Origin of the sequence: Bacillus sp. FSL H8-0492 (genome assembly GCF_038006145.1) — a bacterium.
In the GTDB taxonomy this organism is placed as follows: domain Bacteria; phylum Bacillota; class Bacilli; order Bacillales; family Bacillaceae_G; genus Bacillus_A; species Bacillus_A mycoides.
In genome coordinates this window covers 4574982-4805667 of record NZ_JBBOUP010000001.1, presented here as the reverse complement: position 1 = coordinate 4805667, position 230686 = coordinate 4574982, and the positions used below count along the sequence as shown (strand labels likewise).

Below are 230686 nucleotides of genomic sequence, written 5' to 3'. Positions count from 1 at the left end.
CCCACCAACAGACAACAAATTCTCTGCATTAAACTCTGCAGTTTGGTCTGGTGGATCATTCATCTACGTTCCAAAAGGTATTAAAGTTGATACACCACTTCAAGCGTATTTCCGTATTAACTCTGAAAATATGGGACAATTCGAGCGTACGCTTATCATCGTAGACGAAGGCGCACACGTACACTACGTAGAAGGTTGTACAGCACCTGTTTACACGACTAACTCACTTCATAGTGCGGTAGTAGAAATCATCATTAAAAAAGATGCATATTGCCGTTATACAACAATCCAAAACTGGGCGAACAACGTATACAACCTAGTTACAAAACGTGCGGTTTGTGAAGAAAACGCAACGATGGAATGGATTGACGGTAACATCGGATCTAAATTAACGATGAAATACCCAGCAGTTATCTTAAAAGGCGAAGGCGCTCGTGGTTTAACATTATCTATCGCGATTGCTGGTAAAGGCCAACACCAAGATGCTGGTGCGAAAATGATTCACTTAGCACCAAACACGTCTTCAACAATCGTTTCTAAATCGATTGCGAAGCATGGTGGTAAAGTAACTTACCGTGGTATCGTACAATTCGGACCAAAAGCGAAAAACTCTCGCTCTAACATCGAGTGTGACACGTTAATCATGGATAACCAATCTACATCTGATACAATTCCTTACAACGAAATCAAAAACGATTACGTTTCACTTGAGCACGAAGCGAAAGTATCTAAAGTATCAGAAGAACAATTATTCTACCTAATGAGCCGCGGTATTTCTGAGCAAGAAGCTACAGAAATGATCGTAATGGGCTTCATCGAGCCATTCACTCGCGAACTTCCAATGGAATACGCAGTTGAAATGAACCGCCTAATCAAGTTTGAGATGGAAGGTTCTATTGGTTAAATAGAAATGCGGAGCCGACTGTTCAGACCCGTTGGCTAAGGTTCTTTCGCACAGAAGATGCTTTTTATCTTCTGGTGCGGAAGGTTCTTAGACATGAGGGTCTAGCCGCTGGAACTGGATAATATATGTATGAAGAAAGCGCCCTGCTGTGCAGGGCGCTTTTTTGTGTTGGGTAAGCAGCTCTGGTTGGGAAGGGATACCCAGGTGGGTGTTCGGTAAAATATATCAGCGATTATTCAAATATATCGACGTTTCGACAAGGAATATCGATTTATCAACAAATTACTACATAGAGGAGAGGGCTATATACCCCGCCCCCCGCTATACATAAGGCGATTAACTAGAAGTAATTAAGGCTAAGATACTGACAAATCCAGCAAAGAATCCACAAATTAGAAAATATAAAGTTTTCCATATTAAAAGGGCAATCTTTGGCTTTTTCTTATAATGCGAGTACAATGTAGAATAGCAAGAAAAGACGAAAAGTATTTACAGGATTATTGCGTACGTATAGCGTAAATGGCAGTAAGGAACTGAGAGGAGGTTTTTTCTCTGAATATAAATAAAGAAACGATCATCCACCTTTATCATACAAACGATATACATAGTCATTTTGAAAATTGGCCGCAAATTTCTCGGTTTGTACAAGAGGAGAAAAGGCGAAGACAGGAAGCGGGAGAGACTGTTTTAACTGTGGATATTGGCGATCATGTGGATCGTTTTCATAGTATTTCGGAAGCGACAAATGGACTTGGGAATACAAAATTATTAAATGAGGCGTTATATGATTATGTAACGATCGGAAATAATGAAGGAATTACATTGGCGAAAGAGCATTTGAATCGTCTATATGATGATGCTGGTTTTGAGGTGCTTGTAGCGAACTTATTTGAAAAAGAGGGTGTACGTCCAGCGTGGGCGAAGCCTTATAAATTACATACAACGACAGATGGGATTACGATTGCCTTTATTGGATTAACGGTAGCTTATCCAGAGTTTTATCATATGTTAGATTGGCATATTGAAGATCCAATCATCCATTTAGAGTCTATTTTAGAAGAAGTGAAAGATGAGGCACATATTACGGTTGTCCTGTCTCACCTTGGAAAAAGCATGGATGAATATATGGCGGAGCATTATGATATAGATGTTATTTTAGGGGCACATACGCATCATTTATTTGAGCGTGGCGTTCTTGTGGATAATACTTTGCTTTGCTGTTGTGAAAAGTGGGGACATTACGTTGGTCACGTTCAGCTTACTGTGGATAAAGAGACGAAGAGACTGTTGAAAAAAGACGGTAGAGCGATTAAGACAGAACGGTTAGGTGCTTATAGCGATCCGTTATCCACAATTGAAATGCTAAAGGAAGAAAGTAAACAGATAATGGCTGAGCCTGTCGTTCATTTAAAAGAATCATTGCCGGTTGATTGGTTTAAGGAGACGACGTTTTCTCATATGTTGGCAAGTGCACTTAAAGAGTGGTGTAATGCGGATGTTGGGATGGTGAATGCTGGTGTACTTCTTGAGGGATTAAATGAAGGTGTTGTGACGCGCGGAGATATTCATCGGATTTGTCCACATCCAATTAATCCATGTCTGTTAAAAGTACCAGGGAAAACGTTAAGAGAAGTTATTTTGAAAGCGCGCCGCCCGAATATGGAGAATCTTGAGGTGAAAGGATTCGGATTTCGTGGAAAAGTAATGGGGAAAATGATTTACGATGGTTTGGAAGTGATTCCAGATACGATTCCAGGGAATAAAATTTTACTAGAAGATGTATTGATTAACGGCGAATCGCTGGAATTAGACCGGATATATACGGTAGGAACGATTGATATGTTTACATTCGGATACTTATACCCAGAGCTATCCACACTTTCTGACAAACAATATTATATGCCGGAATTGCTTAGAGATGTACTAACAGACATGTTGATAACTTATACATCTTCAGTCAAACTATAGGCTAGTTAACTTGTAACACTCATTTTTCTCTTGTCATAAAGATAAGAAAGAGAGGAGTGTGAACTATGGTTAATGTAGAGCCAATTATAATTGATAACTATACGTTCATTGCTGTTAGCGTAAAACTTCCAAAGACAAATTTGCTAGCTGTAATGAGCGATAAAGGATATATTATGTGCGGTGCTTTAGATGTAGGTCTTCTAAATGAGAAGTTAGGTGATCGAGGAATTATTGCTGGCCGTGCGGTTGGTGTAAGAACGATTGAACAACTTCTTGAAGCACCGCTGGAATCAGTAACGACTGGAGCCGAAGCTTTAGGTATTCCGGTAGGCACAATCGGAAAAGATGCACTATTAAAAATGAGATAAGCATATATCGTCCCTCTTTCTTGCATAGAAATAATATAAGAAGGAGGGTTTTCTTATGAGCATATTTCGTTCGAAAAATTCGCGGTTTCGAAGGGGACCGATTTCCTTTCGGTATATACTGCTTATTTCGTTTATTATTTTTATCGTAATGGTAGTTCAAGGTTTATGGATTGTAAATAAAAGTATTCAGCCAACGTTAATTAAGTATGGGGAAACAGAGACTCATAAAATGGCAACAGCAGTTATGACGAAAGCGGTAAAAGACCGAATTAATGAAGGGTTTGATGTAGATTCATTAATGAAAGTACAAACGGATAGGAACGGGAAAGTATCTACAATTGATTTAAATACAAAACAAGTAAATGAAATATTAACATCGACTACTGCATACATAGAAAAATATTTACAACAAGTAGAAAAAGGGGATACGAAAGCACTTGGTATTTTTGAAGAGAATGGGGTATCTATGTCAATTCCTTTTGGGCGCATAACTGATAATGCGCTTCTTGGTAATATAGGACCGGATATTCCGATTAATTTTACGCCAATTGGTCATGTGAATACGGATATTAAACAATTAGTTGAGCCGCAAGGAATTAATAATACAGCGATCAAAATTATTATGGAAGTGGAAGTGACGTTACAAGTTATGATTCCGTTACGCACGAAAGAAATTAAAGTGAAGCAAAACATTCCGATTGCGACGCGCATCGTTCAAGGTGAAGTGCCTACTTATTACGGAAGCGGGGGTGTTGTTGTACCAGATAAAAAGAAAACGGATAATTAGTCAGTAGTGTTCTATTGATTTATATTTATAAAAATAACCGTAGCGATTTGCTACGGTTATCGTTTTGTATTTGCTCGTTCTTTTCGTTCCCAAAGGCTTAAATGCATGTATGGATCGAAAGCCCATTCTGTATAGCCATTGTCTTTATACATGCCGAAATGTAAGTGGGGCGGGAATTTTCCAGCTGTACCAGGAGGACCGTAGCCGGTACTACCGACAAATCCGATTACTTTTCCTGGTTCGACAATTTGTCCGAGCTGTATTTCTTTAGAGAACCCGCCTAAATGAGCGTAATAGTGGTAATTATTATGAAGGTCACGAATACCAATGCGCCATCCACCAAGACGATTCCATCCTTTTGTTTCAATAACGCCATAGCAGGTTGATCGTACTGGTACGCCATATCCAGCAAAAATATCGGTTCCTTCATGAATCCTCCTGCCGCCAAAGCTTCTACCAGCACCGAAAGTACTACGATAGCTATGGTCACTGCGAATCGGGAGAGGGAAAGCATTACCTTCTAAATTAATGCGTCCATAATGTTTATAAATTCGGGCGTATTCTGTAATTAATTCAACTGTTTTTGCACGTCTATAATATTCCCAAAGCATAATGTTAATACGGTCTTCCGACGTTCCTTGTTTCTTTAAAATAGTTGCTGCTGTATGCAGAAGATCACGGTCGTTATTTGCATTTGCAAATCCATCTTTGTCACCATCTAAACCCATTCCGCCAAATAGAGAAATTGTATGGGGGAGAGTATCATTACTATTAACAGGTCCAGCCCATATTTCAGGTTTGAAATAAAGGGAAATGATGGCATCGGTTTTTTTCGGAATATCCTTTCTTACGCTCCGTATGTTTCTTTCGTATTGATCCATTGCAGCTAAGTAATACCACGGAATACCTGAAGATTGCTCAGTTTCTTTATATAGTGCCATGCGCTTTTCATATATGCTTTGCTGATTATCTTCACCGTAAGCGATGTTTTGGTGGAGAAGAAAGCAAATCGAAAGCAAAAGAGAAATTTTTCGAAGCATGAAATAGACTCCTTTCACAACATCACTCTTTTTAGTGTGGGATATACGGAGTATTTCATTATAGGGAACGATTGGAAAAAATCTTAGAATCTTCATTTGAGCAAATCGCTTTCATACGTTAGAATAGATATGTTACATTGAAAGAAGCGAACACGGTAAACTATTTCATATTGTGCGGAGTTGATAACCATGACAAAACAAACAGAGTATAAGCGCAAGCCCGAATGGTTGAAAATTAAGTTAAACACGAATGAAAACTATACAGGCTTAAAGAAAATGATGCGTTCTAAGAATCTTCATACAGTTTGTGAAGAGGCGAAATGTCCGAATATTCATGAATGCTGGGCTGTAAGGAAAACAGCAACATTTATGATCTTAGGTGCGGTTTGTACACGTGCTTGTCGTTTTTGTGCGGTTAAAACAGGCTTACCAACTGAGCTTGATTTACAAGAGCCAGAACGCGTAGCAGATTCTGTAGTACAAATGGGCTTAAAGCACGTTGTTATAACAGCGGTTGCACGTGATGATTTAAAGGACGGCGGAGCAGCTGTTTTTGCTGAAACAGTACGCGCTGTACGTCGTGAAAATCCATTCACGTCTATCGAAGTATTACCATCTGATATGGGTGGGGTAGAAGAAAACTTAAAAATGTTAATGGATGCAAAACCAGATATTTTGAACCATAACATTGAAACAGTACGTCGATTATCTAACCGAGTTCGCGCTAGAGCAAAATATGACCGTTCATTAGAGTTTTTACGTCGAGCAAAAGAAATGCAGCCTGATATTCCAACTAAATCGAGCATTATGCTGGGCTTAGGTGAAACGAGAGAAGATTTAATTGAAGCAATGGATGACTTACGTGCAAACAATGTGGATATTTTAACTCTTGGACAATACCTACAACCATCTAAGAAGCATTTACCAGTTATTAAATATTACCCACCAGCAGAATTTGCAGAGCTTAAAGAAATTGCACTTAGCAAAGGATTTAGCCACTGTGAAGCTGGCCCACTTGTACGTTCTTCTTATCATGCGGACGAGCAAGTACGTTCTGCAAAAGAAAAAGTAGCAGAAGCGAAATAATGAAAAAAGAGAGCTAATCATTAGCTCTCTTTTTTCTTATACTCTAAAACTTTATTTTGACATGTGGATAAAATCTTTTTTAATTCCTCTGTGGATAATTCAATTGTAAATTCAGGTACACCAGGTGTAATTAAAATTTTATCGTAAGTATAAATTGAACTGTCCACAATAATCGTTACATCTTGTGAATAACCGAAAGGAGCTACACATCCTGGCGTGCAACCAGTCTCTTCTCTTAGCTCATTAGGAGAACAGAGAGATAAGCTCTCTCCTGTTATTTCCTTCATCTCTCCTCGGTTGAGGCGAGTGCCTTCTAACGTAAAGAATACGTAATGCTCCCCGGATTTTGATTTTAAAAATAAGCTTTTACTTGGAGTGCCTTGCAAACCAAGTCTTTCACGAACGATACGATCTGTTTCATAGTCAAGTACTGGTTCGTGTTCAAATTTTTCATAAGAAGCATTTGTTTTATGTAGTAAAGAAAGTACATCTTCGTACATATTGAATGATACCCCTCTCTATTGTTAATACAGTCTCTTCTCGTGGCGTCAACTGAGTGTTTTGGAAAGGGATACTACTTGGACGATGCTTCCCATAATCGTTTTATGAAACTTTTCTCATCGATTGTAATTTCGTAAACATCAGGATTCGTTAAAGTTCTCCATTCACTAAAGCCGATCGTACGATCAAAGTGCTTTAAAATGAGCGTAAGTAAGTTTCCATGTGTAACGAGTAGTGTTGTAGTATGGTTTAACTTTAAAACGTCTTGGATAAGCGATATAGCACGGTCCGTTGCTTGTTTTGTTGACTCTCCGCCTGAAAAGGCAATATCTATGTTTGTAAAAGTAGATTCTAGTTTTTGCATCCAATCATCCATCGGAACGTTGCTTAATATACGTTCAGCTAATCGTTCATCCTCTTCGATAGATAGGTTAGCTTTGAGCGCATAGGGCCGAATGGAATCGATAGCTCGGACAAATGGGCTCGAAATAATATGATCTATTTGTAGCTGATTTTCTAAGAGGAATGCAGCAAGAGTGTTTGCTTGATTTTTTCCTGCAATCGTTAATTCGGCATCACGTTCTTGTCCAGTTGCTGAACAATGTCGTATTACAATCAATTTCTTCATAATTCATCCCCATCTTTCAAGTTGACGCTTATATACTTCGACAAATGTGGAAAAAATTCCTTTTTATTGGAAACGGCATATTGATCTAAATATGTGGAAAAGTAATGTGGATAAATGAACATTTGAGGTGTAATGATGAAAAAAATGATATGTATTATATTCGGTCTTTGTTTTTTTATACACTTGTCCACAACATATGCAGAATCGAATACAAAATTAAATTATCCAAGCAATCGAAATAAGCCATTTGTGAGTGAAGATGTGTTTTACGAACAGTTAGATAAGAAAATCTATAAAGAATACAACAATGCAGCATATAGTGTTCGTAAAAAAATCTCATTTAAAGAAGTACCACATGAGGAATTTATCTTCCTGCAAAAAACAGATGTCGGTTGTCACAGTAAAATGACGATGGAAGGTTCTTTCGTTCACCCGGATTGCCAAGTATATTTCTTTGCTTCTTTTACTCAAAATGAAATAGAAGAATTTCATAAGTACATCGTTATAGATGCGGAAACAAAGAGGGAGCTGCAAGGGGGGAAAAGTTATCATCACTACGAAAATCCATATAAAAAATAACCCACCAACTGGTGGGTTATTTTTATTCCGATACACTCATTAATTTCTCTTTCATTTTACGAATAAGAATGAAACCACCAATCGCGAAGAGAAGAGTAATTCCTTCTGCTACAAAGATGTTAATCATTTTTGTTTGGTAAAGTGCTGCGAAAAAGTCTACAAGTGCGTGGAATAGTATAGCGTATACGAGGAAAATGTATTTCTTCTGTTTTACTGCGTATACGACAAGCATTGTGAAGGCAATTTGCAATACAAGAGCCATAATTCTTTCCAAGCTGCCAAGGAAGTATAAATAAGCAGGTTGTTCTATTAACATATCCTTTACAAGATTTAATTGTGGTAGTTTTTCTGCCATTTGAGCGAAGCTACCATTGTTAATAGCATTAGCGAATATAAGTGTCTGCAATGCAGAGAATCCGCCAACTAAAATGGATTCAATCCCGCCATGACCAATTCCATAAGCGAAGCCATCTTTATATTCTAGATATTTTTTTAGTAGGAAGAAGAAGGCAACGAAGCGTCCTAATTCTTCAAAAATACCAGCAGTTAGTCCGCCATAAATTGCAAAGACATACGGATTTTCTAAAAATGGAGCGATTGCTGGATTACCACGCATAAATAGGTGGAACGGTGTTTCGAGAATTTGGGTAAATCCAATAAAGATAAGAACACCAACGCCGACCACTTTCCAATTAATATTATATTTTTTACGGAAATAAACGAGTACAATAATTGGGACCAGAACCGAAACAACGAGTTGAAATATGATGCTGGCAATTACAGTATTTGAAACCATACTTTCACCGCTTTCTAATATATGTACATATCTATTATGCATGAAATATGGGAGAGATGAAACTTTTAGAGATAAATGAATTTACTTATTGACTCTAACGTTGCGTCATACTTTATCGTATGTACTAAGGGGGAGATACACATGACAATGAAGGTAAAAGAAGTAGCTAATTTAGTTGGGATTAGTGTGCGCACACTGCATCATTACGATGAAATTGGGTTATTAACCCCAGACGAGACGACAGAGTCTGGATATCGTCTGTATTCCAATGAAAATTTAGAGACACTGCAGCAAATTTTATTTTTTAAAGAACTAGGCTTCCCTTTGAAGAAGATTAAAGAAATTATCATGAGTCCATCATTTGATCATGAAGAAGCACTACAACTTCATAAGAAAATGCTTCTTGAAAAGCGTGCTAGGTTAGATAAAGTGATTGCGACGATTGATAAAACAATTCAGCATACAAAAGGAGAGATTGAGATGACGAATAAAGAGAAATTTGAAGGATTTGATTTTAGTCATAACCCGTACGAAGAAGAAGCACGTGAACGATGGGGAGATGAGGCTGTAGATAAAGCGAATAAAACAGCGAAGGGGATGTCTAAAGAGAAACAGGAGGAGTTTAATAATATTTACGGAAATCTAGCAACACTTCGAAATGGAGCACCTGATTCTAAAGAGGCGCAATCCGCAATCGGGGTATGGTACGATTACTTGCAAAACTTCGGTGAATATTCATTAGAGGCCTTTAAGGGACTCGGTCAAATGTATGTTGCTGATGAGCGTTTTACGAAAAATATTGATAAGTTTGGTGAAGGTTTAGCGCAGTTTATGTGTGATGCGATGGAGGTTTATGCGGATCGTAAGAAATAGTAAAAAGGTGGAGGTTTTCTCCACCTTTTTATTTTTTAATCATATCATTTAAAGTTTGATCCCCCGTATTGTTCAAATGAGGATTATCGCTCATTTCACGTTTTAACATATCAAGACTTTGTTCATATTCTTTATCGTTTAAGCTACCAGATTGAAGACCTTGAATTTGAGAAATCAACTTTTGGTTTGTTGATACATATGCTTTATAATAGCGAGGAACGATGGACAAAGCAGTTTTATATACTTGATCTGTTACGAGTTTCGGATCCGTTGTGTTTGCACGGTATACAACGAACACTTCGTCGTCGGTAACGAGTGTAGCGGCATTGGTGACGTCAGGAAGTTTGACTGTCATGCTCGTAATCATTTCAGCGACTTTCTCACGGTTAATGGCGCCTACTTGTTTGTTAGATACTTCATGTTTTTGTTTAGATGAATAGCCCACCCTTGTGAGCCGTGTATTTGTATTTTCCGTATGATACATGTCGTTTTTGTTGGAAACAAGAACACGACTTCCTTCTTCACGCTCCATTTCGGCTTTATTAGTTGATTGGCAGCCTGCAAATAAGGAAAGAGTGAGAAGAGAGAGTATAATTTGTTTTTTCACGATGTAGCACCTCCTTCTCCATAGCATGCACTAATTTTCAATTTTTTGTATTTGAAATTGTTGGTTGTTATGCTTTGTGATACGATAAAAAGAAGAATGCTTAGAGAGGAAGTTCATAATGGAGCAAAAGCAAGAGATTCATACTACGGTGAGCGTTAATAATGTTCAGTACGAAGTAATTAAAAACTTTCGTGACGGTTTTAGTGAAGAAGCACTTAAAGAGCGCTATGCAGAAATTTTAAATAAATATGATTATATCGTTGGAGACTGGGGTTATGAGCAACTTAGATTGCGCGGATTCTTTGATGATAGTAATCAACGTTCGACATATGATACGAAAATTAGTACTTTATCAGAGTATTTATACGAGTACTGTAACTTCGGTTGTGCACATTTTGTATTACGAAAAGTGAAGAAATGAAAAAATCCTCTTACGATTGTAAGAGGATTTTTTCATAGCAGTTATACCAATTATGAGGAGGCTGTTTACTTTTGAAATAGACAGCACCTCGGCAAATATAATTATTTTTTTCATATAGGCTTAATGAAACCGGATTACCTGTAAAACAATCTAGGCGTATTCCAGTGTAGTTTTTTTGTTTTGCTTCGTTTTCCCAAAAGGATAATAGTACTTTACTATATCCTTTGCCTTGCGCGAGCGGATGGATGACAAAAGAGTGGACGATAAGAAAGCGTCCGTCTATTTCTGACCAGTCAATTAGTTTGTATTCTGGAGACGGTGCTTCGTTTAAGACGACGGCACCGACAAGTACTTGATCTTGGAATAGACAATACAATTCGGCCTGTTCTAGATGATAGGAAATGTGTTCTCGCGTCGGATAAGAATCATCCCATTGATAAATTTGGTTCTGTAAGAGTGCTTCTTTGCATGCTGTATACATTACATCTAAGTCATTCAATAAATCAATCGTACCTTTTCTCACCTTTAACATGAGAGTCCTCCTTACAAACAAATTGAAATGTAATCACCTTCAGAAAGAGTTTTGTTTGGTTTCATTTGTTGTCGGTTCAATTGGATATGCCCATTTTTAATTTTATCCACAATGATAGTACGGCTCCAATCTGAAATATATGTGGATAACACTTTATCAATTCGGTGGGAACCAAAAACGATGTCTAATACGATTGTTATTTCGGCTATACCACTTTCTTTGTATTGTGTAATGGAAATGGTAGTACTTGTTTCAGTTTGTTCTTGCTGAGTCATATCGACAGTTTCGACGTGATCAGTAAATGATTTATAAATATGAAGTTTTTGATTCCACGTATGATCTTTCGGACATTTATAAATTGCAAATCGGTATATGTTCTTTCCGTTTGCGTTATGCCTGCGAATGTTCGTGTCGGTAAAAAGGGTAGTACGCCTGCAATTTTTACAATACTTTTCGATTGTTGCTAGTTCGTTTTCATATAAACTCCAAGAAAGTTGTACTTTCTGCATTTTCCTTCACCTCTTATATATTGGTAAAGGAACGTAATACAGCTATTTGGATGTCTTGTAGTATGAAGACATAAGAAGTAGACAAAAATAAAAAGAGGTTCCCCCAAGAGGAACCTCCGTAAACATCATACTACAGATGCGTTACGTTCCTTCGTAATGGGAATGGGCAGAATACTCCCTTGAAAAAGCACGGTGCTTTTTTGAGAGTAATGCTATCCAATTGCTGGTCCATTACAAAGTAAATGTTGGCATACGCAGATAACGTCCTTTCTATCCAAATAGATTTATTCATAAGTATAACACATAAGATTGAAAATTCAAAATATAAATTGTAAAAAAACACCAGCTAACATAGCTGGTGCACCAGATAAATTATATAAGTTCAAATAAAAATGAGCGTAATTCTTCTGCATTTTCTTCAGACATCGAAAATGCATGCTCTAAGTAGCCTTGTTCGTTTAAATCGTCAGGACCGATGATAGCAAATTTGTTGCTTTGCATATCAAGGACTATCGTTTTACCGTAATGACGATCGGAGTATAAAAGCGCTAAATCATGACGCTCATTTTCCCCCAAAAAGCTAACGAAACGAGTTTTTGTAGCGACTGTATCGTCGTACAGAAAGAAACGTTCTTCCATACACATGGCTCCTTTATTAAATATCTAAGTTTAAGTGTGGTTTATGATCTAAATGGTGATGCGTTTTAATGAATCGTACCGTTCTTGTTTTGTAACGCATAACGATAGAATATGTTTCAGCTAAATCTCCGCCAAGGAATTTCACGCCGTCTAATAATTCACCAGCAGATACACCTGTTGCTGAGAAGATTGCGTCATCACCAGCTACTAAGTCATCTAACATAAGAAGTTGACGAGGATCTTCTAATCCCATTTCACGACAACGAGCTTCTTCTTCTTCGTTCATTGGAACTAAGCGAGCTTGCATTTCACCTTCAAGGCATTTTAATGCTGCTGCAGAAATAACGCCTTCTGGAGCTCCGCCTACACCTACGAATAAGTCGATACCCGTTCCAGGTAAAGCTGTAGCGATTGATGCACCAACATCTCCATCACCAAATAGTTTTACGCGTGCACCTTTTGCACGAACACGGTCAATAATATCTTGATGACGTTCACGTTCTTGGATGATAACCGTTAGGTCACGAATTTTTTTATTGTTTGCTTCTGCTACAATTTCAATTGTTTTTTCAATTGGATCATCTAAGCTAATTTTACCAGCTGCTTTTGGACCAACCGCGATTTTTTCCATGTACATATCCGGAGCATGAAGAAGGTTTCCTTTATCTGCGATTGCGATAACTGCCATTGCATTTGCAAGGCCTTTCGCAACGATGTTTGTACCTTCTAATGGGTCAACAGCGATATCTACTTCTGGACCGTTACCTGTTCCTAGTTCTTCACCAATATACAACATCGGTGCTTCATCAAGTTCTCCTTCACCGATTACAACTGTACCTGCCATGTTTACTGAATCGAACATATCACGCATAGCTGTAGTTGCTGCATCATCTGCTTCGTTTTTCTTTCCGCGGCCCATCCACTGTGCGGATGCTAAGGCTGCTGCTTCTGTTACACGGACAATTTCTAGTGCGAGTTCACGTTCCAAGGTTGCATTCCTCCAATTTCAAAAATCATACAAATATAACTATAACAAATAACGAGGAAAAGGTGAATTCGAAAAATTGTCGATTTTTTCAGAAGAAAGCGTTACAATTAAAATGTAAATGCTTTAATTTCCAGGTAGGTGACATTCATGTACTTCGTAGACAGAAAAAAAATAGAACAAATGCTAGTATGTTTAGAACGAGCAACAAATACATTTCAAGAGAAAAAGACATATGAAACCGAGTTTGAATTTTACGCATTAGAGCGCATGGCGCATCTTATTATCGATTGTATATTAGATGTAGGGAGTGCGATGATTGATGGATTTATTATGCGCGATCCAGGAAGTTACGAAGATATTATTGATATTTTAATGGACGAGAGAGTTATAAGTGGAGAAGAGGGAGCGCATATTAAAGAAATTATTCTTCTTCGAAAAATGCTTACGCAAGATTATATTCAAATGAATCATGATGAATTATATAAGACGATTCAAAAACATATCGCCGTGGTAGAGAAATACCCAGCGAATATTCACAGTTATTTAGAAAAGGAATTAGGACCTGTATCTGCATTTGTACCAGAATAATTGTGCTTATAAGATCCCCGGGAATTCCTTTGGGGATCTTATATTGTATAGGAGAAAGAAAAGGGAGAAGGGTGAGCTATGGGGGAAGCACGTACTACGAGAGAAGAGATTGTACAATTACTGAAGATAAAAGGAGAGCATACTGTAGCAGAATTAGCCGAAGCTTTAGAAATTACAGAGATGGCGATTCGTCGACATTTAAGTAAACTAGAAAATGATGAGCTAATCTATTCAAAGATGGTAAGACAGCATGTCGGACGACCAACATATTTGTATGGATTAAGTCAAAAGGGAGAAGATACATTCCCGAAAGAATATAAGCAGTTTGCTATTGATATGCTAGAAGATTTAGCTCGAATGGGCGATGAAAAAATGCTGCGTCACGTCTTGCAAGCGAGAACGAAACGAATGGAAGAACAGTTGCAAAAGAGGATAAGTAATCAAAGCAATTTAGCGTATAAAGTTCAAGAAGTAGCTGCTATGCAAGAGAGAAACGGTTATATGGTTCAAATAAAGCGAGATGGGGAGCATTCTTTCATATTTGAAAAGCAAAACTGTCCGTTAAAGGAAATTGCAGAGAGATTCCCGCAAGTGTGTGAAGATGAAAAAGATATGTATAAGCGGTTATTTGCAGATGCAAATGTGAAGACGTTAGCAAACATGTGCGTGGGCGATTGTAATTGTTCGTACCAAATAAAAGAGAAAAAATGAACGTTATGGGACGCTTTAGGGTAAAGCGTTTTTTTCTTTTGAAAAAGGGGTTAATATAAGAGTGGTATGATAGATATGAACGTTAGCATAGAAGGAGAGGCAAACAGATGTATAAAGGCTATTTAATTGACTTAGACGGTACGATGTATCGCGGTGAAGAACAAATTGAAGAAGCAAGTGACTTCGTAAAAGCATTAGGAGAACGCGGTATTCCATATTTATTCGTTACAAATAACTCAACTCGTAAACCAGAACAAGTTGCAGAAAAGCTTGTTCGTTTCGATATTCCAGCAAAAGCGGAGCAAGTATTCACAACGAGTATGGCTACAGCGAACTTTATTTATGAGCGCAAACAAGATGCAACTGTATATATGATTGGTGAAGAAGGCTTACACGCTGCTCTTGTGGAAAAAGGATTTGAACTTGTGGATGAAAATCCTGATTTCGTCATTGTTGGTTTAGATCGCGATATCACATATGAAAAATTAGCAAAAGCATGTCTTGCTGTGCGTAACGGTGCAACGTTTATTTCAACAAATGGGGATATCGCAATTCCAACTGAGCGCGGATTATTACCAGGTAACGGTTCATTAACATCAGTTGTTGCAGTATCAACAGGTGTGGACCCAATCTTTATTGGTAAACCAGAATCAATCATTATGGAACAAGCGTTAAAAGTGCTTGGCATAGGAAAAGAAGAAGCTTTAATGGTTGGGGATAACTACGATACAGATATTTTAGCGGGGATAAATGCTAGTATGCATACCCTTCTTGTCCACACTGGAGTAACAACTGTGGACAAGTTAACAGAATATGAAGTACAACCGACGCAAGTTGTGCACAACTTGACGGAGTGGATTGAGAAGATGTAATGAAAGGCAGGTAACCGGAAGAGGTTGCCTGTTTTTTTATGCACAATTGCATATGTACTATAGGGATTTAAAATGTAAAATTTACATGTAATGATGTGAAGGGGGAAAATAAGAGTGTACTGGATGTCATGTATTATGTTTATTTTTACATTATGTGTTTTATTCTTTGTTCTATGGAAGATATATAAAATAAATGAAATGAAAAAAAGCGCGGGAAAGCTTATTGCAGCATATCCTCGGGTGAAACGACCTTGGATTGCCTTACTTGGACCAGCGTACTTTATCGGACAATGTATGTATATATATGCTCAATACGTAAGTGGTGATATTGGTACATTTGAACAGTTTCTCATTCAGTCAGGTAGTTATGCTGTAGCAAGTTGTTTTATGATTTTAATAGCTATCCATCTTATTAAAAGTGTACAAATATATGAAAAAGGTGTAATAGACGGATTGAACTTTTATTCATACGAAGAATTAAAAGGCTATAAAACATCAACATGGGAAAATCCAAAAGAAAATATATTTTTATATCGCGGGCGAGAAAAAATGAATGACAATGTAAATTTACTTATTAGACAGGAAGATATGAATGAATTAGAAAGCATTCTTCAAAGATATATTCCGAAATTGATGATGAAATAAAAAACTCCGGTTGTTATAACCGGAGTTTTTTATTAAAATACGCGATTCACTACTTCTTTAACTTCTTCAAGATATTGTTTACGCACAGCATTATCCACAGAAGGAACACTTGTATAGAATGTATGCTCAAGTGTTTCAATGCCCGTAAATTCAAAAATACCAGCATCAGTTGTTTTTTTCATTGCATCAAACATCCCGCCTGCTGTGTATACTTCTTTCGAATTTCCCATCGTAGATAATAACAATCCTTTTTTACTGCTTAATAACTTTTCAATGCCATTCTCACCGTAAGCATAAGCGAAGCCGTGACTAAATACACGATCAACGTATCCTTTTAAAATAGCAGGAAGACCCGCCCACCAAACTGGGTAAATGAATGTAATACTATCAGCCCAAGAGATATGCTTTTGTTCTTCTTTAATATCTTCTGGTGTGTTTCCTTGGGAAAATGAGATGAAATCGGAAGCACCTAATACTGGATTGAAGTTTAATTCGTATAAATCACGAACGCGTACTTCATGACCTTTTCTTTCTAATTCACTTTTTACAGTTTCTAAAATTGCATGGTTGAAGCTTTCTGTATTCGGGTGTGCATAAACGATCACATGTTTCATTGTTCTTCCTCCTAATTGTGGATATGTGAATAGTTTTTATATATCCGTGTAACTATTATGGTTACTTCCGTTGCGAGAGTCAACTTTTCTGACGTGAGAAATAAAGTGAAATTTTAATCGGTGGGGGGTGTCCATCCCGCACTGATTATTTGCTCACACTAATCGGGCACTTACTGCCGGTTAATATAAATGTTAGCATGTGACAAAAAAATACAAAATAGTAGGGATTTTGCATTTTCGAATAGAATATATAGATTGGTAAATAGAGAGAAAAGGGGATATCGGGATGAATATTATTGAAATTGAAGGGTTAGAAAAATCGTTTGATATTGGGGATAGTAAAGTAAAGATCTTAAAAGATATTAATGTTCAAATTCAAAAAGGTGACTTTGTTTGTATTATGGGGGCAAGTGGATCGGGTAAAACGACTTTACTTCAGCTGTTAGGTGGATTAGATATTCCATCGGTAGGTAGTATTCGAGTTGATGGTACGGAGATTTCAACATTAAAAGAAAAAGAGCTCGCTTTATTTAGAAGGCATAAAATCGGTTTTATTTTTCAGCAGTTTAATTTAATTCCAGTGTTTAATGCGGAGGAAAATGTAGGGTTGCCTTTACTATTAGATAATGTTTCGCAAAAGAAGGCAACGGTGACAGCAAATCGTTTATTAGAGCTCGTTGGATTGAAAGGAAAAGAAAAGCATTTACCAGCACAGTTATCAGGTGGGCAACAGCAAAGGGTTGCGATAGCAAGAGCTTTTGCAAATGAGCCGGCTATTATATTAGCTGATGAACCAACAGGGGCGTTAGATTCAGAAAACAGCAAAAATATTATTGCGGTACTTCGCAATGCATGTGATGAATTAGGACAAACAGCTGTCATTGTAACGCACGATCCGTTCGTAGCGGCCCATGCTGATAAAGTTGTTTTCTTATTAGATGGTGAAGTGATTCATGAGCATGCTGAAAGTAAAGGATGGAAATTTCGAAATATCCCGCAACAAGTTACTCAAATTCAAGAGATTATGAATCATCACTTTAAAGTAGGAGGTAAAGGTGATGCGATGGGTAATTAAGTATGCGATAAAATCGATGAAACAAAATTGGTTGCGGAATATGTTGATTGCCCTCGGTGCAGCTTTAGGTGTTATGTTAGCGACGATGTTATTACTAGGTAATCAATCAGTAGAGCAAAGTGTGAAGGAACAAGTAGTAAGTCGGTATGGAGATTATAATTTACAATTTGGCTATATAAAAAATGACATGTATTTAAATAATGAAAGTTTAAAAGGAATAGATGGCTTAGAAAATGCTGAAAAAATATCAAAAGCACTTATACCGTATCCTTTTCCACATTATAAAGAACTATCGGGAAAGCCATCTTATTGGGGTGTTGAGCAAGATTCTCCAGAAATGCATTCTTATAAAATATTAGAAGGACGATATCCGAAAGAAGGTGCTGAAGTAGCACTGACAAAAGGGTATACAGATCGTGAAAATATACGGGTAGGAGATACGATTAAACTGCCATTCCCGCAGCATGGTGAAAAGGCTGTGAAAGTTGTCGGTATTTTAAATCCACCGTTAATGGCGTCAATGGGGCATAGTGCTTATTTTCCAATCCATTGGCTTCAAAAAGAATTAAATTTACCAAATCAATTCAATCTTGTTCAAGTGAAAGTACAAGATGTAAATGTGAAAAAAGCAATTGCTTTTGATGTACATAAAAAGATTGAAAATATAAAGGTGGACCAACGTACTTATGTAGATAAGGCATTTGAACGACTAAATGTAATGAAGCCGTTAATTTTTAGTTTAGGTGGTATTGCCTTATTTGTTGTAGCCCTTTTAATAATGGGAAGTTTCTTCTTATCTGTCAGAAGTCGATTTAAGCAATGGGCATTATTACGTGCACTTGGTAGTAATCCAAATCAAATTATATTAGTCGTTTTATTAGAGGCTTTATGTATTGGGGCAATCGGATCACTAGCAGGAGTTATTCTTGGAGCAGGTACGCAAACAATCGCCGCATCATCTATTAATAAATGGGTGAATATTGAGGGGGCAGTGAAAGAATCATTCTCGATTTCAGGCGAGATTTTACTCATTACGTTTTTACTAGGGATTGTTATGTCTATCATAGGGGCTATTATACCAGCCTTTATGGTTAGAAAGATTCCACCAGTTCAAGCGCTTAGGCCAGGTCTTCCTAGTAATGAGAAAAAAGAAAAAAGGTGGAGTGCTTTTAGTGGTAGCATTTTAATCATTGGTACTGTTATTGGACTAGCGGGTAACGTATTAGAGCGATATATCGGTTTTAATCCAAGTGCGATAGGAGCGCTGTTATTTGCGGTCGGTTTGTTATTTGCGATTCCGTTATTTATTCGTATGATAGCGCCAGTTATTGCGAAACCTTTGCAAATGGTATTTCGAATTGAAACGACGATTAGTAGCCGTAATGTAATTCGTTATCGGAATAAGGCAGCGGTGTCAGTTGCTATACTAGCATTTGGTTTTATGTTAGCACTTGTTGGAACGATGTATATAAACTCTATTTACGAAGGCATGAAAGATGGGTTACAAAAACATTTACCAGCTGATTTAGTAATAAGAATTCCAATAGAGTCGCAAAGTACTGAAGTATTACCATTTAGTTGGATGGAGAAGGTTAAAAAAATTGATGGTGTAGAAGAGAGCGTAGCAAATGTTACTGACTTTACAGCGAAGCTTATAAATTATGATTTCAAAAAAGCGGATCAAGAGTGGTATGAAAATGTGAGGAAAGATGATTTTGAATATGATGTGATAGAAGTTGTGGGGAATGATATTGTTGCTTATCAAAAAGTAACAAAAGCGAAAGTGATTACAGGACAAGATTTAAATAAGCCATTACAAGATGGTGAGGGAGTCGTTACGAAGAGAACTGCTAAAACATTAGGGCTTCAGTTGCATGATACGTTTGAAGTACAAGGGAAGGGAAAAGAAAAACAAACGATTAAAGTCGTTTCGATTATTGAGCAAGGATTAAGGTTAAGAGGATCAGATGTTTTTGTAAATGAACAATGGGCCCGTGATAAGTTTCACGTGCAAGGATATGAAGCGATTCAAATTATGACAAATTCTAATCAATCATTTGAAGAGATTAAGAAACAAGTAAAACAAATTACAAATAATAAAGATAACGTAGAGGTTATTAATAGCCATGATTTATTAAAAGAACAGGAGCAGTTATTATCGCAAATGATGATGTTAATTCGCTTGTTAGTTGTAATTGTTTTCATTATTTCTGGTATAGGGTTAATGAATGCGATTGTCTCAAGTTTACATGAAAGACGTGCTGAAATTAGTATGATTCGTGCGGTAGGAGCTATTCCGAAGCAAATGAGACGGATTGTTTTATTAGAGGGCACTTTACTTGGAGCGATAGCTGGTTGTATTGGGGTTTTAGGTGGAATTGTATTTAGTTATATTGTGTTATCAAGCTTAGAGTTAACGGTTATTATCATTCCGTATAATCAAGTTTGCATATTAGCTTTTGCTAGTGTGGTGCTTGGAGCAGGGGCAGCGATGATTGCTTCATTACAATTAAGAAAGTTCAAATTAAGTGATACTTTAAAGGAATTATCGGCATAAAAGATTGCTATACCCCGCTCATACAAAGAACAAAGAAGACGAATAAAATGATGACAATACCAATACCGAAGTTAAATAAGAGAGTACTATCCATATATGTAACCTCCTTGTTTGAAAGTAAAAAGCACTCTGGCTGGAGTGCTTTTTATTATCCGAATCTGTCGCAACGAACGGTGCAACATATAGAAAGGGAATAATGCGTTTAAAGAGTTATATTAATTTATGCATTTATTTTGTAAATGAGCAGGTCCTTCTCAGGTATAGAAAAAAAAGACACTCTTTCGAGTGTCTTTCATGATGACAAAATGTGTCAATTGCTTGAGTTTGATAAGACGCTAATTTCCGTTTTAACGTCTTTTCTTTAATCAAGAAGTGTAGCAACAGCGATTCGAATAAATTTTAGCATTTTTTAAAGGGGTGTGCGTATGTAACTATGCATATTACGATTAGAGGAGAATCAAGTTTGGAAAATGAATGAGTAAATACATATAGATTAGTAGAGTATTTGATAAGGAGCGAGATGAATGGATATACATAAGTTAACAGAAGAAGAAGCGAAAGAAATAAATACGTGGAAGTATGAAAATCCCTATACGTTATATAGCTTTTCGGGAGATGCTGAAGTAATAGAAGAGTTGCTAGATGGAACGTATTACGGTTGTTGCGGAGAGAATGGAGAATTCATCGGCTATTTTTGTTTTGGAGAAGATGCACAAGTGCCAGGGGGAAGAGATGCTAATTTATATAGGGGAGAAGATGTAGTAGATATTGGGCTTGGAATGAAGCCGGAGTTAACAGGGAAAGGGATGGGGGAAATATTTTTTCAAGCGGGAATAGCATTTGCTACTGAGGAATTGAATTCGAAAATGTTTCGACTGAGTGTAGCGACATTCAATAAGAGAGCGATTAGGCTGTATAAAAACATTGGATTTCAAGTAGGACCTCTTTTTTTGAGCCGTGGAAGAGAGTTCATGCTTATGGAATATGAAAGGCCGTCAGTGTGAAACTGACGGCCTAGACCCCTTATTCCGAATGCTCAGCACGGTGCGCTAAACGACTTGAAGCAGCGGCAGCGATTCCGCCAACGATATCATCAAGGAATGTATGCACCTTTCCAGTTGATTTATCATTTAAGTATTCTAAAATACCTGGTTTTAATTTATCGATATATCCAAAGTTCGTGAAGCCAATTGACCCGTACACGTTAACGATTGAAAGTGCGATGACTTCATCAATTCCATATAGTCCTTCATCGCGTTTTACGATATCTTGTAACGGCTGACTTAACATTCCTTTTTCAGCAAGGACATCAAGTTCAATGCCTGTAATAAGAGCGTTTTGTACTTCTCGTTTTGATAGTACACGCTCAACGTTATAGCGACATTCTGACATCTCTAAATTTGCATGGTATTTCTTTTGAAGAAAATGAACAAGATCAGCAATATCGTCAATTGTTACACCGCGCTCTTGTAATAGTTGTAATGCTCTTTCTTGTAGTTGATTTGAGTCTTTCATGTTTATCACCTTTTTTTCTTTTTAGTATTTGTATACGTTTCGTTGCTTTATCATGTGCATAGGAATGAAAGGCGAGCACAAGCTCATATATATAAAGAAAAACCATAGGTGGCGACTGCGATGATTCAGCATATTTATGAGCATTATCACATGCATGTTAAAGAATTAATCCCCCTTGGCCCCTATAAAAGCTTTTGGATTCGCAACAAAATTTATGTACTTGTTCCAATTGGAGAAATGGAGGAAGAAGTACTTGTAGAGATGAAAAAGCTCAGTGATTATATGAACCAGCAAGGGGATATAACTGTGTCGACTTTCGTTCCGACTATACACGGCTACTATGTAAGTGAGATAGAAGAAAAAAATTACTGCTTATTAAAAGGTATGCGTATGTTAGAGCGACATGCTACATCATTAGGAAGTGAGCTTTCTATATTTCATAAACGTGGCGCATTCTTTCCAGAAGAAGTTGAGCAATTAAGCCGCATTGGTGAATGGAAAGCATTATGGGAAAAAAGGCTCGACCAATTAGAAAGGTTTTGGCAATCGCAAGTGATGAACCATCCTTCAGACGTATTCGATCAATTGTTTATTGAATCCTTCCCGTATTACTTAGGAGTTGCAGAAAATGCAATTCAATATGTTGTCGATACAGAAATGGACGATACACCACAAATAACTGACGCAGCAACAATTTGCCAAGAACGATTTACACCTTTATTATGGCAGCAAACGAAGCGTTTAAAACTTCCTTTTGATTGGGTATATGATCACCCAAGTAGAGATATAGCAGAATGTATTCGCTATATGATGATAGAAAAAAAGAAAGATTGGGAGCAAACGGTAGTTCAATTCATTACAGATTATGAACGTAATTATTCGCTCTCTTCATTTGGTTGGCGCTTATTATTCGCAAGGCTTCTGTTCCCGCTTCACTACTTTGAAACGATTGAACGATATTATCAAACAGGAAACGAAGAACAAAAAGGCATATATAGAGCCCGTTTAGAAATCATTTTACATGATGTGAAGCGCACTGAGCAATTTATGAATCATTTTTACGAGTCATTTCGTTTACCTGTTGATAAGTTAGGCATTAGGAAATTAGATTGGCTATCTTAAAATGAAAAAAGAGACCGGGTGAGGTCTCTTTTTTATATATCACAATTGTATGTAATACATTATGCCCCTACCTGTTGATCTGCACATATATTTAAAATGAATTGATGTCTTTCGATTTTTTCATTTACTTTACTCAATAATTCTTGCTGGATTTCTTTAAATAAAAATTGATAATTTGCATTCCATGTTGGTATAACGGATGAAAGGTCTAATAAATACTCTTTTTTCTTTTCTAGTTCTTGAATTGTTAAGAAAGTGTTCCCCATTCTTGGCATGTGTCGTCCCCCTATGTTTTTTTCTGTATATGTGTGAACGATTCTATAGTATTAATTATCGCACTTTTTGAGAAGGATTTCCAATTTTGTTTTATGATGTTAAAGGGGAAGTGTTATTTGAATAAAAAAAGAGACCCATTTGGGTCTCTTTCTAGGAAGCGATTCTGAACGAGCCGCTTCTGCTTTTAGATAATGTCTAGCTCCAATGACCTTCTGTTCTGAACGAGCCACTTCCGCTTTTAGATATTATCTAGCTCCAGCGGCTAAAATGTTCGGTGGCTTCGCTTCTTCCGCCGAGGCAAAAAGCGCCTCTATGTCAGAAGCTCCATCCTCTTCACATTTTGGACGAGCCGCTTCCGCTTTTAATTAAAATACTTGTTCTACTTCAATAACGCCTGGTACTTCTTCAAGTAATGCGCGTTCGATACCAGCTTTTAGTGTGATTGTAGAACTTGGGCAGCTTCCGCAAGCACCCATAAGGCGTAATTTTACGATACCTTCTTCAATGTCTACTAATTCAACGTCTCCGCCATCGCGAAGTAAGAATGGACGTAATTTATCTAATACTTCTAGTACTTGTTCTTCCATATGTGGGTTTTCCATTTTTATCGACTCCTTTCATCAGTTTTATTATAATCAAGATAGAGGGGAAAATCTATTTTTTCTCTTCTTGTTTTATTGTCGAAATATTGTATCATGTGTACAACGTGTTTTTTCAGTATAGGGGTATAGAATAAATTTGTAAAATGATGTGCTTATGAAATAAGACATCTGAATATACTGTTAGAACGAGAAGCGGGGGAGAAGAAATGGTTAATGTGCAAGTGTATGGGACGAAAGTAATTTGTGCGAGCTGCGTCGGAATGCCATCTTCAACAGAAACGTTTGAGTGGTTACAAGCGGCGATTGGTCGTAAATATGAAGGACAAGAAAATAAATTTAAGTTTGAGTATATTGATTTTCAAGAAGAACAAGAAGATGAAGATAAAAAAGCATTCGCAGAGCGAGTAGTGGAGGAAGATCTATTTTATCCAGTCGTTCTTGTAAATGGTGAAATCGTTGGAGAAGGAAATCCACGTTTGAAGGATGTTTATGAAGAAATCGAGAAATATTTATAATGCATGAAGCCTTTGCGAATTTGCGAAGGCTTTTTTTATGGAGGGATAGATGTGGAGAATGGAATAAAACATGCTTTACCAGAAGAAGTAAAGCAATTAATGGAGCGGTACACAGTAGAATTAAAAGAAATTTTTTTAGATGAAAAAATAGTCGGGGTATATATTTACGGCTCCATTGCACTCGGTGCATTTCATGCAGAAACGAGCGATGTTGATTTTATTACAGTAATAAGTGATTCTGTGAATGAAGCTGAAAAACAGCAACTTGTAGAACTTCATAAGAAACTTAGTAAGAGTACGTTAGGTAAAAGAATGGATGGTATGTATATTCCGCTTGCTGACTTAGGGAAATACAATCATGAAATAAATGAGTACGTGTATTGTGCAGATGGTAAGGCTGATATTGGTCATTGGGATATTAACGCGGTCACATGGTGGACATTGAAAAATCAAGGTATTACAGTTAGCGGGAAAGAAGTAGAAGACCTTTCCTTTCAAATAAAGTGGGACGATGTAGTAAATACAATGAAATACAACGTAGAACATTACTGGTTTGAAAAAGCGAAGCGTCCTTATTTATTTTTCATAGAAGAATGGGTAGAATCAGCTGTCGTTACGATGGGACGTATTTTATATACGTTAGAACATAAAACAATTGTTTCAAAAGATAGAGGATTACAATACATGTTGGAACTTTACTCTCATAAGTGGGATCCTTTATTAAGGGAAGTAGAGCGAATGCGGCATAATCCAAAAGAAAAGCGAATAATCTCAAGGTGGAGAAGGGCTGATATGACGAAGCAGTATTTGCTGCATTTAATTGAAACATGTAGAGAGAAATGGTAGGGGGAAAAACAGACGATACAGTAAATTGTATCGTCTGTTTTTGTGTTAAAATTGGTATATAATGGTTTAAAAGGTTTAATTATACTGGAGGAGATAGGATGAACACAGAATTAGCTACATATGAAGAAAAGAATATACAAATGAGTATGCTCGAAGTAATTAGCATTATAATAATTACTTTTGGGGTAATGCATGGAATGGGTTTTTTGAACTTTTTATATGACTCCTCATTATATCCATGGTATGTAGACCATCTTATCCCACCCTTTACGTTTTGTACGATTATTGTAATGTATGCACCAGCAAGAAAGTATTGTTCACAGCTAGTAAAATCACTACAGTTCAATAATTTTAAACATTATGTAACAATAGTAATGACGATGATCATACTGCTTATATATCTTGCGGTATTAAATGTAGTTTTACCACATGGGCTTAGTGTGGATGAGTCAAATATAGTAATAGAGCCTACTATAAGTGAAATCATTTTATACGTAGTTGTACTCACCATTTTTGCACCGATTTGGGAAGAACTTTTATTTCGGGGGATATTTTTCACGAAATTATCTCAGCGCTTCTCTACACTTACTAGTATTGTTATAAGTGCTTTTATATTTACTTTAGGTCATCCCCTTACTTTAGGTAGTATGTTATATATTTTTGGTATAGGTGTATGTTTAGCCTACACATATAAGAAAACAAATAATTTACTCGTTCCATGGGGAATTCATTTATTAAATAATTCATTTTTTATATTAGTAAATTTTCAAATGTAAAAAGACGCCTTTTTGAAAAGGGCGTCTTTCCTATTTTGCAGTAGGTAGAATATTATGTAGAGGAAAGATAATAGAAAAAATATGTGTATGGGGGAAGACGATGAGTAAATATAAATTACATATAGACAAAGAACAATTATGGAGAGGTTGCATCTTAAAGTCGATTGCAGATGCAATTTTTGTAGCACATGCTCCTGATTTCTCACATGAAAGTTCATGGGATGGATTTAACTATAGTATGCAAGATAGTCAAGGCGGAAGAGGGACAATTACTTTTGATTCGAAGTACACAATCGTATGTCTTCAAGATGTGAATAGTGAGAGAATTGATGAGTGGATTGATGCGGAAATTTATTTTGAAGGGGCACCTTCGGAAGTGATAGAAATTGCTAAAGAAGAAGCACTCCAATACGTATTAGAAGAGGTAGAGGGGGAAACAGTTCCTTTCATTACGACGGCATTTTGGATTGAGGATAGCGGTGCATATTCAATTGATTCATTTGAAGAGATGGAAGAGCACGGTGGATTCTTATTAGAAATCCCATTACTTGATACGGAATCTGCAATAGAAAGATTGGAAGAAGAGTATGAACTGACAGAGGAGCAAATGGATCTTTTACAACTCGTGTATGAGAGAAAAATCAAAAATCCAAACGAGAAAATTATGTTGTCTAAAGAAGAGGTAGCGATGATTGAAACGAATGATGGCGAAGGGTTGGAAGTGAGTAAGGAGTCGTTTGAAGAAATGAATATTACTTGGGCGTTGTAGGAGGGGATATAATGTTTCCAATTGGTGAGCAGCCGAGGATTATAAAGGACTTGGAAAATGTTACTGCTAGTTTAGAAGAATTAGCGATTGAGGGGAAAACAAAAAATATAGAACGATTAGCATCTTTACAAGTTAAGAAGTTATGGGTTTTCGCAGTAAATCAAAAGCAATTTGAGCATATTCTTACGTACGCTCGTCCAAATATATTGTACGTTTACGAAATGAGGATCGAGGATTTAAGTAGCCTTCAAAAATTATCTGATTTACAACAGTTGTATATGTGCTGGAATACAAAAGCGAAGACGTTATGGGATATTGCGTATAATAAAAAACTCAAATCCTTACTAATTGATGATTTTTCTAAGCTAGAAGATTTAACTGCTTTAAGTAAGTGTCCGCAACTCAATACCTTTTACATGGGTGGTGGGATAAATACAACGATGAAAGTACAAACTTTACAACCACTCGCTGCATTACAACATTTGAAAAAGCTTACTCTTATGAACTTAAAGGTTAAAGATGATTCGTTAGAACCTTTAATACAATTAAAAAATTTGCGAGAGTTAAGTTTATCTAATCAATTTAAAGTGGAAGAGTATGCAAAACTATCTGTAGCATTGCTATATACGGAATGTAAGTTTTTTAAACCTTACGTATATATGAACGATGCAATAGAAGGGAAAAATATAATGGTGATTGGGAGAAGAAGACCATTCCTTAATTCGAAAACGGATGCGGTGAAGATGCAAAAGTATGAAGAACAATTTAAAAAGTTACAAGAGGAATATAAAGCACTAGTAGAAAGCACAATGTGAAGTTATATTGCGTTTTCTACTAGTTTTTTCATATACATATCAACTTCATGAAAGAATACTGTTTCTCTTTCCTTGTTATTAAGATGCACAGAGCAATATAAATATTGCTGTAAGTAGCGATTAGCTTGTTCGTACTGTTTTAATTTGTAGAAAGAGAAACAGGTAAGAAGCAAAAATGTTTTTTCTTGTAATATTGGAACGACAGCTAGTACAGGAGTTATGGAATGTATAGTTGTTTTTATTAAATTTTTATATGAAGCCCACGTTTGAAACCAGTCGAAAATAGTAGAAAGGTAATTCGGAATGTCGATAGTTTCATGTGAAACATTATGTAATAACTGGTTCTGTTTCATATGTATAGGCTCTATCCTTGTTCGTAGAATGCAATCGAATATTGAGATGTTTTCTTTTACTTGTAATTGGTCCGTAATAAGTTGCGGGAGACCAATTGGATGAACACCTATATTTATATAGAAATCATCTCCAAACTGGCTTTTTTGTATATGAATGATCTTATAAAATCCGTTATCAGCTTTGGAAAATGTATGTCTTTTCTTCTTAAATCCAAGTGGTTTTAAAGCAGCGTGTAAATTTATAATGAAATCTTGCACCAGTGTGTACTCCTTTAGAGATAGGTTTATTCTTCATCATAATCGTATGTAGTTAAGTTTTGTAAGAAGCTTTCAAAATTAGGTGCTAATTCAATAATTTCCTCAAACTCATTATCGATAAATATAACTGGAGGGTTTTCGGCTACGTTTCGATAGTCTAGTGCAATCCACGTATGTCCGTCACCAGATAAAAGCACGATATTCTCAGGCATGTCCCATTCCTGAATTAAATAATGGCTCTCTAAAATACTAGACTCATTTTCATCAAAAGAAATGCCATATAATCCAGAAACATTAACGTGATCGTCTGCCCAAGAATTTGGCTCTGAAGTAGGGTGAGCATCTAATCGAAGAGTTCCTCCGTTTTGTTCTTTTAGAAGATTTATGTACGATTCTGGGAGCTTTACGTTTAGTACTTCTTCTGCTTTTTTTATTAGTTCGTCGTTAATAGGTGCTAATTTTAAATAGTCATCTTCTGCCCAAAGTGTAGTCTTCATATTTGGTCACCTCAAATAATAGTTTTATAAACTTTATTTTGTATATTATAGTTAATTAAAAAATTGCGCAATAGAGGGGGAAGATATTATGATTAACCACAATAAAATTAAACAACTGTTAGCATATATAGATCGCGCTGAGGATAATGAAATTGAGTTAGAGTGTGAATTTGAACCTATGACAATCGAATTATTTAATAGTGAAGAAATAGAAGAAGGACAACTTGGTTATAGCTTTGATGAGGGAGGGCAAAGCTTAGTCGGAAATGAAGAGGGAGATTGGAAAGACGGGTGGATTGTAATTGGGATAGATTCGTATCTCGGAGACCCGATCTTTGTAGATAGTAATGATGAGAATTGTCCGGTTTATACAGCTATGCATGGTGAGGGAGATTGGGAGCCAGAATGTATAGCTAAGCGTATAGAAGATGTTATTGAGAAAGTGAAGGGTAATGTGGGATAGTTGTGTAAGTGGAAATATGTTTGAAATAGTAGAGAGCTAATTTGTGAAGTCTCTTAAGTCGAGATTTTAGGCTAGGTCATATTACAATAGTAGTTTAATAGGAGAAGGGTGTGTCAAAATGATTTTGATACATCCTTTTTTGCGAATATACAAGATGTTTAACATAGTGTATTAAATGTCTTATATATGAGTATTCTAATATATTTAATAGTAAAATGGAATATAGAATGGATAATTGTCGGAATGTATTCGATTTTTGTTCATTTTTATGAAATATAACTATTTTTTGTTAGATTCCTTCTTTTTATAGATATACAATAAAGTTATATAGAAATAAGAGAAGGATGATGTACGTGAAGGACACTGTTTTACAAGAAACAATTTCTCCGCAAGAATTACATAAAGTTGTTCAAAAGAATACAGCTTATTATGACTTTAAATGGGGCAAAGTAGAAAACACAGCGCAAGGGAATACGTGGAATTGGGTAGCCTTTTTCTTTCCAACTTTTTGGTTAGCTTATCGTAAAATGTATAAGTTGTTTATTATACTTACATTATTATCGGTACCTAGTGTACTTGTAGCCCCTTTTATAGACATTCCGGATGGGATTTTTTTATCAATTAGTTTAGCTTTTCAATTAGTAATGATGATATTTACTGGATGGCAAGGAAACCGTTTATATTATAAGCACGCTGTTCGTATTTTACATAAAGCAGAAGATACGCTTGATCATGAGAAGGCGTATTACTTACAATCAAAGGGTGGTGCTAATTTTGCTGGTATGATTGGTTTACAAGTTATAGTAGGGATAGTATTTGGGGTAGCCACGTTCGGACTCTCCTTGTTACCAACTGAGCCGAATATAAAAAATGTTGTTCGTTCAAGTGATGAAGGATTTACTTTAGAGGTTATGAATGATAATCCAACTTGGAAGTTTGTAAAGAAAGAAAAGGATTATGACGTAGTAGAGTTTACTGGTTATGATTATGAAGAGAAGAAAAATATAAAAATTAAATTTGCTGTTTATTTTAGTGAAGACTATTTTGAATGGCAAGAAGTATATGAGAATAATAAGAAGTTAAGTGAAGAAGAGTTAGAAGAATATCAATTTTACATTGAAGAGAATAGTTGGAGTTTCTAGAGAGAGCTCGTTCATTTTGAAAAGAAGAATCTTGTGAGGGTTCTTCTTTTTATATATTAGAAAAGTAAATAATATTAGGAGGAAAAGAGAGTATGATGGATGTACATTTTTATGATTGGGCTAAGAAACGTCCTAAAAAACATTATAATCGATTACATGAAATGAGAATTTTTGAATTGATTTTTTCAAAGGAATTAAGTAAGTGGGATCTTGGATTAGAAAATGTAGAAAATATTGATATCTACTGTCTAGCAAATCCTAATAAAGATATTTCTTATGAACTACATGAGGTCCTAGGGGAGATTTGTATATCCGTGCCTTATGATTATATGCAATTTTTAAATTTGGAATCAGTTGAGGAGAAGTATAAGCATTTTTGTGAGTTGGTTTACCTCTATGTCGTGCCAGCTATTGAAAAGTATTCAAAAATATCATTAGAAATGATTAAAGAGTATGTGAATGAAGCGCTTCAAGAAATAGAGAAAGAGAATTACGAGATTGTGTTTTTAGTGGATAAAACACCGAAGAAGAGCCCAAGTCGAAAGAAAACGGCTATATTAAAAGGAATTCATCGTTCGGAAGGATTTCAGCTAATGTGTGAAGTGTATAACGATAAAGGGCTAAGAGTAGTAAATAAATTACTCGTAGAAGAAGTAGGGAATGCAGTAGTCTATTCTAGATTTTTAGGCAAACTAAAATGGGAAAATGAGCACTTAATAGTAGTGAAATCCAAGACAAGCAGCTGGATGGAAGAAGTACATGTCGAATAAGCTAATTAACGAAAAATGTGAACACAAAACACCATACGAATTGAAATTTTGTAAAATACAATAAAAAATGAGAATTTGAGGTAGGCTTGTCAATAACGTAAGACTATGGCAGTATAAAGAAATGCTATACAAATTTTATTTATCGACATGTAAAAATTCGATTTGATTTTTACGTATAAATAATGAACGGAGGAAATGAATTTATGGCTACTTTACCAAATTGTCCAAAATGTAATTCAGAATATACGTATGAGGATGGCGCTCTTTTCGTATGTCCAGAATGTGCCCATGAGTGGGGGCAAGAAGCGGAAGCTGAAAGTAATGATGGTGCAAAAGTTGTAAAAGATGCGAACGGAAACGTTCTTCAAGATGGCGATGCTGTTACTGTAATTAAAGATTTAAAAGTAAAAGGAACTTCTTCAGTTGTAAAGATTGGTACGAAAGTAAAGAGTATCCGTCTAGTTGAGGGAGATCACGATATTGATTGTAAAATCGATGGTTTCGGAGCTATGAAGTTAAAATCACAGTTCGTTAAGAAAGCGTAAGATTAGCAAAGAAAAAAGACGCTCTGTAAGTAACTTGCAGAGCGTCTTTTTTATGATTGTACTTCAACTTCTTTCAACTGGCACCGCTTATTAAAGAACGTTTTATACCCAAGCTGTAAGAAGATAATAACAGAGAAAGCTGTACTTCCAGAAATGCCAAGTATAATCGCAATTTGATATTGGATAGCTGTAAATGGTGATACACCGGATAAAATTTGTCCTGTCATCATGCCTGGAAGACTTATAATTCCCATTCCGACCATGGAATTAATTGTTGGTAAAATAGCAGAATCGAAAGCGTCCCGTATGAGCGGAGCAGCTGCTTGTTTTGGAGTTGCGCCAAGCATAAGTGCCCCTTCAATATGGTCTCTTTGTGATTTCATACTGTTTAAAAAGGTGTTTGCCCCGAGGCAAATACCTGTCATAGCGTTACCGATTAGCATGCCGGCAATAGGAACGATATATTGCGGAGCATACCAAGGATCGTGTCCGATAATGACAAAGATAAATAGTAGAAGAGGGCCAATTGATCCAGCAATCATGGAGAGGGCGGCTACTCGTTTTAATTCTTTTGACATTGGAATATTAACTCGTTTATAAATATTGAAAATCGCAAAGGTAGTAATAGAAGTAATGAGAGCTATTGTATAAAACGGATTACTATTTTCAAATATGTATGTAAGAACATATGCGACTAGTACGAGCTGAATTGTCATACGTAATGTAGCAATTGTAATTTGTTTCTCACGCGGTATTCCTTTTAATTTCACAAGCCCGATTAAAATAAGGATGAAAATATATGCAGCTGCAAGTTGCCAAATTTGTAGTTCAATAACGCCCTTCAATTGATAGCACTTCCTTTCTAGTTGCACCGTTTGTTTTACTAATTTCAATAATATCGTCTGCGATTTCTTCTGGAAGTTGTTGCGAGTGCGTGATGAAGATAACTGTTTTTTTCTTTTCTCTTGCCAGTAGAGTGAATTGTTTCATAACGCGGCGTTCTGTGTCACCATCTAGTGCCGAAGTTGGTTCATCTAATAAATAGACGGGCGGATCCATTAGTATAATACGAGCGAAAGCAAGTCTTTGTTTTTCGCCACCTGATAAAGAAGAGGCGTTATCTTCTAATTTTTTATCTAGGCTAACAGTCGTTAATGCGCCTTGCAGGGCATCGTCATTTGGAAATGGCTTTTCAGAAAATCGAAGTCCCATTAATAAATTATCTTTAATTGTTCCATCAAAAATAGGCGGAGTTTGTCCGAGCATGACAACTTCACGGCGTAATTGAATGGGAGGATAATCTAAAATAGATTTTCCGTTATATTCAATTGTGCCAGATGTGGGTGATTGTAAATCGTTTAACATGCGAAGTAATGTGCTTTTACCACTACCACTTTCACCGATAATACAAGTTGTTTTTTCTTTTTGAATCTGTAAATAAGGAATGTGTAGAATATCTTTATATGTGATGTCTTTTAATATAAACATAAATTGCTCCTTTCTGATTCTAGTTATATCGTATCAAAAAGAGAGAAAAATAGAAAAATAAAGTCTCTTTAGAAGGAACATCTTTTTTCTTTGTTTTAAAACTTTGCGCGTGGCAGGAAAAGGCACTGACGGATCCTATACATAGCCAGTCCCTCTCGGCCATTTAAAAAAATGCTTTTCTGTCGGTTTTTCATAGAATGACTGAGTAGTTACAAAAAATGAATAGAAAAAGGCTGTCTACTATGTAGGCAGCCTTTAAAGTATTAACCGTTATGATATTTGTACATCCAAAGAAGACCGGATTTTAATAATCTCGGTACACGTCCCATTAATGGTTGGTTTGCTAGTAAACCAAATCCGTGTTTTTTGCCGAGAGAACCGAGAACACCTTTTAATTTAATAACAGGCAGTTCATCAGGAAGGGGTTCATTATTCCAACGTTTTAATAATATTTGGACAATTTGTTCTCCTTGACCTTCAGCAAGTTGAGCAGATGGTGCGTGTGGAAGTGCTGCGCAATCTCCTACGACATAAACGTGCTCATTATTTGGAATATTGTGATATTCAGTTAAAACAACCCGTCCGCTACCATCTTGTTCAACTGGAAGGTTTCGAACAACTTCATTTGCTTGAATACCAGCTGTCCAGACGATTGCATCACATTCAAGTGGTTCATCATGGTTGTATACAATGTTTGGTTCCACTTTTGTAATGTCAGAGTTTCGTATAATGGTAACTTTATGTTTTACAAACCATTCTTCTACGTATCTACTTAATTTCTCTGGATATGGGAATAAAATTCTATCTTTTCGATCAAATAAATAGATTTTTAAATCTGAACGGCTTTCGCGAAGTTCACTTGCCACTTCAACGCCGCTTAAACCAGCCCCAACGACAGCTACTGTTGCATTTGGTTCTAAGCTATTTAATTGTTCATATGTCTTACGTGTTTGTTCAATTGATTGTAGGCTATGTGTATATTCCTTTGCCCCAGGAACGTTATGATATTTATCTTCACAGCCAAGACCGATAATTAAATCATCATATTGGATCGCTTCCCCGCCATCGAGATGAACAGCTTTTTCTTCGAGATCAATATTTGTTATTGTGCCGTATTGAATATTGAGGCGTGGGTGCTCGGGAAACGGTATACGAATATGTGTTTCTGAAATAGTACCCGCAACTAATGCATAATATTCAGTTTTGAAGCAATGATATGGTACTTTGTCGATTAATGTCACTTGTACATCATCTGGAAGTTGGTTGCTTGGAAGTAGCCTCTGCAGAATTCTCATTCCACCGTAGCCGCCACCTAGTATTACGAGGTGTTTCATGATGGATTACCCCTTTTCTGTTGAAATATCCCCTAATCATACAATTTTATATTAATAAAATATTTTGACTTTACACAATCAAATTATATCGAATTTGTGAACAAATAACAATGCATGAATGAATACTCTGTTGTACAATAAGAAGAAAAGTAAAGTAAGTGGTTTTCATTTTCTAGTTACTATTTCATTATGAGTAGTATGTTATATAAAGAAGACCATCTATTATGAAGTGAAATAGTGAAGTAACTAAATAGTTTAGAATATATAACGAAAACAACAAGAAACAGCTTAGTTTTCTTCTTATAAATAAAGTGGAATGGTAACAAGTAGAGAGGGTTACTTATCCGTTTCGCAAATTAGGTATGCACATACCATATAAAGTAAATGGTAATTTGTTTAGAGATACAGGGGGGAGAGAGTTTTGATTAAACCATTAATCGAATTTTGTGTAGGTAACCTTGCAAGCGGTTCGCAAGCAGCTTTAGAAAAATTAGAAAAAGATCCTAATTTAGACGTAATGGAATATGGTTGTTTAGGATATTGTGGCATCTGTTTTGAAGGTCCATTTGCACTTGTAAATGGTGAAGTGGTACAAGGTGCAACAGTAGAAGAACTTGTAAATAATGTATATGATTATATGGATGAAAATCCAATGTTTTAAAGCGTTGCAAACAGGCAACGTTTTTCTTTTTTCATTTATCCCGCTATTTGCGGGCAGTAAGACTCCCACCTCAAAATTCAGCTGAAGCAAAGAAGTTAGGTTGAAGCCCTGTTGCCCGTCCCACACTGATTAAAGTTTCACTTTATTAGGAGTGTTTATTTCGAAAAAAAAAGGCCCTTTTAGAAGGGCTTTTTTCTTACACAATTTGTGTAAGAACGGCTTATTGCCAAAACACTGTCAAATATGAGAAACGGGGGACATTCATATTGTGTTCTAAAAGCATGCATTTTATACTTGAAATAATAAATTATTTTTGGAGTGAATAAAAATGAGCCAATTTTCTTTTACAAAAATGCATGGTCTTGGAAATAGTTATATATATGTAAATATGTTTGAGGAACAAATTAGAGAAGAAGATTTAGCAATTGTAGCGGAAAAGGTTTCAAATATTAATACTGGTATTGGTGCAGATGGAATGATTTTAATTTGTCCTTCTGACGTGGCACCAGTAAAAATGCGCATGTTTAATAACGATGGCTCAGAAGGAAAGAGCTGTGGAAATGGTTTACGATGCGTAGCGAAATATGCGTATGAGCATAAACTAGTAGAAGGTAAAGTTTTCACAATTGAAACGTTAGCTGGTATTGTTACGGCAGAAGTAACGGTAGAAGATGACAAAGTTACATTAGCGAAAATCGACATGGGGGCACCTCGTTTAACACGTGAAGAGATACCGATGCTTGGTGAAGGAGAAACACCATTTATTCGTGAAAACTTCTTATACAATAATCACCGTTATGCATTTACAGCTGTTTCAATGGGGAATCCACATGCGGTTATTTTTGTTGATGATGTAGAAAAAGCGCCTCTTACAACGTTAGGACCGGTTCTTGAGACGCATGAAATGTTCCCAGAGCGAGTGAATGTTGAATTCATCGAGATTTTGAATGATGAAGAGATGAATTTCCGCGTTTGGGAACGAGGATCTGGTGTAACACAAGCTTGCGGGACAGGAGCATGCGCAGCTGTCGTTGCGGCAATTTTAAATGGGAAAATGGAACACGGTAAAGAAATTACGGTTCACTTAGCAGGCGGCGACTTAATGATCGCATGGACAGAAGAAGGAAATGTATTAATGAAAGGACCTGCGGAAATAATTTGTCGCGGAGTGTATGAGTACAAGATAGAAGCGTAAAGATGTATAATAGAATGAGAACAGAAAGGATGGTGTATTTCATGATTGAAGTAACAGAACAAGCAGCTTTTCAAATTAAAGATATGTTAAAAGATGCTGAAGATGGAGAGAAGTACGTGCGCCTTGCTGTACATGGCGGCGGATGTAGTGGTCTTTCTTACGGCTTAGGATTTGAAGTAGAACCAAAAGAAGACGACACAGTTCTTGAGTTTTTCGGTGTTGAATTTGTTATCGATAAAGAAAGTGCTCCGATTGTAAAGGGAGTGAAAGTTGACTATAAGCAATCTATGCTTGGCGGCGGATTCACAATCGACAATCCAAATGCGATCGCATCATGTGGATGCGGATCATCTTTCCGTACAGCATCGAATGCTGGTAAGCCAGAAGATTGCTAAGTTTTGTCATCCCTTTATTCTAAGTGGAAATTGAATGGGTAGGTTGCATATAAAGACCTTCTTAGCGATGAAACCAAATCGTTAGGAAGGTCTTTTCTTTTGCGCTAAAAAGAAAAAGAGCATGACAAAGATAACGAATATATGCAAGAAGAAGGCTAAAGAGGATGCATGAAGGTGCAGGCTATATCGAATTGTATAGAACTGACTCGTTCCATATTAATTAAAATACGCTGATTACTAGAAATTAAAAACTACCGGAGGAATTACAATGAAGTCATTTAAGAAAGTACTGGTATTAGGGATGACGTTGGTTACAGCATCAATATTTGGAGCTTGTTCTAACGATACCGACGTGTTAACAAAAGCGGGAGCAAAGCAACAAGTGAAATCGGAAGCGGAAGTACTAAAAGAACAGAAGGAAACCCCTATGACTACGAGCGAACGTGACAGCATTAAATATGAGGACGCTACATCGTCACAGAAGCGTTATATTTCTCGTGACGAAGCCGAAAAGATTGAGGAAGGCATGACATATACGGATATCCTTAACGAGATTGACTACGGTGGTGAGAACATAAAACATTATAATAACAAGGAAAAACGCGTGTTTTATACTGAAAAGGATACGGATGGTACATATGAAATTATGGTTGAATTAAATACATATGGTTACGTTGTTAATATTGAACGCACTGCTATAAAGGATGCGGATAAAGAGAGTCAGGTATCTACGAAAAGCAGTGAAGAACCTGTAAAGGAATATGAAGAAAAAAACGACCGCGTACCGTGGTATAAAGATGTAAATAACGATTCGGCGGAAGTAGACTATAATCACTATTTGAAAATCAAAAAAGGTATGCCTGCGAATCAAGTAAAAGCTGCGATTGGACAGCCACGTATGATTGAGAAATATAAATCGTATTCAGTATACGGCTATACCGGTTATGGCGGCGAAGGAACATTACGTGTAATCTTCGAACCAAATGGAACTGTTATGCAGGTAGTAGAAGATGGATTACATCGATAATAAATTAATTACGGGAACAATTGCAGTAAAGTTGTCGGTGGCTTTATAAAGTCTTGGAGAGAGAACCGTGAGTAATCGGAGAGGACAATGATGAACGAAGATAAGATAACGATAATTATGCTAGCAGTATTAACGATAGCGTTAGTATTTGTTGGGGTTTCGTTCAAATTCAATAGCCTCATTGTGGACGCTATCGCCGTACTATTTTTGTTGATAGCTACTGCAGTAGGCGCAGCGGTTGTAACAGAACGTAGATTGTGCAAAAAGAATGGGAAGTAGCAGTTTTTTGTACGAGCGGGAGGGGATGCAAGATTGACGATGTTTTTGAATTCGTAGGAAGATATGTGATTAAACCTATAATTAGATTTGTAAGTTACCTTGTAATTGATATCATAATAGAGTGCGTAATAGAAGGTGTAATAAGCGGTATAAGGAAATTACGTGATAAGATTCGTGACAAGTGGAAAAATTGGCGTGGAAGACGTTATTGGCGTTAATAGATTGTCATGACTAGGCTAGATGAGTGTCAATAACGTTTTCAATGAAAAAACACTGATTAAAGTTTTAATTTACTATCTTACAAAAGTGTAATGTTTATGTCATGTTTTTGAATTTCTTCTTTAAAGCTTAGGCTTTAAGATAACAATATAAGAAAAACACATGAGGTGAAGGAATTGAAAAGACATATTGCACTTTTTAGTATTTTAGTTGTATTTGCAAGTTTATTAGTTGGTTGTGATTTAAACCGTATGGGTAAAGATGAGTATTATGTTCAAATTACAGTAGATGGGAAAGAGTATAATGGTAAAGCTGATAATGGTGAACCATATAAAGATTACCAATATAAGTTAACTGGATTTGATAAAGAAGGTAAAGAAAAAGAATTAGAATTTACTGCACAAAAAAATCTTCGTAAAGATGCATTCTTACGTGTATATCACTCAGATAAAAAAGGTGTATCAGCTTGGGAAGAAGTGAAAAAGGACGAACTTCCTGCGAAAGTGAAAGGAAAACTAGGCGTGAAATAAGACATATAGAAAAGGAATTGACGAACAGGGTCAATTCCTTTTTTCGTTCTCAAAATCCTCTTCTGAAATGACTTTAAATCCATGTCTTTTAAATAAAGCAGTTGTTACCCCGTAACCAGTTTGTTTATTGCCATTAAATTCTCCAGTGTAAATAGTAGAACTACCACAAGATGGAATACGTTCTTTTAAAATAATATATTCTGGGTGTAAACCTTTTATTTGTTCTAATGCTTTATAAGCACCACGCACGAAAGCTTCCGTGACATCTTGTCCTTCTTTCGTCATTACTTTTGCTTTTCCATCTAAAACATCATCGCCATTACCGCCGATAATTTCAGCAGAAGGGCGTGGTGTTGGTAAACCGCCTAATACTTCGGGACAAACAAGGATGGTATCTTCCCTCTGTAATAACTCTTCTATTTGTGAAACAAGATTATCGTTACCGTCATAACGACAAGCAATACCACCTAAACAAGCACTAATTACAATCATATTTTCATCTCCAATAAAGTGAAAATTTAATCAGTGGGGGTTTTGTCCATCCCCCACTGATTATTAGCCTTTACCAATCGGGCTTTTACGGGCAGTTGATCTCCCACCTAACCTCATCGCATTCGCCGAATCTGGAGGTGGGAGTCTTACTGCCCGTTAATGCGGGATAAAAAAATATTAAATATCACGCCTATTTCTCTTCCTATTTCTTACCTATAAGTGAGGTGATAAAAATGGGAAGCTTATATAATTTAATGAAACCATATAGTCAATTTCGAAGTAAAGAAGAGTTTAATACATATCAAAAACAAGTTTTGAAGTGCTATCGATTTCAATTGAATAAAACGGATTCTATCATTATTCATTTTTTAGGAAAGTATGCAGTGAATGAGAAACAGAAAACAGTGGGAGTTGCTTGTCCGTTAATGGAGACAATTGCGACGAATATTGGAAAGAGTATTCGTACGGTACGTCGCTCGATTGCAAAGTTAGAGGAACTAGGAATTATAAAACGTGTTGCGACAAAAGAAAGATATAAGCGCGGGGGATATAGTGCAAACTTATATGTATTTCTTAAATCTGCAATTGACCGCATGGATGACCGTATGAAAATGTCCGCATGTGAAAGTGATGATCGTACAGATGGCTGTAGTGGAAACGAGCAAAAAAATGAGAGGGAAACAATTCTTTCTAAAAACATTCCACAAATAAAAGATAAAAGAAAAGTAACGTACGAGCTTGATGAAACGTATTGTCGTCACGATATACCGAAGCCTTTTATATATGCACTGGTGCCGATGACGAGTAATCCGAAGAAGATTAATATATTTTGGAGTAAGGTGGAACTTGCTTATAAAAAGAGCGGATTACTAGAGCAAGGTGCTTTATTAGAGGGGATATTAGCTGATGAAGAAGCGTATGGAAATTTAATTTGGCGGGTGAAAAGTGTTGTGAGAGCGTATAAGTACGGAGAAATTCTTAAAGATGTTGGAGCATTATTGTATAGTACGATGCGAGATTTATTTTTAGAAATTGGATTAGAGTGGGGAGCGGCATTAAGGAGAAGTAAGGGAATACCGTTATTCGATCCATTTAAAAAAGAGCCATGCGTATAATACATGACTCCAAGTAGCTAATCGAACTTTCTTACAACTGGAACACGAAGTGCTACAAATAGTACAAAGACGATAACAGCGATTGCACCGCTTTTCATAACCGTTACAATTGGAATTCCTATCCCAAGTGCAAGCGATGTAAATGCGTAAGAGAGCGGAATGAATCCCATCGATGAAAGCATGAGTAAACTCATAACGCGTCCCATCATCTCTTCTTTTACTGTTGATTGAATCATTGCCATAAGTGGAACGATAGCCATCGCAATTGTAATACCGTAAAACATTCCAGCTAATAACGCTTGCCAAAGTACGGTGCTAAAGTTGATGGCTAGGAAGAATACACCAGACAGTAGCATCATGATAATACAAAATAGACCACGTCTGCGGTTAATGTTTTTTAATCCGACAATGACAGCTCCTATCGCCATCCCGCCGCCAACAGACGCTTCTAAGTAACTAAACTGAAGTGAATCACCGTGCAGAACGTTTTTGACGAAGAGCGGGAAGCCTACTTGCATTGGGCCGATTAAAAATAAATTTAAAAAGGCGCTACATATAAGGAAAGTTGAAAGAAATGGTGATTCTTTTACATATGAAATTCCCTCTTTAATAGAAGTAAACATGCCTTTATCTGTTTCATTTTTTTCGGGTACTGTAAATTGTATTTTTTGAACGAGTATCGCTGCGATAATGAGTAGCAGGATTGTAATTGAAAAGATTGTTTCATAGTTCGTAAATTTAATGAGAATACCGCCAAGTACAGGGCCCAAGATGACCGATCCTTGGTTTGTCATTTGAGTAAGTGAATTTGCTTGTGTTAAACGGCTTTTTTCTACAAGTTCAGGCAGAATAGATCCATCTGCTGACCAGAAGAAAGCGTCAGCAAGTCCGAAGAACAAAGCGAACAAAGCAAATGTATATAGTGTTACATCACCGACGATGAACCAGGTGAGAATGGTTGCGACAAGAATAGCGCGAATAATATTAGAGTAAAACATAATATTTTTTTTCGGGAATTTATCAGCTAATGCTCCGCCGATAATCATAAAGATGAGCCTTGGAACACTAAGAGCCACGAAAACAATACCGAGTGAAGCCTCAAGGTTTAATGTTTTTGCTATGTACCATGTTTGTGAAAAAGTAAAAAAGGCTAAAGCAAAACTTGAAAAGAGAGTAGCTGCCCAAAGAAAAAGGAAATTCGTATTTTTTAATAACGGTTTTCCGCTTCCTTCTAAAGCAGATTTATTTTGTTGTAGTTCCTCCATATTGCTTCCTTTCTATGTACCAAATTTAGACTGAAAAACCTATTAACAATCGTTTTATCCCGCGTTAACGGGCAGTAAAACTCCCACCTCAAAGTTTGGCTCGAGCAAAGAAGTCAGGTGGGAGACCAACTGCCCGTAAACGCCCGATTGGTGAAGGCTAATACTCAGTGGGGGATGAACAAAACCCCCACTGAGTATAGTTTCACTTTATACAGTTTCTAATATTTCTATACTGCACTTTCTCATTGTAGACAATAATAATGAATTTGCACAGTGGCTATTTAACGACAAAAAAGAAGATACCAAAGGGTATCTTCTTTTTTGTCATTCACGCTAAAGCGATATAAATATCCACTTGTACGTTATTTGGATCTACTGCATTTTCGTCATAAAGCTCAAAGTCTGTTGTAAAAGCACGTTTGTTTTCTTTCGACCATTGCCAAATATATTCCCAAGTTTCACAAATGACTTCAGACACAGGACCTTTTCTCGTTGTAAATACCGCATACGTTGCGGCAGGTATTGTTAAGGCTGTCATATTTTCAGGAACTTCTTCTAATGAAGAAACAGGCGTGCCGATAGTGAATTGATATGTACCAGTTTCATCCGATTCGTAGTTTGAGTAGAAAGCGAATGTTTCTTTTGTTTGTTGATTTGGAATTTGATGCATGATTTGTTCTTGGAAGTATTGGTTCCAAAGTTGTGGGATTTTTCCTTCAGTAGATGCCTCTTTTTCATTTGTCGTCGTAATAGAAACGCCGATTGCTTGGAAAGCTTCTTTCTTAATGATAATAGGTTCTTTCATTATAAAATTCCCCTCCATTGAATGAAACGTACGTTCTATTTTATTGTAACATATTTTAGGAGTATGTGGTATTTTTTTCTAAAGTACATAGCTGTGAAGAAAGAGAGGTAATTTGGATTAGGGATCTTTATAACAAAAGAACTCCTTTCATGTAAAAGGAGCTCTTTTCATTTCTATATTAAAACATGCTTGAGCTATGCATTGGTTGAAGTTTTGCGTTTGGATCGAAGTAAGCTTTGGCATTGTTTACTGCTGTCGGTGCTTCACCAAAGCCGCAAGCAATGAGTTTTACTTTTCCTTCATATGTACAAATGTCACCAGCAGCGTAAATGCCAGGAATATTTGTTTCCATTTTTGAGTTCACGAGGATGCTGTTCTTTTGAATATCTAAGCCCCAATTTTTAATTGGACCAAGTGAAGAAACGAAGCCGTAGTTTACGATTACGTCATCAACATCGATGATAATTTTTTCTTCTGTTTTTACGTGCTGAAGAACAACTTGTTCAATAGTATCATCACCGATAAGTTCAACTGGAACGTAAGGTGTGCTTACTTCTGCACGGGAATTCATTAAGCTTTCTACGCTATGTTCATGTGCACGGAATTTATCGCGGCGATGAGCAATTGTAACTTTGTCCGCAATCGGTTCTAACATCATTGTCCAATCTACTGCTGAGTCACCACCGCCGAATACAACGACGCGTCTTCCAGCAAATTTATTCATATCATCAACGAAATAATGTAAGTTTTTCTTTTCATATTTTGCTGTGCCTTCTAATTCTAAGCGGCGTGGCTGGAACGCACCATTACCAGCAGTAATAATGACAGATTTAGAGTAGTGAGTTTGTTTATTTGTAACAAGCTTAAATATACCGTCAGCTTGTTTTTCAAGAGTATCAACAGCTTCTTCTAAGCAAACGGTTGGATCGAACTTTTTCATTTGTTCTTTTAAGTTATCAACTAACTCTTGTGCGCGCACTTTTGGGAATCCAGCTACATCATAAATATATTTTTCGGGATATAGCGCGGATAATTGCCCTCCAAGTTGAGGTAAGCTTTCGATAATTTTTACACTTGCTTGTCTCATTCCGCCATAAAATGCGGTGAATAGTCCTGTTGGGCCACCACCAATAATCGTTATGTCGTAAACTTTTTGATTTTCTGTCATTTTCATTCCCCCTATAGATGATGGAATTTTAATATTGATTTCATATATTGTTCATATGTACATGAAAATCCTGCAAATGATGACACTTTCAAATAAATGATAGCATATTTCAGTTAATAATACTTCTGAAAACGACTGAATAATAAGTAAGTTTGCGCATAGATGTTTTAGAATTGTATAAAATATAGCGAAAGGAAAATACATGAAAAAAAGGCTGAAAAACCCTTGAAAACGCTATGTTATTTTAAAATATTGATAATTCTCTAGGTGCTTGAATTATGGAATGAAACCGACTAATATAGGGAAGTATTATGTTAAATTTCTATGACAAATTTCGTACGATTTTTTGACTGCGTTTTGTTATGATATAGAATGTGATAAATTCCACATTCTTGACAAATAGAGTTTTTAGTACTTGGTATTATTTTTTATTACTATTATATAAAGAAAAGGGTTGTGATTTAGTGAAGACTCCAAAAATCGTAGTTTTAGGTGCAGGTTATGGCGGGATGATTACGACTGTTCGTCTGCAAAAAACATTATCTGTAAGTGAAGCTGAAATTACGTTAGTAAACAACAACAGCTATCACTACCAAGCAACTTGGTTACATGAGAGTGCAGCTGGTACATTACAAGATGATAAAATCTGTCTAGATATTCAAGACGTTATCGATACAAATAAAGTGAACTTTGTACAAGATACAGTAGTAGAGATTAAAGCTGCTGAAAAACGTATTATCTTAAAAGATGGTGAATTAGAGTATGATTACTTAGTAATCGGTCTTGGTTTCGAATCAGAAACGTTCGGAATTAAAGGATTAAAAGAGCATGCATTCTCAATCACTAACATTAATGCAACTCGTCAAATTCGTGAGCATATGGAAGAAAAATTCGCTCAATATGCGACTGAAAAACGTGATGAGTTAGTAACAATCGTTGTTGGTGGCGCTGGATTTACGGGTATCGAGTACGTAGGTGAGCTTGCAAACCGTATTCCTGAACTTTGCAAAGAGTACGATGTTCCACGTGAAAAAGCACGTATCATCTGTGTAGAAGCTGCTCCAACAGCACTTCCTGGTTTCGATCCAGCATTAGTAGAGTACGCTGTAAAACAACTTGAGAAAAAAGGTGTAGAATTCCGCATCGGTACAGCAATTAAGGAAGCAACTGAAGAAGGTATTATCGTTGCCAACGGTGATGATGCTGAACTTCTTAAATCTGAAACTGTAGTTTGGGCTGCAGGTGTTCGTGGTAATGGTATTGTGGAAGAGTCTGGATTTGAAGCAATGCGCGGACGTATTAAAGTGGATGAGTACATGCACGCTCCAGGTCATGAAGATGTATTCATGGTTGGTGATGCAGCGTTAATCATCAACGAAGAGATTAACCGTCCATACCCACCAACAGCACAGATTGCAATTCAAGAAGGTTATAATATTGCACACAATTTAACTGTGTTAGTTCGCGGCAAAGGTGAAATGAAAAAGTTCGCATTTGATAATAAAGGATCTGTATGTTCATTAGGTCATGACGATGCAATGGGCGTTGTTATGGGTAAAAAGTTAACAGGTTGGAAAGCTTCATTCATGAAGAAAGTAATCGACAACCGTTACTTATTCTTACTAGGCGGACCTTTATTAGTTCTTAAAAAAGGTAAATTGAAGTTCTTTTAATATATAGTAGAAAAAGCAGAAACGGCTATGAGCTGTTTCTGCTTTTTTCGTATTGAAAATATAGTATAATATATAAAAAAGAAAGAATATTCTGTTCGTTTTGATGGAGGAGGTTATATCATGGGGAAGCGAGGGAAAGTGTGGTTAGCGGTCAGTGGCTTAGTAGCTACAGAAGATGGGAGATGGCTATTCGTTAAGAAAAAATACGGTGGATTGAAAGGGCAATGGTCTTTACCTGCTGGTTTTGTTAATGAAGGCGAGACTGTTGATGAAGCTGTGAAACGTGAAATTTTGGAAGAGACAGGCATTGTTGCTCATGTAAAGGGGATTGTTGGTATTCGCTCAGGTGTTATTCATAATGAAATTAGTGATAATATGATTATTTTTCTTCTAGAGCCAGAGGGAGAAGACGTTATCGTACAGGAGAAAGAATTGTCGGAAGTAGCTTTTTTACATCCGGAAAATATTGCAGATGATCAAAATACTTCTGTACTCATCAAATATTTATTAGAAGGAAGAGCAGAGTCGCATTTTGAAATGGACAAAACATTAAATCCAGGAGAGCAATTTGGTTATACGGCTTATCATGTGTTTACGGCGTATGCGAAGGAGAGGGAGAAGAAGTGAGTATACCGGTACTACTTATTTCAATGATGTTGTTCTTTATTTTATTTTTTGGAATTGGATTTTTACTCAACATGATTTTGCGAGCTACGTGGGTAATGGTTATTGTATATCCGATTATTTGTATGCTTATTATTAATAAAGCGAGTGTATGGGACTATTTTTCAAAGCCAAAAGAAACATTTTCTTCATTTGGGACAAGTGTATCGCATTTAGGACACGCAGATGTGTTTATTCTATCTACTGGATTAGTAGGCGCTGCTTTAGCAGGAATTATAATTAAAAAACTTCGGAAAAGTGGATATCAAATGTTTTAATCTCCAATCAATTTGGAGATTATTTTTTTGCATATTCCTTCATCGTATAGGGAATGATTAACGATGAAGGAGTGTGGAATATAAAAATGTTAAAACGATATTGTATTCGCATTATGATGACTTGTTTACTTGCATTCGCATTATGCGTAACATGGCAGGCTTTCACAGGAGTTTCTTTATTAGAGATTATAAAATCATATGAAGGAACAAGTGTAAAAGAAGTACATGCAGCAGAAATTGAGAAAAAAGTTGCTCCGAGTAAAGAAGTGATAAATGCTTTAGAGCAGGCAAATGACTGGTCTAAATATCGTGTTATAGAAATGACTGCAACTGGTTATACATCAGGTATAGAGTCGACTGGAAAGAGGCCGGGGCATCCAGAGTATGGCATTACATATTCAGGTGTTAAAGCAAAAAGGGATTTATATTCCACAATCGCTGCCGATTTACGCGTATTCCCGCTTGGGACAATTCTATTCGTGCCAGGTTACGGATATGGTGTTGTAGCTGATAAGGGCGGTGCTATAAAAGGAAATCGTCTCGATTTATATTATGATACGGTGAAAGATGTTTATAGCCAATGGGGTAAGAAAAAAGTAAATGTGTATATAGTGAAAATAGGAAATGGCAAGTTTTCGGAAGAAGAGTTAACGATGTTAAATCAAGACGAAACGATGCAAGTGTTTCGCGGACAATATTTAAAATAGAATATATAATCGATAGGGCTTCCTCCTGTATTTTTGAGAAATATTAATATAGAGGAGAGCCCTTTATTATCGGTATTTAATAGCTGATTTTCAATGTTAAGTTTATATGTTATAATCTTTCCTGTACTAGAAGGAAATAACAATTGAATGGGGAGGGATGGAAGAGAGTGAAAGAAATAGAAGCTCTCTTATTATTATGAGAGAAGGAACTTTATCTCAACAGAATATAGTTGTATTGTTTTTTAAACAGTTACGCCCGAAGCAATGGACTAAAAACTTGCTTGTATTTGCAGCGCTAGTCTTTTCTATAAAACAAGTATCTTTAACTATGGTGGCACAAGCTACAATTTGTTTTGCGCTATTTTGTGCGATATCTGGTTGTGTGTATATTTTAAATGATTTTATGGATATTGAGGCGGATCGACAACACCCTGTTAAACGATACCGACCGATGGCATCAGGTGCATTAAATCCGTATTTTGCTATTACGGCAGGTTGTGTGATTTTAGTAGCATCTTTAGTAGTTTCATATGTATTAAACCCATTATTGTGTTTAGTGTTAGCTGTATATTTCACTTTAAATGTAGCGTATTCAATTCGTCTAAAGCATGTTGTAATAATTGATATTTTAATTATTGCATCTGGATTTGTTTTACGAGCATTGGCCGGGGGATTAGTCATTCAAGTGCCATTTACACCATGGTTTTTATTATGCACATTATTACTGTCACTATTCTTGGCTATTAATAAAAGAAGACATGAATTAGTGTTGTTACAGGCTAATAAAGGTTCTCATAGAAAAGTATTAGAAAGTTACTCTCCTGCTTTATTAGATCAATTAAGTACAATTGTTACATCAGCAACAATCGTTACTTATGCTATTTTTACTTTTAATGCAGGGAAAAGTATCTATTTAATGTGGACAATCCCATTTGTAATTTACGGGATCTTTCGTTATTTATATTTGGTTCACATGGAAGATAAAGGTGGAGAACCTGATAAAGTTTTATTAGAGGATCAGCATATTTTAATAACGGTGTTGTTATACGCGATAACAGTTATTATTATACTATTGAACTTTTAATTACTCTATTCGGGTTTGTTAAAACGTTTAAGAAGAGTGTCTTAAACGTTTTTTATTTGGAATAAAAACAGTTAAGGAGTATAGAGATGCAACAATTTTTAATGATTATCTTATCAGTTGGTATGGGAGTTGTAGGACAAATTTTATTAAAGTTTGGTGCAATGAAATCGCAAAGTTCAGCGGCTTTAGGTATTATGAATTTTGTTAATTTACCAAACTTTTTTGGATTAGCTTTTTACGGTTTAAGTGCATTATTATGGATGATTGTACTGAGAAAGGTTGATCTAAGTTATGCATATCCAATGGTGAGCTTCGGATATGTATTTGTTATTATTGCGTCAGCACTATTGTTTGGTGAAACTATCAATTTCATGAAAATTGCTGGAATGGTATGTATAGTGGTTGGAATTCTATTTATCGCAAAATCATAGGAGGTAAAGCAATGGGAACATATTTATATTGTGTACTTCCATTTATAGCTTGGGTGGCTTCGGGAGTATTGAAATTTTTGGTGAATTATCTTCGTTCTGGAAAAGATGCTTTTCGTTTAGTTGGGAACGGTGGATTTCCTAGTACACATACGACGATTTTATCAAGTATGGTTATGACAATAGGGTTTCATGAAGGCTTTAATACACCGATGTTTGGGATTGGGATGGCAATTTTAACGATTGTTATCATTGATGCCACAGGACTTCGACGTACGGTTGGTAAACATGCAAAAATGTTGAATAAACATATTAGTTCGGAAGAAGAGAAATTAAGAGAGCGCCAAGGACATCATTGGCATGAGATTTTTGGTGGACTTGTTTTAGGGGCAGTTATTGGGTATGTAGCACATTTAGTTATGGTATTTTTACCTTAGAAAGGAGAAGAAGTATTGAATATTTGGAATGGTTATAAAGGAAAGGGAATATTAGCCCTTGTCCTTTTCGTTTTTTACTGGGCATTTTACTTTTTTATTGGCTGGAAAATGGATACTCACTCTAAGCTTTTTATTGAAGCGTGGGTGGTTGATACCTATTTTTCTTTTGATCAAGGATATTATATTATCTCCTTTTTCCTTGAAAAAGTAGATATAACAGCGGTGACCTGGTTCCGACATCCATTCCTTTATTATTTTATTCAAGGGTTTATGGGGATATTGGAGACAGTGAAAGTAGGGAATATTATACATGGTATTATATTCATTCAAGCGTTCTTAAGCGCGCTCAGTGTAGTGATGATTTATACATTATGCTGTAAAATTTGTAAGAATACGCTTGTTTCTTTTTTACTAGCGGTCATGTATGGATTTTCAGCTACTATGTTAGTTATTACGTGGACACCAGAATCTTTTAGCTATGCAAATTTCACATTAGTACTTATGTGCTTTGTATGCTATCCATTTATTACAGGGAAAAAAGAAGCGAAAATAGGATTTAGTATTGCGAATGTATTGTTGGCAATAGGAATAACAGGGGTTACATTAACCAATTCGTTTATCTGGTTTTTAGGTAGTGTGATGAGTTATAAGAAACTGCAGAAAAAAATTATTTGGACTGGTATTTCGATTGTTATTGTCGTGGTCCTGTTTGTATTAGTAATGAACGCAAATAATGTAGTTCTTATCGAAGCAGTAAAGGCTAGTATGGGCTTTGCTGCGCAAGAACAGAATTTTTCACCAGAATACGTTAAGCCATCAGGTATATTAATATTTCATCTATTATTAGGATCTTCATTCATCTTTGGACCATTCTCGGAGGTTACTTTAAGACAAGGTGAGCAATTTGCGCAATTAAATATGCTCCCATCGCATACTATGACTGGTTGGATTGTGATTGTATCTGTGTATGCTCTTATATTGGTAGTTGTATGGAAAAACTTTATAAAAGAACCTTTCGTAAGATTTTTAAGTTTATGTTTATTATTTAATATCGTTTTACACGGAATTATTGGTTTTGGGTCATCTGAAGCATTTATATATGGTGCACATATGCTGTTTACAATACCGCTATTATTGGCATATGGTTTTAAAGTGATGAGACGTGTAAAAGTAGTTGCTTTATGTTTAATATTAATATTAATAATTATAAATAATTTTGAAAGTATGCTATATTTTTATCATTTTGCAGTCTCGAACTATTCTTTATAATAAAATGTATTTTTAATAAAAGGGTACTTTAGATAGGGTTTCTAAAGTGCCCTTTTTACTATTTTTAAAAAATAGTATTCATAAAATTAAATACAAAACAGAAGTCCGAATTATCGCATTTTAGAAAAAATATAGTTATAATGAAAATAGAGAAATTTAGGGGGTCTGAACATGTTTCGAGTACAAAAAGAATTAGTAAGTCATGAAGCGGTAATTGTTGCCTTATTTGAAGAAGATAAAAAGAGTAGCTTTGTACAAGAACTGGATAAAGCGTTTGAAGGACAATTACAAGTTTTATTAGAAGAAAAAGAACTTTCAACTAAGAAGAAAGCCATTTCAAAAGTACATAGCTTAGGAAAAACAAATGTTAAACGTTATTATTTTGTTGGTTTAGGTAAGAAAGAGTCATATACAACGGAAACGTTACGTGCTGCTCTTGGTAAGACGTTTAAAGCGTTACAAGCAGCAAAAGTACAAGATGCAGCAATCTTACTTGATTCTTTCGTGACAGATAAATTAGATGCGATTGATGTAGCTCATATTGCGGCAGAAGTACAAGGTCTTGGTACATATGAATTACAAACGTATAAAGCAGATAAAAAGGATCGTGTAGAATTAGAGAAGTTTACGGCTATTACAGCAGAAGATACACAAGAAATTGAAGCAGCATTAACGGTAGGATACGTACATGGACGTGCAACGAATTCAGCTCGTACGCTTGTAAATATGCCGCCAAACGTATTAACAGCGACAAAGCTTGCTGAGTGTGCAGTTGAATTAGCAGAAAAATACGATATGGATTATAAGGTTCTTGAGAAAGAAGAGATGGAAGAGCTTGGTATGGGTGCATTACTTGCAGTAAACCAAGGATCTACTGAACCGCCAAAAATGATCGCTCTTATTTATAAAGGAAAAGAAGAGTGGAAAGATGTAATTGGATTTGTTGGAAAAGGGATTACATATGATACAGGCGGTTATTCTTTAAAACCACGTGAAGGCATGGTTGGTATGAAAGGTGATATGGGCGGAGCTGCAGCTGTTCTTGGCGCGATGGAGATCATCGGTGAACTTCGCCCCGAGCAAAATGTAATTGCTGTTATTCCATCAACTGACAACGTTGTAAGTGGTACAGCATTTAAGCCAGATGATGTTATTACATCTATGAGCGGAAAAACAATTGAAGTATTAAATACAGATGCAGAAGGTCGCCTAGCGCTAGCTGACGGTATTACGTATGCGAAGAAACTTGGCGCAAATTACTTAGTTGATGTTGCAACATTAACAGGCGGTGTAATTGTTGCACTTGGAAATCATACAACAGGCGCGATGACAAATAATGAAGAATTGTTTGAACAAGTGTTAGAGGCTTCTATGGAAACGGATGAGCCAATTTGGCAATTGCCGATTTTTGAACGTGATAAAGAACGTGTCAAAAACAGTAAATTTGCTGATTTAAATAACTCACCAGGCCGTGAAGGACATGCGGTTATGGCTGGGGCATTCCTTGGTGAATTTGCAGAAGAAACACCATGGGTACACTTAGACATCGCTGGAACATCTGAAACATCAGGAGCACATGATTTAGGACCATCTGGAGCAACAGGTGCAATGGTGCGTACACTTGCAACACTTGTTGAGCGTTTCGGAGAAGAATAATTTTTGAAGAAAAGGCTGTCTCAAATTTTTGGGATAGCCTTTTCTTATTGATATGGTATGACTATTGTCAGTTTTTGTCGGTAAGTCGATATATTTGGAGTTACGGTTGATATAATTTTATTTACTATTTTACCGTTTCAAAAAGTGCTACATAGTGAAAGATTCGTCCTATAAAGAAATCGTATATAACGTCCCGCCTAAAGCGAATGAAGTACGCCCTGTTTCCTCAGAGACAACTAATATAAGTGCATCAATTTTCTCGGATAAGCCAATTGCAGCCCTATGACGTGTTCCTAGCTCAGGATTGATTTCCAGGCTTTTTGTTAATGGAAGAATATTAGCTGCTGAGACAATATGATTATTTTTAATGAGAACGGCTCCGTCATGAAGAGGGTTCCCTGGATAAAAAATCGATTCAAGTAGTGGCGCGGTTAAGTGTGCGTTTAATGTCGTTCCAGTTTGAATGAAAGAATCAAGAGCGTCACTTCGTTCCACAATAATAAGAGCACCGTGTTTTCGAGCGCTTAAATGTTGGACAGCTGTAGTGATGAAATGTGAACTTTCCGTATAAGGTGATAAATATGCTTGAATATAATATGTAGCTGCTAACGTCTGTACATTTGTTAACATATGATGAATATCTTCCATTTTACATAAAATACATTCATCTTCTTTATCGATTGCATGCTTCATGTTTGATAATTCTTTTTCAGCAATTTCAATCATCTGCTTTGTTTTTATTTTGAGCTCTTCTGACAAGCCCCATTCTTGCATAATCCTCATTCCCTTTGGTGGAGTATTTAACCATAGTGTATACAAATATTTATAGTAAAATCCTGCTAGATTTTAAAAAATATTGAGATTCAGGTTGTTTTTTTCATATAATGAAGGTACGACAGGCGAGAGGAGATGGAAGTATGAATTGGAAACAAGAATTTAGTCGCTGGCTTTCATATGCAGAATTAGACGCAGAATTAAAAGAACAGCTAGAAAACATGAAGCAAGATGAGAAGAAAATCGAGGATAGCTTTTATAAAAATCTAGAGTTCGGCACAGGTGGTATGCGTGGTGAACTTGGTGCTGGTACGAACCGTTTAAATGTATATACAGTTCGTAAAGCAACAAAAGGATTAGCTATGTTTATTGAAAAATTAGGTGAAGAAGCGAAAAAACGCGGTGTTGTTGTCGCGTATGATTCTCGTCATAAATCACCTGAATTCGCAATGGAAGTAGCTGCTACTCTTGGTGCACACGGTATTACAACATATGTATTTGAAAGCTTACGTCCAACACCAGTGCTTTCTTTCGCAGTTCGTCATTTACATACAGCAAGTGGAATCGTTCTTACGGCAAGCCATAATCCGCCCGAATATAACGGTTATAAAGTATATGGTGAAGATGGTGGCCAGTTGCCTCCAAAGGAAGCTGATGAGTTAATTAGCTACGTAAATGCAGTAGAGAATGAATTAACAGTTGAAGTTGCTGATGTTGAGCAATTAAAAGCTGACGGTTTATTACATATAATTGGACAAGAAGTAGATGATGCGTATGCAGCAGAATTGAACAATGTCATTATTAATAAAGAGATGGTGAAAGAAGTAGGAAAAGATTTAAAAATCGTCTTTACACCATTGCATGGAACATCAAATATTTCGGTACGCCGTGGTTTAGAAGAAGTTGGATTTACAGATGTAACTGTTGTAAAAGAGCAAGAGTTACCAGATCCAAACTTCTCTACAGTAAAATCACCAAACCCAGAAGAGCACGCAGCGTTTGAGTATGCAATTCGCAACGGTGAAAAAGTAGGCGCAGATGTGCTAATCGCAACAGATCCTGATGCAGACCGTCTAGGTATAGCGGTTCGCAATCACGATGGTGAGTTCCAAGTGTTAACTGGTAACCAAACAGGTGCGTTAATGCTTGATTACTTATTATCACAAAAGAAGGAAAACGGAACGCTTCCAGAAAACGGTGTTGTTTTAAAAACAATCGTAACGTCTGAAATTGGCCGTACAATCGCAAAAGCATACGGTTTAGATACAGTTGATACGTTAACTGGATTTAAATTTATCGGTGAAAAAATTAAACAGTATGAAGAAAGCGGACAATATGAATTCCAATTCGGTTATGAGGAAAGCTACGGTTATTTAATCCGTCCATTCTGCCGTGATAAAGATGCGGTTCAATCCGTCCTATTTGCATGTGAAGTAGCTGCATACTACAAATCACAAGGTAAAACGTTATACGAGGGTCTGTTAGAAGTATTTAAGAAGTACGGTTTCTTCCGTGAAGACCTTGTATCGTTAACGTTAAAAGGAAAAGATGGTGCCGAACAGATTCAAAAGATGATGGCAACATTCCGCGGGAATCCTCCGAAAGAAGTAGCTGGTTTAACAGTCGCTGCAGTTGAGGATTATAAAGAAAGCATCATTACAACGTTACAAGATGGAAATAAGGAAGAGATTCACTTACCGAAATCAAATGTGTTAAAATATCAATTAGAAGATGGTTCTTGGTTCTGCTTACGTCCATCTGGAACAGAGCCGAAAATTAAATTCTACTTTGGTGTACAAGATGATTCCTTACAAAATAGTGAACAAAAGTTACTTACTATTAAAGAAGATATTATGAATCGTTTATAATAGAATAGAGTGCTACTGATAGGAAAAGAGGAGAACGGAGAACGGCCTCCTCTTTTCTTGTAGTTTTGTTTGATGTAGAGGATTATTACGAGCGAGTGTTAGAAATTAACACTTTACTAAGAGAATTAGAATGAAAAGCGAGGGTATTTGTCATGAAAAAAGTGAGAAAAGCAATTATCCCGGCAGCGGGATTAGGAACACGCTTTTTACCAGCAACGAAAGCAATGCCAAAAGAAATGCTTCCAATTGTAGATAAACCAACAATTCAATACATCGTAGAAGAAGCAGTAAAATCAGGCATCGAAGATATTATTATCGTTACTGGTAAAGGAAAGCGCTCTATCGAAGATCATTTTGATAACGCATTTGAATTAGAGCAAAACTTATTAGAGAAGAAAAAGTATGAGTTACTTGAAAAAGTACAAGCTTCTTCTAAAATGGTAGATATCCATTACATTCGACAAAAAGAACCAAAAGGATTAGGACATGCTGTTTGGTGCGCACGTAAATTCATTGGTGATGAGCCGTTTGCAGTATTATTAGGCGATGATATCGTTCAAGCTGAAAAACCATGTTTACGTCAATTAATGGACGAGTATGACAAAACACTTTCTTCTGTTATTGGTGTACAAACTGTTCCTGAAGCAGAAACACATCGCTACGGAATTATTGATCCGTTAGAGCAAGAGGGACGTCGTTATCAAGTTCGTAAATTCGTTGAAAAACCAGCGCAAGGTACTGCGCCTTCAAACTTAGCGATTATGGGACGTTACATTTTAACTCCTGAAATCTTTATGTTCTTGGAACAGCAACAAGTTGGAGCGGGTGGCGAAATTCAGTTAACTGATGCAATTCAAAGCTTAAATGAAATTCAACGTGTATTTGCATATGATTTTGAAGGAAAGCGTTATGACGTTGGTGAAAAATTAGGATTCGTTCAAACGACAATTGAAATGGCATTGCAGCACCCAGAATTACGTGATGATATGCTAGTAATGATGAAGAAAGTTTTAGACGAGCAAATGAAGCAAGAGTCTTAACATAATAAACAAGGAGCTGTTCCTATAGGAACAGCTCCTTGTTTATTATGAAATCGTCGAATGAGAATGCTGATAAGCGGAACGACGTACAGCATAGTATATGCGAGGTGCGATAATAGCGCCGATAATTGTAAACGCAATATCCTTTACTGCGAACCACATCATAATCATCCAGGCAGCTTTATAACTCATATTACCACCCATGAAAATATTGACTGCCCCGTACATATAAGTAGTACCGATAATATACGTTAAAATGATTCCGACGAAAGAAGCAATTGCAAAGGTGCTGAATGTTGGTCGTTCTTTTTGTTCTACTAGTTTTCCTGATACGTAAGCAACGATAATAAATGCGATAATAAAACCACCAGTAGGATCTAAAAGTGCTCCAAATCCAGCTTTGAAGTTAGCGAAGATTGGCGCACCTGCTACTCCAACAAGCATGTAAACAGTCATTGATAATGCCCCAAGTCTACTCCCAAGAAGAAGACCTGCTAAAATTGCGAAAAATGGTTGCATAGATAATGGAATGCCCGCTATTTGTAAGAATGGTGCCCACGATACAATATTTGCACCAATAGCCATAAGAGCGACGAACATGGCAGCTAATGCTAAATCTAAAACATGAAGCTTCTTCATAATGTTAACCTCCAGTTGTGTTTAGGTTAACATTATCGTAGCGAAAATATTTACTTGTTGTCAATCAAAATATTTTGATAAGAAGGCTTTAAATAGTCTCTAAGCAATGTGTATGGAATACGAAACTGCGGAATTCCGCTTGAATAAGGAGCAATTTCATATAAAGAGAAATAAATTACAAGATTATCCGGTTCTAAAAAGTAGTGAAATTTTTTAGTGCTCGTTACTTTTTCGACTGCATCAGGAAAATAAATGCTTTCATTTTGTTTAATTTGTCTTACAATCTCTGTGCGAATTATTTCTTTATATTTATCCTCTTGTTGAAATAAATCGTCTAAGTGTAATAATTTTTTTTCGTTTAAATCAAATGTATTTGCCTTCCACGTATACAGTCCGTGCGCTCCGCCTGTATATTGATAGTAATTCACATATAGGCTGAGGAAAGGTGGTTTGTTTAAAGCTACTTTATAGTCAACATTTGCAACGTATGGATGAAAAGGTGTGCTAGATCCTTCTGTTTCCTCATAATATTTCTTCGCTTCTTTTTCTAATTTACTTTTAAATTTAGTAGTAGAGTTTTTGTAATAGGAATTCAGCTTATTTTGAAATTTTGAATCAGAAAAGTTGTGAAAGGAAGGCCTATTAATTTGATATTCTATATAAGGTTTCTTACCTTTTTGCGTTACAGTCTTAACATTGATTGTCAGGTTGGATGCTTTGGCTGCTATTGCACAATTTGGTACAATAGTCAGCAAGGAGAACATAAGCAATAGTATACAAAATTTCTGTTTCATTTAGGTGAAACCTCCTTATATAAGTGTTATAGGTAGTTTGAAATTAAACAGGTAAAATTATACATTTGATCTAAAGTGAGAGAGGTTGAAAACGATATGTCAAAAACTTTAATGGATTCGCTTGGAATTGAGTTGTTAGAAATGACAGAGGATAAAGTAGTTGCTACAATGCCTGTTGATGAACGCACGCATCAGCCGTTTGGATTTTTACACGGTGGTGCATCTGTTGCATTAGCAGAAACTGTGGCAAGTGTTGGCTCATACAATTTAATTGATCAAGAAAAATGTATTTGTTTCGGATTAGAAATTAATGCAAATCATATTCGCTCAAAGCAAGATGGAATTGTAACAGCAATTGGAACACCGATACATAGAGGACAATCGACAATGGTTTGGGATATTCGCATCATTGATGAAAATGATGAGTTACTATGTATATCAAGATGTACAGTAGCAATTAAAGAAAAACGTGAAAAGTAAAAAGAGGCGGCTCAATAGAGCGCCTCTTTTTTATAATTAGAACTGGATTTTTTTCTCTAAGAAACCTTTTAGTTCGCTAATTGGCATACGAACTTGTTCCATTGTGTCACGGTCACGTACTGTAACAGCTTTGTCTTCAACAGAGTCGAAGTCGTATGTGATACAGAATGGAGTACCGATTTCGTCTTGACGACGGTAACGTTTACCGATAGAACCAGTTTCATCAAAGTCTACCATGAAGTCTTTAGCTAGTTCTGCGAATACTTCAGTAGCACCTTCAGATAGCTTTTTAGATAATGGTAAGATAGCTGCTTTATATGGTGCTAAAGCAGGGTGGAAACGAAGAACTGTACGAGAATCGTTTTCTAATTGCTCTTCTTCATATGCATCACATAAGAATGCTAATGTTACACGGTCTGCACCTAGAGATGGCTCGATGCAGTAAGGCACGTAACGCTCATTCGTTTGTGGATCGATATAGTTAAAGTCTTCGTTAGAGTGTTCCATATGACGTTTTAAATCGAAGTCTGTACGAGATGCAACGCCCCATAGTTCGCCCCAACCGAATGGGAATCTGAATTCAATATCAGTTGTTGCGTTACTGTAATGAGATAACTCGTCTTCACCGTGGTCACGAAGACGCATGCTTTCTTCAGTCATACCAAGTGAAAGTAACCAGTTTTTACAAGTTTCACGCCAGAATGCGAACCACTCTAAATCTTCACCAGGCTTACAGAAGAATTCAAGTTCCATTTGTTCGAATTCACGTGTACGGAATGTGAAGTTACCAGGTGTGATTTCGTTACGGAAACTTTTACCGATTTGGCCGATACCAAATGGAAGTTTCTTACGCATAGAGCGTTGTACGTTTTTAAAGTTTACGAAAATACCTTGTGCTGTTTCAGGACGAAGGAAGATTTCGTTTGTGCTAGACTCTGTAACACCTTGGAATGTTTTGAACATTAAGTTGAACTGACGGATTTCCGTGAATTCTTGGCTACCGCAATCTGGGCATTTTACTTCATGTTCTTTCATTAAGTCAGCCATTTGGTCGAAAGTAAGACCGTCAACGACCATTTCGATACCTTTTGCGTCTAATGCATCTTCAATTAATTTGTCAGCACGGTGACGAGCTTTACATTTTTTACAGTCGATCATTGGATCATTAAAGTTACCAACGTGACCAGAAGCGATCCAAGTTTTTGGGTTCATTAAAATAGCAGCATCTAAACCAACGTTGTGTGGAGATTCTTGAATGAATTTTTTCCACCAAGCTTTTTTGACGTTATTTTTTAATTCGATTCCAAGTGGACCGTAATCCCATGTGTTTGCAAGACCACCGTAAATTTCAGAACCAGGGAAAACGAAACCGCGATGTTTCGCTAAGTTTACAACTTGTTCCATTGAATACATAATAAAATCCTCCTTTTGAAAGTTAACGTATTTGCGATGACGTGATGGGTACTTTGGAAACGAGCAATATATGCTTTAAAAAACATAAAAAAACGCTCATCCCAAGGCTTAATCGCCTAGGGACGAGCGTTTGCCCGCGGTTCCACCCTAGTTGATACACAAAATGTGCATCCACTTTATCACGTATTGCTCGAGACTGCCGTTTCCTCGCAGCTTCAGGCTTTCACTATCCCTGAATCGCTTTTTATGCAAGTACTTATAAGTCCGTCATCGCTACTTATATTAATAATAATGAACATATTTTAACACGTTCTTTTTTAAATCTCAATAGAGGAACGTGCCCATCTAGGATAGAGTTTCGCCTATTTTTTCGTTATTTATTCCATAATTTTGCTTAATGTGCTTAATTGCTTCGCGTTTACTTAATGGAGCGAGTTCGTTGTTTTGAACGTATTCCCATACTACATCTGGTTTTGTTTTTGCATATTCGCGAAGGACCCAGCCGATTGCTTTTTGAATGAAAAATTCTTTTGAGGAATGTAGTTGTCCGATAATCCAGAAAAGGAGTTCTTCATCCATTTTTTGTTTATATTTTAGCTGGAATAAAATAGCGGCACGTTGTAACCATATGTTTTCTGATGCAATCCATTTTGGAATATATGCAGAAATTAATTCTGGATGTTTTAAAAAGATAGCACCTAAAAATGTAGGGATGATGCTATCAACAGAATCCCACCAAGATTTTGTGACAATAAGTTCTTCTAAAAATGGGATGTGAGTTTCGTTTATGTGTTTTTTATATTTTTGCATGATATCGAGTGCGGCAGCTTGAAATTCACGTTCTGGTAGGTCCCAAAGTTCACGCACGATAATTTGGAAGTCCTTTTTATCTGGGAGAGTATGTATTTGAATTACGTCTTTCAATAACTGTCTTCTCTCAGGAGTTTGAATACCGAGAAACGGGAAGTGATTTTTCATATAACGTGCCATCGGTTCTGCTTTTTCGGGATTTTGATGAGCTGTAAAATGCTCTTGTAATGCCTTTACAAATGGATGCATAGGTATGTGCTCCTCTCTCATTATCTTTCTCTTCTTATTATACAAAGAGTTTGGTTAAATTTTAAAACATAACTTGCACTGTAATGAAATATGTTGAGAAGAGAGAGGAGAGGATAAGATGGAAGATCAAGGCGTACTAGCAGGTTTCTTTGCTCTTAGTTTTGCGTTTATGCTTGTTATAATAATTTGGGCAATTATTTCGTATTTGTTAACGGCTTTTGCACTTTATACGATGGCAAAAAATGATGGTGCAACTGATGGTGTTCTTGCTTTTATTCCGTTTATAAATAGTAAGATATGGGGTGATTTAGCGAAAGATAAATTACCAGATTTCTTGAAAGAAGAAGCAGGGTGGAAAGTATTTGGCATATATGTTGGATGCTTCATCTTTAATTTCGTACCAATTCTATATATATTAGCAACAGCTGTATCACTTGTACTGTCTATTTATCTTATCTATGCTATTTTGGATAGATACGGAACGAATTCCATACTATTTACGATCATTCATACAATCACATTTTCGGTTTTCTTGCCGATTCATTTGTTCATTATTCGGAATGAGCCGGTGAGGTATAACGAGTAGGCGTATCAAAGTTGCCCTGCGGTCGATATATTTGGTTCTATAATAATTCGGATATGCTGAAAAAAGAACGAAAGCGCCCTGCTGAGCAGGGCGCTTTTTTCTACTACATAAGATAGCGTAAGTAAATGTAAATATGAGAAATGATTAATGAAACGATCATAATTGGGAAGCCGACTTTAAGGAATTCCATGTAGCTGAATTTATGTCCTTCACGACTTGCGATACCAGCTACGATTACGTTAGCAGAAGCCCCGATTAATGTTCCGTTTCCACCTAAGCAAGCACCTAATGCTAATGCCCACCATAGTACGTCGACTTGTGCGTCAGAAGGTGATAAACCTAGCCCAACTGCCATATCGTTAATAAGTGGAATCATTGTTGCAACGAATGGAATGTTATCGATTGTTGCAGAGGCGATACCAGATACCCATAGAATAAGGATAGATGCCTGAGAAATATCTCCGCCTGTTATTCCAATTACTTTTTGAGCTAACATTTTGATAAGCCCGATATCAATAAGTCCTCCAACGAGTACGAATAGTCCCGCGAAGAAGAAGATTGTTACCCACTCTACACTTGCGAATACCTCTTCAATTTCATGTTCTTTCACACCGATTAACATAAGTACAGTAGCGCCAGTTAAGGCGATGATAGCTGCATCAATATGGAAAATAGAATGAGTCATGAAGCCTACAATAGTAAGGCCAAGTACTGTTAAAGATTTCTTCATTAATACTGGGTCTTTAATGTATTGTTTTTCATCTAAGCTCATTAACTTTTTAATTTGTACAGGATCCGCAATTAATTGCTTACGGTACATGAAGTAAAGCATTGTTGCCGTAACAGCAATAATGATGATTACGATAGGTGCTAAGTTGAATAAGAAAGCATTGAAATCTAAATGCTTATTTGCAGAACCAATCATAATATTTGGCGGATCACCAATTAATGTTGCTGTTCCTCCGATATTTGAAAAAATAATTTCAGAAAGTAAATATGGAACAGGATTTACTTGCAAGATGCGCGTAATAGATAAAGTAACTGGAACAACAAGAAGTACTGTTGTAACGTTATCTAAAAATGCGGAGCCAAGCGCGGTAAGTAAGGAAAGTGAAATTAAAATTTTAATTGGATTTCCTTGTGCTCCTTTTGCGGCTTTAATGGCAACGTATTGGAAGACACCTGACTTACTTGTAATGTTTACGAGTATCATCATACCGATGAGTAATGTAATTGTTCCCCATTCAATATGTTTCGTAAAGGCATTGTGTAAGTCAACGACCCCTGCAATTACCATGAATGCTGCACCAAGAAGTGCGATGACAGCACGGTTAATTTTTTCAGAAATAATAATGGCATATGTAATTAAAAAGACTGCGATAGCGAAATAATACTGCCAGTTTGCGAGTTCTTGCGTTGTTTCGTGCAAAACTCTCATCTCCTTTCATTCACTTTTCTTAGTGTGTCAAAAAATTAACTAGATGAAACACACATAACGTCATTATAAAGTAGAAAAATGGCGGATGTAAATGAAAGGGTTTATTTTGTCATATTTTCTGCATAGGTCATTTTTTCTTATTTTTAAAAATATTTGTGGGCATCTGACATATATATAAGATACATCCAATCTGAATATTTAAAATCGAATCAGCATTCGAGCTTGTTCGTGTAGGAGTGTCAAATAGAAAGGAATGACAAATATGATAAGGAAGGGATCGTATGGATGAACAACGATTTTTGTTTTTAGACTTTGAGTTTACGATGCCCCAGCATAGAAAAAAGCCAAAAGGTTTTTTCCCAGAAATTATTGAGGTCGGACTCGTTTCAGTTGTTGGTTGTAAGGTGGAAGATACGTATTCATCGCATATTAGACCGAAAACATTTCCGTCTTTAACGGATCGATGTAAAAAATTTTTAGGAATTAAACAGGAAGTAGTGGACAAAGGAATTTCTTTTCATGAACTTGTTGAGAAACTTGCAGAATATGAAAAGATTGGTAAACCGACAATTGTAACGTGGGGAAATATGGATATGAAAGTCTTAAAGCATAACTGTGAAATGGCGGGAGTAGAATTTCCATTCTTTGGACAGTGTCGTGATTTATCGCTTGAGTATAAGAAGTTTTTTGGAGAGAGAAATCAAACAGGGCTGTGGAAAGCAATTGAGGCGTATGGAAAAGCAGGAACAGGAAAGCATCATTGTGCGCTTGATGATGCGATGACGACATATAATATTTTTAAGTTAGTAGAAAAAGATAAAGAGTATTTAGTCAAACCAGCACCTCCGACATTAGGGGAACTTGTTGATTTTTCGAAAGTGTTAAAGAAAGTGAGTACACAGTAACGACCAAATTGCAAAATATGTAATTTGGTCGTTTTGTTTTTTAAAGTTTGTAATCTTGCTTCAATTGCTGAAGTGTTTCTAGACTACGCCCCGCAAAAGGTGAATCATCTTCAGAAAATGAATTCATTTGAGTTTCTAATGCTAATTTTAGTGACTCTGTATAATCCGGAATTTCTCCTTCATATTTCTTCACCATTTGCTCTGGAATGTTCGTCTGTTCACGAAAAGCTAAAGCACGTCTTTCATGGAAGAATGGTACGTCAGCTTGTTTTACATTATGTAAATCACCTTGCACTGGATGTTTTAAAACAGCTAGTACTTTTACGACGTAACTGCCGGGACGGCTATTTGTAATTTCGCCGATGTATTTTCCAGTTTTATAAATACCAGTAACGATTTCACCAATTTCAAATGTTTCTCTCATATTTTTCACCTCAAGTTTATAGTAAGGAAAGTGCGCGAAGGAGTCAAAGAAATCATTCGCTTTCGGAACGCCCCCTTGAGAATATGAACTGGTTCAACTATAATTTAAAGGTATATAACAGAAAATTCTGATGTTTTTTGAATCCTATAATAAGGAGTGTTCGTTATGATGCCTTTATATTTCCCTGAAGATAAAACGGAGTATATTATTCCAGGTATTGTTTGCGTTCTATTTATCATCGGTGCGGTTGCTACGTGGCGTATGTTTATTCGTGTATCAAAACGAGAAGCAGAGCGATTACAGAAAGTAGAAGAAAAGCTTTTAGCTGAAAAGAAAGGGTAATTCATTTTTGTATGTTTCCCTCTATGCTCGGACAATCTAAGGGCAGAAAGCATTTTGGAGGGAATTGAATGAAAAGATGGCTTTTTTTCAGTTGTTGTTTATTATTTCTAATGGCGGGTTGTGACCAAGGGAAGCCGAAAGAAATTGATGTGAAATTACATAATGCTTCAGGTGATGAAGTTGGGACTGCAAAAGTAGCTCAGCAAACAAGTGGAGTGAAAATTACGATTAAAGCGGAAGGTTTTACACCAGGACCACACGGTATACATGTACACGAAATCGGAGAATGTAAAGCGCCTAGTTTCGAATCATCTGGGAATCATTTTAATCCAGATAATAAAAAACATGGACTCTTGAATCCGAAAGGTGCGGAAAATGGTGATTTACCGAATGTAGTGGCGGATGGTTCTGGAAAGATTAAAGCAGAAATCGATGCTCCGCATATAACGCTTGAAGAAGGAAAAACGACGATTCATAGAAAAGATGGAGCGTCTATTATTATTACAGAAAACGCTGATGATGGTATGACGCAACCAACTGGTAAATCTGGTGGCCGAATTGCTTGCGGTGTTATCGTGAAAAAAGCGTCGGATCTGAAGAAAAAATAGAAGCTACCGTGAATGATAGCTTTTGTTGTAAAACCGCATGATAGTAAGTGGAATTATATCGATTTACCGAAAAAAGGAGGCTATCCCAATATCATTTTGGGATAGCCTCCTTTTTTGTTATGAGAATGTATGGTGTAGTCTGTTTAAAATTTCTTCTAAAACAGATCTAGGACAGCCAATGTTAATTCGGATATGGGCTTCCCCGCCCATTCCGTATTTCTCACCGGGCTCAATGATGATTTTACCTTTCTCTTCAAGCAATGCTGTTCGTTCATCTTGAGAAAGATCCAAGTGGGAACAATCAATCCACAGTAAAAAACTACCTTCTGGTTTAATTACAGAAAGAGCTGGTATGTGATTTTGAATATACTCACAAGCAAATTGAGCGTTATCTTCAACATACAATCGAATTTCATTTAGCCAATCATTACATTCTGTATAGGCACTTTGCATTGCTGTATAAGCAAATGTATTTAATCCGTGGAATCCTTGTCTATATTGGATAGACATAAAGGCATTACGGAGATTTTCATTCGGAATAATAATGATCGATGCTTGTAATCCAGCGATATTAAATGTTTTGCTCGGAGCCATACAAGTAATAGTGCGTGCTGCTAATTCTTCAGATAAAGAAGCAAACGGTGTATGAGTATGGCCTCTATAAATAATATCGGCGTGAATTTCATCCGCGACAACGGTTACATTATATTGCGTACATAACGTACCGAGTTTTGTTAGCTCCTCTTTCGTCCAAACGCGCCCGATAGGATTGTGAGGGCTGCAAAGAAGCATTAGTTTTACACCTTGTTTAAATTGAGTTTCTAGATGCTCGAAGTCTATCTTATATATGCCATTTTGTTTAAATAAGGGACTCTCACATAATTGTCTATTATTTGTTTTGACCATTTCAAAAAATGGTGGATAAATAGGAGGTTGTACTAGTACGGCTTCTCCTTCTTTCGTTATAGCTTGTATGCTCGTACTAAGAGCTGGAACGATACCTGCGCTAAATACAATCCATTCTTTTTGTATTTCCCAATTGTATTGGCTTTTCGTCCAATTACAAATGATATCCCCAATATTTTCAGGAGGAAGTGTATAGCCGAAAATAGGATGTTCTGTGCGTTTTTGTAATGCAGTTTGAATTGGTTTTGGTACTTCAAAATCCATATCGGCAATCCAAGCGTGGATGAGCTCTTCATTTTTATATGTATCCCATTTTGTACTATGCGTTCCGCGACGATTTACCGTTTTATGAAATAGTTGCATATGTTTGCTCCTTTCTTCTGTCAAACTGTTAAGTTATGAAAATTCTCACTCTTCTTATAGAATAGCTGATGTGATACGATAAAGAAAAGCATTAAAAAGTGAAAAGGCGGGAAGCAGATGGGTGCATATGACAAAATGATTGAGGTTGTGAAAAATTGGGATCCGTTTCAAATGGGACCGGAGTTTTATGAAACAGAAGCGAGCGATGTTGTAAACGTCGTAAGTGTGTTTGATGATCCGAAATACATCGCAAAGAAGATTCAACATATATACTTTATGTCTTTTGAAGAAGTACCTGCACTTGAAAAATGCGAAAAATTAGCAGTAGAGTTACTCGTACTAAAAGAAGGCGGAAGTTGTTCGTTATAGGCTGTCGGAATTTACGACAGCCTTTTTGTTTATTTTCATTTGTGCTGATTGATTAAAGCTTCACTTTATTGCGTCGCAAACGTAATAATTTCTTCATAAACATGATCGGGCTTTTCTTCAGGTAGTAAGTGCCCTGTATTTTCGTAAGAAATGAAAGTTGAATTTGGCAGGTCTTTATGGAGACGGTGTCCTACATGTACAGGGACGACGCGATCTTTTTCACCCCAAATGAGTAATACTGGGGTTTCGATTTTTTGTAATTCAGTTGAAGATAAGTCACCTTCACGGTCTCTTATCATTCGAGTTAAAGCAGGGAATATACGATCATCATAAAAAGGAGCAGCATAGCCTTCCATCATTTCATTGTCAATTAATGAATGGTCATGAACGACATTCATTAAGTTATGGACGATGCCCCTTCGAATAATCCAGTTCTTCACGTATAAGTGGAAGAACGGTAAATAAGAGGAGTACAGTAAAGGTAAGTTTGCGCGTGCTAAATAACTAGAGCTACATAGTAAAATCGTCTTTGAAATTAATTCAGGGCGTAGTCGGTTTACAAAGAGTGAAATTTGTCCGCCCATAGAATGGCCAACTAATACAATATTCGCGAGAGATAAATGTTCGATTAAATCGATAATAATAGCTGCTAAATTGTGATAAGAATATTTAAAGAGATGAGATTTATCACTTTTTCCGAATGGTGGTAAATCAAGGGCAATTACTGTACCTTCCTTTGTTAGTAAAGGAATGAGTCGTCGATAGCTAAATGAGGAAGAGAGGAAGCCGTGAACGAGTACGAAAGTAGGTCGTTCTTTTTTAGTATTATGTTCATACAATTCGTAATGAATAGTAGTCCCGCGAGTGGAAAAAGTGAAGTAAGGGCATTTGCATTCATGGTTCATTTTTTGTCACTCCATTGATTTTTGTTCATATCATCTCCCGGCAAGAAACAAAATATGTTAACAAAAAAAGGCAAGATGACATCGTCATCTTGCCTTTCGCTTATTTATAATTACCCACGCACAATATTAGGTGGTGTTTTTCCTTGTAATCCTGCTACTAAATTTTCAGCAGCTGTCATTGCCATTTGCTGCCGAGTTTTTAATGTTGCAGATCCGATGTGCGGTAAAGTTACAACGTTTTGTAATGATAAGAGCGGATTCTCTTTTTGAATCGGCTCTTGTGTAAATGTGTCGATGCCGGCTGCAAATATTTTCTTTTCTGTTAACGCATGAATTAATGCAGTTTCATCTACTGTTTTCCCGCGAGAAGCATTAATGAAAATTGCTGTTTCTTTCATTAGTGAAAATTCCTTTTCACCGATAAGATGATACGTTTCATCTGTTAATGGAGTAAGAAGAATAATAAAATCAGATTGTTTGATTAAAGTTTGTAAATCACAATATGTAGCATCAAATTTTTGCTCAGCTTCTTCTTTACGGCGACGGTTATAGTAAAGGACATTCATATCAAAGCCGAATTTCGCTCGTTTTGCGACAGCTTCTCCAATTCGTCCCATTCCGATAATACCAATCGTACTATGATGTACATCTAGTCCGAAGTGTTCTTTTCCAATTTCAGCGTTCCATTCACCATTTTTCACATAGGAATTGAGTTCGCAAACACGGCGACCAGCAGATAACATAAGAGCGAAAACGAGATCGGCTACTGTATCATCTAACACATATGGAGTATTCGTTCCGATAACATTTTGTTTCTCCATCGCTTTTAAATCAAAGTTATCATGGCCAACAGAAATGTTACTTACTACTTTTAAATTAGGAGCAACCTGCAATAATTCTTCATTTATAGTAGATCCGAAATTTAATAACCCATCTTTATCTTTTATTTTTTCTAATAGAACATCACGAGGTACTTTCTCGTTTTGATCCCATTTTTCAAAATCACAGTGTTCTGATAAATAGTTTTCTACAAATGTTGGAACTGGTTCGGCAATATATACTTTTGGTTTCACGGTTCCATCCCCTTTCACTTTATCCTGCGTTTTTTCACTTTACCCCGATTTAACGGACAGTAAGCCTCCCGCCTCAAAAAGCAGCTTAAGCAAAGAGGTTAGGTGGGAAAGCAACGGTCCGTAAAAGCTCGATTGGTTCAAATAATAATCAGCGGGGTGAGTCTTTCCACTGATTAAAGTTTCACTTTATTTTGACATAATTCACTAAAAAAATCTTCTTTTCAAATTGGAAAGAGTATTTGTATAATTTAGACAGAAACTAAAAGGAAGGATGATTTATATGGTGACAGAGAAAGAATTGGAATTATTAGCTTGTCTTGAAAAGAATAGTCGTTTATCTGTAGATACATTAGCGAAGTTGTTAAATATAGAAGTAGAAGAAGTGAAAAAAATGGTTACGAAATTAGAAAGTGAAAAGATTATCGTGGACTATGTAACACATATCGATTGGACAAAAGTGAAAGAACATACTGGTTTAACGGCGATGATTGATGTGAAAGTTACACCGAAGCGTGGTGTCGGTTTTGATGCAGTAGCTGAACAAATTTATCGCTATTCAGAAGTGAAATCCGTTTATTTAATGTCTGGGACATATGACCTTTCTATTACATTAGAAGGAAAGACGATGGGAGAAGTAGCGATGTTTGTTTCTGAGAAATTAGCAACAATTGAATCTGTCGTTTCAACGACAACTCATTTTATTTTGAAGAAGTATAAACATGAGGGGATTATTTATGAAAAGACAGATGATGATAAGAGAATTGTGGTGACACCGTGAAGCAATTTGACCTATCTAGAGTAGCAGAATCTTTACAACCGTCCGGTATACGAAAGTTTTTTGATTTAGCGGCAAGTATGAAAGGTGTTATTTCACTTGGAGTGGGAGAGCCGGACTTTGTTACACCTTGGAATGTAAGGCAAGCATGTATTCGTTCTTTAGAACAAGGATATACGTCATATACAGCAAATGCAGGATTATTGGAGCTCCGTCAAGAAATAGCAAAGTATCTAAAAAAACAATTTGCAGTATCTTATGATCCGAATGATGAAATCATTGTTACAGTTGGAGCGAGTCAAGCGCTAGATGTAGCGATGCGTACTATTGTAAACCCTGATGATGAAATACTTATTATTGAACCAAGTTTCGTTTCGTATGCACCGCTTGTTACGTTAGCGGGCGGGGTCCCAGTTCCAGTGGCGACTTCATTAGAAGATGAATTTAAAGTACAGCCAGATCAAATTGAAGCAGCTATTACAACGAAAACAAAGGCAATATTACTTTGTTCTCCCAATAACCCAACAGGCGCAATGTTAAATAAATCCGAATTAAAAAAGCTAGCTGTTATTGTTGAGAAGTATAATTTAATCGTGTTATCGGATGAAATTTATGCAGAACTCGTATACGACGAAGCATATACGAGTTTCGCGAGTATTAAAAATATGCGTGACCATACGATTTTAATTTCAGGATTTTCAAAAGGGTTTGCCATGACGGGATGGCGTCTTGGGATGATTGCAGCCCCTGTTCAATTTTCAGAATTAATGCTCAAAATCCACCAGTATTCAATGATGTGTGCACCGACGATGTCTCAATTTGCAGCACTTGAAGCATTACGCGGGGGAAATGATGAAGTAATTCGAATGAGAGATAGCTATAAAAAACGTCGTAACTTTATGACGACATCTTTCAATGAAATGGGCTTAACATGTCATGTGCCAGGCGGGGCATTTTATGTCTTCCCTTCTATAGCTTCAACCGGACTATCTTCAGCAGAATTTGCAGAACAATTATTATTAGAAGAAAAAGTGGCTGTTGTTCCTGGAAATGTGTTTGGCGGGAGTGGTGAAGGATTTATTCGTTGTTCGTATGCAACATCGCTTGAGCAACTTATGGAAGCAATGAAGAGAATGGAACGGTTCATAGAGAATAAAAAAAGGACAAAACACAATACGTTTTGTCCATAAAAGGGGGGGAATACTAGAAAGCCATGTGTTAGTATTCTATCCTAATATTGGAGAATTATACGTATTACAGGAAATTTTTTCGTGAATTTTGAATGAGTTCTATCAAAGTGGTATAATTTACTAATATAAGGTGGGAGTATCCTCGGTGTTTTACTTAGGATACTTACCACTAATCGGATATTTAACAATAAATACATCTGCTTTGCTATTTACAATTGTAGAGAAAATGGTAAACGTATGGGAGTGTTTCACATGTCAGAACAATATACAACGGGAGTGGTTGTAACAGGGAAAGTAACTGGAATTCAAGATTACGGTGCATTTGTAGCTTTGGATGCAGAAACACAAGGACTTGTGCATATATCTGAAATCACAAATGGGTATGTAAAAGACATTCATGACTTTTTAAAGGTCGGAGATACAGTAGAAGTAAAAGTACTTTCAATTGATGAAGAACACAGAAAAATGAGTTTATCGTTAAAAGCGGCGAAAAGAAAGCAAGGACGAATTCTTATACCGAATCCATCAGAGAACGGATTTAATACACTGCGAGAAAAGCTAGCAGAATGGATTGAAGAGTCGGAGGTAATAAAGTAAAAGAGGAACGCATATGAGCGTTCCTCTTTTACTGTGACTTATGATATATATATTTGCAAATATGATTGCATGCAATCATATTCGTATGTCGGAGGCGAAAAAGACATACTGACTATTGAATTTCATGTGTTTCTGGGTGAGTACCAAGATTCTCGGATGGTTTAAATAGTAAGCCGAGATTGATAAGCCCAGAAATACCAACGATGCCGTAAATAATACGTGCAAGAGCTGAGTTCTGTCCCCCGAAAATAGCTGCTACTAAGTCAAACTGGAAGAACCCGATCAGTCCCCAGTTAACAGCGCCGATTACAGTGAAGACTAATGCGATACGTTGCAAGGTACTCATGAAAAGCCCCCCCTTAATGTGAAGCATGAGCAAGCAAGGAGTTAATAAGAAAATTTAACTCCTTTATAGAATGGTATAGTTTTGTTGTTTTTATACATGAAAAATGTACGAAAAACGATGTATATACATCTATACCGAAAAATTCGAATTTTTATGCAAAAAATGAACTTTTTCTAAAAAATAAATAATGGTTACGTTTACAATTGTTGAATCGCTTGATTTACAACTTTAGTTTCGCTAAAGTGAATACAGAAATACATATACATAATTGGAGGGAAAAAGATGAGTACACATGTAACGTTCGACTATTCTAAAGCGTTATCCTTCATCGGTGAAAATGAACTAACTTATTTACGTGATGCAGTAAAAGTAACACATCATGCAATCCACGAAAAAACTGGAGCTGGGAACGATTTCCTTGGGTGGGTAGAGCTTCCGCTTCAATATGACAAAGAAGAATTCGCTCGCATTCAAAAATGCGCAGAAAAAATTAAAAATGACTCTGACATTTTACTTGTTGTAGGTATTGGTGGTTCTTACCTAGGAGCACGCGCAGCAATTGAAATGTTAAACCATTCTTTCTATAACACGCTTTCTAAAGAACAACGTAAAACTCCACAAGTGCTATTTGTTGGACAAAACATTAGCTCCACTTACATGAAAGATTTAATGGACGTACTAGAAGGTAAAGACTTTTCTATTAACGTTATTTCCAAATCAGGTACAACAACAGAGCCTGCAATCGCATTCCGTATTTTCCGTAAATTATTAGAAGAAAAGTATGGAAAAGAAGAAGCACGCAAACGTATTTATGCGACTACAGATAAAGCACGCGGTGCTTTAAAAACATTATCTGATAATGAAGGCTACGAAACGTTCGTTATTCCAGATGATGTTGGCGGTCGTTTCTCTGTATTAACACCAGTAGGTTTATTGCCAATCGCTGTAAGTGGCCTAAACATTGAAGAGATGATGAAAGGTGCAGCTGCTGGTCATAATGATTTCGCGAAATCAGAACTTGAAGAAAACCCAGCTTACCAATACGCAGTAGTTCGTAATGCTCTATATAATAAAGGGAAAACAATTGAAATGCTTGTTAACTATGAGCCAGCACTTCACTACTTCTCTGAGTGGTGGAAACAGTTATTTGGTGAAAGTGAAGGAAAAGATCAAAAAGGTATTTTCCCATCTTCAGCAAACTTCTCAACTGACTTACACTCATTAGGTCAATACATTCAAGAAGGTCGTCGTGACCTATTCGAAACAGTTCTTAAAGTAGGTAAATCTACACACGAACTAAAAATCGAATTAGACGACAACGATTTAGATGGATTAAACTACCTTGCTGGTGAAACGATAGACTTCGTAAACACAAAAGCATACGAAGGTACATTACTTGCACATAGCGATGGCGGAGTACCAAACTTAATCGTAAACATCCCTGAATTAAATGAGTACACATTCGGTTACCTTGTATACTTCTTCGAAAAAGCATGTGCGATGAGCGGCTACCTATTAGGCGTAAATCCATTTGACCAACCAGGAGTAGAAGCATACAAGAAAAACATGTTTGCTTTACTTGGTAAACCAGGATTTGAAGAATTAAAAGCAGAATTAGAAGAGCGTTTAAAATAATGAAAAGCGATCGGGTCTCCGGTCGCTTTTTATTATTTTATTGAAAGGTACATCGGTATATTCAAACTAGAATGGGTATGTTAAAGGAAAAGTCTAGGAGGGATGGGCTTGATTCCGATTCAATCAAAATTAGAAGGATGTACATATGCGTTATATAAGTTAGAAGAGGTTATGAAACCACTTGGATATAGTATTGGCGGCAATTGGGATTATGATAAAGGATGCTTTGATTATAAAATCGACGAAGAAGAAGGGTATCAATTTTTACGCGTACCATTTACAGCGGTGGATGGGGAACTAGATGTGCCTGGTGTAATAGTCCGTCTTGAAACACCGTATATTCTTTCGCACGTATATCAAGACGAACTAGATGATAATGTTAATGCTTTAACAGCTGGAACGAGTGGATTGGATCAATTTGCGGAGCCGCAAGATCCAGATGGAGATGTGAAAAGAAAGTATGTCAATATTGGTAAAGTATTGGTACAAGAACTAGAAAATCATTTTTTTAATGGTGAATAACGATGAGTATGTCGCTTTCGATGAGAATGAAAGAATGAACTGGATTGATCATATATTGTTCGTCGCGCTTTACACCTAGTAAGAGAATGTTTTGCTTTAAAAGAGTATAGCTACAATTTGCAAAGGATTGTCCGGTGCAGGACGGGGGAATCTCCATCAGTTGTAATTTGTTATCAGAGATTTCATCGTAAAGTGAGAATAGTACACCTGAAATGGAAGGGAATAAAAGAGAAGCGGTAAATACATAGCTCGTTAATTTATTTCCTTCTATAATTTCTGATACGCCAGCTCTCGTTGCATTTTGGATTTGTTCAGAAGTAAGAAGTTCAGCGATGCAGTGAATGTTTGGATTAAGTCCTTTTGCAGTTAAAATATTTAAAATGGACTGTGTATCTGCTAAGCTTTCGTTCTTCTCTTTATCCGCTGTTATTAATATAGTGTGAGCTGTTGTAATGTTAGCTTTTAATAAAGTTTGATCGTGATGCGGACAACCTTTTATAAATTCTAAATGATGAAATGGCTTTGGAAGTAAAGAAAGTGTTTCATCAATTAAAACGATATCAAGGTTCGGTTGTAATATGTGCATTTGTTTTACAACATGTTTTGCACGCTCATTCCAGCCAACGATAATCATATGACCATTAGAGGTAGCAGCTGCTTCACCCTTAATTCTCATATATTGTTTATTAATCATGTCGGTAGCGAATAGAACCATATAATAAGAACAAAGTCCCGTTCCTAATAAAATAATACATATACCAATAAGTTTTCCTATCGTTGTATGGGGGGCGAAATCGCCGTATCCAACGGTGAAAATGGTAACGATTGACCACCAAACCCCGTCGAACCATGTGGTGAAGTGAGATGGCTCTAATATATGTATAAGAAAGCCGGAGAAGGCAGTAAGTACAATAATAAAACAAATTAAACGAAAAATAATGGAATCACGAAATGTATCTACTAAATTCGGACGGGATTTCAAGTTCCTATTCCTCCTTACTTTTCAGGACTACATTCATTGTTACCATTATAGAAAAAAGAAAAACTCTCTAATTAAAAAGAGAGTTCATTCCATAATTAATACATACTTTCAACTTCAGTTTGTTGAACACTTTCAAGATGCTGAAGAGCATAATAAACATCAGCAGTATGTCTTTTTTGATCGATAGACAATTTTAAATGTAAATAGTGCGAACCATTTTCCAATGTTTTGAGCTTCATGTTCTTAACTTTTATATCCATTTCTTTTATTTCTTCAATTACGGTCGGGATATTGTCCATATTTCGTACAACGAGTCTCACTGCGATATCACGTTGGCGAAATGATCTAGGACCGACGTATTTCATCGCTAATGGTATAAGTTCTACACTAATCATAAGGAAACACATTCCGAAAATAGCCTCGATATAGAAACCAGCTCCAACGGCAATGCCGATGCCAGAAGCACCCCAAATCATAGCGGCGGTCGTTAACCCCGCAATACTATCGTTTCCTCTGCGTAAAATTACACCGGCACCTAAAAAACCAATTCCTGATACAATTTGAGCGGCAAGTCGAAGTGGATCCATATTCATATGATCGGTATGTGGTAAGTTGTAAGCTGCTTTAATAGAAACAATAGTTAGGAGGCAACTAATAATAGAAATAACTAAACACGTTTTTAAGCCGAGTGGTTTACGTTTTAATTCGCGCTCTAAACCGATAGCGAATCCTAAAATAGCCGAGAGACCTAGTTTTATTAATAAGTCGGTGTAGTCCATGTATATTCCTCCTTGTATGATATGGTATATGAATAAAACGTTTATCCCACTATTTGCGGGCAGTCAGCCCCGCCTCAAAATTCGCCGAATGCGAGAAAGTTAGGTGGGAGACGACTGCCCGTAAATGCCCGATTGGTGAAGGCTAATAATCAGTGGGGGATGAATACCCCCCACTGATTAAAGTTTCACTTTATATAGAAAGAAACGTTTTTTGACAGAGTGACTTTCTATAGAATATATGTAGGAATTACTTAGAAATGAAAGAGATGTTTCGTTTAAGTATATGATATTAAAAAAGAATTGTAGTTGGTTTCAAAAAAGTTTTCAAAAGGTGTTGCATTTCATTTTTTCACATGATATATTAATAAACGTCGCTGATGCAGAAACGCAGAAAACGACAAAAAAGAAATTGAAAAACATAGTTGACATCGAAAAATGAAGATGTTAATATGATGAAGTCGCTTCTGAAGCGGCAGATAAGTTCTTTGAAAACTGAACGAAACAAACAACGTGAACGTCAATTTTTATTTTTAGATGCTAGACAAACTAACTTTATTGGAGAGTTTGATCCTGGCTCAGGATGAACGCTGGCGGCGTGCCTAATACATGCAAGTCGAGCGAATGGATTAAGAGCTTGCTCTTATGAAGTTAGCGGCGGACGGGTGAGTAACACGTGGGTAACCTACCCATAAGACTGGGATAACTCCGGGAAACCGGGGCTAATACCGGATAATATTTTGAACTGCATAGTTCGAAATTGAAAGGCGGCTTCGGCTGTCACTTATGGATGGACCCGCGTCGCATTAGCTAGTTGGTGAGGTAACGGCTCACCAAGGCGACGATGCGTAGCCGACCTGAGAGGGTGATCGGCCACACTGGGACTGAGACACGGCCCAGACTCCTACGGGAGGCAGCAGTAGGGAATCTTCCGCAATGGACGAAAGTCTGACGGAGCAACGCCGCGTGAGTGATGAAGGCTTTCGGGTCGTAAAACTCTGTTGTTAGGGAAGAACAAGTGCTAGTTGAATAAGCTGGCACCTTGACGGTACCTAACCAGAAAGCCACGGCTAACTACGTGCCAGCAGCCGCGGTAATACGTAGGTGGCAAGCGTTATCCGGAATTATTGGGCGTAAAGCGCGCGCAGGTGGTTTCTTAAGTCTGATGTGAAAGCCCACGGCTCAACCGTGGAGGGTCATTGGAAACTGGGAGACTTGAGTGCAGAAGAGGAAAGTGGAATTCCATGTGTAGCGGTGAAATGCGTAGAGATATGGAGGAACACCAGTGGCGAAGGCGACTTTCTGGTCTGTAACTGACACTGAGGCGCGAAAGCGTGGGGAGCAAACAGGATTAGATACCCTGGTAGTCCACGCCGTAAACGATGAGTGCTAAGTGTTAGAGGGTTTCCGCCCTTTAGTGCTGAAGTTAACGCATTAAGCACTCCGCCTGGGGAGTACGGCCGCAAGGCTGAAACTCAAAGGAATTGACGGGGGCCCGCACAAGCGGTGGAGCATGTGGTTTAATTCGAAGCAACGCGAAGAACCTTACCAGGTCTTGACATCCTCTGAAAACTCTAGAGATAGAGCTTCTCCTTCGGGAGCAGAGTGACAGGTGGTGCATGGTTGTCGTCAGCTCGTGTCGTGAGATGTTGGGTTAAGTCCCGCAACGAGCGCAACCCTTGATCTTAGTTGCCATCATTAAGTTGGGCACTCTAAGGTGACTGCCGGTGACAAACCGGAGGAAGGTGGGGATGACGTCAAATCATCATGCCCCTTATGACCTGGGCTACACACGTGCTACAATGGACGGTACAAAGAGCTGCAAGACCGCGAGGTGGAGCTAATCTCATAAAACCGTTCTCAGTTCGGATTGTAGGCTGCAACTCGCCTACATGAAGCTGGAATCGCTAGTAATCGCGGATCAGCATGCCGCGGTGAATACGTTCCCGGGCCTTGTACACACCGCCCGTCACACCACGAGAGTTTGTAACACCCGAAGTCGGTGGGGTAACCTTTATGGAGCCAGCCGCCTAAGGTGGGACAGATGATTGGGGTGAAGTCGTAACAAGGTAGCCGTATCGGAAGGTGCGGCTGGATCACCTCCTTTCTATGGAGAATTGATGAACGCAGTTCATCAATAAACGTTGACTTGTTTTGTTTCGTTCAGTTTTGAGAGAACTATCTCTCAAGTTTAAATGTATGTTCTTTGAAAACTAGATAACAGTGTAGCTCATATTTTTTTAATTTTAGTTTGGTTAAGTTAGAAAGGGCGCACGGTGGATGCCTTGACACTAGGAGTCGATGAAGGACGGGACTAACGCCGATATGCTTCGGGGAGCTGTAAGTAAGCTTTGATCCGAAGATTTCCGAATGGGGAAACCCACTATACGTAATGGTATGGTATCCTTACCTGAATACATAGGGTATGGAAGACAGACCCAGGGAACTGAAACATCTAAGTACCTGGAGGAAGAGAAAGCAAATGCGATTTCCTGAGTAGCGGCGAGCGAAACGGAATCTAGCCCAAACCAAGAGGCTTGCCTCTTGGGGTTGTAGGACATTCTATACGGAGTTACAAAGGAACGAGGTAGACGAAGCGACCTGGAAAGGTCCGTCACAGAGGGTAATAACCCCGTAGTCGAAACTTCGTTCTCTCTTGAATGTATCCTGAGTACGGCGGAACACGTGAAATTCCGTCGGAATCTGGGAGGACCATCTCCCAAGGCTAAATACTCCCTAGTGATCGATAGTGAACCAGTACCGTGAGGGAAAGGTGAAAAGCACCCCGGAAGGGGAGTGAAAGAGATCCTGAAACCGTGTGCCTACAAATAGTCAGAGCCCGTTAATGGGTGATGGCGTGCCTTTTGTAGAATGAACCGGCGAGTTACGATCCCGTGCGAGGTTAAGCTGAAGAGGCGGAGCCGCAGCGAAAGCGAGTCTGAATAGGGCGTTTAGTACGTGGTCGTAGACCCGAAACCAGGTGATCTACCCATGTCCAGGGTGAAGTTCAGGTAACACTGAATGGAGGCCCGAACCCACGCACGTTGAAAAGTGCGGGGATGAGGTGTGGGTAGCGGAGAAATTCCAATCGAACCTGGAGATAGCTGGTTCTCCCCGAAATAGCTTTAGGGCTAGCCTTAAGTGTAAGAGTCTTGGAGGTAGAGCACTGATTGAACTAGGGGTCCTCATCGGATTACCGAATTCAGTCAAACTCCGAATGCCAATGACTTATCCTTAGGAGTCAGACTGCGAGTGATAAGATCCGTAGTCAAGAGGGAAACAGCCCAGATCGCCAGCTAAGGTCCCAAAGTGTGTATTAAGTGGAAAAGGATGTGGAGTTGCTTAGACAACTAGGATGTTGGCTCAGAAGCAGCCACCATTTAAAGAGTGCGTAATAGCTCACTAGTCGAGTGACTCTGCGCCGAAAATGTACCGGGGCTAAATACACCACCGAAGCTGCGAATTGATACCAATGGTATCAGTGGTAGGGGAGCGTTCTAAGTGCAGTGAAGTCAGACCGGAAGGACTGGTGGAGCGCTTAGAAGTGAGAATGCCGGTATGAGTAGCGAAAGACGGGTGAGAATCCCGTCCACCGAATGCCTAAGGTTTCCTGAGGAAGGCTCGTCCGCTCAGGGTTAGTCAGGACCTAAGCCGAGGCCGACAGGCGTAGGCGATGGACAACAGGTTGATATTCCTGTACCACCTCTTTATCGTTTGAGCAATGGAGGGACGCAGAAGGATAGAAGAAGCGTGCGATTGGTTGTGCACGTCCAAGCAGTTAGGCTGATAAGTAGGCAAATCCGCTTATCGTGAAGGCTGAGCTGTGATGGGGAAGCTCCTTATGGAGCGAAGTCTTTGATTCCCCGCTGCCAAGAAAAGCTTCTAGCGAGATAAAAGGTGCCTGTACCGCAAACCGACACAGGTAGGCGAGGAGAGAATCCTAAGGTGTGCGAGAGAACTCTGGTTAAGGAACTCGGCAAAATGACCCCGTAACTTCGGGAGAAGGGGTGCTTTCTTAACGGAAAGCCGCAGTGAATAGGCCCAAGCGACTGTTTAGCAAAAACACAGGTCTCTGCGAAGCCGTAAGGCGAAGTATAGGGGCTGACACCTGCCCGGTGCTGGAAGGTTAAGGAGAGGGGTTAGCGTAAGCGAAGCTCTGAACTGAAGCCCCAGTAAACGGCGGCCGTAACTATAACGGTCCTAAGGTAGCGAAATTCCTTGTCGGGTAAGTTCCGACCCGCACGAAAGGTGTAACGATTTGGGCACTGTCTCAACCAGAGACTCGGTGAAATTATAGTACCTGTGAAGATGCAGGTTACCCGCGACAGGACGGAAAGACCCCGTGGAGCTTTACTGTAGCCTGATATTGAATTTTGGTACAGTTTGTACAGGATAGGCGGGAGCCATTGAAACCGGAGCGCTAGCTTCGGTGGAGGCGCTGGTGGGATACCGCCCTGACTGTATTGAAATTCTAACCTACGGGTCTTATCGACCCGGGAGACAGTGTCAGGTGGGCAGTTTGACTGGGGCGGTCGCCTCCTAAAGTGTAACGGAGGCGCCCAAAGGTTCCCTCAGAATGGTTGGAAATCATTCGTAGAGTGCAAAGGCATAAGGGAGCTTGACTGCGAGACCTACAAGTCGAGCAGGGACGAAAGTCGGGCTTAGTGATCCGGTGGTTCCGCATGGAAGGGCCATCGCTCAACGGATAAAAGCTACCCCGGGGATAACAGGCTTATCTCCCCCAAGAGTCCACATCGACGGGGAGGTTTGGCACCTCGATGTCGGCTCATCGCATCCTGGGGCTGTAGTCGGTCCCAAGGGTTGGGCTGTTCGCCCATTAAAGCGGTACGCGAGCTGGGTTCAGAACGTCGTGAGACAGTTCGGTCCCTATCCGTCGTGGGCGCAGGAAATTTGAGAGGAGCTGTCCTTAGTACGAGAGGACCGGGATGGACGCACCGCTGGTGTACCAGTTGTTCTGCCAAGGGCATAGCTGGGTAGCTATGTGCGGAAGGGATAAGTGCTGAAAGCATCTAAGCATGAAGCCCCCCTCAAGATGAGATTTCCCATAGCGTAAGCTAGTAAGATCCCTGAAAGATGATCAGGTTGATAGGTTCGAGGTGGAAGCATGGTGACATGTGGAGCTGACGAATACTAATAGATCGAGGACTTAACCATATAATATGAAGCAATGTTATCTAGTTTTGAAAGAATATAAAAAACTTGTTGACTTTAAATGTCGAATAAGTTATGATAATTCTTGCCTTAAATGAATACAGTCTGGTAATGATGGCAGAGAGGTCACACCCGTTCCCATACCGAACACGGAAGTTAAGCTCTCTAGCGCCGATGGTAGTTGGGACCTTGTCCCTGTGAGAGTAGGACGTTGCCAGGCAATTCGGAGGATTAGCTCAGCTGGGAGAGCACCTGCCTTACAAGCAGGGGGTCGGCGGTTCGATCCCGTCATCCTCCACCATTTAGCCGACTTAGCTCAATTGGTAGAGCAACTGACTTGTAATCAGTAGGTTGGGGGTTCAAGTCCTCTAGTCGGCACCAGAAAATCATGGCGGTTGTGGCGAAGTGGTTAACGCACCGGATTGTGGCTCCGGCACTCGTGGGTTCAATTCCCATCAGTCGCCCCATTTTTTCTTTTTAAATTATAATATGCGGGTGTGGCGGAATTGGCAGACGCACTAGACTTAGGATCTAGCGCCTTTGGCGTGGGGGTTCGACTCCCTTCACCCGCACTTTTAATAAAATAACTCAAACATGTCTTGCGGAAGTAGTTCAGTGGTAGAATACAACCTTGCCAAGGTTGGGGTCGCGGGTTCGAATCCCGTCTTCCGCTCCAATTTTCAGTATGACATGCCGGGGTGGCGGAACAGGCAGACGCACAGGACTTAAAATCCTGCGGTGGGTGACCACCGTGCGGGTTCGACCCCCGCCCTCGGCACCATATGCGCCCGTAGCTCAATTGGATAGAGCGTTTGACTACGGATCAAGAGGTTAGGGGTTCGACTCCTCTCGGGCGCGTTTTTTATTAACGGGAAGTGGCTCAGCTTGGTAGAGCACCTGGTTTGGGACCAGGGGGTCGCAGGTTCAAATCCTGTCTTCCCGATATTTTCAAAATATGGGGCCTTAGCTCAGCTGGGAGAGCGCCTGCCTTGCACGCAGGAGGTCAGCGGTTCGATCCCGCTAGGCTCCACTTATTTGAATATAACTTATGGCGGTGTAGCTCAGCTGGCTAGAGCGTACGGTTCATACCCGTGAGGTCGGGGGTTCGATCCCCTCCGCCGCTACCATAAAGGACCTTTAGCTCAGCTGGTTAGAGCAGACGGCTCATAACCGTCCGGTCGTAGGTTCGAGTCCTACAAGGTCCACCACTCAAAGTTCATATCTCGGAGGTATACCCAAGTTCGGCTGAAGGGATCGGTCTTGAAAACCGACAGGCGGCGAGAGTCGCGCGGGGGTTCGAATCCCTCTACCTCCTCCATTTTTTCTAAATTAAATATTATATCATCGCGGGGTGGAGCAGTACGGTAGCTCGTCGGGCTCATAACCCGAAGGTCGCAGGTTCAAATCCTGTCCCCGCAACCAAATGGTCCCGTGGTGTAGTGGTTAACATGCCTGCCTGTCACGCAGGAGATCGCCGGTTCGACCCCGGTCGGGACCGCCATTTTTTTACATAAAGGCTCGGTAGCTCAGTCGGTAGAGCAGAGGACTGAAAATCCTCGTGTCGGCGGTTCGATTCCGTCCCGAGCCACCATTTTGAAATCGCAAGCCGGCTTAGCTCAATTGGTAGAGCAACTGACTTGTAATCAGTAGGTTGGGGGTTCAAGTCCTCTAGCCGGCACCACTTTCAAAATGAGCCATTAGCTCAGTTGGTAGAGCATCTGACTTTTAATCAGAGGGTCGAAGGTTCGAATCCTTCATGGCTCACCATTTTTAATTTAATGCGGGTGTAGTTTAGTGGTAAAACAAGAGCCTTCCAAGCTCTGGTCGAGAGTTCGATTCTCTTCACCCGCTTTTTATGGGCCTATAGCTCAGCTGGTTAGAGCGCACGCCTGATAAGCGTGAGGTCGATGGTTCGAGTCCATTTAGGCCCACCATAATTATTCCGCAGTAGCTCAGTGGTAGAGCTATCGGCTGTTAACCGATCGGTCGTAGGTTCGAGTCCTACCTGCGGAGCCATATTATAGAGAAGTACCCAAGTGGCTCAAGGGGCTCCCCTGCTAAGGGAGTAGATCGCGAACGCGGTGCGAGGGTTCGAATCCCTTCTTCTCTGCCAGATTTTGGCCCGTTGGTCAAGTGGTTAAGACACCGCCCTTTCACGGCGGTAACACGGGTTCGAATCCCGTACGGGTCATACTAAAAGAGATAGCATAATCTGCTATCTCTTTTTTGTTGTATAAAAGTGGACTTTTGATAGTCTGTTTTTTTTTATAGATTTTTGTATACTTTTTTCTATTTGAAACGTCTAACTAATAGAAAGGAGAGAGCGATGGAGTATGAAAAGGTCATTATAGAAACATCAAAAAGTATTTATAGATATTTGCTTAAAATAGAGCTAACATCACATGCCCATCAAGCTAAGATTTTAAGACACCCCCATAACGAGAATTTTACCTTTTTTACAGTTATTTATGAGAATTCAGCTCGTTTTTCCGTTTTGGGAGATCTTTTTTACTTTAAATTTGGTATGAACAAGCTATATATTTGGCTCTTATTTCTATCTGGATTTCTGGTGTCTTTTCTTTAATGCTGGATATTAATCATTGCAATAAGTTGTAGGAGATTTATGTATATGCACTTATTTTTGCAACCTTTTTATTCTCTCATTCGACTATATTAGTAAAGGGAGGAAGAAATAAAAATGGACATAGCCTATCTAGTAAAACAAGCAACAAGAGGAAATGATCAAGCATTTGAACAACTTATTACTTTTGTTCGCCCGAAATTATATCGAACAGCCTATTCTTATGTAAGAAATGAACAAGATGCACTGGATATATACCAAGAAACAATTTATGAAGCATATCTTTCACTGAGAAAATTAAAAAAGCCGGAGAAATTTCAAAGTTGGATTACCAAAATTCTTGTTTTTAAATCCATTGATTTTGTAAGAAAATCCTCTAGACAATTTGTTGCGAATGATGAAATATTTGCTAATTTATGTACAGAAGAAAGCATGAATAAATTAGAACAATCATTGGATTTAACCGAGGCATTTAATTTCTTAGATCCTACTTACAAAACTATTATTTTATTAAGGTATTATCACGATTTATCTATTAAGGAAATTGCTGAGGTTCTTAACTCTCCAGAAGGAACGGTAAAATCTCAATTACATCGAGCAAAGCAAGCCTTACGCCCCATTTTAAAGGAGGGATATAGTTATGAATAAAGAAGAATTTAATCACCATATCAATGATATTCCTATACCAGAAGACCGGTTAATTCAAAGAGAAAAAACAGCCATGCTTCAAGCTAAGAAAAATCAATACCGTAGAAAAAAAACAATCAAGTATTCTAGTCTTGTTGCTTGTGGAATATGTGTTTCTCTCTTAGGTTTTGGATTCATTTCTCCTGCTATGGCAAAGACTTTATCGAGTGTTCCAGTTATAGGCCCCATTTATGCACAATTTAATGATATTGCTTCTGATAAAATTGAAAAGGATGAGCTTGCTACATCAATTGAAAGACAAGATAACCATAGTGGTTTAACGATGAATGTGAAAGAAGCTGTTTACGATGGCGGACGTTTAGTGATCACGGTGGAATACAAAGGAGAAAATACTATTTCCAATAGCAATGAAGAGAAAGCTGGATTTAGTTATGTAACCATTAATGGGAAAGAAGTCAGAGCTGCAATTAGTTCTACTTCACAGAAGTCAAAAGGACGAAACACCATTATTGAGCAGCATGAATTCACTCTGGCTAATTACGGTGAATTTGGTGATAAAATTGATGTTTCCGTCCATGGAGAAGATTTATTTGGAAAAGCAGGAACATGGAATGTAGCATTTCCTCTTACAAAAGTTGAAGGTGAGATTCGTAAATTTACTCCTAATATAAAAACATTAACGAAAGATAATCTGTATGCATTAACAGTAGATCAAGTAACTTTTTCTTCACTTTCAACGAGGATTGATTTGACCTTTGATTATCCAAAAGAAATGGAAGCTAATGATAGTTGGCCAGCACTTGATTATACTGTCACTGATGATAAAGGAAAAATCTACGAAGGAGTCAGCTTGCAAGTTGGTAGCACGGGACTATACGGACACCATATTGTTTTAGCTCTTCCACCAATGGATAATCCTCCAAAATCCTTAACAATTAAACCTACGTATCTTAGTGGTCAAAATGATACTTTAAAAAATGGAGGTTCTGAAGATTTAAAAATGACTGTTTTACTACAATAATTGAAGGGCTTTGCTAGGTTTCCATGTCTATTGACTGTTAATAAGTGACGTTGTGTTAACTTGATGTGTATGGAAAAAAACATCACTATCAAGCTAAGATAAATTTGTATCCATGTAATCAAAAAAACGCTATTCTTTTTGTAGAATTATACAGAAAGGATGGCGTTTTTGATGAAGTCTATCATTTCAAATGAACTGGACCTTTTCGCACAAGAGCTCCAGTAGTCCTACAAGAGATCGCCAAACAAGTTGGTTTTATACAGCGATCTAGCAAGTATCAAGCAAACGAACTCATTGCCCTTTGCGTATGGCTCAGTCAAGAAATTGCTAGCACATCATTTATACAATTGTGCAGTCAGTTAGAAGTTTCTACAGGTGTACTTATGAGCTCAGAAGGACTGAATCAACGCTTTAATCCAGAAGCTGTCTTTCAATAGGTGATCTACTGAAGGCAGCTTCTTTATGCTGTTATTATTATAGGGTTTTGTCGGTAAGTCGATATTCCTTGTCGAATCGTTGATATATTTTGAGTTACGGTAGATATATTCTAAAAATCGTTGATATATTTAAATAATCGTCGATATAATTTCACTTACCGACAAAAAACCTAAGAAAAACCCTTTCACAATCTAAAGAAAACGCCTCCATTGAGATGGATTTCACCCGCACTCTAATAACTTTACACTCTATGTGAAAAAGTTCACAAATAGGTCATAATTTGTGAAGGAATTCACAATAATCCGTGCTACAATATGTATGTAAAGAAGTTAAACAACATTAAATTAGTATTTTAATTAATTACTTAAACAATAATAAAAAATAGATGTAAACAATTGAAAGGGGAAATTACCATGAAAAAAGGTATCAATCGCGTAGTATTAGTAGGAACAGGAGCTGTAGGTTGTAGTTACGCTTACTCAATGATCAACCAAGGTGTAGCTGAAGAATTCGTACTAGTAGATGTTAATGAAGCAAAAGCAGAAGGAGAAGCAATGGACTTAAGCCATGCGGTACCATTCTCTCCAGCACCAACAAAAGTTTGGAGCGGTAGCTATGCAGATTGTAAAGATGCAGATTTAGTAGTTATCACTGCTGGATTACCACAAAAGCCAGGCGAAACTCGTTTAGACTTAGTTGAGAAAAATACAAAGATCTTTAAACAAATCGTTCGCGGCATTATGGATAGCGGATTCGATGGAATCTTCTTAATCGCAACTAACCCAGTTGATATTTTAACTTACGTAACTTGGAAAGAATCTGGTTTACCGAAAGAGCGCGTAATCGGTTCTGGTACTACTTTAGACTCTGCTCGTTTCCGTTACATGTTAGGTGACTACTTAGATGTAGATCCACGTAACGTTCATGCTTACATCGTTGGTGAGCACGGTGACACTGAACTTCCAGTATGGAGCCACGCTACTGTAGGTGTACAAAAACTAGAAACAATCTTAGCGAACAACGAACAGTATAACCAAGAAGATTTAGATAAAATCTTTGAAAATGTACGCGATGCAGCTTACCACATTATTGAGCGTAAAGGCGCAACTTACTACGGAATCGGTATGTCACTACTTCGTGTAACTAAAGCGATCTTAAGCAACGAGAACAGCGTATTAACTGTATCGGCATACCTTGAAGGTCAATATGGTGAGAAAGATGCTTTCGTAGGTGTTCCAGCTGTTATTAACCGCGAAGGTGTACGTGAAATCGTAGAACTTGAGCTAAATGAAGAAGAAAAAGCGAAATTCGCTCATTCTGTAAAAGTATTAAAAGAAACAATGGCACCAGTACTATAATAATTGCTAAATAATTCAGAGGCGGGAAACTGCTTCCTACCTCTGAGTTTTTATATAATTTAATATAAATTCCTTTTCCGGTTTCCCTTGTATATCCCCAATATACCCCTTTTGCTGGAGAAGGGTCGTTTATAGAAAAAGCACTCTATTTTTGAATAGAGTGCTTTTGTGCGTTATCCCACTATTTGCGAGCAGAGTTTCACCTTATTCTTTAGGAGTTAACCTTGTGGCAATTTTTCCTAAACGCCATTCATCTCCTGCATACTCATTAGACCATGTCCTACCTATTCCTTGAGGTGGGAGTTTTCCGTCGGGAAGTGATAAAATTTGGGACAAAAAATGTTGAGAAATATTTTTAAACAATAGATTATTTCGCATGTATTTTACGTGGAAAGAGCGTGAAATACAGAGAAAAACCAATAAAATAAATATTGAGCAACAATGAAAGGTGAGAAATAGTAAGGGGAATAAAGCGTTTGCAATGAATATTCGTCAAAATTCGATAATTTACACGGAAAATATGAAAATTTTAAGTGAAATTTAAGAAAAAAACGAATATTTTTTAAAAAATAACAAGGATATTTCAGTTTTTCGCAGAAATGATAAAGAGTAAAAAATTTCTGTCATCTTAGTGAGGTGAACATATTGGATGTAATAAATTGTGAAGAAGTGAAACGAGATGAGTTTCATACAGAAAAGTACTATGACAGTTATAACATCTTTGGCGCACATATTGTGACGGAAGATGGGATGCGAGGTGTACGATTCACAGTATGGGCTCCTCATGCGAAAGCAATGAGTGTTGTTGGGGATTTTAATGAATGGGATTATGAGCAACATAAGATGCTACAAGTGACAGAAGAGGGGATTTGGTCCTTGTTTGTACCGCATATTGAAGATAATGATATATATAAGTATGCGATTGAAACGATGGACGGTGACGTTACTTTAAAAGCGGATCCTTATGCAGTATATGCAGAAGTAAGACCAAATACGGCATCTGTAGTTTTTGATATAGAGGGATATGAATGGAATGATAAAAACTGGATTCGTAAGAGAAAGAAAAAATCGATTTATAAAGAAGCGATGACAGTTTATGAATTACATTTCGGTTCTTGGAAAAAGAAAGAGGATGGCGCTCTGTATTCTTACAGAGAAATGGCCGAGGAGCTCATTCCGTATGTGGTGGAACATCAATTTACACATATTGAAATTATGCCGCTTGTTGAGCATCCCTATGACCGTTCTTGGGGATATCAAGGAACAGGATATTATGTAGCGACAAGTAGATTCGGCACGCCACATGATTTGATGTATTTTGTCGATGAATGTCATAAATATGGAATCGGTGTCATTTTAGATTGGGTACCGGGGCATTTTTGTAAAGATGCTCACGGTTTATATTTGTTTGATGGGACACCGACTTATGAATATAAAGATAGAGACGTACAAGAAAACCTTGTATGGGGAACTGTTAATTTTGATTTAGGGAAGAGAGAAGTACGTAATTTCTTAATTTCAAATGCGTTATTTTGGATGAGATATTTCCATATTGATGGTTTCAGGGTAGATGCAGTTGCGAATATGCTGTACTGGAATAAAGAAGGAAAAGAGCAAAGCAATGAACATGCTGTTTCTTTCTTACGAGAGTTAAATGAAGCCGTGTTTGCAGAAGATGAAGAGTTTCTTATGACAGCGGAAGATTCAACAGCTTGGCCACTTGTAACAGCTCCAACATACGAGGGTGGACTTGGATTCAATTATAAATGGAATATGGGTTGGATGAATGATGTGCTGAAATATATGGAATGTGCGCCAGAGTACCGGAAATACATTCATGAGAAAATGACATTCTCTTTAATATATGCTCACTCTGAAAACTTCATATTGCCGCTTTCTCATGATGAAGTCGTTCATGGGAAAAAGTCGTTATTAAATAAAATGCCGGGAGATTACTGGGATAAGTTTGCTCAGCTTCGTTTATTATATGGATATTTCTTTACTCATCCAGGTAAGAAATTACTCTTTATGGGTGGAGAATTCGGGCAATTTGATGAGTGGAAAGACCTTGAAGATTTAGATTGGAATTTACATGATTTTGAAATGCATCGTAATATGCATGATTACTTTAAAGAGCTCATAGCATTGTATAAGCGCTCAAAACCACTTTGGCAGTTAGATCACTCGCCTGAAGGATTTCAGTGGATTGATGCTAATAATAATGAGCAAAGTATTTTCTCGTTTATCCGCCAAGGGGATAAGCAGGAAGATGCGTTAGTTGTCGTATGTAATTTTACGAAAGCTACATATGAAAACTATAAAGTAGGTGTACCAGATTTCGAGTACTATAACGAAATTTTAAACAGTGACTCGGCGCAATATGGCGGATCGGGGCAAGTTAATAAGAAACGTCTCAAGACGATTCTAGAGCCATATCATAATCAAGCGGCACATGTAGAAATTACAATTCCACCATTTGGCGTATCCATATTACGACCAGTGAAGACGAGAAAGGGGAGCAAAAAACAAGATGGCTCAAAAACAAAAGTGCGTAGCAATGTTACTAGCAGGGGGAAAAGGTAGTCGTTTAAGTGCATTAACAAAAAATTTAGCCAAGCCAGCTGTTCCATTTGGTGGTAAATATCGCATTATTGATTTTACGTTAAGTAACTGTGCAAACTCCGGTATTGAAACGGTGGGGATTTTAACACAATATCAACCGTTAGAACTTCATAATTATATTGGAATCGGAAATGCTTGGGATCTTGATCGTGTAAACGGTGGAGTCACTGTGTTACCTCCTTATGCGGAGTCTTCAGGTGTGAAGTGGTATACAGGTACGGCAAGTGCTATTTATCAAAACTTAAACTATTTAAGTCAGTATGAACCAGAATATGTCCTTATTTTATCAGGCGATCATATTTATAAAATGGATTACAGCAAAATGCTAGATTACCATATTGAGAAAGAAGCGGACGTTTCGATTTCTGTTATTGAAGTGCCGTGGGATGAAGCAAGTCGCTTTGGCATAATGAATACAAATGAAGAGATGGAAGTTGTTGAATTTGAGGAGAAACCGCAATTTCCAAGAAGTAATCTTGCATCAATGGGAATTTATATTTTTAACTGGGCTATTTTAAAAGAATATTTAGAGATGGATGCAAGAAACCCTGAATCTAGTAATGACTTCGGAAAAGATGTACTTCCGCTTTTATTAGATGAAGGGAAGAAGTTGATGGCGTATCCGTTTGAAGGATATTGGAAAGATGTTGGAACGGTGAAAAGCTTATGGGAAGCGAATATGGATTTACTTCGCGATGAAACATCGTTGAACTTGAACGATCGTAATTGGCGAATTTATTCTGTAAATCCAAACGAGCCACCTCAATATATTGCAGAAAAGGCAAAAGTAGAAGAGTCACTTATTAATGAAGGGTGCGTCATTGAAGGGGACGTGAAGCATTCTGTTTTATTCCAAGGAGTGACGGTGGAAGAAGGTAGTATGGTAATCGATTCTGTCGTTATGCCGGGGGCAAAGATTGGTAAAAACGTTGTGATTGAAAGAGCGATCGTTGGATCGGAAATGGTTATTGAAGATGGGACAATAATTCGTCCAGAAAAAAATGTTGATGATGTAGTACTAATTGCTGAAGGAAAATAGAAAAGGGGGATGAAATGAATGGGAGAAAAAATGTTAGGAATTATTAATGCAACGGGAAGTTTTCCTTCCTTAAAGAAAGTAACAGGGCATCGTTCATTAGCGGCGTTACCGTTTGGAGGCCGTTACCGCCTCATTGATTTCATGCTTTCAAATATGGTGAATTCTAATATTCATAGCGTGGCGGTTTTTACAAGTCATAAAAATCGTTCTTTAATGGATCATGTCGGTTCAGGAAAACAGTGGGATTTAGATAGAAAGCGTGATGGACTGTTTTTATTCCCACCGAACTGCCAATGTGATCATGACGAATTTGGATCTTTTGCACATTTTAGAAGACATATTGATTATTTTCTAAGAAGCAGAGAAGAATATGTTGTTATTACGAATAGCCATCTTGTAACAGCGTTAAACTTTCAAGCGGTGTTAGAGCGACATATGCATACGTCTGCAGATATTACTGAAGTTTGTCATGAAGGGGTTTCGCTTCAAACATATGTGTTAAAGAAACAATTATTGCTAGACTTATTTGAGACATATAAAGATGTGGAGCAATACAGTTTATTTGATGTAGTGAGAGAAAAGAGCGGGAAATCACTGCATATTGCTACGTATGAGCATACAGGATATGTAGCTATTATTGATTCGATTGAAAGTTACTATAAGCATAGTCTAGAAATTTTGCAGCCTACTATTTGGAAGCAATTATTTAAGAAAGAAGCACCAATCTTTACGAAAGTAAAAGATGAGCCGCCAACTCGTTATATGAAGGGTGCAGTAGTGAAAAATACGATGATTGCAAACGGTAGTATTATTGAAGGTGAAGTGGAAAATAGTGTTATCTCCCGTTCTGTTAAAATTGGAAAAGGTTCAATTGTTCGTAATAGTATTATTATGCAAAAGAGCAAAATTGGAGATAATTGCATAATAGACGGTGTTATTATTGATAAAGATGTGAAACTTGGCGACGGCGTAGTGTTAAAAGGAAGTGCTGATGAGCCATATGTTGTAGAAAAAGGTAGTGTACAAAATAGTACAATCAGCAGTTATTCGTAAATAGCAGGTGCATAATTAGTGGGGGATTTAGAAAACCCCCACTAATTAAGGTTTTACTCTATATGAAAACTTGAAGGGAGGAAGCTGTAAGAAGAGCGATTTATGATGTATACGCTTTTCGTGCAGTGGAACAACAGGTGAATATTTTATTTGCAGTATCAGAATGTGTACCGTTTATTAAATCCGGAGGTCTAGCTGATGTAGCAGGAGCGCTTCCAAAAGAATTAAAAAAATTAGGAGTGAATGTTCGCATTATACTTCCAAACTACAGTCTTATCCCGAAAGAGTTAAGAGAAGGATGTACGCTTCATAAAGTAATTAACGTTCCTCTTGGATGGAGAAATCAATATTGCGGGATTTTAAAAGGTGAGCAGGACGGGATTACGTATTACTTAATAGATAATGAATATTATTTTAAGAGAGATTCTCTATATGGCCATTATGATGATGGGGAGCGTTTTTCTTATTTTTCAAAAGCAGTTTTAGAGTGTATTCCGCATCTTGATTTCGAAGTAGATGTTCTTCATAGCCATGATTGGCATACAGCTATGGTTAATTTCTTACTTCGTGAAAAGTATCAAGATAACCCGTTATATGAGCATATTAAAACGGTATATACGATTCATAACTTGCAGTTCCAAGGTGTGTTTCCTCCTGAAGTGATGTACGACTTACTGGAGCTTGGTCATGAATATCTTCATAGTGAACAGCTTGAGTTTTATGGAAACGTGAACTTTATGAAAGGCGGTATTATCGCATCTGACCAAATTACAGCGGTTAGCCCGACATATAAAGAAGAGATTCAATATGAGTTTTTCGGTGAGAAGTTAGATGGATTGCTACGAAAATATAATGATAAGCTTAGTGGCATTGTAAATGGAATTGATACGAGCGTATATAATCCAGAAACAGATCCATATATTACGGCTCAGTATAGTGCAGAATCGCTAGATGAAAAGAATGAAAATAAACGCGCATTGCAGCGTTATTTTGGTTTACCAGAAAAAGAAGATACACCAGTTATTTCGATGGTAACACGATTAACGAAACAAAAGGGGCTTGATCTAGTACGTACTGTATTCCGTGAAATAATGGAAGAAGATGTACAATGTATTATTTTAGGATCAGGCGATTCTGAATACGAGCAGTTCTTTGAATGGATGGCATACGAGTATCCAGAAAAGGTAAAAGTATATATTGGGTTTAATGAAGCGTTAGCGCACCAAGTGTACGCGGGAAGCGATTTGTTTTTAATGCCATCGCTGTTTGAACCGTGTGGACTTGGACAACTTATTGCGCTAGCATATGGCACGATTCCAATTGTAAGAGAAACAGGCGGATTAAATGATACTGTACATTCTTACGATGAGGACACTGGAATTGGGAATGGCTTTAGCTTTACGAATTTTAATGCGCATGACATGTTACATACGATTCTTCGTGCAATTGAGTTTTATCAAGATAAACCGGTATGGGATAAGCTTGTAAAGCAAGCGATGACTGAAGATTATAGCTGGGGGAAATCTGCTCTTGCATACAAGAAATTGTATAAAAGTCTCATGGAATAACATTGAGGTGGTGAAAAAATGTTTACTCATGTTGAAAGCTTCAAATCCGCTTTTTTAGAAAAATTAGAAACGATGTATGGGAAAAGTTTCAAAGATTCTACAACTCGTGATCAGTATAATACGCTCGGTCATATGGTACGTGAGTATATGAATAGTCAATGGATTGCAACGAATGAAAGTTATCGTTCTGGAGATCAAAAACAAATGTATTATTTATCCATTGAGTTTTTACTTGGGCGTTTGTTAGGCAGTAACATATTAAATTTAGGCATTCGAGATGTATGTGAAAAAGGACTTTTTGAACTTGGAATTTCTTTGCACGAGTTAGAAGAGATTGAAGCAGATGCTGGCCTTGGTAACGGTGGACTTGGACGTTTAGCAGCCTGTTTCCTCGATTCACTCGCTTCTTTAAACTTACCAGGACATGGCTGTGGTATTCGTTATAAGCATGGTCTGTTTGATCAAAAAATTGTTGATGGCTATCAAGTAGAATTTCCAGAACAGTGGCTTCTTCATGAAAACGTTTGGGAAGTAAGAAGGTATGACCAAGCCGTAGAAGTAAGTTATTTTGGAAACGTTGAACCACTAGAAATTGATGGACGTTTAGAGTTCAGGCATACAAATGCAGAAGTTATTATGGCAGTACCATATGACGTTCCAGTTGTAGGGTATGAAACGAGTACTGTAAATACGCTTCGGCTTTGGAATGCGGAGCCAGTTCCTTTCCCGCAAAATTGTAAAGATATTTTGAAATATAAGCGTGAAACAGAGGCCGTATCGGAGTTTTTATATCCAGATGATACGCATGATGAGGGGAAAATACTTCGTTTAAAACAACAGTATTTCCTCGTATCAGCAAGTTTGCAAAATATCGTTCGTATGCATAGGGAGAGACACGGTAGTCTTCGTCAGTTACATGAAAAAATCGCGATTCATATAAACGATACACATCCGGTTCTAGCAATTCCAGAACTTATGCGTATTTTATTAGACGAAGAAAAATTGACATGGGAAGAAGCTTGGCACATAACAACGCAGACGATTTCCTATACGAATCATACGACGTTATCAGAAGCGCTTGAGAAATGGCCAATTCGCATTTTTAAACCGTTATTACCGAGAATTTATATGATTATTGAAGAAATTAATGAACGTTTCTGTCATGAGCTTTGGGACCGTTATTCGTACGATTGGAAGCGTATTGAGGACATGGCCATTATTGCGCATGACCTTGTGAAAATGGCTCATTTAGCGATTGTTGGTAGCCATAGCGTTAACGGTGTGGCGAAAATTCATACAGAAATTTTAAAGCAGCGTGAAATGCGATTGTTCTATGAATTTTATCCAGATAAGTTTAATAATAAAACGAATGGAATTGCTCATAGGCGCTGGCTAATGAAGGCGAATCCACAGCTGACGAATCTTATTTCGGAAGCGATTGGAGAAGAATGGAAGAAAGAGCCGATTAAGCTGCAAGCACTGCAAAACTTCATACATGATACTAGTTTTCAAGAAAAGCTTGCAGGGGTAAAACAAGAGCGTAAGATTATTTTAGCGGAGAGCATTCATAATAAAATGGGGATCACTATTGATCCAAATTCTATTTTTGATGTGCAAGTGAAAAGGCTACATGCTTATAAACGACAGTTATTAAATGTTCTTCATATTTTGTACTTGTATAATCGTTTAAAAGAGGATACTAGTTTTTCATTTTACCCGCGTACTTTTATTTTTGGAGCGAAAGCATCACCTGGCTATTATTATGCGAAGAAAATTATTAAATTAATAAATGAGCTTGCAAGAAAAGTGAATACCGATCCGTACGTAAGTCAATTTATGAAAGTTATCTTTCTAGAAAACTACCGAGTTTCTTTAGCGGAAGATATATTCCCGGCGGCAGATGTAAGTGAACAAATTTCAACTGCAAGTAAAGAAGCATCGGGAACAGGTAACATGAAATTCATGATGAATGGTGCAATTACACTCGGAACATTAGATGGAGCTAATATTGAAATAAAAGACCGGGTCGGTGATGATGCCTGCTTCATTTTCGGCTTAACAGCGGATGAGGTTCTTCATTACTACCAAAACGGTGGATATCGTGCAAGTGACTATTATCACCACAATATGCATATTAAAAAAGTAGTAAATCAGTTAACGAATGGTTTCTTTGCACATTCGGGAGCTGAATTTGAAGCGATTTATGATTCTCTCGTAATTCAAAATGATGAATACTTCGTTCTGCGAGATTTTGGTCCATATGCGGAAAGGCAAGAAGCTGTTGGTAGAGCCTATGAGAACCGAACGAAGTGGTTAGAAATGTCGATTTTAAATATTGCACAGTCTGGTCATTTTGCGAGTGATCGAACGATTTTACAGTATAGTAATGAGATTTGGAGTATTGGTAATGCGGTTACACAGTATTAAGTGAAAGTCCCTTTTGAAGGGACTTTTATTCATGGAGACAAAGTGTAAAAATGAATAATACGTATAGGGACGCTAAAGTGTATTCACTTTTAAAAGAGGAATATAATTGCTAAAAAACGAGCTTAATCTCATTAAGCTCGTTTTTCCGTTTTTGCTTAAGAAGGAAATGGGATGGCAGTATACATGATACCTGTTCCACCATATTCTCCAGTCGCAAAGTATGAAAATGTAAAGAAACCCGTAAACGTAAAAATTACAATGAGAAAAAGTGCAAAGATAAATTTTAGCATGTAAGGTCCCCTCATCCAAAAAATAATTTCATATATTATTATAGTATAAGGATATTTAATTTCCAATTGTTTGCTGGTTAAAAATGAGAAGTCAGACATGTTTTGTATGTTGTCATGGCATGATTATTTGCAATAGATTTTGTGTTCTTTGTAAAAGTCATGTTGTGATGAACATGTGCATATTCCCAGTCTTGTTCATTAAAATGGACATTGCGCGGAGGGAGAAGAGGAACGACATCAAATAAATTAACAAAGCGAAAGCTACTAGCTACTTGTAGTTTATAATAATTACGAAATGCAATATCGCCCACTTTGGGAGAGGCAAATGTATAAAGACCGTACTGTGCGAAGGCGGTGTTGATACGCGCATCGAGTATATGTAGTGTGGCGAGCGCGCCGCCTAAGCTATGGCCTGTTGCAAGAAGTTTCTTATGGGCTGGTAATGACACGAGCATATCCATAATAGAATCCCGGCAAGATTCATAAATTGAAAGAAAGCCGTTATGAACATTTCCGCTATTTAAAGCGTATGGGTATGGTCTTTGGTTGACGAGTGAATCGATAATCCAATCTGTATCTGTTTGTGTGCCCCTAAAAGCTACAATAATCGTATCCTCAGATTCTAATATGAATCCGAACCATTCTGTCTTTTGAATGGCCTTTCCTTGAAACCCTTGTACATATTGGAACCCATCGGGTATTTCGAAAATGCCATTTTGTTTATATTGTTCATACGTTAACTCGCAGCAAGATGCTAACAATATAGCAGTATCTTTATCAAAGGATAAAGGAGTACGCATCGAGAAAGCCCTCCTTAAGAAAAGGTATAGTTCAATATATGCAGTGAGGGACTTGATTCATTCTTTTTGAAAAAAGGCTTGAACCTACAGTTACGTGAGGGAGTATGATTTTTGTAAACATATTGTTAGGAGGAGTGTAGGATGAGCAAAAAGGAAGGCTATTCAATTGGTGAGTTTTCAAAGAGAACAGGTATATCAATACGAACACTACAGTATTACGATGAACTTGGCCTGCTTAAACCTGAAAAAAATATAAGTTCAGGACACCGTGTATATAAAGATAGAGATATATTAGCGCTCCAAAAAATAGTGAGTCTTAAAGTATTAGGATATAGTTTAGAAGAAATTCGTGTCATGCTCAATGTGAAAAGTTTGAATATAAGCTTAAAAGAAACATTACAAAATCAAAGAGTAGCCTTTGAAGAAAAGAAAAAACAACTTGAAGTTTCGATAAAGGCGATTGAACGAACAATGGTATACCTTGAGGAAGATGAAGAGGTAGATAGTAACATATTAATGAGCTTAATTAATAGTATCCAAAAAGAAAACGAACAACATTTATGGCTTGAAGAATATGTATCAAAAGAAGTGGCTGATGGATTATATAATAAGCCGGAAGAAGAGGACATAGCACTTGATAAAGAGTTTATGCGTTTAGCAAAAGAAGTGAAAAGGTTATTTGGAAGACAAATTGAGGATTCAGAAGTGCAAAAATTGGTTGATGAACATATGAAAGCGACTCTTAAGTATGTCGGTGAAGAGACAATGTATTCTCTAGGTAAATTAGAGAATGTAGAAGAACAATATAATAATATGATGCCTTCTCCTTATACGGAAGAAGAAGAGGCGTGGCTTAATGAAGCGATGAAATACTTTATGATCCAAAATGGTTTGTATAGTCCACCTAAATAAAAAGTGCCCTATAAGGGCACTTCTTACTCTTTTCCATCTAATAAACGACCAAGTCCGCCTAAAACGCTACCTTCACCGCTGTTTTGAGCTGCTGGGCTTGTAAGACGTGCTGCTAAGCGGCTAAGTGTTAAGGACTGAATCCAAACCGTTCCAGGACCTTCTAGCGTTGCGAAGAATAAACCTTCGCCGCCAAATAGAGCCGTTTTTACTTTTCCAACGAATTGAACATCGTAGTTAACATCTTTCGTCATTGCAACGAGACAACCTGTATCAATGCGAAGTTTCTCGCCAGGTTTCAATTCACGCTTATATACAGTTCCGCCTGCATGCATGAAAGCTAGACCATCACCTTCAAGTTTCTGCATGATGAAACCTTCACCACCGAAGAAACCAGTTCCTATTTTTTTAGTAAACTCAATTCCGATAGAAACACCTTTTGCGGCACAAAGAAATGCATCTTTTTGGCAGACTACTTTTCCTTGATATTCTGTTAAATCAACAGGAATAATTTTTCCAGGATAAGGAGCGGCGAATGATACGTGTCGTTTGCCATGACCTGTATTTGTAAATACAGTCATAAACATACTTTCACCTGTAACGAGACGTTTACCTGCGCCCATTAATTTACCGAATAGACCACTAGATGGTCCAGAACCATCACCGAAAATCGTTTCCATTTCGATATGATCTTCCATCATCATCATTGCGCCAGCCTCTGCGACAACGCTTTCTTCTGGATCCAATTCAATTTCGACAAACTGCATATCATCGCCATATAACTTATACTCGATTTCATGTGCTTGCATTTTTTCACCTCATCATATGTAGTAATTATATTGTACAGAAATCAAAGGAATTAGAATACTGTAGTTTTATTAATTTTTGAATAAAAATAGAATGAAAATTTAAGGTTATACTAGAATTATAAAAAACGATGGGACGAAAGTGTTCTCATTTGACGTTTTTGATATAGCATGATATAGTGAAAACACTATTGAGCTACATAATGTGGTACGGAAATAAAGCACGTTGTATTAAAGGCTGTAAGCTTGTTATACATTCATGTCCTTTATATCCACCTTTTCATGTGGATTCATAGTTTCATTTTTATTTAGGAGGTACATGACATGCAAACAGGTAAAGTTAAATGGTTTAACGGCGAAAAAGGTTTTGGCTTCATCGAAGTTGAAGGCGGAGAAGACGTATTCGTACATTTCTCAGCTATTCAAGGCGACGGCTTCAAAACTTTAGAAGAAGGTCAAGAAGTTTCTTTCGAAATCGTTGATGGAAACCGCGGACCACAAGCAGCTAACGTTACAAAAAACTAATTAGCTAGCGAAAAAAAGCATTCCGAATTTCGGAATGCTTTTTTTATGCTTTAGAACCAGACTCATCTGAAGATAATTCACCTTTAAAGGTGCGTTCTTCAAAGTCATCAAGCAATTGTTCATATTCTTCATGTTCTTCTGTTGCGAAAACTTGTGGGTTTTTTCCATACATATCTGTTCCAATAAAGTTTTCGAAATCCTCTACATACCCAACATTTTCTTCACTATTTACGTACATGCCATTATAGTTTTTTGAATCCTGTCTTTCTAAATCGGATGGTGTTTCTGATGTTCCGTAATTTGCGACGTCTTGCCAAGCATCTTCAGCATCGTACTCTACAGAATGATCTTCGTCGTGCTTATGAAACGAAGGATCTAGCACCTCTTCTTCAACTGGGCGCGTCTGCATATCTAATTTATTTGTAGTGTGCTGAATACACGTTGTAGCAGTTGGCATTGCTTCTAATCTTTCAAATGGAATTTCCTCACCAGACACTTCGCAAATTCCGTACGTACCAGCTTCAATTTTTTGCAGAGCATGTTTCGTATCTTCTAACTGTTTATGCCAAAATTCGATGAGTCCGAAATCTTTCTCACGTTCGTACAATTCTGTAGCCATATCACCTGGATGGTTGTCATAGCCAGACAATTCTCCTACTGAATCACGTTCAGATGCACGGTTTTCATCTTCATGAGTTTGTATCGTTTGTTCAACTTCTTGCTGTTGTTTTTCTAGAATAGATTTAAATTGATTTATTTGTTGTGGAGTTAACATAGTCGTCCACCTTCCTACAATTCAGTTTCTTTATATAGTATGAGCGTTGAGAGTAGGAATTATGAGATGAATTTCAGCCGGGAAATTGGTATATGAAAAAAGGAGCCGCATAAGCAGCTCCTTTCTATAGGAAGTATCCAAGCAATAATCCGATTCCCATTAGGAGACCGAAAATTGTATTTGTTTTTGCTGTTGAAATCATCGCAGGTACCATTTCCATTGGAATGCTTTTGCCGATAAAGCCTTTCGTCGCTTTAAATGCTTTCGGTACACTTAAGAATACGATAAGCATCCATGGTGATACGATGTTAACGATGATTAAAGCGATTGTCCAAATGTAGGCAACGATAAACATAGAAGCAAGTACACCAACGGCTCTTTCGCGTCCAACGAGAATTGCTAACGTTTTACGACCATTTTCTTTATCACCATCTAAATCACGAATATTGTTAGATAGTAAAATTGCACCAATTAAAATGGAGCTTGGAATAGATAATAAAATCACTTCTGATGTTACTGCCCCTGTTTGGATAAAGAATGAAATACCAATAATAATGACACCCATAAATAATCCTGCTGTTAGCTCTCCAAATGGTGTGTACGCAATTGGAATGGGGCCACCAGTGTAAAGGTAAGCAACGGCCATACAAACAAGACCGATTGCAGCAAGCCACCAGCTAGAGTTCATACAAATATAAACACCTAATAGCGTTGCGATGCCTAAAAATCCGAATGCTAAGTTAAGCACGGTTTTTGGTTTAATGCCATCGCGGACGATAGCACCTCCGATTCCAACTGAACCTTCATGATCGAGTCCTCTTTTATAATCAAAGTATTCATTAAACATGTTCGTTGCTGCTTGAATGAGAAGGCAAGCAAGAAGCATCATAAAGAAAAGAGGAAGATGTATTTGATTTATACCTCCGACCTGCATTGCAAAAGCTGTTCCGATGAAAACAGGAACGAAAGCTGCTGTTAATGTATGGGGACGTAATAAACTCCACCAAATTCGCCAGCCTGTTTGTTTACTTGGCTTTGGCGCCGTAGGAGAGGAATTCGTTTCGACGTTCATTTCCATGTTGAATCCTCCTTGGTCACATATTGTACACAATTAAGTGTAGAAAAAGCATCATTTAGTGTCAACGTTTATTTTCTAGGAAGAGAAGGTGAATTTCTCAGAAATGCTAAACGTTGACAGGCCTTTCCTTTGAGGTGTATCTTAAAATCAAGCGTAATTATGACTATTTTTCGCCCATAGGGGGGAGACAATTGTGATTCAAACGAAACGAAAAGGCTTACAAGAAGTTCTTGTTACAGCTATTAAGCGTACGACTGATGAAAAAACATTAGTTAGTTTTGTAAAACAAATAGATTGGGTGGATCCACTTCTGTTTTATGCAGCAGGAAAAAGGATCGCATTCGAAAATAGATGTTATTTTGCAGACCCAGCTCAGCATGTAATATTTGCTGGAATTGGCTCTGTTTTCACTATAGCAAATTCTTCTCACAAACGCTTTCAAACTGCTCGTGACGAGTGGGATAAAGTAAAAGAGAAAGCATTCGTACAAAGAGAAGGATACGAATTTGGAACAGGTCCTCTTTTATTTGGTGGATTTTCATTTGACCAAGAAAAAGAAAAAACGAATCTTTGGAAAGAATTTGATGATACCACATTTTCACTACCAGCATTTTTATTAACTGTAAAAAATGAAAAGGCGTGGTTAACGATTAATCAGTTCGTTTCAGCTGAAGATTGTGCAGAAACTCTTTATAACGAAATTATTTCTGTAGAAGAGAGAATTTTACAAGAGAGTAAATGTGCACTAGTAGGATCAAAATTAACAGTTACTTCTAAAGTAGAAGTTGATCCGAGTGGCTGGATGAACGCGATTGGAAAAGTGCAAGATGAAATGAAGCAAGGGAACGTGCAGAAGGTTGTATTAGCAAGGGAGCTAAAATTAACGATGGATCAGCATGTTGATTCCGTTCTTGTTTTAGAAGCGCTTCGCATTGGGCAACCGGATTGTTACGTATTTTCTTTTGATTATAAAGGAGCATGCTTCTTAGGGGCGACACCTGAGCGATTGATTCGAAAAGAAGGCGAGAAGTTCACATCGATGTGCCTTGCTGGTTCAATTGGTCATGGCAATTCTATAGAAGAAAGTAAACAAAATGGTGAGACGCTTCTTCATGATGAAAAGAATTTGGCTGAACACGGTTATGTAGTTAACATGATTCGAGGTGTGCTAAGTGAGCATTGCGAATCTGTTAATATTCCGGAGAGCCCAGGCTTATTAACGACGAAAAATTTAATCCATTTATATACGCCAGTAGAAGCAAAAGGTGATGCAAGTCTTTTAACGATGGTAGAAGAATTACATCCAACACCAGCTCTTGGTGGTACACCTCGTCATGAGGCGTTGAAATTAATTCGTGATGTAGAGCTTTTAGATAGAGGATTATATGGTGCACCAATTGGCTTTATAGATGATGAAGGAAATGGTGAATTTGCGGTTGCACTTCGCTGCGGATTATTAAATGGCGAGAAGGCATCCTTGTTTGCCGGCTGTGGTATCGTAATTGATTCAGTAGCGCAGCTTGAATATGAAGAAACAAGTTTGAAGTTTAGACCGATGCTTGGTGCTTTGGAGGAATTAATGAAATGAACAATCATATAGAAGCATTATCATATTATTTAGGCGCGTTCGTGGACGAACTGACGCGTCTAAATGTATGTGATGTTGTCATTAGTCCTGGCTCACGGTCAACGCCGATTGCCTTACTAATGGAACAACATGAAGGAATGAAAACATATTTACATGTAGACGAAAGATCAGCAGGATTTTTTGCGCTCGGTATTGCGAAAGCAAAAAAACGTCCTGTTGCGCTATTATGTACGTCAGGGACGGCAGCAGCGAACTATTATCCAGCTGTATGTGAAGCGTTTCATTCACGAGTGCCGCTTATCGTATTAACAGCGGATAGACCGCATGAATTAAGAGATGTGGGTGCACCACAGGCGATGAATCAATTTAATTTATACGGTACTTTTGTGAAGCAATTTACAGAGATGGCACTTCCTGAAGCGAGTGAAGCAATGTATCATTACGCTCGAATGACAACGCAGCGTACGATAGCAAGCGCACTTCTAGCGCCGCAAGGACCTGTTCATCTTAATTTTCCAGTTCGCGAGCCGCTTATACCGGATTTCTCATTAGAAAGTTTATGGGATAAAGGGCGTGGTGAATATACAGGAGTAGTTCAGCAAGGGAACGTGACGATGCCGAGTGAATATGTAGATTCTCTTGTAGGGCGCCTTTCACATATGGAAAAGGGGCTTATTATTTGTGGAGACGGCAGTCATCCAGAAATAACAGAAGTTGTTATGAAAGTAGCTGAGAAAACAGGGTATCCAATTTTAGCAGATCCACTTTCTAACCTCCGTAGTGGTAATCATGATAAAACGATGGTTATAGATTGTTACGATACATTTTTACGAAATGAATTGTTAAAAGAAACGTGGAAGCCGAATGTTTTAATTCGTTTCGGAGGAATGCCTGTCTCTAAAGCATTAACGCAGTTCATCAAAAAACAAACGAAAGCTGTTCATATCGTTGTCGATGAATCTGGACAATGGAGAGATCCAGCTCTAGTTGCGACAGAAGTTGTACAAGCTAGTGACAGTGAATTTTGCAGAGCATTACTAGAGAAAATGCCAGTTATGAAAAAGAATGATTGGTTCGGAATGTGGAAACATATAAACGAGAAAACGAGAGAAACGCTTCGTGAGATGGAAACATATGAAACGGCGTTTGAAGGAAAAGTAATTACGGATATTGTACGTGTATTACCAGAAGGGGCAACGTTATTTGCGAGTAATAGTATGCCAATTCGCGATACCGATTCATTTTTCTTCACATCGGATAAAAACATTCAAGTAATGGCGAACCGCGGTGTAAATGGTATTGATGGAATCATTTCAACAGCTTTAGGAGCGAGTATTATTTGTGATCCGCTCGTATTAGTAATCGGTGATTTATCATTTTATCACGATTTAAACGGACTATTAGCCGCGAAACTACATGAGTTAAATATAACGATTGTTGTTGTAAATAATGATGGTGGAGGTATTTTCTCATTCTTACCACAATACGAGAAAAAGGAACATTTCGAATCATTATTTGGAACACCAATTGGGCTTGATTATGAACATGTTGTCAAAATGTATGGTGGTTCATTTAGCCGTGTAAATGGTTGGGAAAACTTCCGAGAAGAAGTACAAACTGGAACGAAAACGAATGGATTACACGTTGTGGAAATTTGTACGAATCGCGAAGAAAACTTGAAATTACATCGTGAACTATGGGCAAAAACAATGGACGTTATTACTACATCTTTGCAAGGTGAATCAAAATGAAAGTAACATTGCAAGGTGTATCGTATGAATATGAAGTAGCCGGAAGCGGGGAACCACTTCTACTTCTTCATGGTTTTACGGGAAGCATGGAAACGTGGGGTTCCTTTATTCCTTCTTGGAGCGAGCAGTTTCAAGTCATTCTAGTAGACATTGTTGGACACGGGAAAACGGAAAGTCCTGAAGATGTGACGCATTATGATATTCAAAATGTGGCGCTGCAAATGAAAGAACTACTGGATCATCTTCATATTGAAAATGCGCACATACTTGGCTATTCAATGGGTGGTAGACTTGCGATTACGATGGCATGCTTATATCCAGAATATGTGCGTTCGCTTCTTTTAGAAAACTGTACAGCTGGACTTGAGAGTGCAAAGGAGCGAAAAGAACGCAAGGAAAAAGATGAACGACTTGCCGATAAAATTGAGCAAGAAGGCATCCGAAGTTTTGTTTCGATATGGGAAAATATTCCGCTATTTGAAACGCAAAAACGTTTAGTGCAAAACGTAAAAGAAGCGGTGCGAAAAGAACGACTTGCTAATGATCCAAAAGGACTTGCAAATAGTCTTCGCGGCATGGGAACAGGGGCTCAACCTTCATGGTGGAACGAATTGCAAAACCTAAAAATGCCTGTCCTTTTAATGAATGGAGAAAGTGATGAAAAGTTCTTTCGCCTATTAAAAAACATCAAAAAATGCATCCCTCATGCGAAATTTGTCAAAATTGATGGGGCTGGCCATGCAATTCATGTGGAACAACCGGAAAAGTTTGATACAATAGTAAAGGGATTTCTAAAAACTATGCAGTGATACTTTTTTCAGCAAGAAGGAAGTTGCACTTATAGCGGAGATCAGAAATATAAAAGGAGGTAATAGTAATGACTATTGAATGGGTAAAAGAAGGCAATTACGAAGATATTATTTATTCAACATACAATGGCATCGCAAAGATTTCGATTAACCGCCCTGAAGTACATAATGCATTCCGTCCTAAAACGGTAATGGAGTTAATCAATGCTTTTGCACACGCTCGTGATGATGCAAATGTTGGCGTTATCATTTTAACAGGTGAAGGTGGACGTGCATTCTGTTCTGGCGGCGACCAAAAAGTTCGCGGTCATGGTGGCTATGTAGGTGACGACCAAATCCCACGTTTAAACGTATTAGACTTACAACGTCTAATTCGCGCAATCCCTAAACCGGTTATCGCAATGGTAGCAGGTTATGCAATCGGTGGTGGACACGTACTTCATATCGTATGTGACTTAACAATCGCTGCAGACAACGCTGTATTCGGACAAACAGGTCCTAAAGTAGGAAGCTTTGACGGTGGATACGGAGCTGGTTATTTAGCTCGTATGGTAGGCCATAAGAAAGCTCGTGAAATTTGGTACCTATGCCGTCAATATAGTGCACAAGAAGCACTTGATATGGGCTTAGTAAACACAGTAGTACCATTAGAAGAACTTGAAGCAGAAACAGTACAATGGTCACAAGAAATTTTAGCAAACAGCCCAATGGCACTTCGTTTCCTAAAAGCTGCATTCAACGCAGACACAGACGGTTTAGCTGGTATTCAACAACTAGCTGGAGACGCAACGTTATTGTACTACACAACTGACGAAGCAAAAGAAGGCCGCGACGCGTTCAAAGAAAAACGCACTCCGGACTTCGGTCAATTCCCTCGTTTCCCGTGATCAAACCAAAAGCGGAAGCGGCTCGCTTAGAATGTGAGGGGGATGGAGCTTCTGACAGAGAGGCGCTTTTTGCCTCGTAGGAAGAAGTGAAGCCACCGAACATTCTAGCCGCTGTAGCTGGATGAAACCAAAAGCGGAAGCAGCTCGTTCAGAACAAGAGGGCGTTGGAACTCCTGACAAAGAGGCGCTTTTTGCCTCGTAGGAAGGCGTGAAACGACCGACTGTTCTAGCCGCTGTAGCTAGATGAGATCACACCGGAAACAAAACAACTAAGAGACTTGATGTCATATCAGGTCTCTTTCTTTCATGAAAGGAGAATGAGTGATGGAGACGATGCCGAATTGGTTAATGCAACGTGCATTTTTAACACCTAATCGCACTGCAATTGAAATTGAAGAGGAGAAGGTTACTTTCGTGCAGCTGCATGAAAAAGTAGTATCTGTTTGTGAACACCTCACGCATGTAGGAGTGAAGCGGGCGCAAAAGGTGGCTGTTCTGATGAAAAATGGTATGGAGATGATTACAGTTATTCACGCCCTATCTTACATAGGTGCAGTAGCTGTGCTTTTAAATACGCGTCTTTCAAGAGAAGAGCTACTTTGGCAAATGGATGATGCGGAAGTTGTTTGTTTAGTGACGGATCAAGAGTTTGAGACGGAAAATGTTCCAGTATGTTCATTTGCTGAAGTGATGCAAGGACCGAAGGCGGAAGCATTTATACAAGAAGAATTCTCTTTAGAAGAAGCGATGACAATTATTTATACGTCAGGGACGACAGGGAAACCGAAAGGCGTTATTTTAACATACGGTAACCACTGGGCAAGTGCAGTCGGTTCTTCGCTTAATTTAGGGCTTCGTGATGATGATTGTTGGTTAGCATGTATGCCAATGTTCCACGTGGGCGGGTTATCTCTTTTAATGAAAAATATTATGTACGGTATGCGCATTTTACTCGTTCCAAAATATGATGCTAATTTTATTCATAAAGCACTTCAAACGAGAGGCGTTACGATTATTTCTGTCGTTTCTAAAATGCTAACAGATTTATTAGAACGACTTGGCGAAGGTACATATCCATCTTCTTTACGATGCATGTTACTTGGGGGAGGACCAGCACCGAAGCCGTTATTAGAAACATGTGTGGAAAAAGGAATTCCTGTGTATCAAACGTACGGTATGACAGAAACATCATCGCAAATTTGTACGTTAACAGCGGATTATATGTTAACGAAAGTAGGATCAGCCGGAAAACCACTATTTCAGTGTCAGCTTCGTATTGAAAAAGACGGCGTAGTTGTGCCGCCCCGTGCTGAAGGAGAAATTGTAGTAAAAGGACCGAACGTAACAGGTGGCTACTTTAACCGTGAAGATGCGACGCATGAGGCGATCAGAAATGGATGGCTTCATACTGGTGACCTCGGTTATTTAGATGAGGAAGGATTTTTATACGTATTAGATCGACGCAGTGATTTAATTATTTCTGGGGGAGAAAATATATATCCAGCTCAAATTGAAGAAGTATTGCTCTCTCATCCGGCGGTAGTAGAAGCGGGTGTTGTCGGTATGGCTGACGAAAGTTGGGGACAAGTACCAGCTGCTTTTGTTGTAAAAAGTGTAGACGTAACAGAAGAAGAAATTCTTCGTTTTTGCGAAGAGAAATTAGCGAAATATAAAGTGCCGAAGAAAGCATGTTTCTTAGAGGAATTACCACGAAATGCTTCGAAGAAATTGTTAAGACGAGAGTTAAGACAATTAGTGGAGGAGATGTAGGTGGAAATAAAAAAAGCGACACTTTATATAACGGAAATGCCGCTCATTATCCCGTTTGCGGCAAGTTACGGGACTTATGAAAAGCGTGAAAGTATCGTCATTGAATTAGAAGATACAGATGGATACATTGGTTTTGGTGAAGTCGTTGCATTTTCTGAACCGTGGTATACGGAGGAAACGGTGAAGACAGCGCTGCATGTACTTCAGGATTTTTTATTACCAGATTTATTGAAAGCTGAAATCTCTCATCCGAATGAAGTACCGTCTTTGTTCAAACATATAAAGAGAAACCGAATGGCAAAGGCCGGAATTGAAGGTGCTGTTTGGGATTTATATGCGAAGCGTCAAAAGCAGTCGTTAGCGATATTGCTTGGCGGAAATAGGTCTGAAATTGAAGTCGGCGTTGTGATTGGGATCAATACAATTCCCGTTATGTTAAAGCAAATCGAGAAGTACGCGGAAGAAGGATACGAGCGCTTTAAAGTGAAAATAAAGCCAGAACATGATTACGAATTACTGAAAGAAATTCGCAAAGAGTTTCCGAACATCCCGTTAATGGCTGATGCAAATTCAGCTTATACATTAGCGGATACGGAGAAGTTGAAACGACTAGATGAATTTAGGCTTATGATGATTGAACAACCGTTAGCGGATTACGATTTTCTGGATCATGCACAACTGCAAAAGAAAATTGAGACACCGATTTGTTTAGATGAAAGCATCCATAGTTTAGAAGACGCACGTGTTGCGATTACGCTTGGCAGTTGCCGCGTCGTTAATATTAAACCAGGGCGAGTGGGCGGATTAACAGAGTCCGTTCAAATCCATAATTATTGTATGGAGCATAACATACCAGTTTGGTGCGGTGGCATGGTAGAAATGGGGATTTCACGAGCTCAAAATGTTGCACTCGCTTCATTGCCAAACTTTACGATTCCTGGAGATATATCTGCTTCTAGTAGACATTGGGAGAGGGATATCATTTCACCAGAAGTGATGCTTGAAGGCGGAAAAGTAAGGGTACCGCAAAGTATTGAACGTGAGTATGAAGTAGATCGAGGCAGGTTGGAAGAAATAACAAAGCAGCGGATTATTTTTGAGCGATGAATGGGAGCTTTTATTAGTACTGACTACCTGCAAATAGCGGGATGATTTTGTCGTTAATTTTCGGTAAGTCGATATATTTAAAAAATCGCCGATATAATTTCATTTATCAAGGTTACTCTTACGGGTAGCCTTTTCTCAGTGTACAAATTGGATAGACTAGTTTAAAATCGAGCGTATGAAAACAGAATAAAGTAGGGGGACTAAAATGAAGCGCATTTCAATTTTAATAGCTGATGATGAAGCGGAAATTGCTGATTTAATTGAGATACATTTAGAAAAAGAGGGTTACCACGTCGTTAAAGCAGCTGATGGAGAAGAAGCCATGCATATTATTCAAACGCAGCCAATTGACTTAGTGGTTTTAGATATTATGATGCCGAAAATGGATGGATATGAAGTGACGAGGCAGATTCGCGGCAAGCACCACATGCCAATCATTTTCTTAAGTGCGAAAACATCTGATTTTGATAAAGTGACAGGTCTTGTATTAGGCGCAGATGATTATATGACGAAACCTTTTACACCGATTGAATTAGTTGCACGTGTAAACGCACAACTGCGTAGATTTCTTACGTTAAATCAGCCGAAAGTAGCGGAGAGTAAATCTGCTTTAGAAATTGGCGGAGTTGTTATTGATCCTGAGCGCCGAACGGTAAATGTGTACGATGAGAAAATTGAATTAACCCCAAAAGAGTTTGATATTTTATATTTATTAGCGAGTCATCCGAAGAAAGTGTACAGTGTGGAAAATATTTTTCAGCAAGTATGGGCTGAAGGGTATTACGAAAGTGGAAATACAGTTATGGTACATATTCGTACACTGCGGAAAAAACTTGGGGAAGATAAAAGAAAGAATAAGTTAATAAAAACGGTATGGGGAGTAGGGTATACTTTCAATGGCTAAAAAAATGAGAAGCTTTCGCTCAAAGATGGTTATGCTATTTGCGCTAAGTATGATATTTGCTGCTGGCATAACGTATTTACTTTATGAAGGATTACGGATTTATTATAAGCTAGTAGTTCGTTATGAGGATCCTTTAGCCCAATTTCGTTCAATGGTAAGACAAATTGGGGATATTAATTTCTTTTTAATTATCTTTATCCCTCTATCCATTATGTTTTTCTTCTTCCTTACTAGACCATACTTAAAATATTTTGATGAGATTTCGAACGGGATTCATCATTTGGCGAACGGTGATTTTACAAATCAAGTTCGCGTTTCATCAAATGACGAGTTTGGATATATTGCTCGTGAAATAAATGTAGCGAGTGAGAAATTAAAAGAAGCAGTTGAACGAGGAGACTTTGCGGAAAGTAGTAAAGATCAGCTCATTGTCAACTTAGCTCATGATTTAAGAACGCCGCTAACATCTGTTTTAGGGTATTTAGATTTAATTCTTAAAGATGAGAATTTGACGAAAGAACAAATTAAGCATTTTTCCACAATTGCTTTTACGAAATCTGAAAGGCTTGAAAGCTTACTTGATGAATTATTTGAAATAACGAGAATGAATTATGGCATGTTGCAGCTGGAAAAAAGACCAATTGATATAAGTGAACTACTTATACAGTTAGAGGAAGAATTGTATCCATCATTAGAAAAAAAGGATTTAGAAGCGAGATTGAATATTGTGCCCCACTTACATATTAATGGTGATGGAAAATTATTAGCTCGAGTCTTTGAAAATCTTTTAACGAATGCGATTCGTTACGGATATGATGGGAATTTTATTGATATGAACGGATATATTGATCATGAAGAGGTAGTTGTACAAATTATTAATTACGGAGATAGCATTCCAGAAGAGGATTTACCGTATCTTTTTGATATGTTTTATACAGGTGATAAAGCAAGATCAGAGCAGCAAGGTGGTACAGGCCTTGGGTTATTTATTGCGAAAAATATTGTCGAGCAGCATGATGGGACAATCTCTGCTGAAAGTAACGTAATTAGAACGATATTTGAAGTGAGATTACCAAAAGAAGAGAGCAAAGCAATTTAATAAAAATTTAAACTTTACCCCACTTTTTATTTTAATAGTTTTTTCTATTCTATACGTAAGTTACGTTAAGGAGGAACTAGAAATGAAAAAGTGGGTATTTATTTCTCTTTTTATAGTATGTACAGCATGTGTAGGCTTTTATATATCACCAGTATTTCAAAAGGAGATCGATGTTAAAATTGCAGAAAAAGATAATAAAGTAAAAGCCGCGAACACTGAAAAGATAGAGGTTACAGAGGAACAAATTTATAAAGGTGATCTATTATTAGTTAATAAAGATTACCCAGTTAAAAAAGATAGTGTTAGGTCCGATATTATAAATGTAAATCACAATAGTGAATTAGTAAGAGGCTATGTAATATTTGATAGAAATCTTCGCTTATCAGAGGGGGTTGTAAAAAAGTTTTTGAACGTTGTCGATGCAGCTGGGAAAGATGGAGTACAGCATTTCTTAATGAGTAGCGGTTACCGAGATTTTCAAGAACAAAGTAAATTATATAAAGAAATGGGATCTGATTATGCACTTCCAGCAGGATATAGTGAACATAATTTAGGATTATCACTCGACGTTGGGTCTACTCAAAAGAAAATGGAGAAAGCGCCTGAAGGAAAATGGATTGAAGATAATGTATGGAAGCACGGATTTGTTTTACGTTATCCGAAAAATAAAAGCGATATTACAGGCATTCAATATGAGCCGTGGCATATACGTTATGTTGGCTTACCACATAGTGCGATTATGCAAAAAGAGAAAATTACATTAGAGGAATATTTAGACTTCCTCAAAGAGAAAAAAGAAATTTCAACTGATGTTGAAGGTAAGAAATATACGGTTTCGTATTATAAAGTTTCGGGTAATATGAAAGTGAATGTTCCAGCGAATAAGCAGTATGAAATTTCGGGGAACAATATGGACGGGGTTATTGTGACGGTTCAGGAATAGAGAAAAAGGCTGGTCCGTTTTGGGTCAGTCTTTTGGCATATAAGAAATAGATTGCCGTTTTTTGTCGGTAGATCGATATTCCTTGTCGAATCATTGATATAATTTCCTGTACTATCAACATTTTGTGGATTGTTTTTTTATTTACCATTAAACATTATAACGTTATATTTACTTCTTCCTTTTTTTGTGTTACGCTAAACGTGTGAAAGAGATATAAAATGAAATTTTAATGTAAGCGTATTCTTATGGCTTCTTATAGAAAAGGGTGGAAATACAATGACAGAACGATTCGTGCTACGTAATGTGAAGCGTGTGAACGGGGAAGAGATTGACATTGTAGTTGAAAATAATAAAATCGCACAGGTGACGAAAGCTGGTGCTGGCGAGGGTGGAAAGGTTCTTGATTACTCAGGTACTTACGTATCGAGTGGCTGGATTGATTTACACGTTCATGCTTTTCCAGAGTTTGATCCGTATGGCGATGGGGTGGATGAAATTGGCGTTAAGCAAGGGGTAACGACAATTGTTGATGCGGGTAGCTGCGGAGCTGATCGTATTGCAGATTTAGTACAAAGTAGAGAGCAGGCAAAAACGAATTTATTTGCCTTTTTAAATATTTCTCGCATCGGTTTGAAACGAATTGATGAATTATCCAATATGGAATGGATAGATAAAGAGAAAGTAATAGATGCAGTAGAAAAGTATAAAGATGTAATCGTTGGATTAAAAGCGAGAATGAGTAAAAGTGTCGTTTGTGATAGCGGAATTGAACCGCTGCACGTAGCGCGTTCTTTATCTCGTGAAACATCATTACCGATTATGGTACATATCGGTTCAGCTCCTCCGCGTATAGAGGAAGTTGTACCTCTTTTAGAAAAAGATGATGTCATTACACATTACTTAAACGGGAAAGAAAATAATTTATTTGATGAAGAAGGAAAACCGATATCTGTGTTATTAGATGCAGTGAAACGCGGTGTTCATTTAGATGTTGGGCATGGTAATGCTAGTTTTTCTTTTAAAGTAGCAGAGGCAGCGAAGCGTTACGGCATTGCCCTTAATACGATTAGTACAGATATTTACCGGAAGAATCGTATACACGGTCCAGTTTACAGTATGGCTAACGTTCTTTCGAAATTCCTTTACTTAGGTTATCCGCTAGAAGAAGTAATTGATGCAGTTACGAAAAATGCGGCAGAGTGGCTGAAAAAACCAGAGCTTGGTCGTATTCAAGAAGGCGATATTGCAAACTTAACTTTATTTACGGTGAAAGATGAACCGATTACGTTAATTGATTCAGAAGGGGATCAGCGCATTGCTGAAATAAGAATTGATACGAAAGGGGTTGTAATCAATGGGTCATTCATTGAATGCTAAGTACGGATTAAAAAGAGTTATTAATGCGAGCGGTAGAATGAGTATTTTAGGTGTATCCGCTCCGACAAATACAGTGATGGATGCGATGAAACATGGTGGACAAAATTATGTAGAAATTGCTGATTTAATAGATAAAGCGGGAGACCATATTGCGAGAATTCTAGATTCAGAGGCAGCAGTTGTTGTAAATTCAGCATCAAGCGGAATTGCGCTTTCTATCGCTGGTATCGTTACAGAAGGAAATCGTCGTAAGAGTGAACGACTTCATCAAGAGGTAATCCTGAAAAACGAAGTGATTATGTTAAAAGGTCATAACGTTCAATACGGTGCTCCTGTTGAAACGATGATTTATTTAGGCGGCGGTAAGCTCGTTGAAGTGGGTTACGCAAATGAAGGGAAAGCAGAGCATATTGAAGATGCAATTGGCGAAAATACAGCAGCTATTCTTTATGTGAAATCGCATCATGCAGTGCAAAAAAATATGATTTCTGTTGAAGAAGCGTGGGAAGTAGCACAGCGAAATAATGTACCACTTATCGTTGATGCGGCAGCTGAAGAAGACATTCAAAAATACGTGAAGTATTCAGACCTAGCCATTTATAGCGGTTCAAAGGCGATTGAAGGACCTACTTCTGGTATTGTCGGCGGTAAACGAAAATATATTGAATGGCTAAAAGTGCAATTACATTGCAGCGGTAGAAGTATGAAAGTTGGGAAAGAAACAACTTTCGGTTTACTTCAAGCGCTTGATGAGTACGGAGTAAAAGAAGATAAGAGTGAACAAGAAAAAGAGTTGTTACAAGTACTTATGCCGCTGAAAGAGTTAAACGGTGTAAATGTAACAATCGTTCAAGATGAAGCTGGAAGAGCAATTTTTAGAGCGCGTATTCATATTAACGAGAACGAATTAAATAAAACTGCAAAAGATGTTGTGACCGCGTTACGCGAAGGGGAAATCGCAATTTACACACGTGATTACGGAGTAAGACAAGGATTCTTTGATATCGATCCACGTCCACTTCAAGGTGATGACATACATGTAATTGAAGAAAAAATGAGAGAAATTGTAGGGGGAAACTAAAATGACAAACATTCAAAAACGTTTTTATAAAGGCCGCGTAGCATTAAATGTATTAGCGAACAATACCCGAAATGCGAAAAACATTTTTGAAGCAGCAGAAGGTTATGTAGTCGTTGGAGTGTTATCAAAAGATTATCCAACAGTAGAAGAAGCAGTAACTGCGATGAAAGCATACGGAAAAGAAATTGATGACGCTGTATCAATCGGACTTGGAGCAGGAGATAATCGCCAAGCAGCAGTTGTAGCTGAAATTGCGAAGCATTATCCTGGTAGTCATATTAACCAAGTGTTCCCTTCAGTTGGAGCGACGCGTGCAAATCTTGGCGGAAAAGATAGCTGGATTAATAGTTTAGTATCACCAACAGGAAAAGTAGGGTACGTAAATATTTCTACTGGTCCAATTAGTGCAGCTGGAGAAGAAAAAGCAATCGTTCCAATTAAAACAGCAATCGCACTTGTACGTGATATGGGCGGGAATTCATTGAAATACTTCCCAATGAAAGGCTTAGCTCATGAAGAAGAATATCGCGCTGTTGCGAAAGCATGTGCGGAAGAAGGATTTGCATTAGAGCCAACAGGCGGAATTGATAAAGAGAACTTTGAAACAATTGTACGTATTGCATTAGAGGCAAATGTAGAGCAAGTTATCCCGCACGTGTACTCTTCTATTATTGATAAAGAAACTGGCAATACGAAAACAGAAGATGTTCGTGAATTACTAGCAGTCGTGAAGAGGTTAGTTGATCAATATGCGTAAGAAAATTGCAGCATTCGGTGAAGTAATGATGCGCCTGCAAGTGCCAGGGTATGAATTGCTATCGCAAGCAAACACCTTAAATTACTCATTTTCTGGTACAGGTGTGAACGTTGCAGCAGCACTTTCTCATCTAGGGCATGAAGGTTTTCTTATTTCAACTTTACCGGAAAACTCTGTTGGGGATGCTGCGGTATCACATATTCAAAAGTTAGGCATTCAGGCACCGTTTGTTTCAAGAGGCGGTAAATATGTTGGTATGTACTTTTTAGAAAATGGATTTGGAGCACGCGCAAGCCGCGTTACATATTCGAACCGATTAGAAAGTAGTTTCAATACGGCATGTGAAGAGATGTACCAATTTGAAGAAATCGCAAAAGAAATTGATATCGTTCATTTTTGCGGGATTACCCTTGCGATGAATGATACTGTGCGCCATCATATGAAATCTTTGGCGAAGGCAGTTAAAGAAAATGGAGGCACTGTCGTTTTCGATTGCAACTATCGTCCATCGCTTTGGGGAGAAGATGGGTATGAACAGGCGAAACCTCATTATGAAGAAATGTTAGGCCTTGCCGATATTGTAATGATGAATGAAAAAGATGCGATGTTTGTTCTCGGAATGAAAACGGAAGAGACGGAGCGAGAAGCACAGCTTGTTGATCTTATTCCAAAAGTCGCTGAAATATATAATATCGCTACAATTGCTGGGACACATCGTTCTATTAATAGCGATAATACACACTCACTTCGCGGATTCATATGTAAAGATGGGACGTTCACTTTTGCCAAAACACTTACGTTTTCTGTATATGATAGAATAGGTGCTGGAGATGCTTATACGAGCGGAATTATTCATGGCGAGATAGAAGAGTTTGCACCAGAGAAAGCTGTTTCATTTGCGTCAGCAGCTGGAATGCTTGCACATACAATCGTCGGTGATACGCCAATGTCATCAGAGAAAGATATACTTCGGGCAATGACGGCATCAGTAGGTGATGTAGAAAGGTAGTGGGTGTAACGGTGAACGTAACGAGAAAAAGAGGTCCATTATATTTACAAATTAAAAATATTATTCGTGATCGAATATTACATGGTGTTTATGCCATTCATACAAATATTCCTTCTGAACCACAATTAGAAGAAGAGTTCAAAGTGAGTAAAATTACAGTGCGAAACGCAATTAAAGAACTCGTTCAAGAAGGATATTTAGAAAAGAAAAGTGGTAAAGGAACGAAAGTCATTCGAAATACTTCTGCGACAAAGCTTTCAAAGGGAAAGAAATTTACAGAAGTGTTAGTGGAAGAAGGCTATAAAGTACAAAAGAAATTGCTAAAGGCAGAAGTGGTTCATAATGAAGAAGGAACAGTACCATTTCGTTTATTTGGTAAAGAGAGTTTTCGTATTGAGCGCCTATATGCTTTAAATGATACTCCGTACATTCATTATACGCACTATTTCTCAGCACAAATGGCAAGTACAGACTTAGCGGACTTTGACTTACAATCGCTTTATGATCTAGTCGAGGACCGTGGTATACATTTAGAAAACTTCAGAGATGAATTCGCTGTTGGATTTGCGCCTAATTTCGTTGCAGAAGCGTTAGGAGAAAAAGAGGGAACAGCGTTATTAAAACGTATGCGCTATTCTTACGATGAAGTTGGAGAAGTAATTGAATATAGTGAAGGCTACTACAATACGGAAATGCAGCATTACGTTGTAAATTATGATGTGTAAAAAGTGAAGAGGGACCAATTCCCTCTTTTTTTGTAAAAAAATTTCATATCGAAGGGGAATGGGATATGGATATATACTTATTAATCGTCACGTTAATTGCGATCGCAATTGTTATTTTAGGGGTATCATGGTGGAAATGGCATGCGTTTATTAGTTTAACAGTTGCTAGTCTATTTTTAGCTATTATGTCTGGGTTGAACTTGACCAAAATTGTTACTGCCTATGAAACTGGTGTTGGTAGTGTACTAGGGCATTTAGTTGGTATTTTGGCTCTCGGAACAATTTTAGGGAAAATGATGTCCGATTCAGGGGCTGGCATGCAAGTAGCAGATTTCTTCATTCGATTCTTTGGGGTGAAAAAATTACCTTGGGCAATGTTATTCGCCGGATTTGTTATAGGTATTCCAGTGTTTTTTGAAGTGGGAATCGTCATTTTATTACCACTTGTTATTTCAATTCGAAAAACAACGAAACAAAATATATTGTTAATTGCGTTACCTGTTATTGCTGGATTATCGATTGTACATGGGCTAGTGCCGCCGCATCCAGGTGCGATGACAGCAATCGGTATTTATAATGCGAATTTAGGAAAGGTACTATTGTATTCATTAATTATCGCGTTACCAACAGCAATTATCGCAGGACCGGTATTTGCAAAGTGGGTACATAAGAGGGTTATACCTGAAAATGAACCGGAGCTTGTTCGAGTTACGACAGTATCAACTGATTTACCGAGTCGTAAAGTTTCATTTTTTATTATTTTACTGCCAGTAGTTTTAATGATTTTATCAGTAGTCGCACCATATATTTCATTACCGGAAAAAATAACTGAATTTTTAGTATTTGTGGGAAGTCCGGTAATCGCTTTACTTATTTCATGTTTCGCAGCGTTTTATTTGCTTGGTATAAAACAAGGAATTAATAAAAAGATGATTAAAAAATTAACAGATGAAAGTTTACTACCTGTCGGTTCCATTATTTTAATAATTGGTGCAGGCGGTGGATTTAAACAAATATTAATTGAAAGCGGCGTTGGAACAGCCATCGCTCAAATGGCAGAACATATTTCATTATCACCAATCGTCTTAGCGTTCATGGTAGCGGGATTAATCCGAATTGCAACAGGTTCAGCTACTGTAGCATTAACGACAGCAGCTGGAATTGTTTCACCGGTTATTCAGCACATGTCTGGTGTAAATTTAGAATTACTCGTTATTGCAACCGGTGCAGGTTCATTAATGTTTTCTCACGTAAATGATGCAGGATTCTGGCTTGTAAAAGAGTATTTAGGTTTGACAGTAAAAGAAACGTTTAAAACGTGGACGGTGATGGAGACATTGTTATCATTTATTGCATTCGGCTTTGCGCTTTTACTTAATATGTTTGTTTAGAAGAAGGGGGTGCCTATTTAAAGGTATCCTCTTTTTGTGTTGGGGCTCTTTTCATGAAACAAGCCCGTTTTTAGGAGTGCCAAGCTTCCTATTTGCCCTGAAAACATAATATAAATGGAATCCCCTCATTTAGAGCAAGACGATCTTGTTATGAATGATACTAAAGGAGGAATAGAGTAATGAGCGAAAAGTGTGAACACAGACATGATGATTGCGACCGCAGACGTGGGTGCGGAGGCGGTTTTGCGCTTCTAATCGTATTGTTTATTTTATTAATTATCATCGGTGCTAGCTGCTTCGGCGGAGGCGGCGGTTCTTGTGGTTACGGCGGTTATGGTGGCTATGGCGGCGGCTATGGTGGATATTGCTGCTAATTATTTAAAAACTATTGAAAATGGCCTTGTGCAATACGCACAAGGCCATTTTATTCCGCATTAACGGGCAGTAAGACTCTCATCTTAAAAATTGGGTGTAAAGCACAGAAGTTAGGTGAGAGACCCAACTGCCCGTAAAAGCCCAATTGGTTCAACTAATAATCAGTGGGGAGGGACAAAACCCCCCACTGATTAAAGTTTCACTTTATTCACGTTCTAATATGCTGTGATAATTTACTAATGTACAGAGAACGGATTAAGAAGAAGAAAATGATCTCGATAATCCCGAACAACGTAAGTATAATGATTAATTCTTTTAATAAAGAGAAAGAAAACATGCTTTGTAAAAACTTAATCGCAAATATTGTATGAATACCAGCAACTATATAAGGAATGAAAAATAAAATTCCTAACTGAATCGTTGCAGAACGAAACATTTCCGATTCTGTTAAGCCGAGTTTTGTAATCGTAATGTACTTTTGTTTTTCAGTCGTTAAGTCGTTATACATACGGAAGTATAAAACGCTAGCTGCTCCGATAAAGAAAATAAAGCCGAGAAATGCCCAAATAAAGAAATTAGCAATTGCATCTTCTTTACCGTGAACTAGTTCATCAGTAGCCGTATATATGTAGAAAGGAACTTGCGCTTTCTTTTCTTTATGTTTTTCGTAGAACTCACGTGCATCATCACCAATAGCACGTAACATATTTTTTGTTGGAACCATTGCATTTTCCCAGTTTTCTACGAAGTAGTTATAGATTACGGTCGTTTCAATATGAGGAATCATATTGTCAAAAACATAATCTTGTACAACAATTAAATGGGGGAATGCAAAGGATGGTTCTATCCCTTTATTAATAAATCCTTTAATATGAAATTCTTTTTTATTAGATCCGATTGCAATTGTATCTTGTTTTGCAAATGGATTTGATACAAGATTTAAGAGCGCTGGTGAATGACGAGAAATAATATAAACTTGTGTAGAATCAAGAGCTATTTCTGGTCTCTGTAATTGCTTAGCAATCGAGTTATAATCACTCATTTTCATAAGCGCAATCTCTTCTTTTAAAGCTGTATCTTTTAAAACTGTAAACTTATACTTATTGTATTGAAAATTAGCATTTGTAAGCTCAGTTTCAATTGTAGTAATGTGCTTTTGTTCTAGGGAATTTTCACCTTCTGATGTATACGTAAAGGGGACAGGATATCGCTCTAATACCGATGCCTTTGTATTGTTATTAGCAGCAAACAGCCCAATAATAATTGTAAATGCAAGTGCAGACAACATAGAAACGATAAAAAGTACATTAATATTACTACGAGTACGAGCAACTAAATCTGAAATCCATAACATATTTATTTGTTTCATATAAAACTTTCTTCTTTTTTTTAAAATGAAGATGAAGAGAAGAAATGTTTGTGAAAAGAAAAAATATGTCCCGATTACTACGAGTGGCAAAATAGATAATATGATAAAGAATACAGATCCATTTTGTACATTTTTTTCCGTTACATAGCCTTGCGGATAACCAGCAATATAATAGCATAGTCCTAAACAAGTTAAGGCAAACAACGAGATTATTATTGATGGTCTTTTTTCTTCTGTTTCTTTTTTAGTAACTTTAATTAGTCGAATTGTTTTACGAGTACGAATGAACATCGGTGTAAATGTAGAAACGATGAAAAATAAAATAATAAAAGTTAATGTTGTAACGATAATTGCCTTTGTAGGCCAATATAAGTAGAGGCCTTTCGCACCTGTTAATTTAGAAGTAACTAGTAAGAAAAAGTTAGAAAACACAAGCCCGCCTTGTATACCAACAAAAATAGCCAGTATTCCAATTATCATATTTTCAGTAAATAAAAGTCGCTTTAATTGTTTTTTTGATATACCAAGAACGGTTAATACCCCGAATTGTTGCTTCCTTACATTTAAAAATGTTCCAAGTGAATAAAGCAGGAAGAAGAATGAGAACAAGACAATGACAAACTGTGCTGAACCAGCTAAGTTCATCAGGGTATCTCGTTCTTGATAGCTCTGAACATTTTGTAGGCGCGGATGATACGTATAAACAGCAAATGAAAAGAAAACCATGATAGAAAAAGCGCTACTTACAAAGTAGGCGAAATATGCTTTAGAATTACGAGAGACATTTTTAAATGCGAATTGCCAAAATGTCATCCACGTCTTCCTCCTAGTAATGCTAAAACATCTAATATTTCTTGATAAAATTTCTCGCGATATAGTCCGCGGTGTAATTCATTGTAAAGCCCACCATCTTTAATGAAAATAACGCGGTTACAATAACTTGCTGCAAACGGATCATGAGTAACCATTAAAATTGTGGCATCCTCTTCTTTATTTAATTTCGTAAATAGCTCCATTACATCAATTGCTGCTTTAGAATCTAAGTTTCCTGTCGGTTCATCCGCAAGTAGAAGTGACGGATGATGAATAACAGCGCGTGCTACCGCGGTACGCTGTGCTTGTCCTCCAGAAACTTCAAAAATACGCTTGTCCAAAATATGATCAATTCCAAGTTTCTTTGAAATGTTATCGAGTTTTTCGTCCATCTCTTTTAAAGGAACATTATCTAAAGTTAAAGGCAGTACGATATTTTCACCGATTGTTAGTGTATCTAATAGGTTAAAGTTTTGGAAAACAAACCCTAACTCTTGGCGGCGGAAAATCGCTAGTTTCTCTCTACGAAATGTGTGCGGTTTTTTTCCATTAATCACGACATCACCAGAAGTAGGGGAGTCAATTGTAGAGATAACGTTTAAAAATGTAGATTTACCGCTACCAGATGGTCCCATGATAGCAACAAATTCTCCTTTATCTACATGTAAATTTATATTTTTTAAAGCAGTATGAGGGACTTTTCCTTCATACACTTTTGAGACGTTTTTTATGTGTAATACCTCTTCCATAATAATCACCTTTCTATTTTTAAAACTTAATATGTTGTGATAACTTTTGCATATAAAAGGAACGAATTAAAAGGAAAAAGAGAATTTCAACCGTTCCAAAAATCATAAGCACGACTGTAATTTCAGCGAAGAACGAGAGATTTAATACATCTTGTAGCATCTTTGTCGCAAACATCGTATGGATGGATGCCATAATGTAAGGGACGAAGAATAAAATAGCAAGTTGGATTGTAGCAGATTGCTTCATCTCAGTTTCTGTTAAACCAATTTTTGTAATCGTTATATACTTTTCTTGCTCATTTGTTAAATCTGTATACATTCGGAAGTAAAGAACACTGCCAGCACCAATAAAGAAAATAACGCCAAGGAAAGTTCCGATTAAGAAAAAGGAAGCAACATTTAGTTTCTTGTTGTATAAAGAGTCACTTGCTTCACTTGCGTGGAACGGTGGATGTTCTGCCTGAATAGCTGCATTGTCATTATCAATTTTTGTTATAAATGCTGAACCGATATTATGTGCCTTTTCCCAATCTGGAACTTTGAAGCTATATACACTCATCTGTTTTGAAGCGGTTGATAAAGCTTCTACATTTTCATCAGATAATACGAGAAGTTGTGATATTAAGCTATTCGGGAAAGGGTTATAACTTTTATATTCTTTCACTTGTAGATGTAAAGAGTTTTGAGTAAGTGTCAGAGTATTTCTCTTTTCTTGATCAAAAACTGTTCCAATGAATTGATCATCTATGTCTTTAATAAGGATATAAGACTCATTATTACTTACGGTGAGCGTTTCCAAATTTAATGCTTTAGCAAGTACATTATAGTCACTTTGTTTAATTGCATAATAGAGCTGCGCGTTATCTTCTGCCGAAGACACTTCATATATATCCGTTTTAAATTTCTTATAAGCAAACTGCTCTTCGTTAAATTTTTGTTCTAACCAATTTAAATGTTCATCAGCTAACGTATTTTCAGTATGTGATAAATAAGTAAATGGGAAAGGGTTTTTCCTTATTTCATCAAACTTTGTGAATTTCCCAAACCCATATAAGAATGTAATCATTGTGAAAGCGAGTGTCGATAACATCGTCACGATAAAGAGCATGTTAATATTTGTCCGAATCCGAGTTGCTAAATCAGAAACCCAAAGCATATTAATACGTTTCATATAAAATTTTCTTCTCGTCTTTAATATGCGAATGAGTAAGAAGCTAATTTGTGAGAAGAAAAAATATGTCCCAGCTGCAGCAAGTGATGGGATGACAAATATACAGGAGGCAGCGTACAAAAGCCCAGCGATATCTCCTAGTGACATAAAATATAGTGGGTTTGCTGCTAAAACATATCCAGATATTAAACATATCGCACCAAAGAGAGAGATGAGTACAGATGCTTTTCTTTCTTTTTGTTTTGTTCCTTCTTTTAAAAGACGTACAGCTTTTCTCGTACGGATTAGCATCGGTGTAAAAGATGATACGAGAATGAAGAGTCCAAGAAAGATAACTATAGTTAAAACGATAGCAGCTGTAGGCCACCAATATAAATATAAACCAGGCACATGCGTAATTTTGGCGGTAATTAATAAAAAGAACTGTGAAAAGACAAGGCCAAATTGAATGCCGAAAAATATGGATAGGCCACCAATTAGCATGTTTTCTAGAAATACGAGCCTCTTTAATTGCTTTGGAGATATGCCAAGTACTGTTAAAATCCCGAACTGTTTTTTTCGTACTTTTAAGAAAGTACCGATTGAATATAGTAAAAAGAAAAATGAAAAGAATACAATGACAACTTCTGAGATTGTCATTAATATGTTCAGAGCAGCATTCACGCCTGTCATATGCAATTTAGGATGAAATAAATAAACTGCAAACGAGAAGAAAATTGCAATGGAAAACGCACTACTTACAAAATAGGCGAAATAAGCTCTGGCGTTCCGCGTCACGTTTTTAAATGCAAACTGCCAAAATGTCATGCGCCTAAACCTCCTAATAGAGTGAAGAAGAAAAGGATATAAGAGATACCCTTTTCCTGTACTAATATATTCATAAAACTTAACCATTCGTATACTCTGATAACTTTTGCATGTAAAAGGAACGAATGAATAAGAAAAAGACGATTTCAACTATGCCAAAAATAATAAGAACGGCTGAAATTTCTTTGAATAGTGATAAATCAATTACATCTTGAAGCATTTTTGTTGCGAACATTGTATGAATGGATGCCATAACATATGGAACGAAAAATAAAATGCTAAGTTGAATGGTTGCAGATCGTTTCATCTCTGCATTTGTTACACCAATTTTTGAAATTGCTACATATTTTTCTTGTTCGTTCGTTAAATCTGTATACATTCTGAAGTAAAGAACGCTACCTGCTCCAATAAAGAAAATGACACCTAAGAATGTCCCGATTAGGAAGTATGCAGCACTTCCTGATGTGATTCTATATAATGAGTCTGCTGATTCATAGGGGCGGATAAGGGGGCCTTCGTATTGGAATTCCTGTCGATCTTTTTGTATTTTTTTCATAAAATCATTAGCAATTTTATACGTCTTTTCCCAATTTTGTACGTTATAATTGTACGCTGATATATGCTTTGTTGTACTTGGTAAGTTGTTTACAACAACATCAGGTAAAATTAAAGTTTGATATGAAAAGTTAGATGGAATGGCCCCTACTTGTTCATAGCCCTTTACTTGTAATATCGTATTTGTGCTAGAAAGTGTAATGGATTTTCTATTGAAGCTTGGCTCAAATTGGCTAAATAAGGTGAAATAAGCGCTATCGCTTAAGACATATGCTTCGTTATCGCTCATGAATAGTTGTTTCATTCGTAGGGAAGCTGCAAGCTTATTATAGTCACTTTGTTTCATTGCATAGACGTCATTGTAAGCCGTTATACCTTCATCTTCTTTCAGTGGTGTTTCATATAAATCAGCTTCTATCTTTTTATAAGAGAAATTTTCTTTTTGTAACTGCTGTTCAAGCCAAGTTAAATGCTTGTTAGCAAAAGGATTTGCGTCATATGAAAAATAAGAAAATGGAAAAGGTGAACTTCTCGTAACATCTAGCTTTGTAAACTTTCCAAATCCATATAGAAATGTAATCATTGTGAAGGCTATTGTAGATAGCATCGCTACAATAAAAAGCATATTGATATTCGTGCGAATACGACTTGCTAAATCCGAAATCCAAAGCATATTAATACGTTTCATATAAAAATTTCTTCTTTTCTTTAAAATATAAATAAGTAAGAAACTAATTTGAGAAAAGAAAAAATATGTCCCAATTGTAACAAGTGCTGGAATCACAAAAATACTTGAAACCATATATATAACGCCTACTTGCGGGTTTATTGAGAAAAAATATTTAGGGTTTACAGCTAAAATATAACCACCTAATAAACAGATAGCACCAAATAGAGAAATGGATATGGATGGTTTTCTTTCTTTTTGTTTTACATTGTTTGTTTTTAAAAGGTGCACTGCTTTTTTTGTTCGAATAAGCATTGGTGTGAATGCAGATACAGCGATAAAGAGACCAAGAAACACAATCGTTGTTAAAATGAAAGCATTCGTAGGTATATATAAATATATCCCTGGTAGGTGTGTAATTTTCGCTGTCACTAATAAGAAAAATTGTGAAAATACAAATCCAAACTGCATACCGAAAAAGATAGATAAAATACCAATTAGCATATTTTCAGTGAAAACGAGTCGATGTAATTGCTTTTTTGATATACCTAAAACAGTTAAAATCCCAAATTGCTTTTTACGAACCTTTAAAAACGATCCGATTGAATAGAGTAAAAAAAAGAACGAGAACAAAACAATAACAACTTCTGAAAAAATCATTAATCCTGAAATTTCAGAGATCATAGTGGAATTTTGTAATTTTGGATGAAACAAATAAACAGCGAATGAAAAGAACACAGCAATGGAAAAGGAACTGCTTAAAAAATAGGCAAAATAAGCTCTTGAGTTGCGCGTTACATTTTTAAATGCAAACTGCCAAAATGTCATAATATATGCCTCCCGTTAGCAGGCCGATATGTAGTCTTATTGCAAAAAATGTATGAGAGTAAGTTCTCATACATTTTGCTAGCATATGTTATGGTCATGCTTCGGTCACCTTCTCCGTGTTTTCTGCTTGATTGTTTGCAGCGTTGTGGAAGATGATTTTAATCGTCGTTCCTTTACCAACTTCAGAGTCTAGTTTCACAGAGTGACCTAAATAATCACAAATTTTACTTACAATATAAAGCCCCATACCAGTAGATTCTCCGAATGCACGACCGTTTTTTCCAGTGTAAAAAGGTTCAAATACTCTTCGAATATCTTCTTGCGGAATACCAACGCCTTCGTCACGAACTTCCAAAATAATATCTTTACCATTGCGATAAGCTGATAAGAAAACTTTCTTTCCGCGCTCACCAGAGTAGCGAACTGCATTTGTCATTAACTGATAAATGATGAACTTTAGCCATTTCGCATCAGAAGCAACCTTTAAATCTGAATGAACTTCTAAAACGGGGAAGACTCCGTTTCGAATGAATAATTCTTTCAACCCGTTAATATTTTTTGTTACAGCATCTTTTAATGAAATCGTCTCAACATGGAAGTCCTCATGGAAGTTATTTAATCTTGCCATGTATAAAGCCATATCGAGCCCTTGATTTAATCGCTCTAGCTCTTTTTTGAATTTAGGGATTAAATGCTCATCTTCCATTTCAAGCACCATAAGCTGCATAACAGAAACAGGCGTTTTCATTTGATGTACCCAATGGTTAATAAATAATTGGTGTTCTTGCTGTTTTACTTCGAATGTTTGTAGGTCTTTTTGGAATAGGCGATATTGCGTACGAACGAGCTCGTTTACACTGTGGGGCATAGGAGCAGTCGCTCTTTCAATAAACGCATCTTCCATTTTCTCTGGTGGTTCACTTAATCTGTGGTACATTCTACGGTTACGAACGTAACGATAAGCGAGGAAACAGATGAATAAGTATAAGCTTAAAACGATGAAGTAAAACTTATTATTTTGAAATCCGTCTACTGCATCATAAAGAACGAAAATGATTCCGAAGTTTAATACATATAGTAGGAAAAATGCAAAATGATCACGTAAAAATAGCTTCATGTTTATTCACTCCAAGTTGCGTTAAAACGATACCCAAGTCCACGTACTGTTTCAATAGCATTTTCAATACCAAGCTCATTGAACTTTTTACGAAGACGCGTGATGTTTACGTTTAATGTATTTTCCTCAACGAAGCTTTCGTCGTCCCAAAGAGCGGCTAGTAAATCTTCACGACTCGCTGTACGCGGGAATTTAGATAATAGCATTTCTGCTAAAATTGCTTCTTTCTTCGTTAAAAGAACTTGCTCAGCTCCAAAATGAATTTCTGGACGCTCAGGGAATAGTTTTAGTCCTTCAACCTCAACGATACGTTCAGAAATATTTGGTGCATAATCACCGTAAATACGGCGTAATTGACCTTTGATTTTCGCCATTACAACGTCGTAGTGGAACGGCTTCGTAATATAATCATCCGCACCGCTTTCAATCGCCATAATTTGTTCCATTTCACCAGCACGAGCTGAAATGAAAATAATTGGACAAGTAGATTCATGACGAATTTGACGGCACCAGTAGAAACCATCGAATTTCGGTAAGTTTACATCAAGTAAAACAAGATGTGGTTTCACGGCGTTAAACGATTCCATAATATCATCGAAGTTCTCCGCAACAACAGCATCATAGCCATATTTTTGAATGTGAGATTGTAATAATGATGAAATATTTGGATCGTCTTCAACGATTAAAATTTTATACATATGTATATTCCTCCTAAAAAAACAATTGTAGCTATAGTGTATCATGTGTTTCAAGTCTTTTCATTATGTTGAAATGAGAGCTATATAAATATAAAAGTTTAAAAGACGACATAGAACTTGTCTTTTTAGGGGAGAGAGAGGATCCAGCCATGCATAGAAGCGTTCAGAGCCTTTTTTGCCCCGTACGAAGTAAAAACAAAGAAATCAAATGAATAGGCTTTCCTTTTTTGTTATACATAGCATAGTTGTGGCGTATTTATATGATGAAAGATTAAACAGGATTTATATAGTAAACAGTATGGGTCAAAAGTGGAAAAAGTAAAAAGGGCCTTATATATAATTGACAATTGACTGAAATCATTTTAACATTTAGATAAATATCTAAATGTCTAATTAGTGAAAGGAAGAAAGACATTGAATCAAGCATTCAAAGCATTAGCAGACCCAACAAGGCGAAAAATTTTAGATTTATTAAAAGAAGGCGATTTAACAGCTGGGGAAATTGCTGAACAGTTCAACATGACAAAGCCAAGTATTTCACACCACTTAAATGCACTTAAAAATGCTGAACTTATTCAAGATGAAAAAAGAGGGCAATTCGTTGTGTACTCTTTGAACACAACTGTCTTTCAAGATTTATTGACTTGGGTGTTTACATTTACAAATAAGGGGGAAGAGGGGAAATGAAAAAGCATCTTTTTGCAATTATATTAATTCTTATAACTTGTATAGCTTGGGCGTTTGCTTGGCCACATTTGCCAGAAGAAGTTCCGAGTCATTGGAACATTGCTGGTGAAGTAGATGGATATATGTCAAAAATGGGAATGATGATTTTTGATGTAGCAATTATGGTTTTTATATATGTATTAGTGACTGTATTACCTAAGATCGATCCGAAGTACGATAACTATAAAAAATTTCCTAAAGCACTTGGAAGGATAAATGGAGCAATTTTATTTTTCTTATTTACTATTAATATGATGACACTAGCAAATGGTTTAGGATATAACGTTCCAATTGGAATTGTTGTGAACATAATGGTCGGTATCCTTTTCGTTGTACTCGGCAATTATATGCAGCAATGTAAACCAAATTTCTTCATAGGTATTAAGACACCATGGACTTTAAGTAGTGAAAATGTATGGAGAAAAACGCATAGGATAGGATCAAAGATTATGATGATTGGTGGTATTGTAATCATATTTTCCTCGTTTCTTCCGGGAATGTGGAAGATGATTTGTTTGTTAAGCGTTGTCGTTGTACTGGTTGTTGGTACGATGATATATTCATATGTAGTTTATAAAAAAGAAATGCAATTGTGAACTGTACTAGTCAAATTTTATATTTATAGTTTCTATGTGTTAAGAAATTTTAATACTCAGTGGGGATAACGAAAAAGCTCGCTGAGTAAATTTTTCACTTTTAGGTCTGAAAATTCAGTTAAAAAGATAGTTTGGGGGAAATCACATGTTAGAAATTATAAATTTTAGTAAGACATACAAAGGTGGAAAAAAAGCAGTAGATCAGTTAAATATTACTGTTCAAGCAGGAGATATCTTTGGATTTATTGGGCATAACGGTGCGGGAAAAAGTACAACAATTAAGTCGTTAGTTGGAGTTATAGATTTTGAAGAGGGTGAAATTTTTGTTGATGGATATTCAGTAAAAAAGGATCCGATTGCATGTAAGAGAGTAGTGGCGTATATTCCCGATAATCCAGATTTATATGAGCAATTAACAGGAATTCAATATTTAAACTTTGTTGCGGATGTGTTTAAAGTGTCTGCAAAAGATCGGGAAAAGGAGATACAAAAGTATGGAGATGCTTTTGAGATTACACCGTACCTAGGTGATTTAATATCTTCTTATTCACATGGTATGAAACAAAAAGTGGCGATTATATCAGCGGTTTTGCATAAACCGAAATTATTAGTTTTAGATGAACCTTTCGTTGGTCTTGATCCAAAGGCTGCTGTAGTGTTGAAAGGTATTATGAAGGAGCTTTGTGAAAAGGGAAGTGCGATTTTCTTTTCTACGCATGTTTTAGATGTGGCGGAGAAGTTATGTAATAAAATAGCGATGATTAATAGAGGGAAATTAGCACTTTCAGGGGAAGTGAATTCTTTAATAAAGGAAGGTTCATTGGAAGAGCTCTTTATGAAGGAGCTTGCTAATGAATATTAGTAGTCTAGATCTTTTAAAAATCCGCTTGATAACACAGCTTGGTTTAAATACTTTTAAATACGAAAAAGATAAAAAGAAGAAGCAGAATAAGATTTTGTTGTCAGTGTCTATTGCCTTGGTGGGTGTCATGTTAATGCTATATTGTGGTGCCTCAGCATATGGGTTGGTGAAACTAGGAATAAGTGAAATTATCCCAGTTTATGCATTAGTTATTAGCAGTGTATTGACGTTGTTTTTCACTATATTTAAGGCAAACGGAGAGATTTTTGCCTTTAAGGACTACGACCTTTTAATGTCATTACCGATTCGTGTAAGTACTGTTATTACAAGTAGGTTTTTGTATTTATATTTGCTGAATACGATCTTTTCAATCATAATCATGCTACCAATGGGAGTTGTTTATGGCATACATGAGAAGCCATCAGTTTCTTTTTACTTTATGTGGTTCATCAGTATGTTTATAGCATCTTTAATTCCAACAACAATCGCAGCGGTCTTTGGAGCTGCGATTACGGCAATCGCTTCTAAATTTAAAAATACGAATAAAATAACTACGATTTTAAGTTTCATAGTAATGATTACATTCGGTTTCTTTATGCTAAAAAACGGAAATGCTCAATATAGCCTTAATGATATGAACGGGATTGGTGCAATTGTTTCGGAGCAATTAACTAAAGTGTATCCATTAGCTAACATGTTTCAAAAAGCAATTGTTCATGCTGATATTGTAGCTTTCATCCTATTCGTTGGGATATCAGTTATTTGGTATTATCTTTTTGTAAAAATACTTTCGTTAAAATATAAGCAAATAAATACAGAGATTACCACTTATCATATGCTTTCAAATTATGAGATTCATGGCATGAGAAAAGAAAGTGTATTGGTCGCATTGTATAAAAAAGAGCTGAAACGTTTCTTCTCTTCTACAGTGTATGTCATAAATAGTGGAATGGGAGTCGTGATGGCGATAGCTTTCTCGCTAGCTATAGTTGTAGTAGGACCAAGGCAATTAATAGCGTACCCTGGAATTGAGACCCTGTTGCAAAAGGTTGCGCCATTTGCTATTGCAGCAGCGATTTCGATGACGTGCACAACATGTGTGTCATTGTCATTAGAAGGAAAAAATGTATGGATTATTAAGTCGTTACCTATTACGCCAAAGATGATTTATGACAGTAAAATACTTATGAATCTTTCATTAAGTATACCTGCATCACTTATTAGTGCCGTATTACTGATAATAGGGTTAAAACTAGATGTTTGGAGTTCTCTTTTCATCGTAATAACACCGATAACATATTCATTCTTTTCGGCAGTATGGGGGATTTTTATTAATAATCGATTTGGTTATTATGATTGGGTATCAGAAACTCAAATAGTAAAACAAAGTGTAGGATCGTTTGTCGGTATGTTTGGTGGCTTAATTATGGCTGTTATACCTGCTTTGTTAATCGGTACTGAGGCTATCTCGAACTACAGGGTATTTACTTTTGGAGTTATTATAGTGCTTGCAATTATTACTATTTTCTTGTATAAGAACGAGTCGAGAAGAAGTATAAAATAAGAAGCTGCTTTTCCTTTAAAGAGGAAGAGCAGCTTCTTTATTTTGAAAAATTTTAGACCTTTATATTACTTTTTTAAAACAGGTACCCATATCTCGCTTCTGAAATTCGGCGATGATACGTCTTTACTTTCATTCCACAATATTTCCGGTCCTTCCGCTAGTTCATAGTTCGAAGAAGGGAACCATTCGGAATAAATACGTCCCCACACATTTTGTAATGCATCAGGAAATGGACCGACAGCTTCAAATATAGCCCATGTTGAATTTGCGACTTCAAGTTGTTTGAATTGCTTTGGACAATCTTTCGTTGTGGCTACTCCAATATAGTGATCGAGTTCGCCTTTTTCCTCCATTCTTCCTTCAGAAAAATTCGTAGAAGCACTAATAATTCCGGTAGGTTCAATATTTGAAAGGGACTTTAATGTTTCGATTGATTGGCTGTCTAAACTTTTCCACATAGAAGCAATTTCTTCGTTTACACCGTTAAAAACAATCGGTACTCGTTTTTGTATACCAATGATTTGAAATGGCCCTTTTTCTTCAATTCGATAGTTCATTTCATTTCCTCCTTGAATGGATAGTTGGAAGGTCATTGGTGAATAAGCTTTCAAAGAACGACTAGTACTTCGAGCTTCTGAAGGCGTTATTCCGTGCAAATTTTGAAATGCACGTGTAAATGAATCTGGTGAGTTGTAGCCATATTTTATAGCGACATCAATGACTTTTGCATTGCTATCTTTTAGTTCAAAGACAGCAAGCGTAAGACGTCTACAGCGAATATATTCTGATAGTGATATGCCAGCTAAAAAAGAAAACATTCTTTTGAAATGATATTCGGAGCAGAGAGCTATTTTTGCTACTTCTTTAAAATCAATTTCGTGTGTAAGGTTGTCTTCAATATACTGCATTGCCGCATTCATATTTTTAAGTGAATCCATTATATGACCTCCTCTATAAATAGAATATCAGGAACAAAATAGCTCCATCCGATATTTCGTGCACAGCTTTGTAGGGTGCATTTTTAACCTTACAAAATTGTAATGTTCCTGTAAGGAGAATGAATGGATGGCATGATATCCCAATGCTATAGTAACAAAGTACTTTCATTCAGTAGGTTAAATTTTTATGTCTTTACTTATGTGCCTTACATAACTGTCATGTTTGTGTAAGAAACATCGATAGTGGCAAGAGTAGAGAGTGTATATAGTTGAAAATAGAGAATAGAAGAAATGAGGGATGTCGAGATGAAAACAGTGTTAGAAGCAAAAAATATTGAAAAAGTGTATGACACAGGTGGTAATAAATTTGCAGCTTTAAAAGGTATTAACTTACAAGTAAAAGAAGGGGAGTTCGTTGGAATTATGGGACCTTCTGGTTCTGGTAAGACGACTCTTTTAAATGTCCTTTCTACAATTGATAATGCGACGAACGGTGAAATTTTAATTGATGGAAAAGATATCGTGAAGATGAATGATGATAAGTTGGCGTTATTCCGCCGTGATCATTTGGGATTCATTTTCCAAGATTATAACTTATTAGATACGTTAACGGTAAAAGAAAATATTGCTTTACCACTTGCGTTATCAAAGGTGAAGGCTAATGAAATTGATCGCCGTGTTCTTGAAATCTCGAAGAAGTTCGGTATTGATCATATTTTAAGTCAGTTCCCATATCAAGTATCTGGTGGACAGAAGCAGCGCTGCGCAGCATCGCGTGCAATCGTTACAAGTCCTAGTATGATTTTCGGAGACGAGCCGACTGGAGCACTTGATTCAAAATCGGCAACAGACTTACTAGAAAGTATGAAGTCGTTAAATGAATATGATAACTCTACAATTTTAATGGTAACGCATGATGCGTTTGCCGCAAGTTACTGTAAACGAGTTATTTTCATTAAAGACGGTGAGTTATATAAAGAATTGCACCGCGGCGAATCAACACGTAAACAGTTCTTCCAAAAAGTCGTTGACGTAATGTCTTCCATTTCTGGAGGTATGGCTGATGACCTTATCTAGCATTGCCCTCCGCAACATACAGCGGAACTTTAAAGACTACTTTGTATATTTTGCATCTATGATTTTTAGTATTGTAATTTACTTTACATTTAAAGCACTACAATATAATTCGCAAATGGAAAAAGCTGCGGAAGGTTCTAAAAAAATTAGCGGTGCGTTTCAAGTTTCAAGTGTCATGCTAATCATCTTCGTAGCGGTGTTCATTATATATTCGAACGGTTTCTTTACACGGAAGCGTAAAAAAGAAGTTGGGCTATATTCGTTACTAGGTATTCGAAAAAGACAGATCGGTAAAATGCTCTTTTATGAAAATATGTTAATGGGATTAATGTCTTTAATTATTGGGATTGCGATTGGTAGCGTCCTTTCAAAACTATTCCTTGAACTACTAGTAAGTATGATGGGGTTAAACTTAAACGTTCATTTTGAAGTACCGATGGCTGCCATTATTGATACAGCAATTATTTTCTTTGTGATTATTTTATATACATCACTCCAAGGGTATCGTTTAATTTATCGCTTTAAGTTAATTGAACTTTTCCGCGCAGAACGTGAAGGAGAAGCAATGCCAAAAGGATCTGTCATTATGGCATTAATTTCAGTTTTCTTAATCGGTTCAGGTTATTTCTTAGCGTTAATGTTTATGAAGGCAATTATGTATGCAAACTTTATGGCAGTTGCACTTTATATTTTACTTGCGACAGTATTAGGTACGTACTTACTATTTATGTTCTTTACTGTATTCGTATTGAAACGTGCAAGAAATAATAAATCATCGTTTTATAACGGTATGAATATGGTAACGACGTCACAGCTACTATATCGTATTAAAGGGAATGCAAAGTCACTTGCGACAATTTCTATTTTAAGTGCGGTAACATTAACAGCAGTTGGTACGTCAGTTACGATGTATTACAATACATTTACACAATCAAAAGCAGTTGCACCATACAGCTACTCTTATGAGAAGAAAGATGCAGAACTAGATAAGAAAGTAAATGCGATTTTTGCTGAGGAAAAAGAGAATCATCCTGTAAAAGATCAATTTGAAGCTGAGATGGTTCCTGTAAAAGGAAAGTTTGAAGGAGTTAAAGTCGATTTCATCTTTAATATGAACTACAGTATCTCAGAGAAATATCAATTTATATCTCAATCTGAATTTAATAAACTTGCTAAAAAAATCGATGTAGAAACAGTGAATATAGCTGCCGGTGAAGCCTTTATATATGATAGTTCTTATATTGAAGGGTATGAGTTTAGCCCTGAATATAAAGGAAATAAAGCGGTATTCCAAATTGGAAATGAAACGAAGACATTGACGATCCAAGGTGCAAATAATAATGCAATTACGAACTTAGGTGAATTAGTTGTTGTCGTTCCAGATGAAATGTATGAACAAGCGAAGCAAGCATTTGGAACACGTGTTGTGAAAAATATTGATGTAAAAGATGAAAGAAACAGTAAAGTATTAACAGAAAAATTAACAAAAGTGATGCCAGCTGGTGAATCAGAAATGGCACCACCATTTAGAGACTTCTATACTGGTTTCCATATGGGACTTGAAGCAACTGGACTAATGATGTTCATCGGAATGTTCTTAGGGCTTGTATTCTTACTAGCAACAGGTTCTATCATTTACTTTAAACAATTAACAGAAGCAAATGCTGATCGTGAGCGTTATGTTGTACTTCGTAAAGTCGGGGTAACGAAACAGGAAATGAAAAAAGCTATCGCAAAACAAGTAAGCTTTATCTTTGCGATTCCGTTAGTAATCGGAATTCTACACAGCTTGTTTGCATTAAAAGGTTTAGGGAACATACTACCGTTTGAAATTATGATTCCGCTCCTAATTAGTATCGGAGTATACGGTGTCATTTATATCGGATATTACTTCTTAACAGTTCGCTCTTATTATAAGATTGTGAGTGCGAAGTAATAAGGGAGCAGCTATCGCTATAGGCGGTAGCTGTTTTTTTATTCTTCATAAAATCTTAAGAAATCTCCTCAATTTTTATTAAGAAACGATAGTTATACTTAAACACAAGTTAAAAACTATTGAACGAATGGGGATAGATTTACATGCAACTCATAACATTCTTACATGAATTTATTAAACACCCGAAACATACTGGTGCGATTGCGCCAAGTTCAAAAATATTAGCAAAGAAAATGGTAGATGTAATTGATTTTAATAGAGCGAAGTGCATTGTGGAATTAGGTCCTGGTACAGGAGTCTTTACGAAAGAAATTATGAAGCGAAAGAAGAAGGAGACAATATTTCTTCTTATCGAAATTAATGAAGTGTTTTTCAAAGAGCTAAAGAGAAAATTTAAAGATGAGCAGAATGTCATTGTTGTACATGGTTCAGCTGAAAATATAAAGACGTATATGGAAGAGCTCAATATAGAATGCATTGATTACGTCTTATCAGGATTGCCTTTCACATCTTTACCAGAAGAGGTTTCAAAACGCATTTTAAACAACGCAATGGAAGCGATACATGAGAGTGGTGAATTCATTACATTTCAATATTCACTTGTAAAAAAAGGATTTATACAGCATTTCTTCCCTGAAATTACACTAGAAAAAGTTTGGTTTAATTTCCCGCCAGCCTACGTCTTTAGCTGTAAAAAAGAGCTAAGGGGAGCATATGCATAATGGAGCTACATGAATTAATATCATACATTGAGCAGTATGGTTATTGGGCACTATTTTTTTGTTTATGGCTTGGTATTATCGGTATGCCGATTCCAGATGAAATGATTGTAATGAGTGGTGGATTTGTATCTTCATTAGGCGTATTAAGCGTCATTCCTGCGTTTTTATTAACATATTTAGGCGTTGTATCTGGGCTTTCTTTAGGTTACATACTAGGGAAAATATTTGGCATAAGAGTGCTTAAAAAATTGATGAAAAAGAAGAAGGCGAAGTACCTTTTAAAATCACAAGAGATAGTAGGGAAATATGGTCATTATGCATTAGTAATAAGTTATTTTATCCCCGTTGTGAGACATATCGTACCGTATTTAGTAGGAATGAATAACATGTCATTTAAAACGTATGCGATTTATTCATATGTAACAGGATTTATTTGGACGTTAGTTTACTTTGTGCTAGGCTCTATATTTGGAAAGCATATAGAAATGATAGTAACCCTTGTGACCGAGTATGGTATATATTTTGGTGGCATCGTTATCATAGTTTCTAGTATTTCTTATGTGTATATGCATAAGAAGAATGCGGTAGTGAGTGAAATAAAGCAAAATTCATAGTTTGGTAAATGATGCTGGAGGAGATTTTGTGAGTAAAGGAACGATACTTATCGTGGACGATGAGAAGGAAATTAGAAAACTTATCGCCATCTATTTGAAGAATGAAGGTTACGAAGTATTACAAGCTGGAGATGGTGAAGAGGGGTTAGAAATAGTAAGGAAAAGAGACGTGCATCTAATTGTACTTGATATTATGATGCCGAAAATAGATGGTATTCATATGTGTATGAAAGTGAGAGAAATAGCGGAAATGCCCATTATTATGCTGTCGGCAAAAACGCAAGATATGGACAAGATTTTAGGGTTAACAACTGGAGCAGACGATTACGTAGCAAAACCATTTAATCCACTTGAACTCATTGCTCGTATTAAATCACAACTTCGGAGATATATGAAAATGAGCGGGGCAAGTGTAAAAGATGAAAATGTATTTGAAGTTGGAGATATAAAGATAAATATAGCAACGCGGCAGGTCATTATTGCAAATGAAGAGGTGAAATTGACACCGAGAGAGTTTGAGGTATTAGAATTGCTTGCACGAAATCAAGGAATGGTATTAAATGCAGAGCAAATTTATGAAAGAGTATGGAAAGAGCAAGCTTTCCAATCCGATAATACTGTGATGGTACATATTCGGAAAATACGTGAAAAGATAGAGGCAATTCCAAGAAAGCCTCGTTACATTAAAACAATATGGGGAGTTGGCTACAAGATTGAGAAAGATATTTGAACCGATAATATGGATGAATCAAGTTTTTAAAAAAATGATAGGTAAAACAGTTAGTTATTTGCAAAAGAGTATACGTGTACAGCTAATTACTACATTTACTTTCTGTACATTACTTGGTGTATTAGTAGGGTGGTCTTCATCTTCCTTTTTCGAGGATGCGAATAAAATTTCTATCATTGATTATGCATCAGGTATGGAAGCCATTGATGGACAGACACAAAGGCTTGTTGAAAGTATGACAGAAGAGGGTAAGGAAATTAATATACAAGAACTGCTTGATCAATTGAATCATCAAAATCAATTGAAGGTTTTAATAATAGATGAGAATGGGAAAGTGGTTTATAAAACAAAGGGAGCACCGGAAGAACAGATTAATCTTCATGAGACGATGCGTAATGTAATGGATTTTAAAATGGATCAAGTACGATATGTAGAGGCACAGAATTTAATTCAAGATAGAGCTGAACAAAAGCGTAAGGAGTTTACAACCTTTTATCCAGTTACTGTTAATACGAAAAATATGTATATCATTGCAAGTGGTATACCACAAGGAAATGTAAAGTATGTAGTGAACGGTAGTAGTCCATTCCCATCTTTACTAGGTTTTATTACTTTTCTACTTTCTTTCTTTTATATAACGAAAAGGAAGATGAATCAGATTGAAGCAATGGCAGAAGGAGTAAGAGAGTTTTCGAAAGGGAACTTACAATACAAAATCAAACAGGCAGGTCAAGATGAAATAGGTGTATTAACTTCAAATATTAATCAAATGGCAGAAAAGCTTTTGGCTAATATAGAAAAAGAAAAACAAATAGAGAAACAAAAAAGTGAATTGATTACAAATGTATCACATGATTTAAGAACACCACTTACTTCTATTATGGGGTATTTACGCTTACTAGGTGATGCGAAATATGAAAATAAAGAACAGCATGATGAGTATATAAAAATTGCTTTTTCAAAATCAGAGCAGTTGAAGATGTTAATAGAGGATTTGTTTGAGTATACAAAACTAACAGATGAAAATATGGTGTTAGATTCACAAGAAGTGTGTATGAATGAACTACTTGATCAGTTAATAGAAGAGCTAGTACCACAAGCGGAGGAACATAATCTTTCATTCGTGAAAAAATTTCAGGAAGATCGTATATATGCCGTTGTGGACTCGGAAAAAATGGTGCGTGTGTTTGAAAACCTCTTAATAAATGCAATTAAATACAGTATAGATAAAGCAGAAATTCAAGTTTCACTTCAAAGAGAAGAACAGCATATCAAAATTTCTATAGCGAATCATAGTGAAGAATTTACAAAAACAGAATTGGAGAATTTGTTTGAGCGTTTTTATAAAAAAGATCAATCGAGAAGTAGAGCTGTAGAAGGTTCAGGCTTGGGGCTTGCAATTGCAAAAAGCATTGTTGAATTGCACAAAGGAGAAATTCGAGCGGAATATGAAAATGGGGTTATTCAATTTATTATCTTATTGCCAATTTAATTAGAAGGGCATTAGAAATATCGGTTACCTTCTAATTAGGGAAGAATGAGAGATAGTGTTGCTATTGATTTAGAGAGAGTCTTATTCCATTATTCAGGTGGATGTTGACTAATAAAACAGAGAAGTGGAGAATCGAAAGTTATATGAAAAAATTAAGCGCGTTTATGATATTGATTATAGTTGGAATTATATTACTTGTAGTGAAAGGTGGACCAATTGTAGATCAAATGAATCCATTTATTAAAGAAGATTTTTATTATGCTGTTGTCGACAGTGATGGGGAATATGAAGCCAAAAGTAATGGTTTTGGTAGATGGAATTATAAATTTAAAGGATATGATGAATCTGGTAAAGAACAAAAAATTGTGATGACTTCTTCAAAACATTTACGAATAGGGGCATATTTAAAGGTTAAATCTAAAGGGACTTATGGTATGAAATGGGAAGAAATACAAGATGACGAAATACCCGCTAAAGCAAAAGAAAAAGTAACAATAAAACATAAGTAGTTATAGAAATTATAAGTTGCATTCAATGGATAAAGTAACGAACAAGCTTCGAATATAGTGGCAGTATGTGATAATCTCTAAATTTTTTATAAAGAAGATAAAGATTATCTGAACTTTAGCTAAACTGCATTTCTTCTGTATACAACTACTAGTATTCTATATTGTGTAGATAAAAAATGGTAAGGAGTAACAGGATGATTATGCAGGCTTCTAAGAGGAAAATATTATTATTTCTTTCAATTATTCTTTTTGTTTTATTGATGATATATGTATGTACGAATAATAGGCATGTACAAAATATTGTTCACAATATAGAAGACATTTATAAAGTATATAAAGAGAATCAATTATTGCAAGAAAAAATCGAGAATCAAGAATCGTTAAAGAGTAAAGTGCAAATGTTAAGTGGGGAGAAAGAAAACCTTACTAAGCTTATCAACAAGACGAGAGAATTAAAGGAACAAGGAAAATACAATTTAATTCAAGCTACAGTAGTAAGGCGCGTAGCAGAAGATTGGTATGGGAAAATCGCTCTTAATAGAGGGGTACAACATGGTGTAAAGGTTGATATGGCTGTTATGACGGTGAGTGGTCTTATTGGAAAGGTAGAGAGTGTAGATCAATTTACATCTATTGTGAAATTAATTACGAAAGATGAACGAACAAATCGTTTAGCAATCACCCTCCAAAATAACTCATCCATTTTAGGATTTGTTACAGGGTATGATAAGGAAAAACAAGCTCTTCGAATTGATAATATTCCATCAGATAAAGCGAAAGAAATAAAAATAGGTGATAGCATTATTACCTCTGAATTGAGCCAGAAAATACCACCTGGTCTTGAAGTAGCAGAGGTAATAGATCAAGAGCCGGATAAATATGGTCTTGCACATATTATTTATGCAAAACCAAAGGCGAATTTATATGATTTAGAAGATGTCATTTTAGTAGAACCTAAAGGTTAGTAAAGTATAGATGAATATCATTTCTTTTTTTAGGTAGAGTAAGATTGAGAGGAGAAATAAAGTCTTTATTTCTTACTCAAAAATAGAATATAGAAATCAAAAGTCCCAAGCTATTCGCTTTGGGGCTTTTTCATATTCTTAAAGAAATGTTAAGAATATCCGCTGCTATTTATTAAGAAATGCTATCTATACTTAGAAATGGGTTAAGAAATGCTCGGAAAATAAAAATAGGAAAAAGAAATGTAGGAGGATATAAATGACAGCATCAGTTGTAGAAGTAAAGAATGTACAAAAGGTATACGGTAAAAAAGGTGAGAGCCAATCGCATGCACTAAAGAATGTATCGTTCTCGATTCAAGAGGGTGAATTCGTTGGGATTATGGGACCATCTGGTTCAGGAAAAACAACATTATTGAATGTAATTTCTACATTAGATAAAGCGACAGGTGGAATTGTTGAAATTGCTGGAACAGATATTACGAAAATGAAGCAAGGGGAATTATCTGATTTTCGCTCAGAGAAACTAGGGTTTATCTTTCAAGATTTTAACTTACTTGAAAATTTATCAATCTATGAAAACATTGCATTACCGCTTTCTCTGCAAGGTGTTCATTCGAAAAGAATTGGATTAAAGGTGAAAAAGGTAGCAGAGATGTTAGGAATTTCAGAGATTCTTCAAAAATATCCGTCCGAAGTATCTGGTGGACAAAAACAACGTTCGGCGGCGGCTCGTGCACTTGTACATGAGCCAGCAATAATTTTAGGAGATGAGCCAACAGGAGCGCTTGATTCTAAAAATGCGAAAAGTTTATTAGAGGCGATGACCAACTTAAATGAAGAGCAGGATGTTTCAATTATGATGGTTACACATGATCCATTTAGTGCGAGTTACTGCCGACGTATTTTATTCATCCAAGACGGAGAACTGTATAAAGAAATTTATCGCAGAGGTACTTGTGAAGAGTTTTATAAAGAAATTTTAGATGTGCTTGCAGATTTAGGCACACAAAAAGCATAAGAAAGAAGGTTCAACATGTTATTCAAACTTTCCATGTCGGGACTAAAAAGTAAACGAAAAGACTATATGGTCTTATTAGTTGGGCTTATTATGTCTATTTCAATTTTTTATATGTTTCAAACGTTAGCGTTAAATAAAACATTCATCGAAGGGAATTCTATGGATGGGATTTTTTCCGTCTTCCAAACGGGCTCATTTTTATTAGGGTTTATTACATTGTTTTATATTTTATACGCCAATTCATTTTTATTATCACTTCGGCAAAAAGAATTTGGTATGTATATGGTATTAGGGGCAAAAAAGCATAAAATTACATTGCTCATGTTTATTGAAACAATTGTATTAGGAATAGTATCTCTTATAGTAGGTGTGATAGTCGGTATAATCTTGGCGCAAGGTGTTGGCCATTTGCTAATGAAGGAACTAGAATTTACTGGTGGTGGTTATCATGCATTTTATGTACCATCAATCATTGTTACTTTCATCTTTTTCATTGCATTATTTATGTTGTCCGCAATTATGAATGGTATGAAACTAGCGCGTAATTCGTTATTACAACTCGTTCACTCCAATAGTCACAAAGAGCGTACGCCTACTAAAGGAAAACTAACGAATATAGTAGCACTTTTATCAATTATTTTATTAGCAGTTGGTTATGCTTCGATGATTTATATGAAAGAGTTAAAGGAATCAGGATTTATCATTGCTACAATTACAGTAACATTAGGAACTTACATGCTATTTGCATCATTCCTTCCCATTATTATTAACAAACTAAAAGCGAATAAAAATCGTAGTGAAAAAGGAATCAATGCGTTTACGTTTGCACAGTTAAGTTTTTCTATTAATAGTTTAACGAAAGTATTAGCGACAGTTGCTATGTTAGTGGCTCTCGGTGCGGGTGCAATCTCCAGTGGTATGGCGTTAAAAAATAATGTCACAAATATGGTGGAGAGTGCAGAATACTATGATGTCGAAATTAAAAATCCCACAGCAGAAGAAAAGAAAATATTAGATAGTATTACATTTAAAGAAAAGAACGAATATCGATACAAAGTAGATGAGCAGTTTATTTACCAATTGAAAGAAGATTTAGAAAGGAATCGTCCGCTAACACCTACTGGAAAAGACGGGAATAGTAGCCGATTCGTTCCTGTTTCGAGGGAGCTAATTGTCGGAGCCGTTTTAAGCCATAGGCAAGAAAAAAATGAGGATAATACCAATGTAATTCCAGAAGAGTGGGGAAATGTTTTAAGGTCTCTTCAAAAGACATATATGAATCCTAGTCAAAAGATACAAATTGTAGATCAAAAGATGTATGACGGGATACAAGGTAAAGAAGAAATTATAATACTGGGGAAAACGGACAATTTTATAACGTATAAAGAAGAATGGAAAAAAATCGATGAATTAGAGCTAGCTAGATATAAAGATATGAAAGAAGTACATCTTTTGAGTAAATATATGCTATATGAAGGATATTACAGTACTTACAGTGGAACAGTATTTATGGGATTTTTCTTAGGCATAGCTTTCTTAGCGATGCTGGCAAGCTGTTTAATGTTTAAAATTCTTTCTGGTGCTTCAAAAGATGTTATTCGCTATCAAATGCTTCGTAAAATTGGTGTGCGTTATGAGCTATTAACGAAATCAATTTATAAAGAGTTACTTTTAGTTTTCTTGTTCCCAGCGATCGTAGGTATAATGCACGTATTAGTCGGAATGAGCATGTTCTCGTTCTTAATAGATAATCCATATTTCCGTATTTGGCTGCCGATTATTATTTTCTTAGTCATTTATGTGTTTTATTATTTCATTACAGTTCAATTGTATAAAAAAATTGTTCTTCCGAAAGAAGTGTAGTATGTAGTGAGTAAGGGGGATGATGAATAGAGATAAATTTAGGGGAATATTATATGGAATTTATAGCGATGAAGAAGTTATAGATTGAAAGAAGCAGCTATTCTACGTAATAGCTGCTTCTTTCATTATTTATAATTAGGAAGCAACTTGTACTGTAGATAGGGAGAAATAAAATCCTCTATTTTTTCAGTATATAAAAGATAAAGAGGGAAAGGTATTATAACTTCTGTAGTAATCTTTCGCCGCTTTTCATGTCACCTTTACACAATGGGCATTGCGGCTTATCTTCTAAAGAAAAATTTTTACGCATCCAGCCAAGACAGTCGTCTGCTTCGCATTCCCACACAGCGATTGCTTCTGGTTCTTCTACAGGTTTATCATTTTTTCTCCAATACATGTGATCGCTTCTTTAATTTGAAAAGTTTTTCGGAAAAAACAAAAAAGGTTGTTAACGTTTTTGTTAACAACCTTTTATTTATTCATCATACTATATTTTTTTGAAAAATGCGAAGTTTAGTAATTATTAAAGTTATAGTGAAATAGTGATTATACAAACGCAGGATTATAAATCATCGTAAAGTGTCCTTGTAACAATTCAATATGACACGGTGTATGAAGCGAACTTTCTCCATCTGTATCTACTTCTTTTTCTTCTTCTGTTTCAATATGAATGGATTTCGCTTTTACATGGAAGATGTCATTTTCATTTGAGTCTTCAAATAGTTTTTTTCCGATATAATCTTTAAACGCTTGAATGCCTGTTGATTTGACTACGAAAATATCAAGTGTTCCGTCATCACATTTTACGTTCGGAATAAAGGATGGGATACCCCCGAGATATTCACCGTTTCCAACCATAACAAGGACAGCTTCGTCTTCATATACTTGTCCGTCGTAAGTGATTTTTACTGGGAATGTTTCAGCATTTTTTACAGTTCGAATTGTGCTTAAATAGTAACCAATTTTACCAAGCTTTGCTTTCTCTTCTGCATCAATATTGTTTGATACTTCAGATACGAGTCCAATGCCCCAGAAGTTTAAGAAGTGTTGTCCGTTTGCTTTTGCGACATCGATTGGTTTTATATGTCCTTTTGTAATGAGTTTTGCTGCTTCTGCAATATTTTGCGGAACGCCGAGTGTGCGAGAGAAGTCGTTGCAAGTTCCGCCTGGAATGATTGCAAGTGTAGGTCTAGTTTCAAGAGGGGCTAAGCCATTTGTGCATTCAAATACAGTTCCGTCACCACCGAAGACGATAATTAAATCTACTTTACTAGCAAACTCTTGGCAATATTTTGTTGCATCACCTTGTTTTTTCGTATGGAGGATATGCAGGTCAGGAAAAGCTGCCGCAAGAGGTGGTACGATTTTTGTTAAGTTCGTATGTAAATCGCCTTGTCCTGCTTTCGGATTTACGATGAGGAGTACTTTTTCAAATTTTGTCTTTGTCATTTTTATTCTCTCCCTTTGTCTTTTACGAATCGTGATAGAAAATAAACTTCCATCAATAATTGATGGAAGTTTACTCCATTTATATTACTCCGTTACAACTGAAGCGATAAATGGTAAGTTACGATATTTTTCTGCGCAGTCGATACCGTAGCCAACGATAAATTCGTCTGGAATTTGGAAGCCAACATACTCAGCTTTTAAGTCCACTTTACGGCGTTCAGGTTTATCAAGTAACGTACAGAACTTCAATGCTTTTGGTTTATGCATGAAGAAGTGATCTTTTAAGAAGTGAAGTGTTAAACCAGAATCGATAATGTCTTCTACGACAATTACGTTTTTTCCAGTAATGTTTACATCGATATCTTTTAATAGTTTTACTTTTCCAGTTGTTTCTGTTTGATTTCCGTAGCTAGATGCAGAGATAAAGTCGATAGTTACTTCGTTTTTAATATGGCGAATTAAATCAGCAGCGAATACGAAAGATCCTTTTAATACAGCGATTACAACGATTTCTTCTCCTTCAAAATCACGTTCGATTTGAAGCGCTAGTTCTTTTACTTTTTCTTGTAATTGTTCTTCAGAAATTAAAGTGTCTTTTATTTCAATTTTCATTTGAATCCTCCTACAGTGTAAAACTTGTGAACATTTCGACTGTAAAGGATAGAAAGAAAAAAGTCAAAGAAGATATAAGGTTTTTACAGAAATCCCCACAAAATAGTCAGATGATATGATATACTGATAATATTAAGAAAACGCTTCCAAAAGGGTGATTATGATGAAAAAGAAACAGTATACAAGTGTAACATTTATAAAAGCATTGTTTTTAACAATTGTTCTTGGTATGTTGGCTTACATAATTGATGTACCTGCAATTCGCATTTCACTAATTGGAATGACTTTAGTATTAGGCGCAATTTCCCACGGTATGATGTCGCAGCTGCAAGAGGCTGGACTTGATGATATGAAAGATTCTAGAGATAAGAAATGAGAAACCTTCACGTATATAGAGTGAAGGTTTTTCATTTCTTACAAAAATGTAAGGTGATTTGTAAGACAAATCGATAGTTGCATAGTAGTGTTTTGGATAAACTATAAGTGTAAGGTAAAGGGCAAGCATATTTTAGGTAAATTAAGTTTTAGGCACTCTATATGTGAAAAAGGAGTAGGAGGGCATGGAGAAACATTGGACGACCTTTTCTTTTTTAGCAACTAGTAACACCGTAATGCTAGCTGGAGAAATGGATTTTTTGCATACGTTTGATCGAGAAGACGATCATTCTTCTTCTAAATTTACAATGAAATGGAGTAAGTGGAGCGATAGTTGTAAATTGGAAGAAGAGGCCCCTAACGAAAGGCAAAAAATTATTTTAACAAATCCTATTAAAGCATGGGTCGTTCAATGTCGTAAGTGTAACGTCAAAAATCACTTCAAGAAAACTGAGCCGAGACAATTAGTTATCACTCCGGCCCTTTCTACTTCTCAATCACGCGAAAGTAACAAATAAATATCGAGACACACACCCGAAAAAACATCGTATATATTACGGTGTTTTTTTATTTTTCTAAAATGAAATCTTTAAATGAAATCTTTAAATGAAATATATTTCATCTGCATCTTATATTTATATCTATTGTTTATTCTAGTGATACATCCGATGCGACGTGATGTAAAACGTATAAGAGGAGAGAATGAAAATGAAAAAGAAACTATTACCAATTTTTGCAATGGCACTTTTAACAGTAGGTTATTCTTCGGTAGCGAGTGCTTCTACTGGAACATTAACAAAAGAAGAATCAGCGCAAATGCAGCAAGATAAAGCTAAAAAAGAAGAAGCAATTAAGGAACAGCAAAAGAGCGAAGTAGAGAAAAAAGAAGCAGCACAAGTACAAGAAAAAAGTGATATGGCTAAAAAAGAGGAAGCAATAAAAGCAGGGCAAAAGAATGATACAGCGAAAAAAGAAGTAACACCACAAGTGCAAGAAAAGGAAGCTCTTGCAAAAAAAGAAGAGGCAATTAAGGCAGGGCAAAAGAATGATGCAGCGAAAAAGGAAGTAGCAAAGCCAGCTGTACAAGGTGAAAAATTACCAAACACAGCATCAAATAATGTAGCAATGATGGCACTAAGCGCATGTCTTGTAGGGATAGGGACATTATTTGGTTTGAAGCGTCGTAATAAAGTTAAGGCGTAAATAAAATATTTTTCTATAAAGAATGGGATAATTTCATATATTAAAAATGGTAGGTTATTCCTACCATTTTTTGCATGGAGGGATGGAACATGAAGTTACTCAATTATATCGGTATCATATTGATGGCCATAGGGTTATTCATGGGATCGTATTACGCTGTGGAATGGTATAAAGGAAAAAGCTCTGCTCAAGAATTAACGAAAGAAGAAATAAAGAGCCTTAAAAATATACAAGATAATCAACTTTCACATGAAACACCTGTAACTTCCCAAGTACCTTCTTCTCAAACCGAGCATAAAGAAGGAGAAAAGGTAGCAATGTTAAATATACCGAAAATAAAGAAGAAGTTTTCTATATATTGGGGAGCAAATGATGCAACATTGAAAAAAGGAGTCGGTATGTTTGTTAGTGATTTAACGACAACACCATCTGGAGGGGGGCATACTGTACTGAGCGGGCATAGGGATACTGTATTTACAGAATTAGGGGAGCTTAAAGAAAAAGACAATCTCATTGTAGAATATGACAATACAATGTACACATATGAAATTCAAAAGATGTGGATTACACATGCGGATGATCGCACTGTTATTGTAAAAAAAGAAGAACCGACATTAACACTGACGACTTGCTATCCATTTGATTATATAGGGGATGCACCGGATCGATATATTATCGAGGCAAAGTTAATTACGAGCAATTCAAAATAAATTATAGAGCTTTGAATAATAATTTCTTAAAGCGAGAGGGGGAGACATAGATTATGTCAAAAAACATTTTAATTGTTGAAGATGAAGATATTTTACGTGAAATATTAAAGGATTACTTTTTGAGTGAACAATATAAAGTGCTTGAAGCGAGAGATGGAAAAGAAGCTTTAGTCTTATTTGAAGAAGAAGAGGTCGATTTAGTTATACTTGATATTATGTTACCAGAACTAGATGGATGGTCTGTTTGCCGAAGAATTCGTAAGACATCCGGGGTTCCTATCATTATGTTGACGGCACGTGTTGATGAAGATGATACGTTACTTGGGTTTGAGCTTGGGGCAGATGATTATGTTGCGAAACCATATAGTCCGCCTATTTTATTAGCGAGAGCGAAAAGGTTGTTGGAAAGTAGAAAAGCAACAAAGAAACCTTTAGAGAATGAAGATGATACGTTATCAATTCATGGCATTCATGTCCATTTTCCGTCACGTACTGTTACTGTTGATGAGGCAGACATTAGTTTAACACATACAGAATTTGAAATATTAGTGTATTTCATGAAAAACCAAGGAATTGTACTAACAAGAGAGCAATTAATTTCAAGAATTTGGGGATATGAGTTTGCTGGTGATGATCGAACGGTTAATAGCCATATTCGTAATTTACGAAATAAATTAGGAGAGAAATCAAAGCACATTACAACTGTAGTGCGAACCGGTTATAAATTCGAGGGGAACATATGAGAAATGGGATTGTACTTAAATTATTTACACTTACAACAGCCCTATGTATGTTGATTTTAGCGACGATATTTATTGGGCAAACAATATTTTTCAAACAATATTATGCGAATCGAAAAGTGGAAGATATTAAAGTGAACTTAAATTCCTTTGCAAAGAACTATTTAAATTATGCAGGAAGTGCAGAAGAAGTTCAGAAACTGGAGCAAGATTTTTTAAGAGAAAATAATACGTGGATTACGACTTTAGACCAGTATGGGAATTTAAAACATGCGGATGATTTTTATTTTGAGGTAACGATTGACCGTAAGCAACAGAAGAGTTTTGGACAACAAATATTCAAGATTCCCGTATGCTACCTCATCAATATAGAAGAGCTTGATAATAAAGCATCAAACCAGTTTTTAGGACAAGAAATCTATTTTTCTGGAGTGAAAAAAGAAGAAAGTTTTATTCCATTCTCTTTCTCGTTAGGTAAGCAAAATTTAAGTGGATCTAATAAACCGTTAGAAAAAGCATTTAATGAGAAAATGATTAAATTAGATCAGGAGAAAAAGAAAGCAGCTGAGGAACAAGTTGTTAAGGAAAAGAAGCCGGCCGTTCAGGAGCAAGCTGCTCAGGAATTAGATGCTTTCATAGTAGGACGTGTTACGAAAGTACAGTTCCCCGATGTAAAAGGGCCTGTAAACCCAATTTATAAAAATAATTTATTTTTGGATAATATAAAAGAATTTCAAGCTGATTTATTACTAAAAGAAAGCAATCAAATACAATATGCAACACAAACAATGGACTATGAAAAAAATGATATAAAATATAAATTATTAATCAAACCAATAAAAGAAAAAGATGGATCGGTGACATACATATACGCGATGGCTTCTTTACAGCCTGTCGATGAGGCTGTGCAAATGGTGCAAGATTATTACATTTACATTGTTGCGTTTGTAGTCATTCTTATTTTTCTAGCTTCTTTCTATTATTCAAAACAAATTGCAAAACCGCTACTAAAAATAAATGATACAACGAAGAAAATAGCTCATTTGGATTTCACAGAAAAAATTCCGATTACTTCAAAAGATGAAATTGGTGATTTATCGCAAAATATTAATACATTATCTAATAAACTACATTCACATATTGGACAGTTAGAACAAGATATTGAAAAAGAAAGAAAGTTAGAAAATACAAGGAAAGAATTTATTGCAGGTGTATCGCATGAACTAAAAACGCCGCTGAGTATTATGAAAAGCTGTATTTCCATTTTAAAAGATGGGGTAGCTGAACATAAGAAAGACTACTATTTTCAGGCGATGGAAAAAGAAGTAGACAAGATGGATATACTAATTTTGGATATGCTTGAATTAGCTAAATTTGAGTCTGGCACATATAACATGAAGATGGATTCTTTCTATATCGATGGAGTGATTGAAGAAATATGTGAACAGCTTTCATCGGAGATAGAGAAAAAAGAACTGAGTGTGCACAAACATATATGTCCAGCTGAAGTGGTTGGGAATCAAAATAGAATTGAACAAGTAATTGTGAACTTCATTACGAATGCAATACGTTATACACCAGATAAAGAGGATATTATTATTTCCACAATAGACGAGAAGAATTATATAAAAGTGTGTATTGAAAATAAGGGTGCCCACATTGAAGAAGAACAATTAGATAAAATTTGGGATCGTTTTTATCGAGTAGATGCGGCACGGAAACGTTCACAAGGTGGAACCGGGCTTGGCCTTGCGATTTCAAAAAACATTTTAGAGCTGCACAATGCTGAATATGGGGTGAAGAATACCGAAGGTGGTGTGTTATTTTACTTCTATTTACCGAAAAAAGCGTAGATAATACTATCTACGCTTTTTTAATTTATTTTCATATTATCTTTACCTAATCTTTATTTCTAAACAGTATACTTTGAATAGAAAATGAGGTTATGTAAGGAGTCGATGAACCGTGCATAGCAATTGGCTAAGTATAATGGTATTTATTTTCTTTTGTGCATTTATTGTATTTTTAATTGATATTACGATGTGAAAAAAGAGCGCTAAGTTAAGCGCCCTTTTTTTGTGTATTCATTTGATAAGCACCGATGCTTTTGAATAAGCGTGGTGAAGTTGTAAATAAAAGGAGTAATAATACAGTACATAATGTGAAAGAAGCGAGCATTGTACTACCGTTTACAATTAATGAATATAAGACGGCTGATTGCCCTTTTGGTGCATATTGGCCCCAAAAGATAATACCTGCAATAAAGTGCCAGAAATAACGTGCAAGGCTACCAATAAATGTAGCAAAGATAATATAAGCAATGGTTTTCTTTCTTTGATTATTCATTAATGTTTGCTGAATGGGCTTATAAAATAGTCCAGCAAATCCAATGAATGCAAAGGCAACGAAGTATTCAATTATTGTTTGAGTCGGTGTGACGATAATTGCATCTCCAACAACGATTTGTAATAGTCCCCAAATTAAACCTCCTAAGAAAGCCCTTTTGAAGCCCCAGCGGTATGCGATAATAAAAATAGGAATCATAGCAAATGAGATGGAACCGCCTGTTGGAAGTTTAATTGATAATGGTAGAATGTCGATAATCAAGGCGAAGGCTGCAAGAATAGCAGATTCGATCATCGCTTGTAAATTGGTGTTACGCATGTTGTCTCCCCCTATATCCAAGTTGCACAAAAAAAAACATTATCATAGGAGGATACGAAATACGTAAATAAAAAAAGAGGTGTGTATTTCGGACGTTTGCACAATTCCTGCGTTAGCATTAACTAACAGGTTCAAAGGGTCGGAACGAATTGTTCCCTCTCAGCGGTAAGGCTCCCCCTGTGATAACGAGATTCTTTATTTGCTATTGTTCATTGTAAGCGAAATGGATGAGAATGGCAAATGAATACCGTATGACAATTATTGAAATAGAATTGTAGCGAAATGTTAATAAATATGAAGCAAAAGGGTATAGTCCAATTGAAATAGAGTATGATATAATTTTTCTGAAAATAATTATCATTCTCTTCTGAGGGGGAAGGTTATGAGCTTAGTAGATATTAAAATTGGCGAGAAAGTGTTAGTAAAAAGTATTCAGTCTTTAGATCAGTTATTAAAGCGTAGACTAGCTGCTTTCGGTCTCGCGGAAGGAAGCGAACTTCGCTTGAAACAGAAAGCGATGTTTAAAGGTCCTTGTACATTGGAGTGTCGTGGACAGTTAATTAGTATTCGTCATTGTGACGCGAAAATGATAAAGGTGGAATTAGCGTGAATAAGGTTGCTTTGCTAGGGAATCCGAATACAGGGAAAACATCATTATTTAATGCACTTACCGGTTCTTATGAGTATGTAGGAAACTGGAGTGGTGTAACAGTAGAAAAGAAGGTTGGTAAATTAAAAGATAAGCAAGGAACATTAATTGATTTACCAGGCGTTTATGATTTGAATCCAGTTTCACGTGATGAAGGTGTCGTTACGAATTTTCTACTAACAGATGAATTTCATCATATGTTAAATATAGTGGATTCTTCTCAATTTGAGCGAAATATGCATTTAACATTGCAATTACTTGAATTTGGTAAGCCCGTTTCAATTGGTTTAAATATGATTGATGTGGCAAAGCAAAGAGGAATTGTGATTAATGTAAAACGGTTATCAGAAATATTAGGTGTAACAGTCGTTCCTGTCATCGCAAGAACTGGAAAAGGCTGTGAAGAATTACTTACTACTCTTCATGAAGAGAAACAAAAAGAGAAAAAGCCATTCATTATTTCATATGGTGTACAAATGGATGAAGGGATTGGAGAGGTAATCGCTCTTTTAGAGACAGCGAATTATGAGCATCCGAGATGGTTAGCCCTTCAATTTTTAAGCAATAACGAAGTAGTAGAAAAAGAAATGAAAGCATTACCAATTTATAAGGAACTTATAGCTATTCGATCTTGTTTAGATGGAAAACTTGATTGTACGTTAGAGGAGCACATTTACAAGACTCGTGAAGCGTATATTGAAAAGTTAAAAACAAATGTTATGCAACATGAGAAAGAAGGAAAAATTCCTTTTTCAGAAAAAATTGATAGGTTAATTACACATAAAATTTTAGGACTTCCAATCTTTTTAGCAGTTATGTTTTTTATTTTTCAGGTTACGTTTACGTGGATTGGTACACCTTTATCTGATATGCTTGATGGATTTTTTGGCGGACAACTTACTGATTGGGTTACAGCTGGGCTCACAAGTGTTGGGGCTTCTGACTTTATTCAAGCACTCGTTACAGAAGGTATTATTGCTGGCGTTGGTGCGGTATTAGTATTCGTTCCGCAAATCTTTGCACTATTCTTTTTCATTTCATTATTAGAAGACTCGGGATATATGGCACGAATTGCAGTTGTTATGGATAGAATTATGGAGTTTTTCGGTTTAAACGGAAAAGCATTTATTCCGATGATTATCGGCTTTGGATGTAACGTTCCAGGTATTATGGCAGCGAGAACGATTGAACAAGAAAAAGAAAGATTACTTACCGTTCTTGTAACACCATTTATGTCTTGTTCAGCACGTTTACCTGTATATGCATTATTTGCGGGAGTATTCTTCCCTAATAGTCAGGCAACTGTTGTGTTCTCTTTATACATTGCAGGTATTGTTCTTGCATTACTCGTTACAAAAATTATGTCACTTACTATTTTAAAAGCGGAAAAATCTATTTTTGTAATTGAACTACCACCTTACCGTGTGCCGCAAGCGAAAACGTTATGGCTGAGTACGTGGGAGAAAGGTAAAGGATTTGTTCGTAAAGCGGGTACATTCATCTTCGGTGGTTCTGTTGTCATTTGGTTATTAAACTATGCAGGTCCATCAGGATTTGGTGTTGATATGGGAGACAGTTTCTTAGCGATGATTGGTGGATTTATTGCACCACTTTTTGCACCGCTCGGTTTTGGAACGTGGCAAGCTGCGGCATCCCTTTTAACAGGATTTTTAGCGAAAGAAGTTGTCGTTTCTACAATGGCAATTATTTATGCGGTTAAAGAAGATGTGCTAGGAAATGTAATGGGAGCACATTATACTGCGCTATCAGCATATGCATTTATGTTCTTTATTTTATTATATGTTCCGTGCTTAGCGACAGTAGCTGTTATTAAGCGTGAAACAGGATCGATGAAATGGACAGTTTTCTCTGTCGTTTATCCGCTCGTTGTTGCTTATGTATTAACGCTCATTATATACCAAGTTGGGTCCTTACTCGGATTCTAGAAGGAGATGTATTAGGGTGATGGTCAATATTGTAATTGGAGCTATCATTTTTGGTTATGCAGCATATACGTTAGTTAATTTTGTAAAGAGAAGTAAAAAAGGAAAGTGCGCAGCATGCTCTTTAAATAAGTCATGTCAGTCGCAAACTTGTAGTCCAGATATGGAGCAAATTGCTCACAAGTAGAAAAAAGCTTTGCGAATTTCGCAAAGCTTTTTTATTATTTCTTAATTTTTACAAGTTGTGCTCCTTCTACACCATTTTTTCCAGGGAATTCTTTACTAGGGTCTTTATCAAATTTTAATACACCCACAGATTTTTCTTCACCTTTTACATTGCCGTAAGTTGCATCATCAACAATCGCGAACATATCTGCATAGGCACGGCCACTACCGATAATTGTGTTACCTTCATATTTTAATTTCGCTCCATCAATTGTAGCATTCTCTATTTTATTTTTTGCGAATAACACGCCTTGTTCTGCTGTTACAGCTGGTAATTTATCAAGTGATTTCGTGTCGTCTTTTTCATCAACTTTTTGTAGTAATTCTTTCTTAACAAGTTCTTCACCAGTTTTCTTATCCATTACAAGAACTTTTTTATTTTCAAGTGTTGTAAGTTTCATTTTATACGTATCTTTTTCTTTTACTTCTTTTTTGTTTTTATCTGCAATTTGCGCTACTTGCTCTTCTGTTCCATATAATACAAAGCCGTTCGCTTTTTCTCCTAATAAAGAACAACCTGATAATGCTCCGAATGAAATTGCTGCTGCTAACCCGATTCCTACTAATTTTTTCATGATGATTTCTCCTTTTTATATGTTTTATAGTAAATACAGTTTCTGTATTAGTCCTTACAGTATGAGAAGCTTTTTTGTTATTCTGTTGCTTCTGGTATTAGTGTATAAGAAATGTTGAAACGTAACTATCGAGTTAGCTTACAGTAACATTACAATTATGTAATTTAGTGAAATCGCGCAAAAATAAGTTGATTTTGGAGGCAGAAATAATAAGGATATAGTAGGAATACAATATTCTATATGGAATGTCATATTATATTAGCTGTATTTTGGAAATAACATGTAAGGACATCTTAGTTTTGTTATAATAAACACATAGGTTGTAAAAATGAATATTCTTACTGAAAAGGGAGATTTTTAATTTTCCAAGTAGTGAATTTGAAATATGAGGTATATCATAGGAGGAATTTGGATGTCTGTATTTAAACGATTAAGAGATTTAACAATGTCGAATGTGTATTCATTAATTGAAAAAGCTGAAGATCCAGTTAAGATGACGGATCAATATTTACGCGATATGCAAGCGGATGTACAAGAAGCTGAGAAAAGTGTAGCGGCTCAAATCGCGCTTGAGAAGAAATTCAAAATATTATTTGAAGAGCAAGAAGCACTTGTGAAAAAACGTGAAGAGCAAGCTCATATGGCTGTTCAAGCTAGCAACTTAGATCTTGCGCGCCGTGCTTTAGAAGAAAAACAAAATGCAGAGCAAAAGATGAATGAGTATAAAGCGAGCTATGAGCAAAACAAAGCTGCTGCTGATAACCTTCGCCTTAAGCTAGAAGAAATGCGTAAACAATTAACAGAGCTGAAAAATAAGCGTGAAACACTTGTAGCACGTGTAAATGCAGCGAAAGCACAAAAGAATATTAATCAGGCGATGTCTGGATTCGATTCAAATTCAGCAAAAGCTGGTTTAAGCCGTATGGAAGAGAAAGCACTTCAATTAGAGGCTGAAGCAGAAGCAAGCGGTGAAATTTACAAGAAAGAAAAGTCGTTAGATGATGAATTTGCAAGCTTAAACAAAAATTCTGTTGTTGACGATGAATTAGCTCGTATTATGAAGCAGTACGAGAAATAATATAGAATAGACAAAGAAACCGACATGTCTGAAGAGGATTCATGTCGGTTTTCTATTACTATTTTAGAGGAGGTTTTGTAATGACGTGGATGAATGTTTTAGCTATGCTTGTATGGACTGGAGCGAGTGCGGTACTTTTATTTGCAATTATGTGGGTTGATTCGATTTTTACAAAATACAATGATTTAAAAGAAATGAAAAATGGAAATACAGCAGTGACAACGCGTTTCGTTATGAAATTATTTGCGCAAGGGTACATTTTATCTCAATCTATAACGAAAGCGAATGACTTATGGCAAGCGCTTCTTGCCTCAGCAGTTTCATTCGTTATTTTATTAATTGTAGAAATGTTCATTGAGTTTGTGTTAAAGAAAGTGTCTGGTTTAGATTTAGAAGAAGGAACGAAAGAAGGCAGCGTAGCACATGCGTTGTTAGCTGGTTCATTACATATCGTTGGTGCACTTATTTTAGGTGCTTGTTTATAAAGAGAAAAGGAGGGGTAGATTGTGAGTTTATTTAAACGTATTAAAAATATAATGAAGAGTCCGGAGCCGCCGAAGCCAGAAAAGAGTCTTTTAACGTTGGCTCCTGGCGATATGATTGAAGTCTCGTTAGTCATGTACGAATTAACTGGGAAAACGAGCATGCATTCTCGCAAGGAGATTATTTTAACTTTGCAGGATGGGAAAGATATTCGTTATTTGAAAATTGAAGACCGTGAAAATACGTATTACAAATTGTATACACCGATTGATGGTCGTTTAGATTCAATCGATGAAATTCCGACGACGATTGAAATGGATGATATAGAGTATCATATGGAAGAACAATATAATGGACGTGTTGTTGTTATGGGGAAAACACCATTCGCTGCTTCAGAAGAACAGTACGTATGGGAATTCCAATCTGATAACCGCAAATTATTACGTGTTGAATGGCAAAATGGTCGCACAATGATGTATGAGGGAGAAGTAATTATTCCTGCTGATGTACAAATCATAAGAGCAACATAAGGGGGGCGTAATCATGTCAAACCGATTGTTTACCATGATTAAATCGTTCGTGATCCCTATACTTGCTATCGTTACATTACTTGTTATTGCCGGTTATGCTTTATCGGGCTGTCAAAGTGGTCAGGCGAAGTCAATTCAGGACCGTTACCCACTAGAGTCTGTCGCAAAGGATGGTAAACAAGAATCTTACGTGTATAGGGCCGCCAATCGGTCGGTTCCTGAAGTTGCAAAGGAACTTATAGCCGAAAGGAAACCGAAGCAAGCATCTAAAGAAGACGAAAATCAAATGTTCCTCGTTTATTCTGATAAAATGTATAATTTACAAAAGGATAAAGAGAAACCATCTGATACGTTAATTGAAATAAGCAATGAAGAATTTGTCCGTCAAAATTACCAACCATCCTTCTTACAAGGATATATTATGGGGAGTATATTAAACGATATATTCGGTTCACGCAAATCATCATACGGTGATTATCGCGGATATAATGACAGACAAAATCATAAACCGTTGATCCCGGAAAGACCACCTACGAAAGAGGAAAAGAAAACCCCGCCTCCAATTACGAAGGAAGGGAAAGGATCTATTATTAAGCGAGGCGATAATGTAGATCCGAAATCATCTGTAGGTGATAAAGGAAGTATTACGGAAAAAGGAAGTAAAACGACGCCACCGCCTTCTACCGGAAGCAAAGGAAAAATTACGAAAAACCCGGGTGGCTCGAGTGGATCTGATGTGAAGCCGAAATCATCCATTAAAAACCCACCAAAGAATACGTCGCCCCCGAAAACAAGGGTTGGCGGTTCAGGGAAAATTATGAAGAGAAGATAGTATAGAGACTGAAAAGTGAAATTTGCTTTTCGGTCTTTTTATTATGGGGATTAATTCCTTATAGCTGGTACAATTAAGTTATAAGGAGGAGATTATTATGACTATATATAAAAGGTTTAGTTTGATTATGTTCCTCGTCTTATTCCTCAGTTTGTTTATTAGCACAACGATGAAATTTCACTTTATAGTAGGTATTCTATGGATACTGTGTACATGTACTCTCTTTCTATATGTTCCGCTTCGCTTTCAGCATGAAGTGCCCGCCTTTCAAAAGTACGTCGATTGGATTAAAAGCGGGGGAAGATGGGGGGAGTAAAATATATCAACGGTTTTTCGATTATATCTATCGTAGCTCAAAATATATCAACGATTCGAAAAGGAATATCGATTTACCAACTTCATAATAAAAAGAGGCTGCACCAATATTTTGGCACACCCTCTTTTTTCATAATGATTAATGAATATCACGTTTCTTAAAGTTACCGCCTTTTACTTCAGCTACGTCATAAACTGTAATAAAGGCATTAGGATCGATTTCATTAATCAGGTCCTTCATTTTACTTTCTTCTAAACGGTTAATTACACAAGAAATTTCTTTGAATTTCTCTCTTGAATAACCACCGTATACTTCGTTATACGTTGCGCTTCGGCCTAAACGATCGCGAATTGTTTCTACCATTAATTCAGGCTCTTTCGTGATGATTTTAAATGTTTTCGAACCACTTAAACCAACTTCAACGATATGAATCACTTTCGAAGCGATAAAGTAAGCAATTGCCGAAAGGATAGCCCCTTGAAGACCAAATACTGTTGAAACAAAAATAAAGACAAACATATTTAAGAATAAAATAAGGTCACTTGTTCCAAAAGGTAACTTACGAGAAAGTAATACAGCTAGCATATCGATTCCATCTAATGCGCCGCCGTTACGTAAGGCTAGTCCCATACCGAAACCGATAATAATACCACCAACAACTGTAACGAGTAGTGTATCGCCTTCAATAATAGTTGGTATTCCGTGCATGACAACGGTACCTATTGCTAATGAAGCAATCCCGATGATGGAATAAATTGCAAAGCTTTTACCGATTTGTTTATATCCTAACCAAACGAAAGGAATGTTAATAACTGCGATTAGAGCTCCTAATGGCAATCCAAATAATCTTGAACTAACGATACTTAAACCAGTCACACCACCGTCGGATACGTTATTTGGAATTAAGACAGCTTCTAATCCGTACGCTGTGATAAATGCCCCAATAATAATCATCAAAGCTTTTGAAGCAATTTTTAGCTTATTGGGCTTACTCTTGATCATTTTTTTCATATAATTTCCTCGTTTCAAACTAGTTTCTTTTTCTTACATGTTTGCTAATCAGTTCGATTCATGCCTAACAACCATTTTAACATTATATTTGAAAAAATTCTCCTTTAATGGATGTATGCAGGGAATATTATCACCATAGTACCATTAAAATATTTTTGAAATTCGTATAAGAAATCCCATCCTTTTAAAGGATGGGATTTTGTTAAGAAAATATAAAACTAACGACTGTTAGGAATAAAGCGAAACCTAAAATAGTTCCACATATTTTCATATGGCGCTTACGCCCCATAACGACAATTGCGACATATTCGCGAATCATTGCATTAGGCCAGTAATAAAAGGCTGTTTTTGATCCGATTCCTTGGCTATTAAGACCAGCTTGTCTTGCATATATGCCAGCACGGAAAAGATGGAAATTATTCGTTGTAAAAATACTTTTATACTTACCTTCTGGTTTTAAAGAATCCATAATTTCTTTAGAGAACGACATGTTTTGATATGTGTTTACAGAACGATTTTCTTGTACCGTATGTTCAAGCGGAATGCCTTTTTCAACAGCATAATTTTGCATCGCTTCTGCTTCCGGAAGACCTTCATCAGGCCCTTGCCCACCAGAGAAAATGATTGTTGGTGGTGTATTCACAGCGGATTGCTTCCAATAAAAGTCGATTGCTTTATTAATGCGACTTGCAAGTAAAGGTGGCACTTTGTCATTAATTAAGCCGCTACCAAGAACGATGATGAAATCTTGATTACGTCTCGGTCTATTGAATTGGTATAGAAAATAAGCGCTTAAGAAGTTAGATAAATGTATAAAGAAATACATAGTTATAAGAGAAATCGCAGCAAAAATAAATTGAAAATGTGCAGAGAATAAACTTGCTGGATTTATGATAGAGAGCATTATAAGGAATAAAATCCCTAAAGCTGCGATTAAAGTTAAAGAATTTGTGAAGCGTCGTCCTTCTCTCTGCATTAAAATTTTTGCATTAAGAAATAGTCCAAACATTAAAGCGACTATAGCAAAAGGTATCATTACAATTAACGCTAGTATAGGAATAAGAACGATAAAATGTAAATTGTTATTACCAGACGCATATGAGGCTATAGCACAAAAGAATAGAAATGAACAGAAAAAGGCATTAAATAAAAAGCCATTTATTATTTTCCGTGGATCTTTTAAGTAAGAGATAAGAAAAATAATAAACAATATAAGAGGAATAATTCCAAAATACATAAATATAATACACCTCAATTTTTATAATGTTTTATTGCATCCTTAATATTACATGATTTTGAAGATGTTGATAAAAAAATAACGATTTTGAATTTTCTCAACAACCGATATAGTTAAATATGGTAAAATATATTCAAAGTGATATGTTAAAAGTAAAATGGTTTAGAGGGTACTCTGTAGAGTGTCTTTTTCTTTGAAATATGTAATTTTGCATATTTTGTTCCTTTTTAATGAAAGAGGATTAAAATATAAATTGTGGATACATGCTATAAAGCAGAATTGTATACAAACATTAGCCTCTACTCTTTGTGTACCTAACAATCTTGTAACAATTCATGATTCTGTTTTCTAGTGTGTGTTTACGAAAAGCGGATGGGGTTTATATAAACAGGGGAAAGGGCGTCTTTTTAAAAGGCGCCTTTTTGTTGTTTAGTGTAGATAGTTATCACTGTTGATATAGTGGAAAATATCTATACTAAACATTAGGAATCTTCCGTATAAACATTATCAATTTACTATATATTCCAGCGATGTTAAGCTACATATGAAAGGCTTTCTTTTTCAAAATATTACCCCTAATAAATTTTTGGAAAAGTCAACTGTCTCCAAAATTGCCATTAATGCTTAGAGAAAAAGCACTCAATTTGAGTGCTTTTTTCTTATTCACACATGCTATTTTTTTAGGCGATTCTCATAGAATGGGAGTAACGAAATGAAAGTAGGTGATAAAATGCCAGCTATTGTGGAAGGGGTTATTATTGAGAACTGTAATGGGACAATTAACTTAGGTGATAAATATAACGTACATCCAATTGAAAAAACGAAAGCTTATAATGGATCGGGATCTTCAAATACCGGATTAAATGTGAGGACATTCAGTGGTATTAGTACGGCAGATGTAACGGATAACGATGTGTATGACCAAGTAATTCAATCTACGTTATAATTTTCATATGTAAAATTGCATAAAATGATGTGCTTGCCCTGTGATACAATTTAGTTGTGAGCTGTTAGTGATTCTTCTTTATCATAGTTGTTAGATTAGAAATGTAACATCTTATCGAAAATCATACGTAAAATAAAAAAGACACTTCGCTCGAAGTGTCTTTTTTATTTTAGTGATATCCTTTAGCAGAGTCTTTATGAATTTTATTTTTAAATATGCTGTAGCTCCAAAGCTGATATCCAATAACGATTGGTACCATGACGATTGCAACGAAGAACATAATTTTTAAGTTTAATTGACTACCAGCTGCGTTGTATAACGTTGTACTATAAGCGTCGTTAATACGTGATGGTAACATTCTCGGGAACATACCTGCAAAACCAGTTGTCATAAACATTGCGATTGTTAAGCAAACGAATGTGAATGCAAGGCCGATTTTATGTTTGTACACCATAATAAGTGTGAGTACACTCATTAACATTGCAAGTACTGGAAGAATGAATAGTACAGGATATTCCGTGAAGTTTTGGAATAAATTTGTACGATTTGCAGTTGCGACATAGAAGATAGCTAAAATGATAGCAGCTGCCATTGAAAATGGTCTTGCGATTTTATAAGCACGATCAGATACTTCGCCAGTTGTTTTAATCATAATCCAAAGGGCACCAGATACGACGAATATAGCAGTGAAGAAAAGACCACCTAAAATACCATAATGGTTTAGTAAGCTAAGTAAAGTTCCTTCATAACCATCTTTTCCGATTTGCAGCCCGTAATATAGGTTAGCGAATGTAACGCCGAATAAGAAGGCGATTAGGAAACTACCAATTGTAAATGCCCATTTACAAGTTTTTTGCCAAATTGGTGAATCGTCTTTATGCATAAATTCAAGTCCAGCGGCACGAGCAAATAGTGCAAGTAATACTAAAAACAGTGGTGTATATAGGTAACTAAACATATTTGCATATGTGACTGGAAAGGCAGCAAATGTTGCACCACCAGCTGTAATTAACCATACTTCATTACCACCCCAGAACGGGCCGATAGCTTCTTGTAATTGATTTCGTTCTTGTCGGTCTTTCGCAACGAATGGGAAAATCATTCCGTTACCGAGTGCGTATCCATCAAGAATGAAGTAAACTGTCCAAATTACGCCCCATAAACCGAACCAGATGATTGCAAGCATATCATGAGACATGAGCTGTACCTCCTTCAGTAGCAGGTTCTTCTAATACAGCGGGTCCTTTTTTCGCGAACTTCAGCATTAAGTATACGTCTGCAATTAAGAGTAAAGTGTAGAACAATATTAAACTAATTAATGAGAACCAAATTTGTGGAACTGATATAGGTGACACGGATTCTGCTGTACGCATTAGTTTATAAACTGTCCACGGTTGACGACCTACTTCAGCGACAATCCAGCCAGCGTTAATTGCGATATATGGAAGTAAAACAGACCACATTGTAATTTTTAAATAGCGTTTTGAGTTTTCTAGCTTTCCTTTACGGTTTAAATAGAAACCGTACCAAGTTAATGCCATAAAGAACATGCCAAGTGCAACCATTAAGCGGAAGCTATAGTACACGAGGTTAACATTTGGACGATCTTCTTTCGGAATATCTTTTAAACCAACAATTTCTCCATCAAATGAGTTTGTATAGAAGAAACTGCCGAGTTTTGGAATTGTAAGTAGTTCAAAGTTCTTTTCATTTTTTACATCAGGAATTTGAATGATTGAGAAACCTTGTCCTTTTCCAGTGTCCCAAACTGCTTCCATCGCAGCTCCTTTTGCTGGTTGATACTTAGCCGCTGATACACCAGATTGATGGCCCATAAATGGTGTAATTGTTGCTGCGAATAACCCTAACATTAAACCAAACTTAAATGATTTTTTGAAGAATTCCACTTCATTTTTACATAGTAAGTGATATGCACTAATTGCCATAACGAAGAAAGCACCGACAATATAACAACCAATTACAGTATGGAAGAACATATTCCATGCATATGGATTTGTAACAAGTGCCCAGAAGTCATTTAATTCAGCGCGGCCGTTACGTACTACATACCCAACAGGATTTTGCATGAATCCGTTTGCAGTAATAATCCAAAGGGCAGAAATATTTGTTCCAAGTGCAACCATCCACATACAGAAAGCACGGAATTTTGGTGAGATTTTGTCTTTACCGAATAACCATATTCCCATGAAAGTAGATTCTAAGAAGAAGGCAACGAGTGCTTCGATTGCGAGAGGTGATCCGAAAATATCCCCCATATATTTGGAGTACTCAGACCAGTTTGTTCCAAATTGGAATTCCATCGTAATCCCAGTTATAATCCCCATTACGAAGTTAATTGTAAAAAGTTTTCCCCAGAAATTTGCCATTTTGCGGTATGTTGGATTCAATGTGCGGGCGTATTGAGTTTCCATACATGCTACTAAAATAACAAGTCCGATTGTCAAAGGTACAAATAAAAAGTGATAAAAAATAGTAATTGCAAATTGAAAACGACTTAGTAACAGAACGTCGGACATAATAAATATTCACTCCTTTTTTACATTATCTACAATCAGTTTATAGTGAAAAAACGTTTAAAGTATGTGAGACTTGTTACAAAGGTGTGTGTATATTTTGAAAGAATTATGTCGATTATCTGAAAATATCCTATTTTTACTATAAAGCAATATCCTTTTTGAGTTTTTCAAATTTTGGTACACTACATATGTAATGTAAATGAGAGAAAAGAGGGTTCTTTACTATGAAGTCATTAGAAGAGATTTTACAATACAATGAAAAATTCGTTGAAGAGAAAAAATACGAAGAGTATGAAACAGGAAAATTTCCAAATAAAAAAATGGTAATTATCTCTTGTATGGATACTCGTCTTGTTGAATTATTACCGAAAGCAATGAATATGCGTAACGGTGATGTGAAAATTATTAAAGTAGCAGGCGCTGTTATCTCACATCCATTCGGAAGTATTATGCGTAGTATTTTAGTCGCTGTATATGAGCTTGGAGCTGATGAAGTATGTGTTGTCGGTCATCATGATTGTGGTATGGCAAAAATTCAAGCAAGCAGTACAATTGAAAAAATGAAAGAGCGCGGCGTAACAGAAGAGAAATTAGATACACTTCGTTATTCTGGAATCGATTTAGAAAGATTCCTACAAGGGTTCTCTAGTGTAGAAGAAAGTGTAGAACATAGTGTGTCAATACTGCGCAACCATCCGTTACTTCCGGAAGAAGTACCTGTTCACGGTCTTGTTATAGATCCTGACACAGGAAAATTAGATTTAGTTGTGAATGGTTACGACAATTAAGAATTTACTTTGTCATCCTTTTTATCTGGGACAGGATCAAATCCTCCTGGATGGAAAGGGTGACATTTTAATATACGCTTACATGTAAGCCAAAATCCTTTGAAGGCACCGTGTTTTTGAAACGCTTCTAATCCATAATGAGAGCAAGTCGGATGAAAGCGGCACGTTGGCGGTGTCATCGGAGAAATGAACTTTTGATAAAAGCGTATAATACCGATAAAAATCTGTTTCATAATGGTCTCCTTTTCAGCATAGTCTTAAAGTATTATAGCACGACAGTACATAATACTTTACTAATGTGCATTTCCGTTATATCATATTGGATATAACGGAATTAAATTAAAAGCGGGAGAGATGTTGTATGCCATCAGTAGAAAGCTTTGAATTAGATCATACGATTGTAAAGGCACCTTATGTAAGACATTGCGGAGTTCACAACGTAGGTAGCGACGGTATTGTAAATAAATTCGATATTCGTTTTTGCCAACCGAATAAACAAGCAATGAAACCAGATGTTATTCATACGTTAGAACATTTATTAGCATTTAATTTACGTAAATATATTGATCGTTATCCGCATTTTGATATTATCGATATTTCACCAATGGGTTGCCAAACAGGATATTATCTTGTAGTAAGCGGAACACCGACGGTTCGAGAAATCATTGATTTATTAGAACTAACATTAAAAGATGCGGTTCAAATTACAGAAATTCCAGCTGCAAATGAAACACAATGTGGCCAAGCGAAGCTTCACGACTTAGAAGGAGCACAACGCTTAATGAACTTCTGGCTAAGCCAGGATAAAGATGAACTTGAAAAAGTATTTGGATAAAGAAAAACTGCCTGTGAAAGGGCAGTTTTTTTATTTTGTTAAGAGAAAACTTGCTCTTCTTTTTATGAAAGCATACTAGACACCCAAACATATAAAATAAAGGCAGAACCAAGAAAATAAACAAATGCTTTTGCTTTTTGCTGCTCTTTTATTTCATCGATTCCAAAAAGGATAAACATAATACTTAAAAGGATAAATACGAATGGTAAAAGCATAGGGAGGTTTGCAAAGAGGTTAAGTAGAGCGAGAATGAGGGCAATAGTAGCTATTATAATTCGAATGTTTATATAATCCTCCTTTAAATAAACAAATTAACGAAGTATTTCTGAGATACCTAGATATAAAACTGCTGCACCGACTAAAAAAACGAGTGTACTACTTACTTTTTTATGTTCCATCATTTCCTCTATACTTACAATGAAAGCCATACCGCCTAAAAAGATAAACATATAAGGCATAATTCCTCTATTTCCAGTAATAAAACCATAGATTGCTATAGATAAAGCGATAAGTGAAAAAGTAATTCGAACTCCTTTTAGCATAAAGAATCCTCCTTCTATTTTATGTATGTAATGATGAGAACAATCCAAGAGAATGCTCCAGCAACAATGCAAATAAATCCGGTTCCTGAATCCTTCTTTTTTATTTGCTCAATTGCGATGAGAAACATTAAAGCTCCTAATAGAAATTGTGAAAGTGGTAGAAAGTTATTTTGACCTGTATAGAGCCCAATTGCCGACATAATTATCACAGTGAGTGCGAATGCGATGCGAAGTATACGAAGCATACGAAGCATACTATGATTCCTCCTTATTATTTTTCGAGTAAGGGTTATCTTCGGGCTTATCAACAGAATGTTTATATGCGTAGCCTTTATTAATCGTCATAACGGAGAGTACTAATATGATCAGTACGATTATAATGCCGATAATTAATATTTTGAGCATGAAATCCCTCCTTTTCTTTATTTTACATAATTTTGTAATTGATGAAAACAATAGAAATTAAAAGGATGAAAGAAGGGTGTTACATGGAGAATAAAAAAACATATTATATATCAGTTGGAAATGGTCAAATTTCGCAAGTGAAGACGGCGGATACGTATAATTTTGAAATTTATGCAAATGACGAAGAGATTACGGAGTTAAGAGAGTATTTTGATCAAGCGTATGAAGAGGACTTAGGTTCGTATGTACGCTCCCACGTTCCATTCGTTGAGTATCATCACGATTCGAATAATGATCGATATGATGAACAACTACAAAAAGCATATAAAATGATTTATGATCTAGGGAATCATGAAACGAAAGAATTAGTCGCACAAATGGGAATAATCAATGGATTGTAATTGGATAATATTATGCAGAAAAGCGAGAATATGCTACAATTTGTGGTAGGAAAAACTTGTAATCATCAATAGGGGAGTAATGGCATGTACAAATTTAAAGATTATTACCACAACACTGTACAATTATCGTTTGAACGTTACCCATTTTCTCCTGAGCCAAAGCATGTTTGGGTTGTATGCCGGTACGGGGATCAATGGTTATTAACGCATCATTTACGCCGTGGTCTTGAATTTCCAGGTGGTAAAGTAGAACTCGGGGAAACACCGGAAGAAGCGGCAGTTCGAGAAGTTCATGAGGAAACCGGCGGCATAGTTTCTGATTTAACTTACTTAGGGCAATACAAAGTATCCGGAAAAGACAAAATAATCATTAAAAACATTTATTTTGCAACAATTAGTGCAGTAGAGCAACATACGCATTACGAAGAAACGAAAGGGTCTGTTTTATTAAAAGACATTCCTGATAATATTAAAACTGATAGAAAATTTAGCTTTATTATGCGCGATGATGTATTAGCGCGTACGATGAAACATATAGAAGAAATCGGCTGTTTTACGAAGTGAAATGGCCGGTTTCTTTTTTTATGTGTAAGAATGAATGTAAATACATCTTCATATTGTTTTAGACATATTATACAATTTTATAAAGGTATATTTACATTTTAGGAGGTGAAAAGGTGGATAACAGAAAAGAAACAACTGTCTCTGTTTCAATGGTTAAATTAAATGTTTATTCATTTTTTATAATATTCGCTCTGGCGATTGGAATTGGTTATTTACATGCGCTTTTTTCAGGCGAGTTTCAAATTGAAATTACATTGCCGATTATGTTTCTTTTGATTATTGGAATGATTATCCTCGTTTGTATTCATGAGGCAATACATTTAATTGGATTTCGTTATATCGGAGGTGTTCCGTGGAGTGAACTAAAATGGGGCGTCAATTGGAAATTAGGTGCTGCATATGCTCATTCTAAACAGGTGATTACAGTAAAGCAAATGAAGACAGTGTTAATGCTTCCGTTTTTACCAACTGGAATTTTACCAATTGTATTGGGATTAGCTATGAATTTGGAGCCACTCTCATTTTTAGGGATTCTACTAACAGCAGGTTGTATCGGTGACATTGCTTTATATAAAAAAGTTTCAAAATTTCCAGATGATGCGCTAGTTAAAGATCATCCGAGTAAACCGCAGTTTACAGTATATGAATAATAAAGGAAGAGGAGGCGTTTTTGAACAACGGCCTCCTCTTTTTGTCGGTAAATCGATATATTTCAAAAATCGCTGATATAATTTATTTACTATTGTATTGTTTTTACCTCCACCTCTAAAAACGAAAGCACCTCTAATAAATCATCCACGACACGTGAATGTTCAAAGTCACCCCAAAATGAATCTCTCTTCCAAACGCCAAGAATCCCTATTTGTTCAGAACCAAGCACATCATTTTCTGGATGGTCTCCAACGTAAAGGCATTCTTCTGCTTTTACGTTTAGTTTTTGTAAAGCCCGTTCGAAAATCTCAGGGTGAGGCTTTGTAATTCCTTCCGCTTCTGAAACAAGAATCGTGCTTGTATACGTATGTATGTTTAGTGCTCGAAGGTTGCTCATCTGAAATGTAGTAAAGCCGTTTGTAATAATACCAATTTTAATGTTTCGCTGTTTTAATTGTTGAAGTAGTTCATGCATGTTTTGGAAAGGAATACAATGATGTTGGAAGTTTGTAATGTAGTCGTGTAGCAGTTGCTCTTGCGTTAAAGTGGTAATGTTGTATTTGTAAAGGAGAGTGGAATATACCTTATCTTTCCACGTGTAACCATTATTGTCGAGTTCGAGAAAACGAGAGCAATACTCGAATTTTTTTATGTTTATCAAATGAAAGGCGAAGCGATTATATTGATCACGAATAAATTGCTCTAGAGATTGGCGACGATCTAATAGTGTTCCATCTAAGTCAAATAAGACTGCTCGAATCATGGGAAACCTCCATACAGCTTTTATAATTAATTATCGCATATTCGTTAAAAAATGATTATGATATTTTTGTAGAATGGAATAATGGAGGTGCGTATGAAGAAACTGTATGGCAAGTTAATGTGTTTTATGATTTCAATGGGCTTAGTAGCTGGATGTGATATGTCGGAGAAAACTTTGAAAAGAGAGAAAAAAGATGTGTGCGAAACGACAGAAGAATGCACACAAATAGGTGATAAAACACTTCAAAAAGTATATAAAAAGATAGATGGACTTTCAGAACTTGAAGTACTAGAGGATTATGATTTAGAAGGACATTCAAGTAACGATATGAAAGAAGCAGAAATGAAAAAAAAGGATGATGAAAATTATTTCTTTTTAGCTTCTTATTATATCGATGGTGATGAAATTGTAGATCCTTATTTCGATAAACTAGATCGCAAACGATTGAATAAGGCTTTTGCGGAGGATAAGGACGCGAAAGAAGAAGTATTAAAGCAACGTCAAGATAGGGATTATCATGAATCGTTATGGGAGATGTATAGCACGCTTATTCCTGCTAAGTATCGCACTGACATAAAAGAGTTTGATATGGTAACAGATGGATACGATGGAATTGTGGCTCATGTTATGCCGAGTATGGAGTATCCGAAAGAGTGGACCATTAGTTTAGATACGCTTGATTCTGCAGTAAATATCGATCAAGTGATGAAAACATTAATACATGAGACGGCTCACGTATTAACGCTGGGACATAAACAAATACCAGTAAATGAAAAGTACTTAAAGGCTTTTGAAGAAGATAAAGATATTTCATCATACCAAAATAAATGTAAATCTCTTTTCTTACAAGAAGGATGTGCGAAGGAGAGCTCTTATATAAATCAATTTTATAATTCTTTCTGGAAACCAATTGACCAGGAGTGGACAGAAAAGAAAGTGGAAGAAAGCGAAGAAGCTCAAATTGAATTTTTTAAGGAAAAGCATGGTGAGTTTGTTTCACTGTATGGGACGACAAATGTGGCAGAGGATATTGCGGATACATTTACAGCGTTTATTTTACAAGATTCAAAAAAGGTGAAAGAAGGAACAGAATTAAAATATAAAAAAATTATCTTCTTCTATCACTTCCCCGAGCTTGTAAAAATGAGAGCGGAAGTGTTAGCGGGATTATATGATGTTTCGAAAACGATAGAACAACCAAGTGGACACTAATGCGAATTATGTGTTCGATATATTTTAGCCAAGGGAAAACGTGAAGAATTATAGTTCTTTGCGTTTCTTCATGTTGATAAAATTGAAAATTCTGTCTTTTTTTAAAAAAGAAGAAGGAACTGAATCATTAAAATAGAATTAGTATAAAAACGTCACAAATTAGACACAATTATAATGCGCATAGTATAGGGGCTATAAGTTTACTCTCGAGGAGGTAATGAAACGTATGAAAACGATTCTTGCTGTTGCTGGTCTCATTTGGGTAATGTCTCACGGTTTTCCGATTTTTGAAGGGGAGCAAATTCGTAGTGCATTAAATAAAGAGTTTAATGATTATCATATTATTGATCGAAAAGATAATGTCGTTACGGTGCGTGTGAAAGATTGTTTCCATACAGTTACGGTTGCTAATGGGAATATTGCAGATGATTCGAAAATGTGTGATAAAAGGTAGAAGAAAGAAGCTGACTCTAGCATATCGCTCTAAGTCAGCTTTTTTTTCGTTTTCCAATAAGGAGTTTTTCAAATGCCTCGACAAATACATACATAAGAGTTGCGAGGACGCAAGTGAGCATTACACTGAGCAAGACGAGTGTGAAGTTAAAGACTTGGAATCCGTAGCTAATTAAATAGCCAAGTCCTTGTTTAGAAACGAGGAGTTCCCCGAAAATAACACCGACCCATGATAAGCCAACATTCACTTTTAACGTTGAAATAATTGCAGGGAAAGATGAAGGGAGAATAACGTGCTTATAGCATTGCCATTTATTTGCGCCAAATGTGTCCATGACCTTAATATAGTTGGAATCGACTTCTTGAAATGCGCTGTAAATAACGAGAATGGTAATGATGATGGAGATGATTACCCCCATTGCGATAGAGGATGAAATATTTGGACCGAAAATAACAATGATGATTGGACCGAGTGCAACTTTTGGCATTGCATTTAGGACGACGAGATAAGGATCAAGTACGCGGGCCAAAAGTGGCATCCACCAAAGGAGAGTAGCAATAATAGCTCCGAGTACAGTTCCGAGAATGAAGCCTACTCCTGTTTCAAGTAATGTCGTCCATATGTGGACCCAAAGTGAACCGTCAATCCATTTCGTTAAAAAGAGATCCCAAATACTTGAAGGAGAGCTAAAGAGTAAAGGATCAATCCATTCTTTTTTACTAGCTATTTCCCATATTGCAAAGAAAAGAACAAGAAGTACAAGTTGTAAAGAGCGAGCTAACCATGCATGTTGTCTTTCTTTTTTTCGAAACTGTTCATGTAGTTGTTTTATATTATCCAAGTCGTTCCAGCTCCTTCCATATTTCTTGGAAGAGGGATGGGAAGTCATGGTGGTGGCGTGCTTCTAACGGCGATAAGGAACGGATACTTTCTGGGACGATGAACGTTTTTGCGATTTTTCCAGGGTTCGCCTGCAGTAAATAAATACGATCACTCATCGCAATTGCTTCTTCAATATCATGTGTCACAAGTAGGGATGTTTTCTTATAGTTACGTAGTAATGTGAAGACGAGATCTTCTAGTTTTAATTTTGTTTGATAATCAAGAGCGGAAAATGGTTCATCTAACAATAAAATTTTTGGGTCGGTCGCTAATGTTCGAACGAGTGCAGCACGTTGGCGCATACCACCGGATAGTTCACGAGGGTATTGCTGTTCTATATCATATAGGCCGACTTGTTTTAAAAGCTTTAATGTATGTTCTTTCGTATTTTCATCATAAACCTTCCGAATATGAAGTCCGAGCATAATATTTTCTTCAATTGTTTTCCACGGAAACAAGTAATCTTGCTGGAGCATATAGCCCATAGAGGGGGTCTTAGTTGTAATCGGTTCACCATCTAAAAATACGATACCTTCAATTGGATCAAGTAGCCCTGCGATGATGGAGAGGAGCGTTGTTTTTCCGCAACCACTTGGACCAAGGATTGAAATAAATTCGCCTTCTTCTACTTGCAAACTCATATCTTCAAGAATAAGTTTGGCATTTTCTTTTGCAAAAAAGCAGTGAGAAACGTTACGTATTTGTAAAAAGCTCATACACTTCGCCTCTATTTCTTAATAACGCTTTCGGCAATTTTTGTATTGACGAGCGCTTCATGTGGAACTTCTTTTTGTAATTCACCAGATTCTTTCATAATCGTTTGGAGTTGTTTCCATTCTGCATCATCTAATAATGGATTTGTCGCATAAGAATGTTGTTTTTTGTAGCGCTCAATTACTTTTACTGAAATGTCTTTTGAAGTGTCTTTAAATAGTGGTGAAACGGCATCGGCAATCTCTTCTGGACTATGTGTATCAACCCATTGCTGCGCTTTATATAGTGCGCGCGTGAATTTTTCAGCAGCAGCTTTATCTTTCTTTAAGAAACTTTCTTTTGCCATAAACGTTGTATAAGGGACAGTACCAGATTCAGCTCCGAAAGACGCGACGATATAACCTTTTCCTTCTTTTTCAAGTATACTTGCAGTCGGTTCAAAGAGCTGTACAAATTCTCCCGTACCAGATGCAAAGGCATTTGCAATATTAGCAAACTCGATATTTTGAATTAAGTTCGTATCTTTGCGAGGGTCAATGCCATTTTTCTTTAAAACGTATTCACCAACCATTTGCGGCATGCCGCCTTTACGCTGTCCTAAAAACGTAACGCCTTTTACATCGTTCCAATTAAAAGAGTCTAATTTTTTACGGGAAACTAAAAATGTACCATCTGTTTGTGTAAGCTGCGCAAAATTAATGACAGGATCTTTTGCTCCTTGTTGATGAACATAAATAGACGTTTCTGAACCAACGAGAGCAATATCAATTCCGCCAGATAAAAGGGCGGTCATCGTTTTATCTCCGCCAGCTGTTGTTTGTAAGTCAATATTTAAACCTTCATCTTTAAAAAATCCTTTTTCAATTCCAACATATAATGGTGCGTAGAAAAGAGAGTGTGTAACTTCGCCAACGCGAATTTTTTGAGCTTGTTCTTTCGTACTTTCCTTTGTACTACTACAAGCAGCGAATGTGAAAACAGCTAGTAACATGATGCAAAAAACGGTTATTAATTTTTTCACTATATGACACCTCCTAGAAGTCAATCTACAAGCATAATATGTAGGTAAGTGCCCATATGTGAGTATAGATAGCAGGAATTTTTCGGGTAATAAAGAAGTACAAATATAAGGGGTGATAAAATGGATTACGAATACGATGATAGCGTACATTTACATCTTGATTATTTCGGAACTGAATGTGATATGGAATCGATTGCTTATAAGAGGAAGCATGAAGACGTGTGGGATGTGTATTTTAATTTTGGAGTATACGGTCTTCAGAAAGAGGAGATAGAGACAGGTCGGTTTATGGACGAATATGCTGGTTATTACGTTTTTTCTGTACATGCTCGTGATTTGAGCTGGGAGTTTGGAAGTGCTCAGTTTGAGGAATGGGTTTTGAAGAACCATATAGTAGAAAGAACGCTTCAAAAATAGGGAGGAATTTTGTGTTTGAATTTCTCATCTTATTGCTTATTTGTGTAATTGGAATTTACATCATGCAAGTGCTCACTTACCGATTCGCAAAGAAAAATATTCATAAATATAAGGAAATGAAATGGATTCATATGTGGCTAGACATGACTATGAAAAAGGGTCCGAGATTAGATTTGTTTGATTTTGTACTTATAGTAATCGTAAGTATCATATGGAAAATATGGATGCTTCCTCTTGTATAGTAAACATGCTAATCATCGTATCCTAATAAATAACGAAAAGAACCTGTCATATGACAGGTTCTTTTCTATTTGTAGCATGTAGTGTTACATGGAAAATCCAATGTATACGACAAATTACGACAAAGGGGTTTATACATATTTGTTATTCTATTAAAGGTTATTATTTGTAATATATATATATAGGAGGATTTTTTAATGTTAAAGAAATTATTATTATTTTTACTTACGGGCTTATGTGTAGTGGTTTTAACAGCTTGTAAAGATGAAGAGGAAAAGCTGAAAGCATCGGAAGAACAGAAAATAGATGAGAAGAAAGTTGAAGAAGATAAGAAGGTAGAAGAGCAGCAAAAAGCAGAGGAAGAAAAACGTAAGCAAGAAGAGCAGCAAAGAGTAGAAGAAGAAAAACGTAAGCAAGAAGAGCAGCAAAGAGTAGAAGAAGAAAAACGTAAGCAAGAAGAGCAGCAAAGAGTAGAGCAAGAAAAACGTAAGCAAGAAGAGCAACAGAAGATTCAGCAACAACAGTCTGCACAACAAGAGAGAACACAAAAACAAGAAAAAACAACAGAAGCAACAGGTGGTAAACCGACAAGATCACAAATTTCGGTTGGTTCACATGTAGTTATTCAATTAGATAAAGATTATAGTAAAACAGTGAGCGGTGTTGTGAAAGATATTTTAACAAACACGGAAACACATACGTACGGAATTAAGGTTCGATTACAAGATGGACAAATTGGCCGTGTTCAAAGTGTTGGATAAATAAAAAAAGAGGTCGTCCATTTTTGGACGACCTCTTTTTTTATTATGCTTGGCTAGTGCGGAAAAATGGAAGCTTCTGCACAGCGTAAACTAACCCGTATGCAAGAATTAAGCACATAAGAGGGTTAATGAAAAATCCGTAGCGATTAATTGCTAAGAATAAGTTTGAGAAGATGATGTAAATAACAGAACTTGCTACTAGCATCATAACGCGCTTATGCTTAAATGAATTTAGCATGAAGCAGAAACTGCTCAAGAATGTACCGATGATAAAGACTCTATGACACATTTGTATAAAGTTATGAATACGGTATTGGTCTACAGCAGGAGCTGTTTTGAATAACTCAATTGTTTTACCAACAGTGAACCAAGAGAACCAATATGTGAAGTCCGTTTTAAATCCATTTTTGATTAAATTTTTTGCGTATGCCTCTTTATCATCTAAGCCCTGGGCTTTCATTTGATTAACTACATTTTCATAGCCAATTTTGTTAAACGGATCTGCACCGGCAATTAATGGGTCTGCACCTTGGGTTGAGAATAAGATAAATTGATTGAATGCTAAATAGTTACGAACAACCCAGGCACCGATAATAAGGAACGGACCAATGAGCCATAACAATCCAATTCGAATGGAGTCTTTAAATCCATATGTGAACAAGACGACAAGAACAGGAATAAGCATCATTGGAGCTGGGTTTGGACGGAACATAAGTAAAATAGCAACAACAATTCCAAACCATATATGGAATTTTGTTTTATTGTATTTCCATGCAAGAACAAATACATACACGCTTAACGATAATAAGAATATGGAAGGAACTTCTGTTAGTAATGTACGGAAGTATGTATAGTTACTTGGATAAATAGCATATAAAATACTCGCAACAATTCCATAAATATTCTTTTCAAATAACTCTTTCCCTATTAAGAATACTAATAACACTGTGCAAAGGTTTAGTATCATATTAATAACAGTTGCTACGTAATAGTAAGGAAGTGATGTAACATCAGAAATAATCATAGCACCAGCTAATAATAGCGGCTGACCTGGTGTGATGTATGCATTTTTTCCAGGCACTTCACTAGGTTCTAAATAAACATAGCCAAATACACCATGTTTTAATAATTGTTCAGCTGTTAACGAATAGTTAAAGGCATCATTTGCACCATATGTTACTTTGACTAACTCTCCATCTAATCCTGGCTGTTTTACTAGACAAAAAACGTGCAGTAGGAAAGAAAGCGCCAAAATTGCATATACCGCTTTAGGTAGATTTTTAAACTTATTTAACAAAAATGAGCATCTCCTTTTTTATTAATTCTTTCGTATTTTCATGATAAAACCCTATTAGTATTAAGGTTTTCCAAAACATAGTTATTATATCATAAAGTGGAATGAAGGAAGTTAGTTTTTTAAGAATGAATAGTTGGTATTCCAAAAATTAACTGTTGATTAAGGGAGAATTAAGAAACTACAGTTATAGTAGAATCCAGTGTGAAGACGAAATGCATGAAGTATGTTATCTTAATAGAAACTGTTTTTACGGTGCGGGGTGAAATTAATAAACAGAAAAGAGGGAATGAATTGAGGTGTGATTTTTCATTTCATCAGCCAAGAAGAAGTATATTAATTTCAGCGATGTTAAGTGGCCTAGTAACCCTATATGTAATACCCACACTTTTTTTGATTTTAAAATATTTTAGTTTAGATACGATGAAAGATATGTTAAATCAAAAAATTGTCTTAAGTATAATGACAATTTTGATGTGGATTGTACTATTGTATGTTGCGCATTTGAATAAAGATATTGTTAATAAATTTAAACCGATTATTCGGATTTATATTAGAATGTTTTTAGTAGCGCATGTGGTTACTTTGCTTTTTATTTTCACGCAAAATAATATGAATCTCGTAAATACACTGAATTGGATTTACAATTATAACGCACAGTTTATATTTAGTTTAATTGTAATTTATGCGATATATGTTTTGGTGTATAACGTGCTTGGGAAAGTTTTTTTGAGTACTATTTTGGCAAGCATTTTGCTAATCATTTTGGCTATTGTAAATCACTTCAAAATTGTTTTTAGGGGAGACCCACTATATCCTTCTGATTTTACACAGATTGGACATATGCAATCTGTTATACCAATGGTGATGGATTATTTTAGTTGGGGTTATATTCTTCTCGTTATTGTAAGTGTTGTTGTCTGTATTTTGGCGGGTATGTATGTGAGGAAGTATATTCAAAATGTAAAAGTTCATGCAGGCGTACGAGTTCTATTTATAATAGGATCCGTTTTTATTTTATATGTGTATGGTAATTTTACGAATACGTTTATAAATAAATGGTTTCAAAAGTCGGGTATAGAGTTCGTTTTGTGGGATCAAAATGAAAATTATGCTTCAAATGGTTTTGTGCTAGGATTTATAAGTAATTTAGATACGACAGTCATTGAAAAGCCGAAAGATTATTCAAAAGAAAATATGCTTCAAATAGCAAACGATATAAAGAAACAATATAGTAGCAATATAGGGGCGCAGAAGCAAAAAGAGAAACCAAATATTATTTTTGTAATGAGCGAGTCGTTTTGGGATCCAACGAAATTAACGAATCTTTCCTTTAGTGAAGACCCTTTACCGAATTTGCATCATTATATAGAAAATTTTCCTGGTGGACAGACTATTTCTCCTACATTTGGAGGAAATACTGCGAACGTTGAATTTGAGGCGTTAACGAGTTATTCAATGAGTTTGTTAAAGCCAGGATCTATACCATATCAGCAAGCCGTTACAAGTAAGATAGAAGTTCCATCTATTCCTCGAGCGCTGAAAAAAGAGGGGTATTACACAAGCGCTATTCATTCGTTCGGTCGCTCATTCTTTAAACGTGATGATGTATATAAAGTGTTAGGATTTGATAAGTTTAATGCACAAGATACGATGGAAAATGTAGAAGTTGACGGAGACTATATTAGTGATTTATCTATGAGTAAAGAGATAATAGCTGAATTAGAGAAGCAAAAACAACCTACTTTTATTCATGCAGTTACGATGCAAAATCATTTTCCATTTAAAGAAGGAAGATTTGGCGAAAATCAAATCGAGATTAGTGGATTAGAAAATGAAGAATCGAAGGCTGAATTAGAGACTTATACAGAAGGTTTAAGACGTTCAGATGAAGCTCTTCAATATTTAATAGAGGAGCTAGATAATTTAGATAGACCTACATTATTAGTATTCTTTGGGGACCATCTTCCGTCGCTAGGAACAAATAAATCTCTTTATAAAGAGAATGGGTATATAACGAATGAAAAAACGCCAAGTGAACGATTAGCGATGGCGCAAACGCCGTTATTAATGTATGCAAATTTTGATATACCAAATGACAATTTAGGTTTAGTAAGTCCAATTTATTTTTCAAATCTTGTCTTTGATTATGCTGGATTAAATAAGGTACCGTTCTATCAATTTTTATCGAAGTTATATGAAGAAATTCCTGTACTTCGTGACGAATTGAGGATAGGAAAAGACGGAAAAGCAATAAAAAGTTTAACAGAAAAACAAAAAGAAATGCTAAAGCAATATGAGCTTATTCAATATGACTTACTCGCCGGAAAGCAATATAGTAAGGATATATTATTTAAATAAGCGAAAAAAAGAACTTGTATACAATACAAGTTCTTTTTTCATAGTATTTAACGGGATAACCAGACAAGCTAGGTTTAGGGAGTATTACTTGTACATTTAGTATAAATTAAAATAGAGTCGTTTTAATAATTGATTTGTGAGAAGTATGTGAATTTTTCACCTAGTATATAATTGGACAATTTGTTTAATTTTAACTAATTCCCCGAAAGAATTCTCCTTCCTCAAGCGTGTGAAGGGCGTAGCCCAACGGTAGGTGGGAGATGAATTTCGGTTTGGCATAGCCAAAAACTTTTGATAAACTAGCTATATGAAGTTCTTTGATAACTTGATATATGAGGTTGCAGGAAGAAAATAGAGTGCGAAAACCAAGCCATTCGGTTCCTGCGTAAAATATCAACCGTACCAAAAGAGCGTCCAAGCGTTGGACATCTAGGGGTGGAACACCCCGAAGTAACGCTCAGGGAGACGAAAGGGTACTTTCGTCGTGGAACTGAGAAGCTCCCACTTCAAGCTTTGCTAAGTGGCGAGTAGTTCACTAGAATCAGTTCCAGATTTGTTATTAATTTTTAGTTTGCAATTATTTGTTGTATGGATTTATAAACAGACAGGATTTCGAGTTGTTAGTATTTATGCGTTTAACGATGAGCGTGTTTATTTTTTATCTATTCTTTGTATGACAATTGTTCCAACTCTTCATTTTTTCCGCATTATCGTTTTATTTTTAATGGAAGAGAAGAATAAGTCATATGTGGAATTTGCTCGTGCAAAAGGTAGTTAAGAAAAAAGAATTTGCCGTAAGGGAAAATTCTTTTTTTACTGTAAAGGAACTATGAATTTAAAAATTTTATTAGTCCCTTATTTAATTCATCCGCTTGATCGATTGGAGAGCCGTGGCCACTATTTGTAAGAGGATATAGTTCAGAGTTTTTAATTCGCTCTTTTGTTAGCTCAGCACTTTTATAAGGGATGAGTTGGTCGTGAACACCGTGGAATATTTTTGTTGGGACGTTAATTTTACTCAAGTCCTTCGTTACGTCTTCGTTTGCAGCAGCTTGCAAAATTTTGATGAGAGCATAAGAAGCGGACTGCATACCGAGATAAGAAAACCATTCTAACGTGGCAGCTCCTAAGTTTCTATTAAAAAATGATAAAGATACATCATTAAGAAATTTAGGCAAATTTGCATACATTTGAGCAATCAGAGCATCTGCTTGTTCTTTCGGTACGCCGTAAGGGGATTCTTGGTTTTTCACGAAAGAAGGAGAGACAGCATCCACTAATGCAAGTTTGGAAATACGACGCCCATTATATCGTGACATATACCGAATAGAGAGAGCGCCACCGACTGAGAAGCCGACTAACGTAGCATTTTCTATTTGAAGTGCATCTAATACAATTGCGATATCATCAGCTAAACGATCATAAGTGTAACCAGTCCATGGTTTATCAGACTGTCCGTTTCCTCGTATATCCATGGCGATGCAGCGGAAACCATGTTGTGGTAAGATATTAAATTGATATTGGTACATTTGATGATTTAAAGGCCAGCCATGAACGAAGAAGACAGGTTTACTTCCAGGGCCTGGGTTAATATCCTCAACAAAAATGTGTACATCTTTTTCCACTGTAACGAACATGACGTATCCTCCTCATGTATTTTAATAGGCTCTTTCCCAAAATCGCTGTTTTGTCATTGCCTGAATAAATTCATTTGCAAGTAAGGTAGGGTTTTGTTCTGTTATAACGCCAGGTTTTCCTTCGATGTTTAAAGATTGAATAATAGTATTTCCATTTTTGAAAGCGCCAATTGGCTTAAAGTGATTATACGATTCTACGACAAATGAACTTGCTTTGTTAAGAAAATGATCATCAATATTTCCGCCAATAAGAAGTAGCCCATCATAAAGAAGCGGTGATCCTGTTAAGAAAGTATCATTCACTTCCCACTGTCCATTTTGAGAGCCTTGCACAAAACCTAATCGTTCGGAAATAATAACGGGCTGAAGACCGGCTTGTTTGAATTGATTTATAATATATTGTGCGTTTTGACCGTCATATCCGTTTGCGACAATGACGCCTACTCGTAATGTATTTGGGCTGAATGTTGTATGTTCCATACTTAGTGCTGGTGAGGATTTTGTAACATTTGATTCTTGAACATTTGGCACTGTTGCCCCGACTGCTTCAGCTACTAAAGTAGCTAATTCTGTACTTATATGACCAATCATACCTACGACTTGTTGGCGAACTGATTTACTTTTTACTTTTCCTAATTCAAAGGAAAAGGCCTGCATAATATGGATTCTTTCGACGTGGCTCATACTATTCCAAAATAAACGGGCTTGTGAGAAATGGTCTTTAAAACTAGCGGCTGTTTCTCTTGTTTTATGTCCAGAAACAGTAGAAGGATATGTAACGAAACCGCCTTTCGTACCAGGTACAGTAAAGGGAGAGTTATTAGCTAAAGAGTTATTATGGTAAGCGACTTTTCCTTTATCAATTATATATTTAGACGCACCATCTCTTTGATTGTTATGAAAAGGACATACCGGACGATTAATCGGTAACTCTTGATAGTTTGTACCGACGCGTGCTAATTGTGTATCTGTATAAGAAAATAGTCTACCTTGTAAGAGAGGATCATTTGTAAAATCGATACCGCGGACGATGCTTCCAGGGTGCAGTGCGACTTGTTCTGTTTCCGCAAATACGTTATCAACGTTTCGGTTTAACGTCATTTTTCCGATGATCTTAACAGGGAAGTCTTCTTCCGGCCAAATTTTTGTTGCATCTAATATATCGAAATCGTATTTAAATTCATCCTCTTCTTCTAAAATTTGAACGCCAAGTTCGTACTCAGGGTAGTTTCCGGCATTAATATTTTCCCATAAATCACGGCGATGATAATCTGGATCAGCGCCGCCTAGTTTTTGAGCTTCATCCCAAATTAACGAGTGAACACCAAGCTTTGGCTTCCAGTGGAATTTTACGAATCGTGACTTTCCGTGCGTATTAACTAAACGAAATGTATGAACGCCGAACCCTTGCATCATTCGAAAACTTCTCGGAATTGCGCGATCCGACATAATCCACATCATCATCGCAGCTGATTCTTGATTATTGGCGATAAAGTCCCAAAAAGTATCGTGTGCTGTTTGTCCTTGGGGAATCTCATTATGTGGCTCTGGTTTAAGAGCATGAATAAGATCCGGAAATTTAATACCATCTTGAATGAAGAAAATCGGAATGTTATTACCCACTAAATCGAAATTTCCTTCCTCTGTATAAAACTTAACAGCGAATCCTCGTACATCTCGGTTCGTTTCATTTGCACCTTTTGATCCAGCAACTTCAGAAAAACGAATAAAAATAGGTGTCTTTTTAGATGGGTCTTGTAAAAAATGAGCCATTGTTAAGTCTTCTAAAGAATCATATAGCTCAAAAACACCATGTGCTCCGTAACCGCGGGCATGAACGACTCTTTCAGGAATTCGTTCACGGTCAAAATGAGCGAGTTTTTCTCGCATCAGGAAATCTTCTAAAAGTGTAGGACCACGATCGCCGGCGGTTAAAGAGTTTTCATCATTTGAAATTTTGACACCCGTATTCGTTGTCATCTCTTTTCCTTCATTGTTTTTCGTAAAGGATTGTAACTGTTCTATCTTCTTATTTTCACGACCGTCCATATAAAGCACCTCCCATATTATACGTATTATTGTTCATGGTTTTTATGCTTACATATGGTGTGGGGAAGTATATTATCTATGGATTGATTTTCCTCATTTGTTCAATTTATCTTTGTTTGTCTATGAAAATCATTTATTATAATAAATGGTATTCTTTTGAAGGGGTGTTGAAGTGGAAGAGAGTTTTCTATCAGCTAAAGAAGAAAAGAAAAACGCTAAGATTTTCTTATGGGTAATACATGTTATTTTAATTGTATACGAGGTTGCATACGCGATTATATTAGAAGATACAATGCCTTTAGTAAATTGGCATAAAGGGATATGGAAGCTTGCATATATTATGGCTATATTAGGTATTAGTGTTTACTTATTTGAGAGAGAAAAAGCATATTTAGTTAAATATACATATTTATTTGCATACATGATCGCAGAGACTTTTAATATTGGATGGTATGCTTTTCATAATAGAATAGCATTTGATGAAGGGAATGTAATTGAATATATTTTCATTTTTTTCGTACCGATCTTTTTGAGTAAAAGATATTTATTTGTCTTAGCGCCATTCCTTATAGGGAAATATATGATATACCTATTTGTATTTGGAGAACTTAACCTGTTTATGTCTCTTGTTATAAATATGGTGTTACTTTTCGTGTCATTTATTATTTTAAATCGATTTTTACAATATCTTTCAGCAGTAAAGGGACGTATTGCAGAGGCAAGTCAGTCACAAAAATTGGCGGTTATCGGAAAAATGGCAGCGACAGTCGGACATGAAATTAAAAACCCACTTGCTTCATTAAAAGGGTTTACGCAATTACAAAAAGAGAAACACGAAAAAGATGCAACATATGAACAAATGATTCTCGAAATCGAAAATATGAATAATATGATTAGTGAATTAATGGAGGTTGCTGCATGTAAACCTTCTGTTTATGAAAAACACATTGTAAGTGATGTTTTAGTACAAGCGGTAGAAAACATGCGCGGAAAAATGAACGAGTTAAATATAAATTGTACCTTTAATGAAGAGCAAAATAGAAGTGAAATTGAATGTGATAAACGCAAATTAAAAGGAGTATTTTTGTATGTTATTAAAAATGCTTTAGAGGCAATGGAACATGGCGGAACATTAAAAATACAAGTTGAAAATAAAAAAAGAGATTATGTAATAGTAAGTATAGTAGATAGTGGTTTTGGGATAAAAAAGGATAATTTAGGACGAGTTAAGGATGCTTTTTATACAACGAAGCAAGATAGAATTGGATTAGGTCTTACGGTAGCAGAGCGAATTGTGACAGAGCATCTTGGAGAATTACACATTTCTAGTGAAGTAAAGAAAGGAACGAGAGTAGAAATACTGCTCCCGAAAAAATGTGAGCGCAATGTGACACAAGATTAAGAGGTGTTGTTAAAGGAGTTATCATATGGAAAAAGGCAATATATTTGAAAAAGAAGAGATAAAGGCATTAATAATATTTTTAAGCTTATTCTTCGTTATATTTTTTGCGTATGATTTTGCTGAAAAAGTTATTGTCCTTTTATCAGATAAAAATCAAAAACTAGCAGATGCTTTTGGAGAAGGATTAGGTTTATGGCTATATAGTTTTATGGTTGGATTATTCTTTATAGGATTTTATTTTATGAAATGGAAAAAGCCGTATATTGTGAAGTATATTATTTTAATTGGCTATAATATATTGGATTTTATTAATAACTTCATTATTTATTACGGAAGTGATGCGGAATTTGATGGCGGGAATATAGTAGAAGGATTCTTTATTTTATTTGCACCGATATTTGTGAATAAGAGGTACTTTTGGTTAGTTGCCGGAACTATTGTTGGAAAATATGCACTTATGGGATTCGTTGTTCAATCCTTTATTGTTCTTATCCCAATAGCATTATATAGCGTGTTTGTTATTATATGTTGGATTATATTTTTAAGATTCCAATCTTACGTTCGTACACTTGAAATGATGGATAAAGAAATACGAAATGTAGAGAAATTAGCAATGGTTGGGAAAATGGCGACAGTAATTGGCGATAAGATTAGAAGACCGTTAGAAAAATTGAAAAAACTCGTGAATAAGCAAGCGAAAAAATATCCAGAAGATAAAATTTATAGTGAAATTATGAGACAGGAAGTAGAGCGAATTCATACAATTGCTACAGAGCTAAATGGGTTTGAGAAATCTAAATCGGTAGAATCCGAAACGCATAATATTAAAGAAATCATCTCTTATGTTATCAGGGTTATGGAAAAGCCAGCTTTAGAACAAGGGATAAAAATGCATGCTATTTATAGTAAAGATATACCATCAATTACATGTGAGGAAAAACGATTGAAACAAGTATTTTTTAATTTAATAAAAAATGCGATTGAAGCAATGTCAGTTGGCGGAACTATTACTGTAAAAGTTATAGTGGAAGATGTGATCATTGTTCAAATTATAGATGAGGGATGCGGCATTCCGAAAGATAAAATTCCGAAGCTAAATGAAGCTTTTTACACAACGAAAGAAACTGGAACAGGCTTAGGATTAGTAGTTACGGAAAAAATTATTAAAGATCACCACGGTAAATTGAACTTTGAAAGTGAAGTTGGAGTTGGAACGACTGTTGAGATTATGTTGCCGATTTAATGATAGTGTAAGAGATAAATAGAAAACATCACTTAATCAAAAGTGATGTTTTTTTAAATTGATTTATCCCGCGTTAGCAGGTAGTAAGACTCCCACCTCCAAATTAAGCTGGGACAAAGAAGTTAGGTGGAGTCGGGCTGCCCGTAAAAGCCTGATTGGCGAGGGCTAATAATCAGAGGGGGATGGATACCACCCTGATTAAAGTTTCACTTTATCACATATATTTTATAGTAGTCTTAATTTTCTGCAAATAAGATTCAAGAAAAATGGTGGTACAATATATAAATGATACGAGAAGAGAGGATGTAGGTTAACACATGTACGTTACTGTAACAGAGGCAGCATATAAAAAGATTATGGATACGATTCCAAGTGAAACGAAATATATAAAGTTATTTTATGATAATGAAGGTTGCGGTTGTGTTATGAGCGGGATTATTGATTTAGTAGCCGTTTCAGAGAAAGATGAGCGCGATGTAGATATCGAATCAAGCGTACTAAACTTTATTGCAGATCGCACAAAGCTTGTATTTATGGATGATAAATTAACAGTTGATTGGCATGAAGTTGGAGGGACTTTCCAGCTGAAGAGCCCAAGCCAGTTTTATAATCCGAATATGAAGTTACATGTTCGATTATAATGAAGAGAGAAGGAGTATATAATATGCTCCTTTTTCTTATGGATTTTTTCACATAATGAAATGTACATATAGTTGAATTTTCTGTATAATTCTCTTTGCGGAGGGGGTTGCGCATGAAAAGATGGGGAATTGAGTTATTAATTTTAAGTGTCGTTATTATTTGGGGGATTAACTATACGATTGCGAAATATGGACTTTTAGAATTTACAGCAATAGAGTTTACTGCAGTTCGAATGATGACAGCAGCACCACTACTGTTATTACTTACGTTTTTTATCGAAAAGTCACTTTATATGGAGCGAAAAGATATACCAAGATTAATCATCGTTAGCGTTGTAGGTATTGTACTGTATCAAACGTTATTTATGGAAACTGTAAAATACACATCCGCTACAAATGCTTCTTTACTCATATCTATTTCACCTATTTTTACAACTGTGTTTGCGATTTTCTTGAAACAAGAAAAATTTTCTTCTCGAAAGTTAGTTGGTTCCATGATTGCCTTTATTGGTGCTACATTAGTTTTGGTAGCGGGGCATTCACTCGCTAGTTCTTTCTACGGAAATGGGATTGGACTTATTACATCAATATGTTGGGGACTTTATCCCGTTTTAGCAGGGCCGCTTATTAAAAAATACTCAGCATTACGTGTTACTGCATGGTCGACATTAGTTGGAGCGATTCCGCTCTTATTGTTAAGTGGTCCACATGTATTTGTCATGCCATTTCACATTACACACGGAATGACACTATTTGCTTTACTATATTCTATTTTCTTTGTAACAGTATTCGGTTTAGTCATGTGGTATGTTGGTATTCAAAAAATTGGTGCGTCACATACGATGGTATATATGTATATTACGCCGCTTGTAGCTGTTTTATTTGCAGCTGTATGGGCAAATGAATATGTATCGTTTCAACAAATAATCGGTGGAATCATCATTTTCTTCGGTCTATGGTTTGTGAAATCAGAGAAAGTAGAAGCTAATTCTATCGTGCAAGAACCTATATCAAAATAGGAAAACAGATCACCTATGATCTGCTTTCCTATTTTTTTATTTTTGGTAAAAATACGAGGAATAAAATGGCAGTAATAAGTGGGATTAAATTAAGAAAAGGAATGCGGAAGAGTGTAATTAGAATAATACCTGGAAGAAGAACACCGAGGACAGCATAGAAAATACTATGTTTTTTCGTGTACCAATACAAGGAAAGTCCAATAAGTGCAGGAACAATGAGATGAATGAGAGCCATTAAAAAATAAATCATTAGACGCCCCCTTTATTTATGTGCTTATTACATCATATCCGTATGTTCATAGATTGATATCAATTTTTTCATAATTGGACGAAAATGTTTTGAAAAACGTCACATTTATGAGGGATTCTATATTAGAAATCTTGTATAATATTATTTTCTAAAAGCATTTTAACAACATAAACATACCGTTTATGTTGTTTTTAATTTGAATGAAATAGATTTTAAGTAGTATGGACTCGAAAGAAATGAGTTATACAGCTTTTGTTGGATAAATATAAAAAACATTGAAGGGGAGTACAGCATGATTAGTTTGTCATTAAAATCGTTTAAAGTTCAATCATATTATCTACTAGGTATTCTGTTATTAGGCTGGATGTTAACACCGTTTTCAGCACATTTTCTAGGTGCAGGAATTGGACTTATTGTAAGCATGTATTGTGTTTGGATTTTAGGAAGGCGTATCGAAAAGCTTGGAGATAGTATAGTAAAGAAGACGAAAGCGCCGACGCTTGGTATGTTTAATCGCTTTGCAGCTGCAATTTTGGGTGCTATTATCATGTACGAAATTGAGCATCATATGGTAATGTGGGCATTTGCAGTAGGTATTCTGGGTGGTTATTTCTTAATCGTTATTAATTTAGGGTATTATAGTATGAAGGATGAAGAAGAATTAACAAAGGGCTGAAAAAGATAAAAAGATAAAAAGATAAAAAGCCTCTTTTTAGATGGAATAGAGGATCTGGCGATGGATAGAAGCGTTCAGATCCTTTTTTAGTCCCATGCGGTGTGAAACCAGAAGGATGTAGTGAGTGGGAAAATAGTTTATATGTTCGAAGCCGTGGTTTGTATGTATGGAAATCCGAGTATGTAAATTGAAAATTGGGCTTGGGAAGTTTTAAGTTGGAATAGAGGATCTGGCGATGGATAGAAGCGGTCAGATCCTTTTTTAGTCCCATGCGGTGTGAAACTAGAAGGATGTAGTAAGTGGGGAATAGTTTGTGTGTTCGAAGCTGTGATTTGTATGTGGGTAAATTAAAGAATATATAGAAAGAAGCTTACGCGGAAAACGTAAGCTTCTTTTTTATGTAAGTGTGTGTAACCGTTAAGCCACATTGGGTTTTGTCGGTGAGTACGTGGAACTTTACGGTTACACGACACTTATTCATATGAGTAAAAGGGTTATTCCAACAGAAAATTTGTAATTAAGCGATTGGACCGCCTAAGTTAATAATAGCTTCAGAAACGCTATCGAATTTTTTGAAGTTTTCTTTAAATTCGTTTGCAAGCTCAATTGCTTTCACTTTGTAAGCATCTTTATCAGCCCAAGTTTGTTCAGGCATTAATACTTCATCAGGTACACCTGGAACATGACGAGGTACTTCAAGGCCAAAGATGTCGTGTTTTGCAGTTTCAGCTTTAGCAAGTTCACCGCTTAGTGCTGCTTGAATCATTGCACGAGTGTAACCTAAGTTCATACGTTTACCAACGCCGTATTCGCCACCAGTCCAGCCAGTGTTTACTAAGAATACTTTCGCATCATGTTTCTCGATTTTTTCACCAAGCATTTCAGCATAACGAGATGCATCAAGCGGTAAGAACGGTGAACCGAAGCAAGTAGAGAATGTAGCTTGCGGAGATGTAACACCGCGCTCTGTTCCTGCTAGCTTACTAGTGTAACCGCTTAAGAAATGGTACATAGCTTGCTCTTTTGATAACTTACTGATTGGAGGCAATACGCCAGATGCATCAGCAGTTAAGAAAATAATTGTATTTGGATGTCCTGCAACACTTGGCAGTACGATATTGTCAATCGCATGCATAGGGTATGCAGCACGTGTATTTTCTGTTAAAGTAGTATCGTTATAGTCAGCGATGCGTGTTTGACCATCAATGACAACGTTTTCTAAAACTGAACCAAATTTGATTGCATCGAAGATTTGTGGTTCTTTTTCATGAGAAAGGTTTACACATTTTGCATAGCAACCGCCTTCAATATTGAATACGCCGTTATCAGACCAACCGTGCTCATCGTCACCGATTAATTTACGGTTTGGATCAGCAGATAATGTTGTTTTGCCTGTTCCAGATAAACCGAAGAATAGTGCTACGTCGCCTTCTTCGCCTACGTTTGAAGAGCAGTGCATAGAAAGAATGTCTTGTTCAGGTAGTAAGAAGTTCATAATAGAGAAGATTGATTTTTTCATTTCTCCAGCATATTCTGTACCACCGATTAGTACGATACGTTTTTCGAATGAAACCATAATGAATGCTTCAGAATTTGTACCGTCAATTGCTGGATCTGCTTTGAAGTTTGGTGCAGAAACAATTGTGAACTCTGATTCGTGAGTTGCTAATTCTTCTTCATTTGGACGAATAAATAATTGATGTACGAACAAATTATGCCATGCATATTCGTTAACAACTTGAATTGGTAGGCGATAGTTGCGATCAGCGCCAGCAAATCCTTTGAAGATGAATAACTCTTCTTTTTCTTTTAAGTATTCTAAAACTTTTATATATAATTTATTAAAATGTTCTTCAGAGATCGGTTGGTTCACGGCTCCCCAAGCAATTTTGTCAGCAACCGATGCTTCCTTCACAATAAATTTATCCTTAGGAGAACGTCCTGTGTATTTTCCTGTTGAAGCAGAAACGGCACCAGTAGAAGTTAATTTCCCTTCGTTTCGCATTAATACTTTTTCCACTAATTGCGGAACACTTAATTGAATCTGTGCATTGCTTCCGTTCAATAATTCATGTAAACCAATTTGGACATTCACAGTACTCATATTTATATACCATCCTTTTCATTTAATGAAATATTTCTCGTAATCCCCATCAATAGTATAACACAATTATATAAATAATGTATACTATTTATTTATTTTTGTTTGTGTGAATGTATCATTTCCCTATTAATATTTCATTCTATGGGTATTGAGAAAAACTTTCAGGAAAATGTGAATATTAATTGACAAATGAATATCATTTCTTTAGTATAGGTTGGGACGGATACTCTCTTATCCCGAGCTGGCGGAGGGACAGGCCCGATGAAGCCCAGCAACCTCATTTGTAGTGGTAAATACAGGTGAATAGGTGCTAAAACCTGTGCGAGGCTAACGGTCTCGAACGATAAGAGCAAAGGGCAAAAAGCAGTATGCAAGTAGCAAATTAAACCTTTCCTCTATGTTAAGTAGGAAAGGTTTTTCTGTATGCTTGTGTGGGAGAATAAATGTATGTCGCAGTTTGTGGCAAATTAAGGATGAGTTCCGTACAATATATACAATTACTGTAGGGAGGTTTACCACATGACAAAAAAACGTCATCTGTTCACATCTGAGTCTGTAACTGAAGGACATCCAGATAAAATTTGTGACCAAATTTCTGATTCAATTTTAGATGCGATCTTAGCAAAGGACGCAAATGCACGTGTAGCTTGTGAAACAACTGTAACAACTGGTTTAGTATTGGTAGCGGGGGAAATTACGACTTCTACTTACGTAGATATTCCAAAAATCGTTCGTGAAACAATTCAAGGCATTGGTTACACACGCGCAAAATACGGATTCGATGCAGAAACTTGTGCAGTTTTAACATCTATCGATGAGCAATCTGCTGACATCGCTATGGGTGTTGACCAAGCACTAGAAGCACGCGAAGGTCAAATGACTGACGCTGAGATTGAGGCAATTGGTGCGGGAGACCAAGGTTTAATGTTTGGCTTCGCATGTAATGAAACACAAGAATTAATGCCACTTCCAATCTCGCTTGCTCACAAATTAGCTCGTCGTTTAACTGAAGTACGTAAAGATGACACATTATCATACTTACGTCCGGATGGAAAAACGCAAGTTACAGTTGAGTATGATGAAAATGGTAAACCTGTACGTGTGGATACAATTGTAATTTCTACACAACATCATCCAGATGTTACGTGGGAAGAAATCGATCGCGATTTAAAAGAGCACGTAATTAAAGCTGTAGTTCCAGCAGAATTAATGGATGGAGAAACGAAATTCTTCATTAACCCAACTGGCCGCTTCGTAATTGGTGGACCACAAGGTGATGCTGGTTTAACAGGACGTAAAATCATCGTTGATACTTACGGTGGATACGCTCGCCATGGCGGTGGTGCATTCTCTGGTAAAGATGCAACGAAAGTTGACCGTTCTGCAGCATATGCAGCTCGTTATGTTGCGAAAAACATCGTAGCAGCTGGTCTTGCTGACAAAGCAGAAGTACAACTTGCATACGCAATTGGCGTAGCACAACCAGTATCAATTTCAGTTGATACATTAGGCACTGGTAAAGTATCTGAAGACGTATTAGTAGAACTAGTTCGTAACAACTTCGATCTTCGCCCAGCTGGTATTATTAAAATGCTAGACCTACGTCGCCCAATTTACAAACAAACAGCAGCTTACGGCCACTTCGGACGTACTGATGTAGATCTTACATGGGAACGTACAGACAAAGCAGCTACTTTAAAAGAGCAAGCTGGTCTATAATATATGAAAAAAAAGCTTTGCGCGTGTCGCAAAGCTTTTTTTATTTGGTTTTATCCCGCATTAACGGGCAGTAAGCCTCCCACCTCAAAATTCGGCTGTAAAGCAAAAAAGTTAGGTAGGAGGCTAACTGTCCGTAAAAGCCCGATTGGTGAAGGCTAATAATCAGTGGGGAAGAACAAAATCCCCACTGATTAAAGTTTCACTTTATTTACTACTTGAATGCAAGAACTACAATAAACTTCCCCGTCTAGCTCAATATACTTCTTCATATTTGTCATACCACTTGCCGGAAATGGCATATGAATCCACGCTTTTTCATACGTTTGTATTTCCTTTTCACATGATTTACAAAGGATTGGTTTCTTACGGAACATAGACGGTCACCCTTTCAGTTGGCGTGCTTTTCCTGCGCAAAAAGCACTGCTCAGTAAAAATAGCGTTGCGAATATAATACTCACCAATGTAGCGTATGGAATCGCGCCTTTTAAGGAAAAGCCGACAGTGATGGAAGCAACAAATAAGAGGATGAATGTTGTTGTTAATTTTTTATAAAGTTCCATAGTGTGGGAACCTCCGAATTGTTTTGTATTGTAAATTTTAAAACTAAACTTAAACCTATTATGTAGAGAACATAAGAAGAGATAAATAGTAGCTAATGATGTGAAAGTTAGGAGTATAAGAAATGGAAATAGTATATCTATTTAAATTCTTTTTTATGGGTGCTAATACTTATATTGTATCATGACGTATCGGTGGCTTCATACAGAATTGTGTAAAGGTATGTATGATAAAATGAAGAAAAGCTTTTAAGAAAGGAAAGATGAAGAATGAGTGTAATGGAACATAAAAAACAAGCTCCAAAAGAAGTGCGCTGCAAAATCGTGACGATTTCCGATACACGTACGGAAGAGACTGATAAGAGCGGACAACTATTACATGAATTATTAAAAGAAGCAGGACATAAAGTGACCTCTTATGAAATTGTGAAAGATGATAAAGAGAGTATTCAGCAGGCTGTGTTAGCTGGTTATCATAGGGAAGATGTTGATGTTGTGTTAACGAATGGCGGAACTGGTATTACGAAACGTGATGTAACGATTGAGGCAGTGTCAGTGTTATTAGATAAAGAAATTGTTGGATTTGGTGAGTTGTTCCGTATGATAAGTTACTTAGAAGATATCGGAAGTAGTGCGATGTTAAGTAGAGCAATCGGCGGTACAATCGGACGTAAAGTTGTCTTTTCAATGCCAGGGTCTAGCGGAGCGGTTCGTCTTGCGATGAATAAGTTAATTTTACCGGAATTAGGTCATATTACATTTGAGCTGCATCGCCAATGAAAATTGCAGGAATTGTATTAGCCGGCGGACAGTCTAGTCGTTTTGGAGAGCCGAAAGCTTTGGCAACTTGGCGCGGGAAAACATTTATTGAGTATAGTATAGAGGCATTGAAAGAGGTTGTTACAGACGTTGTTGTAATTAGCAATCCAGCGATTACTAATGATCTCTTGCATATATTGCATGTACCAGTTGTAGAAGATATTGCGATGTATAAAGGAAAGGGTCCGCTTGCTGGTTTATTAACAGGCATGGAATTCGTAGATGCAGATTGGTATATTGTTGCACCGTGTGATACACCAAATGTTTCGAAAGAATGGGCGATGGCATTTATAGAACGAGTAGATGAAGCGTATGAAGCAATTGTTCCATTGGTGGAGGGGCGGAAACAACCACTGTTAGCATTGTATCATCACCGAGCAAAAGAAAAAATAGAGCGGTTATTAAAAGAAGATAAGAGAAGTATGCAGGGGCTATTATCTCATTGTAAAACGCAGTATATTACGGCAGAAGAATCACAGCTGTCGAAGGGGTTATTTCTTAATGTAAATACAAAAGAAGAATATAGTCAATTACAGAATAGAAAATGAATGTGGAAGAAGAAAATATATAATGGAGAGTGAATTACTGAAAATATATGAACAACTTGGATTTAAAGTAGTATCTTCTACCGGTAAAAACCAATTATGAAATTGATTCATATACATCTTTAGTTCTATATGATAGACATAGAATATATTTACAATTATAACATTTGATGGGTAGCGGAATAGAGAGGCCTGTTTTATACTAATATTGTGTCATCCCTTCTAAGGGACAGCGCACAGCCGGTGATTGGCTAATGAGAACATTCTCATTTTGCCAGTGCCGGTTTTTTAGTAGATAATGATGATAATAAAGTGAAACTATAATCAGTTGGGGTTTTGTTCATTCCCTACTGATTATTAGCCTTCACCAATCGGGCGTTTACGGGCAGCAGGGCTCCCACCTGACTTTTGAGGTGGGAGTCTCACTGCCCGTAAATAGCGGGATAAATTTTTTGAGGGAGGGATCGTTTTGAAAAAGATAGATTTTACTTCTATGAGAGAGCAAGTAGCTAGTTTTTATATTTATTCTATCTCTTTTCTTGGTTTAATTGCTGTTATTATTTCCTTATTTTTAAGTGAAATGCCTTCCCATCTTATACTGCTTTTGTTGTTAATTATGTTTATGGGAATTACTGAGTATTTTCCTATCCGCATTTGGAGAGGGGGAATCACACTCAGCCTTACACTTATTTATACAATGAATTGGCAGTTTGGAATGCATATAACTGTTGTTTCGTGTGTGGGTGTGATGTTATGTATCCAATTGTTTCGCCGCTTATCTATGCAAAGGACAGTATTTAATTGTGCGCAACTTGCTCTTAGTATCGTATTAGCAGAATGGCTTTCCGGTGAATGTTTCTCTCTTTTTATTTCTGGAATGAATCTTTCAGTTTTATATGAAAAATTCATAATTTTGTTTTTATTCAGCGCATTCCTTTGCCTTTTTAACGGTTTATTTTACGATCTTTTAATCATACTTCTTCCTCAGCCCTATCCGCTAGAAGAGTGGCGTAAAAAGAATATGTTAGTACTCTTGAGTTTGAGTTTTTGTTTATTTTATTCTTCACTTATACATATTTTAGATTACCGATATCGTGGAGTGATGGATGAAATTATGGTTCTGTTCTTCTTTTTCCCGCTTGTGGCAATCTGTATCATTAGCTCTTTCGTTAGACAAATACGGGTGGAAAAAGAACGATTGTATAAGCTTTTTTCCATTACGACGGAATTAAGTCGTGGACTATCTGCCGGCAACTTACAGCAGATGAAACAATCACTGAAAGGATTTCTAGGAATACAGGCATATGTTTTATGGGCAAAAGATGAAGAGAACTGGACGCTTTTATTAAAGGATGGAAAAGTACGTCGTGATATTTCTAATTATTCTGACCTGCATAAGAAGTTTGAAGAGATATCAGAAACTGTTGTTGTTACTGATTGGAAAACAGGTATGGCTCCGGGAGATGAAGTGTTTGAAAATACTATGCGCTCTCTTGTATATTTACCTCTTAAGGTAAATCATGAATTAGTTGGAATGTTTGTGGCAGGGAAAAGCAGGAGTGCGAGTTTTATTACTGAAGATGTACAAACTTTAGCTACGTTTGCTAATCAATTAGGCAGCTTGCTTAAAACGCGGACACTCATCTCTGAACAGGAAAAAAGAACGATTTTAGAAGAACGAAATCGAATTGCTCGTGAAATCCACGATGGAATCGCACAAGCATTGGCCGGAGTGATATTTCAGATGGAGTCGGCTCAGAAAAAATATGCAGATCGACCAAAGGACATGCAGCAAGTGGTAGATACAAGCATAAAAAAATTACGGAAGAGTTTAAGTGAAGTTCGTTATTCTATTTATGCTTTAAAGCCATATCCAACACAAAGATTAGGACTAAAACAAGCAATTATAAATAAAGTTCAATCCTTAAAACAAGAATATGGTCTAGCCATTACATATCATGAAAGAGGCCGTTCTCGAAAACTTAGTTTTACGAAAGAACGAGTTATTTTCGATACTTTACAGGAGAGCTTGCAGAACATTATAAAGCATGCAAAGGCAGATAAAGTTGACATTTTATTAAGCTATCAACGGGAACATGTACTTTTAAAGGTAAAGGATAACGGAATTGGCTTTTCTCTTTTTGAATCTATGATTAAAGCAAAGCATGAGCCGCATTATGGTATATTACATATGAATGAACAGGCTGAACAGCTAGGGGCTGTCCTTCAGATTGATAGTTCAGCAGGAAAAGGTACAGAAATCACATTGTTAATTCCAGATTCAGAAATGGGGGAGGAGTATCATGATTCGAATATTAGTAGTGGATGATCATACTGTTTTGCGTGATGGAATTCGAAGTATATTGGAACTCGAATCTGATATGCGAGTAGTTGGAGAGGCTGTTTCCGGGGATGAAGTAGTAAAAAAAGTGGAAGAGTGTAGGCCTGATTGTATTTTAATGGATATTAATTTGCCGGGGAAAAATGGTATTGAGGCTACATCACTCGTGAAAGATCAGTATCCGAGCTGCCGTGTTCTCGTATTAACTATGTATGAACATGATGAATACTTGATGGCTGCTCTTCGGGCAGGTGCAGACGGTTATTTACTGAAGGATTCATCATCCGATCAGGTAGTGGCGGCAATCCGAATGGTATTACAAGGAGATTCTGTGATTCATCCGCGTATGACTAAAAAGTTGATTACATATCATCAGCAAACGAAATCAGAATCAAATGAAAATGAACTAACAGAGCGTGAAAAAGAAATACTGTTTGAATTGGCTAAAGGTCTTAGCAATAAGGAAATTGCTGAAGCTCTATATATCAGTGACAAGACAGTTAAAATCCATATTAATAAGATTTTCAGAAAACTAAATGTGAAAAGCCGTTCACAAGCAGTCATATATGCCGTGCGAAATCAGCTTGTTCCATTTTCTTAAATAAAAATCATTTAAAAGAACTACCCCGCACTTTATTATTTTACTCAAAATAATAAAGTGCGGGGTAGTTCTTTTGTACTATACGGTATAGAACTAATAACTAAAAAAATATTACTTTTTGATAATTTTCAGAAAAGTTTTAATTTAATAAGATAAGAAAGTAGAGTTGTAGCCTAATAGCTTCGGAAATTTATGTTATGCAATAACTACAGATACAAATAAATTTAGATGGGGGAACTTGTATGAAGAGAGGGAAATTTGGGAGGGTTCTTACAGGAACGTTAGCTGTAGGTATGCTATTGTCACAAGGTATTCCGTATAATGTATTGGCAGAAAGCGCGGTTGAACTGAAGCCAGTTGATAATGCGGAACAGGTACTAAAGAATCTGTCTTCAGAACAAAGAAAGGCGTTGGAACAGTTAGATGTAAGTCCTAATTTTACGATTTCACCTGATATTGACTCTAATAGTCCTGAATTAGTTAACGTTATCGTGGAATTCAATCAAGCTCCAGCAAAAATTGAAGTGATGAAACAGGCAGCGAAAGGGAAGAAAATAGCTGCTACTACTGCGCAAGCAAAAGTGGATGAAGAGCATAAAGTGTTCAAACAACATGTCGAATCTTTAAAATCGAAGAAGGATGCTAGCACGTACGATACGAAAAAAGTGGAAATCACACGCGAATATAAAAATGCAATCAACGGTGTAGCGATGACTCTACCGGGTGTGGCTGTGCAAGAGTTGATCCAATCTGGAGTAGTAAAACGTGTCTTTAAAGATTACGAGGTAAAAGTGGAACCTCCGGTAGAAACGAAAGAAACAATCGATCCGAAAATGGCGGACAGCATTCCACAAATTGGCGTGGACAAGCTGCATGCAGAAAATATTATGGGTAAAGGAATTAAAGTTGGCGTTCTTGATACAGGTGTTGACTATAATCATCCTGACTTAAAAGATGCTTATAAAGGCGGATATGATTTTGTTGATAACGATGCAGATCCGATGGAAACGACGTACGAGGATTGGATAAAAGCTGGTAAGCCAGAATATCCAGGCTTAGTGTACTATACAAACCATGGTACACATGTAGCGGGGACAATCGCAGCTCAAAAGAAAAATAATGCGGATTATGCTGTAAAAGGTGTGGCACCCGAAGTTGACCTATATGCTTACAGAGTATTAGGCCCTTGGGGTGGAGGGAATTCTGCGGGGATTCTTGCTGGAATCGATAAAGCGATTACAGATGGTATGGATGTCATCAACATGTCGCTAGGTGCGCAGACGAACGATCCGTTATATGCCACTTCTGTTGCAGTAAATAACGCCATGCTTTCAGGCGTGGTGACAGTTGTTGCCGCAGGTAACGCCGGACCAAACGAAAAAACGCTTGGTTCCCCGGGAACGGCAGCTCTTGGTATTTCAGTAGGGGCAAGTGATGCTGCCATGTCTATTCCTACATTCAGCGCAAGTGTATCTAACGAAAAATTTGAAAATATGCAGCTATTAGGTAAAGATTTTCCTGATAAGTTAGAAGATTTTGGGGGACAATCGTTACCAATTGTATTTGCGGGACTTGGTAAACCAGCTGATTTTACTGGGAAAGATCTTAACGGAAAAATTGCGTTAATTCAGCGCGGAGAAATTACGTTTGATGAAAAAATTAAAAATGCAAAAAGTGCTGGAGCAAAAGCGGTTATTGTATATAACAATGCTGACGGACAAATATCTGCCTACTTAGGTGAGGGGGTAGGCCTTATTCCATCTTTCCGTCTGTCAAAAGCAGATGGCGAACGGTTAAAGGCGCTAGGTGAAGTATCTTTCAAATTCGAAACGCTGAGCAATATAAAAACGGAAGGGGATCACTTAGCTGATTTCAGCTCCCGTGGGCCGGTAAATGGGAATTATGACATTAAGCCAGATGTAGTCGCTCCTGGTGTGTCGGTTTTCTCTACTGCACCGGAATACATCAATGATCCGCAGGACGGTATAAATTACGGCAATGCATATGTACGCTTGTCTGGTACTTCTATGGCGAGCCCTCATGTAGCGGGTACAGCTGCATTGATTTTGCAGGAACATCCAGAATATACTCCTTTCGATGTAAAAGCGGCTCTTATGAATACATCCGATGATTTGAATGGCCAGAACTCCGTATACGAAGTGGGTGCGGGGCGAATTGATGCGTATCAAGCTGTTCATACGGACACATCTATCAAAGTATTGGACAAAACAAAAAATATCGAGAACGGAAATGTTGTTGAAATTGACGAACAAACAGGCTCTATTATGTTTGGCAGACTTTTTAAGCAAGATGATAAACCAATTGAGGCAAGCAAAAAAGTAAATGTCCAAAACAACGGCAAAGAAGAAAAATCCTTTAAAGTAGAAGTGGAGTATCACGGTGAGCGTACAGGCATTCAAGATGCAGTAAAGAATGGAATACAAGTTGAGGTACCGGCATCTCTTACAGTGGCAAGCGGACAATCACAGGAACTGCAGCCAAAAATTACGATTCCTGCTAGCGCAGCGAAAGGCAGATATGAAGGATATATTCATGTAACGAATACGAACAATCCGTCCGAAACGTATCAAATTCCATTCGCTGTCATGGTGACGGAAAAGGGATTTGAATATATAAAAACGAGTGCACCATCTGTAACAAATAATACACCTTTCTGGGATCTTTTAAACACTACGGTAAACGGAATAATGAAGTTGAATAGTCCGATGCAAACAATCGATGTGCTTGTTAAGGACAGTAAAACAGGGAAAGCTGTAGGTTTTGTAGGAACAGCGAATACTAGTAAGTTGCACACGGACAAAGAAACTTTTCTTGTAGGAGCATTCAGCGGCACTGTCTATCCATTTACAAATGATCCTTCCAAGCCGATTAGCGATATTCCTGTGAAGCTTCCAGAAGGCGATTATATACTGGAAACGATTGGGCACGATGAGGAAGGGAAATCATATGTTGCACATAATCCGCTTATTTTGGACAATACAGCACCGGAAGTGAACATGGATAAAAAACCGGGTGTGATTGAAGTGAATGACTCCATGTTTACGGAAGAAGATGGAAAGAAAGCAGTATGGCTGCATGGAATAGTTAAAGATGAGACAGTAGATGTATTGAAGTCCAAAGGCTTAAACTATGACCAATCATCTAACATCATGGAGTACTATGCAAACTCTGGAATGGTAGGTGGAAGCTTCCCAATCCAAGCAAATGGAGATTTGAAATTCGGTATTGAGGCAAATGATATTGCAAAAAAACCTCTAAATTTGACTTTGAATACGTTTGATATTGCAACGACATTTAATAAGCAAAGCTATGTCTTCGTAAAAGAAGGTACAGAGTATACGACTTCTAGTTATGATAAGAAAGACGTAAAAGTCGGCGATACAGTTACGATGACACTTAGTCTCAATAATGTGAAGCAATTTGTATCTGGGGAATTCCAGGTGGAATTCATGAACGATTTATATAAGTTTGAGAATGTGAAACTGAACAATGCGGCAAACGATTACGCGAAGGAAAAAGGCTTGGAAGTATCGCTGCAAGAACCTGTGGTGACAGAAGGAACTAACACCAATACGGTGAAAGTCGGCGCATCTATGAAAGGGAATGCATTTAGCGGTATGGACGGCGATATGCCTTTCCTTGATGTAACGCTCAAATTAGTAAGTGATGCATATTACAATAATGCTACCAAATTTAATGTACAACAGGCGTCTTATATGAAAGCGGGACAAACAGCAACTACTGCCATTTCTTATTTAAATACGGAAAGCTTTAACATCATTTCAACGCATTCGAGAGTGCTGGGTCCTATCAAGCCGGAAGCATTTTTGACAGCAAGCGGTTCTTTGAAAGCAGGAGATTATACAAAAATAGGTGCCCAAGTATATGTGCTGTCCCCAAAAGGTAAAAAATATAAGGGAACAATTGATAGTAAAGGGGCATATACGATTAATGGTATCCCAGCTTCTACTGAAGCACACACAGTTGTTGTCGATGTTCCGGGACATCTGAAAGTGATGAATAAATTCATTCCTGGATATTCTGTAAACGGTGAGGTGCGCGGACAATATTTTAGATTAGGCGCTAAAGGTCTTGCAGGAGATGTGAATGGTGACAGATTGATTGATATTCGAGATATGCAAAGTGTAGTTGATGTATACGGTAAAAAGGATGCATCCATCTTGCCGCAAGATCTCAATCAAGACGGTGTCGTAGATGAGACAGATGTCCGCTTCATTGAGAAAAACTTCTTGCAAAAAGAAGTCGATGTTCCAGAAGTGGTTAAGCCGAAAGAAACAATCGGTAAAAAAGGTCTGGCAGACTTCCTGCGTCAGATTGGTTTAGAGCCGAAATCAAAGTAATAGAGTGAAACTTCTATTAGTGGGGGATTTTCTTCATCCCCCCACTAATGGTTTCTCACTTAATCTAATGATAAATTTTATCTACTATATTTTTATACAAAGTAAGATCAATAGCTTTAAAGGTTACTTCTTTTGTTTGATTTTCAGAATGGCATCTTAGTTTACTAGTTTCACGGATTGTTTGTAAAACAATTATATGAAGAAAAGAGGATGAGCTATGAAGAGAAGAAAAAAAGGTAAGCTTCTTATAGGAACGTTAGCTGTAGGTATGCTATTGTCACAGGGTATTCCGTATAACGTATTGGCAGAAAGTCCGGTTGAACTGAATCCAGTTGATAATGTGGAGACAGTCCTGAAGAGCCTATCGGCAGATCAAAGAAAGGCTTTAGAGCAATTGGATGCAAATCCTAACTTTACGATTTCACCTGATATTGATACTAATAGTCATAAATTAGTTAACGTTATCGTGGAATTCAATCAAGCTCCAGCAAAAATTGAAGTGATGAAACAAGCGGCGAAAGGGAAGAAAATAGCTGCTACTACTGCACAAGCAAAAGTGGATGAAGAACATAAAGTGTTTAAGCAACATGTCGAATCTTTAAAATCGAAGAAGGATGCTGGCACGTACGATACGAAAAAAGTGGAAATCACACGCGAATATAAGAATGCAATCAACGGTGTAGCGATGACTTTACCTGGTGTGGCTGTGCAGGAGTTGATCCAATCTGGAGTAGTAAAACGTGTCTATAAAGATTATGAGGTAAAAGTGGAACCTCCGGTAGAAACGAAAGAAACAATCGATCCGAAAATGGCAGACAGCATTCCGCAAATTGGTGTGGACAAGCTTCATGCAGAAAATATTATGGGTAAAGGAATTAAAGTTGGCGTTCTTGATACAGGTGTTGACTACAATCATCCTGACTTAAAAGGTGCCTATAAAGGCGGATATGATTTTGTTGATAACGATGCAGATCCGATGGAAACAACATACGAGGATTGGATAAAAGCTGGTAAGCCAACAACCCCTGGCTATGTATATTACACAAACCACGGTACACATGTAGCGGGAACAATTGCAGCTCAAAAGAAAAACAATGCAGATTACGCTGTAAAAGGTGTGGCACCTGATGTAGATTTATATGCTTACAGAGTACTAGGACCATGGGGCCGAGGAAATACAGCGGGAATCCTTGCTGGGATGGATAAAGCAATTGAAGATGGTATGGATGTCATCAACATGTCGCTAGGTGCGCAGACGAACGATCCGCTATATGCCACTTCTGTTGCAGTAAATAACGCCATGCTTTCAGGTGTGGTGACAGTTGTTGCCGCAGGTAACGCTGGACCGAACGAAAAAACGCTCGGTTCCCCGGGAGCGGCAGCTCTTGGCATTTCAGTAGGGGCAAGTGATGCTGCCATGTCGATTCCTACATTCAGCGGGAGTGCATCTAATGAAAAATTTGAAAACATGCAGTTATTAGGTAAAGATTTTCCTGATAAGTTAGAAGATCTTGGGGGACAATCGTTACCGGTTGTATTTGCGGGACTTGGTAAGCAAGCTGATTTTACAGGGAAAGATTTAAACGGAAAAATTGCGCTGATTCAGCGCGGGGAAATAACGTTTGATGAAAAAATTAAAAATGCTCAAAAAGCCGGAGCGAAAGCTGTTATCGTGTATAACAATGCTGACGAACAAATATCCGCCTACTTAGGTGAGGGGGTAGGTCTGATTCCATCTTTTCGTCTGTCAAAAGCAGATGGAGAACGGTTAAAGGCGCTAGGTGAAGTATCTTTCAAATTCGAAACGCTGGGCAATACAAAAACGGAAGGCGATCACTTAGCTGATTTTAGCTCACGCGGACCGGTAAATGGAAACTACGATATTAAGCCGGATGTAGTCGCTCCTGGTGTGTCGGTTTTCTCTACTGCCCCGGAATATATCAATGATCCGCAGGAAGGCATAAATTACGGCAATGCATATGTACGTTTGTCTGGTACTTCTATGGCTACCCCTCACGTAGCGGGTACAGCGGCATTGATTTTGCAACAGCATCCGAATTATACACCTTTCGATGTAAAAGCGGCTCTTATGAATACATCCGATGATTTGAATGGCCAAAATTCCGTATACGAAGTAGGCGCAGGGCGCATCGATGCGTATCAAGCTGTTCATACGGACACATCCATTAAAGTATTAGACAAAACACAAAATGTCGAGAACGGAAATGTTGTCGAAATTGACGAACAAACAGGTTCTATTATGTTTGGCAGACATTTTAAGCAAGGGGATAAACCAATTGAAGCAAGCAAAAAAGTAAATGTTCAAAACAACGGCAAAGAAGAAAAATCCTTTAAAGTAGAAGTGGAGTATCACGGTGAACGTACAGGCATTCAAGATGCGGTGAAGAATGGAATACAAGTTGAGGTACCGGCATCTCTTACAGTGGCAAGCGGACAATCACAGGAACTGCAGCCGAAAATTACGATTCCTTCTAGTGCAGCGAAAGGCAGATATGAAGGATATATTCATGTAACGAATACGAACAATCCGGCCGAAACGTATCAAATTCCATTCGCTGTCATGGTGACAGAAAAGGGATTTGAATATGTAAAAACAAGTACACCATCCGTAACAAATACAACGCCTTTTTGGCAAGGTTTATACCCGTTTGTTCACGGATTAATGAAGTTGAATAGCCCGATGAAAACAATCGATGTGCTTGTTAAGGACAGTAAGACAGGGAAAGCTGTAGGTTTTGTAGGAACAGCGGACGCCAGCAGATTACTGACAGATGTAGAAACTTTTCTTATGGGAGTATTCAGCGGTACTGTCTATCCATTTACAAACGATCCTTCTAAGCCAATTGGCGATCTTCCTGTGAAGCTTCCAGCAGGCGATTATATACTGGAATTGATTGCGTACGATGAGGAAGGGAAATCATATGTTGCAGATAATCCGCTTATCGTGGACAATACAGCACCGGAAGTGAACATGGATAAAAAACCGGGTGTAATTGAGGTTAATGACGCCATGTTTACGGAAGAAGATGGACAGAAAGCAGTATGGGTGCATGGAACGGCTAAGGATGCGACAGTGGATGTATTGAAATCGAAAGGCTTAAACTATGACCAATCATCCAACAGCATGGGTTACTCTGCAAACTCTCCATTCATAAATGGGTACTTCCCGATTCAAGCGAATGGAGATGTAAAATTCGGTATTGAGGCAAGTGATATTGCAACAAAACCTCTAAAATTGACTTTGACTACGTCTGATATGGCAACGGCAATGGGTACACAAAACTATGTCTTCGTAAAAGAAGGTACGGAATATACGACTTCTAGTTATGATAAGAAAGATGTAAAAGTCGGCGATACAGTTACGATGACACTTAGTCTCAATAATGTGAAGCAACTTGTATCCGGGGAATTCCAAGTGGAATTCATGAATGAGCTGTTCAAGTTTGAGAATGTGAAACTGAACAATGCGGTAAATCAGTATGCAGAGGAAAAAGGCTTGGAAGTATCGCTGCAAGAACCTGTTGTGACAGAAGGAACTCACAAGAATACGGTGAAAGTTGGCGCATCTATGAAAGGGAATGCATTTAGCGGTATGGACGGCGATATGCCTTTCCTTGATGTAAAGCTCAAATTAGTAAGTGATGCATATTTCGATAATGCTACCAAATTTGATGTAAAGCAGGCGTCTTATATGAAAGCGGGACAAACAGCTGCTACTGCCATTCCTTATGTCGATACGGAAAGCTTTAACATCATTCCAACGCATTCGAAAGTGCAGGGTTTTATCGGACCGGAAGCATTTTTGAGAAATGACGGTAGTTTGCCAAAAGGTGATTATTCAAAGATCGGTGCCCAAGTATATGCAATGTCCCCAGAAGGTAAAAAATATAAGGGAACAATTGATAGTAGAGGGGAATACACCATTAAGGGTATCCCAGCTTCTACTGAAGCACACACAGTTGTTTTCGATGTTCCGGGACATCTCAAAGCGATGAAGAAATTCATTCCTGGATATTCTGTAAACGGTGAGATGCGCGGGCAATATGTTGGAGCACGTGCTAAAAATCTTGCGGGGGACGTGAATGGTGATAGATTGATTGATATTCGCGATATACAAAGTGTAGTCGATGTATACGGTAAAAAGGATGCATCTATCTTGCCACAAGACATCAATCAAGACGGTGTCGTAAATGAGACAGATGTCCGCTTCATTGAGAAAAACTTCTTGCAAAAAGAAGTCGGCGTTCCAGAAGTAGTTAAGCCAAAAGAAACAATTGGTAAAAAAGGACTGGCAGATTTCCTACGTCAGATCGGTCTAGAACCGAAGAAATAAAAATAGGGTGACCTAGGAGTGGCTGTTGATAAAAGAGGGAGGAATTTCATCTTCTGCAAATATAGATAGTCGGTCTTAAATAAAACACTAAGTTCTTTATTAAGAACTTAGTGACTATCTAAAAGGCATCAAATAAGGAAACAATTCGTTTTTACCTCATATGGGCTTATCAGCTTTTTGGGAGTTTAAATATTATAAAAATAGGGGGATTATTAAAATGAGTCTTAAGAAAAAACTTGGTATGGGTGTTGCATCTGCAGTTCTTGGTTTATCTTTAATCGGAGGCGGAACGTTTGCATACTTCAGTGATAAAGAAGTATCAGAAAACACGTTTGCGGCTGGTACGTTAGATTTGAGCATTGATCCACAAGTTATCATCGATGTTGACAAAATCAAACCAGGTGATCAAATAGAACGCGATTTCCACTTAATTAACAGCGGTACTTTGAAAATTAAGGACGTTCATCTTCTTACTGATTACACTGTAACAGATGCAAAAGGTGATAATGGAAATGCTGATTTCGGTGATCATGTCAAAGTGGAGTTTTTATGGAACATAGACAAAAACACAGTTCCTGTATGGGAAACTACTTTGTCTGAATTGAAACAAGCTACTGCTGATGGCAACTTGCCTGATCTTGTAGAAAAAGGTGTCGTAAACTGGGAAGGAAACGGACTTGCTCCAGGCACGGATGACACTTTCTATGTGAAATTCATATTTGAAGATAATGGAGAAGATCAAAACGTATTCCAAGGAGATACATTGAAATTGAACTGGACGTTCGATGCGGCTCAGACAAAAGGGGAAGAAAAATAAGTTCGAATTTTATTCATTATATCTATGTACCAACTGAACCGCTAAATAAAAGCGCAAGATAAAAAGAGATCACACTTCGAAGTGTGATCTCTTTTTATCTTGCAAATTGATGATACATAAGCTGCGTTTAAGCTAGCATTTCCGCTTTTCGACTTTGAATCACATCATCATAATGCATGAGTAAATCACTGGAAATTTCATCCCAACTTTGTGTAGCAGCATAGGATCGAGCATCTAGGCTCATTTGTTTACGCATTTCTTCATTATTTAACAATTCATAAATAGATGATAAAAATGAGTCCGCATTTTTTGGTTCACATAGAACTCCAGTTTTTCCATCTATAATAATATTTTTAACCCCACCACTATTTGCACCAATGACAGGTGTACCACATGCCAGTGATTCAAGTACGACGTTCCCAAATGTTTCAGTAGTAGATGGAAATACCATTAGATCGGAGGAAGCATAGACTTCAGCTAAATCTTTACCCTGTAAATATCCAGTAAAAGTTACATTTGTTTTTGGAACATTTTCATGCAGGCCCTTTGCGAGAGGTCCATCTCCAGCGATGAGCCAATGAATATCGTCACGTTCTTTGTTTGTCGTTTGAATAAGTGTTTGAAGAGTATCAATATCTTTTTCAGGAGCAAGGCGTCCGACGTAGGAAAGAATATATTTCGCTGTAATATTATATTTTTTTCGGAATAGGTCTTTATTGTAAGTTGGATGAAAGAGAGTGCAATCTACACCACGTCCCCAAATATAGAGGGCCTGAAATCCTTTTTTCTTTAATTGATGTAATGTTTCAGGAGAAGGAACAAAGTTTTTTTGCATATGACCATGAAACCAACTTAAATAGTTCCATAGCATATTGGAGAGAAATTCGATTTTGTAATAGCGTAAATAGGCGTCAAAATCAGTATGATAAGAACCGACAACTGGGATATTTAACTTTTTGGCATAATATAACCCACAAAGTCCCATATTGAAAGGCGTAGCGATGTGAATGATATCAGGTTTAAAGGCAAGAAGTTCCCGCTTAATGCGCGGAGTAGGAAAGGCAAAGCGACATTCTGGATATAATATTGTTAACGGGATACTTCTCATTTTGTTCACATTCGCTACGAAATTATCTTCTGCCGTATGCTGAGGGGCGAAAACAGAATAGGCGATATTTTCTTTTTGAAAATATTTAGTTAAACGTTCCAAAGTTTTCGCCACACCGTTGACTTGTGGTGTAAATGTATCGGTAAATATGGCGACTCTCATCATATCGCTCCTTTACATGAGTGGAATGAGTTGATAAAAAGAGATGATGCCAGAGCAAGTGCCAAGGCACATGCCTACAAATACATCTGACGGATAATGAAGCCCTAAATAAATACGGGAAATACCGACGCATAATGCTAACGGTAATAGAAAAGCAAGCAAGTTTGGATTATAGCAAATAAATGGAATGAGGACAGAGAAAACAGCCGTTGTATGTCCGGATGGAAAAGAATGATCTTTTAAAGGCTGTACTGGATATTTCGCATCTTGAATTGTTAAATAAGGACGTTTTCGTGGATACCATCTTTTTAATATTTGCACAGGAATATGGCTAATTGTCAAAGAAATAGCAGTTGCAATTGCAGCTTGATGCAAATTCCCTGTTGCGAAAATTAAAAAGAATAGGGTAAGTGCAATGGAAAAACTTGCACCACCGATATGGGTAATATTGCTGAAAAAGATGTTTAATGTTTTTTGATCAAAGTAGCGATTAATTCCTTTGAAGATGTAACATTCTATTTTATATAGTCCACTGACCTTCATGAGATTTTTCCTCCCTCATTTACATATATATGGAGTTATTAACTTCTATTTTAATAAGATTTTATTGAGGGGATAATAAGGTTTTGTAAAGAAAAAGTTAGATTTTTTCATAAAAAAAGCTGCCAGTCTTATGGCAGCGATAAAATCACTTTTGTAACGATTTATAATATTGTCCTTTTTCAACGTATTGTGTGCGGATACGTTCCATATCTTTACGGTCTTCTTCTGTTAATTCGCGAATGACCTTCGCAGGGCGACCGAAAGCTAACGTATTAGGAGGGATTTTCTTTCCTTGTGAAACGAGACTACCAGCACCGATGAAAGCTCCTTCACCAATTTCAGCGCCATCTAATATGATAGATCCCATTCCGATTAAAGCATCTTTTTCAATTTTGCAGCTATGTAAAATAACTTGATGCCCAACGGTAACGTCATCTTCTAAAATAAGAGGATACTGGGGGCTTTGGTGAAGTGTACATTGATCTTGTACATTTACTCTATTTCCAATAATCGTTGGTGATACATCACCGCGGATGACTGTATTAAACCAAATGCTAGATTCTTCGCCAATTGTCACATCGCCTGTAATGGTAACATAGTCAGCGATAAAAGCACTACTCGCAATTTTCGGATTTTTTTCTTTGTAAGGATATATCATGTAAAGCCTTCCTTTCCTAGAGACTAGTTTTAGTGTATCAAATTATGAAAAAGAGTGAAATGGGGGAGTTTCGTATGTGGAACTATGAAGCGGAGGAAGCGAAAGCCGTCATTATTATCGTGCATGGTGCCATGGAATATCACGGGCGTTATGAAGCAGTTGCAGAAATGTGGAATCATATCGGTTATCACGTCGTTATGGGCGATCTTCCAGCACACGGAACCACTTCAAGAAATAGAGGACATATCGACTCATTTGATGAATACATAAAGGAAATAAAGTTATGGGTGAAAGAAGCAAGGAAATATAGATTGCCTATTTTTTTATTTGGTCATAGTATGGGAGGACTTGTCGTTATTCGTATGATGCAAGAAACGAAAAGAGAGGACATAGATGGGATTGTACTAAGCTCACCTTGTTTAGGAGTATTAGCTGCACCTTCCGCTTCGCTTCGTGCTGCTTCAAAAATATTAAATGTCGTTGCTCCAAAATTGCAATTTGCAACAAATCTCACTGTAGAAATGTCAACTCGTAATCATGAAGTGAGGGATGCGATGGAGAATGATTCATTGTTCTTGCGTAAAGTATCAGTACGTTGGTATAGTGAATTGATTAAGTCTATCGAGATTGCTCATGAGAAAATAGACGATTTTCCAGATGTTCCGCTCTTGCTAATGCAGGCGTGTGAGGATAAACTTGTAGATAAAACACGTGTCCGTACATGGTTTGATAATGTTAAAATTAGTGATAAGGCATATAAGGAGTGGCCTAATTGTTATCATGAGTTATTAAATGAGTATGAGCGTGATGAAATTTTGAATTATATTCAGTCATTTACTGAAATACGTGTCAATAATATAGTAGAAACAAACAAATAAATTATTATTTGTACATTTAATAGAGGAGATGAAGGAAGAAGTGAACGTACCGAGTAATCCCATAACGCTCATGGCCAAAGTATACCGTGATGTGTTTCCGGTTGTACACCATGAGCTAGCGATGTGGAAAGAGCGTGCCTACCATATTCCGAATGACGAGCTTCATAGTCAAGCGATCGCAAGTATTGAAAATAAAACGTTTCATTGTGAAGGCGGTGGTATTTTAGCGCTACTAGCAAATGAACATCGTGAGGAATGTATTCGTTTTATCGTAGCTTATCAAACGATTAGCGACTATTTAGATAATTTATGTGATCGTAGTACATCACTTGACCCGAAAGACTTTGCGGCTCTTCATGAGTCGATGGTAATGGCATTAAGCCCTGAAGTTGAAGGGGGCGGTAACTATTATCGTTATCGTGATGATCAAGATGATGGTGGTTATTTAGATGAGCTTGTTGAAACATGTCAGGATGTTTTAAAGAAAACGAAGCATTATGATAAAATTGCTCCAATTCTTCATGAACTTGCTTGTTATTATTGTGATTTGCAAATTCATAAACACGTGAAGTTAGAAGAAAGAGAACCACGCTTAAAAACATGGTTTGAAGCGCATAAAGAAAATTTACCACCGATGAGTTGGTTTGAGTTTTCAGCATGTGCAGGTTCTACGCTTGGAATTTTCTGTCTTGTAGCATATGCATTTCATGATGAGTTACATGAAGAAGATATTGTGAAAATTAGACAAGGATACTTTCCTTACGTACAAGGACTTCACATTTTACTTGATTATTTCATCGATCAAGAAGAAGACCGTATCGGAGGAGATTTGAATTTCTGTAGTTATTATGAAAACGAGCAAGCTATATTAGATCGTATGAAACATTTTGTAGAAGAAGCAGAGAAGAGCATTGGTGATTTGCCTCATGCGAAGTTTCATCGTCTCATAAGCCGAGGATTACTTGGTATTTACTTATCAGACCAAAAAGTATCAGCGCAAAAGAATATGAACAAAATGGCACGGCGCATTGTAAAATACGGAGGGCTCACTTCACGATTCTTCTACTGGAACGGGAAGATGTACCGAAAGAAAATGGCGCAGTGATGAAGAAAACCACTCATGTTGAGTGGTTTTTTTTATTATGATCGTATTTTTGAAAATACATATATGAGAAGTTCAATCGCGAAAATAACTAAAACAGAAAGTCCGAATAAAGGCATGACAGCGCCCAGTATAACTATCATGATAATGAAAACGAATGTGCTTTTCTTATCTCTTTGTTTAGGAGGTGCAGCTAATTTGCCTTTCGGTTTTCTTGCTAACCACATTTTTACTCCGTAATAGATGAGAAGTAATAAAGATAACGTCGTTAGTAAGCATAATATTTTATTAGGCCATCCGAATAAATGTCCTTCATGAAGCGGGATACCGTAAGTGAACCATTGTGCAAATAATCCATAATCACGATAGTCCGTTTTTGAAATTAGTTCTCCGTTATATTGATCAAAGTAAGCTGTTATTTCTTCATTTGGTGCCACGTGCATACCCGTAATACCAGAACCGCTCGATTTCGAAACAGTGAATATACCTTTTGGATCAGTCGGTAGTGAGATAACGTATGGCTTTTTTATTTCAATGCCTTTTTGTAATTCATCAACTGAAATTGCTTTTGGCTCATTTGAATTAGATTCAGGAGGAGCTTCTTTTCTTGTTGCCCACGGTAATTCTTTTACCTTTGATTCAGGTGGTGCCATATACAATTTCGGATATCCGATTGATTCATTCGACGCTGCGATTTTATAAATTTGGTTACCCATAAATCCTGACCAAGGTAAACCTGATGCAACTAAAAGAACGAGAGGAATTGTAAATATAATACCGATAATAGAATGACGTCGTTTTGCCTTTTCTCGCTTATTGGATGCTGGTGTGTTTTTGAATTGGCGTATACTCATATACAACCCAGTCACAATTAAAAAGATTGTCCAGCACGCTGCAAGTTCTACTAAATAGTTGACGACAGTTCCACCGACTAAAAGGGAACTATGTAATTCTCGCATAATATTTGCGAACGTTTCATCTGCATTTTGATCCCCAACAATTTGGTTGTTGCTGTCTAAATAAACATATTTCTGCGTTCCTGTATATTCATTTGCGATTGTAAGTCTCGTATTATAATCCCCATTAAACTCACTAATTTTCGCCACACTATAATGCGGATATTTTTTCGCTGTTAATGAAATAGACTCAGACATCGAAATCGTTTCTGTTTGGGCGCTCTTCCCAAAATATAAATCTTTATAGATAAAATCCTCAACTTCTTCCCGAAATAAATACCCAATTCCGCTCAGTGACAAAGTAATAAGAAGCGGCGTAATAAAAAGCCCAGCATAAAAATGCCAACGCCAAAAAATGTAATGAAGCGAACGATTTTGTTTCATACTTCAGTTCCCCTAACCTTCCCTATATGAATAAACTACTTATTTAATATAGCGAGATTAAGTGTGATTACTTTGAAAAAATTGTGAAAAAAGTTAAAAGTTTTGGGGATTTTTATCAAACACAAAACACATTTCAAAAGGGATGTGTTCTATGTTTATGAAGACCTTCTTATATTTGATGCATACATCCTAACAACTGCTTTCGCAAGACATTGAGCGGAATCAACAAAGTCCTCACTCACCACGACATTCAAATCGGTACATGCGATAATAGCGGTATCTACTTCGTCTTTTAACTGTAAAACGAGCAGACTCCATAATTTGCGAGCTTCCTCAATTTCTCCGCCTTTAATACAAGAAATAATTTGATTAATCATTTCTTGCCATTGTTCATTATGAACGTACTCTATATTACGTTTTGCAATCCCATCTTGATAAATACCTGCTTGAACAGTCGCTTCTGTTGCAAGAAGAGCGACTGTTTTTGTATTTTCAGGAATTGCTTTTAACGTCTCATCGACTATATTCAAAATAGGAATGGTAATAGAACGCTGTAATTCCTCGAAATAAAGATGCGCTGTATTGCAAGGCATAGCGATAAAGTCTACACCAGTACTTTCAAGTTTTTGTGCTCCTTCAATAATCGCTTTTTTCATCGCCTCGTGATCAATAGGGCGATCCATGTAAAACGGTGTTGGGCACGAATAAATCATCATATGAGGAAAGTCCATATCATGCTTTGCTCCATATATTGTTTGGCACCCTGCTACAACTGTATCGACGAATGGTCCGGTTGATTTTGGACCCATTCCTGCTAGTATTCCAATCATTGTTTAGTCCCCTTTAATATGTAATCAAAAACGTTTTCTGCGAACGAGAAAAAGAAATAAAGTAAGTAATAAAAATGAATATACGATAGCCCAAGCTGTAAGCCATAGAGTATGAGTAAGTATATTATATTTGTATTGTCCAAGCATTATAAAGCTTTCGACAGGTGGTAAAAACCATAGTAACTCTTTTTTTAACCGGATTGAGGCAATCGTCATAAGTAATATAAATGTAAGACTAAGCCAAGCGGTGCTTGCTTTTTGAATAATATTTCTAGTAAATAATGTTGCGATTGAAATTCCTAGTATAGATAAAGACATGTGAGCGAGAAATCCGACTAGAAATAAAGAAGCTGTCATTTTTTCATTAAACATTTGCAAAATAATTGGATAGATTACGGATATAAAAGATAAAACAGTACAAATAAGAAGAGCCGTAATATATTTACCAACGTATAATGCCGAAATATTATTTGTATGTGAAATAGTGATTTGTTCTTGTACAGGATCTTCAGTATGAAAAATTGTGACTGTAATCCAGGCAGATAATAAATAAAGTGCGAGTGCTGTTTCTAAGTATGTCGGTACAATGGGAGTTGGTTTATATGTATATACAAAAAGTAAGCTTATGCAGTACATCGCAATAGGAGGAATGTACTTATACGATTTTGTGTAGTCGAGAAAATGGTAACGAATAAGCGCAAACATAATAAACCTTCTTTCGATTTAAAAATTAGGCTGTAGCAGTGTGATAGATGCTTTTTTATGTAATAAAAACTGAAGCATTTCGTTTGTATATTCCTTTTCGATTTGTAATTGAATGAGGTTTTGATTTGAATTGTGTGTAACTTGTATAAATCCTGATTGCTTTTGTAGTTCTATAGATGAAAATGTTTCGTGAACAATTGCCTCAATATAGACCTGTTCTGTTGATTTTTGCACAGAGGTATCTTCCGCAATTGTATGATTTGCTAATGTCACAATTCTATCGGCGAAGTTTTCTAGTAGTTGTTTTTCGTGACATGTGAAGAGTATAGATATGCCTTGTTGTTTTAATGAGAGTAAAGTATGCTCTAATTCTTGCTGAGAGTTAGGATCGAGCCCAGAAAGAGGTTCATCTAGAATTAATAAATGGACGTCCGTAAGTAATGCTTGCATAATGCCTGTTTTTTGTTTCATACCTTTTGAAAAGTTTCGTACAACGTAATGCTTTGCATGATGTAGATGAAAAGATTCAAGGAGCATCGGAATTTTATTTCTTAAATATTTTGTTGATAAACCGTGAATGTGGCCGAGATGATATAAATAATCCTCTAATGTAAAACGAATTCCTTCAGGAAAATGTTCAGGGACATAACCGATTTGTATATGTTCTTTTCTTTGAAGTGTCCCTGCCGTAGGTGGAATAAAGCCTGCAATTATTTTGAGTAAAGTACTTTTTCCAGTCCCGTTCCCACCAATAATAGCGAGTGCTTCTCCTTCTGGAATGGATAAATCGATGTTGTCTAGTATAAGTGATTTGCCATACTTCTTTTGAATTCCCCTTAGTTCTACTAGCAAAGTTCTATCCTTCTTTCTTCAAATATTGTATACATCCATTATATAGGAGGATAAGAAAAAGACGTGCAATGAATGCACGTCTTTTTTTGATATATTTTGTCGAACAATCGATATATCGGCAAAATCGTTGATATATTATCGTTTCTCAATCGCCACAATAAATGGCGGGTTATTTTGCTGGTTAATGAAGCCGTATCGCAAAACGTGAGCTTCTTTTTGATCTAGTTCTTCTGCAAATTTGAGAACAGCGTCGCGTTCTACTTGTCCTTCTGGATGACCGTGATAAATAACAAGGATGATGATACCTTCTGGTGCCATTACGCCTAGTAATTGTTCGATAGCCGAGAGAGTTGAGTTCGGTTTTGTGACGATATGCTTGTCACCGCCTGGAAGGTAACCTAAGTTGAAAATTGCGCCTGTTACTTTTCCTTTTGCGTCTTCTGGTAATACGGATAAGAGTGTATCGTGACTACCATGAACTAAAACAGTACGTTCGAAAAGTTCTTTTTCTTTCAGGCGGATAGTAGAACTTTCGATTGCTTCTTTTTGAATATCAAATCCAAATACTTTGCCGTTATCTCCAACGATTTCAGCTAGGAAGCAAGTGTCATGTCCATTGCCAAGCGTTGCATCTACAGCGTAATCGCCTTCTTTAACAGCCGTTTGCAGCAGAGAGCGAGCAAACGGTAATACACGTTCTAATTTCATTTTTGTTTCTCCTCATTTGCATATTTTCCTTGCCAGCTTCCGCGGCGTACAAATTCTGCATCGATGGAATTTAATACTTCCCATTTATTTAAGCTCCACATTGGACCGATCATTAAATCAGGTGGACCGTCACCTGTGATGCGGTGCACAATTACATCTTCAGGAATAATTTCAAGTTGGTCAACAACGAGACTTACGTAATCTTCAAGAGAAAGGAATTCTAATTGACCTTTTTCATATTGCTTCACCATTGGCGTACCTTTTAATAAATGAAGTAAATGAATTTTAATTCCTTGTACGTCAAGTTTTGCTACTTCACGAGTTGTTTCCATCATCATGTCGTAATCTTCAAGGGGAAGACCGTTAATAATATGAGAGCAAACTCTAATGCCGTGCTTGCGTAATTTATTTACACCTTCTACATATGATGGATAATCGTGAGCGCGATTAATAAGATTTGCAGTACGTTCATGAACAGTTTGTAGTCCGAGTTCAACCCAAAGGTACGTGCGTTTATTTAAGTCCGCTAAATATTCAACAACATCGTCTGGTAAGCAATCTGGACGAGTTGCGATAGAAAGACCGACAACGTCTTTTTCTGCTAGAAGCGGTTCGAATTTTTCTTTTAACACTTCAAGTGGAGCATGTGTATTTGTGTACGCCTGGAAATAAGCGATACATTTTCCGTCTTTCCACTTTGAGCGCATTTTTTCTTTCATTTCATGATATTGCTTTATAACATCATCGCGGCGATCACCAGCGAAGTCACCAGATCCAGCAGCACTACAAAACGTGCAACCACCGTAAGCAACCGTACCGTCACGGTTCGGGCAATCGAAGCCAGCATCTAATGAAACTTTAAAGATTTTTTCACCAAATTCATTTCGTAAGTGGTAATTCCATGTATGATAACGTTTATTGTCGTTTGTATATGGAAAAGGGTTTTGAACCTTCATTACTTTCCCTCCTAAGACGAGTCAAAATGAAACAAAATCCATTATAACATACTCATAAGGTTCATATGGAAGGGACACACTAAAGGGGAATTGAAGCAAGGAGGGACAATTATGGCAGAGCGTCAATCACTTGAAGAGTATATTACACAGGCAGAACAAGCGGTGGAATATGCGAAAGAACAATTAGACCAAGGCATGAGACAAGAGCATTACAATACGATGGAATATTCGGATGCTCAGTTACAATTAGAACAAGCATATAACGACTTACAAACTATGCAGCAACATGCGAATGATGAGCAGCGTGAGCAGTTAAATAGAGCACGTATGGCAATTCGCCAATTGCAACATCAAATGATTATTACACCGCACTAATAAGGAGTGAATGTAATGGCGAAACGTTCAGATCAAAATAATCCAGAGCAAAAAACACAAAATGGACATAACGCTGAGTTTTCAAATGAACTTGATCCAGTTGTTCAAGTGAAACAGCGTAATAGTAAAAAGGGACAACCTCAAAGATCGAAGCAATCAGAGTAAACCAGGTCGCAGTATGACCTGGTTTTATTTTGTTATATGACAATAATGTAATATTTCTGTAAGGTTTTCCGATAGTTGTGGGCTTACTTTTCCAGTAGAGTAAGGGAGGATTTAATTTAGGACAAGGAGTTGCATTATGGGGAACAATATTACAAACAAACGCATTGATGAGTTAGATTACATTCGTGGCTTCGCATTACTGGGGATTATTTTAGTAAATATTTTGGCGTTACTTAATATTAAAGTTCCAGACCCTAATACAGTGGATGCAAGTTATCAAAGGTTTCTATACTTATTTGTAGAAGGTCGTTTCTTCTCAATCTTTTCATTCTTATTTGGAGTAGGATTCTATATCTTCATCACAAGAGCGATTGCAAAAGGGAAGAATGGATATGTTTTATTTTTACGCCGCTTAGTTGCACTATTTATTTTTGGTTTAATTCATCAAATGTTTCAGCCCGGAGAAGCACTAGCGTTATACGCAATTTGTGGATTAGTCACGTTACCATTTTATAAAGTGAAGAAGCAGATAAATTTAATAATCGGTCTTATTCTTACAATAGCTTTTAGTATTATGGCGGCTAAGGAATTATTGCCTGTAGGTTTAATTTTATTAGGTCTTGCTGCAGGACAGTACAAAGTATTTGAAAATCTTTCAGCGAAAATAAAGCAAGTCGCTATTTTTACAGGAGTTATGTTTGTTTTAAGTGTGATAGCTTTATGGTATCAATATGGGCACGTTCCTGCTGAGCCATTTATAAATGGGATAATGGAGAACGAAGATGGAACAATGGATGCTGCAAGCCAATTTTTAAAAATTGGTATTACAGTTGGACCAATCATTTCAGCTTTCTATGTTGGAGCATTAATTTTACTACTTCAATTAAAATCAGTTCAAACATTGTTAGCACCATTGAAATACTACGGTCGTATGGCTTTAACAAATTATATTGGACAAACTGCAATGATTTTAATTGCGGGCAGTGTATTTAACTTTGCAGGAAACTTAACGTACATGCAGACGTTATATGTATGTATTGCAATTTACGCAATTCAAATTGTGTTTAGTGTGATTTGGATGAAAATCTTTAAAATGGGTCCATTAGAATGGATTTGGCGAGTTGTTACGTATTGGACGGTAACACCTTTAAAGAAATAAAGATAGAAATGGGCTGTTCCGCTTGTGGAATAGCCCATTTTTTATTGTCAGTTTTTGTCGGTAAATCGATATATTTTGAAAATCGCTGATATATTTGGTGTTACGGTCGATATATTTGAAAATCGCTAATATAATTGCATTCACCGACTTAATGTGTCACTAAGATTAAAAGGAAAAAAGCCAACCTTACAAGCTCTCCTTTTTTATATTACAAAAGTGTAAGGTAATTGTAATGTTAACAAATAGCAGTTTACCCCTAAAAGGCGCAAAATAGGTAATGGAAAAACAAGCGTAGGAGGATATATATGACGAAACCAGTTGTAGACGTGAAAAACGTTCAAAAAGTGTACGGTAAAAAAGGTGAGAACCAATCACATGCGTTAAAAGGTGTTTCATTCTCAATTCAAGAGGGTGAGTTTGTTGGGATTATGGGGCCATCTGGTTCTGGTAAAACGACATTATTAAATGTAATTTCAACGCTTGATAAAGCAACGGGCGGCGTTGTTGAAATTGCGGGGACGGACATTACGAAAATGAAGCAAGGTGAGCTTTCTGATTTCCGTTCGCAAAAGTTAGGATTCATTTTCCAAGACTTTAACTTATTAGAGAACTTATCTATTTATGAGAACATTGCACTTCCACTTTCACTTCAAGGTGTCTCCTCACGTAATATTGGTCCGAAAGTAGAGAAAGTAGCGGATATGTTAGGAATTTCAGAGATACTTCAAAAGTATCCAACTGAAGTATCTGGTGGACAGAAACAGCGTTCGGCAGCAGCGCGCGCTTTAGTGCATGAGCCTGCAATTATTTTAGGGGACGAGCCAACAGGAGCTCTTGATTCTAAAAATGCAGCGAGTTTACTTGATGCGATGACAAACTTAAATGAAGAACAAGGCGTATCTATTATGATGGTTACTCACGATCCATATAGTGCAAGTTACTGTCAGCGTATTTTATTCATTCAAGATGGTGAGCTATATAAAGAAATTCATCGCGGTGGTACACGTGAAGAGTTTTATAAAGAAATTTTAGATGTGCTTGCAGATTTAGGTACACAAAAAGCGTAAGAAAGGAGGTTCCAGTATGTTATTTAAACTTTCCATGTCGGGGTTGAAGAGTAAGCTGAAAGATTATATCGTCTTACTTGTTGGTCTTGTCATGTCAATTTCAATTTTTTATATGTTCCAAACGTTAGCGCTGAATAAAGCATTTATCGAATCCAATTCTGTTATTAAGTCTATTGGTTTCGTATTCCAAGCAGGTTCATTTTTATTAGCAATTATAACGTTCTTCTATATTTTATATGCGAACTCTTTCTTATTATCTCTTCGTCAAAAAGAGTTTGGTATGTATATGATGTTAGGTGCAAAAAAGCATAAAGTTACATTACTTATGTTTATTGAAACGATTGTATTAGGTGCTGCGTCTCTTGCGATTGGACTTACAGTTGGTGTAGGACTTGCAGAAGGTATCGGACAGTTATTAATGAAACAATTAGAATTTGCTGGTGAAGGCTATAAGGCATTTTATCTACCATCTATGACTGTTACTTGCATTTTCTTCTTCGCACTATTTGTATTATCGGCAATTATGAACAGTATTAAGTTATCACGTATTTCAGTACTGCAACTTGTACATGCAGATGCACAAACAGAACGTGTTGCGGTAAAAGGAAAAATGACAGGTGTCGTTGCAATCCTTGCTGTTATTTTATTAGGAATTGGCTATGCATCAATGATTTACATGGAAAAACTAAGAGAAATGGGAATCCTTATTGCATTAATTACAACAACAGCTGGTACTTACATGCTGTTTGGATCGCTTCTTCCAGTTATTATTAAAAAGTTAAAAAGTAATAAAAAACGTAGTGAAAAAGGACTTAACGCTTTTACATTTGCACAATTAAACTTCCGTATTAATAGTTTAACGAAAGTGCTTGCGACAGTAGCAATGTTAGTTGCTCTTGGAGCTGGTGCAATTTCAGGTGGTATGGCGTTTAAAAATAACGTTATAAAAATGGTCGATGGTTTAGTAATATATGATTCAGTTGTTCATAATCCTACAGCTGAAGAAAAGAAAATTTTAGATGGTATTCCATTTAAAGAGAAAAATGAATATCGTTACAAAGTTGACGATAAATACGTTTACTATGTAAAAGAAGATTTAGAGAACAATCGTCCTTTAGTAAAAGATATGGCAAATATGGAATCGATGAAGGATTTAGTAAATACGAAAAAAGTTTCAGAGGAACTACCAGTAGGTGCAGTTTCTAGAAAAATGAATGAAAAAGATGCGAACGCTAAAGAACTTCCAGGAGAATGGGTTGATGCTTTTAGTACAATCCAGCCATATTATATATACGAAGATCATGCAATTAAAATTGTAGATCAAAAAATGTACGATGGGATAAATGGTAAAGAAGGTATAGCATTTATCGGAAAAACAGATGACTTTTTAACATACACAAAAGAATGGAAAAAACTTGACGAGTTGCAGCTAGATAAATATAAAAATGTAACGGCTGAAAGAATGAACAGTAAATATCAAGCTTACGATATGTTCTACGGTGTTGCGAGTGGAACAGTGTTTATGGGCTTCTTCCTTGGAATTGCTTTCTTAGCGATGATGGCAAGTTGCTTAATGTTTAAAATTCTTTCTGGTGCATCAAAAGATATTACGCGTTATCAAATGCTTCGTAAAATCGGTGTGCGCCGTGAATTATTAACAAAATCTATTTATAAAGAGTTATTCTTAGTATTCCTATTCCCGGCAATTGTGGGTATTGCTCACGTATTAGTTGGTATGAATATTTTCGGTTTCATTTTAGTTGATCCGTATTTCCGTATTTGGGTACCGATTGTAATTTTCGTAGTCATTTATGCGATTTACTACTTCATTACAGTTCAATTATATAAAGGAATTGTTCTTCCGAAAGAAGATTAATAACGAAAAAATAATAAAAAACGTTGATATGTTACTTAATTGTGTTATAGAATGTAATTAAGTAACATAAACTAAATGTATAAAGTAACAGGAACTGAAAGGAGGAATCTAACTTGCAGAAAGAAGATGGATCTTTATTTGAAGTTATAGGTATAGCGCTAAGGTCCAAAGAAGTTTTACTATTTTCATTTTTATCCCTCGTTATTTTTCTAACCGCAACGTATTTTTACAATAGTAAGTTTCCAAATCATAAATATCCAGAATTTTTAGGTGCATTAAAGTATATCGCTCCAATTGTATAGCATAAAAAATTTAAAAGGAAATGGATAATACATGGAATTCCCATAGCATGATAAGGTAAAATGGACAACATGATGAGAAAATTACCGTTCATAAGATGAGGAGAATACATGTATGGAAGTTGTAGAGGCATTAAAAGATATAAGCCAAATTGAGGCTATGAAAAAATATTTGAAAGAGCATTCCCAGCGAGATTATCTTTTATTCGTTATTGGAATTAACACGGGTTTAAAAATTACTGAACTACTGAGCATTAAATTCGAAGATGTATTAAATGAAGATGGAACTGTTAAAGAGTTTTATTCTCTTCCTGTGAAAGATGAAAAGTTTAAACAAGATATTTATTTAAATACAAAAGTAAAAGAAGCGCTTTTAGAGTACGTACAATCTATTGACGTTAAAAGAGAAAACTACGTATTTCAATCTAATAAAACGACAAATTCAATTACGCGTCAACAAGCTTATCGTGTGATTCATAACGCTGCGGAAGCAGTTGGAATTCTTGGAAAGATTGGAACGAACTCAATGAGAAAAACATTTGGGTTTCACGCGTACAAAAGAGGAATAGCGATTGCGCTGTTGCAAAAACATTTTCATCACGCGACCCCATCAGAAACGCTCAAGTATTTAGGGATATCAAAAGATGAAAAGTTTAAAACAGAGATTGATGTAGATTTGTAAAAGGAAAGAGCCGTAACTAAAAAAATTAGGAGGCGGGAATATGAACATTAGAGAGAGTGAACTACCAGGCATTGGATGTAAATTTGAAGTGATAACAAAAGGTAATGAAAAAATGGTTATTGTTATTCACGATGATGGAAGAAGGGAAATGTATCATTTTGATGCCGATCATGATGAGAGTATTTCAAGCATTTCTCTTCGCGATTCTGAAGCGAGGCAAATTGCGGCTATATTAGGCGGGATGGTCTATAGGCCACAAGCGTTAGACACGATTGAGATGGCTTTTGAAGGATTATCAATTGAGTGGTTTAAAATAGAAAATAACGCACCAGTGGTTCAGAAAACAATTGGTAGTTTAAGTGTTAGAAAAACATATAACGTAACAATCATTGCTATTTTGAAAAAGAATATGAAGAAATTTTTCAATCCAGGTCCAGATTCTATCATTGAAGCTGGCGATATGCTCGTATTATCGGGTGAAAGACATGAAGTGAAGAGAATTATTAATGAGTTGCTTTCAGCGGGAGGTGACTCATAATCGATGGATACTTTAGTCTTTGAAGTTGGAACTGCGTTAGTATTAGTAGCTTTTGCAGCAATCCTCGCTGCAAAGTTAAAGTTTTCGATTATTCCGTTTCTCATTATACTCGGTATGCTAGTGGGGCCTCATGCCCCAGATTTAGGGCTTATCGATTTAAGGTTTATTGAGAGCGGAGAAGTTATTTCCTTCCTCGGCCGTGTTGGCGTCATATTCCTCCTATTCTATTTAGGTTTAGAATTCTCAATAAAGAAATTAATTAAATCAGGAAAGTCGATTGCTTTTGGGGGGAGTGTTCATATATCGCTTAATTTCATATTAGGTTTGCTTTATGGATATATAATGGGTTTCCCCTTATTAGAAACATTAATTATTGCAGGGATCATAACAATTTCCTCGAGTGCAATTGTTGCAAAAGTAATTGTTGATTTAAGAAGATCTGGTAATAAAGAGACTGAGCTAATTTTAGGAATCATTATGTTTGATGATATCTTTTTAGCTGTATATTTGTCAGTTGTTTCAGGATTAGTACTCGGAGGTGCAACGTCATTTGTAGGTGCTCTTACATCTGTTTTAATCGCAGTAGGGTATATGTTACTATTCTTTATAATCGCTCGAAAAGCTACGCCGTTCCTAAATAAAGTATTAGATATTTCGTCTAATGAAATTTTTATTATCGTAATATTCGCTATTTTATTCTTTGTGGCTGGTTTTTCAGAAACGATTCATGTAGCGGAAGCGATTGGGGCTTTATTGTTAGGACTCGTCTTTTCAGAAACAGAGCATAGTGATCGAATCGAGCATCTCGTCGTCCCGTTTCGTGATTTCTTTGGAGCTATATTTTTCTTCAGCTTCGGTTTAAGTATAGATCCGTTTTCGCTTGGAGGAGCAGTATGGTTGGCATTAGGAGCAGTTTTCATTACTCTCATCGGTAATTTTACAGCTGGAATGATTGCAGGGCGTAAAGCCGGGTTATCGCATAAGGCTTCTACGAATATCGGTTTAACACTTATATCACGTGGGGAATTCTCCATTATTGTCGCGAATCTCGGAATAGCGGGTGGCTTAATGGCAACGATTAAACCATTCTCAGCTTTATATGTTTTAATATTGGCGTCGCTAGGACCATTATTAACGAAGGAGTCTGGGAGAATATACTCTCTACTAGACAAAATATTTAAATGGAGTGCTAAAGAAAGTGCAAAACGTAAAAAGGAAGTTGGATAACCTTTCGCGAGGGAACGATTCCATTATTTATAGATTAATATTTTACAAAGACGATTAGAATACATTCTAATCGTCTTTGTGCCATTATCTGAATTTCATCAACTATTAATCAGTTGCCTTCCTATTTAAAAACGACTACAATTTTACTGTTATATATATGAACGAAAAAAAAGAGAATAGGAGGGGAGACTATGCCAAGAAAAGTATGGCTATTAGTAGCTGGGATGATTATTAATGTCACGGGTGCTTCTTTTTTATGGCCTTTTAATACAATTTACTTACATGATAGTTTAGGGAAATCTTTATCAGTAGCCGGAATGGTATTAATGATCAACTCGCTTACTGGTGTAATCGGAAACTTGCTCGGCGGTGTTTTATTTGATAAATGGGGCGGTTATAAATCAATTTTAGTAGGGATTGTCATTACACTCGTATCAATTTTAGGTCTTGTGTTCTTCCACGGATGGCCGTTATATGTTGTGTGGCTAGCATTAATCGGCTTCGGTTCTGGAATGGTCTTCCCATCGATGTATGCGATGGTTGGTACGGTTTGGCCAGAAGGCGGAAGACGAGCGTTTAATGCGATGTATGTTGGACAAAACGTCGGTATTGCAATTGGAACGGCATGTGGTGGTTTAGTTGCATCGTATCGTTTTGATTATATTTTCTTAGCGAACTTTATTTTATACTTTGTTTTCTTCTTAATTGCTTTTATTGGATTCCGTGGTATGGAAGACAAAAAAGAGCCAGGAGTGCAAAAGGAAATCGAAACGAAAAAAGGATGGACGCTTACACCTGGATTCAAAGCACTTCTTATTGTGTGTGTAGCATATGCTTTATGCTGGGTTACATACGTACAGTGGCAAGGTGCAATTGCAACGCATATGCAAGAATTAAATATTAGCCTTCGTCACTATAGTTTATTATGGACGATAAACGGAGCGATGATTGTTTGTGCGCAGCCGCTCGTTAGTATGCTAATTCGCTGGATGAAGCGTTCTTTAAAGCAACAAATTATGATTGGAATTGTCATTTTTGCGGCGTCATTCATTGTGTTAAGTCAAGCACAGCAATTTACGATGTTCCTGGTTGCGATGGTGACATTAACAATTGGTGAATTATTCGTATGGCCAGCAGTTCCGACCATTGCAAATATACTTGCACCGAAAGATAAGTTAGGATTTTATCAAGGGGTCGTAAATAGTGCGGCGACTGTAGGGAAAATGTTCGGACCAGTCGTTGGCGGAGCAATTGTTGATATATACAATATGGAAGTATTGTTTATAGCGATCATGGTAATGCTTGTAGTAGCGCTTATAGCAACGAGTATTTATGATAGACGAGTAAAAGTAGAAGAAACAGTTGAAGAAAAAATTGCAGTTTAGTTTGACGGAACATGCAACATGTTTTAGAATATATTTAAATAAATAGTAATAAAATATCCTTTGGAACAAGGGAGTTAGCTCGGCTGTCCTAAGATAAATTCGTTAGTTAGCAAGAGTAACGATTAACCGAGAAGCCCTCGCTTCAAGTAAGCTCTTAAGAGATACTAAGTGGTGGGTAGTTCACATTAACTCATATTTGTAATAACAGTGAGAAGGAGTAGTAGTAATAGAAGCTGGTTTAGAGAGTTGACGGTCGGTGCAAGTCAATCCACGTTTCGTTATGAACTCGCCTTTGAGTTGCAGTTGTGAAATCATTAGTAGCAATTGCCGTTAATCCACGTTACGGATCTAAGCGAATGTATTTATTACATTAATTTAGGGTGGTACCGCGGGAATCTATAACCTCTCGTCCCTTTCTAGGGATGAGAGGTTTTTTGTATTTTGGGCGGTGAAAATAAATAGAATTTCAAGGAGGGTATCTCATGAGCTTTAATCATCAAGAAATTGAGAAGAAGTGGCAAGGGCATTGGGAAGAGAATAAAACATTCCGTACGCCAGATGAAACAGAAAAACCAAAATTTTATGCACTAGATATGTTCCCATATCCATCAGGTGCAGGCTTACACGTAGGTCATCCAGAAGGTTATACAGCGACAGATATTTTATCTCGTATGAAGCGTATGCAAGGATATAACGTTCTTCATCCAATGGGATGGGATGCATTCGGTCTTCCAGCAGAGCAATATGCACTTGATACTGGGAACAGCCCGGCTGAATTTACAGAGCTTAATATTAATACGTTCCGTAATCAAATTAAAGCATTAGGCTTCTCTTACGATTGGGATCGTGAAGTAAATACAACAGATCCAACCTACTACAAGTGGACACAATGGATCTTCCTAAAACTATTTGAAAAAGGTTTAGCTTACGTTGATGAAGTACCTGTAAACTGGTGCCCAGCACTTGGTACAGTACTTGCAAACGAAGAAATCATTGACGGTAAGAGTGAGCGCGGTGGACATCCAGTTGAGCGTCGTCCGATGAGACAGTGGATGTTAAAAATTACAGCTTACGGAGATCGTCTATTAGAAGATCTAGATGAGCTTAATTGGCCAGAAAGCTTAAAAGACATGCAACGTAACTGGATCGGTCGTTCTGAAGGTGCAGAAGTACACTTCAACATCGACGGTACAGATGAGAAGTTCACAGTTTTCACAACGCGTCCTGATACACTATTTGGTGCAACATACTGTGTACTTGCTCCGGAACATGCGCTTGTTGCAGAAATTACAACAGCAGATCAAAAAGAAGCTGTAGAAGCTTACAATAACTCTGTTAAAATGAAGAGCGATTTAGAGCGTACAGAACTTGCGAAAGAAAAAACTGGTGTATTCACTGGTGCTTACGCAGTTAACCCAGTAAACGGTGAGAAATTACCAATCTGGATCGCTGATTATGTTCTTGCAACTTACGGAACAGGTGCTGTAATGGCAGTTCCAGCTCACGATGAGCGTGACTATGAATTCGCATCAGTATTCAATCTTCCAATGAAGGAAGTTGTAAAAGGCGGAGATATTACGAAAGAAGTGTACACAGGTGATGGTGCACACGTAAATTCAGCATTCCTTGATGGTTTAAATAAAGAAGAAGCAATTGTAAAAATGATTGAGTGGCTTGAAGTAACAAGCGCAGGAAATCAAAAAGTAACGTACCGTCTACGTGACTGGTTATTTAGTCGCCAACGTTACTGGGGTGAGCCAATTCCAGTAATCCATTGGGAAGATGGTACAATGACAGCTGTGAAAGAAGAAGAATTACCATTAGTTCTTCCGAAAACAGAGAATATTCGTCCTTCAGGTACAGGTGAATCACCACTTGCAAACATTGAAGAGTGGGTAAATGTTGTTGATCCTGAAACTGGTAAAAAAGGTCGTCGTGAAACAAATACAATGCCGCAATGGGCTGGTAGCTGCTGGTACTACCTACGCTACATCGATCCAAACAACAGCGAAGCACTTGTAGACCCTGAAAAAGTAAAACAATGGCTTCCAGTTGATATTTATATCGGTGGAGCAGAGCACGCTGTACTTCACTTACTATATGCTCGTTTCTGGCATAAAGTATTATATGATATCGGTGTAGTTCCAACGAAAGAACCGTTCCAACAATTATTCAACCAAGGTATGATCTTAGGTGAAAACAACGAGAAAATGAGTAAATCAAAAGGTAACGTTGTAAATCCTGATGATATCGTAGCAAGCCACGGTGCAGATACACTTCGTCTATACGAAATGTTCATGGGACCATTAGATGCTTCAATCGCTTGGTCTGAAAATGGTCTTGACGGAGCTCGTCGTTTCCTAGACCGCGTATGGCGCCTATTCATTCAAGATAACGGTGAATTAAGTGAGAAAATTACTGATGCACCAAACAAAGATCTTGAAAAAGCTTACCACCAAACAGTGAAGAAAGTAACAGAAGACTATGCAGAGCTTCGCTTCAACACAGCGATTTCTCAAATGATGGTATTCATCAACGATGCATACAAAGCTGAAACACTTCCGAAAGAATATGTAGAAGGTTTCGTAAAAATGATTGCACCAGTTGCACCTCACATCGGGGAAGAACTATGGAGCAAGCTTGGATACAATGAAACAATCACATATGCAAGCTGGCCAACATTTGATGAGTCTAAACTTGTAGAAGATGAAGTTGAAATCGTTGTTCAAATTATGGGCAAAGTTCGCGCAAAATTAACAATGAGTAAAGACGCATCAAAAGAAGAAATGGAACAACTTGCACTTGAGGAAATCAAAGAACAAATTGAAGGGAAAACAGTTCGTAAAGTAATTGTTGTTCCTGGAAAACTTGTTAACGTTGTTGCAAACTAATGAATGAAAGAAAAGCTCAGAGCCTTTATGCTCTGAGCTTTTTTATATAGAAAATAAGTTCTGGATCACCTTCATCTAAGTTTTCAATCATTCCACTACGCATAAATCCATTCGCTTTAAAAACTTTTTGCATATTTGCATTCGATTCGTTCGTTGAAGAAAATATTTTTTGAGTAGGAGAATTACTTAACATATATGAGATTAATGAGCTTGCATGACCTTGTCTTCTTTTAGTTGGCGAAACAATTATTAATGAGAGGAAAGTACAACCAAAGAAATTCGTATCGTATGTTAGAAAACCGGAAATAGAATTGTCCTCTTTTGCAATTATGCATTTTCCTTCATCAATAGCGTGTTTAATATAATTTCGTCTCCTATCGTCTCCGATCACATCTATATCTATATGTACGATTGAATCTAAATCGTCGATTGAAGCTTTTGCTACGTTCTCCAATGGAAATGCCCCCTTTTTTATAAGGAAAGAATAATCAGTCAATTAATCCTATCACGAATGAAGAACGAAGAAAAAGGTGCGGAATTCCCATATAGACAAACACCTATTCTTCTATAGGAAATATGATAAAAAAGGTAGGTTAAATTGAGCAGAAGAGGTGAAAGGAATGAAAGGGATGGACAATAATGCACCACATGGCTTCTTCGGAGGTGGATCGGATAGTTATGGACAAATGATGTTCATGGGAGGAGATGGGCAACACGGATATGGCGGAATCCCAAGTTGGATGGGAGGAGATGGTCAACACGGATATGGTGGAATCCCAAGTTGGATGGGAGGAGCAGCTGGAGGATTTCCGACGTCAGTGGCTGGAGCACAGACAGGAATTCCGACATTGGTAGGAGGAGCACAAGGAGGAGTGCCTGTAGGCATGCCAACTACATTTCCATCTTTCGTAGGAGGAGCACAAGGAGGAGTACCAGTAGGTATGCCAACTACATTTCCATCTTTTGTGGGAGGCGTACAAACAGGATTTCCTGTACCTGGCGTCGGTGTTGTAGCTGGTGGAGTCGGTGGCTTCCCTCAAGGTGTTCACGGTCATCATGTGCATCACCAACATCACGTTCATCACGGTCATCACCAACATCATGGCCAGCACCAACATCACGGCCAGCACCAACATCATGGCCATCACCAACATCACGGCCAGCACCAACATCACGGCCATCACCAACATCACGGCCAGCACCAGCATCACGGCCAGCACCAACATCACGGCCAGCATCAACATCATGGTCAACACCAAGGGCATCATCAGCAACAAGTACATCATCATGGTCAACACCAAGGGCATCATCAGCAACAAGTACATCATCATGGTCAACACCAAATTCATCCGCAAGCGGTTCTATTCCAAACACACCAAGGTCAACATCATCACCAAGGTCAACACCATCACCAAGGTCAACACCATCACCAAGGTCAACATCATCACCAAGGTCAACACCATCACCAAGGTCAACATCATCACCAAGGTCAACACCATCACCAAGGTCAACAGCATCACCAAGGTCAGCAGCATCAAGGACAACAGCATCACCAAGGTCAGCAGCATCAAGGACAACAGCATCAACAAGGACAACAACAAATTTGGTACGGTGGAGGAGCTGGAACTGCAGCGGGAACAGCTGGAATTACAGCTGGAGCAGCGGGTCATGCTGGACATGTGGGACATTAATGAATTACATGAAAAATTCTCTTGTGCGCAAGGGGATTTTTTATTTTGAAGAAAAATATATTTGCATTTTGAAATGTGATATTGAGTAGTAAAACACGAAGTTCATGACCTGTGAATGATAGTACAAAAAAGCTGCTAAGAATATTCCTAGCAGCTGATTCTTTATTATTTTCCTGCGTTTGCTAATGCCTCTTGGCGCTGACGTTCAATTTCAGCGCGAAGTTGTGGTTCTGGTGCTTGCCAGCCTTCTGGTTTTAGAATTTTGCCGTCGCCTTCACGGAATCGAGGTTTTCCATCAGGGAATAGTTTTGCCATGTTTGCGTTGTTTACAATCTCGAATCCTTTATCTGGACGTACGCCCATTTCTGCAAACGTTCCGAATGCAAAGTAAATAAGGTCAATAAGTGCATCATATTGATCTTCAACAGTCGTTGCTTCTAGAAATTCTTCTAGTTCTTCTTGCATAAAACTTGCACGGATTTTTGCGCGCTCTTCTGTTAGTTTTGTTGGAGTATTTGTTACAGGATGTCCGAACTCTTCATGCATTTTTGCAACAAGTTCGAATCCTTTATCTAAACCTTTTTCGTTTGTCATGTTGTTTCATCCTTTCTTACGTTATGCCGAAGTTTATTGTAACATAAGGTAGTTATTAAATAAAAAGAACATCTTATGAGAAATAAGATGTTCGCTCGTTATTCTTCTTTCTTAATTAAAATGGATAAAATAAGATCAATGCCAAACATTCCGATGAGTAGCATTGGTATAACGACAAGTAAATAACGAGTAAAAGAAACATTTTTTAAATATGTATGAGCAAATAAAAAGACGCCGAGAAATAAAATACCGTTTAAAATAGGCTTTACTAATTTTTTAGACATAAGCTCCCCCGTAAATATCCTTTTCTCTATTTAAAAATAAAAACTCCCTTCTCCGTTGTACCATGCCAGAGAGGGGAGTTCAATCATTAACTTATTCAATCACACCAGAATTTGTAATATTTACGGTGTATTTTATTTTAATAGGGACATCTTTATACATTCTTCGCCACTCTTCTAATTTGAATGGACGATAATGTTGTCTATATTTTGCTCCAAGTCCAAGGGGATCAACATTTAGAGATTTAAACTGTTTAATTAGTTTTGTAGCTTTCGCATCTAATTGTTTTTCGACTGACTTAGCTATTTTTGTTGTATTTTTTTTGTTTTCTAAATTAAATTTTCTAGAGAGCTCCTGAATACGAGCGTCCACCTTTACATGAATATAGAAAGAAGGTTTCCCATTTTTTATGTTTACCTCGTAGGTAGGAACGGAACGAATGTTATTAATCATTGCATAGCCAGGATTGGTTTTAAATTCATGTGAGTCCAAGCGGTGCTTTTCTAGCAGTCCTTTGAAAACAAACATATCGTGGTACTTAATTGTTCCGACTAACTTATCCTTTTTCAAGAGACCGATACCAGTAATCTTTATTTTATCTCCATGTTTTTTGAGGATAGGCATATAGGAATCTTGTCCTTCACGGTAGTACCTGAAGGCACCTAAATATAAATTGTCAGTTGGCAAAGGGCCAGTGTCCATATTATGTTCTAACATTTTTTTTATATAAATCGCAACATTGTAAGATGTACTATATTTTCCTTTAAATAGTTCAGTACCACTGCCTTCTAATAGTCCCACATACAGTGAGTTACCGATATTCACATCACGAATTAATGTGTCAAAGGAGTTGGATAATCCTTTTTTAGCAACCTTTGTTGTGAATAAGGCAACACGCATTTGACCGCTTGCGAACGGTTGCGAAGATTCTAAAGATGTATCTGCCTTTACTTGTTTTACTGCGTTTCCTGTTCCCTCATAAACTTGAACTTTATTGCCCTTTTTTTGTATAGGACAAACAAATGTAACTTTTACTTTATTATCTTTTGCTGTATCGAAGACAGTTCCTTGAATGAGTTGAACATCATCAATAATATTTTTTTGTAAGCAACCAGTTAGACTGAAGATACTGATGCAAATAAGAAGTATTAATTTTCTTTTGGTTTTTTCCATTTTCTTTTCACCCACACAATAATAAATAGAATTGGGATGTATACATATATAAGCCCAAAACTAACTTTAGATGTATTGCTAATAAAATCATTAATATCATGCCTGTTCGTTAAAAGTTGTGAAACAACTAAGGTGATAAGCATAAAGGCGATTAAAATACCACGTTGCTTAACACGAAAGATTTCATGAGTTCCTCTAGTAGCGGCCCATAAAGGTAGAATAAAGCTCGTAACAATAACGAGAGCATAAGCGGAAATAGCAATATACTCAAGTCGCTCTATAAAAGGAAGCTTAATAACTTGTGTCATTGAAAGTTGAGACCAAATTGTTTTGAGTAGTTGTTTTTCACTAAAGAAAGTAAAAGCGAGAATAGTACTAAACAAATATAAGCAGTTAGAGAATAATGCCCCATATTGTGCGAATTTATGGGACTTCTCTGGCTCTTTAACAAACGGATAAACCATAAGAAAAATTTCAAACCCTGTCATACTATAAATAGATAGTTTGGCCGCTTTCAAAATATCGGTAAAAGAATGTGAAAACATCGGAAGTAAATTATCCCAATGTGCGAATTTCAAAATAAAAAGACTTAGAAAAAGATATCCTAAGGTCCCGCCAACAGAAATGACACAAATGCCTGTAATGACGCGGAAGCCTGATGAAATAATGTAATAACTTATTAAGCATAAAAAGAATGTGAGCATCCAGGTGGATGCACTAGGAAACATCCATACTTGAATAATTTCGACATATGTTCTAACTACAGAAATACTTACAATAAAAAAATAAGCCATAAAGATGATACTAATGCCGTTTCCTAGCCATTTCCCAAATGTTTGCCGATGTAAATCAATTAAATTTCCGTTTGTTTCTTTTAATAAGAAATACATCATCCATATAAGAATATGGATACCGATTCCTGTAATTAAAACTCCCATCCAGCCGTCGTATCCAGCTGCCTTTGCAATAATACGAGCGAATCCGAGAACACCAGCACCAAACTGTGCACTGTGAATTAAGAAGAAAACAAAGATAGGAGATATTTGATATTTTTCTTGAACTTTACTCATCAATGCACCTCATTTCTTAATCATCAAAATCCGATCTATGTTTTGTTGAAATTCCTTTTGCTGACTTTTTCACATGCTGTGGTCTCGCTTGTACATCTCTTGTATCAATCATCGTTAATGGAAAACGAATCCATGAATCTTTCATTGATTGTTGTCTAGTTGGATAAAAAAGTGCGTACGGTTTACGTAAAGAAGTTAGTCTAAAAAGATGGGTAAATAAAAAGATAAATCCAAGAGAGATACCAAATAGACCACCTATTTCTGCAAAGGCGAGAAATGGGAAACGCAGTAAACGAACGGCGTTACCCATTTTATAAATGGGCGTAATAAAGGAAGCTAACGCTGATAAGGCAACGATAATTAATAAAATATTACTCGTTAAACCAGCTTGCACGGACGCTTGTCCGATTACGATACCGCCTACAATACCGAGCGTTTGTCCGACCTTCATAGGTAATCGCGCGCCAGCTTCTCTTAATAAATCAATCGCAAGTTCCAAGAAAAGTGCTTCTATTAAAGGGGGAAATGGTACTTGAGCCCTTGATAAAATCAATGTTTCAAGTAAATCACTCGGAACTAATTCATAATGATAATTCAAAACTGCAACGTATAATGGAGTTGCACAAATTGAGAATAGAACAGCGATCAATCTTAAAATCCTTGAGAATGTAGCGTATAACCAAGAAACGTTATAGTCTTCTGGTGAAATGAAAAAGTCGAAATATGATACAGGTGTTAATAGGACACTTGGAGAACCATCAACAAAAATAGCGATTTTTCCATCAATAAGTGCTTTTGTGACTCTATCAGTGCGTTCTGTATTTATATAGAGTGGGAAAATTGACTTTTCACCCATTAATTCTTGTATATAAGCACTATCGTTAATTTGATCATATTCAAGAGCGCGTAATGATTCCTCTAGAAAATCTACATTATCTTTCTCAGCTAAGTTATTTAAATACATCATAACGACTTTTGTTTTTGAGAACTCTCCGATAATCATTTCTTTTGTTTGTAACTCTAAAACAGGAAGGCGTTTTCTTACTAAATTAATATTCGTATCAATATCCTCTACGAAGCCTTCTTGAGGTCCGATAACGGTTGATTCATTTAATGGAGGAGTTGGTGCACGATAATTATCAATTGCAATATTTGCAAGCATACACTTTTGATCTTGCTGATTTAATTGAATAATT

General features: G+C 36.8%; 236 protein-coding genes, 22 tRNA genes, 3 rRNA genes, 2 pseudogenes, 2 riboswitches and 1 other annotated feature (2 of these 266 only partly in view). Of the genes and pseudogenes, 176 read left to right on the top strand and 87 right to left on the bottom strand.

Features of this window, described 5'->3' with window-relative positions:
* The 4 genes from sufB to yunB form a co-directional block, all read left to right on the top strand.
* Positions 1–904 carry the 3' portion of a Fe-S cluster assembly protein SufB gene (gene sufB / locus MHH66_RS24905; RefSeq protein ID WP_002015928.1) on the top strand. The gene continues 494 nt to the left of window position 1, outside the view, so 904 of the gene's 1398 nt are visible here — the last part of the coding sequence; the start codon falls outside the window, past its left edge; the stop codon is at positions 902–904.
* 552 nt (positions 905–1456) lie between these two features.
* On the top strand, positions 1457–2872 hold the full coding sequence (locus MHH66_RS24900; protein ID WP_340867767.1) for a bifunctional metallophosphatase/5'-nucleotidase: 1416 nt from the start codon (positions 1457–1459) through the stop codon (positions 2870–2872).
* A gap of 65 nt (positions 2873–2937) precedes the next feature.
* Entirely contained in the window at positions 2938–3240 is a 303-nt protein-coding gene (locus tag MHH66_RS24895; protein ID WP_002015926.1) for a YunC family protein, read from the top strand.
* 55 nt (positions 3241–3295) lie between these two features.
* Positions 3296–4027, top strand: coding sequence for a sporulation protein YunB (gene yunB, locus MHH66_RS24890; protein ID WP_078185108.1), 732 nt, complete (start codon positions 3296–3298; stop codon positions 4025–4027).
* A gap of 56 nt (positions 4028–4083) precedes the next feature.
* Here the strand turns inward: yunB and MHH66_RS24885 are convergent, their stop codons facing one another.
* Positions 4084–5067 (bottom strand): M23 family metallopeptidase, encoded by a 984-nt coding sequence (locus MHH66_RS24885; protein WP_078185109.1) that lies wholly within the window; start codon positions 5065–5067, stop codon positions 4084–4086.
* Positions 5068–5256: 189 nt separating this feature from the next.
* Between MHH66_RS24885 and lipA the strand changes: the two genes are divergently transcribed.
* Positions 5257–6153: a lipoyl synthase gene (lipA, locus tag MHH66_RS24880; protein ID WP_002015922.1), complete on the top strand. Its 897-nt coding sequence runs from the start codon at positions 5257–5259 to the stop codon at positions 6151–6153.
* A 20-nt stretch (positions 6154–6173) separates the two neighbouring features.
* Here the strand turns inward: lipA and MHH66_RS24875 are convergent, their stop codons facing one another.
* Together MHH66_RS24875 and MHH66_RS24870 are read right to left on the bottom strand one after the other, a co-directional pair.
* Entirely contained in the window at positions 6174–6653 is a 480-nt protein-coding gene (locus tag MHH66_RS24875) for a YbaK/EbsC family protein (protein ID WP_002034581.1), read from the bottom strand.
* Between the two features lie 74 nt (positions 6654–6727).
* Positions 6728–7282, bottom strand: a complete 555-nt coding sequence (locus tag MHH66_RS24870; RefSeq protein ID WP_078185110.1) for a histidine phosphatase family protein — start codon at positions 7280–7282, stop codon at positions 6728–6730.
* 135 nt (positions 7283–7417) lie between these two features.
* Here MHH66_RS24870 and MHH66_RS24865 point away from each other — a divergent pair, with 135 nt between their 5' ends.
* Positions 7418–7861, top strand: coding sequence for a hypothetical protein (locus tag MHH66_RS24865; RefSeq protein WP_078185111.1), 444 nt, complete (start codon positions 7418–7420; stop codon positions 7859–7861).
* 22 nt (positions 7862–7883) lie between these two features.
* Here MHH66_RS24865 and MHH66_RS24860 read toward each other — a convergent pair whose 3' ends face one another.
* Positions 7884–8699 (bottom strand): YhfC family intramembrane metalloprotease, encoded by an 816-nt coding sequence (locus tag MHH66_RS24860; RefSeq protein ID WP_078185112.1) that lies wholly within the window; start codon positions 8697–8699, stop codon positions 7884–7886.
* Between the two features lie 99 nt (positions 8700–8798).
* On the opposite strand from MHH66_RS24860, the gene MHH66_RS24855 reads away from it, so the two are divergent.
* Positions 8799–9530 carry a MerR family transcriptional regulator gene (locus MHH66_RS24855; RefSeq protein ID WP_078185113.1) on the top strand — a complete coding sequence of 244 codons (732 nt, stop codon included), beginning with the start codon at positions 8799–8801 and terminating at the stop codon, positions 9528–9530.
* A 28-nt stretch (positions 9531–9558) separates the two neighbouring features.
* Here MHH66_RS24855 and MHH66_RS24850 read toward each other — a convergent pair whose 3' ends face one another.
* Complete coding sequence (locus MHH66_RS24850) at positions 9559–10137, bottom strand: YhcN/YlaJ family sporulation lipoprotein (RefSeq protein WP_002015915.1); 579 nt, start codon at positions 10135–10137, stop codon at positions 9559–9561.
* A 118-nt stretch (positions 10138–10255) separates the two neighbouring features.
* Between MHH66_RS24850 and MHH66_RS24845 the strand changes: the two genes are divergently transcribed.
* Positions 10256–10558 (top strand): YutD family protein, encoded by a 303-nt coding sequence (locus tag MHH66_RS24845; protein WP_002015914.1) that lies wholly within the window; start codon positions 10256–10258, stop codon positions 10556–10558.
* A gap of 10 nt (positions 10559–10568) precedes the next feature.
* Here the strand turns inward: MHH66_RS24845 and MHH66_RS24840 are convergent, their stop codons facing one another.
* The 4 genes from MHH66_RS24840 to glpX all read right to left on the bottom strand — a co-directional run bounded on the left by MHH66_RS24840 (position 10569) and on the right by glpX (position 13226).
* Positions 10569–11090 (bottom strand): GNAT family N-acetyltransferase, encoded by a 522-nt coding sequence (locus MHH66_RS24840; protein WP_078185114.1) that lies wholly within the window; start codon positions 11088–11090, stop codon positions 10569–10571.
* Between the two features lie 11 nt (positions 11091–11101).
* The gene (locus MHH66_RS24835; RefSeq protein WP_063218106.1) at positions 11102–11599 is read right to left on the bottom strand and encodes a hypothetical protein; all 498 of its coding nucleotides are present in this window, start codon (positions 11597–11599) and stop codon (positions 11102–11104) included.
* A 372-nt stretch (positions 11600–11971) separates the two neighbouring features.
* Positions 11972–12238, bottom strand: coding sequence for a DUF3055 domain-containing protein (locus MHH66_RS24830; RefSeq protein ID WP_002034592.1), 267 nt, complete (start codon positions 12236–12238; stop codon positions 11972–11974).
* Between the two features lie 16 nt (positions 12239–12254).
* Positions 12255–13226, bottom strand: a complete 972-nt coding sequence (gene glpX, locus MHH66_RS24825; protein ID WP_002068074.1) for a class II fructose-bisphosphatase — start codon at positions 13224–13226, stop codon at positions 12255–12257.
* 147 nt (positions 13227–13373) lie between these two features.
* On the opposite strand from glpX, the gene MHH66_RS24820 reads away from it, so the two are divergent.
* From MHH66_RS24820 to MHH66_RS24805, 4 genes are all read left to right on the top strand, one after another.
* Positions 13374–13814, top strand: a complete 441-nt coding sequence (locus MHH66_RS24820; protein WP_078185116.1) for a DUF86 domain-containing protein — start codon at positions 13374–13376, stop codon at positions 13812–13814.
* Positions 13815–13892: 78 nt separating this feature from the next.
* On the top strand, positions 13893–14525 hold the full coding sequence (locus MHH66_RS24815; RefSeq protein ID WP_002139296.1) for a helix-turn-helix transcriptional regulator: 633 nt from the start codon (positions 13893–13895) through the stop codon (positions 14523–14525).
* 107 nt (positions 14526–14632) lie between these two features.
* Entirely contained in the window at positions 14633–15397 is a 765-nt protein-coding gene (locus tag MHH66_RS24810) for a TIGR01457 family HAD-type hydrolase (RefSeq protein WP_002089349.1), read from the top strand.
* Between the two features lie 114 nt (positions 15398–15511).
* Positions 15512–16042 carry an iron ABC transporter substrate-binding protein gene (locus MHH66_RS24805; RefSeq protein ID WP_078185117.1) on the top strand — a complete coding sequence of 177 codons (531 nt, stop codon included), beginning with the start codon at positions 15512–15514 and terminating at the stop codon, positions 16040–16042.
* Positions 16043–16074: 32 nt separating this feature from the next.
* Here the strand turns inward: MHH66_RS24805 and MHH66_RS24800 are convergent, their stop codons facing one another.
* Positions 16075–16656, bottom strand: coding sequence for an NAD(P)H-dependent oxidoreductase (locus MHH66_RS24800; RefSeq protein WP_078185118.1), 582 nt, complete (start codon positions 16654–16656; stop codon positions 16075–16077).
* 286 nt (positions 16657–16942) lie between these two features.
* Here MHH66_RS24800 and MHH66_RS24795 point away from each other — a divergent pair, with 286 nt between their 5' ends.
* The 3 genes from MHH66_RS24795 (at position 16943) to MHH66_RS24785 (ending at position 21292) form a co-directional block, all read left to right on the top strand.
* Positions 16943–17731: an ABC transporter ATP-binding protein gene (locus tag MHH66_RS24795; RefSeq protein WP_078185119.1), complete on the top strand. Its 789-nt coding sequence runs from the start codon at positions 16943–16945 to the stop codon at positions 17729–17731.
* On the top strand, positions 17715–20288 hold the full coding sequence (locus tag MHH66_RS24790; protein WP_078185120.1) for an FtsX-like permease family protein: 2574 nt from the start codon (positions 17715–17717) through the stop codon (positions 20286–20288). The genes MHH66_RS24795 and MHH66_RS24790 overlap by 17 nt, the downstream gene beginning before the upstream one ends.
* 524 nt (positions 20289–20812) lie before the next feature.
* The gene (locus MHH66_RS24785) at positions 20813–21292 is read left to right on the top strand and encodes a GNAT family N-acetyltransferase (RefSeq protein WP_078185121.1); all 480 of its coding nucleotides are present in this window, start codon (positions 20813–20815) and stop codon (positions 21290–21292) included.
* Between the two features lie 19 nt (positions 21293–21311).
* On the opposite strand, the gene MHH66_RS24780 is transcribed toward MHH66_RS24785, so the two are convergent.
* On the bottom strand, positions 21312–21803 hold the full coding sequence (locus MHH66_RS24780) for a phosphatidylglycerophosphatase A family protein (protein ID WP_002015902.1): 492 nt from the start codon (positions 21801–21803) through the stop codon (positions 21312–21314).
* 120 nt (positions 21804–21923) lie between these two features.
* On the opposite strand from MHH66_RS24780, the gene yutH reads away from it, so the two are divergent.
* Positions 21924–22925: a spore coat putative kinase YutH gene (yutH, locus tag MHH66_RS24775; RefSeq protein WP_002089339.1), complete on the top strand. Its 1002-nt coding sequence runs from the start codon at positions 21924–21926 to the stop codon at positions 22923–22925.
* Between the two features lie 59 nt (positions 22926–22984).
* Here yutH and MHH66_RS24770 read toward each other — a convergent pair whose 3' ends face one another.
* Positions 22985–23200 (bottom strand): carbonic anhydrase, encoded by a 216-nt coding sequence (locus MHH66_RS24770; protein ID WP_078185122.1) that lies wholly within the window; start codon positions 23198–23200, stop codon positions 22985–22987.
* A 366-nt stretch (positions 23201–23566) separates the two neighbouring features.
* The gene (locus MHH66_RS24765) at positions 23567–23803 is read right to left on the bottom strand and encodes a NifU family protein (RefSeq protein ID WP_000431158.1); all 237 of its coding nucleotides are present in this window, start codon (positions 23801–23803) and stop codon (positions 23567–23569) included.
* A 206-nt stretch (positions 23804–24009) separates the two neighbouring features.
* Between MHH66_RS24765 and MHH66_RS24760 the strand changes: the two genes are divergently transcribed.
* The 5 genes from MHH66_RS24760 (at position 24010) to MHH66_RS24740 (ending at position 27524) form a co-directional block, all read left to right on the top strand.
* On the top strand, positions 24010–24318 hold the full coding sequence (locus tag MHH66_RS24760) for a YuzD family protein (RefSeq protein ID WP_000248586.1): 309 nt from the start codon (positions 24010–24012) through the stop codon (positions 24316–24318).
* Between the two features lie 51 nt (positions 24319–24369).
* On the top strand, positions 24370–25164 hold the full coding sequence (locus MHH66_RS24755) for a nucleotidyltransferase domain-containing protein (RefSeq protein ID WP_078185123.1): 795 nt from the start codon (positions 24370–24372) through the stop codon (positions 25162–25164).
* Positions 25165–25262: 98 nt separating this feature from the next.
* A complete protein-coding gene (locus MHH66_RS24750) occupies positions 25263–25940 on the top strand; it encodes a CPBP family intramembrane glutamic endopeptidase (protein ID WP_012261923.1) in 678 nt (225 codons plus the stop codon).
* Positions 25941–26040: 100 nt separating this feature from the next.
* Positions 26041–26709, top strand: a complete 669-nt coding sequence (locus MHH66_RS24745) for a hypothetical protein (RefSeq protein ID WP_063218113.1) — start codon at positions 26041–26043, stop codon at positions 26707–26709.
* Between the two features lie 11 nt (positions 26710–26720).
* Complete coding sequence (locus MHH66_RS24740) at positions 26721–27524, top strand: hypothetical protein (protein WP_063218114.1); 804 nt, start codon at positions 26721–26723, stop codon at positions 27522–27524.
* A 2-nt stretch (positions 27525–27526) separates the two neighbouring features.
* On the opposite strand, the gene MHH66_RS24735 is transcribed toward MHH66_RS24740, so the two are convergent.
* Together MHH66_RS24735 and MHH66_RS24730 are read right to left on the bottom strand one after the other, a co-directional pair.
* Positions 27527–28135 (bottom strand): DUF4304 domain-containing protein, encoded by a 609-nt coding sequence (locus MHH66_RS24735; protein WP_063218115.1) that lies wholly within the window; start codon positions 28133–28135, stop codon positions 27527–27529.
* A gap of 26 nt (positions 28136–28161) precedes the next feature.
* The gene (locus tag MHH66_RS24730; RefSeq protein ID WP_063218116.1) at positions 28162–28632 is read right to left on the bottom strand and encodes an SMI1/KNR4 family protein; all 471 of its coding nucleotides are present in this window, start codon (positions 28630–28632) and stop codon (positions 28162–28164) included.
* A gap of 88 nt (positions 28633–28720) precedes the next feature.
* Between MHH66_RS24730 and MHH66_RS24725 the strand changes: the two genes are divergently transcribed.
* The 4 genes from MHH66_RS24725 (at position 28721) to phnA (ending at position 31552) form a co-directional block, all read left to right on the top strand.
* Positions 28721–29095: a hypothetical protein gene (locus MHH66_RS24725; RefSeq protein ID WP_063218117.1), complete on the top strand. Its 375-nt coding sequence runs from the start codon at positions 28721–28723 to the stop codon at positions 29093–29095.
* Positions 29096–29442: 347 nt separating this feature from the next.
* Entirely contained in the window at positions 29443–30237 is a 795-nt protein-coding gene (locus MHH66_RS24720; protein ID WP_063218118.1) for a DUF2628 domain-containing protein, read from the top strand.
* Between the two features lie 92 nt (positions 30238–30329).
* Complete coding sequence (locus MHH66_RS24715) at positions 30330–31007, top strand: hypothetical protein (protein WP_063218119.1); 678 nt, start codon at positions 30330–30332, stop codon at positions 31005–31007.
* 203 nt (positions 31008–31210) lie between these two features.
* A complete protein-coding gene (gene phnA, locus MHH66_RS24710) occupies positions 31211–31552 on the top strand; it encodes an alkylphosphonate utilization operon protein PhnA (RefSeq protein WP_002089332.1) in 342 nt (113 codons plus the stop codon).
* A gap of 50 nt (positions 31553–31602) precedes the next feature.
* Here phnA and MHH66_RS24705 read toward each other — a convergent pair whose 3' ends face one another.
* The 3 genes from MHH66_RS24705 to MHH66_RS24695 form a co-directional block, all read right to left on the bottom strand.
* The gene (locus MHH66_RS24705) at positions 31603–32397 is read right to left on the bottom strand and encodes an ABC transporter permease (protein ID WP_002129719.1); all 795 of its coding nucleotides are present in this window, start codon (positions 32395–32397) and stop codon (positions 31603–31605) included.
* Positions 32381–33040, bottom strand: coding sequence for an ABC transporter ATP-binding protein (locus tag MHH66_RS24700; protein ID WP_002034567.1), 660 nt, complete (start codon positions 33038–33040; stop codon positions 32381–32383). The genes MHH66_RS24705 and MHH66_RS24700 overlap by 17 nt, the downstream gene beginning before the upstream one ends.
* 263 nt (positions 33041–33303) lie before the next feature.
* Positions 33304–34374, bottom strand: a complete 1071-nt coding sequence (locus MHH66_RS24695) for an NAD(P)/FAD-dependent oxidoreductase (RefSeq protein WP_078185124.1) — start codon at positions 34372–34374, stop codon at positions 33304–33306.
* A 421-nt stretch (positions 34375–34795) separates the two neighbouring features.
* On the opposite strand from MHH66_RS24695, the gene MHH66_RS24690 reads away from it, so the two are divergent.
* The 7 genes from MHH66_RS24690 (at position 34796) to MHH66_RS24660 (ending at position 38680) form a co-directional block, all read left to right on the top strand.
* A complete protein-coding gene (locus MHH66_RS24690; RefSeq protein ID WP_002015892.1) occupies positions 34796–35035 on the top strand; it encodes a YuzB family protein in 240 nt (79 codons plus the stop codon).
* Positions 35036–35363: 328 nt separating this feature from the next.
* Positions 35364–36230 carry a diaminopimelate epimerase gene (gene dapF / locus MHH66_RS24685; protein WP_002015893.1) on the top strand — a complete coding sequence of 289 codons (867 nt, stop codon included), beginning with the start codon at positions 35364–35366 and terminating at the stop codon, positions 36228–36230.
* A gap of 41 nt (positions 36231–36271) precedes the next feature.
* A complete protein-coding gene (locus MHH66_RS24680) occupies positions 36272–36625 on the top strand; it encodes a HesB/IscA family protein (RefSeq protein ID WP_002034566.1) in 354 nt (117 codons plus the stop codon).
* Positions 36626–36893: 268 nt separating this feature from the next.
* Entirely contained in the window at positions 36894–37652 is a 759-nt protein-coding gene (locus MHH66_RS24675) for a hypothetical protein (RefSeq protein ID WP_078185125.1), read from the top strand.
* A gap of 87 nt (positions 37653–37739) precedes the next feature.
* Positions 37740–37931, top strand: coding sequence for a hypothetical protein (locus tag MHH66_RS24670; RefSeq protein WP_078185126.1), 192 nt, complete (start codon positions 37740–37742; stop codon positions 37929–37931).
* 32 nt (positions 37932–37963) lie between these two features.
* The gene (locus MHH66_RS24665; protein WP_078185143.1) at positions 37964–38149 is read left to right on the top strand and encodes a hypothetical protein; all 186 of its coding nucleotides are present in this window, start codon (positions 37964–37966) and stop codon (positions 38147–38149) included.
* Between the two features lie 177 nt (positions 38150–38326).
* Complete coding sequence (locus MHH66_RS24660; protein ID WP_078185127.1) at positions 38327–38680, top strand: YxeA family protein; 354 nt, start codon at positions 38327–38329, stop codon at positions 38678–38680.
* 30 nt (positions 38681–38710) lie between these two features.
* Here MHH66_RS24660 and MHH66_RS24655 read toward each other — a convergent pair whose 3' ends face one another.
* On the bottom strand, positions 38711–39172 hold the full coding sequence (locus MHH66_RS24655; RefSeq protein ID WP_078185128.1) for a DUF523 domain-containing protein: 462 nt from the start codon (positions 39170–39172) through the stop codon (positions 38711–38713).
* A gap of 233 nt (positions 39173–39405) precedes the next feature.
* On the opposite strand from MHH66_RS24655, the gene MHH66_RS24650 reads away from it, so the two are divergent.
* Positions 39406–40287 carry a helix-turn-helix domain-containing protein gene (locus MHH66_RS24650; RefSeq protein WP_078185129.1) on the top strand — a complete coding sequence of 294 codons (882 nt, stop codon included), beginning with the start codon at positions 39406–39408 and terminating at the stop codon, positions 40285–40287.
* A gap of 17 nt (positions 40288–40304) precedes the next feature.
* On the opposite strand, the gene MHH66_RS24645 is transcribed toward MHH66_RS24650, so the two are convergent.
* From MHH66_RS24645 to MHH66_RS24635, 3 genes are all read right to left on the bottom strand, one after another.
* Positions 40305–41552, bottom strand: coding sequence for an MFS transporter (locus MHH66_RS24645; RefSeq protein ID WP_078185130.1), 1248 nt, complete (start codon positions 41550–41552; stop codon positions 40305–40307).
* 328 nt (positions 41553–41880) lie between these two features.
* Complete coding sequence (locus tag MHH66_RS24640; protein ID WP_078185131.1) at positions 41881–42357, bottom strand: GyrI-like domain-containing protein; 477 nt, start codon at positions 42355–42357, stop codon at positions 41881–41883.
* 178 nt (positions 42358–42535) lie between these two features.
* Positions 42536–43525 carry an NAD(P)/FAD-dependent oxidoreductase gene (locus MHH66_RS24635; RefSeq protein WP_012261913.1) on the bottom strand — a complete coding sequence of 330 codons (990 nt, stop codon included), beginning with the start codon at positions 43523–43525 and terminating at the stop codon, positions 42536–42538.
* A gap of 464 nt (positions 43526–43989) precedes the next feature.
* Between MHH66_RS24635 and MHH66_RS24630 the strand changes: the two genes are divergently transcribed.
* The 9 genes from MHH66_RS24630 to pepA all read left to right on the top strand — a co-directional run bounded on the left by MHH66_RS24630 (position 43990) and on the right by pepA (position 51720).
* Positions 43990–45198 (top strand): NAD(P)/FAD-dependent oxidoreductase, encoded by a 1209-nt coding sequence (locus tag MHH66_RS24630; protein WP_002067919.1) that lies wholly within the window; start codon positions 43990–43992, stop codon positions 45196–45198.
* Between the two features lie 120 nt (positions 45199–45318).
* Positions 45319–45825, top strand: coding sequence for an NUDIX hydrolase (locus MHH66_RS24625; RefSeq protein ID WP_078185132.1), 507 nt, complete (start codon positions 45319–45321; stop codon positions 45823–45825).
* Positions 45822–46139: a YuiB family protein gene (locus MHH66_RS24620; protein WP_002089308.1), complete on the top strand. Its 318-nt coding sequence runs from the start codon at positions 45822–45824 to the stop codon at positions 46137–46139. The genes MHH66_RS24625 and MHH66_RS24620 overlap by 4 nt, the downstream gene beginning before the upstream one ends.
* Before the next feature lie 86 nt (positions 46140–46225).
* Positions 46226–46846: a 3D domain-containing protein gene (locus MHH66_RS24615; protein ID WP_078185144.1), complete on the top strand. Its 621-nt coding sequence runs from the start codon at positions 46226–46228 to the stop codon at positions 46844–46846.
* A 196-nt stretch (positions 46847–47042) separates the two neighbouring features.
* Positions 47043–47930, top strand: a complete 888-nt coding sequence (locus tag MHH66_RS24610) for a decaprenyl-phosphate phosphoribosyltransferase (protein WP_002198979.1) — start codon at positions 47043–47045, stop codon at positions 47928–47930.
* 86 nt (positions 47931–48016) lie between these two features.
* Positions 48017–48361, top strand: a complete 345-nt coding sequence (locus MHH66_RS24605; protein WP_002112598.1) for an EamA family transporter — start codon at positions 48017–48019, stop codon at positions 48359–48361.
* A gap of 11 nt (positions 48362–48372) precedes the next feature.
* Positions 48373–48795, top strand: a complete 423-nt coding sequence (locus MHH66_RS24600) for a divergent PAP2 family protein (protein WP_078185133.1) — start codon at positions 48373–48375, stop codon at positions 48793–48795.
* Between the two features lie 15 nt (positions 48796–48810).
* The gene (locus MHH66_RS24595) at positions 48811–50064 is read left to right on the top strand and encodes a DUF6080 domain-containing protein (protein WP_078185134.1); all 1254 of its coding nucleotides are present in this window, start codon (positions 48811–48813) and stop codon (positions 50062–50064) included.
* A gap of 171 nt (positions 50065–50235) precedes the next feature.
* Positions 50236–51720, top strand: coding sequence for a cytosol aminopeptidase (gene pepA, locus MHH66_RS24590; RefSeq protein ID WP_078185135.1), 1485 nt, complete (start codon positions 50236–50238; stop codon positions 51718–51720).
* 168 nt (positions 51721–51888) lie between these two features.
* Here the strand turns inward: pepA and cdaS are convergent, their stop codons facing one another.
* Complete coding sequence (gene cdaS / locus MHH66_RS24585; protein WP_078185136.1) at positions 51889–52494, bottom strand: sporulation-specific diadenylate cyclase CdaS; 606 nt, start codon at positions 52492–52494, stop codon at positions 51889–51891.
* Positions 52495–52637: 143 nt separating this feature from the next.
* On the opposite strand from cdaS, the gene MHH66_RS24580 reads away from it, so the two are divergent.
* The gene (locus MHH66_RS24580) at positions 52638–54362 is read left to right on the top strand and encodes a phospho-sugar mutase (RefSeq protein WP_078185137.1); all 1725 of its coding nucleotides are present in this window, start codon (positions 52638–52640) and stop codon (positions 54360–54362) included.
* Positions 54363–54514: 152 nt separating this feature from the next.
* The gene (galU, locus tag MHH66_RS24575) at positions 54515–55402 is read left to right on the top strand and encodes a UTP--glucose-1-phosphate uridylyltransferase GalU (RefSeq protein WP_002015869.1); all 888 of its coding nucleotides are present in this window, start codon (positions 54515–54517) and stop codon (positions 55400–55402) included.
* 45 nt (positions 55403–55447) lie between these two features.
* Here the strand turns inward: galU and MHH66_RS24570 are convergent, their stop codons facing one another.
* Positions 55448–56041, bottom strand: a complete 594-nt coding sequence (locus MHH66_RS24570; RefSeq protein ID WP_078185138.1) for a biotin transporter BioY — start codon at positions 56039–56041, stop codon at positions 55448–55450.
* A gap of 50 nt (positions 56042–56091) precedes the next feature.
* Positions 56092–56835 (bottom strand): DUF3298 and DUF4163 domain-containing protein, encoded by a 744-nt coding sequence (locus MHH66_RS24565; protein ID WP_002129698.1) that lies wholly within the window; start codon positions 56833–56835, stop codon positions 56092–56094.
* A 96-nt stretch (positions 56836–56931) separates the two neighbouring features.
* Here MHH66_RS24565 and MHH66_RS24560 point away from each other — a divergent pair, with 96 nt between their 5' ends.
* On the top strand, positions 56932–57315 hold the full coding sequence (locus tag MHH66_RS24560) for a hotdog fold thioesterase (RefSeq protein ID WP_002034550.1): 384 nt from the start codon (positions 56932–56934) through the stop codon (positions 57313–57315).
* Positions 57316–57351: 36 nt separating this feature from the next.
* On the opposite strand, the gene MHH66_RS24555 is transcribed toward MHH66_RS24560, so the two are convergent.
* A complete protein-coding gene (locus MHH66_RS24555) occupies positions 57352–58728 on the bottom strand; it encodes a glycine--tRNA ligase (RefSeq protein ID WP_002015863.1) in 1377 nt (458 codons plus the stop codon).
* A 345-nt stretch (positions 58729–59073) separates the two neighbouring features.
* Complete coding sequence (locus MHH66_RS24550) at positions 59074–59787, bottom strand: DNA alkylation repair protein (protein ID WP_078185139.1); 714 nt, start codon at positions 59785–59787, stop codon at positions 59074–59076.
* Positions 59788–59905: 118 nt separating this feature from the next.
* Here MHH66_RS24550 and MHH66_RS24545 point away from each other — a divergent pair, with 118 nt between their 5' ends.
* Entirely contained in the window at positions 59906–60373 is a 468-nt protein-coding gene (locus MHH66_RS24545) for a hypothetical protein (RefSeq protein WP_002034556.1), read from the top strand.
* 103 nt (positions 60374–60476) lie between these two features.
* Here the strand turns inward: MHH66_RS24545 and MHH66_RS24540 are convergent, their stop codons facing one another.
* Positions 60477–61802: an ArsB/NhaD family transporter gene (locus MHH66_RS24540; RefSeq protein WP_078185140.1), complete on the bottom strand. Its 1326-nt coding sequence runs from the start codon at positions 61800–61802 to the stop codon at positions 60477–60479.
* Positions 61803–62092: 290 nt separating this feature from the next.
* Between MHH66_RS24540 and kapD the strand changes: the two genes are divergently transcribed.
* Complete coding sequence (gene kapD / locus MHH66_RS24535) at positions 62093–62716, top strand: 3'-5' exonuclease KapD (protein ID WP_063218136.1); 624 nt, start codon at positions 62093–62095, stop codon at positions 62714–62716.
* Between the two features lie 40 nt (positions 62717–62756).
* Here the strand turns inward: kapD and MHH66_RS24530 are convergent, their stop codons facing one another.
* Positions 62757–63140 (bottom strand): kinase-associated lipoprotein B, encoded by a 384-nt coding sequence (locus MHH66_RS24530; protein ID WP_001209324.1) that lies wholly within the window; start codon positions 63138–63140, stop codon positions 62757–62759.
* A 165-nt stretch (positions 63141–63305) separates the two neighbouring features.
* On the opposite strand from MHH66_RS24530, the gene MHH66_RS24525 reads away from it, so the two are divergent.
* Entirely contained in the window at positions 63306–63482 is a 177-nt protein-coding gene (locus tag MHH66_RS24525; protein WP_165689468.1) for a hypothetical protein, read from the top strand.
* 68 nt (positions 63483–63550) lie between these two features.
* The gene (locus MHH66_RS24520; RefSeq protein ID WP_063218137.1) at positions 63551–64090 is read left to right on the top strand and encodes a superoxide dismutase family protein; all 540 of its coding nucleotides are present in this window, start codon (positions 63551–63553) and stop codon (positions 64088–64090) included.
* 117 nt (positions 64091–64207) lie between these two features.
* On the opposite strand, the gene MHH66_RS24515 is transcribed toward MHH66_RS24520, so the two are convergent.
* The gene (locus MHH66_RS24515) at positions 64208–65359 is read right to left on the bottom strand and encodes a MalY/PatB family protein (protein ID WP_063218138.1); all 1152 of its coding nucleotides are present in this window, start codon (positions 65357–65359) and stop codon (positions 64208–64210) included.
* A 117-nt stretch (positions 65360–65476) separates the two neighbouring features.
* On the opposite strand from MHH66_RS24515, the gene MHH66_RS24510 reads away from it, so the two are divergent.
* Complete coding sequence (locus tag MHH66_RS24510) at positions 65477–65728, top strand: YugE family protein (RefSeq protein WP_002015854.1); 252 nt, start codon at positions 65477–65479, stop codon at positions 65726–65728.
* A 65-nt stretch (positions 65729–65793) separates the two neighbouring features.
* Here MHH66_RS24510 and MHH66_RS24505 read toward each other — a convergent pair whose 3' ends face one another.
* Together MHH66_RS24505 and MHH66_RS24500 are read right to left on the bottom strand one after the other, a co-directional pair.
* Positions 65794–66633 (bottom strand): alpha/beta fold hydrolase, encoded by an 840-nt coding sequence (locus MHH66_RS24505; RefSeq protein ID WP_002089283.1) that lies wholly within the window; start codon positions 66631–66633, stop codon positions 65794–65796.
* Between the two features lie 110 nt (positions 66634–66743).
* Positions 66744–67724, bottom strand: coding sequence for a 2-hydroxyacid dehydrogenase (locus MHH66_RS24500; protein WP_002034537.1), 981 nt, complete (start codon positions 67722–67724; stop codon positions 66744–66746).
* Positions 67725–67986: 262 nt separating this feature from the next.
* Here MHH66_RS24500 and MHH66_RS24495 point away from each other — a divergent pair, with 262 nt between their 5' ends.
* The 3 genes from MHH66_RS24495 (at position 67987) to yugI (ending at position 70268) form a co-directional block, all read left to right on the top strand.
* Positions 67987–68484, top strand: coding sequence for an Lrp/AsnC family transcriptional regulator (locus MHH66_RS24495; RefSeq protein WP_002067952.1), 498 nt, complete (start codon positions 67987–67989; stop codon positions 68482–68484).
* Positions 68481–69671 carry an aminotransferase gene (locus MHH66_RS24490; RefSeq protein WP_078185141.1) on the top strand — a complete coding sequence of 397 codons (1191 nt, stop codon included), beginning with the start codon at positions 68481–68483 and terminating at the stop codon, positions 69669–69671. The genes MHH66_RS24495 and MHH66_RS24490 overlap by 4 nt, the downstream gene beginning before the upstream one ends.
* Before the next feature lie 252 nt (positions 69672–69923).
* Complete coding sequence (yugI, locus tag MHH66_RS24485) at positions 69924–70268, top strand: S1 domain-containing post-transcriptional regulator GSP13 (RefSeq protein WP_002015848.1); 345 nt, start codon at positions 69924–69926, stop codon at positions 70266–70268.
* Between the two features lie 112 nt (positions 70269–70380).
* Here yugI and MHH66_RS24480 read toward each other — a convergent pair whose 3' ends face one another.
* A complete protein-coding gene (locus MHH66_RS24480; RefSeq protein ID WP_002034535.1) occupies positions 70381–70614 on the bottom strand; it encodes a DUF378 domain-containing protein in 234 nt (77 codons plus the stop codon).
* Positions 70615–70896: 282 nt separating this feature from the next.
* Here MHH66_RS24480 and MHH66_RS24475 point away from each other — a divergent pair, with 282 nt between their 5' ends.
* Positions 70897–72249 (top strand): glucose-6-phosphate isomerase, encoded by a 1353-nt coding sequence (locus MHH66_RS24475; RefSeq protein WP_002015845.1) that lies wholly within the window; start codon positions 70897–70899, stop codon positions 72247–72249.
* Between the two features lie 108 nt (positions 72250–72357).
* Positions 72358–72771: a YugN-like family protein gene (locus MHH66_RS24470; protein WP_002131278.1), complete on the top strand. Its 414-nt coding sequence runs from the start codon at positions 72358–72360 to the stop codon at positions 72769–72771.
* On the opposite strand, the gene MHH66_RS24465 is transcribed toward MHH66_RS24470, so the two are convergent.
* On the bottom strand, positions 72758–73753 hold the full coding sequence (locus tag MHH66_RS24465; RefSeq protein ID WP_012261908.1) for a potassium channel family protein: 996 nt from the start codon (positions 73751–73753) through the stop codon (positions 72758–72760). The genes MHH66_RS24470 and MHH66_RS24465 overlap by 14 nt on opposite strands.
* A 95-nt stretch (positions 73754–73848) precedes the next feature.
* A complete protein-coding gene (locus MHH66_RS24460) occupies positions 73849–74532 on the bottom strand; it encodes an MgtC/SapB family protein (protein ID WP_002143579.1) in 684 nt (227 codons plus the stop codon).
* A gap of 552 nt (positions 74533–75084) precedes the next feature.
* On the opposite strand from MHH66_RS24460, the gene MHH66_RS24455 reads away from it, so the two are divergent.
* The 35 genes and pseudogenes from MHH66_RS24455 to glgP all read left to right on the top strand — a co-directional run bounded on the left by MHH66_RS24455 (position 75085) and on the right by glgP (position 94456).
* Positions 75085–76636, top strand: a 16S ribosomal RNA gene (locus tag MHH66_RS24455).
* Between the two features lie 146 nt (positions 76637–76782).
* Positions 76783–79704 (top strand): 23S ribosomal RNA (locus MHH66_RS24450).
* A 101-nt stretch (positions 79705–79805) separates the two neighbouring features.
* Positions 79806–79921, top strand: a 5S ribosomal RNA gene (rrf, locus tag MHH66_RS24445).
* Together the 16S, 23S and 5S rRNA genes with 22 tRNA genes alongside form the textbook arrangement of a ribosomal RNA operon.
* A 5-nt stretch (positions 79922–79926) precedes the next feature.
* A tRNA-Val gene (locus MHH66_RS24440) sits at positions 79927–80002 on the top strand.
* A gap of 4 nt (positions 80003–80006) precedes the next feature.
* Positions 80007–80082 (top strand) — tRNA-Thr (locus tag MHH66_RS24435).
* Between the two features lie 10 nt (positions 80083–80092).
* Positions 80093–80168 (top strand) — tRNA-His (locus MHH66_RS24430).
* Positions 80169–80192: 24 nt separating this feature from the next.
* Positions 80193–80273: transfer RNA gene (locus tag MHH66_RS24425), tRNA-Leu, on the top strand.
* A gap of 29 nt (positions 80274–80302) precedes the next feature.
* Positions 80303–80377: transfer RNA gene (locus MHH66_RS24420), tRNA-Gly, on the top strand.
* Positions 80378–80393: 16 nt separating this feature from the next.
* Positions 80394–80482, top strand: a tRNA-Leu gene (locus tag MHH66_RS24415).
* A gap of 3 nt (positions 80483–80485) precedes the next feature.
* A tRNA-Arg gene (locus tag MHH66_RS24410) sits at positions 80486–80559 on the top strand.
* A gap of 11 nt (positions 80560–80570) precedes the next feature.
* Positions 80571–80644 (top strand) — tRNA-Pro (locus tag MHH66_RS24405).
* Positions 80645–80658: 14 nt separating this feature from the next.
* A tRNA-Ala gene (locus tag MHH66_RS24400) sits at positions 80659–80731 on the top strand.
* A gap of 20 nt (positions 80732–80751) precedes the next feature.
* Positions 80752–80828: transfer RNA gene (locus MHH66_RS24395), tRNA-Met, on the top strand.
* 4 nt (positions 80829–80832) lie between these two features.
* Positions 80833–80909, top strand: a tRNA-Ile gene (locus MHH66_RS24390).
* A gap of 17 nt (positions 80910–80926) precedes the next feature.
* Positions 80927–81019 (top strand) — tRNA-Ser (locus tag MHH66_RS24385).
* Positions 81020–81046: 27 nt separating this feature from the next.
* Positions 81047–81123, top strand: a tRNA-Met gene (locus tag MHH66_RS24380).
* A gap of 3 nt (positions 81124–81126) precedes the next feature.
* A tRNA-Asp gene (locus MHH66_RS24375) sits at positions 81127–81202 on the top strand.
* A gap of 14 nt (positions 81203–81216) precedes the next feature.
* Positions 81217–81292, top strand: a tRNA-Phe gene (locus MHH66_RS24370).
* 14 nt (positions 81293–81306) lie between these two features.
* A tRNA-Thr gene (locus MHH66_RS24365) sits at positions 81307–81382 on the top strand.
* Positions 81383–81392: 10 nt separating this feature from the next.
* Positions 81393–81468, top strand: a tRNA-Lys gene (locus MHH66_RS24360).
* Between the two features lie 13 nt (positions 81469–81481).
* A tRNA-Gly gene (locus tag MHH66_RS24355) sits at positions 81482–81552 on the top strand.
* Between the two features lie 6 nt (positions 81553–81558).
* Positions 81559–81635, top strand: a tRNA-Ile gene (locus MHH66_RS24350).
* Between the two features lie 7 nt (positions 81636–81642).
* Positions 81643–81717, top strand: a tRNA-Asn gene (locus tag MHH66_RS24345).
* Positions 81718–81723: 6 nt separating this feature from the next.
* A tRNA-Ser gene (locus MHH66_RS24340) sits at positions 81724–81814 on the top strand.
* Between the two features lie 6 nt (positions 81815–81820).
* Positions 81821–81892 (top strand) — tRNA-Glu (locus MHH66_RS24335).
* 135 nt (positions 81893–82027) lie between these two features.
* Positions 82028–82090: pseudogene (locus MHH66_RS24330) on the top strand (RNA polymerase subunit sigma-70); the annotation flags it as partial.
* Between the two features lie 309 nt (positions 82091–82399).
* Positions 82400–82930, top strand: coding sequence for a sigma-70 family RNA polymerase sigma factor (locus tag MHH66_RS24325; protein ID WP_012261907.1), 531 nt, complete (start codon positions 82400–82402; stop codon positions 82928–82930).
* Positions 82923–83951: a DUF4179 domain-containing protein gene (locus MHH66_RS24320; protein ID WP_012261906.1), complete on the top strand. Its 1029-nt coding sequence runs from the start codon at positions 82923–82925 to the stop codon at positions 83949–83951. The genes MHH66_RS24325 and MHH66_RS24320 overlap by 8 nt, the downstream gene beginning before the upstream one ends.
* A 171-nt stretch (positions 83952–84122) precedes the next feature.
* Positions 84123–84379: pseudogene (locus tag MHH66_RS24315) on the top strand (IS4 family transposase); the annotation flags it as partial.
* Positions 84380–84802: 423 nt separating this feature from the next.
* Complete coding sequence (locus MHH66_RS24310) at positions 84803–85747, top strand: L-lactate dehydrogenase (RefSeq protein WP_002129674.1); 945 nt, start codon at positions 84803–84805, stop codon at positions 85745–85747.
* 645 nt (positions 85748–86392) lie between these two features.
* A complete protein-coding gene (gene glgB, locus MHH66_RS24305; RefSeq protein WP_078184716.1) occupies positions 86393–88330 on the top strand; it encodes a 1,4-alpha-glucan branching protein GlgB in 1938 nt (645 codons plus the stop codon).
* Entirely contained in the window at positions 88278–89408 is a 1131-nt protein-coding gene (gene glgC, locus MHH66_RS24300) for a glucose-1-phosphate adenylyltransferase (protein ID WP_002129671.1), read from the top strand. The genes glgB and glgC overlap by 53 nt, the downstream gene beginning before the upstream one ends.
* An 18-nt stretch (positions 89409–89426) precedes the next feature.
* On the top strand, positions 89427–90461 hold the full coding sequence (glgD, locus tag MHH66_RS24295; protein ID WP_040963130.1) for a glucose-1-phosphate adenylyltransferase subunit GlgD: 1035 nt from the start codon (positions 89427–89429) through the stop codon (positions 90459–90461).
* A 137-nt stretch (positions 90462–90598) separates the two neighbouring features.
* A complete protein-coding gene (gene glgA / locus MHH66_RS24290) occupies positions 90599–92029 on the top strand; it encodes a glycogen synthase GlgA (RefSeq protein ID WP_040963129.1) in 1431 nt (476 codons plus the stop codon).
* 18 nt (positions 92030–92047) lie between these two features.
* Positions 92048–94456 (top strand): glycogen phosphorylase, encoded by a 2409-nt coding sequence (glgP, locus tag MHH66_RS24285; protein WP_078184715.1) that lies wholly within the window; start codon positions 92048–92050, stop codon positions 94454–94456.
* Between the two features lie 155 nt (positions 94457–94611).
* On the opposite strand, the gene MHH66_RS24280 is transcribed toward glgP, so the two are convergent.
* A complete protein-coding gene (locus tag MHH66_RS24280) occupies positions 94612–94746 on the bottom strand; it encodes a hypothetical protein (RefSeq protein WP_098167658.1) in 135 nt (44 codons plus the stop codon).
* Between the two features lie 77 nt (positions 94747–94823).
* Entirely contained in the window at positions 94824–95546 is a 723-nt protein-coding gene (locus MHH66_RS24275) for a lipase family protein (protein ID WP_063218177.1), read from the bottom strand.
* Positions 95547–95687: 141 nt separating this feature from the next.
* Between MHH66_RS24275 and MHH66_RS24270 the strand changes: the two genes are divergently transcribed.
* The gene (locus MHH66_RS24270; protein WP_078184714.1) at positions 95688–96458 is read left to right on the top strand and encodes a MerR family transcriptional regulator; all 771 of its coding nucleotides are present in this window, start codon (positions 95688–95690) and stop codon (positions 96456–96458) included.
* A 23-nt stretch (positions 96459–96481) separates the two neighbouring features.
* On the opposite strand, the gene MHH66_RS24265 is transcribed toward MHH66_RS24270, so the two are convergent.
* Positions 96482–97264: a TIGR00266 family protein gene (locus tag MHH66_RS24265; protein WP_002191043.1), complete on the bottom strand. Its 783-nt coding sequence runs from the start codon at positions 97262–97264 to the stop codon at positions 96482–96484.
* Positions 97265–97585: 321 nt separating this feature from the next.
* On the opposite strand from MHH66_RS24265, the gene cspD reads away from it, so the two are divergent.
* Entirely contained in the window at positions 97586–97786 is a 201-nt protein-coding gene (cspD, locus tag MHH66_RS24260) for a cold-shock protein CspD (RefSeq protein WP_001193051.1), read from the top strand.
* A 43-nt stretch (positions 97787–97829) separates the two neighbouring features.
* Here cspD and MHH66_RS24255 read toward each other — a convergent pair whose 3' ends face one another.
* The gene (locus MHH66_RS24255; RefSeq protein WP_063218175.1) at positions 97830–98561 is read right to left on the bottom strand and encodes a yteA family sporulation protein; all 732 of its coding nucleotides are present in this window, start codon (positions 98559–98561) and stop codon (positions 97830–97832) included.
* Between the two features lie 124 nt (positions 98562–98685).
* A complete protein-coding gene (locus tag MHH66_RS24250; protein ID WP_002015811.1) occupies positions 98686–99639 on the bottom strand; it encodes a 1,4-dihydroxy-2-naphthoate polyprenyltransferase in 954 nt (317 codons plus the stop codon).
* A gap of 193 nt (positions 99640–99832) precedes the next feature.
* Here MHH66_RS24250 and MHH66_RS24245 point away from each other — a divergent pair, with 193 nt between their 5' ends.
* The 16 genes from MHH66_RS24245 to MHH66_RS24170 all read left to right on the top strand — a co-directional run bounded on the left by MHH66_RS24245 (position 99833) and on the right by MHH66_RS24170 (position 117211).
* Positions 99833–101227 (top strand): isochorismate synthase, encoded by a 1395-nt coding sequence (locus MHH66_RS24245; RefSeq protein WP_078184713.1) that lies wholly within the window; start codon positions 99833–99835, stop codon positions 101225–101227.
* Entirely contained in the window at positions 101224–102978 is a 1755-nt protein-coding gene (menD, locus tag MHH66_RS24240) for a 2-succinyl-5-enolpyruvyl-6-hydroxy-3-cyclohexene-1-carboxylic-acid synthase (RefSeq protein ID WP_002143569.1), read from the top strand. Before MHH66_RS24245 ends, menD begins: the two co-directional genes overlap by 4 nt.
* The gene (gene menH / locus MHH66_RS24235; protein WP_078184712.1) at positions 102975–103787 is read left to right on the top strand and encodes a 2-succinyl-6-hydroxy-2,4-cyclohexadiene-1-carboxylate synthase; all 813 of its coding nucleotides are present in this window, start codon (positions 102975–102977) and stop codon (positions 103785–103787) included. Before menD ends, menH begins: the two co-directional genes overlap by 4 nt.
* Before the next feature lie 68 nt (positions 103788–103855).
* Complete coding sequence (gene menB, locus MHH66_RS24230; protein ID WP_002089233.1) at positions 103856–104674, top strand: 1,4-dihydroxy-2-naphthoyl-CoA synthase; 819 nt, start codon at positions 103856–103858, stop codon at positions 104672–104674.
* A gap of 324 nt (positions 104675–104998) precedes the next feature.
* Positions 104999–106444 (top strand): o-succinylbenzoate--CoA ligase, encoded by a 1446-nt coding sequence (locus MHH66_RS24225; RefSeq protein WP_078184711.1) that lies wholly within the window; start codon positions 104999–105001, stop codon positions 106442–106444.
* Positions 106445–107551 carry an o-succinylbenzoate synthase gene (gene menC, locus MHH66_RS24220; RefSeq protein ID WP_002034510.1) on the top strand — a complete coding sequence of 369 codons (1107 nt, stop codon included), beginning with the start codon at positions 106445–106447 and terminating at the stop codon, positions 107549–107551.
* A 205-nt stretch (positions 107552–107756) separates the two neighbouring features.
* The gene (locus MHH66_RS24215) at positions 107757–108455 is read left to right on the top strand and encodes a response regulator transcription factor (protein ID WP_002034509.1); all 699 of its coding nucleotides are present in this window, start codon (positions 107757–107759) and stop codon (positions 108453–108455) included.
* On the top strand, positions 108448–109554 hold the full coding sequence (locus MHH66_RS24210) for a sensor histidine kinase (RefSeq protein ID WP_002138832.1): 1107 nt from the start codon (positions 108448–108450) through the stop codon (positions 109552–109554). Before MHH66_RS24215 ends, MHH66_RS24210 begins: the two co-directional genes overlap by 8 nt.
* 82 nt (positions 109555–109636) lie before the next feature.
* Entirely contained in the window at positions 109637–110497 is an 861-nt protein-coding gene (locus MHH66_RS24205) for a M15 family metallopeptidase (RefSeq protein ID WP_063218172.1), read from the top strand.
* Positions 110498–110773: 276 nt separating this feature from the next.
* Entirely contained in the window at positions 110774–111874 is a 1101-nt protein-coding gene (locus MHH66_RS24200; protein WP_078184710.1) for an amidohydrolase/deacetylase family metallohydrolase, read from the top strand.
* The gene (locus MHH66_RS24195) at positions 111852–112955 is read left to right on the top strand and encodes a DgaE family pyridoxal phosphate-dependent ammonia lyase (protein WP_063218171.1); all 1104 of its coding nucleotides are present in this window, start codon (positions 111852–111854) and stop codon (positions 112953–112955) included. Before MHH66_RS24200 ends, MHH66_RS24195 begins: the two co-directional genes overlap by 23 nt.
* Position 112956: 1 nt before the next feature.
* On the top strand, positions 112957–113712 hold the full coding sequence (gene dagF, locus MHH66_RS24190) for a 2-dehydro-3-deoxy-phosphogluconate aldolase (RefSeq protein ID WP_078184709.1): 756 nt from the start codon (positions 112957–112959) through the stop codon (positions 113710–113712).
* Positions 113705–114721: a sugar kinase gene (locus MHH66_RS24185; protein WP_002129637.1), complete on the top strand. Its 1017-nt coding sequence runs from the start codon at positions 113705–113707 to the stop codon at positions 114719–114721. Before dagF ends, MHH66_RS24185 begins: the two co-directional genes overlap by 8 nt.
* The gene (locus tag MHH66_RS24180) at positions 114721–115446 is read left to right on the top strand and encodes a GntR family transcriptional regulator (RefSeq protein ID WP_002015828.1); all 726 of its coding nucleotides are present in this window, start codon (positions 114721–114723) and stop codon (positions 115444–115446) included. The genes MHH66_RS24185 and MHH66_RS24180 overlap by 1 nt, the downstream gene beginning before the upstream one ends.
* Positions 115447–115511: 65 nt before the next feature.
* The gene (gene gntP / locus MHH66_RS24175) at positions 115512–116837 is read left to right on the top strand and encodes a gluconate permease GntP (protein ID WP_078184708.1); all 1326 of its coding nucleotides are present in this window, start codon (positions 115512–115514) and stop codon (positions 116835–116837) included.
* 179 nt (positions 116838–117016) lie between these two features.
* On the top strand, positions 117017–117211 hold the full coding sequence (locus tag MHH66_RS24170; RefSeq protein ID WP_002112522.1) for a YjcZ family sporulation protein: 195 nt from the start codon (positions 117017–117019) through the stop codon (positions 117209–117211).
* A gap of 209 nt (positions 117212–117420) precedes the next feature.
* Here MHH66_RS24170 and MHH66_RS24165 read toward each other — a convergent pair whose 3' ends face one another.
* The 6 genes from MHH66_RS24165 to MHH66_RS24140 all read right to left on the bottom strand — a co-directional run bounded on the left by MHH66_RS24165 (position 117421) and on the right by MHH66_RS24140 (position 125986).
* On the bottom strand, positions 117421–119394 hold the full coding sequence (locus tag MHH66_RS24165) for an FtsX-like permease family protein (protein ID WP_078184707.1): 1974 nt from the start codon (positions 119392–119394) through the stop codon (positions 117421–117423).
* Entirely contained in the window at positions 119391–120143 is a 753-nt protein-coding gene (locus tag MHH66_RS24160; protein WP_000393251.1) for an ABC transporter ATP-binding protein, read from the bottom strand. Before MHH66_RS24160 ends, MHH66_RS24165 begins: the two co-directional genes overlap by 4 nt.
* Positions 120144–120162: 19 nt before the next feature.
* Entirely contained in the window at positions 120163–122121 is a 1959-nt protein-coding gene (locus MHH66_RS24155; protein WP_063218170.1) for an FtsX-like permease family protein, read from the bottom strand.
* Positions 122122–122200: 79 nt separating this feature from the next.
* The gene (locus tag MHH66_RS24150) at positions 122201–124171 is read right to left on the bottom strand and encodes an FtsX-like permease family protein (RefSeq protein ID WP_078184706.1); all 1971 of its coding nucleotides are present in this window, start codon (positions 124169–124171) and stop codon (positions 122201–122203) included.
* Between the two features lie 94 nt (positions 124172–124265).
* A complete protein-coding gene (locus MHH66_RS24145) occupies positions 124266–125288 on the bottom strand; it encodes a sensor histidine kinase (RefSeq protein WP_002167488.1) in 1023 nt (340 codons plus the stop codon).
* Positions 125289–125290: 2 nt separating this feature from the next.
* Positions 125291–125986 (bottom strand): response regulator transcription factor, encoded by a 696-nt coding sequence (locus MHH66_RS24140; RefSeq protein ID WP_000276730.1) that lies wholly within the window; start codon positions 125984–125986, stop codon positions 125291–125293.
* 414 nt (positions 125987–126400) lie between these two features.
* On the opposite strand from MHH66_RS24140, the gene MHH66_RS24135 reads away from it, so the two are divergent.
* The 4 genes from MHH66_RS24135 (at position 126401) to MHH66_RS24120 (ending at position 129734) form a co-directional block, all read left to right on the top strand.
* Positions 126401–126673, top strand: a complete 273-nt coding sequence (locus MHH66_RS24135) for an autorepressor SdpR family transcription factor (protein WP_001070538.1) — start codon at positions 126401–126403, stop codon at positions 126671–126673.
* Positions 126670–127308, top strand: a complete 639-nt coding sequence (locus tag MHH66_RS24130) for an SdpI family protein (RefSeq protein ID WP_078184705.1) — start codon at positions 126670–126672, stop codon at positions 127306–127308. The genes MHH66_RS24135 and MHH66_RS24130 overlap by 4 nt, the downstream gene beginning before the upstream one ends.
* Positions 127309–127453: 145 nt before the next feature.
* Positions 127454–128170, top strand: coding sequence for an ABC transporter ATP-binding protein (locus MHH66_RS24125; RefSeq protein WP_002167491.1), 717 nt, complete (start codon positions 127454–127456; stop codon positions 128168–128170).
* On the top strand, positions 128160–129734 hold the full coding sequence (locus tag MHH66_RS24120) for a putative ABC transporter permease subunit (RefSeq protein ID WP_078184704.1): 1575 nt from the start codon (positions 128160–128162) through the stop codon (positions 129732–129734). The genes MHH66_RS24125 and MHH66_RS24120 overlap by 11 nt, the downstream gene beginning before the upstream one ends.
* A gap of 65 nt (positions 129735–129799) precedes the next feature.
* Here the strand turns inward: MHH66_RS24120 and MHH66_RS24115 are convergent, their stop codons facing one another.
* Positions 129800–130672: an AraC family transcriptional regulator gene (locus tag MHH66_RS24115; protein ID WP_063218166.1), complete on the bottom strand. Its 873-nt coding sequence runs from the start codon at positions 130670–130672 to the stop codon at positions 129800–129802.
* Positions 130673–130978: 306 nt separating this feature from the next.
* Between MHH66_RS24115 and MHH66_RS24110 the strand changes: the two genes are divergently transcribed.
* The 10 genes from MHH66_RS24110 to MHH66_RS24065 all read left to right on the top strand — a co-directional run bounded on the left by MHH66_RS24110 (position 130979) and on the right by MHH66_RS24065 (position 141598).
* Positions 130979–131749: an ABC transporter ATP-binding protein gene (locus MHH66_RS24110; protein WP_078184703.1), complete on the top strand. Its 771-nt coding sequence runs from the start codon at positions 130979–130981 to the stop codon at positions 131747–131749.
* Positions 131736–133685, top strand: a complete 1950-nt coding sequence (locus MHH66_RS24105) for an ABC transporter permease (RefSeq protein ID WP_033707248.1) — start codon at positions 131736–131738, stop codon at positions 133683–133685. The genes MHH66_RS24110 and MHH66_RS24105 overlap by 14 nt, the downstream gene beginning before the upstream one ends.
* Positions 133686–133828: 143 nt before the next feature.
* Positions 133829–134407, top strand: a complete 579-nt coding sequence (locus MHH66_RS24100; RefSeq protein WP_002123387.1) for a class I SAM-dependent methyltransferase — start codon at positions 133829–133831, stop codon at positions 134405–134407.
* The gene (locus tag MHH66_RS24095) at positions 134407–135021 is read left to right on the top strand and encodes a DedA family protein (protein ID WP_078184702.1); all 615 of its coding nucleotides are present in this window, start codon (positions 134407–134409) and stop codon (positions 135019–135021) included. The genes MHH66_RS24100 and MHH66_RS24095 overlap by 1 nt, the downstream gene beginning before the upstream one ends.
* Positions 135022–135049: 28 nt before the next feature.
* Positions 135050–135751, top strand: coding sequence for a response regulator transcription factor (locus tag MHH66_RS24090; protein ID WP_002164891.1), 702 nt, complete (start codon positions 135050–135052; stop codon positions 135749–135751).
* The gene (locus tag MHH66_RS24085; RefSeq protein ID WP_063218165.1) at positions 135735–137243 is read left to right on the top strand and encodes a sensor histidine kinase; all 1509 of its coding nucleotides are present in this window, start codon (positions 135735–135737) and stop codon (positions 137241–137243) included. The genes MHH66_RS24090 and MHH66_RS24085 overlap by 17 nt, the downstream gene beginning before the upstream one ends.
* A gap of 143 nt (positions 137244–137386) precedes the next feature.
* A complete protein-coding gene (locus tag MHH66_RS24080) occupies positions 137387–137752 on the top strand; it encodes a YxeA family protein (protein WP_078184722.1) in 366 nt (121 codons plus the stop codon).
* Positions 137753–137946: 194 nt separating this feature from the next.
* A complete protein-coding gene (mreC, locus tag MHH66_RS24075) occupies positions 137947–138717 on the top strand; it encodes a rod shape-determining protein MreC (RefSeq protein WP_078184701.1) in 771 nt (256 codons plus the stop codon).
* A gap of 256 nt (positions 138718–138973) precedes the next feature.
* On the top strand, positions 138974–139735 hold the full coding sequence (locus MHH66_RS24070; RefSeq protein ID WP_078184700.1) for an ABC transporter ATP-binding protein: 762 nt from the start codon (positions 138974–138976) through the stop codon (positions 139733–139735).
* 15 nt (positions 139736–139750) lie between these two features.
* On the top strand, positions 139751–141598 hold the full coding sequence (locus tag MHH66_RS24065) for an FtsX-like permease family protein (protein WP_078184699.1): 1848 nt from the start codon (positions 139751–139753) through the stop codon (positions 141596–141598).
* 217 nt (positions 141599–141815) lie between these two features.
* On the opposite strand, the gene MHH66_RS24060 is transcribed toward MHH66_RS24065, so the two are convergent.
* The 3 genes from MHH66_RS24060 to hpt all read right to left on the bottom strand — a co-directional run bounded on the left by MHH66_RS24060 (position 141816) and on the right by hpt (position 143659).
* Entirely contained in the window at positions 141816–141995 is a 180-nt protein-coding gene (locus MHH66_RS24060) for a cold-inducible protein YdjO-related protein (protein WP_002015777.1), read from the bottom strand.
* A gap of 149 nt (positions 141996–142144) precedes the next feature.
* On the bottom strand, positions 142145–143047 hold the full coding sequence (locus tag MHH66_RS24055; RefSeq protein ID WP_063218162.1) for a diacylglycerol/lipid kinase family protein: 903 nt from the start codon (positions 143045–143047) through the stop codon (positions 142145–142147).
* Between the two features lie 84 nt (positions 143048–143131).
* Positions 143132–143659 carry a hypoxanthine phosphoribosyltransferase gene (gene hpt / locus MHH66_RS24050; protein ID WP_000687586.1) on the bottom strand — a complete coding sequence of 176 codons (528 nt, stop codon included), beginning with the start codon at positions 143657–143659 and terminating at the stop codon, positions 143132–143134.
* Between the two features lie 160 nt (positions 143660–143819).
* Here hpt and MHH66_RS24045 point away from each other — a divergent pair, with 160 nt between their 5' ends.
* The 6 genes from MHH66_RS24045 (at position 143820) to MHH66_RS24020 (ending at position 148540) form a co-directional block, all read left to right on the top strand.
* Complete coding sequence (locus MHH66_RS24045) at positions 143820–144035, top strand: hypothetical protein (RefSeq protein ID WP_078184698.1); 216 nt, start codon at positions 143820–143822, stop codon at positions 144033–144035.
* A gap of 184 nt (positions 144036–144219) precedes the next feature.
* Positions 144220–144552, top strand: a complete 333-nt coding sequence (locus tag MHH66_RS24040; RefSeq protein WP_000410949.1) for a hypothetical protein — start codon at positions 144220–144222, stop codon at positions 144550–144552.
* 190 nt (positions 144553–144742) lie between these two features.
* Positions 144743–145237 carry an LPXTG cell wall anchor domain-containing protein gene (locus tag MHH66_RS24035; RefSeq protein ID WP_078184697.1) on the top strand — a complete coding sequence of 165 codons (495 nt, stop codon included), beginning with the start codon at positions 144743–144745 and terminating at the stop codon, positions 145235–145237.
* A gap of 89 nt (positions 145238–145326) precedes the next feature.
* A complete protein-coding gene (locus MHH66_RS24030; protein ID WP_078184696.1) occupies positions 145327–145947 on the top strand; it encodes a class D sortase in 621 nt (206 codons plus the stop codon).
* A gap of 53 nt (positions 145948–146000) precedes the next feature.
* The gene (locus MHH66_RS24025) at positions 146001–146690 is read left to right on the top strand and encodes a response regulator transcription factor (protein ID WP_060750104.1); all 690 of its coding nucleotides are present in this window, start codon (positions 146001–146003) and stop codon (positions 146688–146690) included.
* Entirely contained in the window at positions 146687–148540 is a 1854-nt protein-coding gene (locus MHH66_RS24020) for a sensor histidine kinase (RefSeq protein WP_078184695.1), read from the top strand. The genes MHH66_RS24025 and MHH66_RS24020 overlap by 4 nt, the downstream gene beginning before the upstream one ends.
* Positions 148541–148748: 208 nt before the next feature.
* On the opposite strand, the gene thiT is transcribed toward MHH66_RS24020, so the two are convergent.
* Positions 148749–149372 carry an energy-coupled thiamine transporter ThiT gene (gene thiT / locus MHH66_RS24015; protein ID WP_207553933.1) on the bottom strand — a complete coding sequence of 208 codons (624 nt, stop codon included), beginning with the start codon at positions 149370–149372 and terminating at the stop codon, positions 148749–148751.
* 65 nt (positions 149373–149437) lie between these two features.
* A riboswitch (TPP riboswitch) is annotated at positions 149438–149539 on the bottom strand.
* Between the two features lie 194 nt (positions 149540–149733).
* Here thiT and MHH66_RS24010 point away from each other — a divergent pair.
* From MHH66_RS24010 to MHH66_RS24000, 3 genes are read left to right on the top strand one after another with little or no spacing between them, the layout of a single operon-like run.
* Complete coding sequence (locus tag MHH66_RS24010) at positions 149734–149961, top strand: FeoA family protein (RefSeq protein WP_000060512.1); 228 nt, start codon at positions 149734–149736, stop codon at positions 149959–149961.
* Positions 149958–151946: a ferrous iron transport protein B gene (gene feoB / locus MHH66_RS24005; protein ID WP_078184693.1), complete on the top strand. Its 1989-nt coding sequence runs from the start codon at positions 149958–149960 to the stop codon at positions 151944–151946. Before MHH66_RS24010 ends, feoB begins: the two co-directional genes overlap by 4 nt.
* Before the next feature lie 16 nt (positions 151947–151962).
* Positions 151963–152130 (top strand): FeoB-associated Cys-rich membrane protein, encoded by a 168-nt coding sequence (locus MHH66_RS24000; RefSeq protein ID WP_063218155.1) that lies wholly within the window; start codon positions 151963–151965, stop codon positions 152128–152130.
* Between the two features lie 34 nt (positions 152131–152164).
* Here MHH66_RS24000 and MHH66_RS23995 read toward each other — a convergent pair whose 3' ends face one another.
* Positions 152165–152743, bottom strand: coding sequence for a lipoprotein BA_5634 family protein (locus MHH66_RS23995; RefSeq protein ID WP_078184692.1), 579 nt, complete (start codon positions 152741–152743; stop codon positions 152165–152167).
* A gap of 412 nt (positions 152744–153155) precedes the next feature.
* Between MHH66_RS23995 and MHH66_RS23990 the strand changes: the two genes are divergently transcribed.
* The 5 genes from MHH66_RS23990 to MHH66_RS23970 all read left to right on the top strand — a co-directional run bounded on the left by MHH66_RS23990 (position 153156) and on the right by MHH66_RS23970 (position 155982).
* Positions 153156–153821 carry a PspA/IM30 family protein gene (locus tag MHH66_RS23990; protein WP_002015754.1) on the top strand — a complete coding sequence of 222 codons (666 nt, stop codon included), beginning with the start codon at positions 153156–153158 and terminating at the stop codon, positions 153819–153821.
* An 80-nt stretch (positions 153822–153901) separates the two neighbouring features.
* Complete coding sequence (locus tag MHH66_RS23985; RefSeq protein ID WP_061674546.1) at positions 153902–154306, top strand: DUF350 domain-containing protein; 405 nt, start codon at positions 153902–153904, stop codon at positions 154304–154306.
* Between the two features lie 21 nt (positions 154307–154327).
* The gene (locus MHH66_RS23980) at positions 154328–154834 is read left to right on the top strand and encodes a DUF4178 domain-containing protein (protein WP_002015752.1); all 507 of its coding nucleotides are present in this window, start codon (positions 154328–154330) and stop codon (positions 154832–154834) included.
* A gap of 13 nt (positions 154835–154847) precedes the next feature.
* The gene (locus MHH66_RS23975; RefSeq protein WP_078184691.1) at positions 154848–155666 is read left to right on the top strand and encodes a DUF4247 domain-containing protein; all 819 of its coding nucleotides are present in this window, start codon (positions 154848–154850) and stop codon (positions 155664–155666) included.
* A gap of 97 nt (positions 155667–155763) precedes the next feature.
* Entirely contained in the window at positions 155764–155982 is a 219-nt protein-coding gene (locus tag MHH66_RS23970; RefSeq protein WP_078184690.1) for a hypothetical protein, read from the top strand.
* 138 nt (positions 155983–156120) lie between these two features.
* Here the strand turns inward: MHH66_RS23970 and MHH66_RS23965 are convergent, their stop codons facing one another.
* Both MHH66_RS23965 and MHH66_RS23960 read right to left on the bottom strand, forming a co-directional pair.
* Positions 156121–156993 (bottom strand): YitT family protein, encoded by an 873-nt coding sequence (locus tag MHH66_RS23965; protein WP_000738210.1) that lies wholly within the window; start codon positions 156991–156993, stop codon positions 156121–156123.
* 202 nt (positions 156994–157195) lie between these two features.
* Entirely contained in the window at positions 157196–158230 is a 1035-nt protein-coding gene (locus MHH66_RS23960; protein WP_078184689.1) for a YdcF family protein, read from the bottom strand.
* 712 nt (positions 158231–158942) lie between these two features.
* Here MHH66_RS23960 and MHH66_RS23955 point away from each other — a divergent pair.
* Positions 158943–159176, top strand: a complete 234-nt coding sequence (locus MHH66_RS23955; RefSeq protein ID WP_002015747.1) for a spore germination protein — start codon at positions 158943–158945, stop codon at positions 159174–159176.
* A 169-nt stretch (positions 159177–159345) separates the two neighbouring features.
* Here MHH66_RS23955 and cydB read toward each other — a convergent pair whose 3' ends face one another.
* Both cydB and cydA read right to left on the bottom strand, forming a co-directional pair.
* A complete protein-coding gene (cydB, locus tag MHH66_RS23950) occupies positions 159346–160374 on the bottom strand; it encodes a cytochrome d ubiquinol oxidase subunit II (protein WP_002129586.1) in 1029 nt (342 codons plus the stop codon).
* Positions 160364–161713 (bottom strand): cytochrome ubiquinol oxidase subunit I, encoded by a 1350-nt coding sequence (cydA, locus tag MHH66_RS23945; RefSeq protein WP_078184688.1) that lies wholly within the window; start codon positions 161711–161713, stop codon positions 160364–160366. The genes cydB and cydA overlap by 11 nt, the downstream gene beginning before the upstream one ends.
* A 224-nt stretch (positions 161714–161937) precedes the next feature.
* Between cydA and MHH66_RS23940 the strand changes: the two genes are divergently transcribed.
* Entirely contained in the window at positions 161938–162501 is a 564-nt protein-coding gene (locus tag MHH66_RS23940) for a beta-class carbonic anhydrase (protein ID WP_002015742.1), read from the top strand.
* On the opposite strand, the gene yidD is transcribed toward MHH66_RS23940, so the two are convergent.
* The gene (gene yidD / locus MHH66_RS23935) at positions 162498–162734 is read right to left on the bottom strand and encodes a membrane protein insertion efficiency factor YidD (protein WP_002112460.1); all 237 of its coding nucleotides are present in this window, start codon (positions 162732–162734) and stop codon (positions 162498–162500) included. The two genes, MHH66_RS23940 and yidD, sit on opposite strands and share 4 nt — an antisense overlap.
* Before the next feature lie 128 nt (positions 162735–162862).
* Here yidD and luxS point away from each other — a divergent pair, with 128 nt between their 5' ends.
* Positions 162863–163336 (top strand): S-ribosylhomocysteine lyase LuxS, encoded by a 474-nt coding sequence (luxS, locus tag MHH66_RS23930; protein ID WP_001141371.1) that lies wholly within the window; start codon positions 162863–162865, stop codon positions 163334–163336.
* Positions 163337–163398: 62 nt separating this feature from the next.
* On the opposite strand, the gene MHH66_RS23925 is transcribed toward luxS, so the two are convergent.
* From MHH66_RS23925 to ytzI, 4 genes are read right to left on the bottom strand one after another with little or no spacing between them, the layout of a single operon-like run.
* A complete protein-coding gene (locus MHH66_RS23925; protein ID WP_078184687.1) occupies positions 163399–163623 on the bottom strand; it encodes a YczI family protein in 225 nt (74 codons plus the stop codon).
* A 24-nt stretch (positions 163624–163647) separates the two neighbouring features.
* A complete protein-coding gene (locus tag MHH66_RS23920; protein WP_012261875.1) occupies positions 163648–163878 on the bottom strand; it encodes a DUF3953 domain-containing protein in 231 nt (76 codons plus the stop codon).
* A 14-nt stretch (positions 163879–163892) separates the two neighbouring features.
* The gene (locus MHH66_RS23915) at positions 163893–164123 is read right to left on the bottom strand and encodes a YczI family protein (protein WP_078184721.1); all 231 of its coding nucleotides are present in this window, start codon (positions 164121–164123) and stop codon (positions 163893–163895) included.
* A gap of 10 nt (positions 164124–164133) precedes the next feature.
* Positions 164134–164283, bottom strand: a complete 150-nt coding sequence (ytzI, locus tag MHH66_RS23910; protein WP_012261873.1) for a YtzI protein — start codon at positions 164281–164283, stop codon at positions 164134–164136.
* Positions 164284–164366: 83 nt separating this feature from the next.
* Here ytzI and MHH66_RS23905 point away from each other — a divergent pair, with 83 nt between their 5' ends.
* The 3 genes from MHH66_RS23905 to MHH66_RS23895 all read left to right on the top strand — a co-directional run bounded on the left by MHH66_RS23905 (position 164367) and on the right by MHH66_RS23895 (position 165898).
* Entirely contained in the window at positions 164367–164684 is a 318-nt protein-coding gene (locus tag MHH66_RS23905) for a hypothetical protein (RefSeq protein ID WP_002089150.1), read from the top strand.
* Between the two features lie 84 nt (positions 164685–164768).
* Positions 164769–165248: an antimutator 8-oxo-(dGTP/GTP)ase gene (gene mutTA / locus MHH66_RS23900; protein ID WP_002015736.1), complete on the top strand. Its 480-nt coding sequence runs from the start codon at positions 164769–164771 to the stop codon at positions 165246–165248.
* A 113-nt stretch (positions 165249–165361) separates the two neighbouring features.
* Positions 165362–165898, top strand: a complete 537-nt coding sequence (locus MHH66_RS23895; protein WP_078184686.1) for a DUF3267 domain-containing protein — start codon at positions 165362–165364, stop codon at positions 165896–165898.
* A gap of 89 nt (positions 165899–165987) precedes the next feature.
* On the opposite strand, the gene MHH66_RS23890 is transcribed toward MHH66_RS23895, so the two are convergent.
* The gene (locus tag MHH66_RS23890) at positions 165988–166662 is read right to left on the bottom strand and encodes an HAD family hydrolase (protein WP_078184685.1); all 675 of its coding nucleotides are present in this window, start codon (positions 166660–166662) and stop codon (positions 165988–165990) included.
* Positions 166663–166755: 93 nt separating this feature from the next.
* Between MHH66_RS23890 and MHH66_RS23885 the strand changes: the two genes are divergently transcribed.
* Entirely contained in the window at positions 166756–167874 is a 1119-nt protein-coding gene (locus tag MHH66_RS23885) for a hypothetical protein (RefSeq protein ID WP_078184684.1), read from the top strand.
* 226 nt (positions 167875–168100) lie between these two features.
* Positions 168101–168328 carry a hypothetical protein gene (locus MHH66_RS23880; RefSeq protein WP_002129567.1) on the top strand — a complete coding sequence of 76 codons (228 nt, stop codon included), beginning with the start codon at positions 168101–168103 and terminating at the stop codon, positions 168326–168328.
* Positions 168329–168362: 34 nt separating this feature from the next.
* Here the strand turns inward: MHH66_RS23880 and MHH66_RS23875 are convergent, their stop codons facing one another.
* The 3 genes from MHH66_RS23875 to MHH66_RS23865 are packed head-to-tail and all read right to left on the bottom strand — an operon-like array spanning position 168363 to position 170945.
* On the bottom strand, positions 168363–169169 hold the full coding sequence (locus MHH66_RS23875; protein ID WP_033709532.1) for an ABC transporter permease: 807 nt from the start codon (positions 169167–169169) through the stop codon (positions 168363–168365).
* On the bottom strand, positions 169162–169926 hold the full coding sequence (locus tag MHH66_RS23870) for an ABC transporter ATP-binding protein (RefSeq protein ID WP_002034467.1): 765 nt from the start codon (positions 169924–169926) through the stop codon (positions 169162–169164). The genes MHH66_RS23875 and MHH66_RS23870 overlap by 8 nt, the downstream gene beginning before the upstream one ends.
* An 11-nt stretch (positions 169927–169937) precedes the next feature.
* Positions 169938–170945: an ABC transporter substrate-binding protein gene (locus MHH66_RS23865; RefSeq protein WP_016102907.1), complete on the bottom strand. Its 1008-nt coding sequence runs from the start codon at positions 170943–170945 to the stop codon at positions 169938–169940.
* A gap of 120 nt (positions 170946–171065) precedes the next feature.
* On the opposite strand from MHH66_RS23865, the gene MHH66_RS23860 reads away from it, so the two are divergent.
* From MHH66_RS23860 to MHH66_RS23850, 3 genes are all read left to right on the top strand, one after another.
* The gene (locus MHH66_RS23860) at positions 171066–171362 is read left to right on the top strand and encodes a DUF3986 family protein (protein WP_002034469.1); all 297 of its coding nucleotides are present in this window, start codon (positions 171066–171068) and stop codon (positions 171360–171362) included.
* 11 nt (positions 171363–171373) lie between these two features.
* On the top strand, positions 171374–171604 hold the full coding sequence (locus tag MHH66_RS23855; protein ID WP_002034470.1) for a hypothetical protein: 231 nt from the start codon (positions 171374–171376) through the stop codon (positions 171602–171604).
* Positions 171605–171799: 195 nt separating this feature from the next.
* Positions 171800–172363, top strand: a complete 564-nt coding sequence (locus tag MHH66_RS23850) for a YwbE family protein (protein ID WP_078184683.1) — start codon at positions 171800–171802, stop codon at positions 172361–172363.
* Positions 172364–172406: 43 nt separating this feature from the next.
* Here MHH66_RS23850 and MHH66_RS23845 read toward each other — a convergent pair whose 3' ends face one another.
* A complete protein-coding gene (locus MHH66_RS23845; protein WP_063218144.1) occupies positions 172407–173660 on the bottom strand; it encodes a glycosyltransferase family 39 protein in 1254 nt (417 codons plus the stop codon).
* 291 nt (positions 173661–173951) lie between these two features.
* On the opposite strand from MHH66_RS23845, the gene MHH66_RS23840 reads away from it, so the two are divergent.
* Both MHH66_RS23840 and MHH66_RS23835 read left to right on the top strand, forming a co-directional pair.
* Positions 173952–176018: an LTA synthase family protein gene (locus tag MHH66_RS23840; protein ID WP_078184720.1), complete on the top strand. Its 2067-nt coding sequence runs from the start codon at positions 173952–173954 to the stop codon at positions 176016–176018.
* A gap of 520 nt (positions 176019–176538) precedes the next feature.
* The gene (locus MHH66_RS23835; protein ID WP_234803722.1) at positions 176539–176796 is read left to right on the top strand and encodes a hypothetical protein; all 258 of its coding nucleotides are present in this window, start codon (positions 176539–176541) and stop codon (positions 176794–176796) included.
* A gap of 49 nt (positions 176797–176845) precedes the next feature.
* Here the strand turns inward: MHH66_RS23835 and MHH66_RS23830 are convergent, their stop codons facing one another.
* Both MHH66_RS23830 and MHH66_RS23825 read right to left on the bottom strand, forming a co-directional pair.
* Entirely contained in the window at positions 176846–177655 is an 810-nt protein-coding gene (locus MHH66_RS23830) for an alpha/beta fold hydrolase (RefSeq protein WP_063218859.1), read from the bottom strand.
* A 21-nt stretch (positions 177656–177676) separates the two neighbouring features.
* Complete coding sequence (locus tag MHH66_RS23825) at positions 177677–179704, bottom strand: catalase (RefSeq protein WP_063218860.1); 2028 nt, start codon at positions 179702–179704, stop codon at positions 177677–177679.
* A gap of 172 nt (positions 179705–179876) precedes the next feature.
* On the opposite strand from MHH66_RS23825, the gene MHH66_RS23820 reads away from it, so the two are divergent.
* The 4 genes from MHH66_RS23820 (at position 179877) to MHH66_RS23805 (ending at position 184009) form a co-directional block, all read left to right on the top strand.
* Entirely contained in the window at positions 179877–181106 is a 1230-nt protein-coding gene (locus MHH66_RS23820) for an ATP-binding protein (RefSeq protein WP_078184682.1), read from the top strand.
* Between the two features lie 25 nt (positions 181107–181131).
* Complete coding sequence (locus MHH66_RS23815; RefSeq protein WP_078184681.1) at positions 181132–182349, top strand: ATP-binding protein; 1218 nt, start codon at positions 181132–181134, stop codon at positions 182347–182349.
* A 317-nt stretch (positions 182350–182666) separates the two neighbouring features.
* The gene (locus tag MHH66_RS23810; protein WP_063218861.1) at positions 182667–182990 is read left to right on the top strand and encodes an iron-sulfur cluster biosynthesis family protein; all 324 of its coding nucleotides are present in this window, start codon (positions 182667–182669) and stop codon (positions 182988–182990) included.
* A 113-nt stretch (positions 182991–183103) separates the two neighbouring features.
* Entirely contained in the window at positions 183104–184009 is a 906-nt protein-coding gene (locus tag MHH66_RS23805) for a DMT family transporter (RefSeq protein ID WP_063218862.1), read from the top strand.
* 28 nt (positions 184010–184037) lie between these two features.
* On the opposite strand, the gene MHH66_RS23800 is transcribed toward MHH66_RS23805, so the two are convergent.
* On the bottom strand, positions 184038–184259 hold the full coding sequence (locus MHH66_RS23800) for a hypothetical protein (protein ID WP_002034446.1): 222 nt from the start codon (positions 184257–184259) through the stop codon (positions 184038–184040).
* Positions 184260–184551: 292 nt separating this feature from the next.
* Here MHH66_RS23800 and MHH66_RS23795 point away from each other — a divergent pair, with 292 nt between their 5' ends.
* Positions 184552–184935, top strand: a complete 384-nt coding sequence (locus tag MHH66_RS23795) for an ATP synthase subunit I (protein ID WP_002129542.1) — start codon at positions 184552–184554, stop codon at positions 184933–184935.
* Between the two features lie 517 nt (positions 184936–185452).
* Here the strand turns inward: MHH66_RS23795 and pckA are convergent.
* Positions 185453–187039, bottom strand: a complete 1587-nt coding sequence (gene pckA, locus MHH66_RS23790; protein ID WP_002034448.1) for a phosphoenolpyruvate carboxykinase (ATP) — start codon at positions 187037–187039, stop codon at positions 185453–185455.
* A gap of 228 nt (positions 187040–187267) precedes the next feature.
* Positions 187268–187389, top strand: a riboswitch (SAM riboswitch).
* Between the two features lie 169 nt (positions 187390–187558).
* Here pckA and metK point away from each other — a divergent pair.
* Positions 187559–188758, top strand: coding sequence for a methionine adenosyltransferase (gene metK / locus MHH66_RS23785; RefSeq protein WP_002015707.1), 1200 nt, complete (start codon positions 187559–187561; stop codon positions 188756–188758).
* A 191-nt stretch (positions 188759–188949) separates the two neighbouring features.
* Here the strand turns inward: metK and MHH66_RS23780 are convergent, their stop codons facing one another.
* Positions 188950–189132 carry a hypothetical protein gene (locus MHH66_RS23780; RefSeq protein WP_002067721.1) on the bottom strand — a complete coding sequence of 61 codons (183 nt, stop codon included), beginning with the start codon at positions 189130–189132 and terminating at the stop codon, positions 188950–188952.
* 6 nt (positions 189133–189138) lie between these two features.
* On the bottom strand, positions 189139–189318 hold the full coding sequence (locus MHH66_RS23775) for a hypothetical protein (protein ID WP_002067722.1): 180 nt from the start codon (positions 189316–189318) through the stop codon (positions 189139–189141).
* Positions 189319–189585: 267 nt separating this feature from the next.
* On the opposite strand from MHH66_RS23775, the gene MHH66_RS23770 reads away from it, so the two are divergent.
* The 7 genes from MHH66_RS23770 to MHH66_RS23740 all read left to right on the top strand — a co-directional run bounded on the left by MHH66_RS23770 (position 189586) and on the right by MHH66_RS23740 (position 203174).
* Positions 189586–190095, top strand: a complete 510-nt coding sequence (locus tag MHH66_RS23770) for a MogA/MoaB family molybdenum cofactor biosynthesis protein (protein WP_078184680.1) — start codon at positions 189586–189588, stop codon at positions 190093–190095.
* A complete protein-coding gene (mobA, locus tag MHH66_RS23765) occupies positions 190092–190682 on the top strand; it encodes a molybdenum cofactor guanylyltransferase (RefSeq protein WP_033707239.1) in 591 nt (196 codons plus the stop codon). The genes MHH66_RS23770 and mobA overlap by 4 nt, the downstream gene beginning before the upstream one ends.
* A 466-nt stretch (positions 190683–191148) precedes the next feature.
* Positions 191149–193008, top strand: coding sequence for a GAF domain-containing sensor histidine kinase (locus tag MHH66_RS23760; protein WP_078184679.1), 1860 nt, complete (start codon positions 191149–191151; stop codon positions 193006–193008).
* The gene (locus MHH66_RS23755; protein ID WP_033707240.1) at positions 192983–193621 is read left to right on the top strand and encodes a response regulator; all 639 of its coding nucleotides are present in this window, start codon (positions 192983–192985) and stop codon (positions 193619–193621) included. Before MHH66_RS23760 ends, MHH66_RS23755 begins: the two co-directional genes overlap by 26 nt.
* A gap of 242 nt (positions 193622–193863) precedes the next feature.
* On the top strand, positions 193864–198003 hold the full coding sequence (locus MHH66_RS23750) for a S8 family serine peptidase (protein WP_078184678.1): 4140 nt from the start codon (positions 193864–193866) through the stop codon (positions 198001–198003).
* A 217-nt stretch (positions 198004–198220) separates the two neighbouring features.
* A complete protein-coding gene (locus MHH66_RS23745) occupies positions 198221–202357 on the top strand; it encodes a S8 family serine peptidase (RefSeq protein WP_078184677.1) in 4137 nt (1378 codons plus the stop codon).
* Positions 202358–202574: 217 nt separating this feature from the next.
* Complete coding sequence (locus tag MHH66_RS23740; protein WP_002199072.1) at positions 202575–203174, top strand: TasA family protein; 600 nt, start codon at positions 202575–202577, stop codon at positions 203172–203174.
* A 127-nt stretch (positions 203175–203301) separates the two neighbouring features.
* On the opposite strand, the gene MHH66_RS23735 is transcribed toward MHH66_RS23740, so the two are convergent.
* The 3 genes from MHH66_RS23735 to MHH66_RS23725 all read right to left on the bottom strand — a co-directional run bounded on the left by MHH66_RS23735 (position 203302) and on the right by MHH66_RS23725 (position 205645).
* Complete coding sequence (locus tag MHH66_RS23735) at positions 203302–204444, bottom strand: glycosyltransferase family 4 protein (protein WP_078184676.1); 1143 nt, start codon at positions 204442–204444, stop codon at positions 203302–203304.
* Between the two features lie 12 nt (positions 204445–204456).
* A complete protein-coding gene (locus MHH66_RS23730; RefSeq protein ID WP_002167520.1) occupies positions 204457–204987 on the bottom strand; it encodes a phosphatase PAP2 family protein in 531 nt (176 codons plus the stop codon).
* Positions 204988–205132: 145 nt separating this feature from the next.
* A complete protein-coding gene (locus MHH66_RS23725; protein ID WP_002015678.1) occupies positions 205133–205645 on the bottom strand; it encodes a gamma carbonic anhydrase in 513 nt (170 codons plus the stop codon).
* A 74-nt stretch (positions 205646–205719) separates the two neighbouring features.
* On the opposite strand from MHH66_RS23725, the gene MHH66_RS23720 reads away from it, so the two are divergent.
* Together MHH66_RS23720 and MHH66_RS23715 are read left to right on the top strand one after the other, a co-directional pair.
* Positions 205720–206523 carry an alpha/beta hydrolase gene (locus tag MHH66_RS23720; RefSeq protein WP_002089108.1) on the top strand — a complete coding sequence of 268 codons (804 nt, stop codon included), beginning with the start codon at positions 205720–205722 and terminating at the stop codon, positions 206521–206523.
* Positions 206524–206563: 40 nt separating this feature from the next.
* Complete coding sequence (locus tag MHH66_RS23715) at positions 206564–207628, top strand: tetraprenyl-beta-curcumene synthase family protein (protein WP_002138728.1); 1065 nt, start codon at positions 206564–206566, stop codon at positions 207626–207628.
* A gap of 35 nt (positions 207629–207663) precedes the next feature.
* Here MHH66_RS23715 and MHH66_RS23710 read toward each other — a convergent pair whose 3' ends face one another.
* The 6 genes from MHH66_RS23710 to MHH66_RS23685 all read right to left on the bottom strand — a co-directional run bounded on the left by MHH66_RS23710 (position 207664) and on the right by MHH66_RS23685 (position 213016).
* A complete protein-coding gene (locus tag MHH66_RS23710) occupies positions 207664–208965 on the bottom strand; it encodes a PepSY-associated TM helix domain-containing protein (RefSeq protein WP_078184675.1) in 1302 nt (433 codons plus the stop codon).
* Between the two features lie 155 nt (positions 208966–209120).
* Positions 209121–209795 carry an aspartate/glutamate racemase family protein gene (locus MHH66_RS23705; RefSeq protein WP_078184674.1) on the bottom strand — a complete coding sequence of 225 codons (675 nt, stop codon included), beginning with the start codon at positions 209793–209795 and terminating at the stop codon, positions 209121–209123.
* Between the two features lie 24 nt (positions 209796–209819).
* Positions 209820–210500, bottom strand: coding sequence for a hypothetical protein (locus MHH66_RS23700; RefSeq protein ID WP_002067629.1), 681 nt, complete (start codon positions 210498–210500; stop codon positions 209820–209822).
* A gap of 18 nt (positions 210501–210518) precedes the next feature.
* Positions 210519–211352, bottom strand: coding sequence for an ABC transporter ATP-binding protein (locus MHH66_RS23695; RefSeq protein ID WP_002067630.1), 834 nt, complete (start codon positions 211350–211352; stop codon positions 210519–210521).
* Positions 211353–211487: 135 nt separating this feature from the next.
* Positions 211488–212060 carry a class I SAM-dependent methyltransferase gene (locus tag MHH66_RS23690; RefSeq protein ID WP_078184673.1) on the bottom strand — a complete coding sequence of 191 codons (573 nt, stop codon included), beginning with the start codon at positions 212058–212060 and terminating at the stop codon, positions 211488–211490.
* Positions 212057–213016 carry a TIGR01212 family radical SAM protein gene (locus tag MHH66_RS23685; protein WP_078184672.1) on the bottom strand — a complete coding sequence of 320 codons (960 nt, stop codon included), beginning with the start codon at positions 213014–213016 and terminating at the stop codon, positions 212057–212059. The genes MHH66_RS23690 and MHH66_RS23685 overlap by 4 nt, the downstream gene beginning before the upstream one ends.
* Positions 213017–213127: 111 nt before the next feature.
* On the opposite strand from MHH66_RS23685, the gene MHH66_RS23680 reads away from it, so the two are divergent.
* From MHH66_RS23680 to leuS, 11 genes are all read left to right on the top strand, one after another.
* Complete coding sequence (locus MHH66_RS23680; protein ID WP_002089099.1) at positions 213128–213391, top strand: YtzC family protein; 264 nt, start codon at positions 213128–213130, stop codon at positions 213389–213391.
* A 15-nt stretch (positions 213392–213406) separates the two neighbouring features.
* Complete coding sequence (locus MHH66_RS23675) at positions 213407–213556, top strand: hypothetical protein (protein ID WP_001129345.1); 150 nt, start codon at positions 213407–213409, stop codon at positions 213554–213556.
* Between the two features lie 136 nt (positions 213557–213692).
* Positions 213693–214715 (top strand): DUF418 domain-containing protein, encoded by a 1023-nt coding sequence (locus MHH66_RS23670; protein WP_078184671.1) that lies wholly within the window; start codon positions 213693–213695, stop codon positions 214713–214715.
* Positions 214716–215020: 305 nt separating this feature from the next.
* The gene (locus MHH66_RS23665) at positions 215021–215782 is read left to right on the top strand and encodes an ABC transporter ATP-binding protein (protein WP_002067633.1); all 762 of its coding nucleotides are present in this window, start codon (positions 215021–215023) and stop codon (positions 215780–215782) included.
* 16 nt (positions 215783–215798) lie between these two features.
* Positions 215799–217658 (top strand): FtsX-like permease family protein, encoded by a 1860-nt coding sequence (locus tag MHH66_RS23660; RefSeq protein WP_078184670.1) that lies wholly within the window; start codon positions 215799–215801, stop codon positions 217656–217658.
* Between the two features lie 113 nt (positions 217659–217771).
* Complete coding sequence (locus MHH66_RS23655) at positions 217772–217960, top strand: hypothetical protein (protein ID WP_002067637.1); 189 nt, start codon at positions 217772–217774, stop codon at positions 217958–217960.
* A 112-nt stretch (positions 217961–218072) separates the two neighbouring features.
* On the top strand, positions 218073–218639 hold the full coding sequence (locus tag MHH66_RS23650) for a tyrosine-type recombinase/integrase (protein ID WP_063218871.1): 567 nt from the start codon (positions 218073–218075) through the stop codon (positions 218637–218639).
* Between the two features lie 40 nt (positions 218640–218679).
* Entirely contained in the window at positions 218680–219177 is a 498-nt protein-coding gene (locus tag MHH66_RS23645; RefSeq protein WP_002067641.1) for a cation:proton antiporter regulatory subunit, read from the top strand.
* Positions 219178–219180: 3 nt separating this feature from the next.
* Positions 219181–220404, top strand: a complete 1224-nt coding sequence (locus MHH66_RS23640) for a cation:proton antiporter (RefSeq protein WP_078184669.1) — start codon at positions 219181–219183, stop codon at positions 220402–220404.
* Positions 220405–220595: 191 nt separating this feature from the next.
* Complete coding sequence (locus tag MHH66_RS23635; RefSeq protein WP_063218873.1) at positions 220596–221789, top strand: MDR family MFS transporter; 1194 nt, start codon at positions 220596–220598, stop codon at positions 221787–221789.
* Between the two features lie 198 nt (positions 221790–221987).
* Positions 221988–222206 (top strand) — a binding site (T-box leader).
* Positions 222207–222271: 65 nt separating this feature from the next.
* A complete protein-coding gene (gene leuS / locus MHH66_RS23630) occupies positions 222272–224680 on the top strand; it encodes a leucine--tRNA ligase (RefSeq protein WP_078184668.1) in 2409 nt (802 codons plus the stop codon).
* A 25-nt stretch (positions 224681–224705) separates the two neighbouring features.
* Here the strand turns inward: leuS and MHH66_RS23625 are convergent, their stop codons facing one another.
* Entirely contained in the window at positions 224706–225134 is a 429-nt protein-coding gene (locus MHH66_RS23625; RefSeq protein WP_078184667.1) for a GNAT family N-acetyltransferase, read from the bottom strand.
* A 166-nt stretch (positions 225135–225300) separates the two neighbouring features.
* Between MHH66_RS23625 and MHH66_RS23620 the strand changes: the two genes are divergently transcribed.
* The gene (locus MHH66_RS23620; RefSeq protein WP_078184666.1) at positions 225301–226371 is read left to right on the top strand and encodes a VrrB protein; all 1071 of its coding nucleotides are present in this window, start codon (positions 225301–225303) and stop codon (positions 226369–226371) included.
* 165 nt (positions 226372–226536) lie between these two features.
* On the opposite strand, the gene MHH66_RS23615 is transcribed toward MHH66_RS23620, so the two are convergent.
* The 5 genes from MHH66_RS23615 to MHH66_RS23595 all read right to left on the bottom strand — a co-directional run.
* Positions 226537–226965: a hypothetical protein gene (locus tag MHH66_RS23615; protein ID WP_002167533.1), complete on the bottom strand. Its 429-nt coding sequence runs from the start codon at positions 226963–226965 to the stop codon at positions 226537–226539.
* A 98-nt stretch (positions 226966–227063) separates the two neighbouring features.
* Positions 227064–227249: a hypothetical protein gene (locus MHH66_RS23610; RefSeq protein WP_000038778.1), complete on the bottom strand. Its 186-nt coding sequence runs from the start codon at positions 227247–227249 to the stop codon at positions 227064–227066.
* Between the two features lie 91 nt (positions 227250–227340).
* Entirely contained in the window at positions 227341–228420 is a 1080-nt protein-coding gene (locus tag MHH66_RS23605) for a Ger(x)C family spore germination protein (protein WP_063218527.1), read from the bottom strand.
* Entirely contained in the window at positions 228396–229490 is a 1095-nt protein-coding gene (locus MHH66_RS23600) for a spore germination protein (protein ID WP_063218526.1), read from the bottom strand. The genes MHH66_RS23605 and MHH66_RS23600 overlap by 25 nt, the downstream gene beginning before the upstream one ends.
* 16 nt (positions 229491–229506) lie before the next feature.
* Positions 229507–230686 carry the 3' portion of a spore germination protein gene (locus tag MHH66_RS23595; protein ID WP_078184665.1) on the bottom strand. 947 nt of this gene lie beyond the right edge of the window, so 1180 of the gene's 2127 nt are visible here — the last part of the coding sequence; its start codon lies beyond the right edge, outside the window — the gene reads right to left on this strand; it ends in the stop codon at positions 229507–229509.

Coding starts and splice junctions, on each gene's coding strand:
- MHH66_RS24040 (WP_000410949.1), top strand. CDS start 144,220: ATGGAGAAACATTGGACGACCTTTTCTTTTTTAGCAACTAGTAACACC.
- MHH66_RS24645 (WP_078185130.1), bottom strand. CDS start 41,552: ATGGAGGAACTACAACAAAATAAATCTGCTTTAGAAGGAAGCGGAAAA.
- MHH66_RS24505 (WP_002089283.1), bottom strand. CDS start 66,633: ATGAACCATGAATGCAAATGCCCTTACTTCACTTTTTCCACTCGCGGG.
- MHH66_RS24210 (WP_002138832.1), top strand. CDS start 108,448: ATGGCTAAAAAAATGAGAAGCTTTCGCTCAAAGATGGTTATGCTATTT.
- MHH66_RS24030 (WP_078184696.1), top strand. CDS start 145,327: ATGAAGTTACTCAATTATATCGGTATCATATTGATGGCCATAGGGTTA.
- MHH66_RS24065 (WP_078184699.1), top strand. CDS start 139,751: ATGTTATTCAAACTTTCCATGTCGGGACTAAAAAGTAAACGAAAAGAC.
- MHH66_RS24155 (WP_063218170.1), bottom strand. CDS start 122,121: ATGACATTTTGGCAGTTTGCATTTAAAAACGTGACGCGGAACGCCAGA.
- yunB (WP_078185108.1), top strand. CDS start 3,296: ATGAGCATATTTCGTTCGAAAAATTCGCGGTTTCGAAGGGGACCGATT.
- MHH66_RS24215 (WP_002034509.1), top strand. CDS start 107,757: ATGAAGCGCATTTCAATTTTAATAGCTGATGATGAAGCGGAAATTGCT.
- MHH66_RS23870 (WP_002034467.1), bottom strand. CDS start 169,926: ATGAGCTTTTTACAAATACGTAACGTTTCTCACTGCTTTTTTGCAAAA.
- MHH66_RS24515 (WP_063218138.1), bottom strand. CDS start 65,359: ATGCAACTATTTCATAAAACGGTAAATCGTCGCGGAACGCATAGTACA.
- MHH66_RS24565 (WP_002129698.1), bottom strand. CDS start 56,835: ATGAAACAGAAATTTTGTATACTATTGCTTATGTTCTCCTTGCTGACT.
- MHH66_RS23635 (WP_063218873.1), top strand. CDS start 220,596: ATGCCAAGAAAAGTATGGCTATTAGTAGCTGGGATGATTATTAATGTC.
- MHH66_RS23690 (WP_078184673.1), bottom strand. CDS start 212,060: ATGAAATTAGAACGTGTATTACCGTTTGCTCGCTCTCTGCTGCAAACG.
- MHH66_RS23755 (WP_033707240.1), top strand. CDS start 192,983: ATGATTCGAATATTAGTAGTGGATGATCATACTGTTTTGCGTGATGGA.
- MHH66_RS24320 (WP_012261906.1), top strand. CDS start 82,923: ATGAATAAAGAAGAATTTAATCACCATATCAATGATATTCCTATACCA.
- MHH66_RS24095 (WP_078184702.1), top strand. CDS start 134,407: ATGGAGCTACATGAATTAATATCATACATTGAGCAGTATGGTTATTGG.
- MHH66_RS23960 (WP_078184689.1), bottom strand. CDS start 158,230: ATGTATTTTGGAATTATTCCTCTTATATTGTTTATTATTTTTCTTATC.
- MHH66_RS24120 (WP_078184704.1), top strand. CDS start 128,160: ATGAATATTAGTAGTCTAGATCTTTTAAAAATCCGCTTGATAACACAG.
- MHH66_RS24165 (WP_078184707.1), bottom strand. CDS start 119,394: ATGACATTTTGGCAATTCGCATTTAAAAATGTCTCTCGTAATTCTAAA.
- lipA (WP_002015922.1), top strand. CDS start 5,257: ATGACAAAACAAACAGAGTATAAGCGCAAGCCCGAATGGTTGAAAATT.
- MHH66_RS24765 (WP_000431158.1), bottom strand. CDS start 23,803: ATGGAAAACCCACATATGGAAGAACAAGTACTAGAAGTATTAGATAAA.
- MHH66_RS23955 (WP_002015747.1), top strand. CDS start 158,943: ATGAAAGTAGGTGATAAAATGCCAGCTATTGTGGAAGGGGTTATTATT.
- MHH66_RS23780 (WP_002067721.1), bottom strand. CDS start 189,132: ATGTTCCGTAAGAAACCAATCCTTTGTAAATCATGTGAAAAGGAAATA.
- MHH66_RS23700 (WP_002067629.1), bottom strand. CDS start 210,500: ATGTTTGCGCTTATTCGTTACCATTTTCTCGACTACACAAAATCGTAT.
- MHH66_RS24115 (WP_063218166.1), bottom strand. CDS start 130,672: ATGGATTCACTTAAAAATATGAATGCGGCAATGCAGTATATTGAAGAC.
- menD (WP_002143569.1), top strand. CDS start 101,224: ATGAACAATCATATAGAAGCATTATCATATTATTTAGGCGCGTTCGTG.
- yugI (WP_002015848.1), top strand. CDS start 69,924: ATGTCAGAACAATATACAACGGGAGTGGTTGTAACAGGGAAAGTAACT.
- MHH66_RS24510 (WP_002015854.1), top strand. CDS start 65,477: ATGGGTGCATATGACAAAATGATTGAGGTTGTGAAAAATTGGGATCCG.
- MHH66_RS23720 (WP_002089108.1), top strand. CDS start 205,720: ATGTGGAACTATGAAGCGGAGGAAGCGAAAGCCGTCATTATTATCGTG.
- MHH66_RS24310 (WP_002129674.1), top strand. CDS start 84,803: ATGAAAAAAGGTATCAATCGCGTAGTATTAGTAGGAACAGGAGCTGTA.
- MHH66_RS24810 (WP_002089349.1), top strand. CDS start 14,633: ATGTATAAAGGCTATTTAATTGACTTAGACGGTACGATGTATCGCGGT.
- MHH66_RS23810 (WP_063218861.1), top strand. CDS start 182,667: ATGTACGTTACTGTAACAGAGGCAGCATATAAAAAGATTATGGATACG.
- MHH66_RS23770 (WP_078184680.1), top strand. CDS start 189,586: ATGAGTGTAATGGAACATAAAAAACAAGCTCCAAAAGAAGTGCGCTGC.
- MHH66_RS24745 (WP_063218113.1), top strand. CDS start 26,041: ATGAGTAAATATAAATTACATATAGACAAAGAACAATTATGGAGAGGT.
- MHH66_RS23885 (WP_078184684.1), top strand. CDS start 166,756: ATGAAGAAACTGTATGGCAAGTTAATGTGTTTTATGATTTCAATGGGC.
- MHH66_RS24035 (WP_078184697.1), top strand. CDS start 144,743: ATGAAAAAGAAACTATTACCAATTTTTGCAATGGCACTTTTAACAGTA.
- MHH66_RS23670 (WP_078184671.1), top strand. CDS start 213,693: ATGGGGAACAATATTACAAACAAACGCATTGATGAGTTAGATTACATT.
- MHH66_RS24130 (WP_078184705.1), top strand. CDS start 126,670: ATGAAAAAGCATCTTTTTGCAATTATATTAATTCTTATAACTTGTATA.
- MHH66_RS23640 (WP_078184669.1), top strand. CDS start 219,181: ATGGATACTTTAGTCTTTGAAGTTGGAACTGCGTTAGTATTAGTAGCT.
- MHH66_RS24250 (WP_002015811.1), bottom strand. CDS start 99,639: ATGGAAATGAACGTCGAAACGAATTCCTCTCCTACGGCGCCAAAGCCA.
- MHH66_RS24780 (WP_002015902.1), bottom strand. CDS start 21,803: ATGAAAGACTCAAATCAACTACAAGAAAGAGCATTACAACTATTACAA.
- MHH66_RS24625 (WP_078185132.1), top strand. CDS start 45,319: ATGGGGAAGCGAGGGAAAGTGTGGTTAGCGGTCAGTGGCTTAGTAGCT.
- MHH66_RS23740 (WP_002199072.1), top strand. CDS start 202,575: ATGAGTCTTAAGAAAAAACTTGGTATGGGTGTTGCATCTGCAGTTCTT.
- MHH66_RS24275 (WP_063218177.1), bottom strand. CDS start 95,546: ATGCGTACTCCTTTATCCTTTGATAAAGATACTGCTATATTGTTAGCA.
- MHH66_RS24110 (WP_078184703.1), top strand. CDS start 130,979: ATGAAAACAGTGTTAGAAGCAAAAAATATTGAAAAAGTGTATGACACA.
- yidD (WP_002112460.1), bottom strand. CDS start 162,734: ATGAAACAGATTTTTATCGGTATTATACGCTTTTATCAAAAGTTCATT.
- MHH66_RS24475 (WP_002015845.1), top strand. CDS start 70,897: ATGAGTACACATGTAACGTTCGACTATTCTAAAGCGTTATCCTTCATC.
- cdaS (WP_078185136.1), bottom strand. CDS start 52,494: ATGCAAGAATGGGGCTTGTCAGAAGAGCTCAAAATAAAAACAAAGCAG.
- phnA (WP_002089332.1), top strand. CDS start 31,211: ATGGCTACTTTACCAAATTGTCCAAAATGTAATTCAGAATATACGTAT.
- MHH66_RS23825 (WP_063218860.1), bottom strand. CDS start 179,704: ATGGACGGTCGTGAAAATAAGAAGATAGAACAGTTACAATCCTTTACG.
- yutH (WP_002089339.1), top strand. CDS start 21,924: ATGATTCAGCATATTTATGAGCATTATCACATGCATGTTAAAGAATTA.
- MHH66_RS24600 (WP_078185133.1), top strand. CDS start 48,373: ATGGGAACATATTTATATTGTGTACTTCCATTTATAGCTTGGGTGGCT.
- MHH66_RS24550 (WP_078185139.1), bottom strand. CDS start 59,787: ATGCATCCATTTGTAAAGGCATTACAAGAGCATTTTACAGCTCATCAA.
- MHH66_RS24555 (WP_002015863.1), bottom strand. CDS start 58,728: ATGTATTCAATGGAACAAGTTGTAAACTTAGCGAAACATCGCGGTTTC.
- MHH66_RS24670 (WP_078185126.1), top strand. CDS start 37,740: ATGATGAACGAAGATAAGATAACGATAATTATGCTAGCAGTATTAACG.
- MHH66_RS24560 (WP_002034550.1), top strand. CDS start 56,932: ATGTCAAAAACTTTAATGGATTCGCTTGGAATTGAGTTGTTAGAAATG.
- MHH66_RS24195 (WP_063218171.1), top strand. CDS start 111,852: ATGGGTCATTCATTGAATGCTAAGTACGGATTAAAAAGAGTTATTAAT.
- MHH66_RS24860 (WP_078185112.1), bottom strand. CDS start 8,699: ATGCATAATAGATATGTACATATATTAGAAAGCGGTGAAAGTATGGTT.
- galU (WP_002015869.1), top strand. CDS start 54,515: ATGAAAAAAGTGAGAAAAGCAATTATCCCGGCAGCGGGATTAGGAACA.
- MHH66_RS23685 (WP_078184672.1), bottom strand. CDS start 213,016: ATGAAGGTTCAAAACCCTTTTCCATATACAAACGACAATAAACGTTAT.
- menH (WP_078184712.1), top strand. CDS start 102,975: ATGAAAGTAACATTGCAAGGTGTATCGTATGAATATGAAGTAGCCGGA.
- MHH66_RS24760 (WP_000248586.1), top strand. CDS start 24,010: ATGGTTAATGTGCAAGTGTATGGGACGAAAGTAATTTGTGCGAGCTGC.
- dapF (WP_002015893.1), top strand. CDS start 35,364: ATGAGCCAATTTTCTTTTACAAAAATGCATGGTCTTGGAAATAGTTAT.
- MHH66_RS24205 (WP_063218172.1), top strand. CDS start 109,637: ATGAAAAAGTGGGTATTTATTTCTCTTTTTATAGTATGTACAGCATGT.
- MHH66_RS24520 (WP_063218137.1), top strand. CDS start 63,551: ATGAAAAGATGGCTTTTTTTCAGTTGTTGTTTATTATTTCTAATGGCG.
- MHH66_RS24545 (WP_002034556.1), top strand. CDS start 59,906: ATGGAAGATCAAGGCGTACTAGCAGGTTTCTTTGCTCTTAGTTTTGCG.
- MHH66_RS23795 (WP_002129542.1), top strand. CDS start 184,552: ATGATTAGTTTGTCATTAAAATCGTTTAAAGTTCAATCATATTATCTA.
- MHH66_RS24495 (WP_002067952.1), top strand. CDS start 67,987: ATGGTGACAGAGAAAGAATTGGAATTATTAGCTTGTCTTGAAAAGAAT.
- MHH66_RS24785 (WP_078185121.1), top strand. CDS start 20,813: ATGGATATACATAAGTTAACAGAAGAAGAAGCGAAAGAAATAAATACG.
- MHH66_RS24265 (WP_002191043.1), bottom strand. CDS start 97,264: ATGCAAGCACATGAAATCGAGTATAAGTTATATGGCGATGATATGCAG.
- MHH66_RS24855 (WP_078185113.1), top strand. CDS start 8,799: ATGACAATGAAGGTAAAAGAAGTAGCTAATTTAGTTGGGATTAGTGTG.
- MHH66_RS23710 (WP_078184675.1), bottom strand. CDS start 208,965: ATGAAACAAAATCGTTCGCTTCATTACATTTTTTGGCGTTGGCATTTT.
- MHH66_RS24460 (WP_002143579.1), bottom strand. CDS start 74,532: ATGGACTACACCGACTTATTAATAAAACTAGGTCTCTCGGCTATTTTA.
- MHH66_RS23645 (WP_002067641.1), top strand. CDS start 218,680: ATGAACATTAGAGAGAGTGAACTACCAGGCATTGGATGTAAATTTGAA.
- MHH66_RS23915 (WP_078184721.1), bottom strand. CDS start 164,123: ATGCTTCGTATACTTCGCATCGCATTCGCACTCACTGTGATAATTATG.
- MHH66_RS24070 (WP_078184700.1), top strand. CDS start 138,974: ATGACAGCATCAGTTGTAGAAGTAAAGAATGTACAAAAGGTATACGGT.
- MHH66_RS24820 (WP_078185116.1), top strand. CDS start 13,374: ATGTACTTCGTAGACAGAAAAAAAATAGAACAAATGCTAGTATGTTTA.
- pepA (WP_078185135.1), top strand. CDS start 50,236: ATGTTTCGAGTACAAAAAGAATTAGTAAGTCATGAAGCGGTAATTGTT.
- MHH66_RS24870 (WP_078185110.1), bottom strand. CDS start 7,282: ATGAAGAAATTGATTGTAATACGACATTGTTCAGCAACTGGACAAGAA.
- MHH66_RS24800 (WP_078185118.1), bottom strand. CDS start 16,656: ATGAAACATGTGATCGTTTATGCACACCCGAATACAGAAAGCTTCAAC.
- glgD (WP_040963130.1), top strand. CDS start 89,427: ATGGGAGAAAAAATGTTAGGAATTATTAATGCAACGGGAAGTTTTCCT.
- MHH66_RS24715 (WP_063218119.1), top strand. CDS start 30,330: ATGATGGATGTACATTTTTATGATTGGGCTAAGAAACGTCCTAAAAAA.
- MHH66_RS23600 (WP_063218526.1), bottom strand. CDS start 229,490: ATGAGTAAAGTTCAAGAAAAATATCAAATATCTCCTATCTTTGTTTTC.
- MHH66_RS24895 (WP_002015926.1), top strand. CDS start 2,938: ATGGTTAATGTAGAGCCAATTATAATTGATAACTATACGTTCATTGCT.
- MHH66_RS24680 (WP_002034566.1), top strand. CDS start 36,272: ATGATTGAAGTAACAGAACAAGCAGCTTTTCAAATTAAAGATATGTTA.
- MHH66_RS24045 (WP_078184698.1), top strand. CDS start 143,820: ATGATGAAAAAGAAACAGTATACAAGTGTAACATTTATAAAAGCATTG.
- MHH66_RS24280 (WP_098167658.1), bottom strand. CDS start 94,746: ATGCTAAAATTTATCTTTGCACTTTTTCTCATTGTAATTTTTACGTTT.
- pckA (WP_002034448.1), bottom strand. CDS start 187,039: ATGAGTACTGTGAATGTCCAAATTGGTTTACATGAATTATTGAACGGA.
- MHH66_RS24790 (WP_078185120.1), top strand. CDS start 17,715: ATGCGATGGGTAATTAAGTATGCGATAAAATCGATGAAACAAAATTGG.
- glgC (WP_002129671.1), top strand. CDS start 88,278: ATGGCTCAAAAACAAAAGTGCGTAGCAATGTTACTAGCAGGGGGAAAA.
- MHH66_RS24060 (WP_002015777.1), bottom strand. CDS start 141,995: ATGTATTGGAGAAAAAATGATAAACCTGTAGAAGAACCAGAAGCAATC.
- leuS (WP_078184668.1), top strand. CDS start 222,272: ATGAGCTTTAATCATCAAGAAATTGAGAAGAAGTGGCAAGGGCATTGG.
- MHH66_RS24725 (WP_063218117.1), top strand. CDS start 28,721: ATGATTAACCACAATAAAATTAAACAACTGTTAGCATATATAGATCGC.
- MHH66_RS24255 (WP_063218175.1), bottom strand. CDS start 98,561: ATGTTAACTCCACAACAAATAAATCAATTTAAATCTATTCTAGAAAAA.
- MHH66_RS24840 (WP_078185114.1), bottom strand. CDS start 11,090: ATGTTAAAGGTGAGAAAAGGTACGATTGATTTATTGAATGACTTAGAT.
- MHH66_RS24270 (WP_078184714.1), top strand. CDS start 95,688: ATGAGCAAAAAGGAAGGCTATTCAATTGGTGAGTTTTCAAAGAGAACA.
- mutTA (WP_002015736.1), top strand. CDS start 164,769: ATGTACAAATTTAAAGATTATTACCACAACACTGTACAATTATCGTTT.
- MHH66_RS23750 (WP_078184678.1), top strand. CDS start 193,864: ATGAAGAGAGGGAAATTTGGGAGGGTTCTTACAGGAACGTTAGCTGTA.
- MHH66_RS24105 (WP_033707248.1), top strand. CDS start 131,736: ATGACCTTATCTAGCATTGCCCTCCGCAACATACAGCGGAACTTTAAA.
- MHH66_RS23805 (WP_063218862.1), top strand. CDS start 183,104: ATGAAAAGATGGGGAATTGAGTTATTAATTTTAAGTGTCGTTATTATT.
- MHH66_RS24610 (WP_002198979.1), top strand. CDS start 47,043: ATGAGAGAAGGAACTTTATCTCAACAGAATATAGTTGTATTGTTTTTT.
- MHH66_RS24020 (WP_078184695.1), top strand. CDS start 146,687: ATGAGAAATGGGATTGTACTTAAATTATTTACACTTACAACAGCCCTA.
- MHH66_RS24640 (WP_078185131.1), bottom strand. CDS start 42,357: ATGAAAGAACCTATTATCATTAAGAAAGAAGCTTTCCAAGCAATCGGC.
- MHH66_RS24225 (WP_078184711.1), top strand. CDS start 104,999: ATGGAGACGATGCCGAATTGGTTAATGCAACGTGCATTTTTAACACCT.
- MHH66_RS24605 (WP_002112598.1), top strand. CDS start 48,017: ATGCAACAATTTTTAATGATTATCTTATCAGTTGGTATGGGAGTTGTA.
- MHH66_RS23965 (WP_000738210.1), bottom strand. CDS start 156,993: ATGAAAAAAATGATCAAGAGTAAGCCCAATAAGCTAAAAATTGCTTCA.
- cydA (WP_078184688.1), bottom strand. CDS start 161,713: ATGTCCGACGTTCTGTTACTAAGTCGTTTTCAATTTGCAATTACTATT.
- MHH66_RS23920 (WP_012261875.1), bottom strand. CDS start 163,878: ATGCTAAAAGGAGTTCGAATTACTTTTTCACTTATCGCTTTATCTATA.
- MHH66_RS24650 (WP_078185129.1), top strand. CDS start 39,406: ATGGGAAGCTTATATAATTTAATGAAACCATATAGTCAATTTCGAAGT.
- cydB (WP_002129586.1), bottom strand. CDS start 160,374: ATGTCTCATGATATGCTTGCAATCATCTGGTTCGGTTTATGGGGCGTA.
- metK (WP_002015707.1), top strand. CDS start 187,559: ATGACAAAAAAACGTCATCTGTTCACATCTGAGTCTGTAACTGAAGGA.
- MHH66_RS24865 (WP_078185111.1), top strand. CDS start 7,418: ATGAAAAAAATGATATGTATTATATTCGGTCTTTGTTTTTTTATACAC.
- MHH66_RS23615 (WP_002167533.1), bottom strand. CDS start 226,965: ATGACAAACGAAAAAGGTTTAGATAAAGGATTCGAACTTGTTGCAAAA.
- MHH66_RS24325 (WP_012261907.1), top strand. CDS start 82,400: ATGGACATAGCCTATCTAGTAAAACAAGCAACAAGAGGAAATGATCAA.
- MHH66_RS23880 (WP_002129567.1), top strand. CDS start 168,101: ATGAAAACGATTCTTGCTGTTGCTGGTCTCATTTGGGTAATGTCTCAC.
- MHH66_RS23705 (WP_078184674.1), bottom strand. CDS start 209,795: ATGATTGGAATACTAGCAGGAATGGGTCCAAAATCAACCGGACCATTC.
- MHH66_RS23650 (WP_063218871.1), top strand. CDS start 218,073: ATGGAAGTTGTAGAGGCATTAAAAGATATAAGCCAAATTGAGGCTATG.
- dagF (WP_078184709.1), top strand. CDS start 112,957: ATGACAAACATTCAAAAACGTTTTTATAAAGGCCGCGTAGCATTAAAT.
- MHH66_RS24815 (WP_002139296.1), top strand. CDS start 13,893: ATGGGGGAAGCACGTACTACGAGAGAAGAGATTGTACAATTACTGAAG.
- MHH66_RS24570 (WP_078185138.1), bottom strand. CDS start 56,041: ATGAAGAAGCTTCATGTTTTAGATTTAGCATTAGCTGCCATGTTCGTC.
- MHH66_RS24700 (WP_002034567.1), bottom strand. CDS start 33,040: ATGTTTATATTAAAAGACATCACATATAAAGATATTCTACACATTCCT.
- MHH66_RS23830 (WP_063218859.1), bottom strand. CDS start 177,655: ATGTTCGTTACAGTGGAAAAAGATGTACACATTTTTGTTGAGGATATT.
- MHH66_RS24885 (WP_078185109.1), bottom strand. CDS start 5,067: ATGCTTCGAAAAATTTCTCTTTTGCTTTCGATTTGCTTTCTTCTCCAC.
- MHH66_RS24100 (WP_002123387.1), top strand. CDS start 133,829: ATGCAACTCATAACATTCTTACATGAATTTATTAAACACCCGAAACAT.
- MHH66_RS23860 (WP_002034469.1), top strand. CDS start 171,066: ATGGATTACGAATACGATGATAGCGTACATTTACATCTTGATTATTTC.
- MHH66_RS24740 (WP_063218114.1), top strand. CDS start 26,721: ATGTTTCCAATTGGTGAGCAGCCGAGGATTATAAAGGACTTGGAAAAT.
- kapD (WP_063218136.1), top strand. CDS start 62,093: ATGGATGAACAACGATTTTTGTTTTTAGACTTTGAGTTTACGATGCCC.
- luxS (WP_001141371.1), top strand. CDS start 162,863: ATGCCATCAGTAGAAAGCTTTGAATTAGATCATACGATTGTAAAGGCA.
- MHH66_RS23610 (WP_000038778.1), bottom strand. CDS start 227,249: ATGTCTAAAAAATTAGTAAAGCCTATTTTAAACGGTATTTTATTTCTC.
- MHH66_RS24580 (WP_078185137.1), top strand. CDS start 52,638: ATGAATTGGAAACAAGAATTTAGTCGCTGGCTTTCATATGCAGAATTA.
- glgP (WP_078184715.1), top strand. CDS start 92,048: ATGTTTACTCATGTTGAAAGCTTCAAATCCGCTTTTTTAGAAAAATTA.
- MHH66_RS23775 (WP_002067722.1), bottom strand. CDS start 189,318: ATGGAACTTTATAAAAAATTAACAACAACATTCATCCTCTTATTTGTT.
- MHH66_RS23940 (WP_002015742.1), top strand. CDS start 161,938: ATGAAGTCATTAGAAGAGATTTTACAATACAATGAAAAATTCGTTGAA.
- MHH66_RS23605 (WP_063218527.1), bottom strand. CDS start 228,420: ATGGAAAAAACCAAAAGAAAATTAATACTTCTTATTTGCATCAGTATC.
- MHH66_RS24140 (WP_000276730.1), bottom strand. CDS start 125,986: ATGTATAAAATTTTAATCGTTGAAGACGATCCAAATATTTCATCATTA.
- MHH66_RS24170 (WP_002112522.1), top strand. CDS start 117,017: ATGAGCGAAAAGTGTGAACACAGACATGATGATTGCGACCGCAGACGT.
- MHH66_RS24830 (WP_002034592.1), bottom strand. CDS start 12,238: ATGGAAGAACGTTTCTTTCTGTACGACGATACAGTCGCTACAAAAACT.
- mreC (WP_078184701.1), top strand. CDS start 137,947: ATGATTATGCAGGCTTCTAAGAGGAAAATATTATTATTTCTTTCAATT.
- MHH66_RS24480 (WP_002034535.1), bottom strand. CDS start 70,614: ATGAGTACCTTGCAACGTATCGCATTAGTCTTCACTGTAATCGGCGCT.
- MHH66_RS24675 (WP_078185125.1), top strand. CDS start 36,894: ATGAAGTCATTTAAGAAAGTACTGGTATTAGGGATGACGTTGGTTACA.
- MHH66_RS24010 (WP_000060512.1), top strand. CDS start 149,734: ATGAGCTTAGTAGATATTAAAATTGGCGAGAAAGTGTTAGTAAAAAGT.
- MHH66_RS24530 (WP_001209324.1), bottom strand. CDS start 63,140: ATGAGAGAAACATTTGAAATTGGTGAAATCGTTACTGGTATTTATAAA.
- MHH66_RS23850 (WP_078184683.1), top strand. CDS start 171,800: ATGTTAAAGAAATTATTATTATTTTTACTTACGGGCTTATGTGTAGTG.
- MHH66_RS23660 (WP_078184670.1), top strand. CDS start 215,799: ATGTTATTTAAACTTTCCATGTCGGGGTTGAAGAGTAAGCTGAAAGAT.
- MHH66_RS23905 (WP_002089150.1), top strand. CDS start 164,367: ATGGAGAATAAAAAAACATATTATATATCAGTTGGAAATGGTCAAATT.
- MHH66_RS23745 (WP_078184677.1), top strand. CDS start 198,221: ATGAAGAGAAGAAAAAAAGGTAAGCTTCTTATAGGAACGTTAGCTGTA.
- MHH66_RS23995 (WP_078184692.1), bottom strand. CDS start 152,743: ATGAAAAAATTAGTAGGAATCGGGTTAGCAGCAGCAATTTCATTCGGA.
- MHH66_RS23665 (WP_002067633.1), top strand. CDS start 215,021: ATGACGAAACCAGTTGTAGACGTGAAAAACGTTCAAAAAGTGTACGGT.
- MHH66_RS24770 (WP_078185122.1), bottom strand. CDS start 23,200: ATGCCAAGAATGGGGAACACTTTCTTAACAATTCAAGAACTAGAAAAG.
- MHH66_RS24835 (WP_063218106.1), bottom strand. CDS start 11,599: ATGCAGAAAGTACAACTTTCTTGGAGTTTATATGAAAACGAACTAGCA.
- MHH66_RS24055 (WP_063218162.1), bottom strand. CDS start 143,047: ATGACAAAGACAAAATTTGAAAAAGTACTCCTCATCGTAAATCCGAAA.
- MHH66_RS24025 (WP_060750104.1), top strand. CDS start 146,001: ATGTCAAAAAACATTTTAATTGTTGAAGATGAAGATATTTTACGTGAA.
- hpt (WP_000687586.1), bottom strand. CDS start 143,659: ATGAAAATTGAAATAAAAGACACTTTAATTTCTGAAGAACAATTACAA.
- MHH66_RS24145 (WP_002167488.1), bottom strand. CDS start 125,288: ATGAAGCTATTTTTACGTGATCATTTTGCATTTTTCCTACTATATGTA.
- MHH66_RS24080 (WP_078184722.1), top strand. CDS start 137,387: ATGAAAAAATTAAGCGCGTTTATGATATTGATTATAGTTGGAATTATA.
- MHH66_RS24635 (WP_012261913.1), bottom strand. CDS start 43,525: ATGACAGAAAATCAAAAAGTTTACGACATAACGATTATTGGTGGTGGC.
- MHH66_RS24875 (WP_002034581.1), bottom strand. CDS start 6,653: ATGTACGAAGATGTACTTTCTTTACTACATAAAACAAATGCTTCTTAT.
- cspD (WP_001193051.1), top strand. CDS start 97,586: ATGCAAACAGGTAAAGTTAAATGGTTTAACGGCGAAAAAGGTTTTGGC.
- menB (WP_002089233.1), top strand. CDS start 103,856: ATGACTATTGAATGGGTAAAAGAAGGCAATTACGAAGATATTATTTAT.
- MHH66_RS23975 (WP_078184691.1), top strand. CDS start 154,848: ATGTCAAACCGATTGTTTACCATGATTAAATCGTTCGTGATCCCTATA.
- MHH66_RS24185 (WP_002129637.1), top strand. CDS start 113,705: ATGCGTAAGAAAATTGCAGCATTCGGTGAAGTAATGATGCGCCTGCAA.
- MHH66_RS23675 (WP_001129345.1), top strand. CDS start 213,407: ATGGCGAAACGTTCAGATCAAAATAATCCAGAGCAAAAAACACAAAAT.
- MHH66_RS24720 (WP_063218118.1), top strand. CDS start 29,443: ATGTACGTGAAGGACACTGTTTTACAAGAAACAATTTCTCCGCAAGAA.
- ytzI (WP_012261873.1), bottom strand. CDS start 164,283: ATGCTCAAAATATTAATTATCGGCATTATAATCGTACTGATCATATTA.
- MHH66_RS23970 (WP_078184690.1), top strand. CDS start 155,764: ATGACTATATATAAAAGGTTTAGTTTGATTATGTTCCTCGTCTTATTC.
- MHH66_RS24655 (WP_078185128.1), bottom strand. CDS start 39,172: ATGATTGTAATTAGTGCTTGTTTAGGTGGTATTGCTTGTCGTTATGAC.
- MHH66_RS24695 (WP_078185124.1), bottom strand. CDS start 34,374: ATGAAACACCTCGTAATACTAGGTGGCGGCTACGGTGGAATGAGAATT.
- MHH66_RS23990 (WP_002015754.1), top strand. CDS start 153,156: ATGTCTGTATTTAAACGATTAAGAGATTTAACAATGTCGAATGTGTAT.
- MHH66_RS24615 (WP_078185144.1), top strand. CDS start 46,226: ATGTTAAAACGATATTGTATTCGCATTATGATGACTTGTTTACTTGCA.
- MHH66_RS24125 (WP_002167491.1), top strand. CDS start 127,454: ATGTTAGAAATTATAAATTTTAGTAAGACATACAAAGGTGGAAAAAAA.
- MHH66_RS24200 (WP_078184710.1), top strand. CDS start 110,774: ATGACAGAACGATTCGTGCTACGTAATGTGAAGCGTGTGAACGGGGAA.
- MHH66_RS23680 (WP_002089099.1), top strand. CDS start 213,128: ATGGCAGAGCGTCAATCACTTGAAGAGTATATTACACAGGCAGAACAA.
- mobA (WP_033707239.1), top strand. CDS start 190,092: ATGAAAATTGCAGGAATTGTATTAGCCGGCGGACAGTCTAGTCGTTTT.
- MHH66_RS24525 (WP_165689468.1), top strand. CDS start 63,306: ATGATGCCTTTATATTTCCCTGAAGATAAAACGGAGTATATTATTCCA.
- MHH66_RS24795 (WP_078185119.1), top strand. CDS start 16,943: ATGAATATTATTGAAATTGAAGGGTTAGAAAAATCGTTTGATATTGGG.
- MHH66_RS23815 (WP_078184681.1), top strand. CDS start 181,132: ATGGAAAAAGGCAATATATTTGAAAAAGAAGAGATAAAGGCATTAATA.
- MHH66_RS24845 (WP_002015914.1), top strand. CDS start 10,256: ATGGAGCAAAAGCAAGAGATTCATACTACGGTGAGCGTTAATAATGTT.
- MHH66_RS23730 (WP_002167520.1), bottom strand. CDS start 204,987: ATGAAGGTCAGTGGACTATATAAAATAGAATGTTACATCTTCAAAGGA.
- MHH66_RS23620 (WP_078184666.1), top strand. CDS start 225,301: ATGAAAGGGATGGACAATAATGCACCACATGGCTTCTTCGGAGGTGGA.
- MHH66_RS24730 (WP_063218116.1), bottom strand. CDS start 28,632: ATGAAGACTACACTTTGGGCAGAAGATGACTATTTAAAATTAGCACCT.
- MHH66_RS24750 (WP_012261923.1), top strand. CDS start 25,263: ATGAACACAGAATTAGCTACATATGAAGAAAAGAATATACAAATGAGT.
- MHH66_RS23735 (WP_078184676.1), bottom strand. CDS start 204,444: ATGAGAGTCGCCATATTTACCGATACATTTACACCACAAGTCAACGGT.
- MHH66_RS24160 (WP_000393251.1), bottom strand. CDS start 120,143: ATGGAAGAGGTATTACACATAAAAAACGTCTCAAAAGTGTATGAAGGA.
- MHH66_RS24150 (WP_078184706.1), bottom strand. CDS start 124,171: ATGACATTTTGGCAGTTTGCATTTAAAAATGTAACGCGCAACTCAAGA.
- MHH66_RS23890 (WP_078184685.1), bottom strand. CDS start 166,662: ATGATTCGAGCAGTCTTATTTGACTTAGATGGAACACTATTAGATCGT.
- MHH66_RS23800 (WP_002034446.1), bottom strand. CDS start 184,259: ATGATTTATTTTTTAATGGCTCTCATTCATCTCATTGTTCCTGCACTT.
- gntP (WP_078184708.1), top strand. CDS start 115,512: ATGGATATATACTTATTAATCGTCACGTTAATTGCGATCGCAATTGTT.
- MHH66_RS23985 (WP_061674546.1), top strand. CDS start 153,902: ATGACGTGGATGAATGTTTTAGCTATGCTTGTATGGACTGGAGCGAGT.
- MHH66_RS23725 (WP_002015678.1), bottom strand. CDS start 205,645: ATGATATATCCTTACAAAGAAAAAAATCCGAAAATTGCGAGTAGTGCT.